Consider the following 199,558-nt stretch of genomic DNA (forward strand, 5'->3'; position numbering starts at 1 on the left):
GAGGGAGACAGGCTCAGCCCGCTCGAATCCTACCTGCACGTCCTCCATGCCCTGATGCTGCGCGACATGCGCACACGCTTCGGCGGCACGCTGTGGGGATACGGCGTGGTCGTGCTGTGGCCCTGCGTTCACATCTTCATGCTGATCGGGGTCTACACCTTTCAGCATATGCCGGTGCCGATCGGAAGCAGCGCACCCCTGTTCTTCGCGACGGGTGCGGTTCCTGTCCTCATCTTCCAATACGTGTCCCGCGAGGTGATGAAGGCCACGATCGTCAACAAGCCCTTGACCTACTATCCGCAGGTCAAATTGTTCGATCTGATCCTGGCGCGCGTGCTCGTCGAGATCGTCACCGGATTCCTCGGCCTCCTCGTCATCGTCGCGCTCCTGACCGCCCTGGGAACGGATCCGCGTCCGGCGGACAGCCTGCTCGCCGTGCTCGGCTATCTCACTGCGATCCTGCTCGGCATCGGCGTGGGCGTCGTCAACGTCGCGATCTTCAGCTACTTCCCCGGCTGGCTCGTGGGCTATGCGCTCTTCAACATCCTCATGTACGTCGCCAGCGGCGTCATGTTCATGCCGAGCTTCCTGCCGGAAAAAATCTATTACTGGATGAAGTACAATCCGGCGCTTCAGCTCGCCGAATGGATGAGGCTGGCCTACTACCCCTCCTCCGGCCTCAAGATCGACTATCTCTACGTCCTCATGTTCGGCCTCACCTGCCTGGTGATGGGGCTCCTGATCCTCAAGCACGTGATCAGCAAGCGGAACTGACGCCGCGACGGGCGGGAGCACGGAACCCGCCGGCGCGGATGCCGTTGGCGCCATGCCCGGCGATGCCCCGGCGGGCTGGTGAGGCCCCTCATGCGCCAGACCGTCCCGCTGCAGCACCTCCTCGCCACGGCTCTGCGCGATGGCGCGGATCACGTCGGGCAGATGCTGCGGCTCGCCCGGATTGAGAGCGATGCGGCCGTGCGGACCTGGCTCCGGCTCGTGGGCATTCTCGGGACGATCCCGATCCTCGCCGTGGCGACCTTCTTCCTGGGCCTCGATGCCCTCGTGAAGATCATCGCCGCCTTGAGCGGCGCGCCGCTCCTCGCCGCGTCGATCGTCGCGGCGCCCTTCATCGGCATCGCCCTCGTGCTGGTGCGCCTGGGTGCGCGACGCATGGCGCTGTCGAACCTCGAACCCTGGCGCTCGTGGCGGCGCGAGGGGCGCCCCACGGGCCCTGCCGTGCGCCCGCGTCCGGCCGCGTGAGCGGATGAGGTCTGCGGATCAGCGCGACGCGACGGTCTTCGCCGTGGCGACAGGCAGGTGGAGGAAGCTGCGCTCACCGGTCGCGGCCTCTGTCACGTGCTGGATCGCGTCGAGCAATTCGGCGACGGGCCGTGTCTCGACCGGACGGAAACAGGCGAGCCCGGCGACGCGGCGCGGCGCGATGCGGCCCGCGGCAAGTTGCGCCTCGCTCAGCGCGTCGAAGTTCCGATCTTTGGCCATGTGCTCGAACCTCCACGGAGAGCGTGGGACGGTGATGGTTGACGAAAGGTTAACGACGCTGTCGGCGGGCGGGGCATGACGAGCGCGGTCGTCGTCGGCGCGTCAGGGGGCATCGGTCGCGCCCTGGTGGAGCGGCTCGTCGCGAGCGGCGCCTATGGCACGGTCTTCGCCCTGTCGCGGGCCGGCCGCGAGGACAACGCGGGCGCGATCGCGGGCCGGATCGACGTGACCGACGAGGACAGCATCCGCGCGGCGGCGGCGCTGGCGGGTGAGGCAGGTCCGGCGAGCCTCGTCATCGTCGCGAGCGGCCTCCTGCACGGCGCCGGTGTCGCGCCGGAGAAATCGCTGAAAGCCCTCGATCCGGATGCGCTGGCGCGGCTCTTCGCCGTGAACACGATCGGCCCGGCGCTGGTGGCCAAGCACTTCGTCCCGCTGATGCCGCGCACGGGCCGGAGCGTCTTCGCGGCCCTCTCCGCGCGCGTCGGCTCCATCGGCGACAACCGGCTGGGCGGCTGGTATGGCTATCGCGCCTCGAAGGCAGCCCTGAATCAGGTCCTGCGCACGCTGGCGATCGAGGTCGCCCGCAGCCGCCCGGACGCGGTCGTGGTGGGGCTTCATCCGGGCACGGTGCGCACGGCCCTGTCCCACCCGTTCCGCCCCGACGCCGACAGCCCCGACACGGTCACACCGAAGGCGGCGGCGGCGCATCTCCTCACCGTTCTCGAGGGCCTGAGCGCGGCCGAGAGCGGCGGCGTGTTCGCCTGGGATGGCCAGCCGGTTCCCCCCTGAGGTGGGAGAAGGCTTGCCAGAGCCAAGAGGGCCGTCTAGGAGATCGCGGTCCTTGGGGCGTCGCCAAGTGGTAAGGCAGCGGTTTTTGGTACCGCCATTCCCAGGTTCGAATCCTGGCGCCCCAGCCAAGCCTCCGTTAAGTCATTGATTTCATTGCGATAAATGCTGGCCGGCGAGGCCGCTCGTTCGCAATGCAGATGCACGTGCTTGTCCGCAGGGCGGCACAGGCGGGATCGAGGCGATTCCGTCGCATTGAGCGAACCCGACCGTCCGGTGCCGCTGTCAGGGGGACGTCCACCACGCGAGGCCGCGACCGGGGAGCGCCGCTTCCTCCACCGCGCCGTCACCGCGGAACTGCACTCGGCTCGGGCCGAACCCCAATCCACCGGCAACACAGCACCCTGAGCGTCGAGGACGTCTCACCGTCCCTGGCGTCGCCATTGTCCCCGTCCGAGGCGCGACGCCCGATTGCCCCGGAAGCGTCGCGTGCCAGGCCCTTGACGATAGATGATGGCCATAATAGATGACGGTCGTCATATCAAACCGTCGATGGCCCACGGGGGAACTGGCGATGGATGCGAGACTCGTCATCGTACTGACCGGCTTAGCCGTCTCGGCCTGCTCGCCGGCTCAGACGGCCGCGACGCCGGAGCCGCCCCTGGTGCAGGTCGCCGAGGTCGCGCCCGCCGAGGGGGCCGTCGCGCGCTACACCGGGGTGATCCGGGCGCGCACCGAGAGCAACCTCGGCTTCCGGGTGGGCGGCAAGATCTTCGAGCGCCTCGTCGATCCGGGCGACCACGTGCGTCTCGGCCAGCCGCTGATGCGCCTCGACAGGACCGACTTCACCCTGGCCCTCAACGCGGCCCGCTCCTCCGTCGAGGCGGCCCGGGCGCAGATGATCAAGACAAAGGCCGACGAGGAGCGCAGCCGCAGGCTCGTCGGCGACGGCTGGACCTCGAAACAGACCTACGACCAGAACAAGGCTGCGGCGGACGCGGCCGTCGCCCAGTTCGCCAATGCCGAGGCGCAGGCGAGCCAGATCGCCAACCAGGCAGGGTATTCCGAACTCCAGGCCGATGCCGACGGCGTCGTCATGGAGGTGCCGGGCGAGCCGGGACAGGTCGTCGCGGCCGGGCAGACGGTGGTGAAGCTGGCCCGGGACGGCGCCCGCGAGGCCGAGGTGTTCCTGCCCGAGGGCAGCCGGCATCTGGCGAAGGGCACGGCGTCGGCCACGCTCTATGCCGAGGGCGAGACGACCTACCCGGCCCGGCTCCGGGAGTTGTCGGCCACGGCCGATCCCGCGACACGCACCTACCGCGCCCGCTACATCCTCTCCGGCGGTGGGGAGACCGCGCCCCTCGGAGCCACCGTCACCCTGCGGTTGAAGCCCGTGACGACGGAGGCGGCGTCGTCCGTGTCCGTACCCCTCGGGGCCCTGTTCGACCAGGGCGGCGGCTCCGCCGTCTGGCGCTACGACGCCGGCACGCAGACCGTCGCGGCCCAGCCCGTCACCGTGTCGCGCCTCTCGGAGGAGAGCGCGGAGATCGCCTCGGGCCTGAGGCCCGGTGATCGCATCGTCTCCCTCGGCGCCCACCTGCTGAAGGCCGGCGAGACGGTGCGGCTGGCCAACGCGAGCGTCGCGGAGGCCGGGCGATGAGCGCCTCCCGCTTCAACCTTTCGGCCCTGGCGGTGCGCGAGCGCGCCGTCACGCTGTTCCTCCTGATCGCCCTCGTCGGCGCGGGCGTCTTCGCCTTTGAGAAGCTCGGGCGCGCCGAGGACCCGACCTTCGCGGTCAAGACCATGGTCGTGTCGGCCGCATGGCCCGGCGCGACCACCGGCGAGATCCAGCGTCAGGTCGCCGACCCGCTGGAGAAGCGCCTTCAGGAACTCGTCTACTACGACCGGGTCGAGACGACCGTCCGCCCCGGCGTGATGCTGATGAAGGTGTACTTCAAGGACAACATGCCGCCGGCCAAGCTGCCGTCGGAATTCTACCAGACCCGGAAGAAACTCTCCGACCAGGCCTCCAGCCTGCCGCGCGGCGTGCTCGGGCCTCTGTTCAACGACGAGTTCTCGGACGTCTACTTCGCGCTCTATGCGCTCCAGGCGCAGGGCCTGCCCCACCGGACCCTGGTGCTGCGCGCCGAGGACCTGCGCCAGCGCCTGCTGCGCGTGCCCGGCGTCGAGAAGATCAACATCCTCGGCGAGCAGGCACAGAAGATCTTCGTCGAAATCTCCTACCAGCGCCTCGCGACATTGGGCATCACCGGCCAGCAGCTCCTCGCGGCGCTCGCCAACCAGAACGACGTGACGCCGGCCGGCTTCGTCGAGGCCGATGGCCCGCGGGTGTACCTGCGCCTCGACGGCGCCATCGACAGCCTCGACGCGATCCGCGACCTCCCCGTGACGGCCGGGGACCGCAGCCTCAAGCTCGGCGACATCGCGCAGGTGAAGCGCGGCTACGAGGACCCGAAGACCTTCGCGATCCGCAACGACGGCGAAGCGGCGCTGGTGCTCGGCCTCGTGATGAAGCCGGGCTATAACGGCCTCACCCTCGGCGAGGCGCTGAACGCCGAGGAGGTGGCAATCCACCATGACCTCCCGACCGGCATCACCTTCACGAAGATCACCGACCAAGCGAAGGTCATCGACGAGGCCATCCACGAGTTCATGGTGAAGTTCTTCACCGCGCTCGGCGTGGTGATCTTCGTGAGCCTCGTGGCGCTGGGCTTCCGGGTCGGCCTCGTGGTGGCGCTGGCCGTGCCGCTCACCCTCTCGGCGGTGTTCGTGGTGATGATGGTCACCGGCCGCGACTTCGACCGCATCACGCTGGGCGCGCTGATCATCTCCCTCGGCCTGCTCGTCGACGACGCCATCATCGCCATCGAGATGATGGTGGTGCGCATGGAGGAGGGCTACGACCGGATCGAGGCGGCGACCCATGCCTGGCGCTCGACCGCCGCGCCGATGCTGACCGGCACGATCGTCACCATCGCCGGCTTCCTCCCCGTGGGCTTCGCCGCCTCCACGGCGGGCGAGTATGCCGGCAACATCTTCTGGGTGGTGGCCTTCTCGCTGATCGTCTCGTGGATCGTGGCCGTGACCTTCACGCCGTATCTCGGCGTCAAGCTCCTGCCGAACATCAAAAAGGTCGAAGGCGGCCACGGGGCGATCTACGCCACCAGGAACTACCAGCGCCTGCGCCGGATCGTGCGCCTGTCCGTCGACCACAAGTGGATGGCCGCCGGCATCACCGTGGCGCTGTTCGCGGCGTCCGTCGTCGGTATGGGCAAGGTCGAGAAGCAGTTCTTCCCGAACTCGGAGCGCCCCGAACTCATCGTCGAGGTGACCCTGCCCACCGGCTCCGCCTTCGCGGCCACGGAGGCCAGCGTCAAGACGATCGAGGCGGCCGTGCGCGGACTCCCCGAGGCGCGCGAGATCACGAGCTACATCGGGCAGGGCATGCCGCGCTTCGTCCTGTCCTTCGATCCGGAACTGCCCGATCCCGCCTTCGCGCAGATCGTCGTGCAGACCGCCGACTCGCATGCCCGCGACGCGCTGCGGATCAAGGTCCGCAAGCTCGTCGACGAGGGCCGCTTCCCCGAGGCACGGGTCCGCGTGCTGCAGATCGTGTTCGGGCCGCCGGTGCGCTTCCCCGTCGCCTTCCGGGTGGTCGGACCCGACCTCACCGTCGTCCGCGGCATCGCCGCCGAGGTGCGCGACGTCATGATGGCCAACCCCAACATGCGCCTCGTCCACCTCGACTGGGGCAACAAGACGCCGACCCTGCACCTCGCCCTCGATCAGGAGCGCCTGCGCCTGATCGGCCTGACGCCGAAGGAGGCCGGCCAGCAATTGCAGAGCTACCTCAACGGCACGCCCGCGACGCAGGTCCGCGAGAACCTGCGCTCGGTCGACGTCGTCCTGCGCAGCCCCGGCCCCGAACGCCGCTCCCTCGGCGACATCGGCGACCTGACGCTGACCACCCGTGACGGGCGCCAGGTCCCGGTCTCGCAGGTCGCGCATCTGGAGAGCCGGAACGAGGATGCCGTGCTCAAGCGCTACAACCGCGAGACCTCCATCCGCGTGCAGGGCGACGTGCTCGACGGCCTCCAGCCGCCGGACGTCCACGCGCAGATCTTCCCGAAGCTCGATGCGATCAAGGCGAAACTGCCGCCGGGCTACCGCATCGACACCGCCGGCTCGGTGGAGGAGAGCGCGAAGGCGATGACGGCCCTCGTCGCGGTGTTCCCGATCATGCTGATCGTGACCCTGACGGTCATCATGCTGCAGGTGCGCTCGTTCTCGACGATGTTCATGGTGTTCGCCACCGCGCCGCTCGGCCTCGTGGGCGCCGTCCCGACGCTGCTCGCCTTCCACCAGCCCTTCGGCTTCAACGCGATCCTGGGCCTGATCGCGCTGTCGGGCATCCTCATGCGCAACACCCTGATCCTGGTGGACGAGATCCATCACGACCAGGCGGCGGGCCTGAGGGACTACGACGCCATCGTCGAATCGACGGTGCGCCGGGCCCGTCCGGTGATCCTGACGGCGGCGGCGGCGATGCTGGCCTTCATCCCGCTGACCCACTCCGTGTTCTGGGGAGCGTTGGCCTACGTGCTGATCGGCGGCGTGGGCGTCGGGACGCTGATGACCCTGCTGTTCCTGCCCGCCCTCTACGCCCTCTGGTTTCGGGTGGCGCGGGAACCGCGCGGCAGGGCAAGCGCGGCCGGAACCGGCACGTTGCCGGCGCCGACCGGGACCTGAGGCGCGCCCGAAAGCCGTCGACGGCCCGTCCATGGGACGCACAGGTTCCGCTTGGGAGATCGCTCCGAACGATGCTTTGATAAATGATCACATGCATCCATATGGATGGCAAAGACGGCGAAGGACGATGGGATGCCGAGGGTTTCGCAGGAGCAGGCCAAGCTCAACCGCGAACGGGTGGTCGAGGTCGCATCCTCCCTGTTCCGGGAGCGTGGCCTGAACGGTATCGGCGTCGTGGACATCATGGCCGCTGCCGGCCTGACCCATGGCGGCTTCTATGGCCAGTTCGCCAACAAGGATGCCCTCGCGGCCGAGGCGTTCGACGCCGCGATCCGCAACGAATACGAGGCGAACCTCGACGCCTTCATCGAGAACTACCTGTCGGTCGGCCATGTGCGCACGCCCGGCCGGGGATGCCCCGTGGCGGCGCTGGCCAACGACATCGCGCGCGAGCCCGCCGGGAGCGTCCTGCGGTCGCGGTTCACCCAGGCGGTCACGGGGCTCGCCGGCCTCATCGCCGACCGCCTGCCCAAGGCTTCGAAGGAGCGGCGCAGGCAGCGGTCGCTGATGGCCCTGTCGACCATGGTCGGCGCCGTGGTGCTGGCGCGCGGCGTCGACGACGAGGCCTTGGCCGACGAGCTGCTGACGGCGGCGCGCAGCACCATCACCGGCTGAGACGGTCCGGCACCGCGCTGAATCCCTCAACCAGGCCGAGAGGCGTGTGGGCGGCTTCCCCGGATTCGGCTTGCACACGGCCCTCTGCCGAAATCTCGACGGTTTGCCTGGCAGTCCCCATCGGTCGAGAGACGGCGGACAACCGTCTAGCGCGGTTTCGGTTTGATCCGGATCACCTTCTTCACTGTCTTTGCGAGCGACAGCGAAGCAATCCAGGGCAGCGGGACCTGAACGGATGTGGCGGATCCCTGGATTGCTTCGCTTCGCTCGCAAAGACGGGAGACGCAGCTTGATCCGAGTTTTCCCGAAACCGCGCTAGCGCGCGCGAAGGGTCCGGCGCGCCACGAGGCCGAGGGTCGAACCCTGCACGATGATGGTGAACAGCACCACGGCGTAGGTCGCCGCCAGGATGCCGGGCTTGGCTCCGCTCTCCGGCAAGGACAGGGCGAGCGCCACCGAGATGCCCCCGCGCACGCCCGCCCAGGTCAGGAACGGCACGTTCCCGAGGGAGAGGCTTCCACCCCAGCGGAACAGCAGCACCGGAGCCGAGACCGCCACGAGGCGGGCGACGAGCACGATGGGCACGGCGCACGCGGCCAGCGCCAGCCCGGAGACCTGGAAGCGCAGGACGAGCACCTCCAGGCCGATGAGGAGAAACAGGACCGAGTTCAGAACCTCGTCGATGAGCGTCCACAGGGCCGAGACGTAGGTGCGGGTGGTGTCGCTCATCGCGTAGCGCGGCGCGCGCTCGCCGATCAGCAATCCCGCCGCGACGACGGCGAGGGGGCCGCTGGCCCCGAGCTTCTGCGCCAGGGCGTAGGTGCCGGTGACGAGGGCCAGGGTGATCAGCACCTCCACGGGGAAATCGTCGATGGCCTTCATCGCGCGGTAGGCGACGTAGCCGGTGACGACACCCAGCAACACCCCGCCCCCGGCCTCGTGCAGGAGGAGCGCGGCCACTCCTCCCACGCCGGTCGCCTCGCCGCCCTTGCCGCCCGCGAAGGCGACCAGCACCGTGAACAGGACGATGCCGATGCCGTCGTTGAACAGCGCCTCGCCCTGCATCTCGACTTCGAGGGCTTCCGGCACGTCCACGTTCTTCAGGGTGGCCAGCACCGCGACCGGGTCGGTCGGGCTGATGAGGGCGCCGAACACGAGGGCCCAGGCCATTGGAACCGGGCTCCCGAGCGCCTGCCCCGCCACCCAGAACGCCCCGCCGACCAGGGCGGTCGAAATGACGGTCCCGAGCAGCGCAAGGGTCGCCACCGCGCGGGCGCGGTCGCGCAAGGCGCGCAGATCGAGGTTCAGGGCGCCGGCGAAGAGCAGGAAGGCCAGCATGCCGTTCATGACGACGCCGGTGAAGTCGACCTGATCGAGGACGCTGGTCAGGTCCTCGTAGAGATGCTGCCCGGGAAAGACGACGTCGGCGAGCACGAGCGCGAGCGAAGCGAGCAATCCCATGACCAGGAGCCCGATGCTGTGCGGCATCCGGAGGAAGCGCCGGTTCAGCCAGCCGAACAGGGCCGACAGGGTCAGCAGCAGAGCCGCCAGGTCGAAGATCGAGATCAAGGGTGTTCCTTCACGCTCGCGCCGGACGGACCACCGCGTTCGATGGGCAACGATCGGAACGCCCCTCCGTGCCGTCCGTTGCCGGGCTCGGGAAGCTTGGGTCCGCAACGATGAACGCGCGCGTCAAAGCCTGGCTGGAAACCCTCGGCGACCTGTTCTGGCTTCGCCCGGCCCTCGTCGTCCTCGGCTGCATCGTGCTGGCCCAGTTCGGCGTCTGGCTCGAGACGGCCCACCTCGTCGGCTTCGACCCCTCCTCGCCCGATACGAACTGGGGGTATTCCGGCGGGGCCGAGGGCGCGCGGGCGCTGCTCAGCGCCATCGCCTCCTCGAATATCGGGGTCGCCGGCACGACCTTCTCCATCACCATCGCGGCCCTGACCCTGGCCTCCGGCCAGATGGGTCCCCGCATCCTGCGCAACTTCATCCGGGATGCCCGCAACCAGACGGTGCTCGGCATCTTCCTCGGGACCTTCGCCTACGCGCTGATGGTCCTGCGCACGGTGCGCACCGTCGAGGAGGACCCGTTCGTCCCGCACCTAGCCATCACCGGCGCCCTGGTCCTCGCGCTCATCGCCGTCGGCACGCTGGTCTGGTTCGTCCACCACATCGCCACCAGCATCAACATCGAGACCGTGGTCGATGCCGTGCAGCAGGACCTCTGCAAGGCCATCGCGACCCATACCGGTGACGAACCCGGGGCCGCCCTTACCGACGACGCGCAGGCCGGACGGGCCGTGGCCGCGACCGGCGGAGGCTACGTGCAGGCCCTCGACGAGGACGCCCTGGCGGATTGGGCCCACGAGCGCGGGATCAGGGTCACCCTGCGGGTGCGGCCGGGCGACTACGTGCCGAGCGGCTTCCCCATCGCGTTCCTGTCCGCGCCGGTCGAGGGCGCCGAGGTGGCCATCCTCGATGCGGTGACGCTGGGGCGCCGCCCGGCCGCGCTCCAAGACCCGGAATATTCGGTCCGGCAATTGGTCGAGATCGCGGTTCGGGCCCTGTCGCCCGGCATCAACGACCCGTTCACCGCCGGCAGTGTGGTGGACCACCTCGGCGACGCCCTGTGCCGGATCGCGCCGCGACACCTGCCGACCGGCGTCACCCTGCGCGAGGGAAGAGCCGTGCTCGTCCATCCGGTGACGGATTACGACGGTCTGTGCGATGCCATGTTCCACATGATCCGCCAGAACGCGGCCGGCTCGGTCCACGTGCTCGGACGTATGCTTGACGTGCTCGCCCGCGTCGCCGAGGTCGAGACGAAGCCGGACCGGGCGGCGGACCTCGTCCGGCATGCCGACCTCGTCATCGCCGCCGCCCGCCGCGACGTGGCGGACCCGTCCGACCTCGCCGACCTGGAGGAGCGCTACCACCGGATGCGCGGCACCGGACCGGGGGACGACGCCGCGGGAACTCACGAGGCATGAGGCTTCACCGGGTTCGGGGGGGTCGAATGAGGCGCCGCGCATCGTCGGGGCGCGGCCGGTCTTGGGCTCAGCGGTGGGCCGGGCGGGCCGGGGCGAACCGCAGCACCAGCGCTCCGGCGGCCATGCAGGCGAGCGAGCCGAGCAGCACGCCGACCTTGGTCTCGGCCTCGAGCTCGGGCGCGTTCGCGAAGGCGAGCAGGCCGATGAACAGGCTCATGGTGAAGCCGACGCCGCACAGGAGCGACACGCCGTAGACCTGCCACCAGCCGGCATGGGCGGGGCGCTGCGCCAGCCCGAGCTTCACGGCGGCCAGCACGAGGCCGAACACGCCGACCTGCTTGCCGACGAACAGGCCGAGCGCCACGCCGAGCGTCACCGGGTCGAGGAGCATCCCCGGCGTGATCCCCGCCAGCGACACGCCGGCATTCGCGAACCCGAAGACCGGCAGGATGAGGTAGGCCGACCAGGGATGGACCGCATGCTCCAGGATGTGCAGGGGCGAGGTCGGATCGTCCGGCTTGCCGACGCTGAGGCGCAGCGGGATGGTCAGGGCCAACAGCACGCCGGCGATGGTCGCGTGGATGCCCGAGGCGAGCACGAACACCCAGAGGACGACGCCCAGCAGCAGGTAGGGCCACAGGCGCGCCACGCCGGCCTTGTTGAGCGCGTAGAGCGCGGCGAGCGTCGCCGCAGCCCCGCCCAGCATCGGTAGCGACAGGTCGGCGGTGTAGAACAGGGCGATGATCAGCACGGCGCCCAGGTCGTCGATGATCGCGAGCGCCGTCAGGAAGATCTTGAGCGAGATGGGCACGCGCGATCCGAGCAACGCCAGCACGCCCAGCGCGAAGGCGATGTCGGTGGCGGCCGGGATCGCCCACCCCCGCAGCGTCTCGGGCGAGTGCCGATTCACGGCGACGTAGACCAGGGCCGGCGCGGCCATGCCGCCCAGCGCGGCGAGCCCGGGCAGGACCCGGTCGGGCCAGGTGCGCAAGCGCCCGTCGAGCACCTCGCGCTTGATCTCCAGCCCGACGAGCAGGAAGAACACCGCCATGAGGGCGTCGTTCACCCAGTGCAGGACCGAGAGCGGGCCGAGATAGGCCTTCAGCGCGGCGAAATAGGCGTCCGCCCACGGCGAGTTCGCCACCACGAGGGCGAGCGCGGCGCTCGCCATCAGGACGAGGCCGCCGCCGGCCTCGCTGACGAGCATGTCGCGGAGCGCCGACAGGCTTCGGCGAGGCGGACGTGGAACGGCATGCGAGGGGGACGGCACAGGCACGATTCTCCGGCGCTGGCGGCCCGACCAGCGCTCGACCTGCCGATCCGACCCACGGACCGCGCACCCGAGGCGGCCTATCGCATCGAAATCGAGCGGGCACAACATGCGGGCGTGGCGGCGGGGCGGGCGAAGTCGAACGGCGGCCTCGGCGCTCCCTTTGTTCAAGCCGGATCGCGCGCCGGGAACCAGTTGCCGTGGAAGCCCGGCGGAATCCGGTGCCCGAGGCGGATCCCGGCGACGGGGGGCGCTTCGAAGGCGCGCGCGTCGAGTATGGTGAAGTCCGTCGTGTCGCTGGCGGTGTCGATGACGAGGCCGACGAGCCAGCCTTCGTCTTCATCCGCCCCCTCGTGCGCCGGCACGAAGACGAACTCTCCCGGGATACGGTCGGGTCCGAATTCGTGCACGCGGCGCTCGCCCGTCTCCAGGTCGTACTTGTAGAGCTGCGTCGCGCCCGCGAGTTGCGTGTTGCCGTCCGCAGGAACGCTGACCGAGTAGACGAAGCGGTGCCGCTGCCCGAGACGCCGCTCGTCGATGCGGGGGAATTCCTGCGCGGCAGGGTCGAGCTCCCGCCGCTCGACCTGCCGCGTCGCAGGATCGATCGTCCAGCGTTCGAGCCGGCCGGGAGCGTCGAGTCCGCCCCCGGCCGACGCGAACACCGTCTCGTAGGCGACGACATCGACGATCACCCGCCCGTCAGCGGCATCGTAGGCGTTGGCGGTGTGGAACACGAAGCAGGGCGCGACATCGCACCAGAGGATGTCGGCCCCCTCCCCTTGCCGGGGGAGGAGGCCCACGCGGGCCTTGTGGCCGGCGTTCCAGCGGAATGGGAAGCGGTACCCGGCGAGCAGGGCCCGGAACGAGAAGGTGACGGGCAGATCCAGCACGATCACGAATCGCGCGGTGATGGCGCAATCGTGGATGCAGGGACCGTGCTCGACCGATACCGGCACATCCCGCACGACCTCGCCCGTTGGCGAAAGGACGACGTGGCGGACACGATCCCAGACGCGGCCGTCATAGGCGATCGCATGGGTTTCGCCGGTCGATGGGTCGCGATGCGGGTGCCCGCTGAAGGAACCGGTCAGGGTTCCGTCGAACGGATTGTAGCGCTGGCTGTCCAAGGTCCGCGAGAGCTCGACGGGGAAGCTGCCGGCCTCCACCAGGGCGAAGATCCGGCCGCCGATCTCGACGATGTTCGTGTTGACCGTGTCGTCGCCCCGTCGCGGCCCCGGCGCGGCAGGCCGGTCGAGCGCGGCGGCGGCCTTGCGCGAGCCGATCCACCGGTTGCGATACCAGAGCGCCCGTCCGCCCTGGATCGCGAGACCATGCACCATCCCGTCGCCGAGGAACCAGTCGTGCCCCCGTGTCGCCGGAAGGACGGGATTGGCCCCCATCTTGAGGTAGAGCCCATCGAGCCGAGGGGGGATCGTTCCGGTGACGGGCAGGTCCGCCAGGGCCAGCTCTTCGCGCATCGGTGCGTGGACACCGACGACGAAGGGGTTTGCGGATCCGGGCAGGCGCAGCCGGTTGCAGGCCGCCACAAGGCCGACACCCGCCTCAGCCGCAGCGCGGAAGGCCGCATGGACTCGGTTCAGCATCGGCAGTGAGACCCGGCCCAGGCAGGAGGCACAACAGTCATTCCACCATACCCGAAAGCCGACACGATCGTCGCGTCCGCTTGCGCCCCATGGCGGACAGGTCGCTCAGGTCGCCGGAGGCTCTGCCGACGTGTTTTCCTGAGAAGACTTCGCCTCCCCGAGGGGACCCGCTCCGTCCCGAGCGTGGCGGGCTTTCCGCAGGGCAGTGTACAGCCGCTCGATCAGGACGTGGCCGTCCCAATCATCGGCGATCCGAATGACCGTATCGCCGTGCTCGACCTCGAAAAGGCACGGGGCATCGGGCTCAGTTCGGCGGTCGCCGATCGCGGGGATGAAGGCAGGTCGACTGGAAGGCATTGGGGTCTCTCGTCGGTCGTGGACGTGCCGCCCCCGGAGACCTGTCTGACAATGAAAGAGCCGCCGGAATGCGGCGGCTTGGTATGATCGTCGGTCGTGACCGAACGCAGCCGCCCTATGGTGAGGGCGGGCGATAGCTCACGGAGTGGCTGGCGCGACGGATCATGGATGGCCGTCTACGCACGGTTCCTCCACCCGTCAACGCGACGAGCGCGGGAAGCTTCACCTCCGGCGGCACGCGCTGATCCGGCGTTCCTGATCGGCTTCCCGCCGATGCCGGAATTCATGGGGCTGCTCGCGAGAATCGGTACGCCACGGACGGCGCCGTGAGGGGACGAGCGGCCCGGCCGGGATCTGGCTGCGATCTTGTGACCGTGCTAAACAGTATTGATGTCCGAGGCTCTTGAGATCGCGCATGGCGCCTTCGGTCGCGTCGCGCTCCTCGACATGGACCGCAGCCTCGTCCGCCACGCGCACCCGCACTGCCACGTCCTCCTGAAGGTCGAGGGAGACGACACGCAGTTCCTCGTCGGCGACCGGGTCGTCGCGCTCACCGACGAACAGGCTGTCCTGGTCAACGCCTGGGAGACCCACGCCTACCTGCACGATCCGCGGCGGGCCAAGGCGATGATCCTGGCCCTGTACATCGAGCCCGATTGGCTCGGCGCGTTCCGGCGGAACTGGGCCGCGAGCGGGGCGCCCGGCTTCTTCGGACAACCGTCGGGCGGCATCACACCGACGATCCGCCGGCTCGCCCACGACCTCGCCGCCGAGATGGTCTACGCGCCGCACTCCTCCCACATCCAGGACGAGTTGCTGTCGGGCCTGATGGTCGCCGTGATCGAGCGGTTCACGGCCTGGCGGGAGGAGGCCCAGTCCCTGCGCGCCGCCGCCCGGCACAAGGCCGGCGATTGGCGCATCCGCCGCACCATCGCGCGGGTGCGAGCAGAGCCCGGCGCCATGCTCGGGACCGAGGCGCTGGCACGCGAGGCGGGCTTGTCCCGCGCCCAGTTCTACCGCCTGTTCGAGCAATCCACCGGCGCCCCGCCCCACGTCTTTCTCAACGCGATCCGGATCGAGCAGGCCGTCGCGGCGATCGTGGGCAGCGAGGAGCCCATCACCGCGATCGGCACGCGCCTCGGCTTCGCCGCGCCCGCGCATTTCTCGCGCTTCTTCCGGGATCACGTCAGCGTCCCCCCGAGCATCTTTCGCGGCATCGTCCGGCGGGGAGGCCAGCCCACGGCCTGACGGCGCGCGATGGCCCCGCCGCCAAAATGAGACGTTTCGGTAAGTCGCGAGACGCCTTGGGATCGCAGCGCCCGCCCGCACCCGCCATCCTCCGCACATTACGGACCCCATCGAGAGGTCCGGCGGAGGAAGCGGGTTGGGCATCGTGCCAAAGACCTATGTCGGACGATCGGTGGAGCGCGTCGAGGATGCCGCCCTGCTCTCCGGGCTCGGCCGCTACATCGACGACCTCGGCACGCGGCCGGGCACGCTGCACGCGGCGATCCTGCGCTCGCCCCACGCCCACGCGGACATCCTGAGCGTCGATACGGCGGCGGCGCGGGCGCTGCCCGGCGTGGTCGCCGTCGTGACCGGCCGCGACCTCACCGACATCACCACCGGCCTCGTCCCGGCAGTGCGGGCGGCCGTCGATGCCCGCGCCATCGCGGTGGACAGGGTGCGCTATGTCGGCGAGCCCGTCGCCATCGTCGTCGCCCACGACCGCTACCTCGCGGAGGACGGCTGCGAGCTGATCGACGTGCAGTACCGGGTGCGCCCGGCGGTGATCGATCCCGTCGCCGCCCTCGCCCCCGAGAGCGAGATCCTGCACGAGGGCGTCGGCGCCAACCTCGTGAGCGACCGCCGCTTCCGCTACGGCGACCCCGAGGCCGCCTTCGCCGGGAGCCCGCACACCCTGTCCGTGAACGTGCGCTACCCGCGCAACACCGGCTCGCCGATGGAGACCTACGGCGTCGTCGCCTCCTACGATCCCACCGACGATTCCTACGACGTGCTCGCGAACTTCCAGGGGCCGTTCAGCATCCATGCGGTGGTGGCCCGCGCCCTCAAGGTGCCGGGCAACCGACTGCGACTGCGCACGCCGCCGGATTCCGGGGGCAGCTTCGGGGTCAAGCAGGGCGTCGCACCCTACGCGGTGCTGATCGCCGCCACGGCCCGCCTCGTCGGCCGGCCGGTGAAGTGGATCGAGGACCGGCTGGAGCACCTGTCGGCCTCCGTCTCCGCGACGAACCGGGTCACGACCCTCACGGCGGCCTTCGACGCGGAGGGGCGCGTCACCGCCCTCGATTGGGACCAGATCGAGGATTGCGGCGCCTACCTCCGGGCGCCCGAGCCGGCGACGCTCTACCGGATGCACGGCAACCTCACCGGCGCCTACGCGATCCGCCATGTCGCCGTGCGCAACCGGGTGGTGCTCACCAACAAGACCCCGACCGGCCTCGTGCGCGGCTTCGGCGGGCCGCAGGTCTACTACCCCCTCGAACGGCTGATGCAGCGCATCGCCCTGACGCTGGGCCTCGATCCCTTCGCGGTGATCCGCAGGAACCTGATCCCGGCCGACGCCTTCCCCTACCGCACCGCGACCGGTGCCCTCTACGATTCCGGGGATTACCAGCGCGCCCTCGACGAGGCGGCCCGCGACGGGGGGCTCGACGAGCTGAAGCGACGGCGCGAGGCGGCCCGGGCCGAAGGGCGCCTCTACGGCATCGGCCTGACGGCGGCGGTGGAGCCGAGCGTCTCCAACATGGGCTACATCACCACCGTGCTGACGGCGGAGGAGCGCGCCAAGGCCGGGCCGAAGAACGGCGCGCAATCCACCGCCACCATCACCCTCGATCCGGTCGGCTCGGTGACGGTGCAGGTCGCCTCCGTCCCCCAGGGACAGGGGCACCGGACCGTGCTCGCCCAGGTGGTGGCCGACGTGCTCGGCATTCCGATGGAGCAGGTCCGGGTCACGGCCGACCTCGACACCGCCAAGGACGCGTGGTCCATCGCCTCCGGCAACTACGCGAGCCGCTTCGCCGCCGCCGTGGCGGGGGTCGCGCACCTCGCCGCCACCCGCCTGCGCGACAGGCTCGCGCGGATCGCGGCGGCGCAGCTGAACCTGCGCCCGGAGGATCTGGTCTTCGCGGGCGGGCGCATCGCCTCGCGATCGAACCCGGATGCGGGCCTGCCCTTCGCGCGGGTGGCCGCCACCAGCCATTGGTCGCCGGGCCTCGTGCCGGACGAGGTCGGCGCGGCGATCCGCGAGACGGTGTTCTGGACGCCCCCGGAGCTGACGGCGCCGGACGCGCAGGATCACATCAACTCCTCCCTCTGCCACGGCTTCATCTTCGACATCTGCGGCCTGGAGATCGACCGGATCACCGGCAAGATCGTCGTCGACCGCTACGTCTCGATGCACGATTGCGGGCGCGTGCTGCATCCGGGGATGGTCGAGGGGCAGGTGCGCGGCGGCTTCGCGCAGGCGCTCGGCGCGGCGATCTACGAGGAACTCTCCTACGGCGACGACGGCGCCTTCCTGTCCGGCACCTTCGCCGACTACCTGCTGCCGACCGCGACCGAGGTGCCGGACCTGCGCATCCTGCATGTCGAGAGCCCGTCGCCCTTCACGCCGCTCGGCGCCAAGGGGGTCGGCGAGGGAAATTGCATGTCGACCCCCGTCTGCCTCGCCAACGCGGTGGCCGACGCGCTGGGCCTCACGGCCATCGACCTGCCCCTGACGCCGGCCAAGCTCGCGGCCCTCGCGGCGGGCGGGGAGGAGCGGGCGCCCCCCGCCGGCCACGCCGCCCCGAAACCCGCCGCCAAGCCCGGCGACCGCACCCTGCGCGGCGAGGGCTCGGCCTCCGTCACGGCCCCGCCGGAGACGGTCTGGGCGATGCTCCTCGACGCGGACGTGCTCGCCTCCGTGATCCCCGGATCGCACGGGGTGCGCAAGCTCTCGGACACCCGGTTCCAGGCCGACGTCACCCTCGGCGTCGGCCCGGTGAAGGGCCGCTACAAGGCCGAGGTCATCCTCTCCGACCTCGACGCCCCCCGCGCGGCGACGCTCACCGGCACCGTCACGGGCGGCCTCGGCAGCGGAGGCGGCACCGGCCGCCTCACCCTGGAGCCCGACGGCGCCGGGGGCACGCGGATCGCCTACGTCTACGAGGCGGCGGTGGGGGGCAAGGTCGCGGCGGTCGGCGGACGCCTCCTCGACGGGGCCGCGCGGGTGATCATCGGAGGGTTCTTCACCGCCCTCGCCCGCCGGGCCGGCGGATCGACCGGCCGCTCGTCCCGCCTCCCGGCCGTCCTGCGCCGGCTGCTCGCGCGCCTGGGAGTCTCGGCATGAAGCCCGCTCCGTTCGACTACCTCCGCGCCGCGTCCCTGGACGAGGCCCTGGACGCCCTGCGCCAGCACGGCCCCGAGGCCCGGATCATCGCGGGCGGCCAATCCCTGATGCCGATGCTCAACATGCGGCTGACGAAGCCCGCCGTGCTGGTCGACGTGATGCGCATCCCCGCCCTGAAGGAGCCCCGCCGCGAGAAGGACGCCCTCGTCGTCCCGGCGGGCGTGCGGCAGGCGATCCTTCTCGACCGGCCGGGGCTCGCGAAAGACCTGCCGCTGCTGGCCGCCGCCCTCCCCTGGGTCGGGCATCTCCAGACGCGGGCGCGGGGGACCCTGTGCGGCTCCGTCGCCCATGCCGACCCGAGCGCGGAGATTCCCCTCTGCCTCGTGGCGCTTCAGGGCGAGGTCCACCTGCGCAGCCGCCGGAAGGCCCGGCGGGTCGCGGCGGAAGCCTTCTTCACCGGCATGATGGTGACCGAGAAGGCCGACGACGAGATGATCGAGGCCATCGCCTATCCCCTCCGCAGGGAGGGCACCGGCACCGCCTTCGCCGAGGTCGGGCGGCGGCACGGCGACTACGCCATCGTCGCCTGCGCGGCCGTCGTGGACGGGACCCGGATGCGCCTCGCCGTCGGCGGCGTCGCCGACCGGCCCACCGCCCGGGATTTCCCCCATCTCGACGGGTCGGCGCTGGACGACGCCCTCAACGCCTTCGCCTGGGATCTCGGCGCAGGCGACGATCTCCACGCCACCGCCCGCTACCGCCGCGACCTCGTGCGCAGCCTCGGGCGCCGGGTGCTGGAACAGGCCGCCAGGGTGGCCAGAGGCGACACCAACGAGGAGGCCGCGCCATGCCACAGCTAGACGCGAAGGGCCGTCACACGGTCACCTTCACCCTCAACGGGCGCGAGGCCAGCGTCTCGGTCGAGACCCGCACCCTGCTGACGGATGCCCTCCGCCACGGGATCGGCGCCACCGGCACCCATGTCGGCTGCGAGCACGGCGTCTGCGGCGCCTGCACGGTCTCCATCGACGGCGTGCCGGCCCGGGCCTGCCTGACCCTCGCGGTGGGGGTCGAGGGCTGCGACGTGCGGACCGTCGAGGGCCTTGCGCCGGAGCCCGGCCGGCTCGGGGTGCTCCAGGCGGCCTTCCGCCGCCACCACGCTCTGCAATGCGGCTTCTGCACCGCCGGCATCCTGATGTCGCTCGATGCCTATCTCGCCTTCCGGCCGAACCCGTCGCGCCGCGAGATCACCGAGGTCATCGGCGGCCATCTCTGCCGCTGCACCGGCTACGCGCCGATCATCGAGGCCGCCCTGGAGGCGGCCGCCGAACTCAGGGGCGAGATCCCGGCCCCGTCGCCGAAGGAGGACGCCCATGCTTGATCTCGGCACCAGCTTCCTGGCGAGCGTCTCCCGCGATCCGCGGGCGCTGGCCCTCGTCGATGGGGAGACCCGGCTGACCTATGCGGAGTGGTTCGCGGTGATCTCCGCGACCGTGGCCGGACTCGACCGGCTCGGGCTGAAGCCCGGCGATCACCTCGTCACCGTCCTGCAGAACCGGCACGAGGCGGCGACCCTGCACTGGGCCTGCCAGTTCGCGGGGATCGTGATCACGCCGATCAACTGGCGGGCGAAATCGGAGGAGATCGACTTCACGGTCGAGAACGCGCAGGCCCGGGCCATCGCCTACGAGCCGGTCTCGGCGGCGAGCCTGCGGGACAGCGCGGAGGCGCAGCGCATTCCCCGCATCGCCGTCGGCACGGCCCCAGGCCCCGGCGAGACGGCCTTCGCGGATCTTTCCGCCACCGAAGCCGCCCCGGCGACGCCCCGCGCCGACGCGGAGGCGATCTCGCTGATGCTCTACACCTCCGGCACCACCGCCAAGCCAAAGGGCGTGCCCCGGCGCCACCGGGCGGAGCGGGCGGCGGCGTTGGCCCATGTGGCGCAGAACCTCTACGGGCGCGGCGAGCGCACGCTCGGCGTCATGCCCCTCTACCACACGATGGGGGTGCGCTCGCTCCTGGCGATGTCGCTGATCGGCGGCACCTTCGTCTGCCTGCCGCGCTTCGACGTGGCGGGGGCGCTGAAGCTGATCGCGGCCGAGCGGGTCACCAACCTCTACCTCGTGCCGACCCTCTACCACGACCTCGTTCACCACCCGGATTTCCCGGCCACCGACACGACCTCCGTGCGCAAGCTCGGCTTCGCCGGGGCGCCGATGACCGACGGCCTGCTCGCGCGCCTCACCGAGGCGTTCCGGCCGGACCTGTTCGTCAACCATTACGGCTCGTCGGAGGTCTACACCTTCACGATCAACCACGAGGCCGCCGTGAAGCCCGGCTCGGCCGGGCGGGCGGGGCTGAACACCATGGTCCGCATCGTCCCCCTGGGGGGCGCGCCGGGCGCGCCCGCCGCGCCGGGCGTCGAGGGCGAGATCGCCGTCATCGCCAAGGGCGACGAGGCGTTCGAGGGCTACTGGCGCCGGCCCGAGGCGGACGCCAAGGCCTTCCGCGACGGATGGTACTTCACCGGCGACACCGGATTCGCCGATGCCGACGGCGACATCTTCGTCACTGGTCGGGTCGACGACATGATCATCACCGGCGGCGAGAACGTCTCGCCGGTCGAGATCGAGAGCCGCCTGTCGCTCCATCCGGCCGTCTCCGAGGTCGCCGTCGTGGGCCTGCCCGACGAGCGCTGGGGCCGGATCGTCGCCGCCTTCATCAAGCGGCGCGCCGCCGCCGAGGCCACGGAGTTCGACGCCCATTGCCGGGCGGGCGGCCTGCCCAGCCACAAGCTGCCGCGCCGGTACGTGTTCGTCGACGAGATCCCGAAATCGCCGGTCGGCAAGCTGCTCCGCCGGCAGCTCGTGGCCGGCGAGTACGTCCCGGAAGGCGGGGCCGAGCCCCGTCCCGAAGGCTTCGAGGCCGCCTGACCGCGCCCTCCCCCTCCCACCGCATTCCCAGCGAGAGCCAAAGCCCATGACGAGCGCAGCCCACACGATCGATCCCCGTCTCACGAACCTCGACGGTTTCCGCGTCGAGATCGACGCCGAGCGCGAGCGCGCCGACATCATCCTGGCGCGGCCGCCGATGAACGTCATCGCGATGCCCCAGCGCGACGAGATCCGGAAGGTGTTCGAGGCCCTCGACGAGGATGAGCGCGTCCGCGTCATCGTCCTGCGCGCCGAGGGCGAACACTTCTCCTCGGGGGGCTACATCAAGGGCTTCCTCGATGCCTCGCCCGAGCACGTCTCGAAGCTCGCCTGGAACATGGCGGCGCCGGCCCGCTGCTCGAAGCCCGTCATCGCCGCCAACCGGGGCTACACGTTCGGGGTCGGCTTCGAGATCTCGCTGGCCTGCGATTTCCGCATCGTGTCCGAGACCTGCCGCTACGCCCTGCCCGAACAGAAGCTCGGCCAGATCCCCGGCTCCGGTGGCTCCGCCCGGCTCCAAAAGATCGTCGGCATCACGCGGACCAAGGACATTGTGATGCGCTCGAAGCGCATCCCCGGCCGGCAGGCCCTCGAGTGGGGCATCGCCACGGAATGCGTGCCCGACGCGGACTTGGAGAAGGCCACCGACGCCCTCGTGGACGAGTTGCGCGCCTTCTCTCCCATCGCCCAGCGCACCGCCAAGAAGCTCCTCAACGACACCGAGGACGCAAGCCTCTCGATCGCCATCGAGCTCGAAGGGCATTGCTACAGCCGGCTGCGGCAGGCCGACGACTTCCGTGAGGGCGTCGAGGCGTTCCACGCCAAGCGCGCGCCGCGCTTCACCGGCTCCTAGCCCGCCGCACCGGGGGGCTGCGCCGCAGCTCCCCGCACCCCGTGACCCTTACCGCACCGCTTCGATCTCGCCCCGGCGGGACACGATGGCGCGCGCCCTGACGACTCCCGCCCAGACCCAGAGCCGGAACCGGCCCCACCGCGGCAACGACCGCATCCCCTTGGAGGAACCCCATGCCCACTGCCACCACCTTCGCGTCCGATCCCCCCGCCCTCGCCAAGCCGACAGGCCGCCAGACCGCGACGGCCGTCCTGGCCTCGCTGTTCGGCTGGGGACTCGACCTCTTCGACCTCTTCATCTTGCTCTACGTGGCGCCCGTCGTCGGCGCCCTGTTCTTCCCGGCCGACAAGCCGATGCTGTCGCTGGCGGGAGCCTATGCCTCCTTCGCGGTCACGCTCCTCATCCGGCCCCTCGGCTCGGCCCTGTTCGGCTCCTATGCGGACCGCTTCGGCCGCCGCCGCGCCCTCATGGTGGCGGTGATCGGCGTCGGCTTGTCGACCGCGGTCTTCGGCCTCCTGCCGACGGTCGGCCAGATCGGCTGGCTCGCGACTGCGATCTTCCTTCTCTTCCGCCTCGTCCAGGGCATCTTCGTCGGCGGCGTGGTGGCGGCGTCCCATACGATCGGTACGGAATCCGTGCCGGAGCGGTGGCGGGGGCTGATGTCCGGGGCGGTCGGCAGCGGGGGCTCGGCCATCGGCGGCCTCCTGGCCTCCCTGGTCTTCTCCATCGTGTCACTCATGGCGCCGGGCGAGGCCTTCGCCGACTGGGGCTGGCGGCTGATGTTCTTCTCGGGCCTCCTGACCTCGGTGATCGGCCTCATTCTCTTCCGCAATCTCGAGGAATCCCCGATCTTCAAGGATCTCCAGGCCCGGAAGGCCGCGCTCCGGGCAGGCGCTCCGGCGGACGCCTCGCCGATCCGCGCCCTGTTCTCGCCGTCCAACCGGGGAAGCTTCGCGGTCGCGACCCTCATCTCCTTCGGCGGCGGCGCGGCCTACTACCTCACGTCCGGCTACCTGCCGACCCTCCTCAAGCTCGTGAACGGCGTACCGAACGCCACCGCCTCGATGATCCTGATCGGTGCCAACGTGGCGGCGGCGATCGGCGCCTGCGGCATGGGCGAACTGAGCCAGCACATCGGGCGCAAGCGGTCGTTCTTGCTGATGGGGGTGATCCGGCTCTTCGCCCTTCCCGCCCTCTTCCTCACCATGGCGAACGCCACGAGCCTCATGGGCATCGCGGCCTGTGCCTTCCTTCTCTCGCTCATTGCCAACGCCAGCTACGCGCCGCTGTTGATCTTCCTCAATGAAAAATTCCCCACGGCGGTACGGGCGACGGGAACGGGCCTGACCTGGAACATCGGCTTCGCCCTCGGCGGCATGCTGCCGACGTTCGTCTCCCTCATCGCCGATGGGCCGACGCAGATTCCGATGGTGCTGGCCGTCGTCATGACCGGCGTCACCCTGGTCTATCTCGCGGGTGCCTTCCTGACCGGCGAGACGCAGGGCAATCTCGACCGGGCCTGACGACCCGAGCCGGCGGGAGGCCGCCGACGAGGATGCCTCGCCTCCCGAATGCATCGATCCAGACGAAGGCTTCAGCCGTGTCTGGATCGATGCGGAAACAAGAAGCTGGTGTAGAGGCGCATGAACGGAATGAGTACGTCCCGCACGAGCGCGAATACGAACGTCCCGACGCTGATGATCCCGGAAAGGATCGCGGAGAGGCTGAAGGCGGAGATGGCATGATCCATCTCGACACCTTCGGCACCTTCGCGTTGGCCGACCTTCGACTGGAATACCATTTCGTCGGTCCGCAGCCGGACGTGGCGCCGACGCTGGTGCTGCTTCACGAGGGTCTTGGTTCCGCCATGCAGTGGGGTCCGCTGCCGGAGATCCTGGTCGGGAAGACCGGATGCGGCGTCCTGGCTTTCTCGCGGCAGGGTTATGGCGTCTCGAGCCCGGTGCCCCTGCCCCGCCGGGCCGACTTTCTCGAACACGAAGCCCGCGCGATCCTTCCCCAGGTACTCACCCTCGCGGGGCTGCGAAGCGGCCTGCTGATCGGCCATTCCGATGGAGCCTCGATCGCGGCCATTGCGTTGGCCGGGGGCGATACGCGCGTGCGCGGCGGCATCCTGATCGCGCCCCACTTCTTCGTCGAGGAGGCGACGCTGGCCGGGGCCAGACGGGCCCGGGACGCCTACGAAAAGGGGGATCTGAAGGCCCGTCTCGGCCGGCGGCATGCCGATGTCGAGGGGGCCTTTCGCGGCTGGAACGAGGCGTGGCTGGATCCGGCCCGGCGCGGATGGACCATCGAGACGGACCTGACGCGATGGACCGTCCCGGCCCTCATCATCCAGGGAACGGAGGACGCTTACGGAACAGACGCCCAGATCGCCGCGGCCCGCAGACTGTGTCCCGCCGGCCTGCTGACCGTCCATGAGATGGCGAATGTCGGCCACCACCCCCATCGCGAATCCTTGGCGGACACCGCCGACGTCATCGCTCGCTTCGTCGCTCACGTCTTGAGGGGCCGCTCGGACGTCTCGGTGAGACCCTGAGAACGGTCGCCTCCCGCGCCAGACTTGTCCACCCGCCGTCGCGATGGCGTCAGGACTGGCGTGCAGGGCCTCTGTCGGGATGGAGCCGGGTCCGGGCCTGCGCGGCCACCGCTTCGGCGGTCAGACCAAAGCGGCGCGCGAGATCCTCCGGCGAGCCCGAGGCGCCGAACCCCGTCATGCCGACGAAGCCGCCGTCCTCGCCGATCCAGCGGTCCCAGCCGAACCGCATCGCGGCCTCGACGGCGACGCGCACCGTGTCCCTGCGGAGGGTCGCGGCGCGGTAGGCCGGGTCCTGCCGGTCGAAGAGTTCCCAGGAGGGCATCGACACCACGGCGGTCGGCACACCCTCCCCCTGGAGGATGTCCCGCGCGGCGAGCGCCAGCGCCACCTCCGAGCCGGTGCCGACCAGCGTGACCCGCCGCTCCCCGTCGGCTTCCGCGATGATGTAGGCACCGCGCGCGCAGAGGTTGTCGCCGCCGGCTTCCCTGCGCACGGGCGGCAGTTCCTGGCGGGCGCAGACCAGGGAGGTCGGACCCTCGCGGTTGCCGAGGGCGAGTTCCCAGCATTCGGCGGCCTCCACCGCGTCGGCGGGGCGCAGCACCAGCATGTTCGGCATGGCCCGCAGGCTCGCCAGGAACTCCACCGGCTGGTGGGTCGGGCCGTTGCGGCCGATGGCGATGGAATCGTGGCTGTAGACGGTGACGACCGGCAGGTTCATCAGCGCCGCCATCCGCAAGGACGGGCGCATGTAGTCGGAGAAGACGAGGTAGGTCGCGCCCACCGGCACGAGGCCGCGATGGGCGGCCATGCCGTTCATCATCGAGCCCATGGCGTGCTCGCGGATGCCGTAATGCAGGTAGCGGCCGTTGCGCTCCTGCGCCGTGAAGGCCGGCAGCGCCTGCTTGTGCTTGGTCGGCCCTTCGAGGTCCGGGGCGCCGGTGAAGAGTTCGGGGATCGCCTGGGCCAGCTCGCCCACGAGTTCGGCGGCCACGTCGATGCCGGGCTTGGCCTGCCCGGCGAGGCGGTCGCGGGCGGCGCGCAGGGTCTCGCGCCAGCCATCGGGCAGGTCCCCGGCGGTCACCCGGTCGAAGGCCCGGCGGGTCGCGCCCGGCGCCGTCTCGCGGCGGCGCTGCCACGCCTCATAGGCGTCGCGGTTGCGGCCCGCGACGCCATCGCGCCACGCGGCGGCCACGTCGTCGGGCACGGTGAAGGCGGGATGCGTCCAGCCCTTGGCCGCGCGGGCCTCCACGAGATCCTGCGGCAGGACGCGCCCGCCATGGGCGCCGCGCTGGCCTTCCAGCCGGGGCAGGCCCTTCCCGATCACCGTGCGGCAGGCGATGAGGCTCGGGCGCGGATCGCCCTTGGCGAGGAGGATCGCCGCCGAGACCGCCTCGACATCGTGCCCGTCCGCGTCGATCACCTGCCACTCGGCGGCCCGGAAGCGGGCCCGCACGTCCTCGGAGATCGACAGGTCGGTGGAGCCGTCGTCGGTGATGCGGTTGTCGTCCCACAGGACGATCAGCCGGCCGAGGCGCAGGTGGCCGGCGAGCGAGATCACTTCGTGGGCGATGCCCTCCTGCAGGCAACCGTCGCCGACGATGCAGTAGGTGTGGTGGTCCACGAGGTCGCGGCCGTATTCGGCGGCGAGCTTGGCCTCCGCCACCGCCATGCCGACCGCGTTGGCGATGCCCTGGCCCAGCGGCCCGGTGGTGGTCTCGATCCCGTGTTCGGGGGCGATCTCGGGATGGCCGTGGGTGTGCGAGCCGAGGACGCGGAAGTCGCGGATCTGGTCCATCTCCATCCCGGCGTAGCCGGACAGGTGCAGCACCGCGTAGAGCAGCATCGAGCCGTGGCCGTTCGAGAGGACGAAGCGGTCCCGGTCGGGCCAGAGCGGGTCCTGCGGCGCGCAGCGCAGATGGCGGGTGAACAGCGCGACCGCCATCTCCGCGCAGCCGAGCGGCGCGCCGGGATGCCCGTCCGTCGCCCGCTCGATGGCGTCGAGGGACAGGAACCGGATGGCGTCGGCCATGCGGGCGGTGAGGGCGGGATCGGGCATGGCGGGAGACCTCACTGGCGATGCAGGACGAGCGCGGGCTGAGGGGTTTCAGAGAAACCCGATGGAGAACCAGGGCACGAGGATGATGGCGAGCAGGCCGACGAGCAGCGCCAGGATGTAGCCGACGATGGGCCGCATCCCCGCGTCGGGGTGGATCCGGCTGATCGCGCAGGCCGCGTAGTAGCCGACCCCGAACGGCGGGGCGAACAGCCCGACGCCCATCGCCAGGATCACCACCATCGCGTAATGCACCTCGTGCACCCCCACCGACCGCGCGATGGGAAACAGCAGCGGCCCGAACAGCACCACCGCCGGGATGCCCTCCAGCACCGAGCCCAGCACGATGAACGCCGCCGCCGAGACCAGCAGGAACCCGAGCGACCCGCCCGGCAGGCTCTTCATCGCCACCGCCAGGGTCTGCGAGAAGCCGGATTGCGTCAGCGCCCAGGCCATGCCGGTGGCCGCGCCGATGATCAGCAGGATCGCCCCCGACAGGGCCGCCGTCGTCACCAGCATCGGGTAGAGCCGGCGCCACGAGAACTGCCGGTAGATCAGCAGCCCCGCCAGCGTCGCGTAGACGATGCCGATGGTCGAGACTTCCGTGGCGGTGGCGATGCCCTCCACCACCGCGTAGCGGATCACGAAGGGCAGCGCCAAGGCCGGCAGCGCCACGAGGAACGCCCGGCCGATCACCGCCCGCGAGGGCCGGGCCACGTGGCTCAAATCCTCGCCCCGGTAGCGCCACCAGACCAGCGCGCACAGCGTCACCGCCAGCACCACGCCGGGCAGCAGCCCGCCGGTGAACAGCGCGGTGATCGAGACGCCCGTCACCGAGCCGATGGTGATCAGCACGATGGAGGGCGGGATCGTCTCGGTCTGCGCACCGGTCGCGGCGAGCAGCGCCACGAGGTCGCCCTCCCGGGCGCCGCGCGCCTTCATCTCCGGGAACAGCACGGGGGCGACGGCGGCCATGTCGGCGGCCTTCGAGCCGGAGATGCCCGAGACGAGGTACATCGCCCCCACCAGCACGAAGTGCAGGCCGCCGCGGACATGCCCGAGCAGGCTCGCCAGGAACCCGACCATGGCTTTCGCCATGCCGGTCATCTCGATCAAGAGGCCGAGGAACACGAACAGCGGCACCGCGAGCAGGATGAGATGGCTCATGCCCTCGTCCATCCGCCCGACCACCACCATGGAGGGGGCGTCGGTGGTGAGCGTCACGTAGGCGAAGGTGGACAGGCCGAAGGCGAAGGCGATGGGCACGCCGGAGAAGACGAGCATCCCGACGCCGAGGACGAAGAACAGCAGCAGGTTGAGGTTGCCGAGCCCCGGCAGGAGCGGCTGCACGGCCACCAGCGCCCCGGCGAGCCCGAGGCCGGTGGCCAGCGCGGCGAGGGTGACCTTCCAGTCGGCGGTCTCGGCGAGGCGGATGAGGGCGATGAGGAGCATCAGCCCGAAGCCCACTGGCAGGGCGGCGGCGCGCCACGCGTTGTTGAGTTCCAGCGCGGGCGTCTGGACGAAGGCTTCCTCCCCGGCGAACTCGTAGGCCGGGTGGAGGACGAGGCTGACGAAGACGAGGCCGGCGACGAGGGCCAGCGTTTCGAGGAAGGCGCGAGTGCGGGGTCCGCCCATGGCGACCAGCGCGGTCATGCGCATGTGCTCGGCCCGGCGGAAGGCGACGACGGCGCCGAGCATGGCGAGCCACAGGAACAGGATGCCGGCGAGCTCGTCGGACCAGATCAGCGGCTCGTGGAAGACGTAGCGGCTGACGACGCCGGCGAGCAGCACGCCGATCTCGGCGAGTACGAGGAGGGCGGCGGGGATCTCGACGAGCCAGCCGATGGCGGTGTCGAGGCGCGTCAGCCACCCCCGCGCCCGCAGGGGCGGGCCGTCCAGGCCGAGGCCGGGGGAGGCCTCGACCGCCGCGATGTCGATCGCCATGGCCATCCCCCTCAGACCAGCTTGCCGGAGACGGCTTCGAGGTGGCTCCAGCCGGCTTCGCCGAACTTCGCCTTCCAATCCTTGTAGTAGCTCGTCTTGGACAGGGCGTCGCGGAACAGGGTGCGGTCGACGTCGATGAAGCCGATGCCCTTCTCGGAGAGGGTCTGGCGCAGGGATACGCTGAGCTTGGCGACGTCGGCGCGCTGGTCGGCGGCCGAGCGGTCGAATTCCCGCGAGACGATGCCGCGCAGGTCTTCCGGCAGGCGCTGCCACGCGCGCTTGTTGCCGAGGATCCAGTACCCGTCCCAGACGTGGCCGGTCATGCTGCAGGTCTTCTGCACCTCGTAGAGGCGCGTCGTCGCGATGATCGGCAGCGGGTTCTCTTCGCCCTCGACCACCTTGGTCTGGAGCGAGGAATAGAGTTCGTTGAAGTTGATCGGCGCGGCGCCCGCGTCGAGCGCCTTGAACAGGGAGGTCAGCATCGGCGCCGGGGGGACGCGGATCTTGAAGCCCTTCAGGTCCTCCGGCTTCCTGATCTCGCGGGTGGACGAGGTGATCTGCCGGAAGCCGTTGTCCCAGACCTTGGAGATGGTGGTGATCGGCGTCTTGCCGATCTCGGCGCGGACATACTCGCCGAGGCCGCCATCCATCGCCTGCCAGACCGCGTCGTAATCCTTGAAGGCGAAGCCGGTGTTGGGCAGGCTCGCCGCCGGCACGAAGGTCGAGAGGATCGAGGTGGCGAGGTTGAAGAACTCGACCGAGCCGTTGCGCACCTGCGCCAGCAGGTCGGTGTCCGAGCCGAGCTGGTTCGCCGGGAAGAGCTTGATCTCGAGCCGGCCGCTTGTCGCCTCGCGGATGCGGTCGATGGCCTCCTGGGCGCGGATGTTGACCGGATGGGTCGGATCCTGGCCGGTGGCGAGCTTGTAGGTGAATTCGGCCGCCTGACCCGGCCGGGTCAGTATGCCGAAGGCCGGAACGGTGGCCGCGCCCACGAGGAGCGCACGGCGGCTGAGGCGAAGGTCCCGCATGGTTTCACTCCCTGGTCGTTGGAACGGGGCCGGTTTTCCGGTCTCCCGCGTGGGTCAGCGTGTCGGGCCGTTGAGGGCGCGGTAGGCGCCGATCACCTGGCTGTCGTCGCGGGCGCCCTCCCCCCGGCCGGAGGTCGAGAGGAAGAGCTGATGGGCGAGGCTCGCGAGCGGCAGGGCCGCCTTCGCCCCCCGCCCCGCCTCGAGCACGATGCCGAGGTCCTTCACGAAGATGTCGACGGCGCTGGTGACGCGGGGCTCGTCCTCCAGCATCCGGGGTCCCCGGTCGCGCAGCATCCAGCTCGACGCGGAGGAGCCGGACAGGATCTCGAGCACCACGGAGAGATCGACGCCGACCTGTTCGGCGAGCGACAGGGCCTCGGCGGCGGCGGCGATGTGGACGCCGCAGAGCAGCTGGTTCACCGCCTTGACGGTGGCCCCCTGCCCCGGCTCCGTGCCGACGTGGAACACCTTGTCGCCGAGCCGGTCGAGAACGGGGCGGAGGGCGTAGAGGGTCGCGGCGGGGGCTGCGGCCATGATGGTGAGCGTGGCGGCCTCCGCCCCCACGACCCCGCCGGAGACCGGCGCGTCGATGAAGGCCCGGCCGGTCTGCGCGACCCGTGCCGCGAGGGCCACGACGGCCTGCGGCGGGCAGGTCGCCATCAGCACCACCGTCGCGTCCGGCGCGAGGGCATCGAGGCCCCCTTGCGCGAACAGCACCTCCTCGGCCTGGGCCGCGTTCACGACCATCAGCAGCAGGGCGTCGGCCCCGGCGGCGGCGACGGGGACGGTCTCAGCTTCCTCAGCCCCGGCGGCCACCAGGGCCGCGCGGCTCTCCGGCCGGATGTCGTAGCCCCGCACCGGGAAGCCGGCGGCGACGAGGTGGCGGGCCATGGGCATGCCCATGGCGCCGAGCCCGACGAAGGCGATGCGGCTCACAGCCATCCGCGGATGCTCCGGGCCATGGCCTCGGTGGAGATGCCGTAGCGGTCGTGGAGCGTCGGCAGCGCGCCGGCATCCAGGAAGTCGTCGGGCAGGCCGACCTGCCGGAAGCCGCGATCCGGCATCACGCCGTTGCGCATCAGCAGCCCGGCCACCGCCTCGCCGAGACCGCCGATCACCGTGTGGTTCTCGGCCACCACCACGAGGCGCCCGCCCTTGCGGGCCTCGGCCAGGATCGTCGCCTCGTCCAGAGGCTTGATCGTCGGCACGTGGAGCACCGCGACGTCGATCCGGTCGTCGCCCAGCGCCTGCGCCACCTCCAGCGCCCGCATGGTCATCAGGCCCGACGAGACGACGAGCACGTCGCGCCCGTCGCGGATCGTCTTCGCCTTGCCCCACTCGAAGGTGTAGCCGTACTCGTCGAGCACCAGCGGGACGTTGCCGCGCAGCAGCCGCAGGTAGACGGGACCCTGGTGGGCCACCATCGCCGGCACGACCTGCTCGATCTCGTGCGCGTCGCACGGATCGATGATCGTCATGTTCGGCATGCCGCGGAAGATCGCGACATCCTCCGTCGCCTGATGGCTCGGGCCGTAGCCGGTGGTGAGGCCCGGCAGGGCGCAGGCGATCTTGACGTTCAGGTTCTCCTCGGCGATCGCGAGGCAGATGAAGTCGTAGGCCCGCCGCGCCGCGAACACCGCGTAGGTGGTGGCGATGGGCGTGAAGCCCTCCCGCGCCAGCCCCGCCGCCGCGCTCATCAGCAGCTGCTCGGCCATGCCCATCTGGTAGAACCGGTCGGGATGGGCCTGCGCGAAGATATGCAGATCGGTGTACTTGGCGAGATCCGCCGAGAGGCCGACGAGGTCGGGCCGGGACTTGGCCAATTCGACCAGGGCGTGGCCGAACGGGGCCGCCCTGGTGCGCTGATCGGGACCGGCCAGCGAGGCGATCATCGCCGAGGTCTTCAGGCCGCCGCCCTGGCGCGGCGCGGGCTTTTCGTATTTCGAGCGCCTCATTGGCCCCTCCCCTCGTCCAGGATCGTCAGCGCCTGCTGCCACTCGTCCGGCTCGACGCGCAGGAAGTGGTTGCGCTCGCGCTGCTCGAGGAACGGCACGCCCTTGCCCATCCGGGTGTCGCAGATGACGATCCGGGGCTGCGGCCCGGTGTGGTTGCGGGCGGCATCGAAGGCCGCGACCACGGCGTCGATGTCGTTGCCGTCCACCCGCTGCACGAACCAGTTGAACGCCTCGAACTTCGGGGCGAGCGGCTCGAAATCGAGGACGCCGCGGGAGGCGCCGTCCGCCTGCATCCCGTTGACGTCGACGATGCCGATCAGGTTGTCGAGCTTGTGCGAGGCCGCCGACAGGGCCGCTTCCCAGGTCGAGCCCTCATCGAGCTCGCCATCGGAGAACAGGTTGTAGACGAAGCTGTCGGATTGCTTCCGCTTCAGCCCCAGCGCCATGCCCACCGCGATGCCGAGCCCATGGCCGAGCGATCCGCCGGTGATCTCCATGCCCGGCGTGTAGGCGGCCATGCCCGACATCGGCAGGCGGCTGTCGTCGCCGCCGTAGCTCGTCAGTTCGTCCTCGGGGAGGATGCCGGCCTCGATCAGCGCCGCGTAGAGGGCGATGGCGTAGTGGCCGATCGACAGGCAGAACCGGTCGCGGCCCTCCCATTCGGGGTCCTCCGGCTTGTACCGGAGGGCGTGGAAGTAGCTCACCGCCAGCACGTCGGAGATGCCGAGCGCCTGGGCGATGTAGCCCTGGCCCTGGACCTCGCCCATCAGCAGGGCGTTGCGGCGGATGCGGTAGGCCTGCTCCCTGAGGGAGACGTTCGAGCCGGCGCGGGTGGGTTCGGTGGACATCGGCGCATCCCGGTCAGTGGATCAGCATCCCGCCGTTCACGTCGATCACCGCGCCGGTGATGTACGAGGACAGGTCGGAGGCGAGGAACAGGCAGGCATTGGCGACGTCGTCGGCGACGCCGAGGCGGGCGAGCGGGATGCCCTTGGCGATCTCGACCTTCAGCTCGGGGGTGAGCTTTCCGCCGGTGATGTCGGTCTGGATCAGGCCGGGGGTGACGGAGTTCACCCGCACGTTGTCCGGCCCGAGTTCGCGGGCCATGGCCTTCTGCAGCCCAAGCACGCCGCCCTTGGCCGCGCTGTAATGCGGGCCGCCGAAGATGCCGCCGCCGCGCTGCGCCGAGACCGACGACATGCACACGATCGACCCCGAGTGCTGCGCCCGCATTCCGGGGATCACCGCCTGGCTCATGTAGAGGGTGCCGCGCAGGTTCACGTCCGTGACCGCGTCGTAATTCTCCGGCCCGATCTCCATGATCTTGAGCGGCTGGGTGATGCCCGCGTTGTTCACGAGGACGTCGATCCGGCCGAACCGGGCCGTCGCCTCCTCCGCCGCCGCCTGGCAGGCGGCCTTGTCGGTGACGTTGCAGGCGAGGCCGAGATGGCCGGCGCCGATGTCGCGGGCGGCTTCCTCCGCCTGGCCCGCGTCGAGGTCGAGGATCACGATCCGCGCGCCATGCGCCGCGAACAGCTTGGCGGTCGCTTTGCCGATGCCCCGGGCGGAGGCCGCCCCGGTGATCAGGCACACCTTGTCCTCGAGCAGTTTCATACTGTCCTCCCGGCTGTTTTGTCGTGTGTTTGTTGAGCGAATACTGCGTCCGCCCGCCAGGGTCTGGCAAACGCGAAATCTGCAACCGCAGATGAATCTGGCTCAACCGCCCGTGCCGTCAGTGCGGGCGCGGGGACGCGATGACGTGAGGGCCGTGACGACGCCGCGTCAGGTCAGGCTCGGCTCCAGGGGAATCGACAATTCCTTCGCGAGCCAGCGCGCGAAGACGCGCAGCGGAGCCCGGCGGCGGGAGGCGGCCGGGAAGACGAGGTGGTGGCCGACATAGCGCAGGTCCGTCGCCCGCCCCGCCAGGGGAGCGACGAGGCGGCCGGAGGCGAGTTCCCGCTCCGCGAGGCGGGTCGATTCGAGGGCGATCCCGAGGCCGTCGGCGGCGGCGGCGAGCGCCAGGAAGCTGCGGTCGAAGCGCAGGCCCGCCGTGGCCGGGGCGGCGAGGCCGTTCGCCTCGAACCAGTGCGGCCAGCGGAGCTGCTTGTTGTCGCTCTGGATCAGGGTCTGGCCGACGAGATCGGCGGCGCGGGCGATGGCGACCGCCCGCGCCGGATCGCACAGCGGCGTGACGACCTCCTCGCCGAGGGGCATCCGCACCACCCCGTCGCCGCGCGGCGGCCCGTAGACGATGTCCGCGTCGAAATCGTCGGTGGTGAACCGGGCGTAGTCCATGCCGGCGGCGAGGCGGACCTCGATGCCGGGATGCTCGTTCAGGAACCGCGCGAAGCGCGGGGTCAGCCATTGGGCGGCGAAACTGGGGGCACAGTGCAGGCGCAGCAGCTGCGAGCCCCGGCTCGTCACGAGGTCGAGCCCCCGGTCCAGCACCTCGAAGGCGCGCCCGACATGGTCGAACAGGGTCTCGCCTGCGGCGGTGAGTTCGACGCCCTGGCCGGTGCGCTCGAACAGGGCGACGCCGAGCCCCTCCTCGATCTTGCGGATGGCGTGGCTGATGGCGCTGGTCGAGAGGCCGAGTTCCCCCGCCGCCGCCTTGAACGAGCGCCGCCGCGCGGCGGCCTCGAAGACGCGGATCGCGGACAGAGGAATGACCGGACGCATGGGACCCCCTTCCCCGGCGAGCGGCCGCGCGGCACGGTTCGCCGCCGGAGCCTACCTCCGCGAAAGACGGCGGGCCATCGGCATCTCGCAGGCGCCTGCGCTCGCCGTTCTCCTGTCACCCCGCCCTGCCGAAGTCCGGACGCCGTCGCCGCGACAGCGCGCGGTCGGGCCGGCCCCGGTCGTTCACGCGATGCCGAGGCCGCGGATGAGCAGCACGGCGATGGCGAGGAGGACGGCGAGGGAGGCGGTCACGGCCAGGGTGACCCGGCCGCCCACCCGGGCCAGCACGCGCACGTCCACGCCGAGGCCCAGGGCCGCCATCGAGACGATCGTGAGGAAGCCCGCGATCCGCGAGATCGGCGCCACCGCATCGCCGGGAATCGCCCCCAGCGAGCGCAGCGTCGCCATGGCGAGGAAGCCCAGGATGAACCAGGGCATCAGCTTGAAGAAGCCGAGGCGGCGGGGCGCGCCCCGCGCCGAACCCTCGGTGCTTGCGCCCGGCAGACGCGCGGCGATCAGCGACAGCGCTACCACGACCGGCCCCAGCATCAGAACGCGCACGAGCTTGACCAGGGTCCCGACCTGCGTCGCGAGCGGGCTCACGGGGACCGTGGCGGCGAGCACCTGCGGCACGGCGTAGACGGTGAGGCCGGCGAGGACCCCGTACTGGTGCTCGCTGAAGCCCGCGAGGGGCACGAACAGGGGCAGGCCGAGCACCATCAGCACGCCGAGCACGGCGGTGAAGGCGATGGCCGCCGCCACGTCCCGGCTGTCGGCGCCGATCACCGGTGCGACCGCCGCGATCGCCGAATTGCCGCAGATCGCGTTGCCGCAGGCGATGAGGAGCGCCATGCGCACCGGGAGGCCGAGCGCCCGGCACAAGCCGCAGCTCGCAAGGATGGTGAGCACCACCGTCCCGACGATGCCCGCGAGCAGCGCCGGACCCGAGGCGACGATGGCGGACAGGCTGACCGAGGCGCCGAGCAGCGTGACGGCGACCTCCAGGATCTGCTTGGCCGAGAAGGCGATGCCGGCCTTGAACCGGGCGCCCGGCACCCAGGCGGTGCGCAGTGCCGTGCCCAGCAGGATCGCGAGGACCAGGGCCTCGATATACGGATGGCTGAACCCATGTTCCTCGGCCACCTGAAGCGCCTGGGCGACGACGGTGATGCCGAGGCACAGGAGCAGCCCCGGCAGCAGGCTTCCCGCCGCCGCGGCCCAGGCCTGGAGGCGAGCCGGGCCGCGTGGCGCGGTCCCGGCGTCCCTGTGTTCGGCGGCCCTGGCGATCATCGCTCGGTGCGGTTCCCGCTGCCCATCGGCTCAGTAGGTGGCGGCGAGGTAGGCGGCGATGGCCTTGGCGTCCGCCTCGCCGACCGGGGCGTGGTAGACCTTGACCATCTTGGTCACCTCGGACTGCCAGAAGGCGGCCCCCTTCCCCGGGGGCTGCATGGCGACGTAGTCCACCGAGTGGCAGGCCATGCAATTGCCCTGCGCCGCCTCGAACCCGGCCTGATGGCCGGCATCGGCGGGCGGCTTAAGCTGCGCCGTCGGCTCGGGCAGGGCGTAATCCTGCGGCGCGGCGGCGAGGGGGCCGCCCAGCGCGAGGAGCAACGCGATGGATCCGATCAGTCTCGTCATGCCGCCCTCACCCGAGTCGTCTCGATGACGTTGCGCATGTACCCGGCCGGGTTCCAGCGCGGCTCCATCGCCTGCGTGCCGCCGTCGTTGCCCGTCGCCCGCACCCGCAGGGCGTGCGCGCCGGGGGCCAGCTCGACCTCCGTGCTCCAGGTGCGGAAGGCGTAGCGGCCGAGATCCTGGCCGAGGCTCGCCCCGGACCAGCTCTTGCCGTCGTCGGCCGAGACCTCCACGGCGCGGATCCCCGAGCCGCCGTCGAAGGCGATGCCGCGCAGGGGCACGCGCCCGGCCTTCACCTGCTGCCCGTCCGTCAGGTTCGTCACGAAGGAGCGGACGTTGAACCGCCCGATCGGCACCGTCTTGTCCGGCGCCTTGCCGGGTTCGGTGCAGGCGCAGGCATTGTCCGGGATGCGGTAGGCGGTCTTCATCCAGAAGCCCTCGAAGGGCTTGTCGAGCACGCTCACCGCGTTGAGGTGCTTGACCCAGTAGGTCCCGTAGTAGCCGGGCACCACGAGGCGCAGGGGGAAGCCGTTGAGCCAGGGCAGATCCTGCCCGTTCATGCCCCAGGCCAGCATCACCTCGCCGTCGCTTGCGTGGTCGAGATCGAGCGCCTTGGCGAAATCCGGCGTCTCCGGCAGGACCGGCCCGTCGAGCCCCTCGAAGGCGACCTGCACCGCCCCGGCCTTCACGCCGGCCTTGTCGAGCACCGCCTTCAGCGGCACCCCGGTGAAGCGGGCGCAGCCCATGGCGCCGTTGGCGAGCTGGCCGCCGGCCATGCGTGGTTCGAAGAAGCCGCGCGAATTGCCCGAGCATTGGTTGACCGCGACGACCTCCGTCCCCGGCATCGCCTTGAGGTCGGCGAGCGAGAGGAAGAGCGGGCGCTCGACATGCCCCTTTACCTCGACCCGGAACGTGTCCGGGTCGATGCGGGTCGGGATGTCGGCGAGGTGGTAGCGGACGAAGAAGGCGTCGTTGGGGGTGATGGCGCCGTGGTCGAAGACCGAGAACGGCGTCTCAAGCTGCGGCGGGCGCGCCGTCATCTGCAGGAGCGGGCGCTTGCCGGGATAGGCCACCAGCGGACGCTCGCCGTTGCCGAAGGGCAGCATCACCTCCTCGGCGGCACGGGCCGGGCGCAAGCCGAGGGAGGCCCCCGCCAGAACCAGTCCGCCGCCCGTCAGGATGTCGCGCCGTTTGGGTACAGGAGCCATCGCTCTCTCCGCTCGGTCACGGCGGCCGGACAACCCGGCCGCCGGCTTCAGTCAGGGTCGGCCGGTCAGGCGACCTGGGGGTATCCCGCCGGGCGGCCCGGTGCTTCCTGCATCAGCCGCCGGCGGTGGATCCGCCCGATCCATAGTGCGGAAGCGGCGCTGACGACACCGGAGAGGGCGCAATATCCGCACACGAGCCACGGGTTGTTCGGCCCGGAATATTGCAGCAGCGCCGTCGCGATGATCGGCGTGAGGCCGCTCGCGAAGATGCCGGAGAACTGGTAGACGAAGGAGATCCCCGTATACCGAACCCGCGCCGCGAACAGTTCCGAGAACAGCGCCGCTTCCGGCCCGTAGACCGCCGCGTAGAGAATCCCGAACGGGATGATGATCGCGAACCAGATCGCGCGGATGCTGTCGGGATAGGAGACGAACACCCAGAAGGCCGGGAAGGCCGCAAACCCGGAGATCACCGCCCCCCAGGCGTAGACCTGCGTGCGGCCGATGCGGTCGGAGAGCCAGCCGAAGAAGGGAATCGTCGCACACATCACCACCGCCGCGGCGGTGACGCCGAGCAGCGCCTCGGTGCGCGGGACCTTCAGGGTCTGCGTCAGGTAGCCGATGGCGAAGACGGCGAAGATGTTGAACACCACGCCGTCGACCATGCGCGCGCCCATGCCGGCCATGATCTCGGACGGATAGCCCTTCATCATCGACACGAACGGGATGTCCGCCTCGCGGTTGGCCTGCTTCACCTTGGCGAATTCGGGCGTCTCCATCACGTTCAGGCGGATATACGCGCCCACCGCCACGAGGACGACGCTGAGCAGGAACGCGACCCGCCAGCCATAGGCGAGGAACTGCTCCTCGTTCAGGGTGTAGGACAGGAGCGCCACCACGCCCGAGGCGAGGCACAGGCCGAGGGAAAGGCCGATCTGCGGGATGCTGGCGTACAAGCCGCGCTTGTCCTCGGGCGCGTATTCGAACGCCATCAGGACCGCGCCGCCCCATTCGCCGCCCAGCCCGATGCCCTGCACCACCCGCAGCAGCAGGAGCAGGATCGGCGCCGCCACGCCGATCTGGGCGTAGGTCGGGACGACGCCGATGAGGAAGGTCGCCACGCCCATCAGCATCAGGGTGATGACGAGCATGCTCTTGCGGCCGATCCTGTCGCCGAAATGCCCGAAGATCACGCCGCCGAGGGGCCGCGCGATGAAGCCGACGGCGAAGGTCGCGTAGGCGAGCAGCGTCGAGACGAGGGGATCGCTGACCGGGAAGTACAGCTTGTTGAAGACGATGCCGGCCACGACCCCGTAGAGGAAGAAATCGTACCACTCGATCGTCGCCCCGATGAGCGAGGCTGTCACGACCTGACTGATCTTTCCGCCGCTGGCCCTGGGTGATCCCTGCTCCCGAGACGACATCTGGCCCTCCTCCCGTTGATGGTGTGGCGATTTCCTCACCGAGCGGACGCCTTGTTCCGGCGCCTCGTCAGAGTGTTGTCTCATCTCCTTCGCCATCGCGTCGCTGCGCTCGCCATGACGGGGTTCATGCTGCCCTCACGACGGCATCGGCGCGGCCACCGGCATCCCCTGCGGGACGGTCGCCCTGGCCTGGACGGCCTCCCGCGCCGCCGCGAGGATCAGGTCGGAGGCCTTCTCGGCGATCATCACCACCGGGGCGTTGGTATTGCCGGAGACCAGCGTCGGCATGATCGAGCAATCGACGACCCGCAGGCCGTCCATCCCGCGAACCCGTAAGGAGGGATCGACCACCGCCATCGGATCCGTGCCCATCTTGCAGGTGCCGGAGGGGTGGAAGATCGTGGCCCCGGCGTTGCGCGCGAAATCGAGCAGCCCGGCCTCGTCCGTGACGCCCGGTCCCGGCTTCTCCTCGGCGAGGATCAGCGGGCGCAGGGCCTGCGTCCCGGCGAGGCGACGGGCGAACTTGATGCCCTCGACGGTGCAGCGGCGGTCGGTCTCGGTGGCGAGGTAATTCGCGCGCATCACCGGCGCCGCGAGGGGATCGGTGTTGCGCAGGGTGACGGTGCCCCGGGATTCCGGCCGCAACTGGCAGACCGAGAAGGTGCAGCCGGACCAGGGATGCGGCTGCCCGCCCGCCATGTCCGCCGAGAGGGTGGCGAAGTGGAACTGGATGTCGGGCGTGCCCGGCCCCGGCATGACGCGGGTGAACAGGCCGCCCTGGTTGATGCCCACCGCCAGCGGGCCGCTGCGGGTGAACAGCCAGCGCAGGCCGATCCGCGCCTTGCCGGCGAGGCTGCGCAGATCGTCGTTGGTGGTGATCGGCTTGGTCAGCCGGTAGATCAGCCGGACCTGCAGGTGGTCCTGCAGGTTCTCGCCGACGCCGGGCAGGTCGTGCCGCACCGGGATGCCGTGCGGGCGCAACGCCGCCGCCGGGCCGATGCCGGAGAGCAGGAGGAGTTGCGGGCTCTGGAGGGCGCCCGCCGCGAGGACCACCTCCCGCGCGGCATGGATCTCCACTTCGCGTCCGTGCTGGATGACCCGCACGCCGACGGCGCGGCGCCCTTCCAGGATCAGGCCGGTGGCGTGGGCGTCGGTCTCGACGCGCAGGTTCGCGCGCCCCTTGGCCGGGCGGAGATAGGCCACCGCCGTGCTGCACCGCAGGCCGTTGCGGGTGAAGAGCTGGTAGTAGCCCACCCCTTCCTGATCGCCGCCGTTGAAATCGTCCGTGCGGCGGACGCCGAGTTCCCCGGCGCCGTCGATGATGCGCTCGATCAGTTCGTGCTTGTGGCGGATGTCCGAGCACCAGAGCGGGCCGTCGCCCCCATGGGTGGCGCTGGCGCCCCGGGTGTTGTGCTCGCTGCGGATGAAGTACGGCAGCACGTCGCGCCAGGACCAGCCGTCGTTCCCGAGTTCGGCCCAGTGATCGTAATCGTCGGCCTGCCCGCGAACGAAGATCAGGCCGTTGATCGAGCTCGACCCGCCGAGCGTCCGGCCGCGCGGCCAGTAGATCGCCCGGCCGTTCATGGACGGCTCCGGCTCGGTGGAGAACCCCCAGTTCAGGGTCTTGTGGACCATGGTCTTCCCGTATCCGATGGGAAGGTGGATCCAGGGGGAGGTGTCGCGGGGGCCGGCTTCCAGCAGCACGACCCGGTGGCGCCCGTCCGCCGAGAGGCGGTTGGCCAGGACGCAGCCCGCCGTCCCGCCGCCGACGACGACGTAATCGCATGCGATGCGCTCAGGCGCATTCGCGGATGGTTGGGGTTTCCTCACAATTGTCTCCGTCCCGAGCGTTTGTCTCGAAAAACGGTACGTTACGTTCTATTTGATGAGAGGATGTTGCCTGTGTCAATATGTTCTCGGCAATTTCGCTAAGTCAGGCAGGGTGAGGAGCAAGGTATGCAGGTGTTCCACCACGGCGACAGCCTCCGCCACGATCCCGACCGCTACTTCCGGCGCGGCGCGATCATCGGCCATCCCGAGCAGGCGGAGCGCTACCGCCTCCTGCGGGACGCGGCGCGGGACGGGGGACACACAATGTGCGAAGCGGGCGACGCCGGGCTCGACCCGATCCTCGCCGTCCACGATGCGGGCTACGTCGCCTTCCTGCGGGAGGTCTGGGAGCGCCGGGCCGAGTTGCCGGGCATCGCGGACGAGATCCTCACCGGGCACTTCGCCCGGCCGCAGATGCACCGCCGGCCGGAGGGGCTGCTCGGGTTGATCGGCCTCTACACCGCCGACACCTCGACGCCGGTGCGGGCGGGGACCTGGGCGGCGGTCTACGGCTCGGCCCAGGTGGCGGTCGCCGCCGCCGACGCCGCCCTGCGCGGGTCGCACGCCTACGCCCTGTGCCGGCCGCCGGGACACCATGCCTATGCCGATTCGGCCGGGGGATTCTGCTACTTCAACAACAGCGCCATCGCCGCCGAGCGCCTGCGCGCCACCACGGGCGGCCGGATCGCGATCCTCGACATCGACGTCCACCACGGCAACGGCACGCAGGGCATCTTCTACGGGCGCAATGACGTGCTCACCGTCTCGGTCCATGCCGACCCGGCCGATTACTTTCCGTATTTCGCGGGCTACGCCGACGAGACCGGCGCCGGGCCGGGCGAGGGCTTCAACCGCAACCTGCCCCTGCCGCAGGGATCGGGCGATGCCGCCTGGCTCGCGGCGATCCGCGAGGGGCTGGCCGCCATCGCCGCCTTCTCGCCCGCCGCGCTCGTCGTGGCGCTCGGCCTCGACGCGTCGGCGGACGATCCGATCGGCGCGTTCAAGGTCTCGACGCGGGGCTTCCAGGAGGCCGCGACGCTGATCGCCGACGCGCAATTGCCCACCGCCATCGTGCAGGAGGGCGGCTACCTGTGCCCCGCCCTCCCCCGCAACCTCGCCGCGTTCCTTGAGGGGTTCGACGGTGGGCGGACGTAGAGGCCGCGCATCCCCTCTCCCCGCCTGCGGGGAGAGGGGAAGCAGGCCCTCACCCCACCGCGTGGAGCGGGAGCCCCGCCGCCTTCACCGGGTGCCCGAGGGCGGAGCGGAGCAGATCCGGGAGTTCGCCCGGCGTGTCGGCGACGGCGACGCCCGCCGCCTCCAGAGCCGCGCGCTTGCCCGCGTAGCTGCCGCGATCCCCGGAGACGATGGCGCCGGCATGGCCCATCTTCTTGCCCGGCGGTGAAGCCCGGCCGGCGATGAACGACACGACCGGCTTGCTCATCCCGGCGGCGTACTCGGCCGCCGCCTCCTCCATCGCCCCGCCGATCTCGCCGACGAGGACCACCGCGCGGGTGCGTTCGTCCCGGTCGAGGGCCATCAGCGCGTCGCGGGTGGTGGTGCCGATCATCGGATCGCCGCCGATGCCGAGGAAGGCCGACTGGCCATGGCCCGCCCGCGTCAGGTTCAGGCAGACCAGCGTCCCGAGGCTGCCGCTGCGGGAGATCACGCCGATCTCGCCGGGCTGGAAGATGTTCGGGTTGTGCCCCGGCATGATGCCGACGAAGCCCTCGCCGGGCGTCACCACCCCGGCGGTGTTCGGGCCGACGATCCGCGTGCCGTGAGCGCGGGCGGCATGGTGGATGGCGAGCACGTCCCGCACGGGGATGTGCTCGGTCAGCACCACGAGGGTCTTCGTCCCCGCCTCGATGGCGTCGAGGGCGGCGGCCTTCGCGGCGGCGGGGGGGATGAACATCACCGCCCAGTCGTAGGGCGTGCCGGCCATGGCCTCCCGCGCCGTGGCGTAGACCGGCAGGCCGAGATGCTCCTCCCCGGCCCGCTTCGGGTTGACGCCGGCCACGACTGTCGTGCCGCAGCCGAGCATCTTCTCGGTCCAGAAGCTGCCCTGCTTGCCGGTGAGCCCCTGGACGAGGACGCGGTCGGTCTGGCGATAGATCGTCATCGGGCTGCCTCCACCGCGGCCTGAACCGCGTCCTCCATCAGGTCGTAGGGCTCGACCCCGAGCCCCTCGCGCACGAGGCGCACGGCCTCGTCCTCGCCGGTGCCGTGGATCGAGAAGAAGACCGGCACCTCGGGGGCGAGGCGCTTCCAGGCGGTGACGACGCCCTCGGCCATCACGTCGGTGCGGGCGAAGGCCCCGCAGAAATTGACGACGAGGCTCTTCACGCCGGGATTGGCCAGCACGAGCTTCAGGGCCGCCTCCGACTTGGTGTAGGCCTCGCCGCCGATCTCCAGGAAGTTCGCCGGGCGTCCGCCGCAATGGCTGATGACGTCCATGGTGGTCATGGTCAGCCCGGCGCCGTTCGCCAGCACGCCGACATTGCCGTCGAGCTGGATGAACTTCAGCCCCTGCGCCGCGCCCTCCCGTTCGAGGGCGCTCATCGGCTCCGGCGAGGCCATCGCGGCGAGGTCGGAATTCCGGAACGCCGCCGACTCGTCGAGGGTGAGCTTGCAATCGAGGGCGACGACCCGGCCGTCCTCCAGCAGGGCCAGCGGGTTGATCTCGATCAGCTCCGCATCGACGCTGCCGCCGATCCGGTAGAGGGCGGGCAGAATCTCCTCGATCCGTGCCCGCGCAGGGCCGAGATCGAGGCCATCCAGAAGGGCGCGGGCTTCCGCCACGCCGAAGCCCCGGTCGAGGTCGACCCGGTGGCGGCGCAGCGCCTCGGGCCGCGTCGCCGCGACCTCCTCGATGTCCATGCCGCCCTCGGTGGAGAACAGCACGAGGGGCGTGCGGCTCTCCGTGTCGGTGAGGATCGCCGCGTAGAATTCCCGGGCGATAGCGGCGCGCTCCTCAAGGAGCACCGACTCGACCCGGTGCCCGTCGATGGTCATGCCGAGGATGGCGGAAGCCACCGCGCGCGCCTCGTCGGGGTTCATGGCGGCGCGGATGCCGCCGGCCTTGCCGCGCTTGCCGGTGGGGACCTGTGCCTTGACCATGCAGGGTCCGAGTTCGGCGGCGGCCAGAGCCGCGTCCTCCGCGTTCAAGCAATGGATGGCCCTCGGGACCGGGATGCCGGCAGGCGCCAGCACCCGCGCCTTGGCGACGTGTTCGAGGAAGTTCATCGCGCGCTCTCCCGATGGCCGATCCTGTCCCAATGGGGTCCGAACAGGTCTGCCTCGCTTGGGCGATCCTCGGGGATCGGGGTCACGAGGTGGGTGATGTTGAGGAAGTGGCGGTAGCTCAGGTTCTCGGAGATGCTGTTCTTCTGCCAGGACCCGCAGCCCATGCTCAGGGTGAAGCCGAGCCCGGAATTGAAGCCGCCGCCATTGCCGAAGGTGTGGGCGAAGTTCACCAGCACCCGCACCACGTCGAGGTCTTCGGCGAGTTCACGGGCACGGTCCATGTCGGTGGTGTGGATGCCGCAGGAATGGCCCTTGCCCTGGTGGTCGAGGATCTTCGCGACCGTTCGCTTGGCGTCGGCGAAATCCTTCGCCCGGTAGACGGTGAGGACGAGGGCGAGCTTCTCGCCGGAGAACGGCGCCCCGCGCCCGATCCCGTCCTCCTCCACGAGGAAGTATTGTTTGGCCGAGGCCGCCTCGGGCAGCTCGAAGGCGCGGGCCAGCACGTCGGCGTCGCGGGCGATGAGGTCGCGGTTGAGCTTGCCGCGCACCCACAGGCGCTCGGCGATGCGCTGCTTCTCCTGCGGCGTGCAGAGATAGGCGCCCGCCCGCTCCAGGGCGGCGATGGCTTGATCGTAGACCGCGTCCACGATGACCACCGCGTTCTCGGACGAGCAGGAGGTGGCGTTGTCGAAGATCTTCGAATCGCGGATCCGCGCGGCGGCGGCGTCGAGATCGGCGGTCTCGTCGATCATCACCGGCACGTTGCCGGCGCCGACGCCGATGGCCGGCGTCCCGCTGGAATAGGCCCGGCGGACATTGTCCTGCGAGCCCGTGACCACGACGAGGTCGCAGGCGCGCATCAGCGCCTCGGTCGAGTCCTTGGTGATCGGCGCGGGCAGGATCTGAACGAGGTCGGCGGGCAGGCCGATCGCCTCCAGTTCGGCGCGCATCAGCTCCACCACGCGGGCGGTGGTGCGGTAGCCCAGCGGCGAGGGCGCGACGACGATGGCGTTGCGGCCCTTGATCGCCATCATCGCCTTGTTGACCGGCGTCGCGCCGGGATTGGTCGAGGGCGTCACCGCCCCGATCACCCCCATCGGCTTGGCGTATTTCACGAGGCCACGGGCCTCGTCGCGCTCGATGATGCCCACCGACTTGCCGCGCAGCAGGTCGCGCAGGGTGCCGAAGGTCTTGCGCTGCTTCTTGACGATCTTGTCGGCGACGTTGCCGAGGCTCGTGTCGGCCACCGCGAGTTCGGCGACCTCGCGGGCGTGCTCCGGCTTGTAGAGGGCCCAGGCCAGCGCCCGGACGGCGGAATCGGCCCGTTCCTGATCGACGTTCGCGAACAGCGCCTGAGCAGCCCGCGCCCGCTCCATCACGGCGGCGACGGGATCGTGGGCGGCCGGATCGTCCGGCTTGGTGAGAGGCATGATGGCGGCAGGCGACATGGCGCGCTCCTTGAGATGTCCAGGGCGTTTCGGGTCGTAAGCGGGACGGCTCGGTGGCCGGGTCCGGTCAGGCGGTGGGCCTGACCGGGACGGGATGGCTGAGGACGGGCTCGTCCCGGGGGGCGTCCACGAAGGGCTCGTTCGGCCGCATCCGCAGGGCGAGGCCGGCGCCGAGGAGCAGCAGGCCGAGCGAGGCCATGAAGGGCAGGTCCCAGCGGCCGGTCATGTCGATGATCAGCCCGAACACGACCGGGGAGATCATGCCCGCGAGGCCGAAGCCGAAGTTCATGAAGCCCGAGGCCGTGCCCGAATACTGGGGCGCGATGTCCATCGGCACCGCCCAGATCGGCGCGACGATCAGTTCGGCGAAGAAGAACGCGCCGGACAGGCACAGGGTGATGGTCAGGAGGTCGGTGGTGAACAGCACCGGCAGCATGAAGGCGAAGGCCCCGAGGAAGCCGACGACGATGACGCTGACGCGGGCCTTCGACACGTCACCCGTGCGCCGCAGGATCCGGTCGCTGACGATCCCGCCCACCGTGTCCCCGACGACACCCGCGAAGAACACGCCCGAGGCGAAGATCGCGGATTTCTTGATGTCGAGATGGTGCTGGTGGAGGAAGTACGAGGGAATCCAGTTCAGGAACAGCCAGAGCGTCCAGCCGTAGCAGAAATCGGTGAGCGTCACCGGCAGCATCCGCCGCAGCAGCGGTCCCCACGGCACCGACTTGCGCTCGCCCGCGATCTTCACCGGCGGCAGGACGGCGAGTTCCGCCTCCGTGACGCCCTTATGGTCGCGGGGATCGTCGCGGAAGTAGAACCACCACAGCCCGACCCAGGCGAAGCTGATCACGCCGATGATGATGAAGCTGTCGCGCCAGGACAGCGCCACGATCAGCAGTGCGATGAGCGGCGGCGTCAGGGCGTTGCCGAGCCGGGCGGCGGCATGGGTGATGCCCTGCGCGAAGCCGCGCCGGTCGGCGGCCATCCAGTTCGCCAGCGCCCGGGTGGCGGTCGGGAAGGCGGAGCCCTCGCCGATACCGAGGAGGAAGCGAGCCGCGACGAGGGACATCGCCCCCTCCACGAAGCCGATCATCACCGTGGCGGCGGACCAGATCGCGCCGCAGATCAGCAGCGTCTTGCGCGGGCCGAGGCGGTCGCCGAGCCAGCCGCCGGCGATCTGGAAGAAGGCGTAAGGATAGGCGAAGGCCGAGAAGGCGAGACCCAACTCGACATTGGTCAGGCCCAGTTCTTTCTGCATGGCCGGGGCGGCCGTGCCGATATTCACCCGATCGATGTAAGTGATCAGGTACATCAGGCAGATGACGAACAGGACCTTGTCCGTCGCCTTGAAGCGTACGAGCCGTAGCATTCCGCCCTCCTGAGAAGGGGGCGCTCGGGCTTTCTCGATCCGACCGCATGCGACGGCGTGCGGGTCACGAAAACCCGGCGTCCCTGCCTCACGTTTCCACCGTGTCCGGTGCGAGGGGTGCCGGGTCTTAAGCCCGACTTTTCGGTCCCTCACAGCCCGATGAGGGCACGCTAACCATTGCGCCGGGCCAGGAGAAATATATTCTCTTCATCCCGATCATTCAGAAAATTGATCGATATGATTCCGGATCTTGAGATTCCGCTGCTCAGAACCTTCGTGGCGGTCCATGATACCGGAAGCATCACGCTGGCCGGAAAGCAGGTCGGGCGGACCCAGCCGGCGATCACGCATCAGATGCACCGGCTGGAGCGGGCGCTCGGCCGCCCGCTCTTCGACGGCGAGCGGCGGCACGGGGCGCTGACCCGCGACGGGGAGGTGCTCCTCGCCTATGCCCGCAAGCTGCTGAGCCTGAACGACGAGATCCGCGACCGGTTCGGCGGCCCCGACGTCGCCGGCCGGGTGCGGCTCGGCGTGCCGGACCTCTACGCGGCCTTCCTGCTGCCCTCGGTGCTCGCGGGCTTCGCCAGGGTCTATCCGCAGGTGGAGATCGAGTTGCGCTGCTCGCGCAGCCACCAGTTGCGCGCCGCCCTCTCCCGCGAGGAGATCGACCTCGCGCTGATGACCAAGCAGCCGGATCAGGAGGGGGGCGTCGTCGTGCGGGAGGAGCCGCTGGTCTGGGTCGCGGCGCGGGACTTCGACGTCGATGCGCGCTCGCCCCTCCCCCTGGCGCTCCTGCCGCCCGGCAGCCTCTATCGGCAATGCGCCCTCGACGCCCTCGGGCAGACCGAACGAAGCTGGACGATCACGGCGGTGAGCGACAGCATCGCCGGCCTCCAGGCGGCGGTCCATGCGGGGCTGGCCGTCTCGATCTTCCCGCAATGCGCGGTGGACGGCGAGATCCGGCGGCTCACCGCCGCGAGCGGATTGCCGGACCTGCCGGCCCTGCGAATCGTGCTGCAGCGCAAGACAGGCGAATGCTCAGCCGCCGTGGAACATCTGGCGCAGTATATCCTCTCGGAACTGGGCAACATCGGCGCCTGACCGCCTTAACCCTGCTTGCCAAGCAACCCGGCGATGCGGCAGCGCGACGCGATTGTTTTTGCAGTGCAGCAGACTAGGTGGTAGGTGGCATTCCAGACCGGACGATCCTCACGGCTGCCATGAACCACCTCGAACGCGCGCGCGACATCCTGCCGATCCTGGCCGCGCTCTACGCCATGGTGCTGGTCGCCAACACCCACGCCGCGTCTTATCCGGCGCGTCCCGCCGTAACGGGCATCGACGCGGAGCGCGTGGTCTCGGGGCTGAAGTGGCACATGCTCGAAATCGCCCGCAACGAGCAGAACGAGGCGATGCTGTTCCCGGGGAACTGAGCCTCGGGCCATAGGAAACGCCGCGCGGAGACGAAGCCCCGCGCGGCGATCAGGACCCGAGAGAACGGTGATCAGACCGGCGGATGCTGCGGGCGCATGTCCGACTTCTCGATGCCGGCGATCGGCACGGGCTTCTTCATCGCATCCCGGCGGAAGGGCTCGCCGAGTTCCTGGTTCAGGATCACCTCGATGAAGGTCGTCACGCCGCGCGACTGGTCCTCGCCGGCCTGCTGGATGGCCTGGGTGAGGTCGCGGGTGTTGTCGACGCGGACGCCCTTGAAGCCGCAGCCCACGGCGATCTTCGCGTAGCTGAGCTTCGGGTCGAGTTCGGTGCCGACGAAGTTGTTGTCGTACCAGAGCACCGTATTCCGCTTCTCCGCGCCCCATTGGTAATTGCGGAAGATCACCATGGTGATCGCCGGCCACTCGTCGCGGCCGATGGAGGTCATCTCGTTCATCGAGATGCCGAAGGCGCCGTCCCCCGCGAAGCCGAAGACCGGCGTGTCCGGCCGTCCGATCTTGGCGCCGACGATGGACGGGAAGGCGTAGCCGCAGGGGCCGAACATGCCGGGCGCGAGGTATTTCCGGCTGTGCTCGAAGCTCGGATAGGCGTTGCCGATGGCGCAGTTGTTGCCGATGTCGGTCGACATGATCGCGTCGCGCGGCATTCCGGCCTGGATCGCCCGCCATGCCTGACGGGGCGACATCCGATCGCTGTCGCGCTCCTGCGCCTCGCGGTTCCAGGTCGTGCCCGGATCGTCGTCCTCGTGGTCGAGGGAGGTGAGGGCCTGGGCCCAGGCGGATTTCGTCTGATGGATGAGCGCCTTGCGCGCCTCGCGGCCCGGATTCCCGGCCTCGGAGGAGAGCTGTTCCAGGAGCTGCCGGGCGACCTGTCGCGCGTCGCCGCAGATGCCGACCGTGATCGGCTTCGTCAGGCCGATCCGGTCGGGATTGATGTCGACCTGGATGATCTTGGCCTGCTTCGGCCAGTAATCGATGCCGTAGCCCGGCAGCGTCGAGAACGGGTTGAGGCGGGTGCCCAGCGCCAGCACGACGTCCGCCTTGGCGATCAGCTCCATCGCGGCCTTCGAGCCGTTGTAGCCGAGCGGCCCCACGGCGAGGGGGTGGCTGCCGGGGAAGGAATCGTTGTGCTGGTAGCCGGAGCAGACCGGCGCATCGAGGCGCTCGGCGATGGCCGCCGTCTCACGCACGGCATCGCCGATCACCACGCCGGCGCCTGCGAGGATCACCGGGAATTGCGCCGCCGACAGGATCTCGGCCGCGTCCGCGATGGCCTGCCGGCCGCCCGCCGGGCGCTCCAGCCGCACGATCTGCGGAAGCGGCACATCGATGACCTGGGTCCAGAAATCGCGCGGGATATTGATCTGCGCCGGCGCGCAGCCGCGCCACGCCTTCTCGATGACGCGGTTCAGCACCTCCGCGACGCGGGTGGGGTCGCGCACTTCCTCCTGGTAGCAGACCATGTCCTTGAACAGGGCCATCTGTTCCACTTCCTGGAACCCCCCCTGGCCGATGGTCTTGTTGGCCGCCTGCGGCGACACGAGCAGCATCGGCGTGTGGTTCCAGTAGGCGGTCTTCATCGCGGTGACGAAGCCGGTGACGCCGGGGCCGTTCTGGGCGATGGCCATGGCCATCTTGCCCGTCGCGCGGGTGTAGCCGTCACAGATCAGGCCGGCATTCGTCTCGTGCGCGCAGTCCCAGAAGGCGATACCGGCCTTCGGGAAGAGGTCGGAGACCGGCATCATGGCCGACCCGATGATGCCGAAGGCGTGCTCGATGCCGTGCATCTGCAGCACCTTCACAAAGGCTTCTTCCGTGGACATCCTCATGGCGCACCCTCCTGGTGTTTCCCCGCATCGACCCCGCTCGGGTCCCCCGCGATTCCCTGTTCCGGAGTGTTCTGCGAGCGGGCCGTGGCGCCCGGACCGGTTCGATCCGGGCGCGGCTTGCCGGCCATTCATGGACCGTCCCACCGACCTTCGCAACTGAAATCTCGTTTTTTTGCTTTCAACGTTCTGTTTTTTGGAATAGAGGTCGTTTTCAAATGGAAGACACCGTTGAGTCCTCACCGGCCCTCAAGGCCTTCGGTCTCCTGGAGGCGATCGCCGCCATGGATCACGCCCCGACGCTCGCGGAACTGACGGAGGTGGCGAACCTCCCGAAGCCGACGCTGCACCGCTGGCTGACGATGCTGGAAGGCGCCGAGCTGCTGCGGCGGCTGCCGGACGGGCGGCGCTACGAACTGGCGGCGCGGTCGACGGCCTTGGCCTTCGCCATCCTGTCGAACAATCCCGGCTCGATCCGCCGGCACCAGATCCTCCAGGGGGTCGTCCACGACCTCGGGGAATCGTGCAACCTGACCCTGCTTCAGGGCGGCGAGGTCATGTATCTCGACCGCGTCGAGGCGTCCCTGCCCCTGCGGGTGGCGTTCCAGAAGGGCTCGCGCGTGCCGGCGCATTGCTCGGCCAGCGGCAAGCTGTTCATGGCCCTGATGCCGCGCGGCCGGCGCGAGCGGCTGCTCGCGAGCCTGCCCCTCGACAAGCACACCGCCAACACCATCACCGATCCCGCCGCCCTCGAAGCCGAGCTGCAGCAGATCAAGCGTCAGGGCTATGCCCTCGACGACGAGGAATTCCTGACCGGCCTGTTCTGCATCGCCGTGCCGATCCTCGACCGGGACGGCCGGGATTGCGTGGCGGCGCTGGCGCTCCAGGCCCCGGTGGTCCGCCTGTGGCGGGAGAACGCCCCCGACCGCCTGCCCGTCCTCCACAAAGCCGCGTCGGCGCTGGCCGCGACGCTCACCTGACACCCCGGGAGATTCCCATGGACATGCCGCGAGTGGCGCCTTCGTATCCCAGGATGGACGCCCTCGCGCTGAAGGCCAGGGCGTCCGGGGCGGTCCGGGTCGGCGTGGTCTATCCCTGCGAGACCGGGGCGCTGGCGGCGGCCCTCGAAGCGGCCGACCTCGGCTACATCGATCCGGTCCTGATCGGCCCCGCCGCCGTGATCCGCCGGGTGGCCTCGGAGGCCGGGCTCGACCTGACCGACCGGGAGATCGTCGAGGCGCCCGACCCCTGCGCGGCCGCGAGACGGGGCGTCGCCATGGCGGGAGAGGGGGCGCTCGGCGCCCTGATGAAGGGATCGCTCCACACCGACGAGTTGCTGGGCGCCGTGGTCGCGCGGGACAGCCCCCTGCGGATGGGCCGGCGCACCAGCCACGTCTTCTGGTTCGATTGCCCCGCCTACCACAAGCCGCTGATGCTGACCGACGCGGTCGTCAACATCGCCCCCGGCCTGATGGAGAAGGCCGACATCATCCGCAACGCGATCGATCTGGCGCACGGTCTCGGCACCGCCGCGCCCAAGGTCGCCATCCTGGCCGCGGTCGAGACCGTGAACCCCGCGCTGCCCTCGACCATCGACGCGGCGGCCCTGTGCAAGATGGCCGACCGGGGGCAGATCTCGGGGGCGGTGCTCGACGGTCCGCTGGGGTTCGACAACGCCGTGTCGCTCACCTCGGCGCACACGAAGGGCATCGTCTCGCTGGTGGCGGGCGAGCCCGACATCCTCGTGGTCCCGAACCTCGATGCCGGCAACAGCCTGTACAAGTCGCTGGTCTATCTCGGCGGTGCCGCCTGCGCCGGCCTGGTGCTCGGCGCCAAGGTGCCGATCATCCTCACGAGCCGCGCCGACTCGGTCCAGGCGCGCATCGCCTCCTGCGCGCTGGCCACCCTCGCCGCGTCGGCCAAGCCGCACTGATCGCGCCGAGGGCGGACCTCCGGGACCGCGCGACCGCAGCCGGGGCACCGGCGAACCCCGATGCTGGGGTCGCCTTCCTCTCTGCAGGGGCTCCCCCCACGGCCCGTCGCCACTGGACGGATATAGGGTACCCCCCTATACGTCGTGGCGAGGAGGCCTGCGATGGCCCATACGATCAAGGAAAAGACCAAGCTCCTGGCGCGGGTGCGCCGGATCAAGGGACAGGCCGAGGCCGTCGAGCGGGCCCTGGAGGCCGAACTCGGCTGCGCCGACGTCCTGATGCTGGTGGCCTCGATGCGCGGGGCGATCAACGGCCTGACCGCCGAGCTGATGGAAGACCACATCCGCCACCACGTCGTGAATCCGGACGCCGAGCCGGATGCCGAGCGCGCCCGGGGCGCTGCCGAGCTGATCGAGGTGGTGCGGACCTATCTCAAGTGACGAGACCCCATGACCTCCTTGCCTGACCTGCTTCAGCAGGGGACCGCGCATGCCTGGCTGTTCGTGCCGAGCGCGATCCTGCTCGGCGCCCTGCACGGCCTGGAGCCCGGCCACTCGAAGACGATGATGGCGGGCTTCATCATCGCGGTCCGGGGCACGGTCACGCAGGCCGTCCTGCTCGGGCTGGCCGCCACGCTCTCGCACACGGCCATCGTCTGGGTGATCGCCCTCGGGGGGCAGTATCTCGGCCGGGAATGGGGCGGCGAGGCGAGCGAGCCGTACTTCCAGCTCGCCTCCGCGTTCCTCATCGTCGCCATCGCCCTCTGGATGGCGTGGCGCATTCGGCGCGAGCATCACCACGACCACCACCATCATCATCATCACGACGAGGCGAAGCGTATCGCCACCGCGAACGGGCTGCTGACGCTGGAGGTATACGAGGACGGCGTTCCGCCGCGCTGGCGGGTGCGCGCGGAGCGCGGCGAGCTGCCGGCTCCCGAACGCCTCTCAATCGAGACGCTCCGCCCGGACGGGGGCCGGCAGGCCTTCGCCTTCGCGCAGCGCGGCGACGGCCTCGACAGCCTGGAGACGATCCCCGAGCCCCATGACTTCACGGCGCGGCTGACCCTGAGCGGGCCGGACGGCAGCGAGACCCACGAGGTCGCGTTCGAGGAGCACGGCCACGGCCCCCTGCATGGGGGCGAAGCGGACGACGCCCATGCCCGCGCCCATGCCGAGGACATCCGCCGCCGCTTCGCGGGCCGCCGGGTGACGACCGGTCAGATCGTCCTGTTCGGCCTGACGGGCGGCCTGATCCCGTGTCCGGCCGCCATCACGGTGCTGCTCCTGTGCATCCAGCTGAAGCAGTTCAGCCTCGGCTTCGCGCTCGTCGCCTGCTTCAGCCTCGGCCTGGCGCTCACGATGGTCTCGGCGGGAATCATCGCGGCGCTCGGCGTCAAGCACGCCGCCTCGCGCTGGTCCGGGTTCGAGGCTTTCGCCCGGCGGGCCCCCTACGCCTCGGCCGCGCTGATCGTCACGGTCGGCCTGTATACCGGGTGGCTCGGATGGGAGGGCATCCGGCACGGGCATCGGGATCACGCCGTCGCGTCGTCCACCGAACGGTGAAGGCTGGGTGAAGCCGTCCGGGTCAGAGGCGGGTGGTCAGTGCCGTGAGCCAGTCCGGCGAGGCATTGACCAGGACGGTTTCGGCGGACTTGTCGAGCCCGGTGGCGATCATCAGGCCGGTCGCCACGAGGATCAGGCCGAGGGCCGCCTTCAGCCCCTTGCCCAGCCCCATCATCCGGTCGCGCCAGCGCATCAGCACCTCGCGGGACAGCGTGCCGAGGAGGAGCAGCGGCAGGGCCGCGCCGAGGCCGAACAGGAGCATCGTCAGGGCGACGACGCCGAGGTCGCGCCCCTGCGAGGCCAGGAGCGAGGCCGCGCCCAGCGTCGGCCCGACGCAGGGGCTCCACACCGCCCCGAGCAGGAGCCCGACCCCGAACTGGCCGGCGAGCCCTGCGGTGGAAAATCCGCCGAAGCGGCGCTCCGTCCAGTCGCTCACCGGCCCCGCCGCCGCCGCGAGGCGGGTCTGCGCGACGGGCACCATCAGCACGAGGCCGACGAGCACCAGGAGGATCGCCGCCACCGTCCGGAACACCCCCGCGTCGAGGCCGAGGGCGAAGCCGACCGTCGCCACGAACAGGCCGATGACGACGAAGGACAGGGCGAGCCCGCCCGCCAGCGCCGCCGGGCCGAGCCGGTGCTCGGACGCCGCCGCGCCCAGCACCAGCGGCAGCAGGGGCAGGACGCAGGGCGACAGCACCGAGAGGATGCCGGCGAGGAAGGCGAGGCCGAGGGTGGCGACCATGGTTCGCGTCAGATCGCCTTGTCGAGGAGGGCGGAGAGCGCCGCGGGCCTGGTTTCGCCGGTGGAGCGGCCGGTCTCCCGGTCGCCCTTATAGGTGATCAGCGTGCTCTGCATCGTCGCCCGGAACTGCTTCACCACATCCTTGCGGCTGTCGAAATCGACATCGAACACCTGCAGATCCTTGAACTTCGGATCGGCCTCGAGCGTGGCGAGGATCGGCTTCTGCGCGGCGCAGGTGGTGCACCAGGGCGCGGTGATGTGGACGAGGATCGGCTTGCCCGCCTTCTGCGCGGCCTGGAAGGCGGCCGGATCGTAGGGCTGTTCGGCGGCCGAGGCGGCGGTGCCGAACACCATCGGCGCGGCGGCGAAAAGCCCGAGGAGGAAACGGCGGCTGGTCATGGATCGGGGTCCTCGGTTCGTGGACGGGAACAGGTTCGGCGTGTGTCTCGGTGCCCCCTGTCGGCGGGGGCTTTCCCAGCCTTTCGCCGGGAGGCCGGCTTCGGTTTCACCGCCCGGTCAGTGGGGCGCCTGCGTGACGGCGCGGTCGATGTTGATGCGCGCCGCCCAATCCCGGGCACGGTCCTCGCCCTTGAGGTCGATGAGCCTCGCGCCGCCGACGTCGACGTTCTTGAAATCCGCGCCCGTCACGGTGGCGCCGGTCAGGTTCGCGCCCGACAGGTCCGAGCCCATCAGCACCACGTCCGTGAGGTCGGCGTCCGTCAGGTTGGCGAATTCCAGCCGCGACCGTCCGAGATTGGCCCCTCGCAGATTCGCCCCCGCCAGGTTCACCGAGGTGAAGACGGCGCGCATCAGGCCCATGGACTGGTTCCGGATATCGGCGCCGCCCCTGAGATCCACGAGGGTCGCGCCGCTCATGTCGGCGCCCTTGAAGTCGCCGATGGGCATGGAATGGCTGAGGTCGGCGCCGCTGAAGTTCGCGTCCCGCGCGGTGATGCCGAACATCGCCGCGTCCGCGAGCTTGGCGCCCGACAGGTCGGCCTTCAGGAACCACGCCTGTTGCAGGTTGGCGCCGGTGAGGTCCGCGCCGCGCAGGTTCGCCCTGTTGAGCCGCGCGGTGCGCAGGTTGGCGCCCCGGAGGTCGAGGCCGGAGAGGTCGAGGCCGGACAGCGACCTGTCGTGCAGGTCGATCGGCTTGCCGTTTGCCGCCTTGATCATCGCCTCGACATCGGCACGGCTCATCTCGGCCTTGGTCATGGCGGGAGAGGTCATGTCCGCTCCGAGCAGCAGGTCCTGCTCGGCGGCGGCGGGGCCGGCGGCGAGGGCGGCGAGCAGGAGGCTCAGGGCGAGGCGGCGCATCGTGTCACTCCCGGGATGGGCCGGTCTGAGCCGGCACTCGTCTCGTTTTCGGTTTGGGGCGATGCTATGCCGGGCCGCCGCAGCCCGTCGGTGACCGAGGTCACACAAGTCGGGCGCGGCGGGAGAAAAACGCAAGCCGGGCCGGGTTTTTCCAGCCCGTCCTCGCGTCCGGAGGACAACGCCAGCCATGACGGATGCCCAGAAGGTCGAGCGATGGATCGACCGGTTTCCGCCGATCCGCGCGCTGAGCCCGGCGCACCTTCAGATCGCCCGGGGAACGGTGCACTTTCCGGTGCTCGATGCGGGGGCCACCGCCTACGAACTCGACGGCGAGTGCGCCAACTACCTGATGTGCCTGGATGGCCGGACGCGCGTCTTCCGGATGTCGGAGGGCGGGCGCGAGGTGCTGATCTACAAGGTCGGCCCCGGCGGAACCTGCGCCCTCACCACGCAATGCCTCCTGTCCGGCGGGACCTTCCCGGCGCAGAGCGTCGCCGAGGAGCGGACCGAACTCGCGGCCCTGCCGGTGAGCACGTTCCAGCACCTGATGAATGACAGCACCGCCTTCCGCAGCTTCGTCATGGACGACTACACGCGGCTGATGTCCGGCCTGTTCACGTTGATCGATGAGGTCGCCTTCGCGCCCCTGAAGCAGCGCCTCGCGCACCGTCTCCTGGCCGAGGCCGATCCCCGCAATGTCGCCGCGGTGACACACCAGACCCTCGCGGACGATGTCGGCAGCGTGCGCGAGGTGGTGAGCCGCATCCTGGCGCAGTGGGCCGAGGCGGGCCTCATCGAACTCCGCCGGGGCGCGATAGAGATCGTCGATCGCGCCAGCCTCAGCGCCGCAGGGCAACGGTGATCGAGCGCCCAGCGTCGGGCGCGTTTCCGGTGCGACCCGGATCGTCTGCACAACCGTCTCTGCGCGCGACGCCGTAGCCATCCCGCGCTGCGGACCTGACCGGATGTGGCGAATCCGTGAGTGGCTTCGCTTCGCCCGCACAGACGGGAGACGCGGCATGAGCCAGCTTTCCCGGAAGAGGTCTGGCGCACTATTGCCGAAACATCCCGGATGGATTTTCCAGTTTCACCCAAAGACTTGCCGGGGCTGTGACCGAGACCGCACAGCGCGCCAGGGATCTCTGTTCTGTCCGCTCACGACGCCGTGAAGAATGTGCAAGGCGGATTGCCGATCCATCCCAGCATTTGGTGGATGTGGGGCGAAGCCGCGAAGGCGGAAGCAGACCGGGTTGGGGGGGAAATGACATGCGCGCTCTTCGGGGCAGCCTGATCGCGTCCGTGGCGCTGTTGCCGGGGCTCGCCCAAGCGCAGCAGACGGTCACGCTCGATGAAATCAGCGTGGTGGCGACGACCCCCGTCGGCGGCGGCGCAAGCGGCGCTGCGACGGGCGCTCCCGTCCCCGACGCCGTGGCTCTGCCCGGCCCGGCCACGCCCGCACCGGCCGGCGCGGTGCGCCTGCGCGGCAGCGACCAGCCCCTCTCCAAGATCCCGAGCACCGTCGAGACGGTGACGGCGCAGGACTTCGCGGTGGATCGCGGCACCGGCAACGCCGTGGCGACGCTGGCTCGGCGCACGCCGGCGCTCAACGTCAATGACAGCCAGGGCAATTCGAACCGCGTCGACGTCACCTATCGCGGCTTCACCGCCTCCCCCGTCGCAGGCGTGCCGCAGGGCTTGGCGGTCTACCAGAACGGCGTGCGCATCAACGAGGCCTTCGGCGATGTGGTCAATTTCGACCTGATCCCGCCGCAGGCGATCCAGCGGATCGACGTGGTGACGGGCAATCCGGTGTTCGGCCTCAACGCCCTCGGCGGCGCGGTGAACATCCAGATGAAGAACGGCTTCACCTGGCAGGGCACCGAGATCACCGCGCTCGGCGGCTCGGACGGGCGCGTCGCCGGCTCCCTCGAATACGGCAAGATCTCCGGCCCGTGGAGCTTCTACTTCACCGGGGACGGGCTGAACGACCGGGGCTGGCGCTACGAGAGCCCGAGCACCATCGGCCGCGTCTATACCGACCTCGGCTACCGCTCGCAGGATTCGGAGTTTCACCTGATCGGCGCCCTCGCCCGCACCTATTACGGCGCGACGGCGGCGACCCCGGTGGACTTCACCCATGCCGATCCCCGGGCGATCTTCACCTATCCGCAGCAGATCACCACCGACATGGGGACGCTGCAGCTCACCGGCCGGGTCGACATCTCCCCGACCTGGGACCTCGCCGGCAACGCCTATTTCCGGCGCTACGACCAGACCTACGTCGACGGCAACCAGGCCGATTTCGAGAATTGCAGCCGCCAGGGCAACTTCCGCGGTTCACTCTGCCTGCAGGACGACGCGTTCAACGTGAACGCCCCGCCCGCCGGCACGGCGGCCCGGCGCGCCTATGCCAACCAGTTCACCATCGTCGGCCTCAACGGACGCCCGATCCCGTTCAACGGGACCGTGCCCTACGGCACCATCGACACCACCAAGACGCAGGCCACCGGCTATGGCGGCTCGCTGCAGGCCTCGAACCGCGAGACGATCTTCGGCTTCGGCAATGCCTTCGTGGTCGGCGGCTCCATCGACGTCGCGGATTACAGCTTCAAATCGTCGAGCACGCTGGGGGTCATCAATCCCGATCTCAGCGTGACGACGAACCCGGTGAACCCGTTCTACGGGAACGTCGCCGGCCTCGGCACGACCTACCTGCGCACCCTCGGGGCGCTCGGCCTCGCGCCGAGCTCGGTCAGCGGCTCGAACCTCTACATGGGTCTCTACGCCACCGACACGCTCGACCTGACGGACCGGCTGTCGCTCACGGCCGGGGCGCGGCTCAACTTCGCCCGCATCGCCACCGAGGACCAGACGGGCCTGTCGCCCGACGTGACGGGCACGCACTACTACAACAAGATCAATCCCGTCGCCGGCCTGACCTATCGATTCTTCGACGCCCTGTCGCTCTACGGCGGCTACTCGGAATCGAACCGCGCGCCGACGCCGCTCGAACTCTCCTGCGCCAACCCGAACCAGCCCTGCCTGCTGCCGAACTCGCTCGTCGCCGATCCGCCGCTGAAGCAGGTGACGGGGCGGACCTACGAGGTCGGCTTCCGGGGCAACTTGCCGAACTTCTACGACAACGGGCTCGTGACCTATAAGATCGGGGCCTTCCGCACCGATCTGGCCAACGACATCATCTCGCTGGCCACCCCCGGCAACGCCGCCCGCGCCTATTTCGTGAACGTGCCCGCGACGCAGCGCCAGGGCATCGAGGTCGGGGCCGAGTACACGGCCGATTGGCTGCGGGTCTACGCCAATTATGCCCTGGTCGATGCCACGTTCCAGTTCAACGGCACGCTGTCCTCGCCCAACAACCCCCTGGCGAACGCGGACGGCTCGATCCTCGTGCGGCCGGGCGACAAGGTCCCCCTGGTCCCGGCCCACCAGATCAAGGGCGGGTTCGAGGTGTTCGTCACGCCCGAATGGCGCATCGGCCTCAACGTGGCGGCCTTCTCCTCGTCCTATTACCGGGGCGACGAGTCGAACCTGAACCGCAAGCTTCCGGCCTATTACGTGATGAACTTCAACACGAGCTATCAGGTCACGAAGCATCTCGAGGTGTTCGGCCTGATCACCAACCTCACCAACAACCGCTACGCCACGTTCGGCACCTTCGCCCAGCCCGGCGCCGTGGCGGGCAACCTCGCGATCAACGAGCCGCGCACCACGACCCTGGCGCAGCCGCTGTCGGTCTATGCCGGCATCCGCTACGCCTTCGGCCCCGATCCGGTGCCGATGTCGCCGGAACCGATCATCCGGAAGTATTGAGCGGCGCGGTCCGAGCGGGCCCGGTTCGGGGAGATGGATTCTCCGAACCGGGCCGGTCGCGTTATCAGCGGGCGGTGCCGGCGCCCGTCGAGCCCGTGACCTCACTGGGGCCGGCCTTGATCGCCCACAATTCGGTCGGCAGGCTGATCGGCGCGCCGGGCTTGTAATCCGCCGAATCCTGGATGTGCGAGGTGGTGACGTAGATCGTGCCGTCCGGCCCCTCCGAGAACGTGTCCGGCCAGCGCAGCCGCTCGTCCTGCACCAGGGTCGTCAGGGGCGAATTCGCCTTCGAGAGGTCGCGGACCTTCACCGCATTGTCCTGCGGCGAAGTCACGTACATGCGCCCGTCCTTGCGCGAGATCAGCAGGCCGTCGGCCACGCCGTTCTCGCCGACGGTGGCGATCTTGCCCGTCAGCGTCTTGTCGCTCAGCATCTCCGGCACGAAGGAGGCGGTGGCCCAGCCGGTCAGCGCGTCGGTCGGCAGGCTGTAGAGAGTCTTGCCCTTGATCGCCTGCCAGTAGAGCGTCTTTCCATCGGGCGAGAGGGCGATGCCGTCCGCCGAGAACGCGACCCCGCGTCCATCGGGGCGGCGCAGCGGCTTGCCGTCATACTGCACGGTGACGCTCTTGTCGGGCATGGTCGAGGCATGGCCGGACAGCAGCCGCTTGGCCGTCCCGCTGTCGAGATCGACCACGATCAAGGCGCCCTCCGCGCCGGAATCGGTGAGGTAGGCCGTCTTCCCGTCCGGCGAGATCCGCACGTCGTTGATGTAGGAGGCCTGCATCACGGTGCTGGTGTCGAAGGGAATGGTCTTGACGACTTTATTGGTCTTCAGGTCGATGCCGACGAGCTTCGGTCCGTCCTTCACCACATGCGCCATCGCGGGCGCGGCGGCATCGACCACCCAGAGGCGGTCCTGGCCATCGGCGACGACGCTCTGCACGCAGACGAAGTGGGTCTTCGGGTCGACCTCGTCCATCTTGGCGTTGCGCCAGCCGTTCCATTCCTCGTCCGGGTAGGCGACGGGCTTGCCGTCCTTCAATTCCGCGACCGAGATCGGCGCGTCCTCGCTCCAGCGGGGGAAGTTGACGAACATGCGCCCGTCCCGGCTCACGGTGATGCCCGTGACCTGATGGCCGAAGCTCGCGACCTGCGTGAGCTTGCCTTGGCCGGAGGCCGGCTCCTGCGCCACGGCGGGTGCCGCCAGGACTCCGACGCCGGATAGCAGCGACAGGGCGAGCCCGATCCGGGCCGTCGTGGGACGATTCATTGCGCGCACTCCATAGGGATGTGCAGGCCAACGTCTCCCGGGACGCGGCGGCTCCCGCCTGCGACGCGGCGGCAGCCACAAAAGCGGGGTTCGCGCGTTACCGCATCACCATCCCGACCGGGGATCCCGATGCTCATCCGCTCCGCCCTCCTGTTCGTCGCCCTCACCTCCAGCGCGAACGCCGCCGCCTTCGATGACCTGAAGGGGTATCTGGCCTCCTGCCTGCGCTTCGAGATGAACGGCTCCGCCGTGCCGCGCGGCATGGCCGCCTCGACCAGGGTCCGCTACGCGCTCGACCGCTGCGCGGACGACGTCGCCCGGCTCGATCGGGCGGATGGGCGCCGCCTGCGGGGCGACGGCGGCATCAGCCCCTCGACCAAGGAGGTGATCCGCGCCGTCGTCACCCGCAGCACCGGCGGAGGCTTCGCCAACGTCCGCTATTGAGCGCCCGGACCGCGCGGGATTAACCTCCCCGGCCGAAACTGCGATCATGCGAAGTCGGATCGTGGCAATCTCGACGAACATCGCCAATAGAGCAAAAGATGTTCGCTGTGTTCAATCAGGGATTGCAACATTCGCAAAGTGGTCCGCGCCGGTCGATCGTGCCATCGTTGGCCGGGCGCATGGCCCTGATCCGGCTCGCCGCCCTGGCGGCCCTGACCGCGTGCGGGACGGCGCCGGCCGGCGCGCAACTGTTCCGGGAACCGAACTGGGCGCCGACGGCCGTGACGATCTACCTCCACCCGGAGGTGACGGATCGGCGGTTCGTCGAACCCCTGCGCTGCGCGCTGGAGAAGGCCCTGGTGGCACCCGTCCACGTGATGCAGGATCTGACCCTGCCGCTCGGCCCCGAACTCCACGCCAACCGAACGCAGCTCGACGCGCCCAAGGTCCTCGAACGCTTCTGGGACGCGACATCGCGAGACGGCGACGACCGGACGTTCAAGGAACTGATCGTGGCGCGCGACCTGAAAACGTCGCCCTATCGGTATGTCTTCGCGACGATGTCGGTGTTCGGGGTGGGGAACAGCCCGGCCCAGGTCATCTCGACGGCACGCTTCGACCCGCGGACCGCCGATCCGGCCGGCGCGGGGTCCGCCCTGCTGGCGCAGCGTCTCTACAAGTCGATCCTCCGCTCCGTCGTCCAGAGCAGCGGCCATTTCGCCATGACCGGATGCGTCATGGCGTTTCCGATGAGCCTCGAGGAGCACGATGCCAAGCCCGCGCATCTGTGTGCCGCCGATCACGCGGTCCTGGTCAGGCAGGGTGTGCTGAGGGAGCGCGAGAAGGATTCCTGCGATGCCCTCGTCTCGTGGAACGCCCCCCCGCCCGGTCGGCAGGGGGCGGGCAAGGGGGCGGGCATGGGAGCGCCCCTGGTCCGTTGACGGGCGATCCCAGCGACGGCCCGGTCCTGCGCCCTACCCGGCCGCCTTGGCCTCGCGGCGGCGGGCGGTGAGGATCCACTCGGTGTAGCCGTTCGGCTGCGCCCGGCCCTTGAACACGAGATCCTTCGCCGCCTGGAAGGCCGGACCGTCGAAATCGGGCGCCATCGGCCTGTAGAGCGGGTCGCCGGCATTCTGGCGGTCCACCACCTTGGCCATCCGCTTCAGCGTCTCCATCACCTGCTCCTCGCTCACCACGCCGTGGTGCAGCCAGTTGGCGATGTGCTGCGAGGAGATGCGCAGGGTCGCCCGGTCCTCCATGAGGCCGACATCGTGGATGTCCGGCACCTTGGAGCAGCCGACGCCCTGGTCGATCCAGCGGACGACGTAGCCCAGGATGCCCTGCGCGTTGTTGTCGATCTCCTGCTGCACGTCGTCGGGGGCGAAGTTCGAGCGGGCGAGCGGGATCTCCAGGATCTCGTCGAGCGCCGAGCGCGGGCGCCGGGCGAGTTCCGCCTGCCGCGCCGCGACCTCGGTCTCGTGGTAATGGAGCGCGTGCAGCGTCGCGGCGGTGGGCGAGGGCACCCAGGCCGTCGAGGCGCCGGCCTTCGGGTGGGCGCCCTTCTGCATCAGCATCTCGGCCATGGCGTCGGGGGCCGCCCACATGCCCTTGCCGATCTGCGCCCGGTCCTTCAGGCCGCAGGCGAGGCCGACATCGACGTTGTTCTCCTCGTAGCCCTTGATCCAGGGCGTCGACTTCATGTCGTTCTTGCGGATGACCGGGCCGGCCTCCATCGCCGTGTGGATCTCGTCGCCGGTGCGGTCGAGGAAGCCGGTGTTGATGAACACCACGCGGCTCGCCGCCGCCGCGATGCAGGCGGCGAGGTTCACCGTGGTGCGGCGCTCCTCGTCCATGATGCCCATCTTGAGGGTGTTGGGCTCCAGGCCCAGCATCGCCTCGACCCGGTCGAACAATTCGACCGCGAAGGCGACCTCCTCCGGCCCGTGCATCTTCGGCTTGACGATGTAGACCGAGCCCTTGCGGCTGTTGCGCAGGCCGGAATCGCCCTTCAGGTCGTGGATGGCGATCATCGCCGTCACGGCGGCGTCGAGCATCCCCTCGGGGATCTCGCGGCCCTCCCCGTCGAGCACCGCGTCGGTGTCCATGTGGTGGCCGACATTGCGCACCAGCATCAGGGAACGGCCGGGCACCACCACCTCGCCGCCGTTCGGGGCGATGTAGTGCCGGTCGGGGTTCAGGCGGCGCTCCTGGCGGCGGCCGTCCTTCTCGAAGCCGGCCGCGAGGGTGCCCTTCATCAGGCCGAGCCAGTTGCGGTAGACGACGACCTTGTCCTGCGCGTCCACCGTCGCCACCGAATCCTCCAGGTCCATGATCGTGGACACGGCGGATTCGAGCAGGATGTCGGCGACGCCCGAGGCGTCGAACCGGCCGATCCGGTGGGTGCGGTCGATCACGACCTCGATGTGCAGGTTGTGGTGGCGCAGGAGCAGGGCCGAGGGCATGCTCGCCCGGCCGCGATAGCCCGCGAACAGCTCGGGCCGGGCCAGCGGCACGGTCTCGCCGGTGTTCATGTTGCCGACGAGCTGCCCGTCCTCGACGGCGTAGGTCACGACGTCGGCGTGGCGCCCGCCGGCCAGGGGCACGAAGCGGTCCAACGTGCCGCGGGCGCGGGTGACGACCCGGGCGCCGCGGGCGCGGTTGTAGCCGCCGCCGCGCACCGCCCCGCCCTCCTCCGACACCGCGTCGGTGCCGTAGAGGGCGTCGTAGAGGGAGCCCCAGCGGGCGTTGGCGGCGTTCAGCGCGTAGCGGGCGTTCGAGACCGGCACGACGAGCTGCGGACCGGCGATCCGCGCGATCTCGTCGTCGACGTTCTCGGTGCGCACCTCGACGGCGCCGGGCGGCGGCAGCAGGTAGCCGATCTCGGTCAGGAACGCCTTATAGGCCGCCGGGTCGATGGGCTTGCCCGCCCGCTCCCGGTGCCAGGCGTCGATCTGCGCCTGAAGCGCATCGCGCTTGGCCAGCAGCGCCCGGTTCTTCGGGGTCAGGTCGCGGACGATGGCGCCGAGGCCGCCCCAGAACACTTCGGGCGAGATGCCGGTGCCGGGCAAGGCCTCGTCCGCGATGAAATCGTGGAGCTCCCGTGCGACGGCGAGGCCGCCAATTGTCAGTCGATCCATGGTCGAAACACTCGGGGTGAAACCGGCAGTGAGAAGCCGCCCGTCGCGGTCGCTTGGTTGCGCCGCAGCGAACGCCTCGACTGGTAATGCAATTCGCCCCGGAGCCGAGACCGGTCCGGGGTCCGAACATGCAACAGAACCGGCGAAATGGAGCCGGTTTTGCGTCGCACTCAGCGATGCCGGACGCGCAGGCCGAGCGCCGGGTGCCGGTTCACGTCCTTGTAGAGCAGGTAGCGGAAGGGGCCGGGGCCGCCCGCGTAGCAGGCCTGAGGGCAGAAGGCGCGCAGCCAGAGGAAGTCGCCCGCCTCGACCTCGACCCAGTCGCGGTTGAGCCGGTACACCGCCTTGCCCTCGAGCACGAACAGCCCGTGCTCCATCACGTGCGTCTCCTCGAAGGGAATCGAGGCGCCCGGCCGCATCGAGACGATGTTGACGTGCATGTCGTGGCGCAGGTCGTCCGGGGAGACGAACCGCGTCGTCGCCCAGGCGCCGTCCGTGCCGGGCATGCCCACGGGCTCCACGGCCGAGTCGTGGGTGACGAAAGCCTCGGGCGCGTCGAGGCCGGGGGCGGGCTCGTAGGCCTTGCGGATCCAATGGAAGCGGGCCGGCCCCTCCCCGTCGTTGCGCAGGCTCCAGGCCGCGCCCGGCGGGAGGTAGGCGTAGCTGCCCGGCCTCAGGGCATGGGCGTGGCCGTCGAGGACGAGGCGGAGCGTGCCCTCCACCACGAACAGGACACCCTGTGCGCCCGGGTCCGGCTCGGGGCGCTCGCTCCCGCCGCCGGGGGCGACCTCCATCAGGAACTGCGCGAAGGTCTCCGCGAAGCCTGAGAGCGGGCGGGCGAGGATCCAGGCGCGGCTCCCTTCCCAGCCCGGCAGGAGGCTCGTGACGATGTCGCTCATCACGCCGTGGGGGAGCACGGCGTAGGCCTCGGTGAACACCGCCCGGCCGGTCATCAGCGCGGTCTGCGGCGGCAGGCCCCCGCAGGGGGGGTTGTAGCGCGGCGCGGTCATGGGTCTCTCCCAGGTTCGGGGCAGGAGGTCAGGCGATGCGCGGCTCGGCGACCGGCGCCTCGAGGATCTCGGCGGTGTCGGTCGTCACCTCGCCGTTGAGCACGCGGTGGGCCTGCGCCCGGTCGATGTCGCCCTCCCAGGCGGCGATCACCACGGTGGCCACGCAATTGCCGATCAGGTTGCCGAGCGCCCGGGCGATGCCGACGAACCAGTCGATCGAGAGGACCAGCACCAGCCCGATCACCGGAATTTCCGGCACCGCCGAGAGGGTCGCGGCCAGCACGACGATGGCCGAGCCCGGCACGCCGTGGGCGCCCTTCGAGGTGAGGAGCGCGATGCCGAGGATCAGCATCAGGTGGCCGAAGGAGAGGTCGGTGTTGGTCGCCTGGGCGATGAACACCGTGGCGAGGGTGAGGTAGAGGGAGAAGGCGTCGAGGTTGAAGGAATAGCCGGTCGGGATCACGAGGCCGACGGTCGAGTCCTTGATGCCGAGGCGTTCGAGCTTGCGCATCACCTGCGGCAGCACGCTGTCCGAGGAGGCGGTGCCCGCCACGACCGTCAGTTCCTCGCGCAGATAGGCCAGGAACTTCAGGATGCTGAAGCCCGCCATCCGCATGATGCCACCCAGCACCACGAGGACGAAGAAGGCGACGCCCGCGTAGAACAGCGCCACCAGCTTGCCGAGCTGGGCCAGCGAGCCGATTCCGTACTTGCCCACCGTGAACGCCACCGCCCCGAGCACGCCGAGCGGGGCGAGCTTCACGATGAAGCCGATCACCTTGAACAGCACCTCGGTGATGCGCTCCAGGCTGTCGGCGAGCGGCTTGCCGCGCTCGCCCAGCAGCGAGAGGCCGGAGCCGAACAGGATCGCGAGGATGAGGACCTGGAGGATGTCGCCCTTGGCGAAGGCGTCGACGAAGGTCGTCGGCACGAGCTTCATCAGGAAATCGACGGTGCCCGTCACCTGCCCGACGCGGTCGGTGTAGCCCGCGATCTCCTTGGCGTTGAGGGACGCCACGTCGACGTTCATGCCGTGGCCCGGCGCGAAGACGTAGGCGAGGACGAGGCCGAGCACGAGGGCGATAGTCGTCACCGCCTCGAAATAGATCAGCGATTTCAGCCCGACGCGGCCGACCTTGCGCAGATCGCCGGCGCCGACGATGCCGTGCACGACGACGCCGAAGACCAGCGGCGCGATCGCCATCTTGATCAGCTTGATGAAGGCATCGCCCAGCGGCTTGAGCGTGACCGCGACGCCGGGCCAGACCATGCCGAGGACGATCCCGACGACCAGGGCGGCGACCACCTGCCCGAACAGCGACGAGGCGAAGCGCTTCATCGGACCCTCTCCCTTGATACGCGCGGCGGCGTCATTGTGCAGCGCGGCGATTTCTGGAGGGCCGCGTCCAGCACAATCATGCCGGATTATTAAGACGTCAAATATTAATTCAGTTGCTATTCAGATCTGAAAGGTCTGAAATGCAGCATGGAACTCCGCCATCTGCGCTACTTCGCGGCCGTCGCGAAACATCTGAGCTTCACCGCCGCCGCCGAGAGCCTGGGCGTTGCGCAGCCGCCCCTGAGCCAACAGATCCGCGACCTCGAGGCCGAGATCGGCACGCCGCTGTTCGAGCGCACGACCCGCCGCGTCGCCCTGACGAAGGCGGGCGTGGATTTCCACGCGCAGGCCCTGGCGATCCTGGACAAGGCGGGCGAGGCTATGGGCCGGGCGCGGGCCATCGGCTCCGGCACGGCGGGCATCGTCAATGTCGGCCTCACCGGATCGATGCTCGCCGGGCCGCTGGGCCGGGCGATCCGGGACTTTTCGCAGAGCTACCCGGATGTGGACCTGCGCATCCACGAGATGGCGCCCGACCGGCAGATCGCGATGCTGAAGGCCGGGCAGACCGACGTGAGCCTGCTGCGCTGCCCGCCCCAGGACGCGGAGCTCATCAGCGAACTGGCCTGGCGGGAGAGCGTCAGCATCGTGCTCCCGCAGGGCCATCGCCTCGCGGGGGGGCCGGTCTCCCTGTCCGACCTCGCGGGGGAGAGGTTCGTGTTCTTCCGGCTGGCGGATTCGCTGTTCGCCAAGCACCTCTGGCAATGCTGCGTCGAGGCGGGGTTCGAGCCGGACATCCGCTATCAGGCGGTGGAGGCCGCCTCCCTGACGAGCCTCGTGGCGGCGGGGCTCGGCATCGCCATCATCCCCGAATCCGTCGCGCGGCTCGCCCATGCGGACGTGGTCTACCGGCCGGTCCGGGGTCCCCGGATCCAGGCCGACGTCCACGCCCTGTGGACGAAGACGACGGAGCCGCTGATCGCCACCTTCGTCGAGACCGTGCGCAGGGCGGCGGAGGCCGCCTGATCCGGCCGCGTCGGGCAGGGTGTGCCGCGCCCGCAGGACCACGTCCACGTCCTCGCGGGTGTTAGAGAGGGCGGGCGAGGCGCGCACCGACCGGTCCAGGCCGAACCGGCGCCAAGCCCGGCGACCGTCAGGCCCTGAGCGCCTCGGCGCTTCGGAAGGCATCGGCCGGATGGCGCGCCGGCAGGCGGTCGCCTTCGCCGAACAGCTTGTTCCGGAGCGAGCCCGGCGCGTATTCGGTCTTGTAGAGGCCCCTGTCCTGAAGCTCGGGGATCACGAGGTCGATGAAATCGGAGAAGCTCTCCGGCACGACGATGCGGCTGAGGTTGAACCCGTCGACCTCGCCCTCCTCGACCCAGGCCTGCAACTCGTCGGCGATGCTCACGGCGTCGCCTGTCAGCACCGCGTAGCGCCCCCCGAGGCCGAGTTCGGCGAGGAGGTCGCGCTTGGTCAGCCCCCTTTTGGCGGCGGCGACCGCAGCCGATTGGATCGCGTTGCCCGGCGCGTAGGGGATCGGCTCGTCGAGGCCGTAGCGGGCGAAGTCGATACCGGTCGAGGCGGAGAAGTGCGCGAGCCCCGCCTCGGCGCTGGCGTAGCGCATGTACTCGGCGCGCTTGTCCTCCGCTTCGGCGCGGGTGCGGCCGGGAATGGCGGCGATGCCGATGAACACCTTCACGTCCTGCGGGTCGCGCCCGGCGGCGGCGGCCTCGGCGCGGATCGCGCGGACGGTCTCGCGGGCCGTGGCTTTGTCCCGCGCCGAGATGAACACGCATTCCGCGTGGCGCCCGGCGAAGGCCCTCCCCCGGCCGGACGCGCCGGCCTGATAGAGCACGGGCGTGCGCTGGGGCGAGGGCTCGCAGAGATGGATGCCGTCCACCGCCAGGAACTCGCCGCGATGGGAGACCGCCCGGATCAGGGCGGGATCGCCGAACACCCGCGCCGCCCGGTCGCGGCGCACGGCGGCATCGTCCCAGCTTCCCTCCCAGAGCTTGTAGAGCACCTCCAGATACTCGTCGGCATAATCGTAGCGGCGGTCGTGGGAGGGCAGCGCCTCGCCCCGGCCGCGATGGGCGCTGTCGAGATAGCCGGTGACGATGTTCCAGCCGACCCGCCCGCCGGTCAGGTGGTCCAGGGTCGAGAGCCGACGGGCGAAGGTGTAGGGCGCCTCCGCGAAGACGTTGACGGTGACGCCGAAGCCCAGATGCTCCGTCACCGCCGCCATCGCCGGCACGATGAGGGTCGGGTCGTTGACGGGAAGCTGCACCGCCTCCCGCGCGGTCACGTCGATGCCGCCGCCATAGACATCGTAGACGCCGATGATGTCGGCGATGAACAGCCCGTCGAACAGGCCGCGCTCCAGGAGCTTCGCCTGATCGGTCCAGTACCGGAGCGTGTTGTACGCCAGCGAGCGGTCGCGCGGATGGGTCCACAGGCCGTGGTTGATGTGGCCCACGCAGTTCATGTTGAACGCGTTGAGCCGGATCTGCTTGGGCCGCGTGCTCATCGCGCGCGGAGCCTGCGCACGACGCCGTCGCCCGCGAACTGCACCAGACAGACGAGGGCGATCAGGACCGCGATCACCACCGTCATCACGGTGGTGTCGAAGCGCTGGTAGCCGTAGCGGATGGCGACGTCGCCGAGGCCCCCGGCGCCGACCGCGCCGGCCACCGCCGAGGCGCCGATCATCGACACGACCGTGATCGTGAAGCCGCCGACGATCCCCGGCAGAGCCTCGGGCAGCAGGACATGGAGCAGGATGTGGCGGCGGCGGCAGCCGATGGATTGCGCCGCCTCGATCAGCCCCGGATCGACCTCCCGCAGGGACACTTCGGCGATCCGCGCGAAGAACGGCGTTGCGCTCACCGCCAGCGGCACGATCGCCGCCCAGACGCCGATGGTGGTGCCGACGACGAGCCGGGTGAACGGGATCAGCGCCACGAGCAGCACGATGAAGGGCACGGCCCGGAAGCCGTTGACCACGATGCCGACCACGCGGTTCGCGCGCGGCGCGGGGACGATGCCGCCCGGCCCGGAGGTGACGAGGAACAGCGCCAGCGGGATGCCCACGAGCACCGCGACACCCGCCGACACGCCGACCATGAACAGCGTGTCGAACGCCGCCTGCCAGAGGCGGTCAATCATCTGCGGCGACATAGCCGATCCCCTCGACATCGAGCCCGATCGCCCGCAGCCGGGCCTCCGCCTCCGCGCCCCCGGCGGCCACGAGCAATCGTCCGACCGCGCGGCCCTGGATGTGATCGACGCCCGCCTGAAGCAGCCGCACCGGACCGCCCGCCGCAGCGCCGAGGGAGGCGAGGTCCGGCGCCTCCCGCCCGGACAGGGTGATCCGCAGCACGGCCCGCGCGCCGGGCGTGGGCTGCGGAGCGATCCGGCTCGCCAGATCCTCCGGCAGGACGCGGGTGAGCGGGGCGAGCAGCGCCCGCGTGGCCGGATGCTCCGGCGCGCCGAAGACTTGCCAGACCGGCCCGGTCTCGGCGATCCGCCCCGCATCCAGCACCACCACGTCGGTGCAGATCTCGCGGATCACGCTCATCTCGTGGGTGATGAGGATGATGGTGAGGCCGAGCCGCCGGTTGATGTCCCGCAGCAGGCCGAGGATCGACAGGGTGGTCTCGGGATCGAGGGCCGAGGTGGCTTCGTCGCAGAGCAGGATCTCGGGATCGCTCACCAGGGCGCGGGCGATGCCCACGCGCTGCTTCTGCCCGCCGGACAGGCGCGACGGGTAGGTCTCGGCCTTGTCCTCCAGCCCGACGAGGCGCAGCGCCTCCTCCACCCGCCGCGCGGCCTCGGCCCGGTCGACGCCCGCGACCCGGAGCGGCAGCGCCACGTTCTGCCGGACGGTCTTGGCCGAGAGCAGGTTGAAGTGCTGGAAGATCATGCCGATGCGGCGGCGCAGGGCCACGAGCCCGTCGGTGTTCAGCGCGGCGATCGGCTCGCCGTCGATCAGCACCCGGCCCGAGGTCGGCGTCTCCAGGCGGTTGACGGTGCGCAGCAGGCTCGACTTCCCCGCCCCCGAGCGGCCGATGATGCCGAGGATCGCGCCGGCCCGGATGTCGAGGGTGATGCCGTCGAGGGCGCGAACCTCGCCCCCGGCGGAACGGTAGGTCTTCGAGACGTCCTCGAACCGCACCGAGCCGGCGCCCCGGCCGTCGGCGGCCCGCACGGCCGGGACGGCGCGTGCGCCGCCACCGCCCCTCGCCCAGGCACCCGCCTCGCGCAGGCCGTCGAAGGCCAAGCTCGCCATGCTCATTTCTGCCACGCGAGCACGTACAGCTTGTCGCTGCCGGCGAAGGACTTGTGGATCTGCTGCTTCACGGCGTCCGAGTTCTGGAAGAGCTTGACGAACTTGGCGATCAGCGGATCGTCCCTGCGCGCCGCCTTGGTGACGAAGCTCACCGTGAACAGCTTGTCCTCGATGCCGGAGAAGATCAGCGCGCCGGTGGGATCGAACGTGCCGGCGGCGACGATGAAGTGCGGGTAGCCCTGCGCGAGGTCGACATCGCCGGTGATCCGCACGAGCTGCGGCCCCTCGACCTCGGTGAACCGGAGCTTCTTCGGGTTCTCGGTGATGTCGTCGACCGTGCCGAGGAAGCCGACGCCGTCCTTGAGCTTGATGAGCCCCGCCTTCTGCAAGAGCAGGAGGGCGCGACCCTGGTTCACCGGATCGTTGGCGATGGCGACCTGACCGCCCACGGGGATCTCGGCGAAGCTCTTATGCTTCAGGGAATACAGGCCGATATTCTGCAGGATGCCGAGGCCCACGATGTCGAATCGGTAGCCCTTCTGCTTGGCGGCGTTCTCCATGAAGGGCCTGTGCTGGAAGAAGTTCACGTCGATGTCGCCGGCATCGAGCGCGACGTTGGGCGTGGTCCAGTCGCTGAACTCCACCACCTTGAGGTCGATACCCTGATCCTTGGCTTCCCGGGCCAGGGCATTGACGGCGTCGCTGTAGGCGCCCGGCACGGTTCCGACCCTAAGGGTCTCGGCATGGGCCACCGTCGCGCCGAGGGAGAGAAGGGCGACGGCGAACAATCTGGAAAGGCGCATCGGTCGGAAGCTCTGGTCTGGCGGCGATTGCACGGGTTCGGGCGTCGCCTCCCCCCTGCCCCGAAGCTCGACGTCGTGACCCGTCCTGCCGGACGACCGCTTCAGGCTGTTCTTCTGATGCAATGTCTAGATCGACTTGCACTCGCCCGACATTCCAAAGATGTTCGCGCTTCCAGACGAACGATCTCCTCGCAACCGGAAAAAGGAAAACCTCTCGCTCGGGCCGTGGCAGCCTCAGCGTGCCGGCCGCGTCGTCGCCCGCCGGAGCGCGGCGGCGAGGGCACCGTCCGGCTGGCCGGCTGGGGCAGGGCGCGGGCCAGGCCTCGCATCGGGTCTGGGCTCGGATCGCGGAACGGACTGAGCCGGCGCCCGGTCGATCGGATCGTCCAGGCGCATCGAGAGGCCGATCCGCTTGCGCGGCACGTCCACCGACAGGACGAGGACGCGCACCACGTCGCCGGCCTTCACCACCTCGGAGGGGGCCGAGATCCGCCGCCGCGCCATGGCCGAGATATGGACGAGGCCGTCCTGATGGACGCCGATATCCACGAAGGCGCCGAAGGCGGCGACGTTCGTCACCACGCCTTCGAGCTGCATGCCGGGCTTCAGGTCTCCCATCGTCTCGACGCCCTCCTGGAAGGTCGCCGTCTTGAAGGCGGGGCGCGGGTCGCGGCCGGGCTTTTCCAGCTCGGCGATGATGTCGCGCACGGTCGGCACGCCGAAGCGCTCGTCCGCGAAGGCGGCCGGCGCGAGGGCCTTGAGCTTCGCCCCGTCGCCGATCAGGGCGCGGATGTCGCTCTTCGTCGCCTCCAGGATGCGCCGCACCACCGGATAGGCCTCCGGGTGGACGCCGGACCTGTCCAGCGGGTTCTCGCCCCCCTCAATGCGCAGGAAGCCGGCCGAGAGTTCGAAGGTCTTCGCCCCGAGGCCCGGCACCTTCTTCAGCGCCGCGCGGCTGCGGAACGGCCCGTTCCCGTCGCGATAGGCCACGATGTTGGCGGCGAGCGACGCGCCGAGCCCCGAGACCTGCGCGAGCAGCGCGGGCGAGGCGGTGTTCACGTCGACGCCCACCGCGTTCACCGCATCCTCCACCACCGCCGAGAGGGAGCGCGAGAGCTTCGCCTCGGTCACGTCGTGCTGGTACTGCCCGACGCCGATGGATTTCGGATCGATCTTCACGAGCTCGGCCAGCGGATCCTGCAGCCTGCGGGCGATGGACACCGCGCCGCGATGGGAGACGTCGAGGTCGGGCAGTTCGCGGCTCGCGATCTCGGAGGCCGAATAGACCGAGGCGCCGGCCTCCGAGACCATGACCTTGGTCATCTTGAGGTCGGGGTTTGCGGCCAGCAGTTCGGTGGCGAGCTTGTCGGTCTCGCGCGAGGCGGTGCCGTTGCCGATGGCGATGAGGTCCACTTTGTGCGTGCGGCAAAGGCGGCCGAGGGTTTCGACGGTCTCCCGCCAGCGGCGCTGCGGCTCGTGGGGGTAGGTGGTGTCCACGGCCACGACCTTGCCCGTGGCATCCACCACGGCGACTTTCACGCCGTTGCGGTAGCCGGGATCGAGCCCGAGGGTGGCGCGACCGCCCGCCGGGGCCGCGAGGAGGAGGTCCTTGAGGTTGCCGGCGAAGACCTTCACCGCCTCGGCCTCGGCCTTCTCGAACAGGCGGGTGCGCAGGTCGGTCTTGATGCCGGTGCGGATCTTGGTGCGCCACGCCCCGCGCACCGTCTCCGCGAGCCATGCGTCGCCGGGGCGACCGCGGGCAGCGATGCCGTGGCGGTGGCAAATCGCCCGCTCGAACGGTCCGGGGGTGCCGGCGGGCATGTCCTCGCCCTCGGCGGCGAGGTCGAGATCGAGGATTTCCTCCTTCTCGCCCCGGAACAGGGCGAGGATCCGGTGCGAGGGCATGCGCTCGAGCCGCTCGCTCCAATCGAAGTAATCCGCGAACTTCGCGCCCGCCGCCTCCTTGCCCTTGCGGACGCGGGAGACCGCCTGGCCGGCGCGCCAGAAATCCTCGCGCAGGCGCCCGACGAGGTCGGCATCCTCGGCGAAGCGCTCCACGAGGATGTGCCGGGCGCCCTCCAGCGCCGCCTCGGCGCCGGGCACGCCCTTGTCGGGCGCGACATAGCGGGCGGCGACCCGCGCCGGATCCTGGGTGGGGTCGGCGAGCAGGGCCTCGGCCAGGGGTGCGAGGCCGGCCTCGCGGGCGATCTGCGCCTTGGTCCGGCGCTTCGTCCTGTAGGGGAGGTAGATGTCTTCCAGACGCGCCTTGGTGTCGGCGGCGGCGATGGCGGCGGCGAGGTCCGGGGTGAGCTTGCCCTGCGCGCGGATGCTCTCCAGCACGGTGGCGCGCCGGTCCCGGAGGTCGCGCAGATAGCCGAGCCGTTCCTCGAGCAGGCGCAGCTGCGCATCGTCGAGGGAGCCGGTCGCCTCCTTGCGGTAGCGGGCGATGAAGGGCACCGTCGCGCCCCCGTCGAGCAGGGCGACGGCGGCCTCGACCTGGGCCTCGCGCACGCCGAGTTCCCCGGCGATCAGCTGGTTCACCGACGTCATCCCGCTCCCCTTCCCCGCCACAACGAAGCGGGGGCTGTAGCGCCTGGCGGCGCATCAAGCCAGGGGCCGGCCGATGTCCGCCCACCCGCCATCATGCACGCTCACTCACGGTCTCGCCAAACCGCGCAGCCGTGACGCCGCCCGAATCTTCGGCGCACGTCACTCCCAGCGCGAGCAGGTCGCGAGAAAAGGCGCGTGGGACAAGAACTCGCTGCGTGCACAGAGTTTGGAACGGCTCGATCAATATGATTGTGAAACGATTTATATCATGATCTCTATATGTTCGAATACATAGAATGTCCATTTGAAAAATCTTAAATGACAATACCCGCAACGCACCGAAAGACACATCAATGTTAGCCAGCTTCCACAGTAACGATCAGAATTAATCGGATCCTGCTCTTGGTCTTAATAGTCATCGTATTGACGAAATTAAATACTTGAAATACTCAAACCATATCTGCATGATATCATGGGGTGCACAGAATTTCGATCCGAAAACGCAGGCGGCTTACGCTGCACCCCGGCGGGAGGGGGCAATGCGTGGCGATGGATCCCGATATGACGTGATCATTATCGGCAGCGGCTTGGGAGGAGCCAGTGCGGCTCACACGCTGGCGCGGAAGGGTCTCGATGTCCTCGTCATCGAACGGGGCGACGACATCGCGAAGGATTACGTCGCGTCCGGCAGAACCCGCACCTACGTCACCGACTTGATCGGCGACAGAACCAAAGCGATCAGTTATCTCGGCGGGCGCACGAAGTTCTACGGAGCCGCGCTCTATCGGATGCGCAAATCCGACTTCGCGGAAACGGCCCACGAGAACGGCCTGTCGCCGGCATGGCCCGTCTCGTATGACGAACTCGATCCCTATTACGAGCAGGCGGAAAGCCTCTACAGGGTCCACGGATCGCCGGAGAACGATCCGAGCGAGCCCGCGCGGCGGATCCCCTATCCGTTTCCACCGCTCCCGCATGCGGATGCGATGAAGCCCGTCGTCGCGCGCCTGAGCCGGGCGGGGATGCAGGTCGCGCCGCAGCCGCGCGGGGTCGATCACGGTCCCGGTGGGGCGTGCATCATGTGCGCGAATTGCGATGGGTATTATTGCCCCCGCGACGCCAAGATGGACTCGGAGATCGCGGCACTCCGGCCCGCCGTCGCGACGGGTCGCGTCGAGATCGCCGCGAATACGGATTGCACCAGGGTCCTCACCGACCAAACCGGCGAGCATGTCCGCGGGGTGATCGCGGTCAGCGCGGGGGTGGAGCGCGAGATCGCGGCGGACGCGGTCATCGTGGCGGCGGGCATTCCCGGTTCGGCGCTGCTGCTACGCCGCTCCCGCACGGCCGCCCATCCCGAAGGGCTCGGCAACAATCACGGCAATCTCGGGCGCTATCTCGCCGGCCATTCCACCGGCGTGATCTTCCCGTTCGTCAGTTGGCGCGACATCTCCGGCGTCCACACCAAGACCTTCGCGATGAACGCCTTCTACGATGGCGATGCCGCCTGGACCTATCCCCTCGGCATCATCCAGATCGCCGGCCAGATGCCGCTGTGGAAGGATTACAGCCGCAAGTTCAGGCCGGTCATCAAGACCATCGTCCGGCATGCCTTGACGGTGTTCCACATGACCGAGGCCCTGCCGACCCCGCAGACCGGCATCACCTTCGACGGCGACGCCATCGGGAGTTGGACGGAGCCCGTCCACAATCTGGAAACCTACGGGGAGCTGCGGAAGCGCGCGGCCCAGGCCTTCAAGCGGGCGGGCTACCCGGTGATGGTGAGGCGCAAGTCGCCCGACGTCTGGCATGAGGTCGGGACCGCCCGGATGGGCGTGGATCCGGCGACATCGGTCGTCGACCCGAACGGCCAGGTCCATGGGATCGGTGGCCTGTTCGTCGCCGACGCCTCCGTCCTGCCCTCCGCCGGCGCGGTCAATACCGGCCTGACGATCGCCGCCCTCGCCCTGCGTACCGCCGACTTCGTGGCGCGGGGCGCCGGAAGACCGGTCCTCGCCGCGGCCTCGTGAGGCGGGCGGGCAGGACCCCGAACCGCCGGAACCGGCGAATCGGGCCAGATCGTCAGGCCGCGTAGCGGGCGACCGCGAGGTCGTCGCCGGCGATCTCCGGGGTGCGGCCGGTGACGATGTCGGCGAGCAGCCGGCCCGAGCCGCAGGCCATGGTCCAGCCGAGCGTGCCGTGGCCGGTGTTCGTGAACAGGTTCGTGAGCGGCGTCGCGCCGACGATGGGCGTGCCGTCCGGGGTCATCGGGCGCAGGCCCGTCCAGAACGTCGCCTTGGCGAGGTCACCGCCCTCGGGGAAGAGGTCGCCCACGGATCGCGCCAGGGTCTCGCGGCGGGGCTCGCGCAGCAGGGTGCTGAAACCCGCGAGTTCGGCCGTGCCGCCGACGCGGATGCGCTCGCCGAGCCGGGTGATCCCGACCTTGTAGGTCTCGTCCATCACCGTCGAGACCGGCGCGGCCTCCGGGTCGGTGACCGGCAGGGTCAGGGAATAGCCCTTCACCGGATAGACCGGCAGGGCGATGCCGAGCGGGCGCAGCAGGGAGGGCGTGTAGCTGCCGAGCGCGGCGACATAGGCATCCGCCTCAAGCCGTTCGCCGGCGCTGGTCTCCACCGCCGTGACCCGCCCGCCCTCGCGATGGAGCCGGGCGATGGAGACGCCGTAGCGGAAGGTGACGCCGAGCCCTTCGCAGAGCGCGGCGAGGCGTTGCGTGAAGAGATGGGCGTCGCCGGTCTCGTCGCCGGGCAGGCGCAGGCCGCCCACGAAGACCCCGCCGACCCGCGCGAGCGCCGGCTCGGCGGCGATGCAGCCGGCGGGGTCCAGCACGTCGTAGGGCACGCCGTAGGCGTCGAGGACGCGGGTGTCGTCGCCCACATGGTCGAGCTGCTTCTGCGTGCGGAAGAGCTGGAGCGTGCCCTTCTCGCGGTGGTCGTAAGCGATGCCGGTCTCGGCGCGCAGGTCGCGCAGCACGTCGCGGCTGTATTCCGCCAGCCGCACCATCCGGCCCTTGTTGCGGGTGTAGGCCTCCTCGGTGCAGTTCGCGAGCATCCGCGCCAGCCAGCCGTAGAGGCGCGGCTCCAGCCTCGGCCACAGGACGAGGGGGCGGTGGCGCATCATCAGCCACTTCATCGCCTTCACCGGGATGCCCGGCGCCGCCCAGGGGGCGGAATAGCCCGGCGAGACCTGCCCCGCATTGGCGAAGCTGGTCTCCAGCCCCGCGCCCGGCTGGCGCTCCAGCACCGTGACCTGGTGCCCGGCCCGGGCGAGGTAATAGGCCGAGGTGACGCCGACGACGCCGCCCCCGAGGATCATGACGTGCATGGCCTGCCTCAAGCTCCGGTATAGGTACGGTGGAAGCGCTGGCCGAGGCGCGTGAGCACCTCATAGCCGATGGTGCCGGAGGCCGCCGCGAGGGCGTCGACCCCCTGCTCCGGCCCGATCAGGTCCACGAGCGACCCCGGCCCGATGAGGCCGGGCGGCACGTCGGTGGCGTCGAGGACGAGGCTGTCCATGGAGACCCGCCCGACGAGCGGAAGGCGCAGTCCGGCGAGGAAGCCCGCCGCGCCGTCCGCACCGCGCGGGAACCCGTCCGCGTAGCCGACCGCCACCGTGGCGAGGCGCGAATCCCGCGCCGTGACACCCGCATGGCCGTAGCCGACCGGCGTGCCCGCCGGCACGGCGCGGAGCTGCATCACCCGGGCGCGCAGGGAGACGACCGGCCGCATCGGGTTGTCCCGGCCCGCCTGCGGTGCGATCCCGTAGAGGGCAGCGCCGGGGCGGACCATGTCGAGATGGAACTGCGGCCCGAGGACGATCCCCGACGAGGCGGCGAGGCTCGCCGGCACGCGGGGCAGGCGGCGGCGGACGGCCGAGAAGGCCGCGACCTGGGCCGCGTTGGCCGGATGCTCCGGCGTGTCGGCGCAGGCGAGGTGGCTCATCACCAGCGTCAGGGTGAGCCCCGCGAAGGCATCGGGCTCATCGAGGAGGGCAAGGGCCTCGGCCGGGTCGAAGCCGAAGCGCGTCATGCCGGAATCGACCTGCAGGATCGCGGGCAGGCGGCGCCCGAGATGCCGCGCCAGCCGCGTCCAGGCTTCGAGTTGGGCGCTGTCGTTGAGGACGGGGACGAGATCGCTCGCGGCGCAGGCCGCCTCGCTGCCGGGGGTCGTGCCGTTGAGGATGCCGATACCCGGGCCGGGGCCGAGGATCGCCCGCAGGCTCACCCCCTCCCCCACCTGGGCGACGAAGAACTGCCGGCATCCGGCTTCCGCCAGGACCGGCGCGACGCGGGCGACCCCGAGGCCGTAGGCATCGGCCTTCACCACGGCGGCGCAGGCGGCTCCGCCGGCGCGGCGGGCGAGGCTTCGGTAATTCTCCCGGAGGGCGCCGAGGTCGATGGTCAGGAAGGCGGCGGCGAGGCTCGTATCCTGCCTCATGTTCCGATCGACAATGCCCATGCCCGCCTCCGCGACGACAGGGCTACGCTACACGCAGGATCACCGAATTTCCGGCGATTCCGCCGCAGGTGATTGCGTTCTAAGCGTGGCAGTGCAAGCTTCTGCGAACATTCGGAAGCTTCCGCCATGGACGAGATCGACCGGCGCATCATCCGGACCCTGCGGGCCGACGGGCGCATCAGCAACGCCGATCTGGCGGTGCAGGTCGGCCTGTCGGCCTCCGCCTGCCACCGCCGGGTGCGGGTGCTGGAGGAGAGCGGCGTGATCCGGGGCTACACCGCGATCATCGGCGGCATCAGCGACGAGCCGGGGCTGGTGGTGCTGACGCAATTCACCCTCGACCGGCAGACGGAGGATTACCTGAACCGCTTCGAGGCCGCCGTGCGGCGCTGCCCCGAGGTGCAGGATTGCTACCTGATGACCGGCACGGCCGATTACCTCGTGAAGCTCAAGATCAGCGACGCGGCCGATTACGAGCGGCTGCACAAGGAGGTGCTGTCCCGCCTGCCCGGCGTGGCGCGGCTGCAATCGAGCTTCGCCATCCGCACCGTCGTGGCGGCGGGCCGCGCATGAGCGCCGCCCCCGATCTGCGCCTCCTGCGCGCGAACCTCGACGGGCGAGAGCGGGTCATCGACATCGCCGGGGGCCACATCGCGGCGATCCGCGAGTCCGGCGAGGCGCGGCCGGAGGCGGCGCGGGAGATCGACTGCGCCGGGGCGCTGGTCCTGCCGGGCCTCACCGATGCGCATGTCCATCTCGACAAGTGCCTGCTCGGGCTCCCCTGGCGCCCCCACCGGGCGGCGGGCTCGGTGCGGGCGCGGATCGAGGACGAGAAGGCCTTCCGCCGGGAGAGCCGCGTGCCGCTCGCCGAGCAGGGGGCCGAGGCCCTGCTGGACCGGATGCTGCGCGGGGGCACGACGAGCCTGCGCACCCATGTCGATATCGACGACGTGACGGGGACCGGCCACCTCGCGCAGATCCTCGACCTGCGCGCCCGCTGGTCCGGCCGGATGCGGATCGAGATCGTCGCCTTCCCGCAGAGCGGCCTCCTCGCCTGCCCCCCGGCGGCGGATCACCTCGACGAGGCGATGCGGATGGGCGCCGACCTCGTCGGCGGCCTCGACCCGCTCGGCATCGACGGGGATGCGCAAGCGCCCCTCGACACGCTCTTCGCCCTGGCCGAGCGCCACGGGCGCGGCCTCGACATCCATCTCCACGATGGCGGCGAGGGCGGGCTGTCCGAGATCGAGGCGATCATCGCCCGCACCCAGGCCGCCGGCCTGCACGGCCGGGTCGCGATCAGCCACGCCTTCGCCCTAGCGGAAGCCGATGAACACCGCCTCGGCCGGATCGCCGAGGGTTTGGCGCGGGCGGGCATCGCCCTGGTGAGCAGCGTGCCGGGCGGGCCGCGCTGCCCTCCCCTGCCCCGCCTGCGGGAACTCGGCGTCGCGATCTGCTTCGGCACCGACAACGTGCGCGATTGCTGGAATCCGTCCTCCGTCACCGGCATGATCGACCGGGCGATGCTCGCGGCCTACCGGTTCGATTGCCGCACGGACGCGGCGCTGACCGCCCTCCTCGACCACGCCACGGCGATCCCGGCCCGTGCCCTCGGCCTCGGCCCCGGCGCGGTGGCGCCGGGCCTGCCCGCCGACCTCGCCCTGTTCGAGGCCTCCTGCGTGGCCGAGGTGATCGCGGAGCGGCGCCAGCCCACCCGCGTCATCGCGCGGGGGGCCCTTGCCGGGGAGGCGCCTGCGCCGAGATGAGGCGTATGCCGCATCCGATTCCCCTGACCCGCGAAGCCGGCCTCGCCGCCCTCGAAGCCTTCCTCGACGGCCCCGGCGCGGATTACGCCGCCGCCCGCAACACCGATCGCGGGCGGGGCGAGACGCCCACGACCTCCGCCCTCTCGCCCTACCTGCGCCGCCGGCTCGTCACCGAGGAGGAGGTGGCGCGCGCCGCCCTCCACGCCTACGGCGACGAGGGCGCGGAGAAGTTCGTCTCGGAGGTGTTCTGGCGGACCTACTTCAAGGGCCATCTCGAAACCCATCCCGGGGCCTGGGCCGGCTACCGCGAGGGGCGCGACGCGGCCCGCGCCCGGCTCGAGTCCGAACCCGGCCTGCGGCGCATCCACGACCGGGCCGTCGCCGGGGAGACGGGGATCGACGGGTTCGATGCCTGGGCGCGGCAGCTCGTGGAGGAGAGCTGGCTGCACAACCATACGCGGATGTGGTTCGCCTCGATCTGGATCTTCACCCTGCGGCTGCCCTGGGAACTCGGGGCCGCCTTCTTCCTGGCGCATCTCCTCGATGGCGATCCCGCCAGCAACACCCTGTCCTGGCGCTGGGTCGCCGGCCTGCACACGCGGGGCAAGCACTACCTCGCCCGGCGCGACAACATCCGGCGCTACACGGGCGAGGGCTACGATCCCGCCGGCCTCGACGAGGAGGCCGAAACCCTCGACGAGGCGACGCCCCCGCGCGAGGTGCCCCTGGCCCGTGCCGATGCCCCGCCGGCCGGGGACGTCGCCCTGCTCCTGCACCTCGACGACCTGAACCCGGAGAGCCTGGATCTGGGCGGAGCCCGCGTCACCCGGATCGGCGGTCTGGTCGTCCATGCCGAGGAGGCAGTGGCGCGGGTGCGCGAGGCCGATGCGGCGGCGATGGCCGATGCCCTCTCCCGCGCCGGGACGCATTTCGGGTGCCCGGCCGCGCCCGTCTCCGAGGGGTGGGCCGGGGATCTGCCCGTGGTGACGGCCTGGGCGCCGGTCGGTCCCTCGGCCGACGCCCTGCCGGAGGGCTGCCTGCGCCTCCGCCGGGACTGGGACGAGCGGGCCTGGCTGCGCGCGAACCGGGGCTATTCGCGCCTGCGCAGCGCCATTCCGGCGATCCTGCACGGCTGACGGGGAGGTTTCGAGCGATGGAGCGGATCGCGATCGTCGGCGCCGGGATGGCGGGCCTCACCTGCGCGGAGGCCCTGGGGGAGCGGGGCTTCGCGGCATCCCTGTTCGACAAGGGCCGCAAGCCCGGCGGGCGGATGTCGAGCCGGTCGGGGGACAGCCCCGCCGGGCCGGTCGGGTTCGACCACGGCGCGCAATACATGACCGGGCGCGATCCCGCCTTCGTCGCCCGGCTGGCAGCGTGGCGGGAGGCGGGGATCGTGGCGCCCTGGGCACCTGCCGGATCCGACGCCTGGGTCGGGGTGCCGGCCATGAACGCGCCCCTCGTGGCGCTCGCCCGCGACCTGTCCGTGCGCTGGGAGACGCGGGTCGACGCCCTCGTCCGCGAGGGGACTGGCTGGCGGCTGCGGGGCGAGGGGCTCGACGAGGGCGGGTTCTCGGCCGTGCTGACGGCGATCCCCGCCGAGCAGACGGGGCCGCTCCTTGGCGACCACGCCCCGGCCCTCGCGGAGGTCGCGCGGGAGACGCCCTCAGACCCGTGCTGGACGGCGATGGCCGCCTTCCCCGAACGGCTCGCCGCCGGGGACGTGCTGCGCACGGAGGGCGCCATCGGCTGGGCGGCGCGCAATTCCGCCAAGCCCGGCCGCCCGGCCACCGAGGCCTGGGTGATCCAGGCGGGACCGGACTGGTCCCGCACCCATCTCGAGGAGGAAGCCGATGCCGTCGCGCAAGCCCTCCTCGCCGCGTTCTTCGCCGCCGCCGGCCTCGCCCCGGTGGCGCCCGCCCTGCTGAAGGCGCATCGCTGGCGCTACGCGCGCTCCGGCGCCGCGCGGCGCGAGGTGCTGTGGGATCCGCGCGCGCGCCTCGGCGCCTGCGGCGACTGGCTCACCGGCCCCCGCGTGGAGAATGCGTGGCTGTCGGGCCGCCGCCTCGCGGAGGCCGTCACGACCGGGTGAGGACGAGGCCCGGCAGGTTCAGCACGAGCTTGAGGCCGGTGCCGTCGTGCTCGCGCTCCACAGAGGCTTCGAGCTGGCGCAGCGACATCTCCACGAGCAGGGAGCCGAAGCCCCGGCCGGCGCGCGGCGTGGACGCGCGGGTCACGCGCTCGATCCAGACGAGGCTGAGGCCGTCCGGCACCCGCTCCCAGGTGACGGAGAGCGCGCCGTCGTTGGAGCCGAGCGCCCCGTACTTCACCGAGTTCGTCGCCCATTCGTGCAGGATCATCGCCAGGGACGAGACGTGGCGCCAGTCGATGGAGACGAGCGGCCCGTCGATCGTCGTCGGGACGTGGTCGCGGTAGGGCCGCAGCGTCGCGTTGATGAGCCCCGCGAGGTCGCTCATCCCCTGCCCGTCCGTGGGGTCGGCCAGGGAATGGGCGCGGCCGAGGGCGGAGATGCGGTCGCGCATGTCGGAGGCGAAGACGCCGATCTCCTTGTGCGTGCGCGCCCCCGCCGAGATCATCCCGCCGATGATGGCGAAGAGGTTCTTCACCCGGTGGTTCATCTCCCGCAGCATCAGGTCGCGGGTCTCGGCGAGCGCGTATTCGGGCGACACGTCGATGCACACGCCCACCACCCGCTTGCGGTCGCCGCTGCGGGTCAGGCGGCCGTAGCTGCGGATGTGGCGGGAGGCGTGCTTGCCCGCCCGCACCCGCAGCCGCGCCTCGAACTCGTCGAGCCCGTGCGCCACCTCGCCCAAGGCCGTCTGCAGCGCCTCGCGATCCTCGGGGAAGACGCGGGAGACCAGGGTCTCGGTCCCGTGCGGCGTGTCCGGGGCGAGGCCGAACATCGCCCCGGCCGTGCTGTCGAAGACGATGGTCGCGGAATCCGGGCCGTATTCCCACACGCCGATGCCGCCGGCCTTCACCGCGAGGTCGAGCCGTTCGCGCTCGGCGGCGAGCTGGCGCTCCAGCGCCAGGGCCTCGGTGATGTCGGTGAGGACCAGGGTGGCGCCGTCGATGCTGCCGTTCTGCTGGCGGTAGGGCAGGACGCGCAGCGACAGGGTGCGCGCGCCGTCGCGGGTGAGGACGCGGCGCTGGATCACCGAGCCGCCGGCGACGATCGCCTCGGCATCCTGCAGGTAATCCTGCCCCGCGAGCCGGCTCGACACGTCGGCCAGCGGCCGCCCCCGGTCGCTCGGCTGGAGCGGGAAGATCGTGGTCGCCGCCGTGGTGAAGCTGCGCACGCGCAGGGACCGGTCGAGGACGATGACCGCGAGGTCGGTCGATTCGAAGAAGTTGCGCAGGTCGGCGTTGGCGACGGTCAGCGCCTCGACCTTGGTCTTCAGCTCGTCGTTGACGGTGGACAGCTCCTCGTTCGTCGATTGGAGCTCCTCGTTCATCGACATCATTTCTTCATTGGAGCTTTTCAGCTCCTCGTTCGTCGTCTCCAGTTCCTCGACGGTCGAGCGCAGCTTGTAGCGGGTGCGCAGCAATTCCTCTTCCAGCGCTTCCACATGGTCGCCGCCGGTGTCCATCTCCATCAGGTCGAGGTCGTTCGACGGCTTGAAGGCGCCGATGTCCCGGATGATGAGCAGCATCGAGCCGTCCGGCAGGGGATCGCAGATCGCCTCCACCGATTGGGTGCCGTATTCCGACTGCACCTGGACGTCGCGCACCACCACGCGCTTGCGGGCGTCGCGGGTCTGGCGCAGCAGCGGGCCGATCACGTCGCGCAGCCCGGGCCGGGCCAGGGTGATGGCGCTGGTGCCGCCCGCGCGGCTCACGGGGAAGTCGAAGTAGCGGCTCAGCCGTCCGTAGGCGGCGATGATGCCGCCGTCCTCGTTCAGCACCATGCTCGGCGGGGCGTAGCGCTCCACCACCCGGCGCACGGCGACGGTCTCGTCGCCGATGGAGGGCTCGCGGCGCTCGGTGCGCTCGCCGCGCGGGACCTCGCCCCGGCGGGCGCTGCCGGGCAGGTCGATCGGGTATTTCGGGGCGCCGGGCGGGCGCTCGAACAGGCGGGAATGGCTGTCGATGGCGGGGAAGAGTTGCTCGAACCGACTCACGCTCTCGGAGGGGCCGAGGAACAGGTAGCCGCCGGGCCGCACCGCGTAGTGGAACAGCGGCACCACCGATTGCTGCAACCGGTCATCGAAATAGATCAGCAGGTTGCGGCAGGAGAGCAGGTCGACCCGCGAGAAGGGCGGGTCCTTCACGAGGCTGTGGCTGGAGAAGCGGATCAGGTCGCGGATCTCGGGCGCGATGGTGAAGCGCTCGGCGTGGGGCACCACGTAGCGCTCGCGCAGATGAGCCGGGATGTCGGCGAGCGCGGCGGCCGGATAGGTCGCGTCGCGGGCGATCTGGAGCATCCGCTCGTCGATGTCGGTGGCGAAGATCTGCACCGCCGCCGGCACGTCCATCCGCCGGGCGGCGTCGGCGAACAGCATGGCGATGCTGTAGGCCTCCTCGCCGCTGGAACAGCCGGGAATCCAGACGCGCACATCCTCGTCGGGGTTGCGGGTGCGCAGCAGGGGCTCGATCGCCCGCTCGCGCAGCACCTCGAACATCTCCGCGTCGCGGAAGAAGCGCGTGACGTTGATCAGGAGGTCGCGGAACAGCGCCTCGCACTCGTCCTTGTCGGCCCGGACGCGGGCGAGGTAGGCCCGGCCCGAATCGAGGCCGAGCACGTGCATCCGCCGCTCGACCCGGCGCACCAGGGTGGTGCGCTTGTAGCCCGCGAAATCGTGCCCCACGGCGGCGCGGATCACGCGGCAGAGGTCGTCCACGTGGTCGGCGACGAGATCCGCCTGCTCGCCCCCGCCGTCGACGCTGCTGCGGCGGCGGAAGAAGGCGGCGAGGCAATCCACGATCTCGCCCGCCGGCTGGACGAAATCCACGAGCCCCGTGCCGACCGCCGAGAGCGGCATACCGTCGTAGCGGGCGGAATCCGGCTGCTGCACCACGCAGACGCCGCCATGCTCCTTCACGGCGCGCAGGCCCGTCGTGCCGTCCGCCCCCGTCCCGGAGAGGATCACGCAGGCGGCGTTCGCCTGCTGGTCGACGGCGAGCGAGAGGAAGAAGTCGTCGATGGGCCGGCGCAGGCCGCGCGGCTGCATGAACTGCGTGAGTTCGAGCACGCCGTTCTGGATGGCGAGCCCCCGCCCCGGCGGGATGATGTAGACCCGGTCGCCCGCGATCCGCTCGCCGCCCTCGCACTGGAGCACTTCCAGCTCGGTGTGCCGGTCGAGGAGTTGGGCCAGCATGCTCTCGTGGTTGGGGTCGAGGTGCTGGACGATGACGAAGGCCATGCCCGTGGGGAAGCGGGCGCGGGCCAGCATCTCGCGCAGGGCTTCCAGACCGCCGGCGGAGGCGCCGATCCCGACGACGGGGCCGGTGAACGGTACGGACTCGGCCGTCTCGGGACCGTCGTGGATTTCGGAGGCGCCCGCCCCGGCGTCGTCAAGGAAATCCTGGTGCATCGAGATCCGCGAGGGTGAGCTTCGCCTGCGCGACGGTGGCGACGGTGTTGGCGATGGTCATCAGCGAGCCCTCGATCACCATGCCGCTTTCGGCCAACGCCGGGCCGAGCCGGGAGAGGGTCCGTCCGAGTTCGCTATCGTAGGCGGAAAGTAGCTCCGGTTGCGAGCGACTGACATCGAATTGGGATGCGAAAAGAAAGCGCACCTCCCCCGACAGGGCCTTCAGTTTCGACATGTAGAGGAGGTTGACGAAGGGCTTCCCGTCCTTGCGGAAATTGAGGATCGTGGTCCGCACCGAGGCCTGCCGTCCGGCCTCCAGAAAGCTGCGGATCTTGGCGCGCGGCTGCCGGTTCTCGGCGTCGCGCTGGAGCATGCGGCAGTTCCGGCCGATGACCTCGGCATCGTCGTAGCCGGTGAGCGTGCGGAAGGGCTGGTTGACCAGCAGCAGCGGGTTGTCCTCGGTCACGTCCGCCAGGGCGAGCGCGATGTGCGAGGCCTCGAAATACTGCCGCAGTTCGCCGGGAATGTCTTGGCTGGGCACGGCCGCTCCTTGATCGCCTCCGCTCGTGGGATCCGCGCGGACGCGCTGCCCCAACAACCGGCGCGTGCAGGCGGATGCCCGATGCGTCATGCGGGCATGGGGCGGATATGGCAAGCATCGCCGCATCGGCCAGGGCCGGCGGACGATCCGTCTCGGAACGGTGCCGGGTTTCCCGTCAGGCGCTCCGGCGCAGCGGCCCGTCCTCGGTGAGGCGGACGAGGAGGTCGGCGAGCGGCACCGGCCGCCCGACGAGGTAGCCCTGGATGTAGCGGCAGCCGTGCCGCCGGGCGGCCTCGCGCTGGGCCGGGGTCTCGATCCCCTCCGCGATGCCGTCGAGGCCGAGGTTGCGGCACAGGGTCAGGATCGTGGCGATCACGCTGCCACCGACGTCGGTGTCGACGGCGGCCATGAAGCTGCGGTCGATCTTGATCTTGTCGAGGGGCAGGCGGTGGACGTAGCCGAGGCTGGAATAGCCGGTGCCGAAATCGTCGAGGGCGATCCGAATGCCCAGCGCCCGCAGGGCGACGATGGCCGTCTTCGCCTGCTCGAAGTCGCGCATCAGCGCGGTCTCGGTGAGTTCGAGGGTGAGGCGGCGGGGGTCGATCCGGCTCTGGCGCACGGTCGCGATGATGGCCTCGACGGTCTCGGGCGTCGCGAGGTCGTGGGCGGACAGGTTGAAGGACAGGCCGACCCGCGGGGGCAGGCGCGCGGCGTCGGAGAGGGCCTTGCGCAGCAGGAGCAGCGTGACGGCATGGATCATGCCGCAGCGTTCGGCGGCGGCGATGAAGCGATCCGGCGGGACCTGCCCGAGGACCGGGCTCGTCCAGCGCGCCAGGGCCTCGACCATGGTGATCAGGCCGGTCGCCGTGTCGAGGATCGGCTGGTAGTGCATCCGCATCTCGGCGGAGAGGTCGGCGGTGCGCAGCGCCGTCTCCACCGCCAGCTCGGCGCGGATCGCGTCCTCGTGGTCCTGCGAGAACAGGGTCGTCATGCCCCGGCGATGCTGCTTCGAGTGATAGAGCGCGTAGTCGGCCCGGTCGAACAGGGAGGCGGCCTCCTGCCCGGCGCTCGGGAACTTGGCGAGGCCGCACGAGCATCCGGCCACCACCCGGAACTCGGCCAGCCGGAGCGGCTCCTGCAACGCGGCGCAGATGCGGTCGCAGAAGCCGATCACCTCCTCGGGGGACCCTGGATCCTGGATGAGGGCGCCGAACTCGTCGCCGCCGAGGCGGGCGAGGGTCACGCCCGGCCCCGCGAAGGTGGAGAGCCGCCGCCCGGTCTCGGCCAGCACCCGGTCGCCCACCGTATGGCCGTAGGTGTCGTTGATCGGCTTGAACTGGTCGAGGTCGAAGATCGCCAGGGCGAAGCGTTTCTCCTCGGTGGCGCAGGTCCGGGTCAGGTCCTCGAGATGCTGGAAGAAGTAGCGCCGGTTCGGCAGCCCGGTGAGGCTGTCGGTATGGGCGAGGCGGGCATTCTCGTCGGAGAGCCGGCTCGCCTCGGCCTTCGAGGCGACGAGTTCCACGAAGTCCCGGTAATTGTTGGTCAGGATGCGCACCATCACCGCCGTGACGAAGGCGGTGTCGACGGCGACCGCCAGGAAGACGTTGTTCCCGCTGAACAGGCAGCAGACGAGGAAGACGCCGAGCACCGTGCCGGTGCTGACATAAGCGGCGGCCGGCAGGTGCGTCAGGCAGAAGGTGCAGGCGATGATGGTGACGCTGATGAAAATCGCCACGTGGCATTGTTCGTAAGCGCCGCCATAGTCGCGCAGGGCCATCGCCCAGCCCACGAACATCACGGAGAGGATGGCGGTTAGGCTCGTCGTCACGTTCAATTGCCGGATCGCCTGCGCCTCGGTCATCGTGTCCGGCCGCATCCGCCACCACGTCGTGGCCCGCACGATGCAGACGAGGATGGTGAAGGACGGGAAGACCAGCGTCAGGAAGGCCGGGGCGAGGCGCAGATGCGTGGCGGCGAGCGTCCAGGAATTGACGCAGAGCAGGCCGTAGAGGGTCGGGATCTGCTTGCGCAGTTCCGCCACCTGACGGGTGGCCGGCAGCGCGTCGGCCCTTCGCACGAGGTAGGCGGTCAACGGCTGGTGAAAACGAATTCGCTCGAGCATTGCACCAAGCCGAAATGATCTTCCGCACTTTCAGCGCGAAGTCATTAAAATGCGCTTGCAGGATTCATCGCATCCGCATCGCAAAATGCCCATGCCATCGCTTCATATGCTAGCTATCGCGGAAATGTGACGGTCGAAAACTATTCATATGCGGAATTCGATCGCGTCGGCGCCCGATGCGCGCGACTAATCCTTAAGGATGCCTGACGTCCGCCGGGACCATGCGATCCCGGCGGGCGACATGCTCAGAACTTGTACGTGACACCGGCGCCGACGATCCAGGGATCGATGTCGACCCGGCCGCGCACCGCGCCGGCATTGAGCTTCACCTTGGTGTCGAGGAAGAGCTTCTTCACGTCGACATTGAAGCCCCAATGCTGATCGATCATGTAGTCGAAGCCGACCTGAAGGGCGGGGGCGACGCTGCTCGTCAGCCGGAAGCTGGTGAAGGGACCGCGCTCCTTCTCGCCGAAGAAGACCGAATAGTTCACGCCCGCGCCGACATAGGGCTTGAACGCGCCGAACCCGTCGAAATGGTATTGCAGGGTCAGGGTCGGCGGCAGGATCCAGGTGGAGCCGATCTTCGTGCCCGCGAGCGTGCCCGCGCCGTCGATCGTGTGGCGGGTGACGCCGATGATGAGTTCGGCCGCGAGGGTGCGGGTGAAGAAGTAGGAGATGTCGAGTTCGGGGATCGCCGAATCGCTGATCGACACCTTCGCGCCGTTGAGCGGGACGCCGCCGGCATTGAGGCGCGCGCCGGGATCGGGCAGCACGCCGAGCACCCGCACGCGCACCATCCAGGGCGACCATTCGGCGGGGATCGGAGCCGCGACGGGGGCGGCGGCGAAGCTGGGCAGGTCGGCCGCCTGGGCGGCGGTCGTTCCGAGGCCGAGGGCGGAGACCGCGGCGAGGACGGCGAACCTTCTGGGCATGGTGTCGTCGATTCCGGACATCGTTGCGAGGAATGCCGGAAGGATCCGGCCCACCCATGAAGCTCCGGGGGGCGGGCGGCGTCCTTGATTGGGATCAAAAACCGGTCACGCGGCGCGGCTGTGCAGCGCCGCCGCGGTGCCGAGATAGGCGTCGAAGCAAGCCGCCACCGCGCGCACGAGATCCCGCGCCTCGTCGGCCACGACGAGCCTGCCGTCCTCGAGCCGCGCGAGTCCGTCCGCCAGGAGGGCGGGCAGGCGGGGCAGGCTTGCGAGGAAGGGGCCGGGCTCGCACCCATGCGCCCGGCAGAGCGCACCGACATCGACGGCGCCCTCGCACATCACCCGCTCGATCAGGTCGCTGCGCAGGCGGTCGTCCGGGGTGAACGCATGGCCCCGCACGGTGGCGAGTTCGCCGCGCGCGATGCGCTCGGCATAGGCCCGCAGGCCCGGCTCGTTCTGCACGAAGCCCTGGGGCAGCCGCCCGATGGAGGAGGCGCCCAAACCGAGGAGGAGGTCGCAGGGGTCGGTGGTATAGCCCTGGAAGTTGCGGCGCAGGCGTCCTTCCCCCTGAACCAGGGCCATCGAATCGTCCGGCAGGGCGTAATGGTCGAGGCCGATCCGCTCATAGCCCGCTGCGACGAGCAGCGCCGCGATGGCCTCGGCCTGGGCGCGGCGGGCCTCACCGTCCGGGAGGGCGCTTTCCGCGATGCGGCGCTGATGCCGCTTGAAGGCCGGCACATGGGCGTAGCCGAACACCGAGAACCGGTCCGGCCGCAGGGACAGGCATTGCCGCACCGTGTCGCGGCAGCTCTCCACGTCCTGATGCGGCAGGCCGTAGATCAGATCGAGGTTGATGCCGCCGATCCCGGCCTCGCGCAGGCCGTTCACCGCCGCCTCGGTGACGGCGAAGCCCTGCCGGCGGCGGATCGCCTCCTGCACCCGCGGGTCGAAGCTCTGCACGCCGAGGCTCGCCCGCGTCACGCCGGCCCGGCCCAGCGCCGCGATCATGGCCGGGGAGAGGGTGCGGGGGTCGATCTCGACGGCGATCTCCGCGTCCCCGGCGACCGTAAACCGCGCCCGCAGGGCGGCGACGAGCCCCTCGAACGCCTCCGGCCGCATCACGGTCGGCGTGCCGCCGCCGACATGGACGTGCCCCACCGGCATCGCCTGCGGCAGGAGCCCGGCCACGAGGTCGATCTCCCGCCGGAGCAGGCCGACATAGTCCGCGATGGGGGAATCGTGCTGGGTGATGGCGGTGTGGCAGCCGCAATACCAGCACATCGACCGGCAGAACGGGACGTGGAGGTAGAGCGACGCGCTCGCGCCCGGCGCCTGCGCCCCGAGCCAGGACGCGTAGGTCCTGTCCCCGATGGCCCCGCGGAAATGCGGGCTCGCCGGGTAGCTCGTGTAGCGCGGCAGGCGCTCGTCCGCGTAGCGCGCCCGCACGTCGTCCCGCATTGCGCGTCCCTCCCCCATCGTTCCGCCCCCGCTCAATCGTCCTGCAGCACGCGGTATTCCGCGCCCTCGATGTCGTCGTACTGGCCGTTGCGCAGCGCCCAGAGGAAGGCCGCGAGCCCCACGAGGCCGAAGGCCAGGGCCAGGGGGATGACGAGGAGCAGGACGGTCACGGGCGGCCTCGGGCGCGCAGGGCGTTCAGGGTGACGATGACCGACGAGCCGGACATGGCCAGCGCCGCGATCAGCGGGGTGAGCAGGCCGATGGCCGCCAGCGGCACCGCGAGCAGATTGTAGGCGCCCGAGAACCACAGGTTCTGGACCATGAGCCGCCGCGCCCTCCCCCCGGCCTTCAGCACCGCCAGGACCGGCGCGAGGGAGCGCCCGAGGAAGAGGGCATCGGCCGCCGCCTGGCTGACATGGGCCGCCGTGGCGGGGGAGAGCGAGGCGTGGGCGGCGGCCAGCGCCGGGGCGTCGTTGAGCCCGTCGCCCACCATCAGCACCCGCGCCCCGTCCCGCTGCAACGCCGCGATCCGGGCGATCTTGTCCTGGGGGGCGAGGCCCGCTTCCCACTCCGCCACGCCGAGCCGGTCCGCCACCGCCGCGACGGCGGTGTCGCGGTCGCCGGAGAGGATCAGCACCCGGCGTCCCGATTCCCGTAAGGACGCGACGACCTCGGCCGCGTCGGGCCGGAGATCCTGGCGCACGGGGAAGGCCAGGGGCACGCCCTCCCCCGCCCGGAAGCAGATCACCGAGGCGTCGGTATGCGCCGCAAGGGTGGCGGCGGCCTGCGTCTCCGCCCCGCAGAAGGCGGGCGAGCCGAGGCGCAGCTCGACGCCCTCGACGCTCGCGCGCACCCCGAGGCCCGCCGCCTCCTGCGCCCCCGGAAACGGCGCCGCGTCGGCGGCGGCGGACGCCAGCGCCAGGGCCATCGGGTGCCGGCTCGACAGGGCGAGGCGGGCCGCCCGCGCGTCGGTCAGGTCTCCGGCAAGGACGGGTTCGGGGAGGGTCAGGGTGCCGGTCTTGTCGAACACCACCGTGTCGATGGCGGCGAAGCGTTCCAGCGCCGTGCCGTCGTTGAGGAGCACGCCCTCGCGGAACAGGGCGCCCGCCGCCACCACCTGCACCGCCGGAATCGCGAGGCCCAGCGCGCAGGGGCAGGTCACGATCAGCACCGCCACGGCGTTCAGGAGCGCGGCGTGCCAGCCGGCCCCGGCGGCGAGCCAGCCCGCCAGCGTCAGGAATGCCGCCGCGTGGACGAGGGGCACGTAGAGCCGCGTCGCCCGGTCCGCGAGGACGAGGGCGCGGGAGCGCGCCTCCAGCGCCCGGCCCATCAGCGCCTCGACTTCGTCGAGGAGGCTCTTGCCCGCCGGGGCGCTGACGCGGATCGTGAGCGCCCCGTTGCCGTTGAGCGCCCCGGCGAAGACCCGCGTCCCCGCCCGTACGGTGACGGCGGCGGTCTCGCCGGTGACGAGGCTCTGGTCGAGGTCGGAGGTGCCCTGCTCCACCACCCCGTCCGCCGGCACCCGTTCGCCGGGGCGCAGGAGGATGCGCGCGCCGGGGTCGAGGTCGGAGACCGGAACGTCGCGCAGGGACCCGTCCGGGGCGACGAGGGTGGCGCCCGTGCTGCGCAGGGCCGCGAGGTTCTCCGCGAAGGCGCGGGTGCGCCGCCGCATCGCCTGATCGAGCACGCGGCCGATCAGCAGGAAGAACAGCAGCATCACCGCGCCGTCGAAATAGGCGTGGGTCGCCCCCGACAGGGTCTCCACCACGGACATGACCAGCGTCAGGACCACGCCGAGGGTGATGGGGAAGTCCATGGTCACGCGGCCGGCGCGCAGGCCCTTCAGCGCCCCCTCGTAGAACGGCCGCCCGGCATAGGCGGCGGCCGGCAGGGCGATCACTGCCTGGATCCAGTGGAAGAGGTCGCGGTTCTCAGGGGTCATGTCCGAGGCGTTGCCGGCCCAGACCGAGACCGCGAGCAGCATCACGTTCATGGCGGCGAAGCCCGCCACCGCCAGCGCCCGCACCAGCCGCTGCGTCTGCGCCTCCTCCTCCCGCGAGACCCGGCCGGGATCGAACGGGCGGCCGGTGAAGCCGAGCGCGTCGAGTTCGGCGAGGATCGCGGCGATGTCGGGCTCGGCCTCCGGCGCCCAGGTGACGGAGAGGCGCCGATCCGAGAAGTTCAGCCGCGCCCGCGCGACGCCCGGCACCCGCGCCAGCCCGCGCTCGATCGTGGCCATGCAGCCGGCGCAGCGGATGCCCTCGACGGCGAAGGCGGCCCGCGCCGCGCCCTCCCCGTCGCGGGTGACGAAGGCGGCGTAGTCGCGGCCCAGCGAGGGCGCGGTGTTCGCCTCGCTCCACGAGGCGTGGGCCTCGATATAGGCCAGCGCGGTGTCGGTGCAGCACATCGGGCCGATCCCTCAGTCCAGGAAGAGCCGGTGACGGCGCCGGAACGCGACCCCGTCCTCGCCCATCACCTCCACGACGAGGTCCCATTGGCCGGGCGGCACGGCGGCGGTGCGGACCGCGTAGGAGCCGGGCCGGTCCTCCGCGAGATCGACCGCCCGGTCCTCCCGCTTGTCCGTGGGGCGTTCGAGCCGCGCCCGCACCGCCCTCCCCGCCAGGGGAAGGCCGTCGCGGCCGGACAGCGTCGCGGCGATCGCCGTTCCGCCCTCGGGCAGGCGTGAGGCGGCGGCGTCGAGGCTCCAGCCGAGGCCGTCCTGCGCCCGCGCCCGGCCGAGTTCGGCGTTGTAGCGCTGGCTCGCCTGATACGGCGAGGCCTCGTCGAGCCCCGACCATGTGCGCAGCGCCGCGGTGACGAGCACGGCATCGGCCGCCGCGACGGTGCCGAAGAAGGCGACGAACATCGCCAGGATCCGGGTGCCGGTGAGGGGGGCGCTCATGCTCAGCGGGCCTTGAAATGGTCCTGCGCCGCCGCACCCTCGCCGAAGGCGTCGGCGATGCGGAACGACAGGGGCGTGACGGGGGCCTCCAGCCCCGCCGGGGCGAAGACGAGGATGCGGAATTCCTGCGTGGAATCGGCCGGCACCGGCAGGTCGTCGGGGGTGCCGCCCACCACCTCGATGCGGGCGCCCGCGACGCCCTCCACCGCGAGGGCGAAATCGCGCGCCACGGGGCGCTTGTTGGCGATGCGCAGGGTGAAGCCGTTGCGCACGGAGCCGTCCGAGAGGGTCACGAATTGCGGGTTGCGGTCATGCAGGACGCTCACCCCCGTGAAGCTGCGGGTGGCGAGGCTCGCCAGCATGAAGCCGCCGGTCCCGGCGACCAGCACCGCGTAGAGGATCGTCCGGGGGCGGACGATGCGGCTCACCGGCCCGTGGCCGGCGGCGCGGCTCCGGCGGTTGGCTTCGGTGTCGTAGCCGATCAGGCCGGTGGGGCGCCCGAGCTTGCCCATGGTGGTGTCGCAGGCGTCGATGCACAGGCCGCACTGGATGCAATCCATCTGCAGGCCGTCGCGGATGTCGACGCCCATCGGGCAGGCGGTGACGCAGGCGAAGCAATCGACGCAATCGCCGGCGGGCTGGCCGGCGGCGCGCAGGGCCTCGGTCTTCTTGGCCGAGACGCGGGGCTCGCCGCGCTCGTCCCGGTAGAGGATGTTGTAGGCGTGCTCGTCGGTGAGCGCGGCCTGGATGCGCGGCCAGGGGCACATGTAGGTGCAGACCTGCTCGCGCATGTGGCCGGCGAGCAGGTAGGTGGTGGCGGTCAGCGTCAGGATCGCGACATAGGCCACGGGCGGGGCCTGATAGGTCGCGAGCTGGACCACCAGCGTCGGCGCGTCGGCGAAGTAGAGCACCCAGGCGCCGCCGGTCCACCACGCGATCAGCAGCCAGATCGCGTGCTTCATGGTGCGCAGGGCGATCTTCTCCATGGACCAGGGGGCGGCGTCGAGCTTCAGCCGCTCGCGCCGGTCGCCCTCGATCAGCCGTTCCACGGCGAGGAACAGGTCGGTCCAGACGGTCTGCGGGCAGAGGTAGCCGCACCAGACGCGGCCCGCGACCGCGTTCATCAGGAACAGGGTGAAGGCCGCGAGGATCAGGAGACCCATCACGTAGGTCACGTCCTGCGGCCACAGCTCGATGGAGCAGAAGTAGAAGCGCCCCTTGTCGAGATCGAGCAGCACCGCCTGGGACGGCGCGTTCGGCCCGCGATGCCAGCGCAGGAAGGGCACGAGGTAGTAGATGCCGAGCGCCACGGCGAGGATCATCCACTTGATCCGCCGGAAGGTGCCGTGGACCAGCTGCGGCTGGATCTTGGTCCGCGCCGCGTAGAGCGACCCGTCCTCGACCGGAATGGCCGCGCGCGTCGCCGCCAGGCCGAATTTCTTCTTCGCGCGGGCGGTGGGCAGCGGCGGGGCGGCGGGCGGATCTTTGCGCTGGACGAGGGGCATCGGCGGACCATCCTCCGTCCGCGATTGGACGGGGTCCGAAAGCCCTAGGCCGCGCGGGCGGGCGGGGCTTTGATCTCGCTCAAACGGCGGGCAATCCGCTTCCTCCCCGTCATTGCGAACGGAGTGAAGCAATCCAGGGAGACGCCACGACCGGAGCCGTCCCGCTGCCCTGGATTGCTTCGCCTTGCTCGCAATGACGGTGTGGACGCGGGCCGCCGCGCTCTACCGCCCCCCACCCAAACCGTGGACATACACGGCCAGGGACTTGATCGTCGCCGGGTCGAGGCGGCCTTCCCAGGCGGGCATCACGCCCCTGCGGCCGTTGGTGATCGTCGCCACCACCTGCTCCGGCGCCGAGCCGTAGAGCCAGATCGCGTCCGTGAGGTTCGGGGCGCCCATCTCCGGGTTGCCCTTCGCGCCCTCACCGTGGCAGGCGGCGCAATTGCCCGCGAAGACCTCCGCGCCCTTCTCGGCGCTGGCGCCGGCCACCCCCGGCTTGCCCGAGAGCGAGAGCACGTAGGTCGCCGCCGCCTCGACCTCCGGGCGGGTGAGGATGCCATCGCGGCCGAAGGCCGGCATGTCGCCGACATGCGCCTCGCTGTGGCCGGAGCGGGCGCCGAAGCGGATCGTGCGCTCGATCTCTTCCGGGGCGCCGCCCCACAGCCAGTCGTCGTCCTGCAGGTTCGGGTAGCCGATCCGCCCCGTCGCCGCGGTGCCGTGGCAGGCGGCGCAATTGTCGCCGAAGGCCGCCTTGCCGGTGGCCAGCGCGAGGCGCAGCAGGGCCGGGTCGGCGCGGATCTCCGCCACCGTGGCGCTGGCGAGTTGCGCCCGGCCGCGGGCGTCGCGCTCCTTGCGCACCGCCTCGATCTCGCCGAGCACCCTCGCGCGCTGGGAATAGCCGAGCAGGCCCGCCGTATAGCCGCCGACCATCGGCCAGGCCGGGTAGAGCACCCAGTAGCCCATCGACCAGACGATCGTCGCGTAGAGCGTGTAGAGCCACCAGCGCGGCAGGGGGTTGTTGTATTCGCGGATACCGTCCCACGCATGGCCCGTGGTCTGCGGGCCATCGGCGGGCTGGCCTGAAGGGCGCGACTCGGCCACGGCTCAATCCTCGATCAGGGGGAGATGGGCGGCCGCATCGAACCGGGAGCGGTTGCGCGGCCAGAAGGCGTAAATCGCGACGGCGGCGAAGACGCCGACGAAGTACAGGAGGCCGCTGGTCTGCGCGAAGGCGGCGGCGCTTTCGTAGGTCATGGCCCTCACCTCAGGTTCTTCTTGTCTTCGTAGATCTTGAAGTCGACCATCGTGCCGAGCACCTGCAGGTAGGCGACGAGGGCGTCGATCTCGGCGACGCGGCCCTTCTCGCCCGCGAACTCGTGCAGGGCGGCGCCGGGATAGCGGCGCTGGAGGTCGGCGGCGCCGGGGCCGTCGGGGTCGAGCTGCGCCTTCAGGTCGGCGCGGGCCAGCGCCACCATCTCGTCGCTGTAGGGCACGCCGAGCGCGCGGTTGGCCGTGAGATCGTCGGCGATGGCCTCGGCGTCCAGCGGCCGGTCGAGGAAGGCGTAAGGGGGCATGATCGAGGCCAGCACCACGGCGCGGGGGTCGCGCAGGTGCTCCCGGTGCCACTGGTCGGAATACTTAGCCCCGACGCGGGCGAGGTCCGGCCCGGTACGCTTCGAGCCCCATTGGAACGGGTGGTCGTACAGGCTCTCGGCGGCCAGGGAGAAGTGGCCGTAGCGCTCGACCTCGTCGCGCATCGGCCGGATCATCTGGCTGTGGCAGAGGTAGCAGCCCTCGCGGATGTAGATGTTGCGGCCGGCGAGTTCGAGCGGCGTGTAGGGGCGGACGCCCTCCACCGTCTCGATCGTGCTCTTCAGGTAGAAGAGCGGCGTGATCTCCACGAGGCCGCCGATGGCCACGACGATCAGCGCGCCGATCAGCAGGAGGATGGAGTTCTTCTCGAAGGTCTCGTGCCTCTTCCAGAGGCCGGGCTGGGCGGTGGCCATCGGGCTGGTTCCGTGATGCGCGGGAGGTGGGGGCCGCCCGCATCGGCGGCCCCGGGGGATGTCACTCGGCCGGGGCGAGGGCGGCGGGGCCGGGCAGCGCCTCCTCGGCGGAGGCCGTCTTGCCGGCGATCGTCATGGCGAGGTTGTAGGCCATGATCAGCGCGCCGATCAGGAACAGCACCCCGCCCAGCGCCCGCACCAGGTAGTAGGGCTGCATCGCCTCGACGGTCTCGACGAAGGAGTATTCGAGGAAGCCGAGGGAGTTGTAGGCGCGCCACATCAGGCCCTGCATGATCCCGGCAACCCACATCGAGGTGATGTACAGGACGATGCCCAGCGTCGAGATCCAGAAGTGCCACTCGACCAGCTTGAGGGAGTAGACCTCCTTACGGTTCCACAGCCACGGGACGAGGCAATACAGGGCGCCGAAGGAGATGTAGGCGACCCAGCCGAGCGCGCCGGAATGGACGTGGCCGATGGTCCAGTCGGTGTAGTGCGAGAGGGAGTTGACCGCCTTGATCGCCATCATCGGCCCCTCGAAGGTGGCCATGCCGTAGAAGGCGAGCGACACCACCATGAAGCGCAGGATCGGGTCGGTGCGGAGCTTGTCCCAGGCGCCGGAGAGGGTCAGCAGCCCGTTGATCATGCCGCCCCAGGAGGGCATCCACAGCATGATCGAGAAGGTCATGCCCAGCGTCTGCGCCCAGTCCGGCAGGGCCGTGTAGTGCAGGTGGTGCGGCCCCGCCCAGATGTACATGAAGATCAGCGCCCAGAAGTGGATGATCGACAGCCGGTAGGAGTAGATCGGCCGCTGGGCGCGCTTCGGGACGAAGTAGTACATGATGGCGAGGAAGCCGGCGGTGAGGAAGAAGCCGACCGCGTTGTGCCCGTACCACCACTCGATCAGGGCATCCTGCACGCCCGAAAAGATCGGGTAGGACTTCGAGCCGAACACCGTCACCGGCAGGGCGAGGTTGTTCACGATGTGCAGCATCGCGATGGTGACGATGAAGGCGAGGTAGAACCAGTTCGCCACGAAGATGTGGGGTTCCTTTCGCTTCCAGATCGTGCCCAGGAACACCAGCAGGTAGACGACCCAGACGAGGGTGAGCCACAGGTCGGCGTACCATTCGGGCTCGGCGTATTCCTTCGACTGGGTCACGCCCATCAGGTAGCCGGTGCCGGCGATCACGATGAACAGGTTGTAGCCGAGCACCACGAACCAGGGCGCGAGGTCCCCGGCCAGCCGCGCCCGGCAGGTCCGCTGCACGACGTAGAGCGAGGTGGCGATCAGCACGTTGCCGCCGAAGGCGAAGATCACCGCCGAGGTGTGCAGCGGCCGCAGGCGCCCGAAGGTCGTGTATTCGAGGCCGAGGTTCAGGGCCGGCGCCCAGAGCTGGAAGGCGATGAGGCAGCCCACCGTGAATCCGGCGATGCCCCAGCCCATGGCGGCGACGGTCGCGAACTTGACCGGCCCGAGCGTGTAGTTCGGCCGTCCGTCGATCTCCTGCGGCGGGGCCGCCACGGGCCGCGCCTCGTAGCGCTTCAGCAGCGCCGCGAGCCCCGCCGCCCCGGCGAGGGCGAACATCGCCATGTGGATGCCGAAGGGCGCGTCCACCGCCCGCGCCGAGGCGATGGCGCAGAGGAAACTGCCGACGAGCAGGAACAGGCTCAGGCCCGCCTCCCCCTCCGTCATGTATTTGCGACCGGATATGGCGGCCATGGCTCGCTCGTGACGCCTCGCGCAGGGATCGATCCTGTCGCGATTAGGCGCCGGGCGGCCTTGCGACCTTGACCTGAATCAAAAGGTCCCGCAGCCCTTCTGAAGCGGGGCGGAACGGCCGGGCGATTGCCCTATAGTCGCCGCGGGTACGAATGGGGGCAGGCGATGTCAGGGACGGTCCAGGCGGACATCAATCCCTTTGTCCGCAAGATCGAGAGCATCGCGCTGTTCGAGCTGTCGGAGGCCGAGCGGGCGGCGCTCCTCGGGCTGCCGCTGCACGTGGCGGAATACGAGACCGGGCAGGACATCGTGGTCGAGCACGACCGGCCGAACCGGTGCTTCGCCGTGCTGAGCGGGATCGCTGCCACCTACAAGACCACCGAGGACGGGCGGCGGCAGGTGACGGCCTACCACGTCCCCGGCGACGTGCCGGACTTCCAGAGCCTGCACCTGGAGGTGCTGGATTTCAGCATCTGCGCCGTGGCGCCGCTGCGCATCGGCTTCGTGCCGCACGATGCCCTGCGCGCGCTCTTCGCGAGCCAGCCCCGCCTGGGGGATGCGTTCTGGCGCACGACGCTGATCGAGGGCTCGCTCGCCCGCGAATGGATGCTCAACAACGGCCGTCGCGAATCCTACCCGCGCATGGCGCACCTGTTCTGCGAACTGATGCTGCGGCTGGAGATGGTCGGCCTCGCCAGCGACTATTCCTGCAGCCTGCCCCTCACCCAGTACGAACTCGGCGACGCGCTCGGCATCACCTCGGTCCACGTGAACCGAATCCTGAAGGAACTGCGCGAGAGCGGCCTCATCACCCTCAGCGGCGGGCGCCTGACGATCCACGACTGGGACGCCCTCACCAAGGCCGGCGAGTTCGATCCCACCTACCTGCACCTGCGCAGCACGGACGAGTGAGCCTCAGCCGGCCGCCGCGAGGCGCGCCGGGCGGACGGCATCCTGCGCCCCGGCATGGCAGACGCGGTCCCGCCCCTGCCGCTTGGCGGCGTAGAGGGCCGCATCGGCGCCGTCCATCCAATCCTGCAGGCTCGCGGCCGGGGCGAGGCCGCCATGGGCGACGCCGACGCTGAGGGTGAGGATCCCGCGCGGATGGTCGTCATGGGGCAGGCCCAGGGCGGCGACGCCCGCGCGGACCGATTCGGCCAGCATCGCCGCCTCACCGGGTCCGCAGGCGACGAGGACCGCGAATTCCTCGCCGCCGACCCGGAAGGCGCTGCCGCCGGCCTGGGCCGCCCGCTCGCTCAGCACGGCGGCGACATGCTTCAGCGCCCTGTCGCCGGCCGGGTGGCCGTAGCGGTCGTTGAAGCCCTTGAAGTGGTCGGTGTCGATGCTGAGCAGCGCCCAGCGCGCCCGCTCGGCGGAATCGGCGCAGCGGGCGACGGCGCGCTCGAAATGCCGCCGGTTCCACAGGCCGGTCAGGGCGTCGGTGGCGGCCAGCCGTTCGAGTTCGGCCCGGGCGGCGAGCGCTTGCCGCTCCGCACGCGCCCGGCGGCTGAATTCCCGGTGCAGCAGCCCCACCACGCCGAGGACGGCGAGGCTCAGGAGCAGCGCCAGCGCCAGGACGAAGCGGCTCTGCGGCAGCCACGCCTGGTCGATGGCCGAGATCGGGAGCGACACCGACAGGCGCAGCGGCCAGGGGGCGACCTGCCGCTCCTCGCGCAGGCCCGGCGCATCGGAATCGGCGGCCTGCCCGGTGTTCATCACCTCGCGGCCGTCCGTGAAATCGAGGCTGACGGTGAAGGCGCTGTTGCCCTTCAGCCGGTCGAACACCTCCCGGAAATAGGCGAGTTCGATGGCGCCGACGATGACACCGGCGAAGCTTCCGTCCGTATAGGCGAAGCGGCGGCTGAGGGGGATCATCTCGCGTCCGCTCAGGCGCGTCCGCCACGGGCGGCCGATGAACAATCCGGCTTCGGGATTGTCCCGGTGGATCGTGAAGTAGAGCCTGTCGGCCCCGTCGAGGCGGCGCGGGACGAGGGAGCCGGAATCGAGGAAGGCCTTGCCCGTCTCGTCGAGGACGAGGATCGCGCCGTAGCCCCGCGCCTGCGACACCCGGTCGAACAGGGCGAGCTGGCGCAGCTCCGACGACGCCCCGGCGAGGACCGGAAGGTTCAGGCGGCTCGCCACCGTCTGGAGGGAGAGGTCGTAGAGTTCGATGTCGCGGGAGATCGCCCGCTCGCTGGTGCCGAGCAGGCCCAGGGCGTCGTGGCGCGCGGTGTCCCACGCCTGGCGGCGCAGGTCGTGGATCATCCAGGCGGTGTAGATCCACATCCCGCCGATGACCACGAGGGCGAGGGCGGCGAGGAGCCGTCGCGGGGTGACGGGCGCCGAATCCCGCGCCGCCCCCGCATCGGTGGCCCGCGCCTCTGCAACCCGGTTCGCGTACATCGTCCCTCGTCGGCTCGGCCGAACACCGCCCGTCCCTCATCACAGGTTGCTCATCCGGTGTTAGGGAAAACTTTCGGCGGCGGCCCTGTCATGGCTTTATCCCCCCTGAAACAGGAGTTGTTTCGACTATTCTGCGGGCGTCCTCTTCCGGTTCGGCTGATTTTCCGATGAGCGGGACTGTTCCATCGGGCCATCGCCGCTCACCGGAACGGCGCGGGGAGGGCCGGCGCTCGGCCAGGGCAAGGTTCTTGGGCGAGGTTCTCGGATTGTCCGGTTGCCGACGGGCCGCGATCATCCTCGCCCCTTTTGGGCGATGGTCGCCGCCATCTACAAGCACCGCTCCCTGCCCATCGTAGACTGTCGGTGCAGCCTGAGGTTGCCGCCCCAAGCAACATCACGCGCTAAACTTTAGATCTGGCCCCACATTCTGAAAATAATCAGACATCTATATCCGTATATTTAAGTTAAAAAATGAAATCGAAAATGAATTTCGCCAGATTCAGACGTTATTAATGAGGCCGCGCCGAGGCGGTGTATAGAATTTGTCAACAACAACCTGGCATTGTGTCGCCAGGGAAGCGGCGTGCCCGCTTCACCCCGTCTCACTCTCGCGTGGACGCCATGTCCAGCCAAGGTCTCAGGATGTTCAGCACGGCAGGCATCTCCGACGGGGTCGACGCGGCGGCGCGGATCGGGACGGTGGCGTCCATCGACGGCCTGAAGGTCCACCTCGCCCTCGAATCGCAGGCGGGACGGCAGGGCCAGCGCGTGACGGTCGGCCGGTTCGTGCGGCTCCATGCCGGAGGCGCGATTCTGGTCGGCATCATCACCGCCCTCACCTCGCGCGGCGAGCCCGGCGGCGGCCTGACGGCCTTCGCGGGATTGGATCTCCTGGGCGAGATCCTGACCGAGGGCGAAGCCAAGCGGTTCCGCCGGGGTGTGGCCCGCTATCCGGCCATCGGCGACGAGGTCGACCTCCTCCCGCCCTCGGATGTGCGCGTGGTCTACCAAGTGTCGGGCAGCGACATGGTCTCGGTCGGCACCCTCTACCAGGATCCGGAGACGCCGGCCTGCATCCGGGTCAACGACCTCCTGTCCAAGCACTTCGCCGTGCTGGGGGCGACCGGGGTCGGCAAGTCGAGCGGCGTCGCGGTGATTCTCGACCGGGTGCTGGGCGTCCAGGAGAACGTGCGCGTCTTCCTCCTCGACGTGCACAACGAATATGCCTCGTGCTTCGGGGACAGGGCGAACATCGTCACCCCGCGCAACCTCAAGCTGCCGTTCTGGCTGTTCAACCTCGAAGAGATCACCGACGTGATCTATGGCGGGCGCCCGCCGGTCGACGAGGAGATCGAGATCCTGGCCGAGGTCATTCCCCTCGCGAAGACCAAGTACCTTCAGTACAAGGAGGCGGCCGACCGGCAGGTCGTCAAGCGGGGCCTCAACAAGAACGCTGGCTTCACCGTCGACACGCCCGTCCCCTACACGCTCCAGGACCTGACGCTCCTCATCGACGAGCGGATGGGCCGCCTGGAGAACCGCGCCTCGCGGATGCACTATCACCGGCTGATCTCGCGGATCGAGACGATCCGCAACGATCCCCGCTACGGCTTCATGTTCGAGAACGCCAATGTCGGCGGCGACATGATGGGCGAATTGCTGGCCCACCTGTTCCGGCTGGAGCCGGACGGGCGGCCGATGACCATCATGCAGCTCGCCGGCCTACCGACCGAGGTGGTCGACGCGGTGGTCTGCGTGCTCTGCCGCCTCGCCTTCGAATTCGGGATCTGGAGCGAAGGCGCCGTTCCGCTGCTCCTCGTCTGCGAGGAGGCCCACCGCTACGCCTCGGCGGACCGCTCCGTCGGCTTCACGCCCACCCGCCGCGCCCTGTCGCGGATCGCCCGCGAGGGCCGCAAGCACGGGGTCTTCCTCGGCCTCGTCACCCAGCGCCCGGCCGAGCTCGACCCGGCGATCATCTCCCAGTGCAGCACCCTGTTCGCCATGCGCATGACGAACGAGCGCGACCAGGCCTTCCTGGCCGCCGCCGTCTCGGACGCGGTGAACCTCCTCGCCTTCGTGCCCTCGCTGGGCACGGGCGAGGTGATCGCCTTCGGCGAGGGCGTGCCGGTGCCCGCGCGCATGACCTTCAGCCAGTTGCCTCCGGGGCGCCAGCCGCGCAACGACGTGAGCGGGCGGATCACCGAGGAAGGGCGGATCGCGGCCAACGGCCCGTTCGTCGGGGCCGTGGTGGAGCGCTGGCGCGCCGCCACCATGAGCAAGCCCTCCAGCCTCGACGGCGAGGGCTCTGTGGCCGCCCGGCTCGCGCGCGAGCCCGGCGCGGAGCAGGGCAACGGCCCCGCCCTGGATCAGGCCCACCGCCGTCTGCTCCGCCGCCCCCTCGAGGGCGGCGACGCTCCCGCCCCCATCGCGGCGGAGGCCGGCAGCCGCCTCGTCCGGTCACTGTGGCAGCAGGAATGAGCGTGCCCGAGACGGCCCATCCCAGCCATCGCCGCCACCTCCTGGAGGCCGCCATCCAGGCGCTGCCCGTGGGGATGGTCGTGCACGACGCGCAGGGCCATTGCATCCTGGCGAACGCCGCCGCGCGGATTCTCGACCCCGACGCCGCCCTCGACCTGCCCGCCATCGGCGGCGTCCCCTCCCCCGGCGCGGCGGTGGCCGAGGTGGGCGAGCGGGTCGTGGAGGCGCAGGCGAGACCGCTCGCCGTCGACAGCGAGGACTTCACCCTCACCACCCTCCTCGACGTCACCCAGCACCATCGCATCCAGCGCGACCTGATCGGCCGGGCCTATATCGACGCGCTCACCGGCCTGCCGAACCGGCTGATGTTCGAGCAGAGCATCGAGGAGCTGATCGCCCAGGCGCGGCTGTCGGACCGCTTCGCCCTGGCCTTCATCGATCTCGACAACTTCAAGCACATCAACGACTATTACAGCCACGCGGCGGGCGACATGCTGCTGCGCAAGGTGGCCGACCGGATCCGCGGCTCGCTGCACCCCGGCGACATGCTCGCCCGGCTCGGCGGCGACGAGTTCGTGCTGCTGCTGAACCCCGTCCTCGACCGCGACGCGACCCTCGCCTCCGTCTCCGCGATCTCCGATCGCCTGAAGCAGCCCTTCTTCATCGACGGCCACGAGATCTTCGCCTCGGCCTCCATCGGCCTGAGCCTCTTTCCCGACCACGGCACCACCTACGAGACCCTGCGCCGCCAGGCCGACAGCGCCATGTACCGGGTGAAGGGCAGCGTGAAGGGCGGCGTCAGCATCTTCGAGGAGGCGATGAGCCAGGCCGCCACCGCCCGCATGGCGGTGGAGCAGCGCCTGCGGCTCGCCATCCGCGACCGCTGCTTCTGCTGCGCCTTCCAGCCCAAGGTCGACATGCGCACCCATGCCGTGAAGGGCGTGGAGGTGCTGCTGCGCTGGCGCGACGAACTCGGGGTGATCCAGGCACCGGGCGACTTCGTCGGGCTCGCCATCGAACTCGGGCTCATCAACGAGATCACCCTCCAGGTGCTCGCCGAGACCGTGCGGGCGATCCCCGACCTCGACGACATGTTCGGGACCGAGATCACGGTGAGCCTCAACATCGCGGCCAAGCAGGCCTGCGACGTGCCGTTCATGACCGCGTTCTGCGAATCCCTCGGACAGACCGGCCTCGCCTCGCGCTTCATCCTCGAACTGACCGAGGAGGCCTTCTTCACCAAGGGCCGGTTCCAGCGGGAGGTGCTGCCGCGCATCCGCGCCATCGGCGCGCGGGTCTCCATCGACGATTTCGGCGTGGGCTATTCCTCGCTGGCCGCGCTCGCCGAGATCACGGCGGACGAGTTGAAGATCGACCGCTCCTTCATCACCGACATCCACCAGCGCCCGCGCAGCCAGATCGTGCTCAAGGCGATCGAGTCCCTCGGGATGGCGCTCGGCATGTCGGTGGTCGCCGAGGGGGTCGAGACGCACGAGGAGGTCGCCTACCTGCTGGCCGCCACCCAGATCCGCTGCGCGCAGGGCTTCTACTTCGCCAGGCCGATGCTGATCGAGCAGATCCGCATGGAGCATGGCCGCTCCACCGGCGAGCGCCCGGTGGAACGCCAGCGCCGCACCGCCACGATGCGCGAGCCGCTGATGCGCCGCCACGGCTGAGCGTCGGGCGCGGGTGAGTTGAAGCGGGGCTCCCAAAGGGCTAGCCCTGTGGAAAGCTTGACCGTCCCGATGCTCGACGCCGCACCGCTCGCCCACATCCCCCTGCGCTTCCGCCGTCACCTCGTGCGCGCCGTGTCGGCGCTGTTCGAGGAGTTCGAGGAGGCGCAGAAGGGCAAGCTCTCCGACAAGGCCAAGCGCGGGCGCATCCTCAAGGTGATCCTGTACGGCTCCTTCGCCCGGGGCACATGGCGCGAGGATCGCGGGACCGGCTACGTCTCGGATTTCGACCTGCTCGTGATCGTGAACTACGAGCATTTCACCAGGGATTTCGAGGCGTGGGAGTGGTTCAACGAGCGCTTCGGTCGGGAAGCCCTGTGGGTGACCAGGGCCCGGCCGTCGCCGAACCTGATCGTCCACAGCTATGCGGATGTGAACGACCAACTCTCCCGGGGCCGGCCGTTCTTCGCCGACATCGCGCGTGAAGGCATCGTGCTCCACGAGGTGCCGGGCTACCCGCTGAGCGAGATCGGGCCGCTCTCGGACGAGGTGCGGCGCGAGGAAGAGTGGATCCACTACGACGTCTGGTATCCGAATGTCGCGTCCAGGCTCGAAGTCGTTCAAGTTTTAATGCGGCACGACGAACTCAACCAAGCCGCATTCCATCTGCATCAATGGGCCGAGACCACTTATCATTGCGTCCTTCTGGTCCTGACGCTGTATAGCCCGAAGCTCCATTCCCTTCGCGAGCTTCGGCAGAAGGCGGAAAACCTCGATTATCGCCTCGTGGAGGCATGGCCGCGCAACACGCGCATCGCCCGCCGCCGCTTCCAACTGCTCCACGACGCCTACGTGAAGGCGCGGTACTCTTACAGATACGAGATCACGACCGAGGAGTTGTCGTGGCTGATCGAGCGCGTCGAGGTGCTGAGCCGCCTCGTCGCCGAAATCTGCGCGGAGCGCCTCGGCGAGAGGCCAAAGCGCCCCTGAGACCCCCTCCCCATCGGGTGGCCGTTGCAGGCGGCCCCTCAGGCGGCGCGCACGGTCGCGAGGAAATGCTGCATCTCCGCCGAGAGCCGTTCGGATTGACGGGAGAGTTCCGAGGCCGCGCCGAGCACCTGGCTCGCCGCCGCGCCGGTCTCCTCGGCGGCCCCGGCCACGCCGGCGATGTTGCTCGTGACCTCGCCCGTGCCAACCGCCGCCTCGGAGACGTTGCGCACGATCTCCTGGGTGGCGGCGCCCTGCTCCTCGACGGCGGCGGCGATGGAGGTCGTCACGCTGCTGATCTCCTGGATCCGCGCCGTGATCGCCCCGATCGCCGACGCCGCCTGGCCGGTGGAGGATTGGATCTGCGCGATCTGGCCCGAGATCTCGTGGGTCGCCCTGGCCGTCTGCTCGGCGAGGGCCTTCACCTCCGATGCGACGACCGCGAAGCCCTTGCCGGCCTCCCCCGCCCGCGCCGCCTCGATGGTGGCGTTGAGGGCCAGGAGGTTGGTCTGGCCGGCGATGGTCGAGATCAGGTCGACCACGGCACCGACGCGGCCGGCGGCCTTGTCCAACTCCTGCACGATGGCGACGGTCTGGTCCGCCTCGCCGACCGCCCGGCTCGCGAGATGGGCCGATCCGACGACCTGGCGGCCGATCTCCAGCACGGAGGAGCTCAGTTCCTCGGCCGCCGCCGCCACCGTCTGGACGTTCGTCGCGGCCTGACCGGCCGCCGCCGCGACGGCGCTCGACTGGGTGGCGGTCTCCGTGGCCGTGCCGCTCATGGCGCCGGCGGTGGCCTGCAGCTCGGTGGCCGAGGAGGCCACCATGCCGACGATGCCGCCGACCGCCGCCTCGAACCCGTCCGCCAGCTCGATCATGGTGCGCCTGCGCTCCAGGGCGGCGGCCTCGTCGGCGAGGCGCTTCATCTCGGCCTCTTCCAGCGCCTTGCGGGCGACCATCGCCTTGATGCCCTCGACCGCCTTGCCGACGGCGCCGATCTCGTCGCCGCGCCGGGCCTCGGGGATCTGCGCGTCGATGTCCCCCTGCGCCATGCGCTGCAGCACCGCGACGAGGCTGCCGAGGGGGCGCGTGATGCCGTAGACGGCGATGGCGCCGAGCAACCCGAAGGCCGCGAGGAAGCCCACCACCGCGATCTCGGTGAGGCTCCGCGTGGCGGCGGCGGCGACGTCGCTCGCGCGGTGTTTCTCCGCCTCCAGCGCCGCGACATTGGCGGTCACCCGGGCGTTCAGCGCCTCCACGAGGGCCTTGCGCGCGGTGCGTCCCTCGCCGTTCGACAGCTTGGCCGCCGCCTCGGCCTTGGCGTGCAGGGCGAGATCGACCGCGCCGCGCGAGGTCGCGAAGAAGCGGGCCGTCAGATCCGCCAGATGCGTGTTGATGGCGCGGAGGTCGGGCGTCTCGGAGAGCCGGACGAGGGAGGCCGCCGCCCGGCCGGCGGTCTGCTCCAGCGCCGCGTGCTCCTCCCGCAGGACCGTCCCGTCGGCCCCGTCGCCGATGATGAGGTTCTTCTCGCGGATCGTCGCCTCGTTCGCGGCGACGGCGAGTTGCAGGACCAGGATGGCCCGCTGCGCGTTATGATCGACGATCTGCCGGGTGTTGGAATCGAGCGAGGCGAGGCTATCGCGCGCCAGGATGACCATCCCGGCGCAGACGGCCATCAGCAAAGCGGCGGGAATGGCAAGCTTCGTGACGAGCTTGAGGTTTTTGAAGACTCTCATCGATCAAGGCCACCCGGGACTGCCGTATCGTCCCCCGCGTCCCTGGCGAGGGCCCCGCGACCTTGAGGTTAATTGATTGTCGGCTGCTTAATAATTCGCTCTCTGGTTGTATAAATTTGCCTGTGGTTCGGGACCGCGAATCGTGACTTGGCGGGATTGTCCGGGTTGCTTGATCGCTACGTCACCGGCTTGCCCGATCATCGCATGCGGATGTCGACCCCGGTCGCGATGGGCGGGGGGAGAAACCTGATCTGCCGGAGATGATGGCCGTGCCGTTCTGTCGGCCCAGGCCCTGGCTGACTTTTGCCCGTATCAACGGGATCTGGCGGAGGGAGCGGGATTCGAACCCGCGATACGGTTTCCCGTATACACACTTTCCAGGCGTGCGCCTTCAACCACTCGGCCACCCCTCCGGACCGGCGGCCGGCGCCCGGCGTGGGGCCGGGCGCGGATCGGGCCGCGCGGAGGGCGTCCTGTATCCTGCGCGGGGGCCTTCACGCAAGGCGGGGCGGGAGGATTTTCGCAAGCCCCCGCCCCTGCCCTGTATCGGCGCCCCGCCCGGCGTCACTCGTTCTCGTCGAGGTGGAAGCGCACCTGTTCGACATTGGCGCGCTCGAAGGCCTGCATCACGTGCTGGTACGAGCGCTCCATTTCGGTCGGCGCGTCGCCGGGCGTGTCCTCGGGCTTCAGCACGAACATCAGCATCGACCGGCCCGTCACCTCGTAGGGCTGCGCGAAGCCGAAGCTTTCCGCGTCCTGGCTATCGGGCAGGTTCGTGTCGAGGAGCCGCGTCCAGGCCTCGCCCCCCACCGTCTCCGGCAGGTGGAACGTCACGAGGTCGTGGTAGGCGTTGAACAGGAGGAGCAGCGTCGCGTCGCCGCCCTTCCGGTGCAGGCCCGTCGCCTGGGCGCGGCCGTCGAGGCGGACGGCGAAGGCGCGGGCTTCTCCGTCGCTCCAGTTCTGTGCGGCCATCTCGCTCCCGTCGGGGCGGAGCCACGTCACGTCCTGGACACCGAATTCCTCGTCGTAGCGCCCGGTGAGGAACCGGCCGCGGTTGAGGATCGGCAGGGCGTTGCGCAGGATGACCAGCCGCTGCGTGAACTCCGCGAGGTCGCGCTCCTCCGCACCGATGGCGCCCCAATCCAGCCAGGAGATCTCGTTGTCCTGGCAATAGGCGTTGTTGTTGCCCTTCTGGGTGCGGGCGAACTCGTCGCCGGCGAGCAGCATCGGCGTGCCGCGCGAGAGGAACAGCGTCGCCAGCATGTTGCGCATCTGGCGCAGCCGCACCGCGCGGATGCCCGGATCGTCGGTCGGACCCTCGACGCCGTAATTGTAGGACAGGTTGTGCGAGTGCCCGTCCCGGTTGTTCTCGCCATTCGCCTCATTGTGCTTGTCGTTGTAGGCGACGGTGTCGTGCAGGGTGAAGCCGTCATGCGCGGTGAGGAAGTTGACGCTCGCCCAGGGCTTGCGCCCGCGCTTGTCGAACTTGTCCGCCGAGCCGCTGATGCGGGCGGCGACATCCGGCAGGAGGCCGCCGTCGCCCTTCCAGTAGGCGCGGACGTCATCGCGAAAACGGTCGTTCCACTCGGCCCAGCCCGGCGGGAAGCCGCCGACCTGATAGCCGCCCGGCCCGCAATCCCACGGCTCGGCGATGAGCTTCACCGAGTTCAGCACCGGATCCTGCCGGCAGGTGTCGAGGAAGCCGCCGCCCTCGTCGAAGCCGTAGGGCTCGCGGCCGAGGATCGTGGCGAGGTCGAAGCGGAAGCCGTCGACGCGCATCTCCGTCGCCCAGTAGCGCAGCGAATCGGTGACGAGCTGCAGCACCCGCGGATGCGAGAGGTTGAACGTGTTCCCGGTGCCGGTGTCGTTGATGTAGTAGCGCTTCTCGTTCGGCAGCAGCCGGTAGTACGAGGCGTTGTCGATGCCCTTGAACGAGAGGGTCGGCCCCTTCTCGTTGCCCTCCGCCGTGTGGTTGTAGACCACGTCGAGGATCACCTCGAGGCCCGCCCCGTGCAGGCGGGAGACCATCTCCTTGAACTCGGAGAAGGCGAAGTCCGGCACCGCCGCGTAGCGCCGGGCAGGGGTGAAGAACGAGATGGTGTTGTAGCCCCAATAGTTCACGAGGTTCTTTTCCTGCAGGTAATCGTCCTGCACGAAGGAGTGAACCGGCAGCAATTCGACCGAGGTGACGCCGAGGCTCTTGATGTAATCGAGCACCTCCGGCGTGCCGAGGCCGGCATAGGTGCCGCGCAGCTTTTCCGGGACCTTCGGGTGGAGCTTGGTCAGGCCCTTCACATGGGCCTCGTAGAAGATGGTCCGCTCCCAGGGCACGTTGGGCTTCTGGTGGCGGCCCCAGGTGAAGGCGGGGTCGATCACCCGCGAGCGCCGGGTGAACGGGGCGGAATCGCGCTCATCGAAGGTGGTGTCGTCGCCCGATTCCATCTTGTAGCCGAACAGGGCCGGGTTCCACGTGATGGAGCCGACGAGGCCCTTGGCGTAGGGGTCGATGAGCAGCTTGTTCGGGTTGAAGCGGTGCCCGGCGGTGGGCTCGTAGGGGCCGTGGACGCGGAAACCGTAGATCGTGCCGGGCCGGGCATCGGGCAGGTAGCCGTGCCAGATCTCGTCCGTGTACTCGGGCAGGTCGATCCGCTCGATCTCGCGCTCGCCCTGGTCATCGAACAGGCACAGCTCGACCTTGGTGGCGTGCGCCGAGAACAGGGCGAAGTTCACACCCAGCCCGTCCCAGGTGGCGCCGAGCGGATAGGGCAGACCCTCCAGGATGCGCGAGCGGGCCGCACGGGCCTGGAACGTCGAACGGGGGGAATCGGACATGGGGTCTCCGGCGCTCCGCCCGCCACGTCGCGGCGGGGGCATTCCGGGAACGTGCCGGGCACGGCGAAGCTCCCGCCCGAACGGGAATTTTTGGAGCCCGCCACGCCCCCTCGCCGGGGCGTGGCCGGATCGCGCAGGCGGAGCTCAGCCCTCCCGCAGGAAGATCACCGTCGCCAGCGGCGGGATCGTCAGGCTGAGCGAGTGCGCCTGGCCGTGGCTGGCCTGCGCCTCCGCCGTGCAGCCGCCGCCATTGCCCAGGTTCGCGCCGCCATATTGCGCGGCGTCCGAGTTGAACGCCTCGCGGTAATGGCCCCCCGCCGGCACGCCGATGCGGTAGCCCTCGCGCGGGACCGGCGTGAAGTTCGAGACCACGATGGCGATCTCGCCGCCCGCGCCCTTGCGCGCCCAGGCGATGACGCTGTTGTCCTGGTCGTCGGCGACGAGCCACTGGAAGCCGGCCTGCTCGGAATCGCGGCTGTGGAGGGCCGGCGACGCGAGGTAGAGGCGGTTGAGGTCGCGCACCACGTCCTTGACGCCCTTGTGCAGGGGGTCGTCGAGCAGGTGCCAGTCGAGGCTGGCATCGTGGTTCCACTCCCGCTCCTGGCCGAACTCGCCGCCCATGAAGAGCAGCTTCTTGCCGGGGTGCCCCCACATGAAGCCGAAATAGGCCCGCAGGTTGGCGAACTTCTGCCAGCGGTCGCCCGGCATCCGGGACAGGAGCGAGCCCTTCCCGTGCACCACCTCGTCGTGGGACAGGGGCAGGATGAAGTTCTCGGAGAAGGCGTAGAGCAGCCCGAAGGTCAGGTTGTGGTGGTGGTAACGGCGATGAATCGGGTCTTCCTGCATGTAGTGCAGGGTGTCGTGCATCCAGCCCATGTTCCACTTGAAGCCGAAGCCGAGGCCGCCCGTGTAGGTCGGGTGCGAGACGCCCGGCCAGGAGGTCGATTCCTCGGCCACCGTGATCGTGCCCGGGGCGTGGCTGTAGGTCGCCTCGTTGGTCTTGCGCAGGAAGTCGATGGCCTCGAGATTCTCGTTGCCGCCGTAGCGGTTCGGGATCCACTCGCCCTGGCGGCGCGAGTAGTCGAGGTAGAGCATCGAGGCGACGGCATCCACGCGCAGGCCGTCGAGGTGGTAATGCTCCAGCCAGAACCGCGCGTTGGCGGTGAGGAAGGTCGCGACCTCGGTCCGCCCGAAATTGTAGATGTAGGTGCCCCAATCCTGGTGGAAGCCCTGGCGTGGGTCGGCATGCTCGTAGAGATGCGTGCCGTCGAACTGGCCGAGCCCGTGAGCGTCCAGCGGGAAGTGGCCGGGCACCCAATCGAGCATCACGCCGATGCCGGCCTCGTGGGCGGCATCCACGAAGGCCGAGAACTCGTCCGGCGTGCCGAAGCGGCTGGTCGGTGCGAACAGCGACACCGGCTGGTAGCCCCAGGACCCGTCGAACGGGAACTCGGTGATCGGCAGCATCTCGATATGGGTGAAGCCCATCTCCTTGACGTAGGGGATGAGGCGCTCGCCCAGTTCCTTGTAGGTGAGGTAGCGGTTGCCCTCCTCCGGCACCCGCATCCACGAACCGAGATGGACCTCGTAGATCGAGATCGCGGCGTGGCGCGGGTCCTTGGCGCCGCGGCTGCCCATCCAGCCGTCGTCCCGCCAGTCGAAGGCCCCGAGGCCGTGCAGAATCGAGCCGGTGGCCGGCGGATGCTCGGCGGCGAAGGCGACCGGGTCGGCCTTGAGCGGCACCAGGGCACCGTCCGGCCCCCGGATCTCGAACTTGTAGCGCCCGCCGGGCTGGAGGCCGGGGACGAACAGCTCCCACACCCCGCCATCCTGCCAGAGGCGCATCGGGTGGCGGCGGCCGTCCCACTCGTTGAAGTCGCCGACGACGCTGACCTTCTTGGCGTTCGGCGCCCAGACGGCGAAGCGGAACCCGTCGATCCCGTCGAGGCGCCCGGCCTGGGCGCCGAGGATGCGGTAGACGAGGTTGGTGCCGACCTCCCGCAGGCCGGCGACGTCGTATTGCTCGATGGACGAGCCGAACCCGTAGGGGTCGAAGCGGCGGCTCGTCCGACCGTCCCAGGCCTCGATCTCGATCTCGTAGAGGGGCCGCCCCTCGCCCTCGACGCGGGCGACGAAGAAGCCGTCATTGTGGCGCTTCTCGAAGGGCACCGTGCGCTCGCCGAGGATCAGGCTCGCGGCGCGGGCCTCCGGCAGCACGGCGCGCACCTCCCAGTGGTTCGGACCGACCTTGTGCGGCCCGAGCACGGAGAAGGGATCGCCGTGGCTCGCGCCCATGATCGCGGCGATCGCGTCCGGGTGAACACTCGGGATCGTCTGCGACGCGGCGCGCTCGGAGCCTCCGCCGGAGCCGGAAACTCCCTCCCCGGCCCGCGGCGCGAAGGTCTCGTCGGTCACCGTCATTCGGAACGCTCTCCGTCCTCGTCCAGAATGGACAGAACCCCACGTGCGGGAATTTCGATCCAGTCCGGGCGGTTGTTGGCCTCGTAGTCGACCTCGTACAGCGCCTTCGTGAGGAGGCAGAGCCGCAGGAGGCGGTCACGGGTGGGCTCGTCGGTCACGGCGGCCCGGGTGCCGTCCACGGCGCCCTGGTAGCCCGCGAGGAACGCCGCATCGATCATGCCACGCCACGCCGTGGCCGCCGCGCGGGCGCGCTCCTGCGAATCCGCGAAGCGGCTCGCGATCTCGCGGATCACCGTCTCGGCGCCGTAGGCGAAGGAGCGCATCATCCCGGCGACGTCGCGCAGCGGCATCGACTTCGCCCGCCGCTCGTCCGCCGGCCGCGAGGGCTCGCCCTCGAAGTCGACGATGATGAGGTCGTTCTCGGCGACCAGCACCTGACCGAGATGATAGTCGCCGTGGATGCGGATCTTGTGCGCACCCCGCAGCGAGCCCTGGGTCAGGCGCTCGATCAGCGCCTCGACCTCGGCCCGTCGGCCGAGGAGGTCGGCGCAGGCGTCCTTGCCGGCATCGAGGCCGCGCTCCGCGAGGCCCTTCAGGCCCCGGAAAGCGCGCTCGGCCTGATGGCGGGCGTCCCTGGCGAGGATAGCGAGGTCGTCTTCCTCGAAGGCTTCCGCCGCGAAGGCCGGGTCGTCGGTCTCGATGGCGAAGGCGGCGTGCATCTGCGCCGTGCGCTGGCCGAGGAGATCGGCCCAGCGCATGTGGTCGCGGAACGCCTCCTCCGGGCTCAGGGCCTCGCTCTCGGGGGCGAGCACCACGGTCTCGAAGTCCCGGCGCAGGCCCTCCAGCATCAGGGTCCACGCGTCGCCCTGGTTGAGGACGAACTTCTGCAGCACGGCGAGCGCGGTGCGGGTGCCGTCCTCGGCGACGTGCTCCAGGGTGCCGAGCAGCGCCGGGGTGTGGGGGAAGCCCGCCACCTCGGTGAGGAAGCGCCCGACCTCGATCTCGGGATGGGTGCCCGGCTGGAGCCGGCGCAGGAGCTTGAGCATCAGCTTCGAGCCCACCGCGATCGAGGTGTTGCTCTGCTCGGCCTTGAGGCGGCGGATGTCGGCGACGTCCACGCTCACGCCCGGATCGAAGGCCGAAGTGGTGGCGAAGACGAGCTTGCCGCGCTCGGTCGGGATCTCCCGGTGCCGGCGCATGTCCTCGATGAGGCAAGCGGCGAAGTCGTTGGAGCCCGCAGCCCCGAAGAGCAGGCCGGTGCGCGGCCCGCGCCGTACCCGCGCCACGGCGAATTCCATCAGGTCCGCGTCCTCGCGGCCCTCATCGACGCCCACCGGCACGAAGTACTCGTGGGTCTCGCCGTTGGAGAGCGAGACGGCCAGGCGCGGCAGCAGGTAGCGCGGCTCGCCGCCCTCGCGGGGGCCGAAGGCCGCGCAATCGACCACCTTCACGCCCTTGATCCGCGAGCCCTTGGCCCCGAACCAGCGGCGGCTCATCAGGAAGGGCGGCACCACGGTGCGCTCGAAGGCGACGCGCTCGCGCCCCGCCATCAGGCTCTCGATGCCCCCGGTGAGGACCAGCGTGAACAGCTCCGGCGGCTCCTGCTGCGGGCCGACCACGCCCGATTGGGCCGCCGACAGGGAGAACCAGTAGAAGCCGTAGGCCGGCAGGGTGAGGAGGTAGGGCAGCTCGCCGATGGCCGGGAACTCGGTGCCGCCGGTCAGCTCGATCGGCACCGCCGTGCGGAACTCGGAGAGGTCGAGCTGCACCGCCTGCGGCGCCCGCGACAGGTTCGCCACGCACAGGATGCGCTCGCCCTCGTGCTCGCGGATCCAGGCGAGCACCTTGCGGTTCGAGGGGTAGAGGAACTGGATCGAGCCCCGCCCCAGGGCGACGCTGTTGTTGCGGATGGCGATCATCCGCCGCGTCCAGTTCAGGAGGCTGGTCTGCGCCTGGGTCTGCGCCTCGACGTTGATCGCGTCGAAGCCGTAGATCGGGTCCTGGATCGCGGGCAGGAACAGCCGCTGCGGGTTGGCGCGGGAGAAGCCGCCGTTGCGGTCGGGCGTCCACTGCATCGGCGTGCGCACGCCGTCTCGGTCGCCGAGATAGATGTTGTCGCCCATGCCTATCTCGTCGCCGTAGTAGAGCACCGGCGTGCCGGGCATCGACAGGACGAGGGACTTCATCAATTCGATCTTGCGCCGGTCGTTCTCGAGGAGCGGCGCGAGGCGGCGGCGGATGCCGAGGTTGATCCGGGCCCGGCGCTCGGCGGCGTAGAACGACCAGAGGTAGTCACGCTCCTCGGCGGTGACCATTTCCAAGGTCAGCTCGTCGTGATTCCGCAAAAAAATCGCCCATTGGCACCCTTCCGGGATCTCCGGGGTCTGGCGCATGATGTCGGTGATCGGGTGCCGGTCCTCGCGGGCGATCGCCATGTACATGCGCGGCATCAGCGGGAAGTGGAACGCCATGTGGCATTCGTCGCCGTCGCCGAAATACTGCGCGGTCTCCTCCGGCCACTGGTTGGCCTCGGCCAGCAGCATCCGGTCGGGATAGCTCTCGTCGAGGGCCGCGCGGATCTTCTTGATGACGTCGTGGGTCTCTTTCAGGTTCTCGCAGTTCGTGCCGTCGCGCTCGATCAGGTAGGGGATCGCGTCGAGCCGCAGGCCGTCGACGCCCATGTCGAGCCAGTAGCGCATCGTCGCGATGACCGCTTCGAGCACCTTCGGGTTGTCGAAGTTCAGGTCGGGCTGGTGGCTGTAGAAGCGGTGCCAGAAATACTGCTTGGCGACCGGATCCCAGGTCCAGTTCGAGGCCTCGGTGTCGAGGAAGATGATCCGCGTGTCCTTGTACGGCTCGTCGGTGTCCGACCAGACGTAGAAGTCCCGCTCCGGCGAACCGGCCGGCGCCTCGCGGGCGGCCTGAAACCAGGGATGCTGGTCCGAGGTGTGGTTGATGACCAATTCGGTGATCACGCGCAGGCCGCGCTCGTGGGCGGCCTCCACGAAGGCGCGGAACTGCTCCATCGTCCCGTAGGACGGGTTGATGCCCTCGTAATCGGCGATGTCGTAGCCGTCGTCGCGGAGCGGCGAGGGGTAGAACGGCATCAGCCAGATCGCCGTGACGCCGAGGTCGCGGACGTAGTCGAGGCGCTGGGTCAGCCCCTCGAAATCCCCGATCCCGTCATTGTTCGAGTCGAAGAACGACTTGACGTGGATCTGGTAGATGATGGCGTCCCGGTACCATTGCGGATCGCTGCGATCGATCATCGCGTCGCTGCCTCATCGATGAAGTCGAAGGAGCCGGCCAGGAGTCGGCCGGCGGCCGGGCGGCCTTCGTAGACCGCCGCAGGTGCCACGGGCGGCCTCAGCCTGCAACCCGGCGTGGTGGGGTGAGACGCCAGATCACGCAGGAGCGTTCCGCCGGATCGAGGGCGATCCGGTGGCCCTTGCCGCGGAGCGAGAACGTGTAGCCCTGCAGCAGGTCCTCGACCTCCACCGCCCCGTCGTCGGGCAGGCCGAAGAGCCAGAGGGGCACCTCGTAGGTGCATTCCTGGCGGTTCTTGGGATCGAGGTTGACCATCACGAACACGCAATTGTCGCCCTCCGGCGTCGTCTTGGCGTAGGCGATGATGTTGTCGTTCCAGGCCGGCGTGAAGGTGACGTTGCGGAAATCCCAGAGGGCCGGATTGTCGCGCCGGATCTGGTTGAGCTTGACGATGTGCTCCCGGATGTTGCCCGGCCGGTCGTAATCCCAGGCCTTCAGCTCGTACTTCTCCGAGTTCAGATACTCTTCCTTGCCGGGATAGGGCGCGGCCTCGCACAGTTCGAAGCCGTTGTAGATCCCGTAGACGGAGGAGAGCGTCGCGGCGAGCGTCGCCCGCACCACGAAGCCGGCCCGGCCGCTGGTTTGCAGGTAGTACGGATTGATATCGGGCGTATTCGCGAAGAAATTCGGGCGGTAGTACTCGCCCATCTCGCCGGCCAGTTCCGTGCTGTACTCGATCAGCTCGGCCTTGGTGTTGCGCCACGTGAAGTAGGTGTAGCTCTGCTGGTAGCCGGCCTTGGCGAGCTTCTTCATCATCTTCGGCCGGGTGAAGGCCTCCGCGAGGAAGATCGCGTCCGGGAAGGCACCGTTGACCTCGCCGATCACCCATTCCCAGAAGGGAATCGGCTTGGTGTGCGGGTTGTCTACGCGGAAGATCCGCACCCCGCGCTGGCACCAGCCGAGCAGGATGTCGCGCAGCTCGATCCAGAGGGAGGGCATGGCCCCGCCGTAGAAATGGACGTTCGAGATGTCCTCGTATTTCTTCGGCGGGTTCTCGGCGAATTTCAGCGTCCCGTCCGGGCGCCACTCGAACCATTCCGGGTGGTTCTTGATCCAGGGATGGTCGGGCGAGCACTGGATCGCGAAATCGAGGGCGATCTCCATGCCGTAGGCGTGGCTCGCCGCCACCAGCCGCTCGAAGTCTTCGAGGGTGCCGAGATCCGGGTGGACGGCTTCGTGGCCGCCCTCCTCCGCGCCCACCGCGTAGACCGAGCCGACATCGCCGGGCAGCGCCTTCAGGGTGTTGTTCTTGCCCTTGCGGTTGGTGCGCCCGACCGGGTGGATCGGCGTGAAATAGAGCACGTCGAAGCCGAGTTCGCGGATCTCCGGCAGCCGCGCGATCACGTCGTCGAACGTGCCGTGGCGGTTCACGTCCATGGATTGCGAGCGGGGGAAGATCTCGTACCAGGCCGAGAACCGGGCCGCGAGGCGGTCGGCGATCACCGGGATCGTCACCGGGTAGCGCGAGCGGTTCACCCGCTCGGCATGGGGCCGCACCAGGGCGACGGAATCCGGCTGGAGGATCTTTTCCAGTTGGGCGGCGGACCCGCTCGGCTCGGCGGCGAGCGCCGCGACCAGGGCCGCCAAACGGTCCTTGTCACGGCCGGTGGCGTGCGAGGCGGCGTTCTCCACCAGGGTCACGCCCTCGATGGTTTCGAGCCGCACGTCGACGCCCGCGTCGCGCTTCTTGATCGTGTCGCGCATCCACGAGGCGAAGGGGTCGCGCCACGCGTCGATGGTGAACTCGTAGCGGGCGTTGCGCTCCAGGGGGAAGCGGCCCGCCCAGCGGTCGTTGTCCACGAAGACCATCGGGTCCTCTCGCCATTCCGTCGTGCCGACGACCCGCGACAGGATCGCGGCGGCGATGATCTCGTGGCCGTCGGAGAAGATGTCGGCCTCGACGCGCAGGTCCTCGCCGACGATGCGCTTCACCGCCGAGCGGCCCCCGTCGAGTTCCGGCGTCACCGCCTCGATGACCACCCGGCCCTCGCCCTCGGGCTCGCCCCGCGAGGGCTGGCGGGCGACGCCGGCGCGGCTCGCGGCGAGGATGCGCAGTTCCCCCGGCGCGAGGTCGACATGGCTGCCGCCGTGGAAGGCGATGGGCTCGACGCCCGGCGTGCGGTCCACGAAGGGGCCGAGCATCCCGCCGGTGCGGGCGATGAGCGGCCCGGCCTCCACCGGCACCGGGGCCTCGGTCGGGTTGTAGAGCACCAGCACCGCGTGGCCCGCCGAGGCGTGGTGGCCGGTGTCGTAGCGGACGAGGGCGACGAAGCCCGCATCCGGCGCCGAGAGGCGCATCTGCGCGCCCTCGACATTGGCGGCGGGCAATTCGGCCTTGAGGGCGTTGATGGCGCGGATCGCGTCCGAGATGTCGATGCCGGTGTCGTGCTCCCGGTCGCCCGGGTGGCTGTCGACCACATGGAGCGACCGGCGGTAGCCCCATTCGTAGCCGATCGGCATCAGCACGCCGGCCGAGAAGAAGGCGGCGAGCGCGTAGCGGGTGCGCAACTGCGCGGCGACCGCCTCCTTGCCCCCGCCGATCCCGGCGGCGAGGCGGGGCATGTCGTGGTTCTCGGGGAAGGCGATGGAGGGGGCGAGCACCCGCAGGCGCTCGTATTGCTCCAGCGCCCAGGGCTTCTTGAGGTCCCACCACGCGAAGGAGTTGAACAGGTAGTCGAAGCCGGCGCCCGCCGTGGCCCGCGCCTCCTCGAAGGTGCAGCCCAGGGTCTCGGCAGCGAAGAGGCAGGCGGGGTCCTTCTCCTTGGCGGCGGCGATCAGCACGCGCCACACCTCCGGCGGGACCTTGTAGGCGGCATCGCAGCGGAAGCCGCCGACGCCGAGATCCTGCATCCGCGCGACGTAGCCGGCGAAGATCTCCGTCAGCGCCTGCCGGGCAGCCGGGCTGTGGTAGTCGAGTTCGGCGAGGTCGCCCCAGACGGTGCGGATCGACGGGTCGTCGGGATCGACGGCGGCCGGGTGCATGATCGACCCGTCGGGCTCGCGCATGAACAGGTCGGGCCGCTCGTGGACGAGGCGGGCGTTGTCGGCGGTGTGGTTGATGACGAGGTCGGTCATCACCGAGATGCCGGCCGCGCGGGCGGCGGCGCAGAACCGGCGGATCTGCTCGTCGTCGGGGGTCCCGTCCTGATCGCGCAGGCGGTCGTCGAGGCTGTCCGTGTCGGCCACCGCGTAGAGGCTCTTCGAGCCGCCGGTCTGGTGGAACGGGTTCAGGTAGATCCAGTCGAAGCCGAGATCGGCGATGCGCGGCAGCTCGGCGGTCCAGGCCGAAACGCGCCCCACGAGCAGCGGGAACAGGTTGTAGATCCGCGGCCCCTCGGCCCGGGGCGCCAGGGAGGCCGGCAGCGTGCCGGGGGTTCCCGTCGCCTGTGCGGGCGCGGCGGCCTTGGTCGGTGCGTTCATGCGGATCGTCTCTCCTGCTTGCTCGCTAACGCGTGAGGCGGCCTGCCGTGCCGCCATTCCCGCGTGCCCTGCCCTAGCCCGAGACCTGTGACGGTCTCGGGTCATTCAGCACCCCCCTCTCCCCGCTGGCGGGGAGAGAGCCGAGCCCCCCTCGCAGGGGGCGAGGCGAGCCCAAAGGGCGATGGTGAGGGGGCTCGCCGATCGAAACGCTGCGGGCAGCCCCCTCACCCCCGGCTGCCGCCTCGTTTTGCCGACGACGAGGTCGGCAAAACCCTCTCCCCGCAAGCGGGGCGAGGGGGTGCTCACCCCACCCGCCGCAGCACCGCGTAAGGCAGGTCGCGGAAGAGGGTGCCGGCGTCGGCCCCCTCCCCGTCGATCGCCCGCCCGGTGACGACGTCCCGCCAGCGCGTCCCCGCCCCGAGGGCGAGCCTCGTGCCGGCGAAGGCCTCGCCCGACCACACGGACTCCCCGATCAGCCCGGAGAACAGGCGCGGCACGGCGACGATCAAGTCGCCCTCCCCGGCCGCGTCGAGATCGGTGCGGCGGAAGGCCAGGACGTGCTCCGCCCGCTCGCCCGAGGCCGCCACCGGCTCGTAGCCGGCGCGGGCGAAAAAGTCCGGCCGGGCGGCCCGCTCGGCCAGCATCCGGTGGAGCGTCGCCTGCTTCACCCGGCCGTCCGGCCAGTGCGACAGGAGCGGCGCCACCTCGCCCTCCCCGTCGATCATCCGCGTCAGGTCGGCGTAATCGACCGGGCGGCGGTTGTCGGGATCGACGAAGGAGAAGTCCCAGATTTCCGTGCCCTGGTAGGTGTCGGGCAGGCCCGGCAGGGTCGTCTTCAGCACGGTGCGGCCGAGGCCGGCGAGCATCCCGAGATGGGCGAGGCGCTGCGCGAAGGGGCGCATGTCCCGCAGGAAGTCCGAGCCCGGCGCGATGATCGCCTCGAACAGCTTGCGGACGGTGCCCTCGTAGGTCTCGTCCACGTTGACCCAGCTCGACCGGCGCTTGCCCTCGCGCATCGCCTTCTCGGCATAGGCGCTAAGGCGCTCGCGGAACGACTCGACCGCCGGCCGGTCCTCGCCCTCCAGCAATTCGAGGGGCCACGCCCCGAGAATGGCCTGGAAGAACATCCACTGGTCGTTGGCGTCGGGCGCCGCCTCGCCGTCGATCCGCGAGAGATGCGGGCTGGTGGTCTTCTGCCAGATGTCCCAGGCGCGGGCCCAGCCCTCCGGCATCTCGGAGAGGGCGAGGAGGCGCGAGCGGGCATCCTCGCCGCGCTTGGTGTCGTGGGTCGCGGTGGCGATCATGGCGTTCGGCCAGTCGCGGGCGCGGGCGGCCTGGAGATCGTGGAAATGCTCCACGTCGATGCCGTACTCGCCCGGATCGCCGCCGACCTCGTTGAGGCCGAGCAGCGCCGCGTAGCGGTAGAACAGCGTGTCCTCCAGGCTCTTGGCCATGACCGGGCCGGTCAATTGCTGGAACCGGCGGCGGAAGCGCAGCACCACGTGCGGGTCGGGCCGTCCGGGGCCGGAGGTCTCGATCCGGCCGAGGAGCACGTCCCGGGCGAAGTCGTGGACCGAGCGGTCGGGCAGGCTCGACCAGCGCTTGGCCTTGGCCACCGCGCCCTCGATGAGCCGCACATCCTCCGGCTCCACCTCGCCCTCCTCCAGATCGGCGGGGAGGTAGCTGCGGTAGGTCGGGAAGCGCGCGATGATCTCGATCAGCGCCCGGCGCAGCGCGTTGACGGTGAAGTCGCGGGTGCGCCGGTCGCCGTCGGCCACCTCCTTGAGGTCGCTCGTCAGCACCTCGAGCTCGCTGGCGAAGCTGATCTCGAGGATCTCGGCCTTGGCGGCGCGCAGTTGCACGCCGTAGGGCTCGTCCATGCCGGTCGCCCACTCGTAGAGGCGGCGGACCTTGGACTGCTTGCTCTTGTCGACCAGCACGCCGTCGAGCTGGTTCAGCACGTCGTAGCCGGTGGTGCCGGCGACTGGCCAGGGCCGCAGGCGCTCGCCGGGTTCGAGGATCTTCTCCACCACCACATAGAAGCCGGGGCCGACCGCCGCCTGGAGCGCGCGGGCATAGCCCGCCGGGTCGGCGAGACCGTCGATGTGGTCGATGCGCAAGCCATCGATCCGCCCCTCGCGGATGTGGCGGAAGACCACCTCGTGCGAGCGGTGGAAGATGTCGGACTTCTCCACCCTGAGGCCGGCGAGGGAGTTCACGTCGAAGAAGCGGCGGTAGTTGATGTCGCTCGACGCCACCCGCCAATGGGCGAGGCGATACGCCTGGGCTTCGAGCAGCCGGTGCAGGGTGCCGAAGCTGTCGGGCCGGCCCTTGAAGCCGTTGAGGAGCGCCAGCGTCCGCTCCGTCGCCTGCTGGATCGAGGGCGACGTGGCGTAGACGGCGGCGAGCCGCCGCTTCAGGTCCTCGGCCTCCTCCGGGAAGCCCCGGCGGCGGGTCTCGTCGGTGTCGAGCGACATGGCCCGCAGGCGCTCGGAGATGGCGAGCAGTTCCGCCGTCGTGTCGTCATCGACCGCGCCGATGGCGGCGAGCACCCGGCTGAGGATCGTCGGGTAGCTGAAGGGCCGGATCGGAAGCTGGTGCTCGAAGTGCCAGACGCTGAAGGCGCCCTTCTCGGGATCGAACTTCAGTTCGAGGAGGCCGTTCTCCAGCGCCTCGCCGTAGCGCTCGCCGAGGAACGGGATCACGAGGTTGCGGCCGGCGCCGAGGCGCTGCCAATCGATGTCGAAGGCGTGCGCGAAGGGGGACAGGGCGCCCCATTCCAGCACCGAGAGCCACCACGGGTTGTCGGACCCGCCGACGCCCATGTGGTTGGGCACGATGTCGAGGAGGAGCTTCAGCCCATGGGCGTGGAGGGCGTCGGCGAGGCGGGCGAAATCCTCCTCGCCGCCGAGTTCCGGGTTGATCCGGCCATGATCGACGATGTCGTAGCCGTGGGTCGAGCCGGGCCGCGCCTTCTGAAGCGGCGACGCGTAGACGTGGCTGATCCCGAGCTTGGCGAGATAGGGGACGATCCTTTCGGCATCCGCGAAGGTGAAGTCCTTGTGGAATTGCAGGCGGTAGGTCGCCCGCGGCGGGGCGTCGGCCAGCCGCGAGGCGCTGCGCGCGCCGCGATCCTCCGCCGAGAGGGCGGCGGCGAGCTTGGCCAGCGGCCCGCCCGGCGCGGCGATCTCGGACAGGTCGCGGTCGAGCTTGCGCCGCCAGTTCGGATAGCCCTCCGTCGAGCCCGGCACGTTGGCCTGGGCCAGTTCGGAGACCACGTCCTCGTATTGCACGGCCGTCAGCACCGAGGGGGCGCGGGCGAGGTAGCGGGCGGCGCCCTCGAAGGGCGCGGCCTCCGGCGGCTCGGACTCAGGGAGCAATTGCTCCCCGGCCAGGGCCTCGGCGAGGCGGCGGCGCTCCACGACGCGCTCGCCGCGCTCGGCCTCGGCCCGGTCCTGGTCGTAGAGGCCCAACGACTGGCGGGTGTCGGTGTCGACGCCGCGCCACCAGCCGACGAAGGTCGGCAGGTCGTGGGTGGTGATGGCGGTGAGCGCGTCGCGCGGGTAGGCGCCGGGCGCCTTGAACCGGCCGTCGCCCTCGCGCTCGAAGGCGAGGATGCGGTAGCTGAGGACACCGGCCTTCATCAGCGCGTCGGAAAAACCCTCCGGCGCGGTGCCGAGGTCTTCGGCGATGACGAGGCACTTGTTGCGGTGGCTTTCCAGCCGCAGCACCGCGAGCATCGGCTCGAAGGGCATGGCGACGTAGGCGCCGGCATGCGCCCCCTCCCCCAGCGGGATCAGGAACAGCCGGGCGAGCTGGAAGGCGTGGTCGATGCGGATCGCGCCGGCATGGCGCATGTTCGCTTGGACCAGGGCGCGGAAGGCCGCGAGCCCGTCGCGCTCCATCTCCAGCGGGTCGAAGGCCGGCAGGCCCCAGTTCTGGCCCTTGGGCGCCAGCAGGTCCGGCGGCGCGCCGATGGAGACTTTGTCGGCGAAGCGCTCGGGATGGGACCAGATCTCCGATCCGCCCCGGTCGGCGCCGACCGCGAGGTCGCGGTAGAGGCCGAGCCGCATCCCGGCATCCTGCGCCGATTGCGAGGCGGCGGCGAGCTGGGTGTCGGCGAGGTATTGCAGCCACGCGAAGTAGCTGACCTCCTCCGCGTGCTCGGCGGCGAAGGCGCGCACGGATTCGGTGCCGGCGCGGCGGAAATCCTCCGGCCAGTCGCCGAGCCAATGGGCGCCGCGCCCCTTGAAGTGGGCGGACAGGGCCTCGAACAGCGCGTGGGAAACGAGGTCTTCCCCGCCCTCCCGCCGGAAGCGGTCGAAGGCCTCGTCGGTGCCGGCCCTGGCCGGGGAGTCCGCCCAGAGCGCCCGGAGCACCGGATCGAGCACGGCGGCGACGCCGGCATGGTCCACCAGCGCGGCCTCGCGCAACGCCGCCACGGCAGGGGCGGACTCGGCCAGGATCTGCTCCGCCCGCGAGCCCTGGAGCCCCGGCAGGGCGCGGGGCGCGATGAACAGGGTTTCGAGGAACAGCCGTGAGGAGGGCGAGTAGGGCGAGATCTTGGTGCGGTCGGAGCCGAACAGGGCGTGCACGGGGCTGAGCCCCAGGAACGCCGCGCCGCGGAGCGCCGCCTCGCGGGCCGCCTCGCCCGCGTCGGCATAGGTGCCGATGCCGATATTGCCGGGGGAGCGGAGCCCGTAGAGCTGCGCCGCGAGGCCCCAATCGGAGGCCCCCTCCTCCGCATAGGCGCGGGGCCGCCAGCAGCGCTGCGGTGCCGAGATGACGAAGGACTCCGCGCGGGCCTCGCCCACGGCCACGGTCAGGCGGTGATAGCCGGGGGTCAGCGGCGGCAGGTCGAAGGCCGGGTCCGACGGCGTGATGGCGGCGCGGCCCTCGCGGGCGGCCCCGCGCTCGTCCACGAGGCGCCAGACCAGGGTGCTCCCGCCGCCGGGCAGGCGGAGCGGGATGCGCGTGGCGCGGCGCGCCTCCACCGGCAGGAGCGGCGGCACGAGGTTCTGGCGCAGGCTCTGGACGGCGTCCAAAGCCTCCCGCAATTCGGCCTCGTCTGCGACGGGGAAGCCCAGGGCGGCGAGCAGGCCGACGCGGACGTCGAGAGAGGTCTCGACGGGCTTGCCGAACGCATCCGTGTAGCCGGCTGCGACGCCGACGAGATCGGCGAGGTCTTGCCTGAGGCGGCTCACGAGCGGGACTCCGTCAGGACAACGCCGGTCCAGGGGGGCAGGGATGCGCCGCGCCCGTCGGGCGCGTTCGTCCAGACGGCGCGCGCCCCGCCCGGTTCGACCGTGAAGGGCTCATCGCCGAAATTCGCCACGAAGCGGAGGGTGCCCGCCGCGAAGGTCCAGGTGCAATCGACCACGTCCGGCCGGGGCAGGTGCGCCCGCGCGGTCACGATGCCGGATTTCGCCAGCGGCACCACCACGTCGCGGCGTAAGGAGAGCAGGTGCGTCGTGTCGGCGAGCACCTCCCGGTGGGGCGAGCGCTCCCGCTCCGACCAATCGAGCTTCGAGGCCAGGAAGGTCTCCTCCTCGGTCGGGTCGGGGATCTTGGACGTGTCGTCCGCGAAGGCCGCGAAGCTCTTGAACTCCTTGCGGCGCCCTTCGCGCACCGCCTTGTTCAGGTCCTCGTCCGGTGCGAAGTCGACGAAGAACAGGAACGGCGTCGAGGCCGACCATTCCTCGCCCATCCACAGCATCGGGATCTGCGGCGCCAGCAGGAAGCCGGCCCGGGCCAGCGCCAGCTTCTCCGGGTCGGCAAGATGGTTCAGGCGTTCGCCGAGCGCCCGGTTGCCGACCTGATCGTGGTTCTGCAGGAACGTGACGAAGGCGGACGGCGGCAGGTGCCCGGACGGCTCGCCGCGGGGATGGTTGTCGAGCGTCTTGAACGGCTCGCCCTGGTAGGCAAAGCCCTCGGACAGGCAGCGGGCCAGGCGCTCGACAGGTTTGTCGGCAAAGCTTTCATAATAGCCGGCATCTTCGCCCGTCAGCAGGGTGTGCCAGCAATGGTGCAGGTCGTCGGCCCATTGAGCGTCGTGCATCCGGGGGCGCCCGCCCGCGTCGCGTTCGAGCCAGCGCGCCTCGTTCTTCTCGTTCTCCAGCATCAGGTGGATCTGGCGCTGGGGGAAGGTCCGGCGGACGGTCTCGCCGAGTTCGGCCAGGAAGTGCTTGGCGGAATCGTCGAGGATGGCGTGAACGGCGTCGAAGCGCAGGCCGTCGAAGCGGTATTCCTCCAGCCAGTACAGGGTGTTCTGGATGAAGAACTGGCGCACGGTGGCGCCGCTGTCCTTGCCGTCGAAATTGATGCCGGCGCCCCAGGGGGTCTGGTGGCGCTCGGTGAAGAAGGTCTTGGCGTAGGCGTGGAGATAATTCCCGGCAGGGCCGAAATGGTTATAGACCGCGTCGAGATAGACCATCAGCCCGAGGCCGTGGGCCGTGTCGATCAGGCGCTTGAGGTCGTCGGGGCGCCCGTAGGCGCCGTCCGGCGCGTAGGGCAGCACCCCGTCGTAGCCCCAGTTCCGGCTTCCCTTGAAGTCGGCGAGCGGCAGCAGCTCGATGGCGGTGACGCCGAGCGCCTTCAGGTCGGGCAGACGCTTCTCGAGGCCGGCATAGGTGCCCTCCGGCGTCGCCGCGCCGACATGGCACTCGTAGATCACCGCCTCCTCGAAGGGGCGGCCCTGCCAGCCGTCGTCGGTCCATTCGAAGGCCCTGGCGTCGATCACCTGGGACAGGCCGGACACGTCCTCCGGCTGGAAGCGCGAGGCGGGATCGGGCGCGACGAGGTCGTCGTCGATGCGGAAGCCGTAGCGGGCGCCGGCCTTGATGCCGGGGAGCGCGGTGCGCCGCCAGCCGCCGCCGGATTCCGGCAACGGGTGCTCGGTGCCATCCACCACGACGGTAACGCTCCGGGCGGTGGGCGCCCAGAGGGCGAAGCGCACGCCGCCCTCGACGATCTCGGCCCCGAAATCCATGCTGTGGGCATGCCGCATATCAGGCCGCCATCCTTTTTCGCTCGCGCCGGATCCGCCGCGAAGCGGGGCCGCACCCTGGTGATGGGAGAAGGCCCCGGCTCCGATCCGGTTCCCATGCAACGCACCTAGCGCGCCACACGCCGTTGAGGATGCCGGGTGGTGCAGATCAGGGCCGCCGTCATCGCGGGCGGAACCCGCTTCACGGCGCGCCCGAGGCGGTCAGCACGAGGACCGAGCGGCCCGGCAGGGGCACGGCGCCGGAAGCCGGGTAGGCGGGGGCGTCGGCCGGGGGCTCACCGGTGGGGCGCGCCGTGTCGAGGGAGGGCGTCCAGGGGCCTCCGACGATGGGGGCGAGGCGGAAGGCCACCTCCCCCTCCCCGCCGTTGAACAGGATCAGCAGCCGGTCGGCCTCGACCCGGTCGTTGCCGATCTGCATGCCGAAGACCCGCAACCCGTCGTCGCCCCAGTGGCGGCCCTCCATCTCGACGCCCTCGGGGGAGAGCCAGTGCACGTCGCGCAGGGGCTCCTCCGGGTCGATGAGTTCGCCCGTGAAGAAGGCCCGCCGCCGCAGGGCCGGCTGCGCGCGGCGGACGCTCAGGCAATGGGCGACGAAGGCGGTCAGGTCCGGGTCGGGATCGGACGTCCAGTCCATCCAGCTCGTCGGGTTGTCCTGGGCGTAGGCGTTGTTGTTGCCGCCCTGCGAGCGCGAGCGCTCGTCGCCCATCAGCAGCATCGGCACGCCCTGCGCGAGAAAGATCGTGGCGAGCATGTTGCGCTTCTGGCGGGCGCGCAGGGCGAGGATGCGGGGATCGTCGGTGTCGCCCTCGACCCCGTAATTGCGGCTGACGTTGTGGCCGTGGCCGTCGCGGTTGTCTTCGCCGTTGGCGTGGTTGTGCTTCTCCTCGTAGGCGACGACGTCGGCCAGGGTGAAGCCGTCGTGGCTGGCGATGAAGTTGATGCTGGCGAGCGGCGAGCGGCCGGAGGCGGCGAAGGTCTCCCGCGAGCCGGTCAGCCCCTGCGTGAGCTTGGCCAGCGTGCCCGAATCCCCCCGCCAGAAGCCCCGCGCGGCGTCGCGGAACCGGTCGTTCCACTCGCTCCAGCCGCGCGGATAGCCGCCGAGCTGGTAGCCGCCCATGCCGATGTCCCAGGGCTCGGCCACCATCTTCACCCGCGCCAGAACGGGGTCCTGCGCCACCGCCTGGAAGAAGGCGGCGCGGGGGGTGAAGTCCACGGGGGAGCGCCCGAGGCTGGAGGCGAGATCGAAGCGGAAGCCCGCGATGCCGTAGGCGCTCACCCAGTGGCGCAGGGAATCGAGCACCATCTGCATCACGCGCGGATGGCTCACGTCGAGGGTGTTGCCGCAGCCGGTGCAGTCGAGGTCGCGGGACGGGTCGCCCGGCTCGGCCTTGTAGTAATTGGCGTTGTCGATGCCGCGGAAGCTCAGGGTCGGCCCGGTCAGGCCGCCCTCGGCGGTGTGGTTGTAGACCACGTCGAGCCAGGTCTCGATGCCGGCGGCGTTCAACTCGCGGATCGCGGCCTTCAGGCTGCCGACGCCGCCCTCCCCGAGATAGCGCGGGTCCGGGGCGAAATAGCCGTAGGGCTGGTAGCCCCAGAAGTTCACGAGGCCCTTGTCCACGAGGAACCGGTCGTCCGCGAAGACCTGGATCGGCAGCAATTCCAGGGCCGTGACCCCGAGCTTGACGAGGTGGTCGATGATCGCCGGGTGGGCCATGGCGGCGTAGGTGCCGCGCTCCTGCTCGGGGATCGCCGGATGGGTGCGGGTCAGCGCCTTGACGTGCGCCTCGTAGATCACCGTCTCCGAGAGCGGCCGGCGCACGGGGGTGAGGGCGAGGTCGGGCACGTCGGGGGCGGTGACGACCCCGCGCGGCATGTAGACGGCGCTGTCGCGGCGGTCGATCCGGTCGGCGCGGGTCCCGCTCCGGCGGTGGCTGTAGAGGGCGTCGTGCCAGCGGATGCGGCCCCGGATCTCCCGCGCATAGGGGTCGAGGACGAGCTTCGAGGCGTTGAAGCGGTGGCCGTTGGCGGGGTCCCACGGCCCATGCACCCGGTAGCCGTAGAGCTGCCCCGGCAGGAGGCCGCGCAGGTAGCCGTGCCACACGTCGTCGGTGCGGCAGGGGAGCCGCACGGTGCGGGTCTCGTGACGCTCGCCGGGCTCGAACAGGCAGAGGTCGACGGCCGTCGCGTGTTCGGAGAACAGGGCGAAGTTCACCCCCCGCCCGTCGAAATGCGCGCCGAGCGGTGCCGGCACCCCGTCATCGACGGCGATCATGGGCGTGGTCCGGACAGGATCGGGCTATTCCGCCGCGGCGGCGGTGGTCGGCGGCTCGCGCTCGGTGGTGCGGAAGGCTTCCAGCTCGACGAGGAAGTTGCGCGCCCACCAATCCACGTCCTCGCGGGCCATGCGCTCGGCCATGGGGCGCCAGCGCGCCACGCGTTCGGCCTTGGGCATGTAGAGCGCCATGCGGATCGCCTCCGCGACCTCGAACCGGTCGTAGGGGTTCACCAGCAGGGCCTCCGGCAATTGCCGTGCCGCGCCCGCGAATTTCGAGAGCACCAGCACGCCGGGATCGTCCTCGCTCTGGGCGACGACGTATTCCTTGGCCACCAGGTTCATGCCGTCGCGCATCGGCGTGACGAGGCCGACCCGGGCCGCCCGGTAGAGGCCCGCCAGCACCGGCCGGGGATAGGCCTTGGTGATGTACTGGATCGGCGTCCAGGCCGGGTCGCCGAGCGAGCCGTTGATCTCGCCGACCTTCTCGTTCACGTCGCGGGCGAGCTGCTCGTATTCCGGCACCTCGCTGCGGGATTTCGGGGTGATCTGGATGTAGGTGACGTTGCCGCGCTGGTCGGGGTTCGAGGCGAAGAAGCTCTCCACCGCCTCCATCCGCTCGGGCACGCCCTTGGAATAGTCCAGCCGGTCGACGCCGATCAGCAGCTTGCGGGTGCGAAGGCCCGCCATGGTCTCGCGGACCACCTTGTTGGAGCCGGCCTTGTCGGCGGCCTCCTGGAAGCCCGCCACGTCGATGCCGATGGGGAAGCTCTTGAGCCGGGTGCGGCGCCCGTCGACCATCAGCGAGCCGCCGCCGAGCGGAATGGCCCGCAGCGTGTCGATGAGGTTGCGCTGCAGGTTCTGCACGTCCGGGTCGGTCTGCAGGCCGATCAGGTCGTAATCGACGATGGCGCGCAGCAACTCGCCGCTCGCGGGCAGGGAGTTGAACACGTCCGCCGCCGGCCACGGGATGTGGTGGAAATAGCCGATCGGGTTGTCGAGGCCGAGGCCGCGCAGCTCGGCGGCCAGGGGCAGCAGGTGGTAATCGTGGACCCAGATGATGTCCTCGGGCTCCACCAGCTTGGCGAGCGCCCGCGCGAAGGTGCGGTTCACCCGGCTGTAGCCGGAGAAATCCGAGCGCGAGAAGGCGCCGAGCCCCAGCCGGTAATGCATGATCGGCCAGAGGGCACGGTTTGCGAAGCCGGCGTAATATTCCGCGTGGTCGCGGGGGGAGAGATCCACCACCGCGTATTGCACGCGGCCCCGGTCGATGAGCGTCGGCTCCTGCGAGGGCTCCTCGGTGATCCGGCCGCTCCAGCCGAACCACAACCCCTCATAGGCCGAGAAGGCTTCCTTGACCGCCACCGCCAGACCGCCGGCCGCGACGGCCTTTCCGCCCTCCTCCGGGACGGCGACGCGGTTCGATACGATCACAAGGCGTGCCACGCGGGTGGGCTCCCGTTCCAGGCGCGAAAAGCCCGCGCCGACGCACAGATACCGTGTGTAGAACGCGTCTCGATGAGACACGATCCTTACCATGATCAACCCAAGCGCGAAGCCGGGGCCGGGTCAAGCAGGGTCGGGTTCCGGTGGGTGACGCCCGACCGGTCCCATCGCCCTGCCATCCCCAGGCTGAACGCAAGCTGAGCCTTGCGGGTTTCGCGGCGAATCGAGGAACTGTCCCAGGCGCAGCCGGTTACACAGCCGTCGCGGGACACCGCGACAAAAGGAGTCTGAGCGCGATGGCCGAACCCGAATTCCCGCACGACGTGCCGCACGCTGCCTCCGGGCCGGACGGGGGTGAGGGCGTGCGGGCCGAGGGTGCCCGCACCAAGGCCGAATGGCGTGGCCTGCAGGGCGATGTGGAGAACCTCGCCGGCGTCGCCGCCGAGCAGGGGCGCGGCCTCCTCGACGCCGCCCGGCTCCAGGCCCAGGATTACGTCGAGCGCCGCAAGGGCGAGGCGGCGCAATCGGTGCAGGACCTCGCGCGGTCCCTGCGCGGCTCCGGCCAGGACATGTCCGACAAGCCGCATGTGCGCGCCTTCTTCGACAGCGCCGCCGACGGTCTGGAGCAGCTCGGCACCTCGATCGAGCGGCGCAGCCTCTCCGACTTCTACGGCGAGGCCGAGTCCCTGGCCCGCCGGGCGCCGGTCGCCGTCGCGGTCGGCACCTTCATGGTGGGCCTGCTGGCCGCCCGCTTCATCAAGTCCTCGAACGCTCCGCCGGACGACGACCTCCGCGACGAATTCCGGGCCTGACCATGAGCCAAGGATCCGACCCCCGCTCGACCGCGTCCTCGATCCAGAGCCTGATCGGCGATGCCCTGCGTGAGACCAACGACCTCGCGCGCAAGGAGATCGCCCTGTTCCGGGCGGAGATGGCGGGCAATGTCCGCCAGCTCATCGCGGGACTCGCCTGCATGATCGGCGCGGCGGTCTTCGCCGTGGTCGCCCTGCTCGTGCTCATCGACGCCTTCGTGAAGTGGCTCGCCACCATCGTCGGCTCGGAATGGCTCGCGGCGCTGATCGTCGGCGGCACGCTGTTCGTCCTCGCGGCAGGCATGGCCCTGTGGGCGCGGAGCGTGCTCTCGCTCTCCACCCTGGCGCCGACCCGCACCACCCGTCAGGTTCGACAGGACGCCCAGGCCCTGTCGGAACGCGTCTCAGGATGAGAATGCCGTCATGAGTTCGATGAACGACCTCGAACGCGAGATCGAGGAAAGCCGCGCCCGCCTCGACGAGACGATCGACCAGATCCAGGGCCGCCTCTCGGTGCCCAACCTCGTCGACGAAATGCTCGGCAACGCCCGCCGAGTGCCCCAGCTCGCCAACGTCTACGACGGCGCTCTGGATGCGGTGCGCCGCAACCCCGTCCCCGTGCTGCTGATCGCGGCCGGCGTCGGGATGCTGTTCAGCCGCATGGCCAAGGAGACCGAGCGGCGCCGCACGCAGGTCTCGGCGGCGCGGGTGGACAGCATCGCCACGGATGCCGTGCGCGACTACGACCCGGACGGCCCCGCCGCCCGGCCGGTCCACGACCCCGTCGAGAAGACCGAGATCTGACCGCCCTGCCCCCCGGGGCCTTCGTGAAACGCTGAAACGACCGCCGAGGATACGAGCATGACCGACAAGCCGGGCTTCCCCGCGGGCGAGCCGTTCAACCCCGCCGCCGCGCCGGGCGCCGCCGGGGACCACACCCTGCGGCCCGACCCGACCGGCCGCCACGATCCCCTCCCCGGCGCGGCCACCGCCGCTGCCGACCGGGCCGCCGACGTGGCGAACGATCTCGGCGACAAGGCGTCCCATCTCGCCGACCGGGCGCGGGAGCGGGTGTCCGGGCTGGCCGACGATATCCACGACCGGCTCGGCGGCTCGGCCGACCGGGTGCGGGACAAGGCCGAGGCGGCCTACGACGAGGCACGCGGCCGGGCCGGCGACCTCCACCGCCGCAACATGCGCCGCCTCGACGACCTGACCGTGCAGGGCCTCGACGGGCTGCGCCGCAGCCGCACCCAGGTCGAGCGCTTCGTGGAGGACAACCCGCTGCTGGTCGGCGTGGTCGGCGTCGCCGCCGGTCTGCTGCTCGGCGCGCTCCTGCCGCGCACCCGCCAGGAGGACCGCAGCCTCGGCCCGTATGCCGACGAGGTCCGCGAGGAGGGCCTGCGCTACGCCCGCGAGATGACCCATCGCGGCCGGGAATTCGTCCAGTCGGCCCTCGACCCGGACAATCTCAACGAAGCGGTCCGCAAGGCGACCGGCGCTGACGAGTCCACCCCGCCGGCCGGCGAGCGGACGCAACACAACCTGTAAGGCTGACAGGAAAGCCGCGGGTTTCCCCTCTCCCCGCCTGCGGGGGAGAGGCCCGCCGACACCTCGTCGTGTCGGCGGGAAGCGAAAGGCGAAGCCGGAGCGGCGGTGAGGGGGCTCCACGGATGAGCCTCACCCGGCCCCCCTCACCTTCGGCTGCCACCTCGCCGCGCCGACGACGGGGTCGTCGCGGCCCTCTCCCCGCAAGCGGGGCGAGGGGCTTCAGACCCTCCGATTGTGGACGCGGGGGGCGATGGCTTTCGGCGAGTGCTACCCCCCGAACAAGCCCTTGTACTGCTCCCGCAGCACGTTCTTCTGCACCTTGCCCATGGTGTTGCGCGGCAGCTCGTCCACGAACAGGACGCGCTTGGGGCATTTGAACTTGGCGAGCCGCCCTTCGAGATCGGCCACGACGGCGGCCTCGTCCGGGGCGCCCTCCCCGCCGACCACCACCGCCGTCACCGCCTCGCCGAAATCCGGGTGGGCGAGGCCGATCACCGCCGATTCGACGATGCCGGGCAGGCCGTCGATCTCGGTCTCGACCTCCTTCGGGTAGACGTTGAAGCCGCCTGAGATGATCAGGTCCTTGCCGCGCCCGACGATGTGGACGTAGCCCCGCGCATCGACCTTGCCGAGGTCGCCGGTGATGAAGAACCCGTCCGGCTTGAACTCGGCGGCGGTCTTCTCGGGCATGCGCCAGTAGCCCTTGAACACGTTGGCGCCCTTCACCTCGATCATCCCGACCTCGTCGGTGCCGAGGAGGGCGCCGGTCTCGGGGTCGACCACCCGCAGGTCCACGCCCGGCAGGGGGAAGCCCACCGTGCCCGCCACCCGATCCCCCTCGTAGGGGTTCGAGGTGCTCATGTTGGTCTCGGTCATGCCGTAGCGTTCGAGGATGGCGTGGCCGGTGCGGGCCTGCCATTCCCGGTGCGTCTCGGCGAGCAGCGGCGCCGAGCCCGAGGTGAACAGGCGGATGCCCCTGGCCGCCTCGGGGGTCAGGCCCGGCTCCTTGAGGAGCCGCGTGTAGAAGGTCGGCACGCCCATCATCGACGTCGCTCGCGGCATCAGCTCCAGGATCTTTTTGACGTCGAGGCGCGGCAGGAACAGCATCGTGCCGCCGCTCGCGAGCACGGTGTTCGTCGCCACGAACAGGCCGTGGGTGTGGAACACCGGCAGGGCGTGGATCAGCACGTCGGCGGCGGTGAAGCGCCACGCCTCGACCAGCACCCTGGCGTTGGAGGCGAGGTTGTCGTGGGAGAGCATGGCGCCCTTGGAGCGCCCGGTCGTGCCCGAGGTGTAGAGGATCGCCGCCAGATCCTCCGGCCCGCGCGGCACGTCCGTGAAGGCCGCGCCGTCCTGCGCGTCGGCCGCCTCGGCGGCGCTGCCCGTGCCGGCCGCGTCGAGGGTCCAGACCTGCCGCACCCCGGCGGCGGCCTCGGACAGCCCCTCGCGCTTCCCGGGATCGCAGACGAAGACCGCAGGCTCGGCATCGCCGAGGAAGTAGCCGATCTCGGCCGGGGTGTAGGCGGTGTTGAGCGGCAGGAACACCGCCCCGGCCCGCACCACGCCGAGATAGAGGAAGATCACCTCCGCGCTCTTCTCGACCTGCACCGCCACCCGGTCCCCCGGCGCGACGCCCGCCGCCGTGAGCGCGGCGGCGTAGGCGCCGGAGCGGGCGATCAGGTCACCGTAGGAATGGTGCCGGCCCTCATGGGTCTCGATGACGGTCTTGGCGGGGTCGGACGCGCCGTCCCGCACGAGGGAGAAGAGGTGGTTCGTCATCGGAAGGCCGGGTTGGTGGCTGGCGTCTTATCCCGCCTCTCTAGCCGCCCCGCCCGGCTCCCGCGAGCCCTTTCAGGCGGCAAGCCGCTGCCGGGACGACAGAAAGCCCCCTTCCGGCGCCTTCTCCGGCGCGAACAGGGCGAGGCCGGTGGGCACGGGCATGCCGACATAGATTGCCTCCATGCCGCCGCGCGCATAGGCCTCGTGCCAGAAGCCGGACCCCTTGGATTCGCGCGAGAATTCCCGCCACCACGTCCGGTGCGGCTCCGAGCGGGTGAAGCGCTCCAGGCTGTCGAGGTCGCGCCAGTACTGCCGCATCCCGACATGGGTCAGCCCGAAGAACAGGTTCTCATGGGCCAGGAGCCCGTCGGGCCGCGCCCGCACCGCATCGGCGATGCCGCGCCCCACGCCCATCAACGCCAGCAGGCCGCGCCAGCGCGTGACCCGGAAGCCGAGATAGACCACGACGAGGTCGGGATAGGCGGACAGGTCCACCGAGCGGCGGGAGGGGGCTTGCATCCTGAACCTCATGCCTTCAGCTTACACCGTAAACGTAAGGCGGTGTGCGTACAGTGTCAACATCGATGCAAGAGGACCGGCCCTACCATCGCGGCGACCTGCGCGCGTCCCTCCTCGCGGCGGCCCTCGACCAGCTGGAAGAGGGCGGCGCGGCGGATCTGTCGCTAAGGGCGGTGGCCCGCGCCTGCGGCGTCTCGGCCATGGCCCCCTACCGGCACTTCAAGGACAAGGACGCCCTCCTCGACGCGGTGGCGGGGCACGGCTTCGCGGAACTGGCCCGCGTGCTGGAGCAGGCCGATGCGTCCGCGGAGGGCGCCGAGGCCCTGGCCGCGCAGGGCGCCGCCTACGTCGCCTTCGCCTGCCGCCATCCGGCGCTGTTCCGGCTGATGTTCACCGCCCCGTGCCGGCCCAAGGACACGGGGCGGGAGGGGTCGCCGGCCTACGCGATCCTGCAACGGCGGGCGGCGTCGCTGGCGAGCGAGGCCATGCCGGCGGAGGATCTGACGCTCGCCGCGTGGTCCCTGGTCCACGGGCTCGCCGCGCTGATCCTCGACCGGAGGATTCCCCTGGCGCCGGCTGAGAGCGACGCCCTCGCCCGGCGCATCACCCTCGGCTTCGCCCGGCTGACGCGCCCTTAAGCGTCCGCCAGCGCGACGGCGCGGGGCGGCGGGAGCTTGGCGCGCAATTCGCGGCTGACGGACGAGGAGGCCGCCACCGTGCCGAGATTGGCGTAGGTCTCGTGGTTCTTCTCGATGGCGCCGAGGTCGTAGAGGTAGTTGACCATCAGCCCGTGCGACTGCGCCAGCCCCTTGTCCGAGACGTCGCCGAGGAAGTTGATCCGCTCCAGCCGCGCCCCGTTGCCGAGGTGGAACCGCGCCACGGGATCGAGGGGCCGCCCGCGCTCGTTCTTGGCGCGCAGGAAATAGGCCGCCGCCGCCGGGATCATCGCCTTGCGGACCGTCTCGGCGAGCGCCTTGTCCTCGTGCCAGCCGGGGATGTCGAGGCCGCGCAGGGCCTCCACGTCCTCCGGCAGCAGGCCCTGCGGGCTGTCCGCCCGGCGCTCGCGGGTGAGCCACGCGGAAAAGCCCGGCACCGGCGAGAGGGTGACGAAGGTCTTCAGGCTCGGGATCTCGCGGGCCAGATCCTCCACCACCTGCTTGATCAGGAAGTTGCCGAAGGTGACGCCCGCGAGGCCCTTCTGGCAGTTCGAGATCGAGTAGAAGATCGCGGTGGTGGCCGCGCGCGGCGGCAGGGGCTTGCGCTCCCGCGACAGGATCGGCGCGATCGCCGGGGCGATGCCCTCGGTGAGCGCCACCTCGACGAAGATCAGCGGCTCGTCGGCCAGCGCCGGGTGGAAGAAGGCGAAGCAGCGCCGGTCCGGCGGTTCGATGCGGGCGCGCAGGTCGTCCCAATCGGCGATGGCGTGCACCGCCTCGTAGCGGATGATCTTCTCGAGGATATGCGCCGGGGTCGTCCAGTCGATGTGGCGCAGCACCAGGAAGCCCCGGTTGAACCACGAGGCGAACAGGTGCTCGAAATCCGAATCGAGGCTGTCGGCGGCGTCGAGCAGGGCCTTGTCGGCATGGCCGTCCTTGGCGCCCTTGCGCAGGTCGCGGCGCAGGTCGAACAGGTCCTCGCGCATCCGCACGAGGCTCAGCGTGCCGCCCCGCGCGAGGTTGAGGCGGCGGATAAGCTCCTGGCTGCGCGGCTCGGCGGCCTCGTGCAGGGTCCCGAGGCGGGCGCGGCTCGGATCGGCGAGATAGGCGGTGATCGCCGCATCGACGGCGCGGTCGTCCGCCCCGAAATCGAGGGCGATGGCCCGCAGGAACTCGTGCCGCTCGGGCGAGGAGAGGCTGGCGTAGCGGTCGAGGATGGCGCGGGCGAGGGCGACGCCCGACGCCTCGCCCCGACGGGAGATGAGGTCGTCGCAGAGGCGCGCGAGGTCGGCGGCGCCGGCCCTGGCGGCGATGTCCCCCCGGCCGAGGCCCACGAGGTCGCGGCCACGGTCGCTGATCGTCTGAAGCAGGTCGCCGAAGAAGGAGATCGCCGCCATCGCCCTCGTGATCCCGTCCCTGCCATCACTCGCCGGGCCTTACCTTAGGGCGTCGACGCCGCTGCGGCCAAGGCAAAAGCGAAGCCGGATGTTCAGCCCTGCGGCGCCAGCGTCACGAGGTCCGCCCGCTCGCGCCAATCCCCGACGCCGTGTTGGCGGGCGAAGCGCAGTTCCGCCGCGCGCTTGGCGCGCTCGGGGTCGCGTGCCCGGCTGATCTCCACGGATCCCACCGTGAACGGCACCCCGAGGATCTCCTTGGCGAAATCGATCCGGTAATGCAGCATTCCGTACTCCTTGCTGGGGCCCTCCCCCGGCTTTCGCCGGGAACGGATCGGCGCCCCGATCGTAGAATCACGGTTGGACCGACCCTGCGGCGCGGCTGAGCCGCGCGGGGCCGGTCGGACGCGGGTCCGTGCCCGCAGCAGACACATATGGTGCGGGTCCGGCCCGCTTGCAGGTGCGCGGGGCGGGGCGCGGCCATGCGGCGCGCTCGCTTGCCTTGGGCGCCGCGCCGGGGCCTATCGCCCGTGACCGTTTCCCGGCCATTCCGCCATCGTGCCACCCCCATCTTGCGAGGGCGCCCTGTCCGCCTCATCCATCGCGCCCGCCCCCCTCGACGGCAAGGCGAGGCTCGGCCTGACCCTGATCGCGGGCGGGGCCGTGGCCAACATCTATTACAACCAGCCGCTCCTCGGGCTGATCGTGGCCGAGTTCGGTGAGCGCGCCGCCCTCTGGGTGCCGACGACGGCGCTCGTCGGCTACGGGCTCGGCATCGTCGGCCTCGTGCCGCTGGGCGACGCCCTGCCCCGGCGGCGGCTGATCGTGCTGCAATGCCTCGCCCTCGCCGTGGCGCTGCTGGCCGTGGGCCTGAGCCGCAACCTCCTGGCCCTCGCCCTGGCGCATCTCCTCGTCGGCGTTCTCGCCTCGGCGGCGCAGCAGGCGGTGCCCTTCGCGGCCGAACTCGCCCCCGATGCCAGCCGGGGCCGGGTGGTCGGGCAGGTGATGACCGGGCTCCTCACCGGCATCCTGCTCGCCCGGACGGCGAGCGGCTTCATCGGCGCCCATCTCGGCTGGCGGCCGGTCTTCCTGATCGCCTCGGGCGTGGCGCTCGCCATGGCGGGGATCGCCGCCGCTACCCTGCCGCACACGCCCCAGACCCAGCGTCTGCGCTACGCCGCCCTGATGACCTCGATCGTCGGGCTGGCGAAGACGCAGCCGGTGCTGCGCAAGGCCGCCCTGTCGCAGGGGCTGCTGTTTGCCGGCTTCAACGCCTTCTGGGCGACACTCGCCCTCCTCGTGGAGGCGCCGCCCTTCGGGCTCACCGCCGCCGGCGCGGGGCTGTTCGGGGTGATCGGCGTCTGCGGCGCCTTCATCGCCCCGCTCTCCGGCCGCTTCGCCGACCGGAAGGGGGCGAAGCCCGTGGTGCTCGGCGGGAGCCTCCTCGTCGCCCTGTCCTTCGTGATCCTCTGGGCGGCGGGGACATGGTCCCTCGTCGCCGTGGCGACGGGCGTGTTCCTCATCGACATCGGCATGAACGGCGCGCTCATCGCCAACCAGACCCGCGCCTACGCCCTGGTGCCCGGCGCGCGGGGGCGGATCAACACTGTGCTGTTCACCACGATCTTCGTCTTCGCGGCGGTCGGCGCCTATGCCGGCTCGCAGGCCTTCCTGCTCGTCGGCTGGCCGGGGGTCTGCGCAGTGGGCCTCGCCTTCTCGACCCTCGCGGTGCTGGTCGCCGCGCGGGATCCGCATCCGGCGAAGCTGGGATGAGCGAATAGGGAGTAGCGAATAGCGAATAGCTGGGGGAGCGACACGACGGCTGCGGGCGCGTCGACTGCAACCCCCCTATTTGCTACTCCCTATTCGCTATTCGCTCTCTTCATCACCCGCGAGAGCCGGCACCACGCCGCCTTGTCCGCCGGCAGGCCGAAGCGCAGGCGCTCCGGGCGCTCGGCGAAGCGGCGCACGGCGATGCCCGCCTGCGCGAGTCGGCGGTAAAGGCCGGGCGCGTCCGCGAAGTCGGCCGTGCGAAACAGGCGCGTGCCGCCGACGATCCGCCCGCCGGCCCGCAGGATCATCCGGTCGAGGCGCGCGGCATCCAGGCCCCGCGCCCGCGCCGCCGCCTCGCGCCACGCGCCATCCGACAGGGCGGCGGCGCCGATGGCCAGGGCCGGGCCGGACACCGCCCAGGGGCCGAGCGCCCCGGCGATCCGCCCCGCCGTGCCGGGATCGGCCACCGCGAAGCCGAGGCGCAGGCCCGCCAGCCCGTAGGTCTTGCCGAAGGAGCGCAGCACCACGAGACCCGGCCCGACATGCGGGCACAGGCTCTCCACCTCCTCCAAGTCTGCGAAGGCCTCGTCGGCCACGAGGAGCCCGCCCCGCGCGCGCATCGCCGCCGCGAGGGCGAGGCGGTCGGCGAGCGGGTCGGTGCGCCCGTCCGGGTTGTTGGGATCGACGATCACCGCGACCCGCGCGTCCCCGATCTCGGCGAGGCCCGTCACGTCCCGCACCGCGTGCCCGGCCCGCCGCCACGCGGCGGCGTGCTCGGCATAGGTCGGACCAACCACCGCCACCTCGGTCGGGGCCAGCAGGCGCGGCAGGGTCTCGATCAGGATCTGCGTGCCGGGCGCGGCGACGACATGCTCCGCCCCCGGCGCGCCGTAGGCCCCGGCAGCCGCCGCGCGGAGCGCCAGGAGTTCGGCGGATTCGGGCAGGCGCAGCCATGCGCTGGCCTCGACGGGCGGCACGGGATAGGGGACCGGGTTGATCCCCGTCGACAGGTCGAGCCACGGCAGCGGCGCGTCGGGGAAGGTTCTTCGGAGGTCCCCGAGATCGCCGCCATGGGCGATCGCGGCGGCCTCACGCGCGGAAACGCTCCACACCGAATGGTCCATCCGCCCGACACGCTCGCCTGCCTCGCCATCGCCCTCGGGATCGAGGCGGCGGCCGGCTATCCGGACGCGCTCTACAGGGCCATCGGCCACCCTGTCACCTGGATCGGCCGGCTGATCGCCGCCCTGGACCACGGGCTCAACCGGGGCTCGGAGCGGTGGCGGCGCCTCGCGGGAATCCTCGCCCTGATCGTGCTGCTGGCGGTGGTCGGCGGGCTCGCCGGGCTCGTCACGGCGGCGGCGGGGCTCGCCGGCCCCCTCCCCGCCCTCGTCCTCACGGGCGTGCTGGCCGCGAGCCTGCCGGCGCAGCGCAGCCTGCACCAGCACGTCGCGGCGGTGGAAAGCGCCCTGCGCACGGGCGGCCTCGAAGCCGGGCGCCGGGCGGTGTCGATGATCGTCGGGCGCGATCCCGAGCGCCTCGACGGGCCGGCGATCTGCCGGGCGGCGATCGAGAGCCTGTCCGAGAACTTTTCCGATGGGATCGTGGCGCCCGCCTTCTGGATCGGCTGTCTCGGCCTGCCGGGCGGGGCGCTCTACAAGGCCGCCAACACCGCCGACAGCATGATCGGCCATCGCACCCCCCGCCATGCCGCCTTCGGCTGGGCGGCGGCCCGCTTCGACGACCTCGTGAACCTCCCCGCCTCCCGCCTCGCCGGGCTGCTCATCGCCGGGGCGGCGTTCCTGCACGGCGCGGATGGGCGCGGCGCCCTGCGGGCGATGGCCCGCGACGCGCGCCGCCACCGCTCGCCCAATGCCGGCTGGCCCGAATCGGCCATGGCCGGGGCCCTCGGCCTCCGGCTCGCCGGGCCGCGCATCTACGACGGCACCCTCGTCCCCGACGCCCATATGGGCGACGGCCGGGCCGAGGCGACGCCCGACGACATCGGCCGGGCACTCGCCCTCTACCGCAAAGCCTGCTGGCTCCAGGGGGGGCTGGTGGTGGGGCTCCTGGCGCTTGCCGTCTTCGTCTGAACCGCCCTGACGTCATTGCGAGCGAAGCGAAGCAATCCAGGGACGCGCCACATTGGGAAGCGGCCCGCTACCCTGGATTGCTTCGCGTTGCTCGCAATGACGACGGGGCCACGACAAGAGCGTGCTAACCTCCCCCACGAGGAGACACCCATGTGCGCCGTGTTCGTGGATGCCAGCGAGACCCTGGCCGAGGTGGCCCGCCGCCTGGGTCGCCCCGGCGATCCGCCCCTGACGATCCATGCCGACCCGGACACCGTCCCGGAGGACCTGCCCCGCCTGCTGGCCGGGGCGGAGATCGCGCTCATCGACCACACGAGCCTGCCCCTCGCCATCGCGAAGGCCTGCACCGGGCTGAAGCACGTCGTGTTCCTCGGCACGGGCGCGCGCAGCTACATGGACCCGGAGGCGCTTCAGGCCGAACTCGGCGTGCAGGTCCATCTCATCCGGGGCTACGGCGATACGGCGGTGGCCGAATGCGCCTTCGCCCTGATGTGGGCCGCCGCCAAGGGCCTCGCCCGCATGGACGGGGCGATGCGCGCCGGACACTGGCTGCGCACGGACGGGATCCAGCTCACCGGCAAGACGGTGGGCCTGATCGGGTTCGGCGGGATCGGCGCCGAGATGGCCCGCCTCTGCGCCGGAATCGGCATGCGCGTGATCGCCTGGAACCGGACGCCTCGCGCCCATCCCGGGGTGGACTTCGTGGACCTCGACACCCTGCTCGCCGAGAGCGACGTGGTGTCCCTCCACCTGCTGCTCACCGACGAGACGCGCGGCTTCCTTTCGGCGGAGCGGATCGCCCAGCTCAAGCCGGGGGCGCTCCTCGTCAACACCGCGCGCGGCGCGCTCCTCGACGAGGACGCGCTGGCCGAGGCCCTGCGCGCGGGGCGCCTCGCCGGGGCCGGGCTCGACGTGTTCGTGGAGGAGCCCCTGCCGGGCGGGCACCCTTTCGCGGGGCTCCCGACCGTGACGCTCTCGGCGCATTCGGCCTTCCGCACGCCGGAAGCGAGCGACAACCTGATCGGCGCCGCCCTCGACCATTGCCGGAGGATCGCCGCCGGAGGCTAGTGCATCGATCCAGACGAAGGCGTCAGCCGTGTCTGGAAAAATTGATGCAAAAACAAAGAGCTAGGGCAGAGACGCATGAACGGAGTGAGTGCGTCTCTGCACTAAGCCCTCAATGCTCCGTGCCGGGCATGTTCGGGCGCGGCGGTCCGCCATGGTCGCGGATCACGTTGGAGCGTCCGGGGTGGCCCTTCAGGTCGGCGACCTGCTTGCGCGCGGCGGCGCCCAGGAACCACAGGGCTCCGATCGTGCCGAAAGCCAGAAACAGCAGAGGGTAACCGTTGCTCATCGCCCGCGTCCTCCCGGCGTCCCCTCCGGCCGAAGGACGCTGTGTCAGATCGGGTATCCGTCGGGCTCCCGGAGGAGCCCGCCGCGCCGGTTCATGGACAATGCGCGGTGGCGGATTCCGTTCAGGCCACCTGCACCTCGCGGCGGGCGGCATCCCGGCGCAGGGCCGACAGGACGAGGAACATCAGCCCCGCCCCAGCCGCGAGGCAGGCCGAAAGGAACAGCATCGGCACGAGATCGCTGCGGGTGGCATCGCGAATCATCGGCACCGCGTTCTGGGCGACGAACCCGCCGAGATTGCCCACCGAGTTGATCGCCGCGATCCCCGCCGCCGCCGAGGCGCCGCGCAGGAAGGTGCCCGGCATCGACCAGAAGACCGGCTGCGCCGAGAACGCCCCCGCCGCCGCGACGCAGAGACAGGCGAACTTCACCGCGTTGCCCGGCAGGATCACGCTCAAGGCCAGACCCGCCGCGCCGACCAGCGCCGGCCCGACCACGTGCCAGGTCAGGGCGTTGCCCGTCGCTCCCGTGCGGGCGGCGTGGCGGGGCACCCACCACAGGGCGACCGCCGCCCCGAGCCAGGGGATGACGTTGATGAAGCCGTTGGCGAGGTTCGAGACGCCGAACCCCTTCACCACCGTGGGGAGCCAGTAGCTCAAGCCATAGGCCGCGAGCGGCAGGCAGACATAGACGCCGGCCAGCATCTGCACCCGGCGGTCGAGGAGGGCCGCGAAGGGATTGCCGTGGTCGACATGGCCGGTTCCCGTCCGCTCCGACTCGATGGTGCGGGTGAGCCACGCCTTCTGCTCGGGCGCGAGCCACGGCGCCGTGGCGGGGCCGTCCGGCAGGACCACCAGCACCACCACCGCCAGCAGGAGCGCCGGGCCGCCGGTCGCCAGGAACACCCATTGCCAGCCCGCCAGCCCGAGCACCCCGTCGAGCCCGAGGAGCGCGCCGCCGACCGCCGCCCCGACCGCATTGGCCAGCACCGAGGCGATCATGAACCAGCCGATCATCCGCGCCCGGTGGGCTTGCGGGAACCACAGGGTGAGGGCGAACAGCACGCCGGGGAAGAACCCCGCCTCCGCGACCCCGAGCAGGAAGCGCAGGACGTAGAACATCGTCGTGCCCTGGGTGAAGCCGAGGAGGATCGTCACCAGCCCCCAGGTGAACATGATCCGCGCGAACCAGATCCGCGCCCCGACCTTCTCCAGGAAGACGTTGGCCGGCACCTCGAACAGGAAGTAGCCGAGGAAGAACAGCGAGGCGCCGAGCCCGTAGGCGGTCTCGCTCAGGCCGAGCGCCCCCACCATCTCCAGCTTGGCATAGGAGATGTTCTGCCGGTCGATATAGGCGATGAGGTACATGAGCCCGAGCAGCGGCATCAGCCGCAGGGTCACGGTGCGGATCGTCGCCTCGCCCAACCCGGACTCGGCGGACGCCGCTGGGCCTGGCCTCGCGGGAGTGGCGAGCCCCGCCCCTGCGGGCTTTGTCTGAGCCGTCATGGTCGCGCGTCCTCCTCGTTGGCCCCGTCGCTGCCGTCATGCGGGTCTATTAACTCGGAGTATATAGCCGAACCCGGCGCCGGAGCCATTCCCGATCACGCCGCCGCGCGACACCCACCGCCCTCCTGATGGCGGCGGGGGGTCCGGTGCCCCTCCACGTCATCGCGAGCGCAGCGAAGCGACTCAGGGATGCGGGACGCCTCCGGATGTGGCGCTGCCCTGGATTGCTTCGCTCCGCTCGCAAAGACGGTGGTGGTTCGGGGGCCTCACCGCGCGAGGGCGAGGAGCCGGTCGCAATCGACGTGAGCCTCGATGTGTTGCGCGAGCCGGTCGAGGGCCGCCTCGACGCCGACCTCGTAGGAGGCGCCGAGGCTGCGGGCGCCGAGGCGGGCGAGCCACGCGGCCCGTTGGGCATCGTCGGCGAAGAAGCCGTGGACATAGGTCCCGCTGACGCGCCCATCCTCGGAGACCGCCCCGTCCGGGCGCCCGTCCGCGAGGCGCAGCAGGGGCCGCGTGGCGTCGGGACCGGCCGTGTCGCCGACATGCATCTCGTAGCCGGTGAAGGGCAGGCCGTCCGGCAGGGTGGTGCCGGTGACGCAGGCGAGGCGCTTGTCGGCGGTGAGCACGGTCTCGACATCGAGGAGGCCGAGGCCGGGCACGTCGCGGGGCGGCCCCTCGATCCCATGCGGATCGCTGATGCGGCGCCCGAGCATCTGGTAGCCGCCGCACAGGCCGAGGACGTGGCCGCCCCGGCGCCAATGGGCGCGGATGTCGACGTCCCAGCCCTCCCCTTGCAGGAAGAGCAGATCGTCGATGGTGGTCTTCGACCCCGGCAGCAGGACCAGGGCGGCCTCGGCGGGAATCGTTTCCCCCGGCCGCACCAGCACCACCCGCACGCCGGGCTCGGCGCGTAAGGGGTCGAGGTCGTCGAAATTGCTGATGCGCGGCATCACCGGCACCGCGACGGTCACGGCGCCCTCCCCCGTCGCCTCGGAGCCGGCGAGGCCGAGCACGTCTTCCGCCGGCAGCCGTGCGGCCTCGGGCAGGTGCGGCACGAGGCCGAGGGCCTCCCAGCCGGTGCGCTCCGCGATAAGGCGCATCCCGTCCGCGAACAGCGACGGATCCCCCCGGAAGCGGTTGACGAGGAAGCCCGCGATCATCGCCGCGTCCTCCGGGTCGATCACGGCCTTCGTGCCGACGAGGCTGGCGATGACCCCGCCCCGGTCGATGTCACCGACGAGGATGACGGGCGTATCGGTGGCGCGGGCGAATCCCATGTTGGCGATGTCGCCGGCGCGCAAATTCACCTCCGAGGCCGAGCCCGCCCCCTCCACGAGGACGAGGTCGGCCTCCGCCCGCAGGCGGCCGAAGCTGTCGAGGACGGAGGCCATCAGCCGGGGCTTCCAGCCCTGGTAGTCGCGGGCCTTCACGGTGGCGACCATCCGCCCCTGCACCACGACCTGCGAACCGATTTCGCTCTGCGGCTTGAGGAGCACCGGGTTCATGTGGACCGAGGGCGGCACCCGCGCCGCCCGCGCCTGGAGGGCCTGGGCGCGGCCGATCTCGCCGCCATCGGCGGTGACGGCGGCGTTGTTCGACATGTTCTGCGGCTTGAACGGGCGCACGCGGAGCCCCCGGTCGGCGAAGGCGCGGGCGAGGCCCGCCACGATCAGCGACTTGCCGACATCGGAGCCGGTGCCCTGGATCATCAGGGCGCGGGGGAAAGGGGTTTCCAAAGGGCTAGCCCTTTGGTGGGGTGCCGGGGTGAAACCCCGGCGAACGGGCCGGACACCCCCGTCGAGGGGGTGTCCGAACTGTTTCACAGGGCTCCGCCCTGCACCCGCGAAAGGGACTCGTCCCTTTCGAATCCCGTGACGTGCCCGTGGTCATCCTCAGAACTCGATGCCTTCCTGCGCCTTCACCCCGGCGGCGAAATGGTGCTTCACACTGCCCATCTCGGTGACGAGGTCGGCGGCCTCGATCAAGGCCGGCTTGGCGTTGCGGCCGGTGACGACGACATGCAGATCCGGCCGCCGCGCCCGCAGCGCCGCCACCACCTCCGCGAGGTCGAGGTAGTCGTAGCGGAGCGCGATGTTGAGCTCGTCGAGGACGAGGAGGCGCAGGCCGGGATCGGCCATCAGCCCGGTCGCCACCGCCCAGGCGTGGCGGCAGGCGGCGATGTCGCGTTCCTTGTCCTGCGTCTCCCAGGTGAAGCCCTCGCCGAGCGTGTGCCACGTGACCTGGTCGCCGAAGGCCGCAACCGCGTGGCGCTCGCCGGTGTCCCAGCCGCCCTTGATGAACTGCACCATCCCGACCCGCCAGCCACGCCCCAGCGCCCGGAGCATCAGCCCGAGAGCCGCCGTGGTCTTGCCCTTGCCGGGGCCGGTGTTCACGATGAGCAGGCCCTTCTCGATGGTCTTGGCGGCGACCTCGGCATCCTGCACGGCCTTGCGCTTCTCCATCTTCTCGCGATGGCGGTCGGCGGCGTCGGTCATGCGGGCGATCCTGCGGGAGCTTGGGGTTTCACGACGAGGGGCAGACCGGCGACGGTGAGGACGACGCGGTCGGCGCGGGCGGCGAGGCGCTGGTGCAGGCGGCCCGCCTCATCGCGAAAGCGGCGGGCCAGCGCGTTGTCGGGGACGATGCCGAGGCCGACTTCGTTGGAGACGAGCACCACCGGCCCCGGCGCGGCGGCGCAGGCGGCGTCCAGCCGGTCGGTCGCGGCGGCGATGTCGGCCTCCGCGAGGAGGAGGTTGGTGAGCCACAGGGTGAGGCAATCGACCAGCACCGGCCCCGGCGCGGCGGCGACGGCCTCGGGCAGGGCGAGGGGCACGTCGCGGGTGATCCACCCCTCCCCCCGCCGATCCCGGTGGGTGCGGATGCGCACGGCCATCTCGTCGTCCCAGATCTCGGCGGTGGCGAGGTAGAGCCAGGGGGCGGGGCAGGCCATGACGAGGGCCTCGGCATAGGCGCTCTTGCCGGACCGGGCGCCCCCGAGGACGAGGGTGAGACGGGGTGAAGGGGGCGACATGCCCCCTCTTCGCCCGAACTGCCCCGCCGGTCAAAACCCCCGGTTGCCCCCGGCCGATCATCCGACTATAGAACCCCAGCCCGCGCGAGCGCCCTTCGTCTAGCGGTCCAGGACGTCGCCCTTTCACGGCGAAAACACGGGTTCGATTCCCGTAGGGCGCGCCAACCTTCCTTACAGAACTGCGAACGCCGCGTCCGGTCTTGGCCAGGACCGACCGCTGGCCGCTCACGTCCGGTTGTCGATCTCCGGCACACCGCTGCTCCTGTCCGCATAGGCAGCCATGAAGGTCGGCCGGGACTGCCAGCGCTGCCAGAAGGCATCGAGATGCTCGAAGCGCTCATCGAGCGGAGTGGCGTTCACCGGGAACTTGGAGAACGCGATAGCCGTCGCCAGCGTGATGTCCGAGAACGTCGGCTGATCGCCGCCCAGCAGCCACGCACGGCCATCGGAGAGGTGCCGGTCGACCAAGCCGGCATGCGCCAGTGCCACCTTGCGGGAGTGCTCGCCCCAGGCCGGATTGCTGGTCAGTTCGAGCTTCGGGCCGAGACCCTGATGCAGCACATGGAATGCGGTGACGATGGGATAGAGGATGTGCACCCACACCCGGCTATCCCACATCTGGTCGAGGCCGCGCTCGTGCGCCGTCTCGCCCATGATCTTGCGGCCGTCGAACGTGTCGTCGAGGTAGCGGGCGATGGCCGACGTCTCGCTGAGATAGGAGCCGTCCGCGAGCGCGAGGGTCGGTGTCTCGCCCCAGGCGTTCATCTTCAGGTGCTTCCAACCCCGCTGCTCGCCGACCGGTGACATGTCGTAGACCGTCTCCTCGAAATGACCGGCGATGCCCTTCTCGTGCATGAAGATCCGCAGACGCTGCGGGTTCGGAAAGGCCGAGGGAGAGGTGAAGAGCTGGAGCTTGCCGGACATCGTCGTCTCGCTTTCCTGAGAAGGTCGCCTGTCTGTCGTATGACAGGCGACAAGCTAGGACCGGCGCCTTGTGCCGTCAACCCCTGTCTGCCATATGACAGGTGGAGGTTGAGATGGCAGCGACATTGAAGAGGGATGTGCGGGAGGCGATCCTCGTGGCCGCGAGGGAAGCCGCGATGTCCTTTGGATACGGCGGCATCAATTTCCGCGACCTCGCGGAGGCCGTCGGCATCAAGGCTGCCAGCATCAACTACTACTTCGCCAATAAGGCCGTCCTCGGCGAGGCCGTCGCGCGCCGCTATTGGGAAGACATTGCCCGCGATCTTGAAGCTATTTCAAACGATGCGCCAAACCCGATGGAGGCGCTGCGGCGATACCCGAGCATTTTTCGCCAGTCCCTGGAACGCGACAATCGCATGTGCCTCAGCAGCTTCATGGCGACCGAATATGACGCGTTGCCCGAGCAGGTTCTGAAAGAGGTCCAGTCTTTTGCCGACGTCAATACGGCCTGGTTACGCGAGCAGCTGGTCGCTGCAAAGCTGGTCGAGCCGAAGGATGGCGAGGCGAGAGCCCGTGCCATCTATGCTGCCGTGGCCGGAGCTCAGATCGTCGCCCGAAGCCGGTCCGACATCAATCTGTTCGATGCGTTGGTCGGAAGCTATCGGGAGGCGGGCCTCCTGCCGAAATGATCAGCGTTTCCGGGCCGGAGCGCCGGCTCGATGACCTGCAAGGCCTCGGCGTCACCGCGCTCCGCCGCCGCATACCGGCTCTGTCGATCGGAGACGACCGAGCGATACGGACCCGTGGTCCGGCTCCGGTCGAACGAGGGTCCGATCCGGCTGTATGCGGCGCGTAGTTATTCGGGGCTGCGCACCAGCACGTCGAGCCGGTACTTGTCCGTTCGGGAGTGCGCTTGGACGCGCAGGAACGGTCGCGCCCCGTCGATGAAGCGCTCGGCCGCATCGTCGCCGCTCAACGGATAGTGCGTTTCGCCCGTCCAGTGCGCGAGCACCACGCTGCCCTCCGGCCGCAGGCATCCCCGCACCCGCTCCGTCAGGCGCCGTATGTCATCCGCGTCGAGATAATAGACGACCTCCGACAGCAGGATCAGGTCGAATGTGCCCTCCGGCCACTGGCCCGGCACCTGGGCGAGTTCGAAGCGAACATGGGCAAGGTCCCTGCATCGCTCGCGGGCCTGCGCCAGGGCGCGCTCGGCCAAGTCGAGGCTGACGAGGGCGTCGCACCGCCCCGCCAGGACCTCCGTCAGCACGCCGATGGAGCAGCCGACCTCAAGGGCGGACGCGTACCGGCTCCGTGGCAGGGCATCGAGTGTGGCCGCGTACTTCGCGCGCTCGTAGGGGCTCGTGGCGAACTGCCAGGGATCCGGATCGGCGGCGTAGCGCTCGTCGAAGTAGCTTTGGGGCAGGGAGTGGGCATACCGGCTCATCGCATCGGCCTCGCTTCGAACAGGTCGGCCGCCATGCCGCCCGCCCCTACTATGTCCTCGGCCGCCGTCGTGAGCGCCCGATCCGGCGCGGGCTGGCGCAGATAGGTGGCGAGGTCGCGCGAGATCCGCTCCAGCGGATGAGCCCGCATGAAACCTTGCAGGCCGACCGATTGCTGGGCGAGGCGCAGCACGTCGAGACCGGCCTTCTCAACGGCCAGCCGTGCGAGGTTGACGAAGGCGACGATCCGGTTCGGCCCGAGTTCATCCTCGGCGACGATCCGGGCAGCGCGCTCGACCCATTGCCGCGCCCCTTCCACGGCCATGGCGCCCTCGCCGAGGCGGGCGAGCTGGTGGGGGTCGCCGCTCCGGCCGGCGGCGGCGAGATGCTCCCGCCAGGCATCGAACGCCGCCTCGATTCCCCCGAGTTGAACCGCCGTAAACCGCCACGCGCCGCCGGAGAAGAACGGCTGGCGATGGTAGTCGTCCCACTCGCCGAGGATGTCGTCGGCGGTGACGACGATGCCGTCGAGGTCGATGGTGCCGGTCGCGGACGCGCGCATGCCATGCGCACGCCAGCCCGTGAGGTCGGCGCGGCTGCCGGGCTCCAGCGGCACGACCAGCATCAAGGGAGGGGTCCCGGGCTTGCGCTTCACCGTGACGAGGGCGCGGGTCACAAAGCCGGCCCCCGACGCGAAGGTCTTCACGCCGCGCAGCCGTCGATCCTCGTCGAGCTTCAGGCAATCGTCGGGCGGGTCGGTGTTCCAGACCCCGAACAGGTGTCCATCCCGCGCATCCGCGAAGAGGCGCGCCCGCTGCGTGGCGGTGCCGTACCGGGCGATGAGGTGGAGCGCGTTGACGTGCCCCTCGTAGATGCGTCCGAGGGCGAGACTGCCGTATCCCATGAGCCGCAGCACCCTCACGAGGTCGCACGCGCCCGGTTCCTCGCCGAGGCCGACGCCGCCCTCAGTGGAGGGAATGGGCGCGGCGAGAAGGCCGAGGCGGACGAGGTCCGCGACGTCCTCGGCCGGGAAGCCATCATCGCGGTCTTGGCCGCTGGCACGGCCGGCACTGGTCGCCGAGGCCTGTCTGGCGGTCGCGACGGCATCGTAGGCCAAGTGAGGCGGGGTCCTCTGGTCCATGGCGTGTCCTCGCGTCAGGCCGCTGCGGCGGCAATCTCATCGACGCCGGCACCGTAACGGCCCGGCGTCATCACGCCCTGGTCCCCGGCCTCGACGGCCGGACGACGTTCGCCCGCGACGAGGCGCGAAGCGCGCCTGATCGTCCAACTCTTCAGGACGCCGCCGCGCTCCAGACGGGGGTCGGCGCGCGCGCGGCCGATCATGGCGCTTGCCTCACGCGTCACCGGTCCGCTCGATCGATGGCGGGGATCGTCCGCCGGCAAGGGAGCCGTCTCCCAGGGCCCGGACGTATCGGCGCAGGCGTCCCGCACCACGCATCAGGAGAATGGCCGCGCCGGCCAGGCGGGTATGGGCGGGAAGCTCCCGCGGGCGGAGCGGGCGATAGGCAAGGGAGAGGCTTTTGCCCTCCACCGCCGCGAGGATGGCGCCGAGCGTGGGCAGCCGGGCGATGATCCGCGCATCCTCGGCACGGATCCCGAGCCATGCCGCCCAGAGATGCGTGCGGGCCAGCCGTTCGGATGCATGGAGCCGCCGCAGACGTCGCCGCCAGGCATATCGGAACAAGGCCCGGGGCAGCGGTTCCAGGCGCGGGTCGCAGGGGCTTTCTGGCACCTCGCAGCGCAGCTTCATCGTGTCCGCCGCGCCGCCCGGCGCTCGACCGTCGAGACGGCCCGAGGTGATGACGAGGATATCCGGGTCGTGGCGCACGCGCGCGTCGCTCGACAAGAGAGAGGACACGAACGCCTTGTCCTCACCGACCGCCAGAGGCGGCATCCCCCCGACCAGCCGGTAGGTCGAAAGCCGGACGGCGAGCGTCGCCCCGGAGGTGGTCCAGTGACGCGGCCAGGGGTCGTGCGGCACCGGGTCGATCAGCGCCTCGAGTTCGATCAGCCGCGCCTCGTAGCCGCCTTCGCGGCGACCACGCGCATGCAGGGCGGCGGGAAGGAGCGCGGCATCGGCCTCGTCCAGGGCGATCCGGCCGGCGACCGCGTCGACACCGGCGCCGATTGCGGCGAGGTTGCGGGCGACCCAATCGGCCGGCACCCGGCTGTCCGCGTCGGTCGTGAGGATCACGCCGTCCGCCGTCCCGCTCTCATGCAGCCAGGCGGCCGCCGCCTCCATCGCCTCGCGGCGGGCCCAACCCGCGTTGGCCTCACGATACTCGCGTTCGATCACACGGACGGTAATCCGCAAAGATGATTGAAGTGCTGCGACCACATGTGCCGTGTTGTCGGTACAATTGTTGAGGAACAGTACGACGCCAAATCGGCTTGCCACAAGACTTCGTTGAGCGGCCAGCGCCTCCAGGCAAGCGCCGATTCGCTCGGCTTCGTTCCGAACCGGGATGGCGACCACGCACTCGAGCACGGTCGCCGGTTCCGACCTCTCGCAAGCGTTCCCAGTCTCCATGACGCGACGGCCTCCGGTGGCCGCATGGATTGACCTGCCGCCTACGACGCCAACCTCGGATAAGCGACAGCTTTCCTGCGGTTCAGTGCGACCAATACGACCGCAATTCAGGGCAGCCGATGCAGCCAGTCACCAGCCTCCTTGCCCTCAACTTCGCTTTAGCGGGTGCGCGCGAGGGCTTTGGGCCATTCCTCGGCGTGTACCTGCAGCAGCAGGGCTTCGATCCCGCCGCGACGGGTTTCGCCATGGGGCTCGCGGGCCTCGCCGGCCTCCTCGCCACGACGCCGGTCGGCGCACTGATCGACCGCACGGTGTACAAGCGCGCGGCCCTCGCTGTCGCCGTCCTGGGCATCGCCGCCGGGGCGGCCGCTTTGGTCGCGACGGACAGCCTCTGGGTGATCGGACTCTCGCAATTGGTCATCGGCGTCGCCGACACCAGCATCGCGCCGCTGGTCGCCGCCGTGACGCTCGGCATCGTCGGGCGGGACGCCTACGCCCATCAGGTTTCACGGAACGAGGCGTTCAATCACGCCGGAAACGCCGCGAACGCGGTCCTGTCCGGCGTTCTGGGCTACACCCTCGGTCTCGGCTACGTCTCGATCGCCATCGTAATCATGGCGGTCGCCTCGTGCGGTGTCCTGTTCGGGATCGATAAGGGCTGCATCGATCACGGCACGGCGCGCGGCGGCGAACAGGACGAGCGCTCGACGCTGCGCGTGCTCTCCGAAACGAAGCCGCTCCTGCTCCTGGCGGCGGCCGTGTTCGCCTACCAGACGGCCAACGGCGCCATGCTGCCATTCCTGGCGCAGGCGCGCACGGCCGCAGGGGCCGATCCGAGCCTGACCACCGGCGTGATGACCGTCGTCTCGCAGGCGACGATGGTCGGAGCCGCCCTGCTGGCGGCGCGGGCGGCCAGGGGGCGCGGCCATGCCGGCGTGCTCTCCCTCGCCCTCGGCCTCGTCGTGGTTCGCGGCCTGCTCGCCGCGTTCGCGACATCCTGGTGGCTGGTCATCCCGGTTCAGGTGCTCGAAGGCCTGGCGATGGGGCTGGGCGGCGTCGCCATCCCCGCGCTCGTGGCCGAGATCATGGACGGCACCGGCCACGCCAATGCCGGCCTGGGCGGGGTGATGACGGCTTATGGCGCGGGCGCCACGGCGAGTCCGCTGCTCGCCGGCTTCGTGGCGCAACATTTCGGCTTCTCGGCCTCGTTCGTTGCCTTGGCGATCGCCGCCGCGGCAGGCTTGGCGATGTGGATGGTCGGTCGCCGCATGCTGGGCATGCACGGTCCGACGCGTCAGACTGGCCGGGCGTCTGCCGAGCCGGTCTGACGAACAGGGCGAGGGGCATGGACACGCGAAGGGGAGAGGCGAGGTCCCGGGCTCGCGTCCTGGGGGGCACCTTCCCGGCCTTCGTGCTGCTGCAGGGCGCGCTCTACGCCGCCTATGGAACGGAATCCCCCTTCCTTCCGAGCTTCCTCGCAGAGCGCGGCCTGACCTCGGGCGAGATCGGGATCGCGCTCGCGGCGGGGACCCTGATGCGCCTCGCCGCAGGCCCGGTCGCGGGTCATCTCGCGGACCGCTACGATGCCACGCGGGGGGTGCTCGGCCTCGCGGCCGTCGCGTCGGGGCTGATCGCCTTCGCCTACCTCGCCGGGTACGGCTTCTGGCCGCTCCTGGGCGTAAGCCTCCTGCACGCCAGCGCGATCGCAGCCCTGGCGCCCCTCGCCGACGCCCTGGCGCTCGCGGCCGCCGAGCGGGAGGGCACCTTCTCCTACGGCTGGGTCCGGGGCGCGGGCTCGGCCGCCTTCGTGCTCGGGACGCTGGTCTCGGGGCTGCTCGTCGCCCGCGCCGGCTTGTCCAGCATCATCGTGTCGAGCGGCGTCCTGTTCCTCGTCATGGCCGTCGCGACCGCGCGCGTGCCGCCGGCACCGGCGCGGGCGGCGTTGCCGGATGTGGGCCTCGGCGGCCTCCGTGACCTCCTGGCGCTCAAGCCCTTCCGCTGGATGATGGTGGCGGCGGCGCTCATCATCGGCAGCCACGCCCTGAACGACGGATTCGCGGTCATCCGGTGGCGCGAGGCCGGCATCGGCCCGGGCACGATCAGCCTGCTCTGGTCCGAGGCGGTCGCGTCCGAGGTGTTCGTCTTCGTCGTCGCCGGTCCCTGGCTTCTGGCACGCCTCGGGACGGCTCGCGCGGCCATGCTGGCGAGCGGGATGGGCGTGCTGCGCTGGTCCATCATGGCCACGACGGCCTCGGTTCCGGTCCTGGCCTTGGTTCAGCCGATGCACGGATTGACCTTCGCGTTGCTGCACCTTGCCGCCATGCAGCTGATCGTCAGGGTCGTGCCGGAACGCCTTTCGGCGAGCGCACAGACCCTCTACGGCACCCTGGGGCTCGGCGTGGCCTCGGCGCTCCTGACCGCGATGGGGGGCGTCCTGTATGGCGCGTTCGGTGCCCAGGCGTTCTGGTTCATGGCCGCCCTGTGCGCCCTCGCTCTCCCCCTCGCCCCCAAGCTGCGCAAGGCCGAAACCGGGGCTTGATCAGCCCCTCAGGCAGGCCGGGCGATCCTTGCGCATCGTTCCCGGCGAGGACGTGCCTGGAGCGGGGTCGCGTTCAGGGCCTATCGAGAAGGGGGATTGTCGGACTGGCGCGCGAGATGCCCGTCTCGGTGAGGCCGCGCGACGGACGCCTCACGAGGCAATCGACGAACACAGGCGCTGGTGCGGAAATGCACCTCTCCGACTGAATGATCCTGCAAAGGGGTCATTCTCGCATCGGCGAGGTTGTTTGGTGCAATGCGAAGACCTATAAGGAAATGGCAGGACAGCGATGTCGTCGCCGTCCTGCCGCCCGTCTGGGCGTTTCCTCCCTAGACTTCAGCCGCTCCTCGTGGGCGGCTTTTTCTTGTCCAGTGCCCTCGCCGTAGCCGAGTGCGGCCGGCCGCACAAGCACAATCGCGCTACGAATGCGGCGTGCCGGCAATCTATTGCAGGAATTCCCTCACCTGCCGCGAACCGGCCGGCCTATGGGCCGCGAGCCTCTGCGCGGTCCCACCCGATCCTGGGCTCCTCCGTCACGATGGACGAGGTTCTGCAGCGCGCCCCGGCCAATTGGTATCTCGAAGCGAAGGAGGCCGGGAGCCTCGGTCTGATCGAGGCTGTGCCGTGAAGCCGAGCCGGGCGGCTGGGGGGAACGACTCCGCCGATCGCGGGATTGCCGAACGTCCCAAGGGAGGATGTGATGCTGACCGGCAGTCTGCTTTGGCTTTTGGGGGTGCCGATCCCCCTCGTGATCCTCCTGTGGTTCTTCTTCCTCCGAGGGCGGTGAACGCCCATGAGCCTCGTCGCTGATTTTCTCGCCCGCCTCGCGCGCACGGTCACGGCCTATGCCGGCGACGAGACGCTGATGCAGGCCGCTGTGTCCGCGTCCGCCAACGTGATCGTCGCGGACGGCGAGATGGCGAGCGAAGAATTCGAGACTGCGGTGAACGGGGTCTTGGCGAGCCCCATTCTCGAGAAGGGCTACGATGCCCTGATGGTGGAAGAAGCGCTCTATGACGCGATAGGCCGAGCCCGAACGCGCGCAGGCCGGTTGGATAACCTTCGCCGTATCGAGGCGATCGCCGGCAGGCCGAGCGATCAGCGCGAGAGCGTGTTCCTCCTCGCGGTGGATGTCGCCGACCACGACGGCATCGCCGAGATCGAGCACGTTGCGCTCACGGACATCGCGAAGGCGCTGATCGTCGATAAGCAGCGCTTGCTCGAAGCAGTCCCGGCCAAGCCGACGCGACGGCAGACGCTGGTCTAGAGCGTCTTACGGACCTGGCGGTGTGTCCGTCTTCAAGGCTGTCGCGAGAACACCGTAGGGCAGAGGCGCCCCGGATCATTGGTCTCCGGGGCGCCGGGTCATGACAGGCCTCACCGGTTTCATCCCGTCAGCGGGCGACGACCTCGGCGACGACCCGCGACTTGGCCGGAGCGGCAGGCACGAGGCGCGGCGTGGTGGTGAGTTCGGTCGCCGGCCGCACCGCGGCCGTGGCGCGCGCCTGATCGCGGTACAGGGTGGGGGTGATGGTGATGCGGTCGTCCGCCAGGGCCGGGCCGGCAAGGGCGACGGCGGCGAGAGCGGCGAGCGTGATGGTACGGGCAGTCATTGTCTTGTCCCTCTGAAGGTCGGAGGCCATCGCCTCCGTTCGAGGGGTTATTTGCGCCGCACCGCACCATCATTCAAACAAATGGGCTCGATAGCCGGAATCGATGCTATCGATATCCATCGGCGGTCGCGTGGCGGCGCAGCGTTCCCGTCGCCGCTCCTGCGCGCCGCGAGACCTTATCGGCACCCCGTCGCGCGAAGGGGTCACCGTCCCCAGCGCAAGACCATCGCGTCGTTCCGGCGGGCCAGCTCGATGAGGCCGGCGCGGGTGGCCGGGTGCAGGGGCTGGATCGGCAGGCGCGCGGTCTCGTTCGCGATCACGCCGCCTTCGGCCATCAGGGCCTTGCAGGCGAGGAGGCCGCACTGGCGGTTCTCGTAGTTGATGAGCGGCAGCCAGCGCTCGTAGGCGGCCATGGCCTCCTCCCGGCGGCCGGCGGCGTAGGCGTCCGTGATCGTGCGGATCCCGTCCGGGTAGGCGCCTCCGGTCATGGCGCCCGTGGCGCCGGCGTCGAGATCGGCCATCAGGGTGATCGCCTCCTCGCCGTCCCAGGGTCCCACCACCGCGTCGCCGCCCTGCGCGATCAGGTCGCGAAGCTTGGCGGCGGCGTTGGCGGTCTCGATCTTGAAATAGGAGACGTGCTCGATCTCGCGGGCCATCCGCGAGAGGAAGGCGGCCGAGAGGGGCGTGCCCGCCACCGGCGCGTCCTGGATCATGATCGGGATCGTGATCGCGTCCGAGACCGTCCGGAAGAACTCGTAGATGCCGAGTTCCGGCACGCGGATCGTGGCGCCGTGATAGGGCGGCATGATCATCACCATGGCCGCCCCGGCCGATTGCGCGCGGCGAGACCGCTCGGCGCAGACATGGGTGGCGAAGTGCGTGGTCGTCACGATGACCGGCACCCGGCCCGCCACGTGCTCCAGCACCGCGTGCATCACCGTCTCGCGCTCCTCGTCCGTGAGGACGAACTGCTCCGAGAAGTTGGCCAGGATACAGAGGCCCTGGCTCCCCGCCTCGATCATGAAATCGATGGCCCGGCGCTGCCCGTCGAGGTCGAGGGCGCCCGAGGCATCGAAGACCGTGGGGGCCACCGGGAAAACGCCACGGTAGGGGCTTTGCATCGCATCGTCTCCCGGTACTTTTGTCTGAGTTATCCCGGAGGGCTTCACCCCGTCCGGGATGGGGAGTCAAGCCCGTTCAGTTGACCATGTCCGCCGGAAGAGATTGGCCGAAGTACTTCTGATAGATGCCGTTGAGCTTTCCATTCTTCAGGTTGGCATCGACCCACCCGTCGACCCAGGCCTTCAGCTCCGGATCCTTCTTCCGCAGGCCGACGGCCATCGGATAGGCGTTCATGGTGATCTTGATCGCGAGCTTCTTGCCGGGGTTGGCGTCGCGCACGCTGTTGGCGGTGGAGAGCGCCGCCGCCAGGATCGACTGCTGGCCGGTGGCCACGGCCGTGTTGGTGGTCGCCTCGTCCTCGTAGCGCACGATGGAGGCACCGGAGACGGGCTTCAGCGCCTTCGTCAGCTCGATGTCGGCGGTGGTGCCACGGGCCACCGCGACCGTCTTGCCGGCGAGATCCTCGGCCTTCGCGATGGCTTCGCCTTCGGGTGCGGCGATCACCACCGGAATCACGCCGTAGGGCTTCGAATAGTCCACGACACGCTTGCGCTCCTCGGTGATCGAGAAGGACGCGATCACGATGTCGGCCTTGCCCGACAGGAGGAACGGCACCCGGTTCGCGCCCGAGACGGGCACGACTTCCAGCGCCACGCCGAGATCCTGGGCGAGCAGCTTGGCGGTGTCGACGTCGGAGCCGGTTTCCTGCGCCTTGCCGTCGAGCATCCCGTAGGGCGGATGGCTGACGTCGATGGCGACGAGGATCTTGCCGCGCTGCTTGATCGTGTCGAGGGTATCGGCGGCCTGCGCGGCGGCAGGGAGCAGGGCGGCGAGGCCGATCGCCAGCGCGAGGCGGCGGGTGGACGTCGTCTTGACCATGGGTGTCTCCTCCGGGGGATGCGATCCGGCCGCCTCGGGGCGGCTCTGTTTGGAAGGGGGCGCGGCGGGCTCAGAGCCCGTTGCCGACGAACTGGCGGAGTTCCGGCGTGGCGGGATCGCGCAGGATCTCGCGGGATCCGCGCTCCCAGACGGTGCCCTTGTGCATGAACACCAGTTGGTCGGCGACGGAGCGGGCGAAGCCCATCTCGTGGGTCACGAGGACCATGGTCATGCCGGCCTTCGCCAGCCCCTCGATCACCCGCAGCACCTCGCCGGTGAGTTCGGGATCGAGGGCCGACGTGACCTCGTCGAACAGGATCAGGCGCGGCTGCATGGCGAGCGAACGCGCAATGGCGACCCGTTGCTGCTGACCGCCGGAGAGTTGCTCGGGGTAAGCCTCGGCCTTGTCGGCCAGCCCGACCTTGTCCAGCACCTCGCGGGCGAGATCCCTCGCCTCGCCGAAGCCGAGGCGCTTCACCTTGCGCGGGGCGAGCATCACGTTCTGCGCCACCGTGAGGTGCGGGAACAGGTTGTAGCTCTGGAAGACGATGCCGACGTCCTGGCGCAGGGCCCGCAGATCGGTGCCGGGCTCGTGGAGCTTGCGGCCGCAGACCGTGAGCCGACCGCCGTTGATCGCCTCCAGTCCGTTGATGCACCGGAGCGCCGTACTCTTGCCAGAGCCCGAGCGCCCGACCAGCACGGTGACGTCGCCCCTTTGCACGGCGAAGGAGATGCCGCGCAGCACCTCGACGGTCCCGAAGGACTTCCGCACGTCCTCGAAGCGGACCATCGTCTCCCGGCCGGCCCCGGATGCAGCCGCGTCAGAGCGGGGCTCGGCGATCACCATGGCGTCCATGCTCGTCTCCCGTCAGGCCCGGCGCATCCGCGCCTCGAAGCGCCGGCTCATCACCGACATCGGATAGCAGATCACGAAGTAGATCAGCGCCGCGATGGTGAAGACCTGAAATGGCTTGTAGGTCGCGTTGTTGATGACCTTGGCCGAATAGGTCAGGTCGAAGAAGCCGATCACGACCGAATAGGATGTGTTCTTGACGATCTGCACGAGGAAGCCGACGGTCGGCGGCACCGCGACCTGCATCGCCTGCGGCAGGATGACGTGGACGAAGCGCTGCGTCGGCGTGAGGGCGAGGCACTCGGCCGCCTCCCACTGGGTACGCGGCACCGCCTGGATGCAGCCGCGCCAGATCTCGCCGAGATAGGCCGCCGACCACAGGGTCATGGCGATTCCCGCCGCCACGAGGGCCGGCACCTCGAACCCGCCGATGCTGACGCCGAAATAGACGACGAACATGATCACCGGCAGGGGCACGCCCTGGACGAGGGTGACGTAGGCGCCCGCGCCCTGCCGCAGGAGCCAGGAGCCGAGGCCGCGCTGGCGCGCCGCCCTGGCCAGCGCCAGCGGAAGGCCGAGCACGGTGCCTCCGACGAACCCCATCAGCGACAGGACCAGCGTCCAGCCGGCGCCCCGAAGGATGAAGAGAAGCTGGTCGGGGGTGAGACCCAGCGACAGGCCGAAGATGCTCATGCCGGCCTCACAGGGGGGTGCCGAGGCGGCGCCGCCGCGGGAAGGCCACGGTGGCACAGCCCAGCAGCACCAGGCGCAGGGCGGCGGCCAGCACCACGTAGATTCCGGCGATGACGAGGTAGACCTCGAAGCCCCGGAAGGTGAAGGCTTGGATCTGGTAGGCGGCGCCGGTCAGTTCCTCCGCCGAGATCTGCGACATGATCGAGGTGGCGAGCATCATCAGCACGAATTGGCTGACGAGCGCCGGGTAGACCCGCTCCACGGCCTGCGGGAACAGGATGCCCCAGATGACCTGCATCCGGGTCAGCGCGAGGCAGGAGGCCGCCTCGACCTGACCCTTCGGGATGGTCTCGAAGCCGGCGCGCATGATCTCGGCGGTGTAGGCGCCGACATTGATGACGAGGGCGAGCACCGCCGCCGGGAAGGCGCCGATCCGCACCTGCATCACCGCGAGGCCGAAGAACAGCCAGAAGACCTGGATCACCAGCGGCGTGTTGCGGATCGCCTCCACGTAAACGACCGTGATCCGGGCGAGCCACCGGGGGCCGTAGAGGCGCCCGACCGCGCAGAGGGTGCCCAGCACGAAGCCCGGCACGATCGAGGCCGCCGTCATGCCGAGCGTCAGCCAGACGCCACGCCACAGATCTGGACCGTATTCGCTCAGGAACGTGAAGTCGAAATCATACGACATGCACGCAACCGACAGGCTGGCAACAACAACGCATCGTCTTTCCCCAACCGATGCTGTGCATCGTGGCGGTGAAATTGGTTTTTGTGCCGATGGATGGCGTTCGCCCGCCGAGTTTACGGCGGAACGATTGTGTTTCCTCGGACGATCGGCGCCTGTCGGCGCTCTTGACTTAAGGACGGCTACCATGATTGTACATTGCACGCAATAGCCAATCAGCCGCCGCACCTCCACCGGGGTGCTGCCGCGGACCCGGAGGATTCCATGACGATCGCCCTCGATCCGGTCGCGCTCGACGGCGCCGCACCCGCCATCCGCCTGAACCCCGCCGACAACGTCGCCGTCGCCCGCTCCCGCCTCGCGCCGGGGGACGAGGCGGGCCACGGGGTGCGGGCGCTGGGCGAGGGCGTGCCGCGCGGCCACAAGGTCGCCATCGCGGCGATCCCCGCAGGCGGGGCGGTGACGAAGTACGGGCAGCTCATCGGCTATGCCCGGCAGGACATCGCCCCCGGCGAGCACGTCCACCTGCACAACATGGAGATGCGCGACGGCGCCGTGACCCACGCCTTCTGCGCCGACGCGCGTCCGACTCCGCTGCTGCCGGAGGCCGAGCGGCGCACCTTCCAGGGCTATCGCCGCCCGAACGGCGACATGGGCACCCGCAACTACATCGGCATTCTCACCTCGGTGAACTGCTCGGCCACCGTCGCCAAGGCCGCCGCCGACCTGATGAACCGCACCGGCCTCGCCGGGCATCCGAACGTCGATGGGGTCGTGGCGCTGACCCACGGCGGCGGCTGCGCCATCAACACCGCGACCGAGGGGTACCGGTTCTTGGCCCGCACGCTGTCGGGCTATGCCCGTAATCCGAATTTCGGCGGCATCCTGATCATCGGGCTCGGCTGCGAGACGAACCACATCGGCAAGCTGATGGAGGAGTCGCGCCTCTCCGAGGGGCCGTTCCTGCGCACCATGACGATCCAGGGGATGGGCGGCACCCGCAAGACCGTGGAGGCGGCGGCGGAGGCGATCCGGGGGATGCTCGACGCGGTGAACGCCGTCGCGCGCGAGACCCTGCCCCTGTCGGGCCTCAAGCTCGCCCTCCAATGCGGCGGGTCGGATGGCTACTCGGGCATCTCGGCCAATCCGGCACTCGGCCACGCCGCCGACCTGCTGGTGCGCCATGGCGGCACGGCGGTGCTCTCGGAGACGCCGGAGATCTACGGTGCCGAGCATCTCCTCACCCGCCGGGCGGTGGACCGGGAGGTGGCGGAGAAGCTTGTCGCCCGGATCGAGTGGTGGCGCGACTACACCGAGCGGCACGGGGCGGAACTGAACAACAACCCCTCGCACGGCAACAAGGCGGGCGGGCTGACCACGATCCTGGAGAAGTCCCTCGGCGCGGTGGCCAAGGGCGGAACCATGCCGCTCACGGCGGTCTACGAATACGCCGAGCCCATCGACCGTCGCGGATTCGTCTTCATGGACACGCCGGGCTACGATCCCGTCGCGGTGACGGGGCAGGTCGCCGGGGGCTGCAACGTGATCTGCTTCACCACCGGCCGGGGCTCCGTCTCCGGGTTCAAGCCGGCGCCCTGCATCAAGATCGCCACCAACTCCGAGATGTACGCCCACATGGAGGAGGACATGGACATCGATTGCGGGGGCATCGTCACCGGCCGCGACACGATCGAAGCGGCGGGCGAGCGCATCTTCGAGAAGATCATCGCGGTGGCCTCGGGCGAGCGCTCCCTCAGCGAGGGCTACGACTACGGCGACAACGAGTTCGTGCCCTGGCCGCTCGGCGCCGTGACGTGAGCGCCGGACGGAGCCTGCGCCCCGTCGCGGAACCGGAGAAAGCCGTCGCCGCGCGCCGCCGTCCGGCCTACGCGCTGATCAGCGACGCCTTGCGCGGAGCCATCGCGGCAGGGCGGCTGGCGCCGGGATGCGTGCTCGTGGAGAGCGCCATCGCCGCGATGTTCAAGGCGAGCCGCTCGCCCGTCCGGCAGGCCTTCGCGGCCCTGGAGGAGGAGGGCCTCGTCCATCGTTTCGACGGGCGGGGCGTCGCGGTCGGCGGGGCGCCCCCGGACCGGCGCCTCGCGGTGACCCCTGACCTGATCGAGCTCAACGGCGGGTTGGACCAGGACGAGGGCTGGGAGCCGTTCTATTACGAGCTCGAGCGCGACATCATCCTCGTCTCCCTCCTGGGCCGCTTCCGCGTCAACGAATTGGCGCTCGCCCGGCATCTCAGCGTCGGCCGCACCGTCGCCCGCAACCTTCTCCTGAGGGCCCAGGGGGTCGGGCTCGTGTCGAAGGAGGGGAACGGCCAGTGGCAAGTCATTCCCCTCGACAGCACGCGAATCGCGCATCTCTACGACCTGCGCCTCCTCCTCGAACCGCCGTTGCTCCGAGCCGCGATCGGGCGCATCCCCGCGACGGTCCTCGACGGCATGGAGGCGCGCCTCGCCGAGGCGATCCGCGCGATGCCGGATCCCGACATCGCCGAACTCGACGTCCTCGAGAGCGACCTGCATGTCGCCTGCCTCGCCCATAGCCCGAACACGGAGATGGCGGAGGCCCTGCGCCGGACCCGCTGCGTCCTCGTCGTCGGCAAGCACATTCAGAACGCCTTGCCCGGCCGCCCGGGCATCGACCCGTTCATGGACGAGCATCTCCAGGTCCTGAATGCCGTCCGGTCAGGGGATCACGACAGGGCCTGCGGCGCCCTCACCGAACACCTCGCCCTGTCCAAGGCAAAGGCGCTCAAGCGCCTCAAGGATTTCCAGCGGGAAAACCATGACGTGAAGTCGCCGTACATCATTTCATGACCGTCAGACCGATCAGGTGATCGTCGCACTGACGATCACCCCTCCCCTCCCCATATGGAGGGGATGGCCCTGCCGCGCACGCTCCTCGACCCGAAGCGGATCTACCTCGAACCCGCCATCCGGTCGTATGAACGGGGCCGCGAGGTGCTCGCGCGCTTCCCCGAGGCCGAATGCATCGAGGTCGCGAGCCACTGGAAGATCCCCGCGCTCACGGACGATCCGGCCCTCGCGGGTGATTGGCTGCGCATGAAGCGGGACGTCCTCGTGCTCGGCGTCAAGAAGGGCCTCACCATGCGGCCGAACGGGCGCTCGGCCGATTTCATCGCGCCGTCCTCCTCGAACGGCTGCGCCATGGCGTGCGCCTATTGCTACGTGCCGCGCCGGAAGGGCTACGCGAACCCGGTCAGCGTCTTCGTCAACATCGACGAGATCGCCGCCGCCATCGCCCGCCATGCCAAGCGCCTCGGTCCGAAGCCGGAGCCGAACACCATCGATCCCGTCGATTGGGTCTACGATCTGGGGGAGAACGGCGACCTGTCCCTCGACGCCACGATCTCCGGCAACGTCCGCGATCTCGTCGCGGCGTTCCGGGACATCCCGAACGCCAAGGGATCCTTCGCGACCAAGCTCGTCAACCGCGATCTCCTCGCCTACGACCCGCAGGGCCGCACCCGCATCCGGTTCTCGCTGATGCCCGAGGCCGTCTCGACGATGGTCGATATCCGCACCTCGCCGATCGCCGAGCGCATCGCGGCCATCAACGACTTCGTGGACGCCGGCTACGAGGTGCACGTCAACTTCAGCCCGGTGATCGTCCACGAGGGCTGGGAGCCCGAATGGCGGGTCCTGTTCGCCGCCATCGACGGCACCCTGTCCGATCGCGCCAAGGCGCAGCTCAAGTGCGAGATCATCATGCTCACGCACAACGAGACGCTGCACGAGACGAATCTCGCCTGGCATCCGAAGGGCGAGGACCTGCTCTGGCGGCCCGATCTCCAGGAGACGAAGTGGAGCCAAAGCGGCATGCGCAACCTGCGCTACCGGTCGGCGTGGAAGCGGACATGGCTCGATCAGCTGCTGGGCTGGCACCGCGCGGCGCTGCCGTATTGCGAGGTCCGGTACGCGTTCTGAGGGGATCCCCTCCCCGGTTGTGGCGGATCGGCGACACCGGCCGACTGCCTGCTGTGGATGACCCGGCCTGCCTCCGTATGATCAAGGTTCGGGCGCGAGGCTGTTCCAGTCCCAGCCGATAGCGCCGCCATGCTCGCTTTCTCCCAGACCTTCGTCCACCGGCACCGCGAAGAGGTGGCCGTGCTCGTCTCGTCGGCCACGTTCCTGGCCGGTGCCTTGGCCCTCGTATGGCTGATCGGGCTACCTCTCAGGGTTGCGACAGGCTAGACGGCCGGACCTTTCCGAACGCTGGTCCGCGATGCGCCAACTGCTCCTCATCAGCCTCATTGCAGCGGTGGTGGCCGTCGGCGCCGTGGCATACCAACTGATGCCGCGCGGGAGGGCCGTCCCGGCGCCGGCCAGGGAACAGGCGGCGCCGGCCAGTTCGGTGCGCGCCATTCCCCTCCGTCCGCGCGATGTGGCGCCCCCCTCGCCCGCGCCTTCCGCCGAAGGCGGCGCCGCGAAGGCGCCCGATGGGCCGGGCGCTGGATCCGGCACCCTTGATGGGTTGCGCACGGGGGACGCGGCCGAGGCCGGCGGCGGCGCGGCGCTCACCGCCGCCCAGGTCGATGCCCTGAAGGCGCAGGCGGAACGCCGCCACGTCCGCCCGGTCACGCGGATGACGTTCCCGCTGGAGCCCGGCACGAGCGTGCCGCCGCAGGTCTACCTGCATCCGATCCCGCCCGAACTCGCCGGCCTCGGCCAAGCCGGCGATCCCCTCGGATTCATCCAGGTCGGCGACGCCTTCGCCCTGGTCGGAACGGTCTCGCGCCGCATCGTGGCCGTGTCGAAGGGCTGATCCGGCTTTTTACCCGTGCCGAGGCCGTGCGGGGGTGCTAGGACAGCCGCCACGCGGACGAGGGGATCATCGGCGGGCGGATGGACGGCACCCTGCGCGAGCGGCTGCGGCCGCGGTTCCAGCCGGTCCCGTCCGGCCTCGCGCGCGAGCGCTTCGCGGAGATCGCGCCGGCCTTCCCCGACGGCTTCCTGACACCGCCCCTGCGGGACCTGCTGCTCGGGCTCGCCGACCATTCCGAATTCCTCTGGCGGATCGTGGCGCGGGCGCCGGAGCGGTTCGTCGCCCTCGCGGAGCAGTCGCCGGAGGCGGCGAACGCCGATCTCGTCGCCCGGCAGCGGGCGGAAGGCGCATCCTGCGCCGGCGAGGCCGACCTCGCCGCCATGGGCAAGCGGATGCGGGCCAACCGCATCGCCCACGCCCTCCTCGTGGCCCTCGCCGATCTCGGCGGGCTGTGGGATCTCGACGCGGTCACGAAGGCCCTCACGGACTTCGCCGACGCCTCCGTCGCCGCCGGGATCGACGCATTGCTGCGCCGGGCCGCCGCCGGCGGGCGGCTCCGCCTCGTCGATCCCGAGGCGCCGGCGCGGGGCAGCGGGCTGTTCGTCCTCGGGCTCGGCAAGCTCGGCGGAGGCGAGCTGAACTATTCGAGCGATATCGACCTCGTCGTCTTCTACGACGCCGAGCGGGCGCAGGCGGTCGCCGGGGCGGAGGCCAAGGCCGTGTTCGGCAAGGTCGCGCAGGACCTCGTGAAGCTCCTGTCGCAGCGCACGGCGGACGGCTACGTCCACCGGGTCGATTACCGGCTGCGGCCCGATCCGGGATCGACCGCGCTCGCCCTCTCCACGGCCTTCGCCTTCGAGTACTACCAGTCCATCGGGCAGGATTGGGAGCGCGCGGCCTTCATCAAGGCGCGGGCCGTCGCGGGCGACATCGAGGCCGGCGAGGCGTTCCTGGCCGAGCTCGGCCCGTTCATCTGGCGCCGCCATTTCGACTTCGCGGCCATCGCCGAGATCCATGCCCTCAAGCGGCAGATCCATGCCGTGCGCGGCCATGACGAGATCGCGGTGGCCGGACACAACATCAAGATCGGGCGCGGCGGCATCCGCGAGATCGAGTTCTTCGCGCAGACGCAGCAGCTCGTCTTCGGCGGGCGCGAACCCGCCCTGCGCAGCCCCCGCACCGTCGAGACCCTGGACGGGCTGTGCGAGGCCGGCTGGATCGACGCGCGGGCGCGGGACGAACTGACGGAGTCCTACACTTTCCTGCGCACCATCGAGCACCGCCTGCAGATGCTGCGCGACGAGCAGACCCAGCGGCTGCCTACGGACCCGGAGGCGCTGGAGGGATTCTCGCGCTTCTGCGGCTTTGCCACGCTCGCGGCGTTCGAGGCGATGCTGCTCGCCCACGCGGCCCGCGTGCAGGGGCATTACGCCCTGCTGTTCGAGGGCGGGGCGGACGAGGCGGCGGCCCCCCTCGCCTTCGGCCCCGGCGAGGCCGCGCCCGCGACCCTGGCGGGCCTCGAACGGCTGGGCTTCCGCGAGGCGGAGCGCGCCCACGGCATCGTGCGTGACTGGCAGCTCGGCCGCCACGGCGCCCTGCGCGGCGGGCGCGCCCGCGAGATCCTGTCGGATTTCCTGCCCGCCCTCTTGAAGGCGCTTGGCGGCACGCCGGACCCGGACGCGGCGCTCCTCACCCTCGACCGGGCCTTCGCCCGGATGCCGGCGGCGGCGGAACTGCTGGCGATCCTGCGCTCGCACGAGCGCCTGCGCGGGCTGTTCGCGGATCTGCTCGGCGCCTCCCCGCTCCTCGCCGAGACGGTGGGGCGCAGCCCGCATGTCCTCGACGCGGTGCTGGAGCCGGACTTCGTCGCGCCGGTCTCCGGCCCGGAGGCCCTCGCCCGCCAATACCGGGCGCTGGTCGGCGCGCCCGCCACCCACGAGGACGTCCTCGACCGCTGTCGCGACTCGGCCCGGCGGATGAATTTCGTCACGGGGGCGCGCCTCGTCTCCGGCCTGATCACGCCGGCCCAGGCGGGCCACGCCTATGCGGGAATCGCCGACGCGGCGGTCGGCCTCGTGCTCGAGGCCGAGACGCGCCGCTTCGCGGAGGAGCACGGCCACGTGCCGCGCGGGCGCTGCTGCGTGCTGGCGCTGGGTCGGCTCGGCTCGCGCCAGCTCACCGCCGCCTCGGATCTCGACCTCGTCGTCCTCTACGATTTCGACGCGGAGGACCGGATGAGCGACGGCCCGCGCCCGCTCGACGCGGTGGTCGCCTACAACCGCCTCGCCCAGCGCGTCGTCGCGGCGCTGACGGTGCCGACACGGCGCGGCCGGCTGTATCAGGTCGACCTGCGGCTGCGGCCCTTCGGCAGCCACGCGCCGCCGGCCGTGCAGGTGAAGGGCTTCGCCGCCTATCACGCGGAGGGAGGCGAGGCCGAGGCCTGGGAGCAGATGGCGTTGACCCGCGCCCGGATCGTGGCGGGCGATGCCTCGCTGGCGGCCGAGGTGGAAGGGGTCATCGCCGATGTCGTGGCGCGGCCCCGCGATCCGGCGGCCCTCTGCGCCGAGGCCGGGGCGATGCGCGCCCTCGTGACGACGGAGCGCGGCTTCGCCGGCCCGCACGACCTGAAGCTCGCGCCGGGCGGGCTGTTCGACCTCGACTTCCTGGCCCAGGCCCTCATCCTGGCCGGACACTTGACGGACTGCGTCGGCCTCGACGCCGGCACCGTCCTGCGCAGGGCGGGGGAGCGTGGGCTGATTCCGCCCGAGGCCGCCGAGTCCCTGGCGCAGGCCCACGCCGCGCTCGACGCCGCCGCCCAGTGGCAGCGCCTGACCCTCGAGGATGCCACCAAGCCGCCCCCGGCCAACGCCGCGCGCCGGATCGCCCGCGCCATGAACCTGCCGGATGCCCGCGCCCTCGCCGCCGAGTTGCGCCTGCAGCGGAGGACCACCCGCGCCCTGCTGGTCGCGCTCAAGAAGTCCCTGGTTCGCTAGAGCAGCAACCGATCATGGTGAGGCGGCCCCACCCCCTCACCTCATCCTGATCGGCCGCTGCGCTGACAGGCGCTCAGCCCGTCCGAAGCCGCGTGAACAGTCGCGCCAGCCAGGGCCGGAGCGGCAGGAAGAGGCGGTAGGCGGCCTCCGCCAGGGGCAGGACCGGCCGGATTCCCAGGATCCGGATCTCCACGATCCGGGCGAGCCAGCGCCAGCCCGGCAGGACGCGCCAGAGTTGAGCGAAGGCCGCCGCGCCGGACACGAGCCGTCCCTGCGCGTCGCGGACGTGGAAGCGCCGCAGGGCGCGCTCGCGGTTCAGGTCCGCGCCGAGGGCGGCGGTCTCGTCCCGCCCGACATCGACGAAGTCGAGCCGATCGGCGCCCTCGCAGCGGCGATAATGATCGATCTCGGCACGGCAGAGCGGACAGCCTCCGTCGTAATAGACGCGCAGGTCCTTGCCCGATCCGTCGCCTAGGGTTGTGTCGCCGGCCATGCCTTCGGAGATAAGCCGCCCGGCGCCGCCGTCGAGGCGGTGCGTCAAGCCACCTTGCGGCGGCCCTTCGCCGGCACCGGCTCGGCGGACTTGCTCTCGGGAGCCTTGCTTTCGGAAGCCTTGCGCTCGGCGGGGCGACCGAGGCCCAGGGACTTGGCGAGGCTGGAGCGCTTCTCGCTGTAGGCCATGGCCACCATCGGATAATCGGCCGGAAGGCCGTACTGCCCCCGGTAGCTGTCCGGGTCGAGGCCGTGCGAGGTCAGGTGCCGCTTCAACGTCTTGTAGGTCTTGCCGTCGATGAAGCTGACGATGCCCTCCGGCTTCACCGACTTGCGGATCTGCGCCGCCGTCGGCTTGTTCGAGGTCTCCTCGACGGGTCGCTGGGCGCTCCCATCGACGAAACCGTTGAGGGACGCGTGCACGCTCGCGATCAGAGCCGGCAGGTCGGTGACGGCGACATGATTGTGAGAGACATAGGCAGCGACGATCTCGCCGGTCATCTCAATAAATTCTAAAGTTTTTTCAGGGGCTGATCCGGTCATGGGGCAGGCTTTCGGCTTGAACAATAGAGGTAACTAAAGCACGCCCCAAGGCAGTTCAATGCCTGACCTGTCCTTAAAAACTGCACTTCAAGGTGCACAATTCTGACGCAGGCCTGCGCACCGCCGCGTCGGTTCGAGGCAGCGCTTGTGCTGTCAAAGCGGCGAAGGCTTATGGCGAAAGATTGTTTCCACATGGCACGAAATCGCCGGTAATTGTGTTGTGCGGTTCTTACCGGTTGTTAAGACCTTGATCGAAGGCGGGTCCGTCCCGAACCCGGTCGACGCGCCGGAGCGACCCACGAGCCGGCGATGACAGTGCGCGGACCCAACCTACGCCTCGAAGGCTCGACCCTCGGCCCGCGGACGATCTCGGCCTGGCGCGAGGCCGTGGCGCCGTTCTGGGACGTGCGGATCCGCAAGGAGGACGCGCCGGACTTCCGGGGGCGGTCGGAGGTCTACCATCTCGGCAACGCCATCGTCGGCTTCACCGCCGCCTCGGAGCTGCACATCGAGCGCTCGCGGAGCCTCGTCGCGCGGATGGGTGTCGATCACATCGCCATCAAGATGCGCATGGACGGCCATGCGCGGGTGGAGGCCGCCGGCCGCGAGGTGGCCCTGAGCCCCGGCGACGTCGCCCTCCTCGACCTGTCGCGGCCGCTCTCCCTGCAATCGACCGATTACCGGGCGATGACCCTGATCATGCCCCGCGCCCTGTTCCCGCAGGATGGGCAGGGCCTCGAGGACGCGCACGGGATGATCCTGCGCGGGAGCACGCCGTTCGGGACGCTGGTGAGCGACCACCTGCGCTCCCTCGGGGCGAACGCGCCGCAATTCAGCGCCGCCGAGTCGCGGGCCGCCGCCGAGGCGACGGCCATCCTGCTCTCGATGGCGGCCCGGACGGCCTCCGGGGGGGATCGCGGCGTGCGCCCGTCGGAGCAGGCGCCGGTCTTCCTCGTCATCCGCCGCTACATCGACGCGGAGATCGGCTCGCCGCACCTGAGCGTGAGCCATCTCTGCCAGCGCTTCGGCATCTCGCGCAGCGGGCTCTTCCGCCTGTTCGCCCCCCTCGGGGGCGTGGTGGAGCATATCCGCCGCCGCCGGCTCGCCCGTGCCTATCGCGACCTCGTCGAGGCGGGGCCGCGCGGAATCCGCGTCTCGGAGATCGCCTACCGCTACGGCTATGGCAGCCCGGTGAGCTTCACCCAGGCGTTCCGGGCGGAATTCGGCCTCAGCCCCGCCGAGGCCCGACGCGGCATCGGCGTCGGCGAGGGCCCCGGCGGCCGCACCCCGGACGTGCTGCCCACGGGCAGCTGGGACGATTTCTACGATTGGGTGCTGCGGCTCGACACGTGAGGGCCGCGCATTGGGACGCTCGCTGAACACTTTGGGACGGGCGCCGGTCGCGACCGCGCCGACTTCGCGCGAGATATCGTCAGGTCAGACGGGTTGGATGTCGAACGTGCGCAGAGAGAGGGAGCGACTGGGCGCCTGGGGCCGGCTTCGGCAGGACGAGGCGGCATCGGGGCAAGGACGCTCGCGCAACCCCAGGATCCGCCGCTGGATCGGCGCCGCCCGCCGCCGCGCCCTGCGCCTGCGGCGCGAGGAGCCGAGCGCGAGCGCGCAGATCATCACCCTCACCTGGGCGCAGACCTTCGGCAGGCCCTCGACCCCGCGCGAGGAGACGGGCGCCCAGGGCCAGGGCCACGCCCAGACCATCGTCTTGCTCCGGCGCGGCTGAGGCCCCGCCTCAGGCGGCCACGGGCTCGTCCGCGAATCCGTGCGCGTCGAAGGCCCGGCGCACCAGGCCCGACCGTTTCGCTCCGTCGAGCCACGCGGCGACACAGGCGAGCACCGCCGGCCGGTCCGGCGGCACGGCCACGGCGACCTGCGTGTGCTGGAAGCCGCCGCTGACGATCCGGGACCCCGGCACCTGCGGCACCACCGACCTCAGCGTATCGCGGGACAGGGCCAGCGCATCGGCCCGGCCGTCCCGCATCCGCGCGATGGCCTCGGCCACCGAATCGACCGGCTCGGGCCGGGTGTGCGTGAGGGTGCGGGACGAGGCCCGGAAGGTGGTCGTGCCGTCGATGGCGACGACCCGTGCACCCGGCCGGTCGACATCCGCCACGGCGGCGAAGCCCGACGCGGCGCTGGCGAGATAGGTGCTCTCCAGGTCGTAATAGCCCGGCCCGAAGGCCACCATCCGCCGCCGCGTCTCGTCGACCGGCATGAAGCCGACATCGACCGCCCCGGCTTGAAGCGCCGCCGCCAACGCCCCGGAATTCGGGAACAGGACCGGGGCGAGGGCGAGGCCGAGACCGGCCGCGAGATCTCCGGCGAGGAGCGCCGTCACCCCGTCGAGGCCGCCATCCCGGCGCCGGCTCACGAAGATCAGGCCGGGGGACGGCGCCTCCACGAGGCCCGCCCGCAGCGCGCCCTCGGGCGCCAGCTCGGCCTTCGCAACGGGATCGACGGGGACATCTGTCATCATCCGGGCAGGATAGCAGCCACGATGCCGCATCTCGCCGCGGAACGGGGCTGATCGAGACAATGTGTCTGGCATGTCTAAGCGTGAGCGGGAATCTGCTCGGCGAGAAAGGCAGGTCGGGTCCGTGGGCAACGCGTCGAGTTTCGTCTCCACCCTGCGGGCCTGGGCGGCCTTCCTGCCGCTGGCCCTGGGCGCCGCCGCTCCGGCCGTCGCGCAGGACGTGCCGGCGCGCCCGGCCGCCTTCACCTATGTGGACGCCGAGACCTGGGAGATCACGGTGAGCGCCACCGCCCAGGCGATCCCGCGATATCCGGGCGCCTCGGACTACACCGCCGTGGGTTATCCGGGCATCGACATCCGCAAGTCCGGCGAGCCGCGCCGCTTCTCGGCGCCGGACGACAATCTCAGCTTCACCCTCTACGACACCGAGGCGTTCCACGCCGGGCCGACCCTGCGCTTCGTCCCCGGCCGCTATTACGGCGACGACCGCGCGCACCTGTTCGGCTTCCGCGATGCGCGGATGGCCTTCGAGCCGGGGCTGTTCATGGAGGTCTACCCCGTCTCCACCGTCCGCCTGCGCGGGGAGGTCCGCCAGGGCGTCTATGGCCATCACGGGACGGTGGGCACCGTGGCCGCCGACTACCTCCTGCCGATCGGGCGCTGGCTGGTCTCTGCGGGGCCGCGCTTCAACATCGGCGATGCGAGCTTCGCGCGCACCTATTTCGGCGTGAGCTCGACCGAGGCCGCCATCAACGGCCGCGTCACGCCCTACGATCCCGGCAGCTTCTATTCCGCCGGCCTCCTCGCCGCCGTCACCTTCCGCCAGGACGAGACGTGGTCCTACACGGCCTATGGCGGCTACAGCCGCATCCTCGGCGCCTCCGGCGAGAGCCCGCTGGTCGACCGCCCCTACGGCAACCCCGACCAGTTCACCTTCGGCCTGCGCGTCGACTACGCGTTCAAGACGAAGCCGCTGCTGTAGCGCGGCGGCTTCGCCCGGTCATCGGCCCTCCCCTCGGCCTCCCGCGTCCGATCAGCTCTCCGGGGCGGCCTTCCGGCGACCGCGCCGCGCCGGGGCGGCGGGCTTGCCTTCCGGCACGAGCACGACGCTGACGGGATTCGGCTTGTGGTCGAACGCGGCGCCGGTCGCCGCATCGACGCCGATGCCGATCACGCCGCCCACGAGGATGTTGCCGGCCATGCCCGCCGCCCCCTTGCCGACGACCTCCGTCCGCACCGGGACGACCTGCGGCTGGTAGCCGGGCTTCGTGAAGGTCACGTCGAACTCGTCGGACCGCTCGACCTTGATGCTGCACGGCGTCGCCGGGCAGGCATAGCCCTTCGTCGTCGTGACGGCCGCCCCCGGCGGATCGGACAGGAAGGCGACCGGCTCGTCGGTGCCGCGTGTGATGGTGCCGCAACCGGCCGTGCCCACGGCGAGCAGCGCCGCGGTCAAGATTTGCCGTCTCATTCGCCTAAACCCCTCTACGGCCGTGTGTTCTTGTCTCGACGGCCGGAGGTTCGATGGAGCGTGGCGACCCTCTTCGCAATGGGGCGGGCCGTTTCGCCTCCTCCATCCCTGTGAGTCGTGGCAGGCGCGCCACAAGCCCTTCTCCGCACACGCAGTTTTCAACTGTGAATGGCGGTTGCGAGCTTGTCGAAATCACATCTGCAAGTAGCGTTCTCTCCGGTTCGCCCGCGACTTCACCCGCGACCCGGAGGCTCCCGTCATGGTCCGCTCATTCGTGTCCCCCGCGCTCCTGTGTGTCACCCTCGGCCTGTCCGCCACGCCCGCCCTGGCGCTCACGTCGAAGGAATGTTCGGTCAAGTACCAAGCCGCCAAGCAGGCCGGCACGCTGAACGGCCAGACGTGGAACGCTTTCCGCAAGGCGTCATGCGGCGCCGACGCGACTCCGGCTCCGGCGGCCGCGACCGTGCCGAACCCGATGGCCCCGGCCGGCGGGACCAAGACGGCGGCGCCCTCCCCCGCGCCCACGCAGGCCGCTGCGCCCGCCCCCGCGCCGAAGCCCGCCCCCGCCGCGACCGGCACGGCGGCCTACCCCGCCAAGGTCGATCCGAAATACGCGAGCGAGCCGGCCGGCAAGCAGCGGATGCACACCTGCCTCGACAGCTACAACGCCGCCAAGGCCGCCGGCACGCTCGGCGAGATCAAGTGGATCCAGAAGGGCGGCGGCTATTACAGCGAGTGCAACAAGCGCCTGAAGGTCTGAGGCCCTACGGCATCACCCAGACACAGGGGCCGCCGGCCTGGGCGAGGCATTCGTAGATCGCCCCGCCGAAGGTGGACCGGCGCTCGACGGCGCCGAGCGTGTCGCGGGCGACGACGCGGCAGCCGGGCGGCTTCTCCGCCTGCGCGGCGGCCTGGGCGGGATCCTCTCCCGCTCCGGCCGCCCATTGGCGCAGGGCCACGAGGCTCTCGCAGGCCGGGACCGGGGAGCCGGCCCCTTGAGCCAGCACCGGCGAGGCGGCGAGACAGAGAAGTCCCGCAAGCAACGCGACGCGCATCCCGACCTCCGTTCGGACGATCCTCGACGCCGATCACATGGAGAGGGACCGCACGCCGGCAAGCCGGCCTGCAACAATTCGCCCGGCCCATTCCGCCCCGGTGGGAGGGCTTCCCCTCCACGACGACGTCCCCTTCGGCCTCGTGCATCGATCCAGACGAAGGCATCAGCCGTGTCTGGAAAAATTGATGCAGTAACAAGAAGCTAGGGCAGAGACGCATGAACGGAGTGAGTGCGTCACTGCCCTAGCGGGTGCGGAGGTCGCGCGGATTCGGCTCCGATGGCCAATGGAGGTTCGACGGGGGTTTGGCAGGCGTCACGCTCCCCACGAGCAGCCTGATCATCTCGGCCCGATCGGGAAGCATGGCAGCCGGCGGCTCGCCCACCAGGACACGCCACTGAGCGACGAATTCCTCGTTCGTCAGGAGCGCCAGCTTGGCCGGCGAGGGAATGACGGGACGTGCGGTCATGATCGGCTCTTCCATTCGCCACAGCGAATACTGTCGCCGACCGGCGAAAGTTTCAGACCGAGCCCTGGCGCGTGAGGCCGCCGAGAACGAGGACGCGCCGCGAAGGCCCCGCCCCATCACGAAACAGGTCTCTTCACGGCCAGGCGGCCGGGGGCATCGCCTCCGGCCGCCGTGACTGCGTGGTCGGTGATTGAGGGATCAGATCCCGCTGCCGGTGCCCGGATAGGAGCGAACGCGCGTGCGCCCGTCGCTCGCTCCCGGAAGGCCGGTGCCCATCGCGGCCGGCGACCCGGTGGTCGATCCCGCCGCCGGGGTCCATCCATCCTGGGTCCAGGCGGCCGCCTTCTGATCGAGGTCGACCGAGCCGTGCTGCTCCAGGACATCCATGACCATGGGGCCACGGGCCTCGTCGGTCCTGACGGTCACCAGCGTGCCGCCACGACGGACCCCCTCACCGTAGGCGTGAGCGTCCTTCTCGCTCACGCCCGCGCCGGTCAGGCCACCCGCCAAGCCGCCGGCCGCAGCGCCCACACCGGCACCGGTCAGGGTGGCGACCAGCCAGCCGGCGGCCACCACGGGGCCGACGCCGGGAATGGCGATCATGCCGAGCCCCGTCAGCAGGCCGGCCGCGCCGCCGACGATGGTGCCGAGCGTGGCGCCCGTACCGACGCCATCCTTTGCCTTCTCCTCCGTATCGGCACTCACAGCGCCATGGTCATGGCCGACCGTGCTGGCGTGCCGATCACCGTCGTTGTTGCCGACGAGGCTGATATCGCCGTGCGGGATCCCGCCGGCTTCGAGCTTCGCCACGGCCGTGCTGGCGTCTTCGTAGCGGTCGAAGAGAGCGGTAACGGTTTGCTGAGCCATCGTAAGTCTCCTTGAGCGAGGACGGAAAGATCACTGCGCCGCGACGTTGCCCTTGAAATCGAGGCCGACCGGGACCGACTTGCCGCCGTGCATCGCCGTACCGCGCCAGATGCCGTCGTTGTCCTTCTTGAGATCCTTGGCGTCCTTGAAGCCTGCCTTCTCCAGGCGGGAACGGGCCTCGCCCTCGGTGAAGCTGTTCGCGCCCGGTTCCAGTTTGGCGTTCGTGTGAGCACCCGCCGGCATACCGTCCGGGGTGGCCTTGTCGGTGTTGGGTCGGGTGACGCTCTGCTGCCCGCCGGATTGCTCGCTGGACTTCGCATCGGGCGCGGCGGGCGACCCCGTCGTGGTGGTCTGCGCATAGGCGCTGGAGCTGAGGAGCGCCGTGAAGGCAAGCGCGGCAACCGAAATTCGCATGGTCAACTCCGTGGGTCTTTTCAGATCCACCAAGCCTTCACCGCAAGAAACCGTTCCAAAATTTAAGCAACACGCCCAAAAGCTCGGCGATTGCGTTCGAGACATCGAGCCGTCAGGCATTATTACATGGAAATCACAAGCAACCCCCTGAATCGACAGCGCTTTGTTCGCCCGCGGAGCGCAGGGTTGTCTCGTGGCGGTCATCGCCGTCGCCGCCGGCCTTCGCCGCTCAGGCGAAACGCATCAGGCGGTCCGTTCGGCGGGGCGTCCGATAACCCTGTCACCGCAAAGGGTCGCGACGCATGCATCGCTTTTGGGTTGTGGGGAGTTTCAACCAGCAGTTGCTCATTGATGGGCAAGGATGGTGATGTAACGGAGGCGATGATGCTTCGAGGTGGATTGCTGTGGCTTCTGGGGATCCCGCTGCCGATCATTCTCCTGTTGTGGTTCTTCGGCGTGTTTCACTGAAAAGCGTCTGACAGACTCATGCCCTATACCGTCGAAATCACGACTCCCGCGGTGGATGTAGGCAGCGAACAGCGGGCGGCGCGGCTGTATCAGCTGCCCGATCTGTTCACGACGATCGCCGAAGCCAAGGACGCCGCCGACGTTCACATCGCAGAACTCGGATTGGATCCGGCCAGCGTCCTGTACAACGTGTTCGACCGTGAGGGCTTCACGGTCGCCTCGAATGCCGATCAGCCGGTGGGAGCGACTTGATCGGAGGCCGAGATCCGGTGCTCGCGGTGTCCTTTGTCTCCGCGGCGCCGACCTCCGCGTGACCGCCCGGCCAAGGTATTCTCGGGTAGGGCCGTTCTTGGCCAAAGCGGAAGGATCCGGCTCCGGCCTGCCGGTCGGACCGTGTTCACCCGCCAGGAGCCGTGCGGTGTCGCCGACGGCCGGGGCACAGGCCCAGGGAGAGGCCCGCCTCTGACTCTATCGGCGGTTGGGGGCGTCCCCGTGGACGACCTGTTGCCACGCCTCCACGCCACCTGCCTGGAGCCAAAGCCATGCCGTTGCGGCAACCCAAGGACCGCCGATCAGGATGAAGGCGAGTAAGCCCATGATGACCTCCTGAGTGCATCGATCCCGACGAAGGCGTCAGCCGTGTCTGGAAACATCGATGCAGAAACAAGGAGCTAGGGCAGAGACGCATGAACGGAGTGAGTGCGTCTCTGCACGAGCCGTGGAGCGTCACGCCGACCGCACGAGTCGAGCCCGCAGCGCTTCGGCCTCAGCTTGCCACGCATCCCGCTCGATTTGAATCGTCTCGATCAGGACGTGGAGATTGCCTGCGTCGATGGCGGTCTCAACCAGCATGTCCTGTGCGGTGGCGAGTTGGTCACGCAGCTCGGCGTTCTCGTTCGCCAATGCGAGGAGAACGGCAACCATGTCGTCGCCCATCGCTGCCTCGCCCTCACCAAAGACGTGGGCTGTAGACGCGGACGTGCGTGGCAGCAACCGCCCTGCGATGCGAAGAGCCTTCGACGCATCGCAGGGCGGTGTCGGGCTGCCTCGCGCCGGCACGAACCGGCCGCAGCGAAACGCCGATTCTAGCGGCGCTGCATCTCGCGACGCTCCTCGCGGCGCTCCATCCGCTCGTCCCGGCGATCCCGCTCCGGATCGACGCCGAGAACGCCACCGACCGTGCCCGTCGCCGCGCCGACCGCTCCGCCGACGACGCCGCCGATCGGGCCCGCCGCGCGATTGCCGTCTTCCGCGCCACGCTGCGCGCCGGGAATGGTGCCCTGTGCCTGAGCGCTCGCCGCGAACGCGAGCGGAGAGAGGATGAGGGCCGATGCCATCAGGAAGCGCTTCATGACGTTGTCCTTCGAGACTCGATGACGGCGACGCCCGGCCTCGAAGCCAAGCGTCCCCATGTCAGGCCAACGCCCGGACACGGAGAAGGTCACACGATCGCAGGATCGCCTGCCTGAATGAGGCGGCCTAGACGTTCTCGGCGATCACGCACGCGCGACGTCCGGCGTCTCGTTCATGTCGGGTCGCCCCTCCCCCTCAGGCGCGCGGTGCGGCGCCTTCCGAAAAGCGGATGCGGCTCACGATGTCTTCGATCTGGCTTTGAGGGCATCCCGCTCAAGGCGCGCCGCCTTCAGGCGGGCGGTGTTCTGATCGGCGGCGCTGACACTCGGCTGCGTTTCGATCTTCCGATCCGAGCGATTCTGCGTCTGGGCGAAAGCCGCCTCGGCCTGCACCCGCTCCTTGCTGTAGTTGTTCGCCATACAAGTACCCTGGTTGACCCGTCGCCCCCGGGCAGCGAGATCGTTGCGTGGATCGATTGCGAGCGCTTGGCGGTCAGTGCCTCTTTCGCAAGACGATGATGGATGATCTCCTAGTTCGGCGCGAAGATCGTGATGTTGTTATTGATCTGATAGGCAGTCGTCGGCTTCGTATTGACGAGCCGAAGATAAATCGGGCTCTCGCCGAGGATCGCCCCGAACGATGGCGTCACGTTCAGCGGAAAGCAATGCGATAGCACCGCCGAGGCAGCTTCTTCATAGCGATGTTGCGCGTCACGGTCGCCGACCAATTGGCGGGCGGTGGTGAGCGGTTTGCCACGGATGGCCCCCGTCTTGTCGAGGCCGAACCTGTAGGCGATCAGGGCGCCCTCGGTGCCGGGCGGCACAGTCCAGCACGCGGCGACCGCTTGGCGGAACTCGGCCCAATTGTTGACCGGCGCGGTTTGTGATCGCGCCGGCCAACCGGACAGAACGGCGACGGATGCTGCGAGAAGCCATGTCGCCAACCGGTCAGCCAAGATCGCCTCTCTGCCAAGATCGCCTCCGCTCCGTATGCGTCGCCCTCGGCCCCACCTCCACGAGGCGGGAGCGCGGTGGGTCCGAGAGGGCGCATCGGCAACCCGATGGTCGTGAGCTACCGGCTCTGCGGGGTCAGTAGAACTTCGGCTGGGCGATCGGCCGGACGGGCCTGCCCAGCGTCGGCTCCCGCCGACGCGCGGCTTCGTGCACCGGGGGCCGGGCCGTGAAGTGCAGATGGTGATCATGGCGGTGATGGTGCCAATGATGCCGATGGTGATGGCGGCGCCAGTGATGATGCCGGTGACGATGATGGCGGTGATGCCAGTGCCGATGATGGCGCCGATACCGTCTGTGATAGCGCACTTCGACCATGCTCGTGTCCGCCAGCCTGGTCAGCCCGGCAACCATGCCGAAATTGGCTGCTTCGGCGGGTTCCGGCGCTTGCACGAACACACCACAGCAAAGAGCGAATCCGAGTACTACTCGCCTGAGCACGTGTTCCTCCTGAACGATGGGACTTCGCCGACCTATGGCTCGAAACGCACCGTCCGGGTCTTCGTATCCGCGGCACGTTCGAGCACCGGTCGTTGCAGGGGGCCGACACAGCGACCGTTCGGCCCACGCGAGCCAGGGGCCGGCCTTTGCAGCGGCGTCCCGGGCCATCGGCGGCGGTTCACGCCCTCATCGCGGAGCGGGGGCGGGAGGCTGCGGTGACGAGCCGGGCTGCGCCGGTGCCTGGGGCACGGCGTTCTGCGGCGGGGTCGGCGGTTGCGGCTGCTGGACCGACCCGTTCGATGGCGAGTCGGTCTGAAGGGTTTGGTTCGCCTGGGTCTGGAGCTGGTCGGCGGTCTGCTGGCTGATCAAGCCATAGGAGACGGCCGCCGCGAGGGCGACGGCGACGACGGCTCCGATGATCGTCTTGGTAAGCTTGGGCGACATGGCGGTCTCCTCACGCCTTCGCTCGGGCCGGGCACGAGCCAGAGCCAACGAGCGGCGCGCTCACACGGATCCTGTCTCATGTCCTGTTCCATGGCGGCATCGGGCTCGCCCCCCACGGGAAGCCCGACGTCGATGCCCCGGATGAGGCTCAATCCCCCGGCGTCCAATCGATGTTCGGCCGCTGCGAGAGGATGCGCTCGAAGTAATCCGCCACGGCCTGTGCACCGTCCGCGTGCATCATCGCGACCGGATGAGCGAGATAGGCGCGGGCCAGATCGAGCGGGATCTCTCCGGATTGGAGGGCACCGAGCACGGCGTCGATGAAGGCATCATTGGCCTCGTTGAAGTCGCCTGACAGCTTCTTCCGCTCGTTGAGTGCCTTGATTGGCATCGTGCGACTCATCCTCTGAAAGGCCATGCTGCCGGTCCCACCGGCCGGCCGACCTTAGCGCAGGCGGCATCCGACCGCATCGACCCAGGACAAGACGCACACCGCTTCCGCAGCCCTCACGCGGAGAGCCTGAGATGTGTCGACGTTAGTGAGATGGGTGGCGCGCCAGTCAGGATAAAACTGCGAACACGTATGTCATTGATGTGGCGCGATAATTTGAACGGCTCCTCTGCTACCTCGGCGTGTCGAGGTCAATGGGAGCCCGGATTAAGCCGCAACGCGACACAAGAAACCGGACATTCTGCGATGCGCCCATAGCGGCCGTTCAAGTCAGCGGAAGCCGCTTCCGAAAGCCGACGTCGACCGTCCAGCGTGCTGCAGCCGCACGCTGTTCTTCCGCCACGACCGCGTGTTGCGGTGCCAGCGCCGCGGGACGAGGTGGAGGTCAGCAGCCTCCGGACCGCGGTTCGTCGCGGCGTCGCTCACGCCTTCCAACCGTGATCAGCCGAGGCCGGATGCAGAGCAGAACTATTGCGAACAGCCACGTCATCCGACGGAGGAAACCCGGGCATGCGGCACTCTTGAAGCGGATCGCTCTCGAGCGGATCCGTGGTCTTTCTCGGCGCAAAGAAGAATTTCAACTGCCGCCTTGCAAATAACGATTGGCGATTATGGAGGCCGCAGTTCTGTTCTCAACCCCAAGCTTAGCATAGATGGCTTCGAGATGCTTGGTTACGGTCCGGTGACTAAGGCCCAGAATTTCCCCGATATCCCGGCTAGACTTGCCTCGAGACAGCCAGAACAGCACCTCCGCCTCACGGGCGGTGATGGGCAGGCTCGTCCGCAACCGGGCGAGACTTAGGGCCGGATCGTCCTGAGATAGGCGCAGCAGCATCTCTTCGGCCGTGCCGCCGACGAACGTGAGCGTGTGCGGAGGTCCACTCGACTCCTTCAGAGCCATGGAGCCGGCCGCCGTCCCGGCGAGACAGGACCGCAGCCAAGCGACAGCCTCGGGCGGCAGGGACAGCACACCGTCGCGCGTCGGAGCCAGGGCGGCGATGACCTGCCCTGCCTGCGGCGTACACCATAGAACCCGTCCGTTCGCCGAAACCGCCAGCAGGGTCCGGCCCATCGCGTCCAAAGCCGTGCGGGCGCTGCGGGTGGAACGCGCCCCGGCGAGATGGGTGCGGATGCGGGCCAGGAGTTCGTCGGGGACGATCGGCTTCGTCACGTAATCGACGCCCCCGGCGTCGAGGCCTCGGACAATGTGCTCAGTCTCGCTGAGGCCGGTCATGAAGATCACCGGGACGCTGGCGAGGTGCGGCTTCGCCTTGAGGCGGCGGCAGGTCTCGAAGCCGTCGAGGCCGGGCATCATCGCATCGAGCAGGATCACGTCGGGGGTGACCTCATCGACGAGGGCGAGGGCGAGATCGCCCGCCACCGCGATCAGCACCGTCGCGCCCGAGCGCTCGATCGCCTCCGTCAGGAAGCTCAGGGTCTCGGGCGAGTCGTCGACGACGAGGATCACGTCTCGGCCGGCCTCAGTCATCGCCGGCGAGCTCCTGCAGGACCGTGAGGTAGCGGCGCAGGTCGTATCCGGCGATCAGGCCGCGCATCTGCACGACGAAGGCCTGTGGAACGCCCGCGTTGTGCTCCATCGCGGCGAGCTTCGCCTCGATGCCCCGGATGTGCCCGATCCGGCCGAGCCGCAGCAGTTCGCCGATCTGGTCGGCGCTGGGGCGGCCCGATGCGGGCCGATGCCCGGGCTTTGCAGCCGGAGGGGACAGCCCCGGCGCCTCCGTCCAGTCCAGGCGCAACAGCGCACCGGTTCGGTCCAGCACGTCGCGCAGGTCGAACGGCTTGGTCAGGATCGCGTCATGGGGCGGGCTGTCGCCCCGCAGGGGGCCGAGGTCGTGGACGTTGGCGGACATCATCGCGATCGGCCCGGCATAGCCCCGGGCGCGCAACGTCGCCGCCACGTCCCAGCCGCTCAGGCCCGGCATCGCGATGTCGAGGAAGATCAGGTCGATGCCGTCCGGCCCCGTCGTCTCCGCGACCGCCGCGAGGCAGGCCGGTCCCGTCGAGGCCTCGCGCACCGTGAGCCCCCGCGGCTCCAGGATGGCGCGCATCAGGGTGCGGTGCGCGGTGTCGTCGTCGACCACGAGCACGGTCCTGCGCGGGCCCGCATAGCTGGGCTCCGGGCGGGACACGGGCGTGGCGGATGCGAGCGCGAGGGCGGGCTGCGTCACCGCGGCCAGCATCAGGCGCAGGCGTGCCTGCGTCCCGCCGCCCGATGCGGCCGTCAGGGTGATCTCGCCGCCAAGGAGTTGCGCCAGCAGGCTGGCGATGGTGAGCCCGAGGCCGGTCCCGGGCGTACTGCGGGCCGCCGGCGTCGAGCCGCGCTCGAACGGCTCGAAGATCCGGGCGCGGTCCGCCTCCGGGATGCCGGGGCCTGTATCGCGGATCGTGAAGACCGCGACCTGGCTGCGGTAGCTCAGATCGAGCGAGACCGTCCCGCGCGGGGTGAACTTGATGGCATTCGAGAGCAGGTTGAGCAGCACCTGCCGGAGGCGCTTCTCGTCGGTGGCGACGACCTGCGGTAGGATCTCGGGCCGCGAGAAGCAGAAGTCGAGCCCGGCCTCGCGCGCCTGGAGCCGGACCATGTCGGCGAGTTGGTCGAGGAAGTCCGCGAGCCGGATCTCGTCGCGGTTGATCTGCAGGCGGCCCGCCTCCATCCGCGAGATGTCGAGGAGCCCGTCGATCAGGCCCGAGAGGTGCTGAGCGCTGCGCCGGATGACCCGAATGCCGTTGAGGCGCGCCGTGGGGATCGTCGGGTCCGTCTCGAGCAGCTGGGCGTAACCGAGCACGCTGGAGAGCGGTGTTCGCAATTCGTGGCTGAGGCCGACGACGTAGCGGCTCTTGGCCTGATTGGCGGCCTCGGCACGCTCCTTGGCCTCCTGGAGCTTGGCGTCGGTCACCTTGTGCGCCGCGATCTCGGCCTCGTAAAGGGCGGTCTGGCGCCGCGTCTCGGCCTGGGCGACCCGCCGGCTTTCCTGCGCGAGCACGAACAGCCAGGCGACGATCCCGAGGATGACGACGAGGATGAAGAAGACGCTGGTCAGCGCCGCGCGCAGCACCTCGCGATGGTCCGGATGGGCGAGGCTCGCACCCGCATGCACGACGCCGAGAATCAGGCCGATCACCGTGCACAGCGTCAGCATCACCGCGAGATAGCGTCCGAGCGGCGCACCGATCCAGGCGGCCGTGCGGCGTGGTAGGATGTGACCGAGGGTCTGCTGGGCCTGGACCTCCAGCCGGCCGTGCGGCTTGCAGAGGTCGCCGCAGCGCGCATCCAGGGAGCAGCAGAGCGAGCAGATCGGCGCGTCGTAGGCCGGGCAATAGGCCATGTCCTCGCCCTCGAAGGGCAGCTCGCAGACCCGGCAGGTGATCTCGTCCACGCCCCAATCGGTGCGCGGTGTCCGGGCGAGATACCAGCGCCCCCGGGTCGCCCAGGCCAGGGCAGGAGCCGCGCAGAACGCGGTGGCGAGCGTCAGCATCGGGGCGAAGGCCTGCGGTGTCGCCCCCCCGAGACCGAGGTGCAGCAAGCAGCCCGCCGCCAGGGCGAGCAGCATTGCCCCGGTGCCGACCGGGTTGACCGCGTAGAGATGCGCCCGCTTGAACTCGATGCCCGGCGGTGACAGCCCGAGGGGCTTGTTGACGGCGAGATCGGCCGCGAGCGCCCCGACCCAGGCCGAGACGACGCAGGCATAGAGCGGAAGGGTGCTCTCGATCGTCTTGTCGATGCCGAGCAGCATCAGCAGCACGGCGATGGCGACGTTGAAGACGAGCCAGACGACCCGGCCCGGATGGCTGTGCGTGAGGCGCGAGAAGAAGTTCGACCACGCGATCGAGCCGGCATAGGCATTGGTCAGGTTGATCTTGAGCTGCGAGACGAGGACGAAGGCCCCCATCAGCAGCAGCGCCGCTTGGCCGTTCCCGCCCGTCACGTAGCCGAAGGCGACGCGGTACATCTGGGTCGGTTCGGCGGCCGCGTCGGGCGGGACGCCGTGCGCGAGGGCGAGGACCGCGAGCCCGGCCCCGAGGAGGATTTTGACCATGCCGGGCAGGATCCAGCCGGCGCCGCCCGCCAGCACGGCCAGCCACCACGCCCGGTCGCGCGCGGAAGCCCGCTCGGGCACGAAGCGCAGGAAATCCACCTGCTCGCCGACCTGCGCCAGCAGCGCCAGCAGCACGCCGGTGGCGGTGCCGAACCGCGCGAGGTCGAAGCCGTCGCCGCGCCCGTCGAGACCGGGGAACGCGGTCAGAGCCTGCAGCGCAGCGGGATCCTGGACGGCGATGCAGACGAGGGGCAGCATTCCCAGGGCGAGCCAGAGCGGCTGCGTCCAGATCTGAAGCCGGCTGATCAGGCGGATGCCGTAGGCCACGAGCGGGATCACCGCGCTCGCGCAGACGAGATACCCGATCCAGAGCGGCAACCCGAGGCAGAGTTGCAGCGCCAGCGCCATGATCGCCGCCTCGATGGCGAAGAACAGGAAGGTGAAGCTCGCGTAGATCAGCGACGTCACCGTCGAGCCGAGATAGCCGAAGCCGGCCCCGCGGGTGAGCAGATCCATGTCGACGCCGTAGCGCGCGGCATAGGTGGTGATCGGCACGGCGGTGGCGAAGATGATCAGGCCGACGACGAGGATGGCCGCCAGCGCGTTAACGAAGCCCGCGGTGAGGACGAGCGTGCCGCCGATCGCCTCCAGCGCCAGAAACGAGATCGAGCCGAGCGCCGTCTGGGCGACCTCGAAGCCGGACCAGCGCCGGGCCTTCTTGGCCGTGAAGCGGAGCGCGTAATCCTCGAGCGTCTCGTCAGCGACGAGGCGATTGTAGTCGCGCCGGATCGGGATGATGCGCTGCGGGGCGCTCATCGGCTGCCGATCCGAACCCGGCCTTTGCCGCCAAGGCAAGCGCCCACAACCGCGCGTGACGTGCAACGCGCAGCACAAAGAGCCCTTACGCGGCGTGAATACGCGACTCCGAGCGTCATCGGTTCCTGAACGAGTCAGATCGACGGTGCCGCAGAGGCAAGAGCCCGGCCATACGCAAAACAGCGTATATGCTGCACCGCGGCGTGCGACCTAGCCTGCTCCCGTCGATCCGCGGCCGCCCCTCAAAGGCCCCGGACGGGAACAGGGTCAGGCAGATGGCAGACGACACCGACAAGGGCGCGGATCACGGCTTGCGCTCCCCGTTGCGGCGCAAGCTGCTGATGGGGCTGGCCGGCGCCCCGGCGTTGGCGTTGATGCCGCGGACGGTCTGGGCCGCGCCCGCGACCTCCGCGGTCAACGCAACCGGCTTGGCCGTCACCGACAGCGAGGTGACGATCGGCATCCTGCACTCGATCACCGGCACCATGGCGATCTCGGAGACGGGTGCGCAGGAAGCGGAGAAACTCGCGATCCAGCAGATCAACGATGCCGGCGGCGTGCTCGGCCGCAAGATCAAGATCATCCAGGAGGACGGCGCCTCCGACTGGCCGACCTTCGCTGAGAAGGCCAAGAAGCTCCTGGTCAACGACCATTGCGCGGCCGTGATGGGCTGCTGGACCTCGGCATCGCGCAAGGCGGTGCTGCCGGTCTTCGAGCAGTATAACGGCCTGCTCTACTACCCAACCTTCTACGAGGGCCTGGAGCAGTCGAAGAACGTCTTCTACACCGGCCAGGAGGCCACGCAGCAGATCCTCGCCGGCCTCGACTGGGTCCACAAGGAGAAGGGTGGCGACAGCTTCTACTTCATCGGCTCCGACTACATCTGGCCGCGCACCTCCAACAAGATCGCCCGCAAGCACGTCGAGAACGTGCTCAAGGGCAAGGTCGTCGGCGAGGAATACTTCCCGCTCGGCCACACCCAGTTCAACTCGGTCATCAACAAGATCAAGCTTACCAAGCCGAAGGTGATCTTCGCTGACGTGGTCGGTGGCTCGAACGTGGCGTTCTACAAGCAGCTCAAGGCGGCGGGGATCGACCTGTCGAAGCAGGTGCTGATGACGATCTCGGTCACCGAGGACGAGATCGACGGCATCGGCGGCGAGAACATCGCCGGGGCCTATGCCTGCATGAAGTACTTCCAGTCGATCGAAAACGAGAACAACAAAGCCTTCGTCTCGGCCTTCAAGAAGATGTGGGGCGAGAAGACCGTCATCGGCGACGTGACGCAGGCGGCCTATCTCGGGCCGTTCCTGTGGAAGATGGCCTGCGAGAAGGCCGGCTCGTTCGACGTCGACAAGGTGGTGGCGGCCTCGCCGGGCCTCGAGTTCAAGGGCGCGCCGGAGGGCTACGTCCGGATCGACGAGAATCATCACCTCTGGTCGAAGACCCGGGTGGGCAAGGCCAAGCCCGATGGCCAGTTCGAGATCGTCTACACGAGCCCGGAGCTGATCAAACCGGACCCGTTCCCGAAGGGGTACCAGTAATCGCGCCGCTCTCCCTCCCCCGCAAAAGGGGAGGGAGAGCGGCGCGGGCTTCGATCAAGCATTCTCCATCGCGGAAGGCCGAAAGACATGCTCGGCGATTACTCCCTCGGCGACCTCGGCGCGATCTTCGCTATGCAGGGCTTCGCCGGCCTGATCCTGTTCTCCGTCTACCTGCTGATGGCGCTCGGGCTCGCGATCATCTTCGGCCAGATGGGCGTGATCAACATGGCCCACGGGGAGTTCATGATCCTCGGCGCCTACGTCACCTATCTCTGCTCGACCTTCTTCCAAACCTACCTGCCGGCGCTGTTCCCGTTCTACTTCTTCATCGCGATGGGGCTAGCGTTCCTCGCCTCCGGGGCCTTGGGCATGCTGGTGGAATGGGGCCTGATCCGGTTCCTCTACAAGCGCCCGCTCGATACGCTCCTCGCCACCTGGGGCCTGTCGCTGATCCTCCAGCAGGCCTACCGGTCGATCTTCGGCGCCCGCGAGGTCGGCGTCGAGCTGCCGTCCTGGCTGATCGGCTCGGTGCAGGTCACCGACACGATCGAAATCCCGATCAACGGCCTGTTCGTCATGGCCGTCACCATCCTGATCACGGTCAGCGTCGCGCTGCTGATCTACCGCTCGCGCTTCGGCCAGCAGGTCCGCGCCGTGATGGCGAACCGCGCCATGGCGGGGGCGGTAGGCATCGATACTGAGAAGGTCGACCGCTACACGTTCGGCCTCGGCTGCGGCATCGCCGGAATCGCCGGCTCGGCCTTCACAATGATCGGCTCCACCGGGCCGACCTCGGGCCAGCTCTACATCGTCGACACCTTCCTGATCGTCGTGTTCGGCGGCGCCGCGAGCCTGCTCGGTACCATCGCGTCGGCCTTCTCGATCTCGCAGACCCAGTCGACCCTGGAATTCTTCCTCTCCGGCTCGATGGCCAAGGTGATCACCCTGCTCGCGGTGGTCGGCATCCTGATGCTGAGGCCCCAGGGCCTCTTCACCCTCAAGGTCCGGCGCTGAGGATGTTTTCCCAATGACGAACCCGGTCCAGACCCTCACCAAGTCGGTCACCGTCAACGACAACCCATTCATGAAGCCGGTGGAGTGGCTCAGCCTGCTCCTGCTCGCCGGGGTGATCCTGGTCGTCCTGCCGCTGGTGCTCGACGGCTTCCGCCTCAACCTCGTCGGCAAGTATCTCACCTACGCGTTCGTCGCCCTCGGGCTGGTGATCTGCTGGGGCTACGCGGGCATCCTGTCCCTCGGCCAGGGCGTGTTCTTCGGTCTCGGCGGCTACTGCATGGCGATGTACTTGAAGCTGGAGGCTTCGAGCATCGCGAACACGAAGATCCAGTCGACGCCGGGCATCCCAGACTTCATGGACTGGAACCAGATCACCGCTATCCCCTGGTTCTGGCAGCCGTTCAAGAGCCTGCCGCTGACGCTGATCCTGGTGATCGCGGTCCCGGTCCTGTTCGCGATGCTGATCTCCTTCGCGATGTTCAAGCGCCGGGTCGGCGGCACCTACTTCGCCATCATCACCCAGGCCATCGCCGCAATCCTGACCATCCTGATCGTCGGCCAGCAGGGCTACACCGGCGGCATCAACGGCATCACCGACCTGCGCACCCTCCACGGCTGGGACATCCGCACCGACAGCGCGAAGACCATCCTGTACTTCGTCAACGGCGGCCTGCTGATCGCCTGCATCCTGGCAGCACAGTACGTGAAGACATCGAAGCTCGGCCGCATCCTCGTCGCCATGCGCGACAAGGAGGACCGGGTCCGCTTCTCCGGCTACTCGGTCGCGGGGTTCAAGGTCTTCGCCTTCTGCTTCGCCGCCGGACTCGCGGCGATCGGCGGCGCGATGTTTACCCTGCAGGTCGGCTTCATGTCGCCCTCCTTCGTGGGCATCGTCCCCTCGATCGAGATGGTGATCTACGCCGCGGTCGGCGGGCGGCTGTCGCTGTTCGGCGCGGTCTGGGGGACGCTCTTGGTCAACTGGGCCAAGACTAGCTTCTCCGAGAGCTTCCCGGATCTCTGGCTGTTCGGCCTCGGCGCGCTGTTCATCACCGTGGTGCTGGCCTTCCCGAACGGCCTCGCCGGAATCTGGCGCGAGCAGATCGAGCCGCGCGTCACGCGACGGGTGAAGGGCCTGCGCGCCCCGCCGCCCGCCATCGTCCCGCCCCACGGCGCACCGGCCGAGTGAGGACCTGAATGAACGCCGCGATCCTCTCCTCCCCCGTGGTCGGCGCCGAGGCCGCCCCGCCCGATCATCTTCTCGCCGTCGAGGCGCTGACCGTCTCCTTCGACGGGTTCAAGGCGGTCAACGACGTGTCGTTCTACGTCGAACCCGACGAGATCCGGGTGATCATCGGCCCGAACGGCGCCGGCAAGACCACGGTCCTCGACCTGATCTGCGGTCGCACCAAGGCCAGCGCCGGCTCGATTAAGTACAAGGGCCAGGAGCTGACCAAGCTCTCCGAGAGCGCCATCGTTCAGGCCGGCGTCGGCCGCAAGTTCCAGACGCCGTCGATCTACGACGACCTGACGGTGTTCGAGAATCTTGAGATCTCGTTCCCCCGCGGCCGCTCGGTCTTCGGCGCCCTCACGTTCAAGCGGGACGCGGAGGTCCGCGACCGCATCCACGCCATCGCCGAGACGATCTTTCTGAAGGACCAGCTCAAGGAGCGGGCCGAGTTCCTGAGCCACGGTCAGAAGCAGTGGCTGGAGATCGGCATGCTGCTGATCCAGGACCCGGAACTGCTGATGCTCGACGAGCCGGTGGCCGGCATGAGCATCGGCGAGCGGATCAAGACCGCCGAGCTCCTCAACCAGATCATCAAGGGCCGCTCGGTGCTGGTGATCGAGCACGACATGAAGTTCGTCGAGGACATCGCCCACCGGGTCACCGTCCTGCACCAGGGCAAGGTGCTGTCCGAAGGTTCGATGGAGCGGGTCAAGAACGACCCGAAGGTCATCGAAGTGTATCTGGGACATTGACGATGGCGTCTCTTCAGACCGCGCATCCTTTTAGAATCCAGGCGACCCCGCTCGCCACGATCCCGGGCGCCACGCCGGCGCTTGCCGTCGACGACCTGCACGCCGCCTACGGCCAGAGCGAGGTCCTGCACGGGCTGACCTTCTCGGTGGCGCCGGGCGAGATCGTCGCCGTGATGGGCCGCAACGGCATGGGCAAGACCACGCTGATGAAGACCCTGATGGGCCTTGTGCCCGTCAAGGCCGGTTCGATCCAGGTCGAGGGCGCGGACGTGGCCGGGCTGAAGAGCCACGCCCGGGTCGCCAGGGGCCTCGCCTACGTGCCGCAGGGCCGCATGATCTTCTCGACCATGACGGTGCAGGAGAACATCGAGACCGGGCTGACGGTCACCGGCACCCGCAAGGTGCCGCAGGACCTCTACGACATGTTCCCGGTCCTGCTGGAGATGAAGGGACGGCGCGGCGGCAACCTCTCGGGCGGGCAGCAGCAGCAACTCGCCATCGCCCGGGCGTTGGCGAGCCGGCCGAAGGTGCTGCTACTCGACGAGCCCACCGAGGGCATCCAGCCCTCGATCATCCGCGAGATGGGCCGGACTCTCAAAAGGATCCGCGACGCGCGCGGCCTCTCCATCGTGGTGTCCGAGCAGGTCCTGAGCTTCGCGCTCGACGTCGCCGACCGGGTGATCGTCATGGAGAACGGGTCCATCGTCCACGAGGCCCCGCGCGACGGGATCGACGAGGCCGCCGTCGCCCGGTTCCTGTCGGTCTAGGGGCACAGCATGGCCGATCACGAGATCTTCGAACTCGGCGACTTCGTCCTCCAGTGCGGCAAGACGCTTCGCGCGGCCAAGCTCGCCTTCAAGACCTTCGGGACGCTGAGCCCGGTCAAGGACAACGCCATCGTCTACCCGACCTGGTACTCGGGCCAGCACACCGAGAACGAATGGCTGATCGGCCCCGGCAAGGCGCTCGACCCGGACAAGTACTTCATCATCATCCCGAACATGTTCGGTAACGGGCTCTCGTCCTCGCCGAGCAACACGCCCGCCCCCTGGAACGGGCCGCGCTTCCCCAACGTCACCGCCTACGACAACGTCCGCGCCCAGCACCGCCTGGTCACCGAGCATTTCGGCATCGACAAACTGGTTCTGGTCACCGGCTGGTCGATGGGCGCGCTCCAGACCTACCATTGGGCGTCGATGTACCCCGACATGGTGCCGAAGATCCTGCCGTTTCAGGGCTCGGCCAAGTGCTCCCGGCACAATTACGTGTTCCTCGAGGGCGCCAAGGCGGCACTCCAGGCCGACGCCGCCTGGGCGGAGGGCTGGTACACGAGCCCGCCGACCCGGGGCCTGCGCGCCTTCGGCCGGGTCTATGCCGGCTGGGGCCTGTCGCAGACGTTCTACCGGCTGGAAGCCGACATCACCCATATGGGCTACGCCTCCCTCGAGGACTTCCTGATCGGGTTCTGGGAAGGCCTGTTCTACAAACGCGACGCCAACAACCTGCTCGCCATGCTTTGGACGTGGCAGCACGGCGACATCAGCGCCAACGACACCTTCAAGGGCGACTTTAAGGCCGCGCTCGGCGCCATCCGCGCCAAGGCGATCCTGATGCCCGCCTCGACCGACCTGTATTTCCCGCCCGAGGACAACGCCATCGAGGCGGCCGCCATGCCGAACGCGGAGCTGCGCGTGATCGACACGTGGTGGGGCCATTTCGCGGGCGGGCCCGGCACCAGCCCGGACGACATCAAGGTCCTCGACGACGCGCTCAAGGAGCTGCTCGCGAGTGGGTGAGAGACGCGCAGCGGCGCGCGGACGGGGCCTGCCCCGGAGTTTCAGGGAGCTGGAGACACGAGATGCCCGAGACGCTGATCAAGGTCGATCTCACGCAATCGGCCTACGACAACGACATGGTGCACAACCGCTGGCACCCCGACATCCCGATGGTCGCCTACGTGAAGCCGGGCGCGGACTTCATCGTCGAGACCTACGACTGGACCGGCGGCTTCATCAAGAACAACGATTCCGCCGACGACGTGCGCGACATCGACCTGTCGATCGTGCACTTCCTCTCGGGGCCCATCGGCGTCGAGGGTGCCGAGCCCGGCGACCTGCTGGTGGTCGACCTGCTCGACATCGGCGCCAAGCCCGAGAGCCAGTGGGGCTTCAACGGCTTCTTCTCGAAGAAGAACGGCGGCGGCTTCCTCGACGAGCACTTCCCGCAGGCCCAGAAGTCGATCTGGGACTTCGAGGGGCTGTTCACCAAGTCGCGCCACGTCCCGGGCGTGCGCTTCCCCGGCCTGATCCATCCCGGCCTGATCGGCTGCCTGCCCGATCCCAAGATGCTGGAAACCTGGAACACCCGCGAGAAGGCGCTCTACGACACCAATCCTGAGCGCGTCCCGGCCCTCGCCACGCTGCCCTTCGGCCCGACCGCCCATATGGGCCGGCTCAAGGGCGACGGGAAGAGCGCGGCGGCCGCCACGGGGGCCCGCACCGTCCCGCCCCGGGAGCACGGCGGCAATTGCGACATCAAAGATCTGTCGCGCGGCTCGAAGATCTACTTCCCGGTCTACGTGCCCGGCGCCGGCCTCTCGATGGGCGACCTGCATTTTAGCCAGGGCGACGGCGAGATCACCTTCTGCGGCGCCATCGAGATGGCTGGCTGGGTGCATCTCAAGGTCGAGCTGATCAAGGACGGCATGGCCAAGTACGGAATCAAGAACCCGATCTTCAAGCCGTCGCCAATCACGCCGAAATACGACGATCACCTGATCTTCGAGGGCATCTCGGTCGACGAACACGGCGGCCAGCACTACCTCGACGTCCATATCGCCTACCGGCAGGCCTGCCTGAACGCGATCGAGTATCTGAAGAAGTTCGGCTACTCCGGCGCGCAGGCCTACTCGATCCTCGGCACCGCGCCGGTCCAGGGCCACATCTCGGGCGTCGTCGACATCCCGAACGCCTGCGCGACGCTCTGGATACCGACCAAGATCTTCGAGTTCGACATCAACCCCGGCGCCGAGGGACCGATGAAGTTCCTCGACGGCTCGATCCAGATGCCGCTGTCGCCGGATCTGTAATTGGCCCGTCGTCCGGTGGTCACCTCGGTCAAACTGGACGCGACCTGTCCCCTCTCCCGTGCGTGAGAGGGGACTCACGCATCGACTGACAAACCGCAATCCGGCAGCCTTCTGGAAGCACCCCATGCCCGTCTACGACTACGCCTGCGAGGCCTGCGGTCCCTTTACGGTGATGCGGCCGATGGCCGAGTTCCGCGATCCGCATGCCTGCCCGGATTGCGGCGGGACGAGCCCACGCGCCTTCCTAACGGCGCCGCGCCTCGCCGGCATGGATCCGGCCCTGAAGGCCGCCCACGCCACCAACGAGCGCAGCCGCCACGCGCCGCGGCGCTCGGGCAGTCACGGGGCCGGCTGCGGCTGCTGCTCGCCCAAGAAAACGACCGCGGCCCCGGCCGCTGCCAAGAGCTTCCCGAAGGCACGGCCCTGGATGATCAGCCACTGAGCCGCGCGCATCCGGGGACAATCACGGTCAGGAGGATATCACGCCATGATGCACGGAGACATCTCGTCCAGTCAGGACAGCGTCGGCGTCGCCGTCGTGAACTACAAGATGCCGCGCCTGCACACCCGTGCGGAGGTGCTGGAGAACGCCAAGGCGATCGGCAGGATGATCGTCGGCATGAAGTCCGGCCTGCCCGGCCTCGACCTCGTGATTTTCCCGGAATACTCGACCCACGGCATCATGTACGACGCCGCCGAGATGTACGAGACCGCCTCGACGGTCCCGGGCGCGGAGACCGAGGTGTTCGCCGCCGCTTGCCGGGAGGCCAAGGTCTGGGGCGTGTTCTCGCTTACCGGCGAGCGTCACGAGGAGCACCCCAACAAGGCGCCCTACAACACCCTGATCCTGATGAACGACCAGGGCGAGATCGTCCAGAAGTACCGCAAGATCATGCCCTGGACCCCGATCGAGGGCTGGTATCCAGGCGATCGCACCTACGTGTCGGACGGTCCCAAAGGCCTGAAGATCAGCCTGATCATCTGCGACGACGGCAACTATCCGGAGATCTGGCGAGACTGCGCCATGCGGGGCGCCGAACTGATCATCCGCTGCCAGGGCTACATGTACCCGGCTAAGGAGCAGCAGGTCGTCATCTCGAAGGCGATGGCCTTCGCCAACAACGTCTACGTCGCGGTCTCGAACGCCGCCGGGTTCGACGGCGTCTACACCTATTTCGGCCACTCGGCGATCATCGGCTTCGACGGCCGGACGCTCGGCGAGTGCGGCGAGGAGGAGATGGGCATCCAGTACGCGGCCCTCTCCAAGTTCCTGATCCGGGACTTCCGCGCCCACGGTCAGTCGGAGAACCACCTCTTCAAGCTCCTGCACCGCGGCTATACGGGCATGATCAACTCGAAGGAGAACCGGCACGGGATGTCGGACTGTCCCTACGACTTCTACCGGCGCTGGATCGAGGATCCCGACGGAACCCGTGATGCTGTGCGGGCTATCACGCGACAGAGCGTCGGGACCGACGAATGTCCGATAAAGGGTATCCCCTTCGTTGGTAAGGGCGAAGGGCCGCCTCATCCCTGACCTATCGGGCCTGCCGAGCCTCAGCGAGCCTTATGTTGCATGACGCCTTCGCGGCTTCTTCGCTTTCGTTCTTGGAACGGCACCTACTGCAGCGGATGTCTGCATCCGTGGCGTTTGATGCCGAGAGCGGACTAGCCGCTTTCGGCCAATTTCCGTCGCATCGGCAGGCGCCTCGGAATGGCTAGGTTGGGTGGTTTTCCGCCGGTCCGCTTCTGGGATGGCGATCCATAGGAGCGGACATCGTATCCACGCCCGCTCCCGACCCGCTGCAGACCCTCACAATGTCCGCTTCGTGGCCTCTGGCTTGCCGGTCTGTTATTGCTGGTCTGCTTGATGAAGTCGATTTTAATTGGTTCAAGCAGATACCCAAAGTAGACCGGTGGCTATCATTCGCCTGGAACATACGCAAAACGAGTCAGCTTGATTTGCAATTGCGCCAGCTCCCGAGCCTGGCCTGCTCCCATTCGCTAGCCCATGTTCGAAGTTAGTGCATCGTCGGTCGTGTGACGATGGCGGGGCGAGCGGACGGCATTGATCCGCTGAGTTCCGGTGGCCAGAGGACGACCCCCGGCGCAGGTGGCTGGTAGCCGAGCGACGAGTGCGGTCGGATGCTGTTGGAGTGCCTTCGCCAATACTCGATCACGACGCTGGCCTCCTTGAGGGTGTAGAACACCTCGCCGTTGAGGAGTTCGCCTCGCAGCTTCGTAGGCGATCTGCTAGCCAACTGCCGCGACCCAGCCTCGGACAAATCGAGCGATGAACTCAGGCCCATTGTCAGAGCGGATCATGCCCGTATGCTCTGATCCGAGCGGGCACAGATCAGGGGCGGGGACCGGCTGCGCCATCGATGCACTCGCCCCCAGCAGCAGCATCAAGCTAGCCGCAACGATCGCCCTCATGCCTGGCTCCTTAGTAAACAATCCCGCCAGACGGCCGCATGGGAACAAATTTCAGGGTGCGGGGCTACAGGCCGGGAGAAGTCGCTGCTCGATATATCGGCCGCGTTCTATACGGCTGCGAACGGGAGCCCCCCATGACCCTTAAGTAGTGTGCGGCGTGCAACTCGCATGACGTGAGATCACGGGCCGATGTTGCCTGATTGCCACTAATCACAAGCATCCTGTCCGTCCCTCTTGACAGATTACCCTGAGTCTTCACAGTTGCTGCGATGTAGATCAACCCTCATTTCTATGAAGAGGGATATTTTATGCGCCGTCGAATGCTCATTGCTCTGACCTCCCTGATTTTTATCGGGCACGGTGCGGCGGCGCATGCTGATAAATGCAAATCGCCGCCGCTTCCAAAGGGATGCGACAAGGATTGCGGCGATCACGTTGCATGTTTTGGATTGGATAAAGGGCATGGATGCGAGCCGATATGCTCATCTACGGGGTTTGTGACCATCATCGTTGATGGAAAAAAGAAAACCCTCTCCCTAAGGAACTTCAAATAGCCCGCAGGACGAAAAAGGGGCGTCGGATGAGCAAGGTCCGCCCATATATGTCGGTCGGTACCGCGTTGTTGCTTCTGACGCTGGAAGGATGCGGCACCTACGTACCTTCCGTCGCGGAGTTTTATGACCAGCCTGATGGAATTCTAGATGCGAGCGGCGTGCTTGAGGACAAAATCAAACAGCAAGTCTATTGCGAGTTAAAGCAAGCCGTCGTTCGCGCGACGGATACGACCGGACCGGAGCCAAGGGTCAAGGTCTACAGGCACAACAAGGAGGTACCTGCGCTTCCGCTGGATTGGGGCGTCCAGGTCACGTTAAACCTTCAAGTCGATGAGACCGGAGCCGCAAGCCCCAGCACCACCTGGATCGGCCCATTGCAGCATGCGCAGTCATTCTCCCTAGGAGGCGGCGCAACTCTGTCTTCCCAGGCAACAAGGATAGATAAATTTCAATCCTTCTATATGATATCGTTACTCAGCAAGAAAATTGATCCGGAGAATGATCGATGCACCAATTTGCGCAATCGGGGAAGCTCCTTTCTTCTTGAAAGCAACCTCGGTATTGATCAATGGTTACAAAACGCTCTTACTGTCGAAAATGACTATATATCAACGCCGCTCACGCCCAACACCGACACCGCCTTCAAGCAAGACATTCTCTCATACGAGGTAAAATTCATTGCCATTACCTCCGGAAACCTTACTCCTTCGCTCAAGCTGGTCCGACTGACGGCCAATCAGGGCAGCGCTCCATTTCTAAGCGCCAATCGCACCAGAACGCATGATCTGCTAATCACGTTTGGTCCAAGTCAAAAGCCTGCGAAGAAGGGGCAGCCTGCGACGCCGTCGGCGGCAATAACCACCGCGGATCTGGCGTCGCAGATCGGCTTCTATGTAGGTGCCAATATCAGGACAGCCCTGCCGAGTTTGCCGTTGGTGCCTTAGCCCGCGGAGTGAGCGCTGCTCTGTTGGATCATAAGCCGTACGGAACGCTCTCCGCTCTTGAGAATTCAAGCGGCGATAGGATGCTGCCTGCAGTGCGTGTGGCTTCGATCGTTGTCGGCGGCCGCGGCACTTTGCTATTCGAGCCCAGGCTTGTGACGAGGCCACCACCTCTAACCTCATGGCGCCGGCCGCGCTCCTGCGCTGATGCGGGCGAACCACATCACAGTGGGCACGTTGACGCTCACCTATTGGCGTTCTTGCAACGTCCAATCGGAGGGATAAGGTGGGCATGACCCGTCCTCGCGGGTCATGGCGATTCATTCGAACGGTAGCATATTCAATGAGCGCACAGGATACCTACCCCTCGCCAGACGGATTGCGCGAAATTGACCATCGATTGCAGGGTATTGCTCAGTTTACCCAGAGCGAATTAAAGATTGTATATACCCTGATGCGCGAATATGGGGTCGACTCTAGTTTTGTTTTCAATCCATATCGATTGGCTGAAGCAGGGGTCGGTCGTGCGGCTTTCAACGTCATCCAATTGCTTGCATTGGTGAACCGCGCAAAGGTGCATCAGACAGTGGATGGCAAGTTCTTACTTGAGCTAAATCAGGCTGAATTGCCGGGGTTTCTTGATTATTCGACATTCAATCCTGAGCGATCCCATGGCGATGGACCTCATATGGCAGATGAAAAAGATGCCGATTATGATCTTGAGAGAGAGCTGACTGAGTTGGCTAAGACGTTTCAGCGGATCAAAGGCAAGTCGGAAGATCTTGAGCGGATCAATCAATCGAATAGAGAAAAGACCGATGAAATTACGCGGTTGCTAAAACAAAAGCGTCCGGCCTTAGGCTAGCATCCGGGCATAAAATAGAAACTTTCGCAGCCTGGTTGGACTGAGCCGCAACGCCATGCCTCACGCCCCCCATCATAATAAAACCTTCAGCGTCAAGGCGATGATCGATTTTCTGAAGGGCGAGGCGGCAGCTGCTGAGAAGCATCTGGACCAGTCCCTAGATCGGGCCCGTCAGGATGAGGTGAAAAACGATCGTATCCTGGATGAAATTAGAGAAGATAAGACAGCTGAGAAGTAGACACTATATTTAGTCGAAGCATTCGTTCCTGAGGCGAGTGATGGCCGATAGTACTGATATCGTTCGTGGTTCGATGACCAGGAACGGCCTGCTAGTGCTTACTTTTGAAGTTGCGGTTGTCATCGGTATATTTTTTATAAATCCGGATGCTCTCTATCTGTTAGCCACAGCGTTCATGCTAATTGTCTCTTTCGTGGTGTTTGCAACATTCATGCTCTCCTTCGACCGTGAGATGCCGAAGGCCAATAGACCGATGTGGCTAATCATTGTCTTTTCTCTAGTTAATCTGATGCTTATAATCCTATTGTTTGCTTACCTCTATGACTGGAGTGGCATTGTAGGCGACAATTGCACTTCGGGCGATCTGTTTGACGCCATTTATCTGTCGGTGATCACGCTGACGACGGTCGGTTACGGCGATTGTCATGCGATAGGACGGGTCGGCAAAGCAATTTCCGCATCAGAGGCTTTATGCGGGTTCGTGATCTTAGGCTTGCTTTTGTCCGCGATCCAAAAGCTGTTCAAGCCCGGCACACGCGCCAGCGGCGGTTGATTGCACTTCAGCTTCCTTCTTCATGCCTCGGCCATCCTTGCGCTCGAAATATCATAGCAAGTGAATGCCGGCGCAGCCGTCAGAGGGCCGGTAATGAGGCCCTTTCTTACTTTGAGCGATTGAGACTGTGAGCGGTTGAACGTTCGAGATTGTGGCGTCTGTAGGTCCGGTTATTACAGCTCAACCGAAAGCGCTTCTTCGCATAACGTGACTTCCGCTGCCGGCAGTAGGCGAGCTAGAAGCCTCTCACCTCACTTTCAGCGTACCTCAGGGCCGATGTCATTTCACAAACCGCTCACGGTCCAAAGCAGCCGCGACTGCCGGTCTAGAAATGCGCACTCAAACCGGACCAACCGTTTCTGTCTCGAACGTCCGGTTTCGGCCACAGTGCGAAAGGCTGCTCACCACCCCAAGCTGAAGTTGCCGGACGGCTGACGAACGTCCGCTTCGGGGGAACGCCGACAGCGCTTCCGGCGACCGGGTTGGGTCGGAAACGGATGTCCGCTTTTCCGAAGGGCAATCTCTGAGGCCGACCGGCGGCTCCCGGCCATTACCCTTCATCCTACCAACGACCGGTCCTTTGGCGTTCGCGCAGTGCGCGTTCCTCCTGGCTGGCTGGTTTCGTGGCGAAGCTGCCGGTCTGAACCGCGCCGGCCCGTTCATAGACTGCAAGCTGAACACCCTTCGGCGATAGAGCCTGCTCGATCAGCACCCAAGTACGGGCCGTCGATGGGTCGTCCGCGTACCATCGCTTGCCGCGGCCGAGTATCAGCGGAAAGGTGATCAGAACGAGCCGGTCGACGAGGCCCGCCGGTAGCAGGGCTGGATAGAGTTTGCTGCTTCCCTGGATGAAAAGATCCGGGCCGGCGCTCTCCTTCAGGCGGGTGACCGCTGCGACAGGCTCGTCCCCGAGCCGATAGCTGTTGCTCCAGCCGAGGGTTTGATCAGACGAAGTCACGACGTGCTTGCGCACCGC

170 protein-coding genes, 3 tRNA genes and 1 pseudogene (1 of these 174 only partly in view) are annotated in these 199,558 nt (G+C 69.6%); 74 read left to right on the top strand and 100 right to left on the bottom strand.

Going from position 1 to position 199,558, the window contains the following annotated elements; genetic code table 11:
• Positions 1–774: the 3' portion of an ABC transporter permease gene (locus tag ACS5Q7_RS12255; RefSeq protein WP_478339584.1), read on the top strand. The gene continues 30 nt to the left of window position 1, outside the view; the window shows 774 of its 804 coding nt (coding positions 31–804); its start codon lies off the left edge, out of view; the stop codon is at positions 772–774.
• Between the two features lie 90 nt (positions 775–864).
• Positions 865–1,257 carry a phage holin family protein gene (locus tag ACS5Q7_RS12260; protein ID WP_478339585.1) on the top strand — a complete coding sequence of 131 codons (393 nt, stop codon included), beginning with the start codon at positions 865–867 and terminating at the stop codon, positions 1,255–1,257.
• An 18-nt stretch (positions 1,258–1,275) separates the two neighbouring features.
• On the opposite strand, the gene ACS5Q7_RS12265 is transcribed toward ACS5Q7_RS12260, so the two are convergent.
• Positions 1,276–1,497: a hypothetical protein gene (locus tag ACS5Q7_RS12265; RefSeq protein ID WP_478339586.1), complete on the bottom strand. Its 222-nt coding sequence runs from the start codon at positions 1,495–1,497 to the stop codon at positions 1,276–1,278.
• A 75-nt stretch (positions 1,498–1,572) separates the two neighbouring features.
• Between ACS5Q7_RS12265 and ACS5Q7_RS12270 the strand changes: the two genes are divergently transcribed.
• The 5 genes from ACS5Q7_RS12270 to ACS5Q7_RS12290 all read left to right on the top strand — a co-directional run bounded on the left by ACS5Q7_RS12270 (position 1,573) and on the right by ACS5Q7_RS12290 (position 7,728).
• Complete coding sequence (locus tag ACS5Q7_RS12270) at positions 1,573–2,286, top strand: SDR family NAD(P)-dependent oxidoreductase (protein WP_478339587.1); 714 nt, start codon at positions 1,573–1,575, stop codon at positions 2,284–2,286.
• A gap of 53 nt (positions 2,287–2,339) precedes the next feature.
• A tRNA-Gln gene (locus tag ACS5Q7_RS12275) sits at positions 2,340–2,414 on the top strand.
• Positions 2,415–2,857: 443 nt separating this feature from the next.
• On the top strand, positions 2,858–3,943 hold the full coding sequence (locus ACS5Q7_RS12280) for an efflux RND transporter periplasmic adaptor subunit (protein WP_478339588.1): 1,086 nt from the start codon (positions 2,858–2,860) through the stop codon (positions 3,941–3,943).
• Positions 3,940–7,053 (top strand): efflux RND transporter permease subunit, encoded by a 3,114-nt coding sequence (locus ACS5Q7_RS12285; RefSeq protein ID WP_478339589.1) that lies wholly within the window; start codon positions 3,940–3,942, stop codon positions 7,051–7,053. Before ACS5Q7_RS12280 ends, ACS5Q7_RS12285 begins: the two co-directional genes overlap by 4 nt.
• Positions 7,054–7,185: 132 nt before the next feature.
• Positions 7,186–7,728, top strand: coding sequence for a TetR family transcriptional regulator (locus ACS5Q7_RS12290; protein WP_478339590.1), 543 nt, complete (start codon positions 7,186–7,188; stop codon positions 7,726–7,728).
• Between the two features lie 315 nt (positions 7,729–8,043).
• Here ACS5Q7_RS12290 and ACS5Q7_RS12295 read toward each other — a convergent pair whose 3' ends face one another.
• Positions 8,044–9,297 (bottom strand): cation:proton antiporter, encoded by a 1,254-nt coding sequence (locus ACS5Q7_RS12295; protein WP_478339591.1) that lies wholly within the window; start codon positions 9,295–9,297, stop codon positions 8,044–8,046.
• 110 nt (positions 9,298–9,407) lie between these two features.
• Between ACS5Q7_RS12295 and ACS5Q7_RS12300 the strand changes: the two genes are divergently transcribed.
• Positions 9,408–10,721, top strand: a complete 1,314-nt coding sequence (locus ACS5Q7_RS12300) for a DUF2254 domain-containing protein (RefSeq protein WP_478339592.1) — start codon at positions 9,408–9,410, stop codon at positions 10,719–10,721.
• 67 nt (positions 10,722–10,788) lie between these two features.
• Here ACS5Q7_RS12300 and nhaA read toward each other — a convergent pair whose 3' ends face one another.
• Positions 10,789–11,991, bottom strand: coding sequence for a Na+/H+ antiporter NhaA (nhaA, locus tag ACS5Q7_RS12305; RefSeq protein WP_478339755.1), 1,203 nt, complete (start codon positions 11,989–11,991; stop codon positions 10,789–10,791).
• 167 nt (positions 11,992–12,158) lie between these two features.
• The gene (locus tag ACS5Q7_RS12310; protein ID WP_478339593.1) at positions 12,159–13,595 is read right to left on the bottom strand and encodes an 8'-apo-carotenoid 13,14-cleaving dioxygenase; all 1,437 of its coding nucleotides are present in this window, start codon (positions 13,593–13,595) and stop codon (positions 12,159–12,161) included.
• 747 nt (positions 13,596–14,342) lie between these two features.
• Here ACS5Q7_RS12310 and ACS5Q7_RS12315 point away from each other — a divergent pair.
• From ACS5Q7_RS12315 to ACS5Q7_RS12350, 8 genes are all read left to right on the top strand, one after another.
• Positions 14,343–15,200, top strand: coding sequence for a helix-turn-helix domain-containing protein (locus tag ACS5Q7_RS12315; RefSeq protein WP_478339594.1), 858 nt, complete (start codon positions 14,343–14,345; stop codon positions 15,198–15,200).
• Positions 15,201–15,336: 136 nt separating this feature from the next.
• Positions 15,337–18,312: a xanthine dehydrogenase family protein molybdopterin-binding subunit gene (locus ACS5Q7_RS12320; protein WP_478339595.1), complete on the top strand. Its 2,976-nt coding sequence runs from the start codon at positions 15,337–15,339 to the stop codon at positions 18,310–18,312.
• Positions 18,309–19,172, top strand: coding sequence for an FAD binding domain-containing protein (locus ACS5Q7_RS12325; protein WP_478339596.1), 864 nt, complete (start codon positions 18,309–18,311; stop codon positions 19,170–19,172). The genes ACS5Q7_RS12320 and ACS5Q7_RS12325 overlap by 4 nt, the downstream gene beginning before the upstream one ends.
• Positions 19,160–19,693: a (2Fe-2S)-binding protein gene (locus ACS5Q7_RS12330; RefSeq protein WP_478339597.1), complete on the top strand. Its 534-nt coding sequence runs from the start codon at positions 19,160–19,162 to the stop codon at positions 19,691–19,693. The genes ACS5Q7_RS12325 and ACS5Q7_RS12330 overlap by 13 nt, the downstream gene beginning before the upstream one ends.
• A complete protein-coding gene (locus tag ACS5Q7_RS12335; protein ID WP_478339598.1) occupies positions 19,686–21,245 on the top strand; it encodes an AMP-binding protein in 1,560 nt (519 codons plus the stop codon). Before ACS5Q7_RS12330 ends, ACS5Q7_RS12335 begins: the two co-directional genes overlap by 8 nt.
• A gap of 46 nt (positions 21,246–21,291) precedes the next feature.
• The gene (locus tag ACS5Q7_RS12340; RefSeq protein WP_478339599.1) at positions 21,292–22,098 is read left to right on the top strand and encodes an enoyl-CoA hydratase/isomerase family protein; all 807 of its coding nucleotides are present in this window, start codon (positions 21,292–21,294) and stop codon (positions 22,096–22,098) included.
• 173 nt (positions 22,099–22,271) lie between these two features.
• Entirely contained in the window at positions 22,272–23,621 is a 1,350-nt protein-coding gene (locus ACS5Q7_RS12345) for an MFS transporter (RefSeq protein ID WP_478339600.1), read from the top strand.
• A 77-nt stretch (positions 23,622–23,698) separates the two neighbouring features.
• Positions 23,699–24,655 carry an alpha/beta fold hydrolase gene (locus tag ACS5Q7_RS12350; RefSeq protein ID WP_478339601.1) on the top strand — a complete coding sequence of 319 codons (957 nt, stop codon included), beginning with the start codon at positions 23,699–23,701 and terminating at the stop codon, positions 24,653–24,655.
• Positions 24,656–24,704: 49 nt separating this feature from the next.
• On the opposite strand, the gene tkt is transcribed toward ACS5Q7_RS12350, so the two are convergent.
• From tkt to ACS5Q7_RS12415, 13 genes are all read right to left on the bottom strand, one after another.
• Positions 24,705–26,711, bottom strand: a complete 2,007-nt coding sequence (tkt, locus tag ACS5Q7_RS12355; protein WP_478339602.1) for a transketolase — start codon at positions 26,709–26,711, stop codon at positions 24,705–24,707.
• Between the two features lie 48 nt (positions 26,712–26,759).
• Positions 26,760–28,652 (bottom strand): TRAP transporter large permease, encoded by a 1,893-nt coding sequence (locus tag ACS5Q7_RS12360; RefSeq protein WP_478339603.1) that lies wholly within the window; start codon positions 28,650–28,652, stop codon positions 26,760–26,762.
• An 11-nt stretch (positions 28,653–28,663) separates the two neighbouring features.
• Positions 28,664–29,680: a TRAP transporter substrate-binding protein gene (locus ACS5Q7_RS12365; RefSeq protein ID WP_478339604.1), complete on the bottom strand. Its 1,017-nt coding sequence runs from the start codon at positions 29,678–29,680 to the stop codon at positions 28,664–28,666.
• 54 nt (positions 29,681–29,734) lie between these two features.
• Positions 29,735–30,622 (bottom strand): NAD(P)-dependent oxidoreductase, encoded by an 888-nt coding sequence (locus ACS5Q7_RS12370; protein ID WP_478339605.1) that lies wholly within the window; start codon positions 30,620–30,622, stop codon positions 29,735–29,737.
• On the bottom strand, positions 30,613–31,635 hold the full coding sequence (locus ACS5Q7_RS12375; RefSeq protein ID WP_478339606.1) for a transketolase family protein: 1,023 nt from the start codon (positions 31,633–31,635) through the stop codon (positions 30,613–30,615). The genes ACS5Q7_RS12370 and ACS5Q7_RS12375 overlap by 10 nt, the downstream gene beginning before the upstream one ends.
• Positions 31,632–32,483, bottom strand: coding sequence for a transketolase (locus tag ACS5Q7_RS12380; protein WP_478339607.1), 852 nt, complete (start codon positions 32,481–32,483; stop codon positions 31,632–31,634). The genes ACS5Q7_RS12375 and ACS5Q7_RS12380 overlap by 4 nt, the downstream gene beginning before the upstream one ends.
• Positions 32,484–32,496: 13 nt before the next feature.
• On the bottom strand, positions 32,497–33,249 hold the full coding sequence (locus tag ACS5Q7_RS12385; RefSeq protein WP_478339608.1) for an SDR family NAD(P)-dependent oxidoreductase: 753 nt from the start codon (positions 33,247–33,249) through the stop codon (positions 32,497–32,499).
• 168 nt (positions 33,250–33,417) lie between these two features.
• Entirely contained in the window at positions 33,418–34,314 is an 897-nt protein-coding gene (locus ACS5Q7_RS12390) for a LysR substrate-binding domain-containing protein (protein ID WP_478339609.1), read from the bottom strand.
• A 183-nt stretch (positions 34,315–34,497) separates the two neighbouring features.
• On the bottom strand, positions 34,498–35,604 hold the full coding sequence (locus tag ACS5Q7_RS12395; RefSeq protein WP_478339610.1) for a YeiH family protein: 1,107 nt from the start codon (positions 35,602–35,604) through the stop codon (positions 34,498–34,500).
• 30 nt (positions 35,605–35,634) lie between these two features.
• Entirely contained in the window at positions 35,635–35,952 is a 318-nt protein-coding gene (sorB, locus tag ACS5Q7_RS12400; protein ID WP_478339611.1) for a SorB family sulfite dehydrogenase c-type cytochrome subunit, read from the bottom strand.
• The gene (sorA, locus tag ACS5Q7_RS12405) at positions 35,949–37,157 is read right to left on the bottom strand and encodes a SorA family sulfite dehydrogenase catalytic subunit (RefSeq protein WP_478339612.1); all 1,209 of its coding nucleotides are present in this window, start codon (positions 37,155–37,157) and stop codon (positions 35,949–35,951) included. The genes sorB and sorA overlap by 4 nt, the downstream gene beginning before the upstream one ends.
• A gap of 65 nt (positions 37,158–37,222) precedes the next feature.
• Positions 37,223–38,581: an MFS transporter gene (locus ACS5Q7_RS12410; protein ID WP_478339613.1), complete on the bottom strand. Its 1,359-nt coding sequence runs from the start codon at positions 38,579–38,581 to the stop codon at positions 37,223–37,225.
• 135 nt (positions 38,582–38,716) lie between these two features.
• The gene (locus ACS5Q7_RS12415; RefSeq protein WP_478339614.1) at positions 38,717–40,411 is read right to left on the bottom strand and encodes a GMC family oxidoreductase; all 1,695 of its coding nucleotides are present in this window, start codon (positions 40,409–40,411) and stop codon (positions 38,717–38,719) included.
• 126 nt (positions 40,412–40,537) lie between these two features.
• On the opposite strand from ACS5Q7_RS12415, the gene ACS5Q7_RS12420 reads away from it, so the two are divergent.
• Positions 40,538–41,566, top strand: a complete 1,029-nt coding sequence (locus ACS5Q7_RS12420; RefSeq protein ID WP_478339615.1) for a histone deacetylase family protein — start codon at positions 40,538–40,540, stop codon at positions 41,564–41,566.
• Between the two features lie 49 nt (positions 41,567–41,615).
• On the opposite strand, the gene ACS5Q7_RS12425 is transcribed toward ACS5Q7_RS12420, so the two are convergent.
• The 4 genes from ACS5Q7_RS12425 to ACS5Q7_RS12440 all read right to left on the bottom strand — a co-directional run bounded on the left by ACS5Q7_RS12425 (position 41,616) and on the right by ACS5Q7_RS12440 (position 46,474).
• A complete protein-coding gene (locus tag ACS5Q7_RS12425) occupies positions 41,616–42,530 on the bottom strand; it encodes a succinate--CoA ligase subunit alpha (RefSeq protein WP_478339616.1) in 915 nt (304 codons plus the stop codon).
• Positions 42,527–43,654, bottom strand: a complete 1,128-nt coding sequence (locus ACS5Q7_RS12430; RefSeq protein WP_478339617.1) for a succinate--CoA ligase subunit beta — start codon at positions 43,652–43,654, stop codon at positions 42,527–42,529. The genes ACS5Q7_RS12425 and ACS5Q7_RS12430 overlap by 4 nt, the downstream gene beginning before the upstream one ends.
• A complete protein-coding gene (gene sauS / locus ACS5Q7_RS12435; RefSeq protein ID WP_478339756.1) occupies positions 43,651–45,084 on the bottom strand; it encodes an acylating sulfoacetaldehyde dehydrogenase in 1,434 nt (477 codons plus the stop codon). Before sauS ends, ACS5Q7_RS12430 begins: the two co-directional genes overlap by 4 nt.
• Positions 45,085–45,169: 85 nt before the next feature.
• On the bottom strand, positions 45,170–46,474 hold the full coding sequence (locus ACS5Q7_RS12440; protein WP_478339618.1) for an MFS transporter: 1,305 nt from the start codon (positions 46,472–46,474) through the stop codon (positions 45,170–45,172).
• A gap of 237 nt (positions 46,475–46,711) precedes the next feature.
• On the opposite strand from ACS5Q7_RS12440, the gene ACS5Q7_RS12445 reads away from it, so the two are divergent.
• Together ACS5Q7_RS12445 and ACS5Q7_RS12450 are read left to right on the top strand one after the other, a co-directional pair.
• Positions 46,712–47,575, top strand: a complete 864-nt coding sequence (locus ACS5Q7_RS12445; protein ID WP_478339619.1) for a LysR substrate-binding domain-containing protein — start codon at positions 46,712–46,714, stop codon at positions 47,573–47,575.
• A 119-nt stretch (positions 47,576–47,694) separates the two neighbouring features.
• Positions 47,695–47,907 carry a hypothetical protein gene (locus ACS5Q7_RS12450; RefSeq protein ID WP_478339620.1) on the top strand — a complete coding sequence of 71 codons (213 nt, stop codon included), beginning with the start codon at positions 47,695–47,697 and terminating at the stop codon, positions 47,905–47,907.
• A 71-nt stretch (positions 47,908–47,978) separates the two neighbouring features.
• Here the strand turns inward: ACS5Q7_RS12450 and xsc are convergent, their stop codons facing one another.
• Positions 47,979–49,757, bottom strand: a complete 1,779-nt coding sequence (gene xsc, locus ACS5Q7_RS12455; RefSeq protein WP_478339621.1) for a sulfoacetaldehyde acetyltransferase — start codon at positions 49,755–49,757, stop codon at positions 47,979–47,981.
• 215 nt (positions 49,758–49,972) lie between these two features.
• Between xsc and ACS5Q7_RS12460 the strand changes: the two genes are divergently transcribed.
• The 4 genes from ACS5Q7_RS12460 (at position 49,973) to ACS5Q7_RS12475 (ending at position 53,253) form a co-directional block, all read left to right on the top strand.
• The gene (locus ACS5Q7_RS12460; RefSeq protein WP_478339622.1) at positions 49,973–50,734 is read left to right on the top strand and encodes an IclR family transcriptional regulator; all 762 of its coding nucleotides are present in this window, start codon (positions 49,973–49,975) and stop codon (positions 50,732–50,734) included.
• 17 nt (positions 50,735–50,751) lie between these two features.
• Positions 50,752–51,687, top strand: a complete 936-nt coding sequence (locus ACS5Q7_RS12465) for a bifunctional enoyl-CoA hydratase/phosphate acetyltransferase (protein WP_478339623.1) — start codon at positions 50,752–50,754, stop codon at positions 51,685–51,687.
• A 162-nt stretch (positions 51,688–51,849) separates the two neighbouring features.
• A complete protein-coding gene (locus tag ACS5Q7_RS12470) occupies positions 51,850–52,128 on the top strand; it encodes a metal/formaldehyde-sensitive transcriptional repressor (RefSeq protein WP_238193862.1) in 279 nt (92 codons plus the stop codon).
• Positions 52,129–52,137: 9 nt separating this feature from the next.
• Complete coding sequence (locus ACS5Q7_RS12475) at positions 52,138–53,253, top strand: nickel/cobalt efflux transporter (RefSeq protein ID WP_478339624.1); 1,116 nt, start codon at positions 52,138–52,140, stop codon at positions 53,251–53,253.
• A 22-nt stretch (positions 53,254–53,275) separates the two neighbouring features.
• Here ACS5Q7_RS12475 and ACS5Q7_RS12480 read toward each other — a convergent pair whose 3' ends face one another.
• From ACS5Q7_RS12480 to ACS5Q7_RS12490, 3 genes are all read right to left on the bottom strand, one after another.
• On the bottom strand, positions 53,276–53,995 hold the full coding sequence (locus ACS5Q7_RS12480; RefSeq protein WP_478339625.1) for a cytochrome c biogenesis CcdA family protein: 720 nt from the start codon (positions 53,993–53,995) through the stop codon (positions 53,276–53,278).
• 8 nt (positions 53,996–54,003) lie between these two features.
• Positions 54,004–54,393, bottom strand: coding sequence for a thioredoxin family protein (locus tag ACS5Q7_RS12485; RefSeq protein ID WP_478339626.1), 390 nt, complete (start codon positions 54,391–54,393; stop codon positions 54,004–54,006).
• Between the two features lie 117 nt (positions 54,394–54,510).
• The gene (locus ACS5Q7_RS12490; RefSeq protein WP_478339627.1) at positions 54,511–55,311 is read right to left on the bottom strand and encodes a pentapeptide repeat-containing protein; all 801 of its coding nucleotides are present in this window, start codon (positions 55,309–55,311) and stop codon (positions 54,511–54,513) included.
• Between the two features lie 187 nt (positions 55,312–55,498).
• On the opposite strand from ACS5Q7_RS12490, the gene ACS5Q7_RS12495 reads away from it, so the two are divergent.
• Entirely contained in the window at positions 55,499–56,173 is a 675-nt protein-coding gene (locus ACS5Q7_RS12495) for a Crp/Fnr family transcriptional regulator (protein WP_478339628.1), read from the top strand.
• Positions 56,174–56,577: 404 nt separating this feature from the next.
• Entirely contained in the window at positions 56,578–59,142 is a 2,565-nt protein-coding gene (locus ACS5Q7_RS12500; protein WP_478339629.1) for a TonB-dependent receptor, read from the top strand.
• A gap of 64 nt (positions 59,143–59,206) precedes the next feature.
• On the opposite strand, the gene ACS5Q7_RS12505 is transcribed toward ACS5Q7_RS12500, so the two are convergent.
• Entirely contained in the window at positions 59,207–60,412 is a 1,206-nt protein-coding gene (locus ACS5Q7_RS12505) for an L-dopachrome tautomerase-related protein (RefSeq protein ID WP_478339630.1), read from the bottom strand.
• Between the two features lie 129 nt (positions 60,413–60,541).
• Here ACS5Q7_RS12505 and ACS5Q7_RS12510 point away from each other — a divergent pair, with 129 nt between their 5' ends.
• Entirely contained in the window at positions 60,542–60,856 is a 315-nt protein-coding gene (locus tag ACS5Q7_RS12510) for a hypothetical protein (protein ID WP_478339631.1), read from the top strand.
• Positions 60,857–61,035: 179 nt separating this feature from the next.
• Positions 61,036–61,797: a hypothetical protein gene (locus ACS5Q7_RS12515; RefSeq protein WP_478339632.1), complete on the top strand. Its 762-nt coding sequence runs from the start codon at positions 61,036–61,038 to the stop codon at positions 61,795–61,797.
• Positions 61,798–61,830: 33 nt separating this feature from the next.
• On the opposite strand, the gene ACS5Q7_RS12520 is transcribed toward ACS5Q7_RS12515, so the two are convergent.
• The 3 genes from ACS5Q7_RS12520 to ACS5Q7_RS12530 all read right to left on the bottom strand — a co-directional run bounded on the left by ACS5Q7_RS12520 (position 61,831) and on the right by ACS5Q7_RS12530 (position 66,342).
• Positions 61,831–63,993 (bottom strand): malate synthase G, encoded by a 2,163-nt coding sequence (locus tag ACS5Q7_RS12520; protein WP_478339633.1) that lies wholly within the window; start codon positions 63,991–63,993, stop codon positions 61,831–61,833.
• A gap of 170 nt (positions 63,994–64,163) precedes the next feature.
• A complete protein-coding gene (locus tag ACS5Q7_RS12525) occupies positions 64,164–65,003 on the bottom strand; it encodes a bifunctional allantoicase/(S)-ureidoglycine aminohydrolase (protein WP_478339634.1) in 840 nt (279 codons plus the stop codon).
• Between the two features lie 28 nt (positions 65,004–65,031).
• The gene (locus ACS5Q7_RS12530) at positions 65,032–66,342 is read right to left on the bottom strand and encodes a dicarboxylate/amino acid:cation symporter (protein WP_478339635.1); all 1,311 of its coding nucleotides are present in this window, start codon (positions 66,340–66,342) and stop codon (positions 65,032–65,034) included.
• 147 nt (positions 66,343–66,489) lie between these two features.
• Between ACS5Q7_RS12530 and ACS5Q7_RS12535 the strand changes: the two genes are divergently transcribed.
• On the top strand, positions 66,490–67,368 hold the full coding sequence (locus ACS5Q7_RS12535) for a LysR family transcriptional regulator (protein ID WP_478339636.1): 879 nt from the start codon (positions 66,490–66,492) through the stop codon (positions 67,366–67,368).
• Positions 67,369–67,495: 127 nt separating this feature from the next.
• Here the strand turns inward: ACS5Q7_RS12535 and ACS5Q7_RS12540 are convergent, their stop codons facing one another.
• The 5 genes from ACS5Q7_RS12540 to ACS5Q7_RS12560 form a co-directional block, all read right to left on the bottom strand.
• Positions 67,496–68,869, bottom strand: coding sequence for an LLM class flavin-dependent oxidoreductase (locus tag ACS5Q7_RS12540; protein ID WP_478339637.1), 1,374 nt, complete (start codon positions 68,867–68,869; stop codon positions 67,496–67,498).
• Positions 68,866–69,519: a methionine ABC transporter permease gene (locus ACS5Q7_RS12545; protein WP_478339638.1), complete on the bottom strand. Its 654-nt coding sequence runs from the start codon at positions 69,517–69,519 to the stop codon at positions 68,866–68,868. Before ACS5Q7_RS12545 ends, ACS5Q7_RS12540 begins: the two co-directional genes overlap by 4 nt.
• A complete protein-coding gene (locus ACS5Q7_RS12550; protein WP_478339639.1) occupies positions 69,500–70,630 on the bottom strand; it encodes a methionine ABC transporter ATP-binding protein in 1,131 nt (376 codons plus the stop codon). Before ACS5Q7_RS12550 ends, ACS5Q7_RS12545 begins: the two co-directional genes overlap by 20 nt.
• 2 nt (positions 70,631–70,632) lie before the next feature.
• The gene (locus ACS5Q7_RS12555; protein ID WP_478339640.1) at positions 70,633–71,433 is read right to left on the bottom strand and encodes a MetQ/NlpA family ABC transporter substrate-binding protein; all 801 of its coding nucleotides are present in this window, start codon (positions 71,431–71,433) and stop codon (positions 70,633–70,635) included.
• 234 nt (positions 71,434–71,667) lie between these two features.
• A complete protein-coding gene (locus ACS5Q7_RS12560) occupies positions 71,668–73,983 on the bottom strand; it encodes a Tex family protein (RefSeq protein ID WP_478339641.1) in 2,316 nt (771 codons plus the stop codon).
• Positions 73,984–74,549: 566 nt separating this feature from the next.
• Here ACS5Q7_RS12560 and ACS5Q7_RS12565 point away from each other — a divergent pair.
• Positions 74,550–76,013, top strand: a complete 1,464-nt coding sequence (locus tag ACS5Q7_RS12565) for an FAD-dependent oxidoreductase (RefSeq protein ID WP_478339642.1) — start codon at positions 74,550–74,552, stop codon at positions 76,011–76,013.
• Between the two features lie 52 nt (positions 76,014–76,065).
• On the opposite strand, the gene ACS5Q7_RS12570 is transcribed toward ACS5Q7_RS12565, so the two are convergent.
• Both ACS5Q7_RS12570 and alr read right to left on the bottom strand, forming a co-directional pair.
• A complete protein-coding gene (locus ACS5Q7_RS12570; protein ID WP_478339643.1) occupies positions 76,066–77,325 on the bottom strand; it encodes a D-amino acid dehydrogenase in 1,260 nt (419 codons plus the stop codon).
• Positions 77,326–77,333: 8 nt separating this feature from the next.
• Positions 77,334–78,458: an alanine racemase gene (gene alr, locus ACS5Q7_RS12575; protein WP_478339644.1), complete on the bottom strand. Its 1,125-nt coding sequence runs from the start codon at positions 78,456–78,458 to the stop codon at positions 77,334–77,336.
• 126 nt (positions 78,459–78,584) lie between these two features.
• Between alr and ACS5Q7_RS12580 the strand changes: the two genes are divergently transcribed.
• From ACS5Q7_RS12580 to ACS5Q7_RS12595, 4 genes are read left to right on the top strand one after another with little or no spacing between them, the layout of a single operon-like run.
• A complete protein-coding gene (locus ACS5Q7_RS12580) occupies positions 78,585–79,031 on the top strand; it encodes an Lrp/AsnC family transcriptional regulator (protein ID WP_478339645.1) in 447 nt (148 codons plus the stop codon).
• The gene (locus ACS5Q7_RS12585; protein ID WP_478339646.1) at positions 79,028–80,224 is read left to right on the top strand and encodes an amidohydrolase; all 1,197 of its coding nucleotides are present in this window, start codon (positions 79,028–79,030) and stop codon (positions 80,222–80,224) included. Before ACS5Q7_RS12580 ends, ACS5Q7_RS12585 begins: the two co-directional genes overlap by 4 nt.
• Positions 80,225–80,229: 5 nt before the next feature.
• Positions 80,230–81,360 carry an FAD-binding domain-containing protein gene (locus tag ACS5Q7_RS12590; RefSeq protein ID WP_478339647.1) on the top strand — a complete coding sequence of 377 codons (1,131 nt, stop codon included), beginning with the start codon at positions 80,230–80,232 and terminating at the stop codon, positions 81,358–81,360.
• A 17-nt stretch (positions 81,361–81,377) separates the two neighbouring features.
• Positions 81,378–82,313, top strand: a complete 936-nt coding sequence (locus ACS5Q7_RS12595) for an NAD(P)/FAD-dependent oxidoreductase (RefSeq protein WP_478339648.1) — start codon at positions 81,378–81,380, stop codon at positions 82,311–82,313.
• Here the strand turns inward: ACS5Q7_RS12595 and ACS5Q7_RS12600 are convergent.
• The 13 genes from ACS5Q7_RS12600 to ccoN all read right to left on the bottom strand — a co-directional run bounded on the left by ACS5Q7_RS12600 (position 82,300) and on the right by ccoN (position 98,965).
• Positions 82,300–85,776, bottom strand: a complete 3,477-nt coding sequence (locus ACS5Q7_RS12600; RefSeq protein WP_478339649.1) for a CheR family methyltransferase — start codon at positions 85,774–85,776, stop codon at positions 82,300–82,302. The two genes, ACS5Q7_RS12595 and ACS5Q7_RS12600, sit on opposite strands and share 14 nt — an antisense overlap.
• Positions 85,757–86,317 (bottom strand): PAS domain-containing protein, encoded by a 561-nt coding sequence (locus tag ACS5Q7_RS12605; RefSeq protein ID WP_478339650.1) that lies wholly within the window; start codon positions 86,315–86,317, stop codon positions 85,757–85,759. Before ACS5Q7_RS12605 ends, ACS5Q7_RS12600 begins: the two co-directional genes overlap by 20 nt.
• Positions 86,318–86,492: 175 nt before the next feature.
• The gene (locus ACS5Q7_RS12610; RefSeq protein WP_478339651.1) at positions 86,493–88,439 is read right to left on the bottom strand and encodes a putative bifunctional diguanylate cyclase/phosphodiesterase; all 1,947 of its coding nucleotides are present in this window, start codon (positions 88,437–88,439) and stop codon (positions 86,493–86,495) included.
• 245 nt (positions 88,440–88,684) lie between these two features.
• On the bottom strand, positions 88,685–89,371 hold the full coding sequence (locus tag ACS5Q7_RS12615; RefSeq protein ID WP_478339652.1) for an OmpW/AlkL family protein: 687 nt from the start codon (positions 89,369–89,371) through the stop codon (positions 88,685–88,687).
• Between the two features lie 105 nt (positions 89,372–89,476).
• Positions 89,477–90,829 (bottom strand): oxygen-independent coproporphyrinogen III oxidase, encoded by a 1,353-nt coding sequence (hemN, locus tag ACS5Q7_RS12620; protein WP_478339653.1) that lies wholly within the window; start codon positions 90,827–90,829, stop codon positions 89,477–89,479.
• Between the two features lie 32 nt (positions 90,830–90,861).
• Positions 90,862–90,999, bottom strand: a complete 138-nt coding sequence (ccoS, locus tag ACS5Q7_RS12625; RefSeq protein ID WP_478339654.1) for a cbb3-type cytochrome oxidase assembly protein CcoS — start codon at positions 90,997–90,999, stop codon at positions 90,862–90,864.
• Complete coding sequence (locus ACS5Q7_RS12630) at positions 90,996–93,236, bottom strand: heavy metal translocating P-type ATPase (protein ID WP_478339655.1); 2,241 nt, start codon at positions 93,234–93,236, stop codon at positions 90,996–90,998. The genes ccoS and ACS5Q7_RS12630 overlap by 4 nt, the downstream gene beginning before the upstream one ends.
• Positions 93,237–93,248: 12 nt before the next feature.
• Complete coding sequence (locus tag ACS5Q7_RS12635; protein WP_478339656.1) at positions 93,249–93,731, bottom strand: FixH family protein; 483 nt, start codon at positions 93,729–93,731, stop codon at positions 93,249–93,251.
• Positions 93,732–93,733: 2 nt separating this feature from the next.
• Positions 93,734–95,236, bottom strand: coding sequence for a cytochrome c oxidase accessory protein CcoG (ccoG, locus tag ACS5Q7_RS12640; RefSeq protein WP_478339657.1), 1,503 nt, complete (start codon positions 95,234–95,236; stop codon positions 93,734–93,736).
• Positions 95,237–95,458: 222 nt separating this feature from the next.
• Positions 95,459–96,337: a cytochrome-c oxidase, cbb3-type subunit III gene (gene ccoP / locus ACS5Q7_RS12645; RefSeq protein WP_478339658.1), complete on the bottom strand. Its 879-nt coding sequence runs from the start codon at positions 96,335–96,337 to the stop codon at positions 95,459–95,461.
• A gap of 3 nt (positions 96,338–96,340) precedes the next feature.
• A complete protein-coding gene (locus tag ACS5Q7_RS12650) occupies positions 96,341–96,490 on the bottom strand; it encodes a cbb3-type cytochrome c oxidase subunit 3 (protein WP_478339659.1) in 150 nt (49 codons plus the stop codon).
• A 5-nt stretch (positions 96,491–96,495) separates the two neighbouring features.
• Positions 96,496–97,242, bottom strand: coding sequence for a cytochrome-c oxidase, cbb3-type subunit II (ccoO, locus tag ACS5Q7_RS12655; RefSeq protein WP_478339660.1), 747 nt, complete (start codon positions 97,240–97,242; stop codon positions 96,496–96,498).
• A gap of 61 nt (positions 97,243–97,303) precedes the next feature.
• Positions 97,304–98,965: a cytochrome-c oxidase, cbb3-type subunit I gene (ccoN, locus tag ACS5Q7_RS12660; protein ID WP_478339661.1), complete on the bottom strand. Its 1,662-nt coding sequence runs from the start codon at positions 98,963–98,965 to the stop codon at positions 97,304–97,306.
• Between the two features lie 165 nt (positions 98,966–99,130).
• Between ccoN and ACS5Q7_RS12665 the strand changes: the two genes are divergently transcribed.
• The gene (locus ACS5Q7_RS12665; RefSeq protein ID WP_478339662.1) at positions 99,131–99,877 is read left to right on the top strand and encodes a Crp/Fnr family transcriptional regulator; all 747 of its coding nucleotides are present in this window, start codon (positions 99,131–99,133) and stop codon (positions 99,875–99,877) included.
• 3 nt (positions 99,878–99,880) lie between these two features.
• Here ACS5Q7_RS12665 and ACS5Q7_RS12670 read toward each other — a convergent pair whose 3' ends face one another.
• Positions 99,881–101,368, bottom strand: coding sequence for a GGDEF domain-containing protein (locus tag ACS5Q7_RS12670; RefSeq protein ID WP_478339663.1), 1,488 nt, complete (start codon positions 101,366–101,368; stop codon positions 99,881–99,883).
• 642 nt (positions 101,369–102,010) lie between these two features.
• Here ACS5Q7_RS12670 and ACS5Q7_RS12675 point away from each other — a divergent pair.
• Genes ACS5Q7_RS12675 through ACS5Q7_RS12685 form a run of 3 tightly spaced genes read left to right on the top strand, consistent with a single transcriptional unit; the run spans position 102,011 to position 106,509 of the window.
• Positions 102,011–103,846 (top strand): ATP-binding protein, encoded by a 1,836-nt coding sequence (locus tag ACS5Q7_RS12675; RefSeq protein ID WP_478339664.1) that lies wholly within the window; start codon positions 102,011–102,013, stop codon positions 103,844–103,846.
• Between the two features lie 2 nt (positions 103,847–103,848).
• Positions 103,849–105,522, top strand: a complete 1,674-nt coding sequence (locus ACS5Q7_RS12680) for a putative bifunctional diguanylate cyclase/phosphodiesterase (RefSeq protein ID WP_478339665.1) — start codon at positions 103,849–103,851, stop codon at positions 105,520–105,522.
• A gap of 57 nt (positions 105,523–105,579) precedes the next feature.
• Positions 105,580–106,509, top strand: coding sequence for a HEPN domain-containing protein (locus ACS5Q7_RS12685; protein ID WP_478339666.1), 930 nt, complete (start codon positions 105,580–105,582; stop codon positions 106,507–106,509).
• A gap of 38 nt (positions 106,510–106,547) precedes the next feature.
• On the opposite strand, the gene ACS5Q7_RS12690 is transcribed toward ACS5Q7_RS12685, so the two are convergent.
• The 10 genes from ACS5Q7_RS12690 to ACS5Q7_RS12735 form a co-directional block, all read right to left on the bottom strand.
• A complete protein-coding gene (locus ACS5Q7_RS12690) occupies positions 106,548–108,242 on the bottom strand; it encodes a methyl-accepting chemotaxis protein (RefSeq protein WP_478339667.1) in 1,695 nt (564 codons plus the stop codon).
• A 323-nt stretch (positions 108,243–108,565) separates the two neighbouring features.
• Positions 108,566–108,655 (bottom strand) — tRNA-Ser (locus ACS5Q7_RS12695).
• 151 nt (positions 108,656–108,806) lie between these two features.
• Complete coding sequence (glgX, locus tag ACS5Q7_RS12700; protein WP_478339668.1) at positions 108,807–111,074, bottom strand: glycogen debranching protein GlgX; 2,268 nt, start codon at positions 111,072–111,074, stop codon at positions 108,807–108,809.
• A gap of 144 nt (positions 111,075–111,218) precedes the next feature.
• The gene (glgB, locus tag ACS5Q7_RS12705) at positions 111,219–113,495 is read right to left on the bottom strand and encodes a 1,4-alpha-glucan branching protein GlgB (RefSeq protein WP_478339669.1); all 2,277 of its coding nucleotides are present in this window, start codon (positions 113,493–113,495) and stop codon (positions 111,219–111,221) included.
• A complete protein-coding gene (gene treS / locus ACS5Q7_RS12710) occupies positions 113,492–116,764 on the bottom strand; it encodes a maltose alpha-D-glucosyltransferase (protein ID WP_478339670.1) in 3,273 nt (1,090 codons plus the stop codon). The genes glgB and treS overlap by 4 nt, the downstream gene beginning before the upstream one ends.
• Positions 116,765–116,861: 97 nt before the next feature.
• Positions 116,862–120,242, bottom strand: coding sequence for a maltotransferase domain-containing protein (locus tag ACS5Q7_RS12715; protein WP_478339671.1), 3,381 nt, complete (start codon positions 120,240–120,242; stop codon positions 116,862–116,864).
• A gap of 302 nt (positions 120,243–120,544) precedes the next feature.
• Positions 120,545–125,446: a malto-oligosyltrehalose synthase gene (locus ACS5Q7_RS12720; protein ID WP_478339672.1), complete on the bottom strand. Its 4,902-nt coding sequence runs from the start codon at positions 125,444–125,446 to the stop codon at positions 120,545–120,547.
• Entirely contained in the window at positions 125,443–127,248 is a 1,806-nt protein-coding gene (gene treZ, locus ACS5Q7_RS12725) for a malto-oligosyltrehalose trehalohydrolase (protein ID WP_478339673.1), read from the bottom strand. Before treZ ends, ACS5Q7_RS12720 begins: the two co-directional genes overlap by 4 nt.
• Positions 127,249–127,429: 181 nt before the next feature.
• A complete protein-coding gene (gene glgX, locus ACS5Q7_RS12730) occupies positions 127,430–129,520 on the bottom strand; it encodes a glycogen debranching protein GlgX (protein WP_478339674.1) in 2,091 nt (696 codons plus the stop codon).
• Between the two features lie 24 nt (positions 129,521–129,544).
• Positions 129,545–130,966, bottom strand: coding sequence for an alpha,alpha-trehalose-phosphate synthase (UDP-forming) (locus tag ACS5Q7_RS12735; protein WP_478339675.1), 1,422 nt, complete (start codon positions 130,964–130,966; stop codon positions 129,545–129,547).
• A gap of 296 nt (positions 130,967–131,262) precedes the next feature.
• On the opposite strand from ACS5Q7_RS12735, the gene ACS5Q7_RS12740 reads away from it, so the two are divergent.
• Genes ACS5Q7_RS12740 through ACS5Q7_RS12755 form a run of 4 tightly spaced genes read left to right on the top strand, consistent with a single transcriptional unit; the run spans position 131,263 to position 133,329 of the window.
• Positions 131,263–131,778 (top strand): hypothetical protein, encoded by a 516-nt coding sequence (locus ACS5Q7_RS12740; protein WP_478339676.1) that lies wholly within the window; start codon positions 131,263–131,265, stop codon positions 131,776–131,778.
• A gap of 2 nt (positions 131,779–131,780) precedes the next feature.
• Positions 131,781–132,191, top strand: a complete 411-nt coding sequence (locus ACS5Q7_RS12745; protein WP_478339677.1) for a phage holin family protein — start codon at positions 131,781–131,783, stop codon at positions 132,189–132,191.
• A 19-nt stretch (positions 132,192–132,210) separates the two neighbouring features.
• Positions 132,211–132,582, top strand: a complete 372-nt coding sequence (locus ACS5Q7_RS12750) for a DUF3618 domain-containing protein (protein WP_478339757.1) — start codon at positions 132,211–132,213, stop codon at positions 132,580–132,582.
• Between the two features lie 57 nt (positions 132,583–132,639).
• Positions 132,640–133,329, top strand: coding sequence for a hypothetical protein (locus ACS5Q7_RS12755; protein ID WP_478339678.1), 690 nt, complete (start codon positions 132,640–132,642; stop codon positions 133,327–133,329).
• 267 nt (positions 133,330–133,596) lie between these two features.
• Here ACS5Q7_RS12755 and ACS5Q7_RS12760 read toward each other — a convergent pair whose 3' ends face one another.
• Positions 133,597–135,108 carry a malonate--CoA ligase gene (locus tag ACS5Q7_RS12760; RefSeq protein WP_478339679.1) on the bottom strand — a complete coding sequence of 504 codons (1,512 nt, stop codon included), beginning with the start codon at positions 135,106–135,108 and terminating at the stop codon, positions 133,597–133,599.
• A gap of 72 nt (positions 135,109–135,180) precedes the next feature.
• Positions 135,181–135,627, bottom strand: coding sequence for a DUF4188 domain-containing protein (locus ACS5Q7_RS12765; protein ID WP_478339680.1), 447 nt, complete (start codon positions 135,625–135,627; stop codon positions 135,181–135,183).
• Between the two features lie 65 nt (positions 135,628–135,692).
• On the opposite strand from ACS5Q7_RS12765, the gene ACS5Q7_RS12770 reads away from it, so the two are divergent.
• Positions 135,693–136,265, top strand: a complete 573-nt coding sequence (locus ACS5Q7_RS12770) for a TetR/AcrR family transcriptional regulator (RefSeq protein ID WP_478339681.1) — start codon at positions 135,693–135,695, stop codon at positions 136,263–136,265.
• On the opposite strand, the gene ACS5Q7_RS12775 is transcribed toward ACS5Q7_RS12770, so the two are convergent.
• Together ACS5Q7_RS12775 and ACS5Q7_RS12780 are read right to left on the bottom strand one after the other, a co-directional pair.
• The gene (locus ACS5Q7_RS12775; protein ID WP_478339682.1) at positions 136,262–137,680 is read right to left on the bottom strand and encodes a malonyl-CoA decarboxylase; all 1,419 of its coding nucleotides are present in this window, start codon (positions 137,678–137,680) and stop codon (positions 136,262–136,264) included. The two genes, ACS5Q7_RS12770 and ACS5Q7_RS12775, sit on opposite strands and share 4 nt — an antisense overlap.
• 92 nt (positions 137,681–137,772) lie before the next feature.
• Complete coding sequence (locus ACS5Q7_RS12780) at positions 137,773–137,964, bottom strand: hypothetical protein (RefSeq protein WP_478339683.1); 192 nt, start codon at positions 137,962–137,964, stop codon at positions 137,773–137,775.
• Between the two features lie 298 nt (positions 137,965–138,262).
• Between ACS5Q7_RS12780 and ACS5Q7_RS12785 the strand changes: the two genes are divergently transcribed.
• Positions 138,263–139,450, top strand: coding sequence for an MFS transporter (locus tag ACS5Q7_RS12785; protein WP_478339758.1), 1,188 nt, complete (start codon positions 138,263–138,265; stop codon positions 139,448–139,450).
• An 89-nt stretch (positions 139,451–139,539) separates the two neighbouring features.
• On the opposite strand, the gene cobD is transcribed toward ACS5Q7_RS12785, so the two are convergent.
• Positions 139,540–140,574: a threonine-phosphate decarboxylase CobD gene (gene cobD / locus ACS5Q7_RS12790; RefSeq protein WP_478339684.1), complete on the bottom strand. Its 1,035-nt coding sequence runs from the start codon at positions 140,572–140,574 to the stop codon at positions 139,540–139,542.
• Between cobD and cbiB the strand changes: the two genes are divergently transcribed.
• Both cbiB and ACS5Q7_RS12800 read left to right on the top strand, forming a co-directional pair.
• A complete protein-coding gene (gene cbiB, locus ACS5Q7_RS12795; RefSeq protein WP_478339685.1) occupies positions 140,566–141,543 on the top strand; it encodes an adenosylcobinamide-phosphate synthase CbiB in 978 nt (325 codons plus the stop codon). The genes cobD and cbiB overlap by 9 nt on opposite strands.
• Before the next feature lie 150 nt (positions 141,544–141,693).
• Positions 141,694–142,611 (top strand): NAD(P)-dependent oxidoreductase, encoded by a 918-nt coding sequence (locus tag ACS5Q7_RS12800; RefSeq protein ID WP_478339686.1) that lies wholly within the window; start codon positions 141,694–141,696, stop codon positions 142,609–142,611.
• Between the two features lie 109 nt (positions 142,612–142,720).
• On the opposite strand, the gene ACS5Q7_RS12805 is transcribed toward ACS5Q7_RS12800, so the two are convergent.
• The 5 genes from ACS5Q7_RS12805 to cobU all read right to left on the bottom strand — a co-directional run bounded on the left by ACS5Q7_RS12805 (position 142,721) and on the right by cobU (position 147,432).
• A complete protein-coding gene (locus ACS5Q7_RS12805; RefSeq protein ID WP_478339687.1) occupies positions 142,721–142,897 on the bottom strand; it encodes a hypothetical protein in 177 nt (58 codons plus the stop codon).
• Between the two features lie 121 nt (positions 142,898–143,018).
• Positions 143,019–144,281, bottom strand: coding sequence for an MFS transporter (locus ACS5Q7_RS12810; RefSeq protein WP_478339759.1), 1,263 nt, complete (start codon positions 144,279–144,281; stop codon positions 143,019–143,021).
• A gap of 386 nt (positions 144,282–144,667) precedes the next feature.
• On the bottom strand, positions 144,668–146,110 hold the full coding sequence (locus tag ACS5Q7_RS12815; RefSeq protein WP_478339760.1) for a cobyric acid synthase: 1,443 nt from the start codon (positions 146,108–146,110) through the stop codon (positions 144,668–144,670).
• A 183-nt stretch (positions 146,111–146,293) separates the two neighbouring features.
• Positions 146,294–146,896, bottom strand: coding sequence for a cob(I)yrinic acid a,c-diamide adenosyltransferase (gene cobO, locus ACS5Q7_RS12820; RefSeq protein ID WP_478339688.1), 603 nt, complete (start codon positions 146,894–146,896; stop codon positions 146,294–146,296).
• Positions 146,893–147,432: a bifunctional adenosylcobinamide kinase/adenosylcobinamide-phosphate guanylyltransferase gene (gene cobU, locus ACS5Q7_RS12825; RefSeq protein WP_478339689.1), complete on the bottom strand. Its 540-nt coding sequence runs from the start codon at positions 147,430–147,432 to the stop codon at positions 146,893–146,895. Before cobU ends, cobO begins: the two co-directional genes overlap by 4 nt.
• Positions 147,433–147,520: 88 nt before the next feature.
• Here cobU and ACS5Q7_RS12830 point away from each other — a divergent pair.
• A tRNA-Glu gene (locus ACS5Q7_RS12830) sits at positions 147,521–147,596 on the top strand.
• A 61-nt stretch (positions 147,597–147,657) separates the two neighbouring features.
• Here ACS5Q7_RS12830 and ACS5Q7_RS12835 read toward each other — a convergent pair.
• Complete coding sequence (locus ACS5Q7_RS12835) at positions 147,658–148,356, bottom strand: glutathione S-transferase family protein (RefSeq protein ID WP_478339690.1); 699 nt, start codon at positions 148,354–148,356, stop codon at positions 147,658–147,660.
• Between the two features lie 113 nt (positions 148,357–148,469).
• On the opposite strand from ACS5Q7_RS12835, the gene ACS5Q7_RS12840 reads away from it, so the two are divergent.
• Positions 148,470–149,045 carry a TetR/AcrR family transcriptional regulator gene (locus ACS5Q7_RS12840; RefSeq protein WP_478339691.1) on the top strand — a complete coding sequence of 192 codons (576 nt, stop codon included), beginning with the start codon at positions 148,470–148,472 and terminating at the stop codon, positions 149,043–149,045.
• 167 nt (positions 149,046–149,212) lie between these two features.
• On the opposite strand, the gene ACS5Q7_RS12845 is transcribed toward ACS5Q7_RS12840, so the two are convergent.
• Genes ACS5Q7_RS12845 through ACS5Q7_RS12860 form a run of 4 tightly spaced genes read right to left on the bottom strand, consistent with a single transcriptional unit; the run spans position 149,213 to position 152,310 of the window.
• On the bottom strand, positions 149,213–149,803 hold the full coding sequence (locus ACS5Q7_RS12845) for a class I SAM-dependent DNA methyltransferase (protein WP_478339692.1): 591 nt from the start codon (positions 149,801–149,803) through the stop codon (positions 149,213–149,215).
• Positions 149,800–150,942 carry an acyl-CoA dehydrogenase family protein gene (locus ACS5Q7_RS12850; RefSeq protein WP_478339693.1) on the bottom strand — a complete coding sequence of 381 codons (1,143 nt, stop codon included), beginning with the start codon at positions 150,940–150,942 and terminating at the stop codon, positions 149,800–149,802. The genes ACS5Q7_RS12845 and ACS5Q7_RS12850 overlap by 4 nt, the downstream gene beginning before the upstream one ends.
• Positions 150,943–150,956: 14 nt before the next feature.
• Complete coding sequence (locus ACS5Q7_RS12855; protein ID WP_478339694.1) at positions 150,957–151,145, bottom strand: hypothetical protein; 189 nt, start codon at positions 151,143–151,145, stop codon at positions 150,957–150,959.
• A 10-nt stretch (positions 151,146–151,155) separates the two neighbouring features.
• A complete protein-coding gene (locus tag ACS5Q7_RS12860) occupies positions 151,156–152,310 on the bottom strand; it encodes a glycosyltransferase family 2 protein (RefSeq protein ID WP_478339695.1) in 1,155 nt (384 codons plus the stop codon).
• Between the two features lie 161 nt (positions 152,311–152,471).
• Here ACS5Q7_RS12860 and ACS5Q7_RS12865 point away from each other — a divergent pair, with 161 nt between their 5' ends.
• The 3 genes from ACS5Q7_RS12865 (at position 152,472) to ACS5Q7_RS12875 (ending at position 156,158) form a co-directional block, all read left to right on the top strand.
• Positions 152,472–153,680: an MFS transporter gene (locus ACS5Q7_RS12865; RefSeq protein ID WP_478339696.1), complete on the top strand. Its 1,209-nt coding sequence runs from the start codon at positions 152,472–152,474 to the stop codon at positions 153,678–153,680.
• Positions 153,681–153,697: 17 nt separating this feature from the next.
• Complete coding sequence (locus tag ACS5Q7_RS12870; RefSeq protein ID WP_478339697.1) at positions 153,698–154,891, top strand: MFS transporter; 1,194 nt, start codon at positions 153,698–153,700, stop codon at positions 154,889–154,891.
• Between the two features lie 793 nt (positions 154,892–155,684).
• Entirely contained in the window at positions 155,685–156,158 is a 474-nt protein-coding gene (locus ACS5Q7_RS12875; protein WP_478339698.1) for a tellurite resistance TerB family protein, read from the top strand.
• Positions 156,159–156,285: 127 nt separating this feature from the next.
• Here ACS5Q7_RS12875 and ACS5Q7_RS12880 read toward each other — a convergent pair whose 3' ends face one another.
• The 6 genes from ACS5Q7_RS12880 to ACS5Q7_RS12905 all read right to left on the bottom strand — a co-directional run bounded on the left by ACS5Q7_RS12880 (position 156,286) and on the right by ACS5Q7_RS12905 (position 160,742).
• On the bottom strand, positions 156,286–156,504 hold the full coding sequence (locus tag ACS5Q7_RS12880) for a hypothetical protein (RefSeq protein ID WP_478339699.1): 219 nt from the start codon (positions 156,502–156,504) through the stop codon (positions 156,286–156,288).
• 203 nt (positions 156,505–156,707) lie between these two features.
• A complete protein-coding gene (locus ACS5Q7_RS12885; protein WP_478339700.1) occupies positions 156,708–157,625 on the bottom strand; it encodes a dihydrodipicolinate synthase family protein in 918 nt (305 codons plus the stop codon).
• 76 nt (positions 157,626–157,701) lie between these two features.
• Positions 157,702–158,505: a transporter substrate-binding domain-containing protein gene (locus ACS5Q7_RS12890; protein ID WP_478339701.1), complete on the bottom strand. Its 804-nt coding sequence runs from the start codon at positions 158,503–158,505 to the stop codon at positions 157,702–157,704.
• A 70-nt stretch (positions 158,506–158,575) separates the two neighbouring features.
• Entirely contained in the window at positions 158,576–159,352 is a 777-nt protein-coding gene (locus tag ACS5Q7_RS12895; RefSeq protein ID WP_478339761.1) for an amino acid ABC transporter ATP-binding protein, read from the bottom strand.
• Positions 159,353–159,373: 21 nt separating this feature from the next.
• Positions 159,374–160,051, bottom strand: coding sequence for an amino acid ABC transporter permease (locus ACS5Q7_RS12900; RefSeq protein WP_478339702.1), 678 nt, complete (start codon positions 160,049–160,051; stop codon positions 159,374–159,376).
• 7 nt (positions 160,052–160,058) lie between these two features.
• Positions 160,059–160,742: an amino acid ABC transporter permease gene (locus tag ACS5Q7_RS12905; RefSeq protein WP_478339703.1), complete on the bottom strand. Its 684-nt coding sequence runs from the start codon at positions 160,740–160,742 to the stop codon at positions 160,059–160,061.
• A 261-nt stretch (positions 160,743–161,003) separates the two neighbouring features.
• Between ACS5Q7_RS12905 and ACS5Q7_RS12910 the strand changes: the two genes are divergently transcribed.
• The 6 genes from ACS5Q7_RS12910 to ACS5Q7_RS12935 all read left to right on the top strand — a co-directional run bounded on the left by ACS5Q7_RS12910 (position 161,004) and on the right by ACS5Q7_RS12935 (position 168,529).
• A complete protein-coding gene (locus ACS5Q7_RS12910) occupies positions 161,004–162,557 on the top strand; it encodes a UxaA family hydrolase (protein WP_478339704.1) in 1,554 nt (517 codons plus the stop codon).
• Positions 162,554–163,567 carry a GntR family transcriptional regulator gene (locus ACS5Q7_RS12915; protein ID WP_478339705.1) on the top strand — a complete coding sequence of 338 codons (1,014 nt, stop codon included), beginning with the start codon at positions 162,554–162,556 and terminating at the stop codon, positions 163,565–163,567. The genes ACS5Q7_RS12910 and ACS5Q7_RS12915 overlap by 4 nt, the downstream gene beginning before the upstream one ends.
• A gap of 63 nt (positions 163,568–163,630) precedes the next feature.
• The gene (locus ACS5Q7_RS12920) at positions 163,631–164,698 is read left to right on the top strand and encodes a spore photoproduct lyase family protein (protein ID WP_478339706.1); all 1,068 of its coding nucleotides are present in this window, start codon (positions 163,631–163,633) and stop codon (positions 164,696–164,698) included.
• Positions 164,699–164,827: 129 nt separating this feature from the next.
• Positions 164,828–164,965 carry a hypothetical protein gene (locus ACS5Q7_RS12925; protein ID WP_478339707.1) on the top strand — a complete coding sequence of 46 codons (138 nt, stop codon included), beginning with the start codon at positions 164,828–164,830 and terminating at the stop codon, positions 164,963–164,965.
• Positions 164,966–164,996: 31 nt separating this feature from the next.
• A complete protein-coding gene (locus tag ACS5Q7_RS12930) occupies positions 164,997–165,536 on the top strand; it encodes a hypothetical protein (protein WP_478339708.1) in 540 nt (179 codons plus the stop codon).
• A gap of 80 nt (positions 165,537–165,616) precedes the next feature.
• Positions 165,617–168,529, top strand: coding sequence for a bifunctional [glutamine synthetase] adenylyltransferase/[glutamine synthetase]-adenylyl-L-tyrosine phosphorylase (locus ACS5Q7_RS12935; protein ID WP_478339709.1), 2,913 nt, complete (start codon positions 165,617–165,619; stop codon positions 168,527–168,529).
• A 73-nt stretch (positions 168,530–168,602) separates the two neighbouring features.
• On the opposite strand, the gene ACS5Q7_RS12940 is transcribed toward ACS5Q7_RS12935, so the two are convergent.
• Together ACS5Q7_RS12940 and ACS5Q7_RS12945 are read right to left on the bottom strand one after the other, a co-directional pair.
• Complete coding sequence (locus ACS5Q7_RS12940) at positions 168,603–169,022, bottom strand: thiol-disulfide oxidoreductase DCC family protein (protein ID WP_478339710.1); 420 nt, start codon at positions 169,020–169,022, stop codon at positions 168,603–168,605.
• 44 nt (positions 169,023–169,066) lie between these two features.
• Complete coding sequence (locus ACS5Q7_RS12945; RefSeq protein ID WP_478339711.1) at positions 169,067–169,522, bottom strand: Ros/MucR family transcriptional regulator; 456 nt, start codon at positions 169,520–169,522, stop codon at positions 169,067–169,069.
• Between the two features lie 351 nt (positions 169,523–169,873).
• On the opposite strand from ACS5Q7_RS12945, the gene ACS5Q7_RS12950 reads away from it, so the two are divergent.
• Together ACS5Q7_RS12950 and ACS5Q7_RS12955 are read left to right on the top strand one after the other, a co-directional pair.
• Positions 169,874–170,917 (top strand): AraC-like ligand-binding domain-containing protein, encoded by a 1,044-nt coding sequence (locus ACS5Q7_RS12950; RefSeq protein ID WP_478339712.1) that lies wholly within the window; start codon positions 169,874–169,876, stop codon positions 170,915–170,917.
• A gap of 106 nt (positions 170,918–171,023) precedes the next feature.
• On the top strand, positions 171,024–171,302 hold the full coding sequence (locus ACS5Q7_RS12955) for a hypothetical protein (RefSeq protein WP_478339713.1): 279 nt from the start codon (positions 171,024–171,026) through the stop codon (positions 171,300–171,302).
• A 9-nt stretch (positions 171,303–171,311) separates the two neighbouring features.
• Here the strand turns inward: ACS5Q7_RS12955 and ACS5Q7_RS12960 are convergent, their stop codons facing one another.
• Positions 171,312–172,052, bottom strand: coding sequence for a transporter substrate-binding domain-containing protein (locus ACS5Q7_RS12960; RefSeq protein WP_478339714.1), 741 nt, complete (start codon positions 172,050–172,052; stop codon positions 171,312–171,314).
• 124 nt (positions 172,053–172,176) lie between these two features.
• Between ACS5Q7_RS12960 and ACS5Q7_RS12965 the strand changes: the two genes are divergently transcribed.
• Entirely contained in the window at positions 172,177–173,034 is an 858-nt protein-coding gene (locus ACS5Q7_RS12965) for a MipA/OmpV family protein (protein ID WP_478339715.1), read from the top strand.
• Positions 173,035–173,085: 51 nt separating this feature from the next.
• On the opposite strand, the gene ACS5Q7_RS12970 is transcribed toward ACS5Q7_RS12965, so the two are convergent.
• A complete protein-coding gene (locus ACS5Q7_RS12970; protein ID WP_478339716.1) occupies positions 173,086–173,508 on the bottom strand; it encodes a translation initiation factor 2 in 423 nt (140 codons plus the stop codon).
• Between the two features lie 274 nt (positions 173,509–173,782).
• On the opposite strand from ACS5Q7_RS12970, the gene ACS5Q7_RS12975 reads away from it, so the two are divergent.
• Positions 173,783–174,283: a hypothetical protein gene (locus ACS5Q7_RS12975; protein WP_478339717.1), complete on the top strand. Its 501-nt coding sequence runs from the start codon at positions 173,783–173,785 to the stop codon at positions 174,281–174,283.
• 4 nt (positions 174,284–174,287) lie between these two features.
• Here the strand turns inward: ACS5Q7_RS12975 and ACS5Q7_RS12980 are convergent, their stop codons facing one another.
• From ACS5Q7_RS12980 to ACS5Q7_RS12995, 4 genes are all read right to left on the bottom strand, one after another.
• Positions 174,288–174,578 carry a hypothetical protein gene (locus ACS5Q7_RS12980; RefSeq protein ID WP_478339718.1) on the bottom strand — a complete coding sequence of 97 codons (291 nt, stop codon included), beginning with the start codon at positions 174,576–174,578 and terminating at the stop codon, positions 174,288–174,290.
• A 244-nt stretch (positions 174,579–174,822) separates the two neighbouring features.
• Positions 174,823–175,047 carry a hypothetical protein gene (locus tag ACS5Q7_RS12985; protein ID WP_478339719.1) on the bottom strand — a complete coding sequence of 75 codons (225 nt, stop codon included), beginning with the start codon at positions 175,045–175,047 and terminating at the stop codon, positions 174,823–174,825.
• A gap of 198 nt (positions 175,048–175,245) precedes the next feature.
• A complete protein-coding gene (locus ACS5Q7_RS12990) occupies positions 175,246–175,914 on the bottom strand; it encodes a hypothetical protein (protein ID WP_478339720.1) in 669 nt (222 codons plus the stop codon).
• A gap of 30 nt (positions 175,915–175,944) precedes the next feature.
• Positions 175,945–176,358 carry a hypothetical protein gene (locus tag ACS5Q7_RS12995; protein WP_478339762.1) on the bottom strand — a complete coding sequence of 138 codons (414 nt, stop codon included), beginning with the start codon at positions 176,356–176,358 and terminating at the stop codon, positions 175,945–175,947.
• A gap of 456 nt (positions 176,359–176,814) precedes the next feature.
• On the opposite strand from ACS5Q7_RS12995, the gene ACS5Q7_RS13000 reads away from it, so the two are divergent.
• Positions 176,815–177,048, top strand: coding sequence for a hypothetical protein (locus tag ACS5Q7_RS13000; RefSeq protein WP_478339721.1), 234 nt, complete (start codon positions 176,815–176,817; stop codon positions 177,046–177,048).
• A gap of 474 nt (positions 177,049–177,522) precedes the next feature.
• Here ACS5Q7_RS13000 and ACS5Q7_RS13005 read toward each other — a convergent pair whose 3' ends face one another.
• The 9 genes from ACS5Q7_RS13005 to ACS5Q7_RS13045 form a co-directional block, all read right to left on the bottom strand.
• Complete coding sequence (locus ACS5Q7_RS13005; protein WP_478339722.1) at positions 177,523–177,732, bottom strand: hypothetical protein; 210 nt, start codon at positions 177,730–177,732, stop codon at positions 177,523–177,525.
• Positions 177,733–177,881: 149 nt separating this feature from the next.
• A complete protein-coding gene (locus tag ACS5Q7_RS13010; RefSeq protein WP_478339723.1) occupies positions 177,882–178,148 on the bottom strand; it encodes a hypothetical protein in 267 nt (88 codons plus the stop codon).
• A 237-nt stretch (positions 178,149–178,385) separates the two neighbouring features.
• A complete protein-coding gene (locus tag ACS5Q7_RS13015) occupies positions 178,386–178,568 on the bottom strand; it encodes a hypothetical protein (RefSeq protein ID WP_478339724.1) in 183 nt (60 codons plus the stop codon).
• A gap of 110 nt (positions 178,569–178,678) precedes the next feature.
• Entirely contained in the window at positions 178,679–179,104 is a 426-nt protein-coding gene (locus tag ACS5Q7_RS13020; RefSeq protein ID WP_478339725.1) for a hypothetical protein, read from the bottom strand.
• 133 nt (positions 179,105–179,237) lie between these two features.
• On the bottom strand, positions 179,238–179,552 hold the full coding sequence (locus tag ACS5Q7_RS13025; protein ID WP_478339726.1) for a hypothetical protein: 315 nt from the start codon (positions 179,550–179,552) through the stop codon (positions 179,238–179,240).
• A 234-nt stretch (positions 179,553–179,786) separates the two neighbouring features.
• Positions 179,787–180,044: a hypothetical protein gene (locus tag ACS5Q7_RS13030; RefSeq protein WP_478339727.1), complete on the bottom strand. Its 258-nt coding sequence runs from the start codon at positions 180,042–180,044 to the stop codon at positions 179,787–179,789.
• A 148-nt stretch (positions 180,045–180,192) separates the two neighbouring features.
• Complete coding sequence (locus ACS5Q7_RS13035) at positions 180,193–180,435, bottom strand: hypothetical protein (RefSeq protein ID WP_478339728.1); 243 nt, start codon at positions 180,433–180,435, stop codon at positions 180,193–180,195.
• Between the two features lie 637 nt (positions 180,436–181,072).
• Positions 181,073–181,984 carry a response regulator gene (locus ACS5Q7_RS13040; protein ID WP_478339729.1) on the bottom strand — a complete coding sequence of 304 codons (912 nt, stop codon included), beginning with the start codon at positions 181,982–181,984 and terminating at the stop codon, positions 181,073–181,075.
• Positions 181,977–185,369, bottom strand: a complete 3,393-nt coding sequence (locus ACS5Q7_RS13045; protein WP_478339730.1) for an ATP-binding protein — start codon at positions 185,367–185,369, stop codon at positions 181,977–181,979. The genes ACS5Q7_RS13040 and ACS5Q7_RS13045 overlap by 8 nt, the downstream gene beginning before the upstream one ends.
• A 275-nt stretch (positions 185,370–185,644) precedes the next feature.
• On the opposite strand from ACS5Q7_RS13045, the gene urtA reads away from it, so the two are divergent.
• The 9 genes from urtA to ACS5Q7_RS13090 all read left to right on the top strand — a co-directional run bounded on the left by urtA (position 185,645) and on the right by ACS5Q7_RS13090 (position 194,532).
• Positions 185,645–186,913, top strand: coding sequence for an urea ABC transporter substrate-binding protein (gene urtA, locus ACS5Q7_RS13050; protein ID WP_478339731.1), 1,269 nt, complete (start codon positions 185,645–185,647; stop codon positions 186,911–186,913).
• Between the two features lie 87 nt (positions 186,914–187,000).
• On the top strand, positions 187,001–187,927 hold the full coding sequence (urtB, locus tag ACS5Q7_RS13055; RefSeq protein WP_478339732.1) for an urea ABC transporter permease subunit UrtB: 927 nt from the start codon (positions 187,001–187,003) through the stop codon (positions 187,925–187,927).
• Between the two features lie 13 nt (positions 187,928–187,940).
• A complete protein-coding gene (gene urtC / locus ACS5Q7_RS13060; RefSeq protein WP_478339733.1) occupies positions 187,941–189,113 on the top strand; it encodes an urea ABC transporter permease subunit UrtC in 1,173 nt (390 codons plus the stop codon).
• Positions 189,114–189,121: 8 nt separating this feature from the next.
• Entirely contained in the window at positions 189,122–189,907 is a 786-nt protein-coding gene (gene urtD / locus ACS5Q7_RS13065; protein ID WP_478339734.1) for an urea ABC transporter ATP-binding protein UrtD, read from the top strand.
• Positions 189,908–189,909: 2 nt separating this feature from the next.
• Positions 189,910–190,674 (top strand): urea ABC transporter ATP-binding subunit UrtE, encoded by a 765-nt coding sequence (gene urtE, locus ACS5Q7_RS13070; RefSeq protein WP_478339735.1) that lies wholly within the window; start codon positions 189,910–189,912, stop codon positions 190,672–190,674.
• 9 nt (positions 190,675–190,683) lie between these two features.
• Complete coding sequence (locus ACS5Q7_RS13075; protein WP_478339736.1) at positions 190,684–191,703, top strand: alpha/beta fold hydrolase; 1,020 nt, start codon at positions 190,684–190,686, stop codon at positions 191,701–191,703.
• A 62-nt stretch (positions 191,704–191,765) separates the two neighbouring features.
• A complete protein-coding gene (gene fmdA / locus ACS5Q7_RS13080) occupies positions 191,766–192,995 on the top strand; it encodes a formamidase (protein WP_478339737.1) in 1,230 nt (409 codons plus the stop codon).
• 124 nt (positions 192,996–193,119) lie between these two features.
• Positions 193,120–193,437 carry an FmdB family zinc ribbon protein gene (locus ACS5Q7_RS13085; RefSeq protein WP_478339738.1) on the top strand — a complete coding sequence of 106 codons (318 nt, stop codon included), beginning with the start codon at positions 193,120–193,122 and terminating at the stop codon, positions 193,435–193,437.
• Between the two features lie 45 nt (positions 193,438–193,482).
• Positions 193,483–194,532, top strand: a complete 1,050-nt coding sequence (locus tag ACS5Q7_RS13090) for an aliphatic amidase (protein WP_478339739.1) — start codon at positions 193,483–193,485, stop codon at positions 194,530–194,532.
• A gap of 484 nt (positions 194,533–195,016) precedes the next feature.
• Here ACS5Q7_RS13090 and ACS5Q7_RS13095 read toward each other — a convergent pair.
• Positions 195,017–195,323: pseudogene (locus tag ACS5Q7_RS13095) on the bottom strand (integrase core domain-containing protein); the annotation flags it as partial.
• 688 nt (positions 195,324–196,011) lie between these two features.
• Here ACS5Q7_RS13095 and ACS5Q7_RS13100 point away from each other — a divergent pair.
• The 4 genes from ACS5Q7_RS13100 to ACS5Q7_RS13115 all read left to right on the top strand — a co-directional run bounded on the left by ACS5Q7_RS13100 (position 196,012) and on the right by ACS5Q7_RS13115 (position 198,582).
• On the top strand, positions 196,012–196,929 hold the full coding sequence (locus ACS5Q7_RS13100) for a hypothetical protein (protein WP_478339740.1): 918 nt from the start codon (positions 196,012–196,014) through the stop codon (positions 196,927–196,929).
• 340 nt (positions 196,930–197,269) lie between these two features.
• A complete protein-coding gene (locus tag ACS5Q7_RS13105) occupies positions 197,270–197,791 on the top strand; it encodes a hypothetical protein (RefSeq protein WP_478339741.1) in 522 nt (173 codons plus the stop codon).
• 55 nt (positions 197,792–197,846) lie between these two features.
• Complete coding sequence (locus ACS5Q7_RS13110) at positions 197,847–198,029, top strand: hypothetical protein (protein WP_478339742.1); 183 nt, start codon at positions 197,847–197,849, stop codon at positions 198,027–198,029.
• Positions 198,030–198,069: 40 nt separating this feature from the next.
• Positions 198,070–198,582 (top strand): potassium channel family protein, encoded by a 513-nt coding sequence (locus ACS5Q7_RS13115; protein ID WP_478339743.1) that lies wholly within the window; start codon positions 198,070–198,072, stop codon positions 198,580–198,582.
• A gap of 562 nt (positions 198,583–199,144) precedes the next feature.
• Here ACS5Q7_RS13115 and ACS5Q7_RS13120 read toward each other — a convergent pair.
• Positions 199,145–199,558 (bottom strand): dihydrofolate reductase family protein (locus ACS5Q7_RS13120; RefSeq protein WP_478339744.1); only part of this gene is annotated, 414 nt, incomplete at its 5' end.

Source organism: Methylobacterium sp. Gmos3 (assembly GCF_056430985.1).

What these genes read in the sequence shown, in the direction of transcription:
- urtA (WP_478339731.1), top strand. Translation starts at nt 185,645, where the DNA reads ATGGCAGACGACACCGACAAGGGCGCGGATCACGGCTTGCGCTCCCCG.
- ACS5Q7_RS12760 (WP_478339679.1), bottom strand. Translation starts at nt 135,108, where the DNA reads ATGACGAACCACCTCTTCTCCCTCGTGCGGGACGGCGCGTCCGACCCC.
- ACS5Q7_RS12385 (WP_478339608.1), bottom strand. Translation starts at nt 33,249, where the DNA reads ATGAAACTGCTCGAGGACAAGGTGTGCCTGATCACCGGGGCGGCCTCC.
- ACS5Q7_RS12895 (WP_478339761.1), bottom strand. Translation starts at nt 159,352, where the DNA reads ATGGTGATCGCCGAGCCCCGCTCTGACGCGGCTGCATCCGGGGCCGGC.
- ACS5Q7_RS12500 (WP_478339629.1), top strand. Translation starts at nt 56,578, where the DNA reads ATGCGCGCTCTTCGGGGCAGCCTGATCGCGTCCGTGGCGCTGTTGCCG.
- ACS5Q7_RS12520 (WP_478339633.1), bottom strand. Translation starts at nt 63,993, where the DNA reads ATGGATCGACTGACAATTGGCGGCCTCGCCGTCGCACGGGAGCTCCAC.
- ACS5Q7_RS12975 (WP_478339717.1), top strand. Translation starts at nt 173,783, where the DNA reads ATGGTCCGCTCATTCGTGTCCCCCGCGCTCCTGTGTGTCACCCTCGGC.
- ACS5Q7_RS12570 (WP_478339643.1), bottom strand. Translation starts at nt 77,325, where the DNA reads ATGCACGTCATGATCCTCGGGGGCGGCGTCGTCGGCGTCACCTCGGCC.
- ACS5Q7_RS12330 (WP_478339597.1), top strand. Translation starts at nt 19,160, where the DNA reads ATGCCACAGCTAGACGCGAAGGGCCGTCACACGGTCACCTTCACCCTC.
- ACS5Q7_RS13085 (WP_478339738.1), top strand. Translation starts at nt 193,120, where the DNA reads ATGCCCGTCTACGACTACGCCTGCGAGGCCTGCGGTCCCTTTACGGTG.
- ACS5Q7_RS12750 (WP_478339757.1), top strand. Translation starts at nt 132,211, where the DNA reads ATGAACGACCTCGAACGCGAGATCGAGGAAAGCCGCGCCCGCCTCGAC.
- ACS5Q7_RS12765 (WP_478339680.1), bottom strand. Translation starts at nt 135,627, where the DNA reads ATGCAAGCCCCCTCCCGCCGCTCGGTGGACCTGTCCGCCTATCCCGAC.
- ACS5Q7_RS13075 (WP_478339736.1), top strand. Translation starts at nt 190,684, where the DNA reads ATGGCCGATCACGAGATCTTCGAACTCGGCGACTTCGTCCTCCAGTGC.
- ACS5Q7_RS12325 (WP_478339596.1), top strand. Translation starts at nt 18,309, where the DNA reads ATGAAGCCCGCTCCGTTCGACTACCTCCGCGCCGCGTCCCTGGACGAG.
- ACS5Q7_RS12540 (WP_478339637.1), bottom strand. Translation starts at nt 68,869, where the DNA reads ATGAGCACGCGGCCCAAGCAGATCCGGCTCAACGCGTTCAACATGAAC.
- ACS5Q7_RS12770 (WP_478339681.1), top strand. Translation starts at nt 135,693, where the DNA reads ATGCAAGAGGACCGGCCCTACCATCGCGGCGACCTGCGCGCGTCCCTC.
- ACS5Q7_RS12925 (WP_478339707.1), top strand. Translation starts at nt 164,828, where the DNA reads ATGCTCGCTTTCTCCCAGACCTTCGTCCACCGGCACCGCGAAGAGGTG.
- ACS5Q7_RS12935 (WP_478339709.1), top strand. Translation starts at nt 165,617, where the DNA reads ATGGACGGCACCCTGCGCGAGCGGCTGCGGCCGCGGTTCCAGCCGGTC.
- ACS5Q7_RS12280 (WP_478339588.1), top strand. Translation starts at nt 2,858, where the DNA reads ATGGATGCGAGACTCGTCATCGTACTGACCGGCTTAGCCGTCTCGGCC.
- ACS5Q7_RS12370 (WP_478339605.1), bottom strand. Translation starts at nt 30,622, where the DNA reads ATGGCTGTGAGCCGCATCGCCTTCGTCGGGCTCGGCGCCATGGGCATG.
- ACS5Q7_RS12800 (WP_478339686.1), top strand. Translation starts at nt 141,694, where the DNA reads ATGTGCGCCGTGTTCGTGGATGCCAGCGAGACCCTGGCCGAGGTGGCC.
- ACS5Q7_RS12630 (WP_478339655.1), bottom strand. Translation starts at nt 93,236, where the DNA reads ATGTGCTGCACCGACACCGCGCTGGCCTATATCGAGGCCCACGCCTCG.
- ACS5Q7_RS12315 (WP_478339594.1), top strand. Translation starts at nt 14,343, where the DNA reads ATGTCCGAGGCTCTTGAGATCGCGCATGGCGCCTTCGGTCGCGTCGCG.
- ccoG (WP_478339657.1), bottom strand. Translation starts at nt 95,236, where the DNA reads ATGCCCCTCGTCCAGCGCAAAGATCCGCCCGCCGCCCCGCCGCTGCCC.
- ACS5Q7_RS12775 (WP_478339682.1), bottom strand. Translation starts at nt 137,680, where the DNA reads ATGGCGGCGATCTCCTTCTTCGGCGACCTGCTTCAGACGATCAGCGAC.
- ACS5Q7_RS13045 (WP_478339730.1), bottom strand. Translation starts at nt 185,369, where the DNA reads ATGAGCGCCCCGCAGCGCATCATCCCGATCCGGCGCGACTACAATCGC.
- ACS5Q7_RS12675 (WP_478339664.1), top strand. Translation starts at nt 102,011, where the DNA reads ATGTTCAGCACGGCAGGCATCTCCGACGGGGTCGACGCGGCGGCGCGG.
- ACS5Q7_RS12810 (WP_478339759.1), bottom strand. Translation starts at nt 144,281, where the DNA reads ATGCCGCTGCTCGGGCTCATGTACCTCATCGCCTATATCGACCGGCAG.
- ACS5Q7_RS12840 (WP_478339691.1), top strand. Translation starts at nt 148,470, where the DNA reads ATGGCAGCGACATTGAAGAGGGATGTGCGGGAGGCGATCCTCGTGGCC.
- ACS5Q7_RS12985 (WP_478339719.1), bottom strand. Translation starts at nt 175,047, where the DNA reads ATGACCGCACGTCCCGTCATTCCCTCGCCGGCCAAGCTGGCGCTCCTG.
- ACS5Q7_RS12375 (WP_478339606.1), bottom strand. Translation starts at nt 31,635, where the DNA reads ATGAGGCGCTCGAAATACGAAAAGCCCGCGCCGCGCCAGGGCGGCGGC.
- xsc (WP_478339621.1), bottom strand. Translation starts at nt 49,757, where the DNA reads ATGAGGATGTCCACGGAAGAAGCCTTTGTGAAGGTGCTGCAGATGCAC.
- ACS5Q7_RS12740 (WP_478339676.1), top strand. Translation starts at nt 131,263, where the DNA reads ATGGCCGAACCCGAATTCCCGCACGACGTGCCGCACGCTGCCTCCGGG.
- urtD (WP_478339734.1), top strand. Translation starts at nt 189,122, where the DNA reads ATGAACGCCGCGATCCTCTCCTCCCCCGTGGTCGGCGCCGAGGCCGCC.
- ACS5Q7_RS13005 (WP_478339722.1), bottom strand. Translation starts at nt 177,732, where the DNA reads ATGGGCGACGACATGGTTGCCGTTCTCCTCGCATTGGCGAACGAGAAC.
- ACS5Q7_RS12835 (WP_478339690.1), bottom strand. Translation starts at nt 148,356, where the DNA reads ATGTCCGGCAAGCTCCAGCTCTTCACCTCTCCCTCGGCCTTTCCGAAC.
- ACS5Q7_RS12555 (WP_478339640.1), bottom strand. Translation starts at nt 71,433, where the DNA reads ATGCGCCTTTCCAGATTGTTCGCCGTCGCCCTTCTCTCCCTCGGCGCG.
- cobO (WP_478339688.1), bottom strand. Translation starts at nt 146,896, where the DNA reads ATGACCGACGCCGCCGACCGCCATCGCGAGAAGATGGAGAAGCGCAAG.
- urtB (WP_478339732.1), top strand. Translation starts at nt 187,001, where the DNA reads ATGCTCGGCGATTACTCCCTCGGCGACCTCGGCGCGATCTTCGCTATG.
- ACS5Q7_RS12960 (WP_478339714.1), bottom strand. Translation starts at nt 172,052, where the DNA reads ATGACAGATGTCCCCGTCGATCCCGTTGCGAAGGCCGAGCTGGCGCCC.
- ACS5Q7_RS12530 (WP_478339635.1), bottom strand. Translation starts at nt 66,342, where the DNA reads ATGAAGCGCTTCGCCTCGTCGCTGTTCGGGCAGGTGGTCGCCGCCCTG.
- ACS5Q7_RS12940 (WP_478339710.1), bottom strand. Translation starts at nt 169,022, where the DNA reads ATGGCCGGCGACACAACCCTAGGCGACGGATCGGGCAAGGACCTGCGC.
- ACS5Q7_RS12270 (WP_478339587.1), top strand. Translation starts at nt 1,573, where the DNA reads ATGACGAGCGCGGTCGTCGTCGGCGCGTCAGGGGGCATCGGTCGCGCC.
- ACS5Q7_RS13105 (WP_478339741.1), top strand. Translation starts at nt 197,270, where the DNA reads ATGAGCGCACAGGATACCTACCCCTCGCCAGACGGATTGCGCGAAATT.
- ACS5Q7_RS12580 (WP_478339645.1), top strand. Translation starts at nt 78,585, where the DNA reads ATGGACGAGATCGACCGGCGCATCATCCGGACCCTGCGGGCCGACGGG.
- ACS5Q7_RS12430 (WP_478339617.1), bottom strand. Translation starts at nt 43,654, where the DNA reads ATGAACTTCCTCGAACACGTCGCCAAGGCGCGGGTGCTGGCGCCTGCC.
- ACS5Q7_RS12930 (WP_478339708.1), top strand. Translation starts at nt 164,997, where the DNA reads ATGCGCCAACTGCTCCTCATCAGCCTCATTGCAGCGGTGGTGGCCGTC.
- ACS5Q7_RS13115 (WP_478339743.1), top strand. Translation starts at nt 198,070, where the DNA reads ATGGCCGATAGTACTGATATCGTTCGTGGTTCGATGACCAGGAACGGC.
- ACS5Q7_RS12890 (WP_478339701.1), bottom strand. Translation starts at nt 158,505, where the DNA reads ATGGTCAAGACGACGTCCACCCGCCGCCTCGCGCTGGCGATCGGCCTC.
- glgX (WP_478339668.1), bottom strand. Translation starts at nt 111,074, where the DNA reads ATGTCCGATTCCCCCCGTTCGACGTTCCAGGCCCGTGCGGCCCGCTCG.
- ACS5Q7_RS13040 (WP_478339729.1), bottom strand. Translation starts at nt 181,984, where the DNA reads ATGACTGAGGCCGGCCGAGACGTGATCCTCGTCGTCGACGACTCGCCC.
- ACS5Q7_RS12545 (WP_478339638.1), bottom strand. Translation starts at nt 69,519, where the DNA reads ATGTCGCCGCAGATGATTGACCGCCTCTGGCAGGCGGCGTTCGACACG.
- ACS5Q7_RS12290 (WP_478339590.1), top strand. Translation starts at nt 7,186, where the DNA reads ATGCCGAGGGTTTCGCAGGAGCAGGCCAAGCTCAACCGCGAACGGGTG.
- ACS5Q7_RS12870 (WP_478339697.1), top strand. Translation starts at nt 153,698, where the DNA reads ATGGACACGCGAAGGGGAGAGGCGAGGTCCCGGGCTCGCGTCCTGGGG.
- ACS5Q7_RS12805 (WP_478339687.1), bottom strand. Translation starts at nt 142,897, where the DNA reads ATGAGCAACGGTTACCCTCTGCTGTTTCTGGCTTTCGGCACGATCGGA.
- ACS5Q7_RS12920 (WP_478339706.1), top strand. Translation starts at nt 163,631, where the DNA reads ATGGCCCTGCCGCGCACGCTCCTCGACCCGAAGCGGATCTACCTCGAA.
- glgB (WP_478339669.1), bottom strand. Translation starts at nt 113,495, where the DNA reads ATGACGGTGACCGACGAGACCTTCGCGCCGCGGGCCGGGGAGGGAGTT.
- ACS5Q7_RS12445 (WP_478339619.1), top strand. Translation starts at nt 46,712, where the DNA reads ATGATTCCGGATCTTGAGATTCCGCTGCTCAGAACCTTCGTGGCGGTC.
- ACS5Q7_RS12980 (WP_478339718.1), bottom strand. Translation starts at nt 174,578, where the DNA reads ATGCGCGTCGCGTTGCTTGCGGGACTTCTCTGTCTCGCCGCCTCGCCG.
- ACS5Q7_RS12365 (WP_478339604.1), bottom strand. Translation starts at nt 29,680, where the DNA reads ATGCGGGACCTTCGCCTCAGCCGCCGTGCGCTCCTCGTGGGCGCGGCC.
- ACS5Q7_RS12480 (WP_478339625.1), bottom strand. Translation starts at nt 53,995, where the DNA reads ATGGTCGCCACCCTCGGCCTCGCCTTCCTCGCCGGCATCCTCTCGGTG.
- ACS5Q7_RS12265 (WP_478339586.1), bottom strand. Translation starts at nt 1,497, where the DNA reads ATGGCCAAAGATCGGAACTTCGACGCGCTGAGCGAGGCGCAACTTGCC.
- ACS5Q7_RS12470 (WP_238193862.1), top strand. Translation starts at nt 51,850, where the DNA reads ATGGCCCATACGATCAAGGAAAAGACCAAGCTCCTGGCGCGGGTGCGC.
- ACS5Q7_RS12665 (WP_478339662.1), top strand. Translation starts at nt 99,131, where the DNA reads ATGTCAGGGACGGTCCAGGCGGACATCAATCCCTTTGTCCGCAAGATC.
- cbiB (WP_478339685.1), top strand. Translation starts at nt 140,566, where the DNA reads ATGGTCCATCCGCCCGACACGCTCGCCTGCCTCGCCATCGCCCTCGGG.
- ACS5Q7_RS12885 (WP_478339700.1), bottom strand. Translation starts at nt 157,625, where the DNA reads ATGCAAAGCCCCTACCGTGGCGTTTTCCCGGTGGCCCCCACGGTCTTC.
- ACS5Q7_RS12845 (WP_478339692.1), bottom strand. Translation starts at nt 149,803, where the DNA reads ATGAGCCGGTATGCCCACTCCCTGCCCCAAAGCTACTTCGACGAGCGC.
- ACS5Q7_RS13090 (WP_478339739.1), top strand. Translation starts at nt 193,483, where the DNA reads ATGATGCACGGAGACATCTCGTCCAGTCAGGACAGCGTCGGCGTCGCC.
- ACS5Q7_RS12395 (WP_478339610.1), bottom strand. Translation starts at nt 35,604, where the DNA reads ATGATCGCCAGGGCCGCCGAACACAGGGACGCCGGGACCGCGCCACGC.
- ACS5Q7_RS13110 (WP_478339742.1), top strand. Translation starts at nt 197,847, where the DNA reads ATGCCTCACGCCCCCCATCATAATAAAACCTTCAGCGTCAAGGCGATG.
- ACS5Q7_RS12745 (WP_478339677.1), top strand. Translation starts at nt 131,781, where the DNA reads ATGAGCCAAGGATCCGACCCCCGCTCGACCGCGTCCTCGATCCAGAGC.
- ACS5Q7_RS12335 (WP_478339598.1), top strand. Translation starts at nt 19,686, where the DNA reads ATGCTTGATCTCGGCACCAGCTTCCTGGCGAGCGTCTCCCGCGATCCG.
- ACS5Q7_RS12715 (WP_478339671.1), bottom strand. Translation starts at nt 120,242, where the DNA reads ATGAACGCACCGACCAAGGCCGCCGCGCCCGCACAGGCGACGGGAACC.
- hemN (WP_478339653.1), bottom strand. Translation starts at nt 90,829, where the DNA reads ATGCGGGACGACGTGCGGGCGCGCTACGCGGACGAGCGCCTGCCGCGC.
- urtC (WP_478339733.1), top strand. Translation starts at nt 187,941, where the DNA reads ATGACGAACCCGGTCCAGACCCTCACCAAGTCGGTCACCGTCAACGAC.
- ACS5Q7_RS12345 (WP_478339600.1), top strand. Translation starts at nt 22,272, where the DNA reads ATGCCCACTGCCACCACCTTCGCGTCCGATCCCCCCGCCCTCGCCAAG.
- ACS5Q7_RS12300 (WP_478339592.1), top strand. Translation starts at nt 9,408, where the DNA reads ATGAACGCGCGCGTCAAAGCCTGGCTGGAAACCCTCGGCGACCTGTTC.
- ACS5Q7_RS12410 (WP_478339613.1), bottom strand. Translation starts at nt 38,581, where the DNA reads ATGTCGTCTCGGGAGCAGGGATCACCCAGGGCCAGCGGCGGAAAGATC.
- ACS5Q7_RS12285 (WP_478339589.1), top strand. Translation starts at nt 3,940, where the DNA reads ATGAGCGCCTCCCGCTTCAACCTTTCGGCCCTGGCGGTGCGCGAGCGC.
- ACS5Q7_RS12850 (WP_478339693.1), bottom strand. Translation starts at nt 150,942, where the DNA reads ATGGACCAGAGGACCCCGCCTCACTTGGCCTACGATGCCGTCGCGACC.
- ccoO (WP_478339660.1), bottom strand. Translation starts at nt 97,242, where the DNA reads ATGGCCACCGCCCAGCCCGGCCTCTGGAAGAGGCACGAGACCTTCGAG.
- ACS5Q7_RS12595 (WP_478339648.1), top strand. Translation starts at nt 81,378, where the DNA reads ATGGAGCGGATCGCGATCGTCGGCGCCGGGATGGCGGGCCTCACCTGC.
- cobD (WP_478339684.1), bottom strand. Translation starts at nt 140,574, where the DNA reads ATGGACCATTCGGTGTGGAGCGTTTCCGCGCGTGAGGCCGCCGCGATC.
- ccoN (WP_478339661.1), bottom strand. Translation starts at nt 98,965, where the DNA reads ATGGCCGCCATATCCGGTCGCAAATACATGACGGAGGGGGAGGCGGGC.
- ACS5Q7_RS12525 (WP_478339634.1), bottom strand. Translation starts at nt 65,003, where the DNA reads ATGACCGCGCCGCGCTACAACCCCCCCTGCGGGGGCCTGCCGCCGCAG.
- ACS5Q7_RS12485 (WP_478339626.1), bottom strand. Translation starts at nt 54,393, where the DNA reads ATGACCAGCCGCCGTTTCCTCCTCGGGCTTTTCGCCGCCGCGCCGATG.
- ACS5Q7_RS12560 (WP_478339641.1), bottom strand. Translation starts at nt 73,983, where the DNA reads ATGACGTCGGTGAACCAGCTGATCGCCGGGGAACTCGGCGTGCGCGAG.
- ACS5Q7_RS12880 (WP_478339699.1), bottom strand. Translation starts at nt 156,504, where the DNA reads ATGACTGCCCGTACCATCACGCTCGCCGCTCTCGCCGCCGTCGCCCTT.
- treZ (WP_478339673.1), bottom strand. Translation starts at nt 127,248, where the DNA reads ATGCGGCATGCCCACAGCATGGATTTCGGGGCCGAGATCGTCGAGGGC.
- ACS5Q7_RS12380 (WP_478339607.1), bottom strand. Translation starts at nt 32,483, where the DNA reads ATGTCCACCGAACCCACCCGCGCCGGCTCGAACGTCTCCCTCAGGGAG.
- ACS5Q7_RS12310 (WP_478339593.1), bottom strand. Translation starts at nt 13,595, where the DNA reads ATGCTGAACCGAGTCCATGCGGCCTTCCGCGCTGCGGCTGAGGCGGGT.
- alr (WP_478339644.1), bottom strand. Translation starts at nt 78,458, where the DNA reads ATGGGCATTGTCGATCGGAACATGAGGCAGGATACGAGCCTCGCCGCC.
- ACS5Q7_RS12615 (WP_478339652.1), bottom strand. Translation starts at nt 89,371, where the DNA reads ATGCCCAGAAGGTTCGCCGTCCTCGCCGCGGTCTCCGCCCTCGGCCTC.
- ACS5Q7_RS12670 (WP_478339663.1), bottom strand. Translation starts at nt 101,368, where the DNA reads ATGTACGCGAACCGGGTTGCAGAGGCGCGGGCCACCGATGCGGGGGCG.
- ACS5Q7_RS12905 (WP_478339703.1), bottom strand. Translation starts at nt 160,742, where the DNA reads ATGTCGTATGATTTCGACTTCACGTTCCTGAGCGAATACGGTCCAGAT.
- sauS (WP_478339756.1), bottom strand. Translation starts at nt 45,084, where the DNA reads ATGCCTCTCACCAAGCCGGACGATCCGGCCGCCCACGATCCCGTCGCC.
- ACS5Q7_RS12755 (WP_478339678.1), top strand. Translation starts at nt 132,640, where the DNA reads ATGACCGACAAGCCGGGCTTCCCCGCGGGCGAGCCGTTCAACCCCGCC.
- ACS5Q7_RS12855 (WP_478339694.1), bottom strand. Translation starts at nt 151,145, where the DNA reads ATGATCGGCCGCGCGCGCGCCGACCCCCGTCTGGAGCGCGGCGGCGTC.
- ACS5Q7_RS12490 (WP_478339627.1), bottom strand. Translation starts at nt 55,311, where the DNA reads ATGCGCCGCCTCGCCCTGAGCCTCCTGCTCGCCGCCCTCGCCGCCGGC.
- ACS5Q7_RS12260 (WP_478339585.1), top strand. Translation starts at nt 865, where the DNA reads ATGCGCCAGACCGTCCCGCTGCAGCACCTCCTCGCCACGGCTCTGCGC.
- ACS5Q7_RS12600 (WP_478339649.1), bottom strand. Translation starts at nt 85,776, where the DNA reads ATGCACCAGGATTTCCTTGACGACGCCGGGGCGGGCGCCTCCGAAATC.
- ACS5Q7_RS12465 (WP_478339623.1), top strand. Translation starts at nt 50,752, where the DNA reads ATGGACATGCCGCGAGTGGCGCCTTCGTATCCCAGGATGGACGCCCTC.
- ACS5Q7_RS12590 (WP_478339647.1), top strand. Translation starts at nt 80,230, where the DNA reads ATGCCGCATCCGATTCCCCTGACCCGCGAAGCCGGCCTCGCCGCCCTC.
- ACS5Q7_RS12510 (WP_478339631.1), top strand. Translation starts at nt 60,542, where the DNA reads ATGCTCATCCGCTCCGCCCTCCTGTTCGTCGCCCTCACCTCCAGCGCG.
- ACS5Q7_RS12945 (WP_478339711.1), bottom strand. Translation starts at nt 169,522, where the DNA reads ATGACCGGCGAGATCGTCGCTGCCTATGTCTCTCACAATCATGTCGCC.
- ACS5Q7_RS13010 (WP_478339723.1), bottom strand. Translation starts at nt 178,148, where the DNA reads ATGAAGCGCTTCCTGATGGCATCGGCCCTCATCCTCTCTCCGCTCGCG.
- ACS5Q7_RS12340 (WP_478339599.1), top strand. Translation starts at nt 21,292, where the DNA reads ATGACGAGCGCAGCCCACACGATCGATCCCCGTCTCACGAACCTCGAC.
- sorB (WP_478339611.1), bottom strand. Translation starts at nt 35,952, where the DNA reads ATGACGAGACTGATCGGATCCATCGCGTTGCTCCTCGCGCTGGGCGGC.
- ACS5Q7_RS12390 (WP_478339609.1), bottom strand. Translation starts at nt 34,314, where the DNA reads ATGCGTCCGGTCATTCCTCTGTCCGCGATCCGCGTCTTCGAGGCCGCC.
- ACS5Q7_RS12865 (WP_478339696.1), top strand. Translation starts at nt 152,472, where the DNA reads ATGCAGCCAGTCACCAGCCTCCTTGCCCTCAACTTCGCTTTAGCGGGT.
- ACS5Q7_RS12650 (WP_478339659.1), bottom strand. Translation starts at nt 96,490, where the DNA reads ATGACCTACGAAAGCGCCGCCGCCTTCGCGCAGACCAGCGGCCTCCTG.
- ACS5Q7_RS12610 (WP_478339651.1), bottom strand. Translation starts at nt 88,439, where the DNA reads ATGCTCGAGCGAATTCGTTTTCACCAGCCGTTGACCGCCTACCTCGTG.
- treS (WP_478339670.1), bottom strand. Translation starts at nt 116,764, where the DNA reads ATGATCGATCGCAGCGATCCGCAATGGTACCGGGACGCCATCATCTAC.
- ACS5Q7_RS12950 (WP_478339712.1), top strand. Translation starts at nt 169,874, where the DNA reads ATGACAGTGCGCGGACCCAACCTACGCCTCGAAGGCTCGACCCTCGGC.
- ACS5Q7_RS12875 (WP_478339698.1), top strand. Translation starts at nt 155,685, where the DNA reads ATGAGCCTCGTCGCTGATTTTCTCGCCCGCCTCGCGCGCACGGTCACG.
- ACS5Q7_RS12585 (WP_478339646.1), top strand. Translation starts at nt 79,028, where the DNA reads ATGAGCGCCGCCCCCGATCTGCGCCTCCTGCGCGCGAACCTCGACGGG.
- ACS5Q7_RS12900 (WP_478339702.1), bottom strand. Translation starts at nt 160,051, where the DNA reads ATGAGCATCTTCGGCCTGTCGCTGGGTCTCACCCCCGACCAGCTTCTC.
- ACS5Q7_RS13015 (WP_478339724.1), bottom strand. Translation starts at nt 178,568, where the DNA reads ATGGCGAACAACTACAGCAAGGAGCGGGTGCAGGCCGAGGCGGCTTTC.
- ACS5Q7_RS12635 (WP_478339656.1), bottom strand. Translation starts at nt 93,731, where the DNA reads ATGAGCGCCCCCCTCACCGGCACCCGGATCCTGGCGATGTTCGTCGCC.
- ACS5Q7_RS12780 (WP_478339683.1), bottom strand. Translation starts at nt 137,964, where the DNA reads ATGCTGCATTACCGGATCGATTTCGCCAAGGAGATCCTCGGGGTGCCG.
- ACS5Q7_RS12420 (WP_478339615.1), top strand. Translation starts at nt 40,538, where the DNA reads ATGCAGGTGTTCCACCACGGCGACAGCCTCCGCCACGATCCCGACCGC.
- ACS5Q7_RS13035 (WP_478339728.1), bottom strand. Translation starts at nt 180,435, where the DNA reads ATGCCAATCAAGGCACTCAACGAGCGGAAGAAGCTGTCAGGCGACTTC.
- ACS5Q7_RS12690 (WP_478339667.1), bottom strand. Translation starts at nt 108,242, where the DNA reads ATGAGAGTCTTCAAAAACCTCAAGCTCGTCACGAAGCTTGCCATTCCC.
- ACS5Q7_RS12550 (WP_478339639.1), bottom strand. Translation starts at nt 70,630, where the DNA reads ATGGCGAGCTTGGCCTTCGACGGCCTGCGCGAGGCGGGTGCCTGGGCG.
- tkt (WP_478339602.1), bottom strand. Translation starts at nt 26,711, where the DNA reads ATGCCCGATCCCGCCCTCACCGCCCGCATGGCCGACGCCATCCGGTTC.
- ACS5Q7_RS12475 (WP_478339624.1), top strand. Translation starts at nt 52,138, where the DNA reads ATGACCTCCTTGCCTGACCTGCTTCAGCAGGGGACCGCGCATGCCTGG.
- ACS5Q7_RS12990 (WP_478339720.1), bottom strand. Translation starts at nt 175,914, where the DNA reads ATGGCTCAGCAAACCGTTACCGCTCTCTTCGACCGCTACGAAGACGCC.
- ACS5Q7_RS13030 (WP_478339727.1), bottom strand. Translation starts at nt 180,044, where the DNA reads ATGTCGCCCAAGCTTACCAAGACGATCATCGGAGCCGTCGTCGCCGTC.
- ACS5Q7_RS13000 (WP_478339721.1), top strand. Translation starts at nt 176,815, where the DNA reads ATGCCCTATACCGTCGAAATCACGACTCCCGCGGTGGATGTAGGCAGC.
- ACS5Q7_RS12505 (WP_478339630.1), bottom strand. Translation starts at nt 60,412, where the DNA reads ATGAATCGTCCCACGACGGCCCGGATCGGGCTCGCCCTGTCGCTGCTA.
- cobU (WP_478339689.1), bottom strand. Translation starts at nt 147,432, where the DNA reads ATGTCGCCCCCTTCACCCCGTCTCACCCTCGTCCTCGGGGGCGCCCGG.
- ACS5Q7_RS12515 (WP_478339632.1), top strand. Translation starts at nt 61,036, where the DNA reads ATGGCCCTGATCCGGCTCGCCGCCCTGGCGGCCCTGACCGCGTGCGGG.
- ACS5Q7_RS12440 (WP_478339618.1), bottom strand. Translation starts at nt 46,474, where the DNA reads ATGCTACGGCTCGTACGCTTCAAGGCGACGGACAAGGTCCTGTTCGTC.
- ACS5Q7_RS12425 (WP_478339616.1), bottom strand. Translation starts at nt 42,530, where the DNA reads ATGACGATCTATCGCCAGACCGACCGCGTCCTCGTCCAGGGGCTCACC.
- ACS5Q7_RS12360 (WP_478339603.1), bottom strand. Translation starts at nt 28,652, where the DNA reads ATGGCGATCGACATCGCGGCGGTCGAGGCCTCCCCCGGCCTCGGCCTG.
- ACS5Q7_RS12535 (WP_478339636.1), top strand. Translation starts at nt 66,490, where the DNA reads ATGGAACTCCGCCATCTGCGCTACTTCGCGGCCGTCGCGAAACATCTG.
- ACS5Q7_RS13100 (WP_478339740.1), top strand. Translation starts at nt 196,012, where the DNA reads ATGAGCAAGGTCCGCCCATATATGTCGGTCGGTACCGCGTTGTTGCTT.
- ACS5Q7_RS12495 (WP_478339628.1), top strand. Translation starts at nt 55,499, where the DNA reads ATGACGGATGCCCAGAAGGTCGAGCGATGGATCGACCGGTTTCCGCCG.
- ACS5Q7_RS12460 (WP_478339622.1), top strand. Translation starts at nt 49,973, where the DNA reads ATGGAAGACACCGTTGAGTCCTCACCGGCCCTCAAGGCCTTCGGTCTC.
- glgX (WP_478339674.1), bottom strand. Translation starts at nt 129,520, where the DNA reads ATGATCGCCGTCGATGACGGGGTGCCGGCACCGCTCGGCGCGCATTTC.
- urtE (WP_478339735.1), top strand. Translation starts at nt 189,910, where the DNA reads ATGGCGTCTCTTCAGACCGCGCATCCTTTTAGAATCCAGGCGACCCCG.
- ACS5Q7_RS12910 (WP_478339704.1), top strand. Translation starts at nt 161,004, where the DNA reads ATGACGATCGCCCTCGATCCGGTCGCGCTCGACGGCGCCGCACCCGCC.
- sorA (WP_478339612.1), bottom strand. Translation starts at nt 37,157, where the DNA reads ATGGCTCCTGTACCCAAACGGCGCGACATCCTGACGGGCGGCGGACTG.
- fmdA (WP_478339737.1), top strand. Translation starts at nt 191,766, where the DNA reads ATGCCCGAGACGCTGATCAAGGTCGATCTCACGCAATCGGCCTACGAC.
- ACS5Q7_RS12450 (WP_478339620.1), top strand. Translation starts at nt 47,695, where the DNA reads ATGAACCACCTCGAACGCGCGCGCGACATCCTGCCGATCCTGGCCGCG.
- ACS5Q7_RS12815 (WP_478339760.1), bottom strand. Translation starts at nt 146,110, where the DNA reads ATGATCCAGGGCACCGGCTCCGATGTCGGCAAGTCGCTGATCGTGGCG.